Origin of the sequence: Streptomyces sp. MNU76, from assembly GCF_020982545.1 — a bacterium.
GTDB lineage: Bacteria > Actinomycetota > Actinomycetes > Streptomycetales > Streptomycetaceae > Streptomyces.
Genome location: NZ_JAJKLK010000007.1, coordinates 57,450 through 288,135, shown reverse-complemented (window position 1 = coordinate 288,135; position 230,686 = coordinate 57,450). Strand labels below are relative to the sequence as shown.

Below are 230,686 nucleotides of genomic sequence, written 5' to 3'. Positions count from 1 at the left end.
GCCCCACTGGTGCTTGTCGTTCGTGCGGATGTTGCGGGCCGGACCGTGGAAGTGGACTGGTAGCCCATTCCGGCGGCGAAGCCGGCCGTGTCGTCACTGGACCAGGCGCGCGAGGACCTGATCTTTCCGCTCCGCACGCAGAACTCGGCCTGCATGGATATGGTGCCGATCTTCACCCCGGCCTCGTACATCCGGTACGTCCGGGAGACCGTAGTGCACTTGGTCTTCGCCGTACCGGACAGGTCCCGGCTGTTCAGCGGGTCTCCGCAGACGTAGTCGTACGCCCTGCAGCTGCAGCCCTGCACCGGGTCGGTGCTCAGGAATCGGCCCTCGCCCGGGGAGTAGAGCCGGACGCTCATGAGGACCGCCCCGGACGGGGTTTCGGAGGAGCGCTGATAACTAACTGCCCAGATACCCGTAACGGGTGCTGCCGGTCTCACCGTTCTCGGTCGCCAGGACCGCGTCGGCGAGTTCGTTGGCCGTTTTCTCGTGGTGAGTCGGCCGAGGTTGTTGTCGATCCAACGCTGGGCGTGCTCGTAGCCTTGGGCCTAGCCCTCACCTGGGATCACGTCTTCCTGAAAGGACGCCCCGACCTCGACCCGCCGCAGCCTCCGCACATCGCCGTGTGGCGCTCGGTCCGGCGGACCGGGGGCACCAAGACCCGGAAGTCCCGGCGCACGCTCGCCCTGCCGGCGCGCTGCGTCGAAGCCCTCTGGCAGCAATTCGAAGATCAGGGCTGGGACCGGCTCGCCGCTGACGAGAAGAGGAACACGGACTCGTCTTCTCCTCGACTGTCGGCAAGCCGCTCGACGCGGCCAACGTCCGCCGCGCCTTCCGTCAGGCGCTCAAGGACGTCGACGGGGTCAACGCCGACGAGTGGACGCCTCGGGAGCTCCGGCACAGCTTCGTGTCACTGCTCTCCGACCGGGGCGTCCCGCTGGAAGAGATCTCGCGGCTCGTCGGGCACTCCGGGACGGCTGTCACTGAGGAGGTCTACCGTAAGCAGATCCGGCCTGTGATCCAGACTGGCGCCGTCGTCATGGACGGCATCTTTGGAGCCGTGCCGCAGTAGCCGTAGTCCCTCGGCACGCACTCAGAATCGATAGTCACGCAGTTAGACACGCAGCAACGCCAGAGGGCCCTTACCGATTCGGTAAGGGCCCTCTGAACTGCTATCCAGCTGTCGGGGTGGCGGGATTTGAACCCACGACCTCTTCGTCCCGAACGAAGCGCGCTGCCAAGCTGCGCTACACCCCGATTGTCGCTGCTTGTCGCGGCGACGTCGTTTACTTTAGCCCACCGGTGGCCGGAGACGAAATCCGGTTTTCGGGGTGCCGGTCAGGGCGGTCGGGGCGCCCTCGGCGGGGGTGCACCGGGTCGGGGCGGAGGTGGTCGACCACGACGATCAGGAGGGCGGCGGCGCAGAAGGCGAGACCCAGGAGGAGGGCGTTGCCGAGGACGCCCTTGTAGCCGTGGCGGTCGACGTCCAGGAACGGGTAGAGGTACGGGGCCGGCCAGTCGGTGGTCACCAGGGCCGCACGGCCGAGCGTGGACGCCAGATAGGCCAGCGGGTAGAGCAGCCAGGCCGCCGCGTTGATCAGCCGGGGTGGGGACGGGCGCGTCAGCAACAGCCAGTCCGCCACCACCGCGAGGGGGATCACCGTGTGGAAGGCGACGTCCGTCACGGCGAGCCAGCCTGTGGGCGTGACCAGGGTGCCCGTCGGCGACGTGGTCATCGAGAAGGTCGCCGGGCCGTTCGTCAGGAGCAGGTGATACACCGACGCCGTGATCACGGCGTAGAGAACCGTGCCGCCCGTCACCGCGGACGGCAGGGGGCGGCGGGCCGACCACGCGCGGCGGGCCGAGACGGCGAAGACCAGCGCCACCAGGACCGCGCTCTGGACCGCGAAATGGCTGAACGCGCGCAGCGGGCTGCCCAGCACCATCTCGGTCACCACGGCCGCTGCCGCCGCCAGTGCGACCAGGGCGCGGTACGTCCCCGCCAGTGGGCGTCGTGCCGGTGCCACCACCGCCGTCGCGGGCACGACGGATGTCACCGGGGCGGGGATGCCCGAGATCGCGGGCAGATCGGGGATGTCCCTGGGTATCGGTGCGGTCATGCGCTCACGCTAAGCCGACCGGACGGAAGGGGCTATTTAGGGTGATCCGTACGGGTGGGTGTACAGGGGCGGGGGCCCGTCCACGCCGGGCGCGGCCGACATGCCTCGCCGCGAGGCGGTCCCAACTCGAGCGCTGTCGGCCCCAGCCGCCAGGCATTGTCGAAGGTCCTCGCCACGGCCCAGCCCAGCCAGGCCCCGTCGAGCGGGCCCTGCCTCGATCCAGGCCCAGGCCCTGACCCGCCAGTCCTACGCCTCCTCCCGTCCCACCAGCGTCAGCAGGGAAGCCTCCGGCGGGCACGCGAACCGCACCGGGGTGTAGCGGTTCGTGCCGCAGCCGGCGGAGACATGCATGTAGGCGGTGCGGCCGTCGGCCGTGTGCGTGGAGAGCCCCTTGACGCGTTCCGTGTCGAGATCGCAGTTGGTGACGAGGGCGCCGTAGAAGGGGACGCAGAGCTGTCCGCCGTGGGTGTGGCCGGCGAGGATGAGGGGGTATCCGTCGGCGGTGAAGGCGTCGAGGCTGCGGAGGTAGGGGGCGTGGACGACGCCCAGGGAGAGGTCGGCGAAGTCCGACGGACCGCCGGCCACCCGCGCGTACCGGTCCCGCTTGATGTGCGGGTCGTCCAGTCCGGTCAGCTCGACCGCCATGCCCTCGATCTTCAGCGTGCCGCGGTTGTTGGTGAGGTTGAGCCAGCCGGCCCCGTCGAAGCCGTCCCGCAGGTCCTCCCACGGGTTGTGGATGGCGCCCACCACCGGCTTGTTGCCGTTCAGACCGTGCCGGCCCTGGACCTTCTCCAGGAGGTAGCGCGCGGGGTTGCGCAGCTTGGGGCCGTAGTAGTCGTTGGAGCCGAAGACGTACGCGCCGGGGAACTCCATCAGCGGGCCCAGCGCGTCCAGCACTTCGGGGACGCCCTCGGGGTCGGAGAGGTTGTCCCCGGTGTTGATCACGAAGTCGGGACGCAGCCCGGCCAGGGACCGCAGCCAGCGCTGCTTCTTGCGCTGTCCGCTCACCATGTGGATGTCGGACACCTGGAGTATGCGCAGCGGCCGCATGCCCGGTGGCAGCACCGGCACCGTCACCCGCCGCAGCCGGAAGGAGCGGGCCTCGAAACCCGCCGCGTACACCACACCGGCGGCACCGACCGCCGCGATCCCCAGAGGTACTCCGTATCGCGCTCGCATGCGTCCATCGTGTCAGACCTCGCCGAGCCCGAGCGCCCGCCTGTGGACAACCCGCGCTCACCACCGCCGATCGTCACCGGTCATCAACTCGCCCTGTGGACAACCGACTCCGGCCCGCGCAACCGATCCGCACACACCAGCGAAATCAAGGCGCGCTCCGCACGCCACACCTGCGACAATCGACGCCATGACCACGCTCAAGTCGAAGCTGCAGGAAGACCTCAACGCCGCCATCAAGGAGCGCGACGAGCTCCGCTCCTCGACGCTCCGGCTGACGCTCACCGCGATCACCAAGGAAGAGGTCGCGGGCAAGGAGAAGCGTGAGCTCTCCGACGACGAGGTGCTCAAGGTGATCACCAAGGAGGCGAAGAAGCGCCGCGAGGCCGCGGAAGCCTTCGCCCAGGGCGGTCGTACCGAGTCGGCCGAGCGGGAGAAGGCGGAGGGCGAGCTCCTCGCCGAGTACCTGCCCAAGCAGCTCTCCGACGAGGAGCTGCGGCAGATCGTCGTGCAGGCCGTCGAGGAGGTGCGGGCCGCCGGTGCCGAGGGGCCGCGCGCGATGGGCCAGGTCATGAAGATCGTCAACCCGAAGGTGGCCGGGCTCGCCGAGGGCGGCCGAGTCGCCGCCATCGTCAAGCAGCAGCTCGCAGGCGGCTGACGCTCCCGGCTCCGGCAGGCTCCCTGGGCCCCGGTCGGCTGCCGGCCTCCGGCCAGCCACGCTCCTCGGCTCCTGGTCGGCTCCGGCACCCGGTCAGCCAGGCTTTCCGGCTCCCCGGTCGGCTGCCGGCCGGCCAGCCAGGGCTCCCCGGCTCCCGGTCGACTTCCGACTCCGCCCCGCCCTTCCGGCGCCCGCCAAGCTCACCGGCTCCGGCAGCCCGATGCCCGCCCGGCGCCACGCGACCCCCGGCCCCCGGCCCTCCCACTCGGCGGTGGGGCGCCCCCTCCAGGGCGCCCCACCGGCCCGGCTCCACCGGCCGGCCGTCACCGGTCCACGAAGGTCAGCGAACCGCCTCCCGGACCCCGGCCGTGCTCCGGTCCGCCCGGCCGTTCGCCCGGCCGTTCGTCACCCAACCCCGCCGCCGCCGTTGCCGTTCCCGTTGTTCCCGCCGTTCCCGCCGTTCGTCTGGCCCTCGAACCAGTTCTCCGGGATGGTGAAGTCCGGGGTCGGGAAGCTGGTGCCGCCGTCGTTGCCGCCGATGAAGCCGCCGCCGTCGTCACCGTTTCTGTTGTCGTCGCCGTTCCCGTTTCCGTTCCCGTTGTCGTCGTCGTCCCCACGGTCGCGGTCCGGCCGCTCGTCGGGGATGTAGACGCGGTTGAAGTCGGGGCTCGGCTCGCCCGCCAGCGCGCCGGACATCATGTCGCGCCAGATCGGACCGGGAACCCGGCCACCGAAGACCTTGCCGTGCCATTCGCCGCCGATGGTGATGTTCACCATGCGGCGCTTGTGCGCGGGGTCACCGACCCAGACCGCACCGGCCATGTTCGGGGTGTAGCCCACGAACCAGGCCGCGTAACGGAAGTCCGTCGTACCGGTCTTACCGGCGCTGGGGCGGCTGGGGCCGAGGCCGGCCTCCCGGCCCGTACCGTCCTCGACCACGCCCTCCAGCAGGGTGCTGATCGTGTCGGCGGTCTTCTCGGACATGGCGCGCGAACACGTCGACTTCGGGACCTCCAGCGACTTCGACTTCTCGCCGACCCGCTGGGTGATGGACTCGATGGCGACCGGCGTGCAGTACATGCCGCGGGCGGCGAAGGTGGCGTACCCGTTCGCCATGGTCAGCGGGGACATCTCCTGCGTGCCGAGCGCGATCGACGGAGCCTGGTCCATCTTGCGGCCGTCGGCCCGCTCGATGCCCATCTTCTTGGCCATCTTCGTCACCGGGCAGATGCCGATGTCCGCGATCATCTGCACGAAGTAGGTGTTGACCGACAGTGCGGTCGCCTTCTCCATCGAGTACGGGCCGACCTCGCTCGCGCTCTCGTTCTCGAGCTTCGCGGCGCTGGTGCCGGTGCCGTTGCGCCAGGTGCCGCCGCCGCAGGTGGAGATCGGACTCGGGTACGCCATCCGGTACGGCGCGGGGTAGATCTTCCCCGGGGACATGCCGTCCTCTATGGCCGCCGCGGCGACGATCGGCTTGAACGTCGAACCGGGCTGGTAGCCCGCTCCGCCACCCATCGACTCGTCGACCGAGAGGTTGATCGACGTCTCGTTCTTCTTGGTGTCCAGGCCGTACGGCCTGGACTGGCCCATGGCGAGGATCTTGCCCGTGCCCGGCTCCACGATGGTGGCGGCGGTGGCCACCTCGTCCTTCTGCCGGACGTGGGCCTTGACGGAGGCCTGGACCGACTTCTGGGCCTTCGGGTCCATCGTCGTCCGGATCGTCAGACCGCCCTGGTTCCAGATCTTGACCCGCTCTTCCTTCGTCTTGCCGAAGATCGGGTCGTTCAGGAAGATCTTGCGGACGTAGTCGCAGAAGAAGCCCGCGCCCTTGACGGCGGTGATGCAGCCGTTCTTCGGCTTGCTGATGTCGAGGCCGAGCGGCTTCGCCTTGGCCTTGTCCGCGTCCGCCTGGGAGATGTCGCCGACATCGGCCATGCGCTGCAGCACCGTGTTGCGCCGCTTGGTGGCCTCCTGCGGGTCGTTCACCGGGTCGTACCGGCTGGGCGACTGCACGATGCCGGCGAGGAGTGCGGCCTCCTCGACGTCCAGGTCCTTGGCGGACTTGGAGAAGTACCGTTGGGAGGCGGCCTCGACGCCGTAGGCCTGCTGGCCGAAGAACGTGATGTTCAGGTAGTTCTCGAGGATCTTCTTCTTGCTCAGTTCCTCCTCGAGCTGGATCGCCTTCTTCAGCTCGTTGATCTTCCGGCCGAGGGTCTGCTGGGTGGCCTGGGCGACCAGCGTCGGGTCGTCACCGGCCTCCTCCACCGCCACGTTCTTCACCAGCTGCTGCGTCAGCGTGGACGCGCCCTGGGTGACACCGCCGTCCTGCGCGTTCCGGTTGAGCGCGCGCAGGACACCCTTGAGGTCGATCGCGCCGTGCTGGTAGAACCGGGCGTCCTCGATCGCGATGATCGCCTGCTGCATGTACGGCGAGATCTCCTTGAGATCGACCACCGTACGGTCGCGGCTGTACACCGTGGCGATCGAGTCGCCCTTGCTGTCGAGGATCGTGGTGCGCTGGCTCAGCGGCGGCTGCTTGAGGTTGGCGGGGAGTTCGTCGAACCCCTCGACGGAACCCTTGGCCGCGAGCCCCAGGGCGCCGACGGCGGGCAGGGCGATGCCCGCCATGACGGCGCCGGCGAGCACGCTGACACCTAGGAACTTGGCGGCCTGCTGTGTGGGGGACAGACCACCACCCGAGCGCTTGTTTGGCATGAGGGCAGCCTAATCCGTACCGATGACCGTTCCGAAGGAGCAGGTGGGTCCGGAGGGGTACGGGTGCCGGATCGTGACATCCGGGGTCCGGGCCCGCGGCCTGGGGCCCGGGACGCGGTGGGCGTCGGGGCGTGAAGGAAACATGAACGGCTGTCTACGTTCTCATTTTGCCGGACACGCGCGCAGGCCTTGGCCTAAGCTGCTCTCAACTGTCACAGCCGTAGGCCCTTGTATCAAGTACGTCCAGCGAGCCCGAATCGTTCTGACGTTCTTCCGATTTTTTTCCGGTGCCGTGTCCGAATCCACCTCGTGTGTCATTCGGTGTCCGTTGTGACGCATGTCAACTGTCCCGTTCTGACGGGATAGTCATGTATGTCCTCAGGTCACTCCCGCGGGTGATCTGCCGCTTACGCATAGTCCGTTCGGGCCATTCAAGATTGGGCCCGAAGGGGGTGTTGCGCTGTGCCCACCTTCCGTAACGTCCTCAACTGGCGGCGGTGAATATGCCGCTGCCGCCGTGGGGGAGCCTCGATTCGGGAGAGGACGGCGCCGGTATGGGCTGGGTAACCGACTGGAGTGCGCAGGCTGCCTGCCGCACTACCGATCCGGATGAACTGTTCGTTCAAGGAGCAGCGCAGAACAGGGCCAAGGCGGTGTGCACCGGATGCCCGGTGCGGACGGAGTGCCTGGCGGACGCGTTGGACAACCGCGTCGAGTTCGGCGTGTGGGGAGGAATGACGGAGCGAGAGCGCCGCGCACTGCTGCGCAGGCGACCGACCGTCACGTCGTGGCGCAGGCTGCTGGAGACCGCGCGCACGGAGTACGAGCGTGGCGCGGGCATTCTGCCGCTCGACGATGACGAGATGTACGAGAACTACGCGGCGGTGAGCTGAGGACGAGGCCCCTTCCGGGCCACGTCGGTCGAGGGCGCCCTTGAGGTGTCGGCGCGTCGGGCAGGTGTGCCGGCTCTCGGGTGCCCCGAGACGTGGATCGGCCTTGGGGCCGCGGACGGCTCCTCGGCCTTCCGTCACGTCAGTTCAGCAGTTCGGCCGGTCGGTTGCTGGTGGGCCAGTGGACCAGCCGGTCGGTTGTCGATGGGTCGGCCGGTCAGTTGTCGGTGGTGGGCAGCTCCGGCCGTATGGCCGCGAGTCGGTCCCCGATGTCCCGCAGCCCCGCCAGGTCGTGGACATCACCGGGCAGCGCGGCCACCTCGGCCACGGCCACCTCGGGATGCAGCGCGGTGAAGCGGTCACGCGTGCGCTGCTCGCGCGTGAGCAGACGCATCCGCTCGGCGTGCAGCCTGAGCAGGCCCGCCGTGAGTTGTTCCACCGTCAGGTCCGGGGCGGGGGAGCCGTCCTGCGGACCGGTCGTTGCGGAAGATTCTGAACTGGCTGAACTGTCGTACGTGTCGGGAGAGTTACGAACTGCTTTCCCGTCCATCTGATCCACAATGCGGGGCTCGTCAAGATTTTCCGCGGCGGCGAGCGCGCGCTCGGCGGACAGCTGAGCCGCGCCGCTGCCATGGACGCGGTTGAGCACCAGACCGGCCAACGGCATGTCCTCGGCCGCCAGTCGCTCCACGAAGTACGCCGCCTCACGCAGCGCGTCCCGCTCCGGCGCCGCCACCACCAGGAAGGCCGTGCCCGGTGCCTGGAGCAGCTTGTACGTGGCGTCCGCGCGGGTACGGAAGCCGCCGAACATGGAGTCCATCGCGGCCACGAACGTCTGGACGTCCTTGAGCAGTTGACCGCCGAGCAGCTTGCCCAGGACGCCTGTCATCATCGACATGCCGACGTTCAGGAACTTCATCCCCGCCCGCCCGCCGACCTTCGCGGGCGCCAGCAGCACCCGGATCAGCTTGCCGTCGAGGAACGAACCCAGCCGCTTCGGCGCGTCCAGGAAGTCCAGCGCCGAGCGGGACGGCGGGGTGTCGACGACGATCAGGTCCCACTCGTCCCGGGCCCGCAACTGGCCCAGCTTCTCCATCGCCATGTACTCCTGCGTGCCCGCGAAGCCCGCCGAGAGCGACTGGTAGAAGGGGTTGTTCAGGATCGCGGAGGCCCGCTCGGGGTCCGCGTGCGCCTCGACGATCTCGTCGAACGTGCGCTTCATGTCGAGCATCATGGCGTGCAGTTCGCCGTCCCCGTCGATGCCCTTCACCCGGCGCGGGGTGTTGTCCAGCGAGTCGATGCCCATGGACTGGGCGAGCCGCCGGGCGGGGTCGATGGTCAGCACGACCACCTTGCGGCCGCGCTCGGCGGCCCGCAGCCCGAGAGCCGCCGCCGTGGTCGTCTTGCCCACACCGCCGGCGCCGCAGCAGACCACGATGCGGGTCCCTGGGTCGTCCAGCAGGTGATCGACGGCCAGGGGCCGGGTCGGGCTGATCACGCGATGCCCGTCCGGCGCCTGGGACGGGGCGTGGGCGGGGGCATTGTCGCTGTCCTGGTCGTGCGCCGCGTCGCGCTCGGCGGCCGGGTCCGGAGTCATGAGATCCCTTGCTGACGCAGTTCCGTGGCGAGTTCGTACAGGCCCGCGAGGTCCATTCCCTCGGCGAGCAGCGGCAGTTCGTGCAGCGGCAGGTCCAGTTCGCCGAGGGCACCCCGCTGCTCGTGCTCCAGGGTGTACCGCTCGGCGTACTCCTCGGCCTGCGCGAGCAGCGGCTCCACCAGCCGTTCGGCGTTGCCGCCGCGCCGTGCGCCGCCCAGGCCCGCCGTGGACAGGGACTTGGCGACGGCCGTACGCGGCACCGCGCGCGCGAACTCCAGCTCGCCCGCGTCCAGCACCTCGGGCCGCACCATGTTGACGATGATCCGCCCCACCGGCAGCCTCGCGGCCCGCAGCTCGGCGATGCCGTCCGCCGTCTCCTGGACGGGCATCTCCTCCAACAGCGTCACCAGGTGCACGGCCGTCTCGGAGGACTTCAGGACCCGCATGACGGCCTGGGCCTGATTGTGTATCGGGCCGATCTTCGCGAGGCCCGCCACCTCGTCGTTGACGTTCAGGAAGCGGGTGATGCGGCCGGTGGGCGGCGCGTCCATCACCACGTAGTCGTACGTGAACCGCCCGCTCTTCTCCTTGCGCCGCACCGCCTCGCAGGCCTTGCCCGTCAGGAGGACATCCCTGAGGCCGGGCGCGATCGTGGTCGCGAAGTCGATGGCGCCGAGCTTCTTCAGGGCCCGGCCCGCCCCGCCGAGCTTGTAGAACATCTGGAGGTAGTCCAACAGGGCCAGTTCGGGGTCGATGGCCAGTGCGTACACCTCCCCGCCCCCGGGAGCCACCGCGATCTTCCGCTCCTCGTACGGCAGTGCCTCCGCCTCGAAGAGCTGTGCGATGCCCTGTCTGCCCTCGACCTCGACCAGAAGGGTGCGCTTCCCCTCGGTCGCGAGGGCGAGCGCGAGTGCGGCGGCGACCGTGGTCTTTCCGGTCCCGCCCTTGCCGCTGACGACCTGGAGCCTGCTCACGTATTCGAGCCTAACCAGTCCGCGCGCGGCATACGCGGGAGGCTGTGGACAACTTGCGCCCCTCCCGTCTGTCGGCCCCCGCGCGCCCCGTGCCCGGACGGCGGCGGAACCCGTGCCGGGCGGCGGCCGGGCAGCGGATAAAGTCGGCCACATGACCAAGTGGGAATACGCAACCGTGCCGCTGCTCGTCCATGCCACGAAGCAGATTCTGGACACCTGGGGCGAGGACGGCTGGGAGCTCGTCCAGGTCGTGCCCGGGCCGAACAACCCCGAGCAGCTGGTGGCCTACCTGAAGCGGCCCAAGCCGTGAGCGCCGTCGAAGCGAAGCTCGCGGAACTCGGGCTGAGGCTGCCCGAGGTCGTCCCGCCGCTCGCGGCGTACCAGCCGGCCGTGCGCAGCGGGGTGTACGTCTACACCGCCGGGCAGCTGCCCATGGTGGAGGGCAAGCTGCCCGTCACCGGCAAGGTCGGCGCCGAGGTCACCCCCGAGGAGGCCAAGGAGCTCGCCCGTACCTGCGCGCTGAACGCCCTGGCCGCCGTCAAGTCCGTGGCGGGCGACCTGGACCGGGTCGCGCGTGTGGTGAAGGTCGTCGGCTTCGTGGCCTCGGCTTCCGACTTCACGGGCCAGCCCGCCGTACTGAACGGCGCGAGCGAACTCCTGGGCGCCGTCTTCGGCGACAAGGGTGTCCACGCGCGCAGCGCGGTCGGTGTGGCGGTCCTGCCGCTGGACGCGCCGGTCGAGGTGGAGCTCCAGGTGGAGCTGGCCGAGGCCTAGAGCCCGCCGGGTTCGCGGAGGCTCACTCGAACATCAGCCCGTGACGAGTTAGCCTCCGCCCATGGCAAACGGGCAGTGGTATCCCGCCGAGTGGCCGGACCGCATCCGCGCACTCGCGGCCGGCACGCTGACACCGGTGACCCCCCGGCGGGCCGCCACCGTCATGCTGCTCAAGGACACGGCCGACACCCCGGTCGTGCACATGCTGCGCAGACGCGCCTCCATGGCCTTCGCCGGAGGCGCGTACGCGTATCCGGGCGGCGGAGTGGACCCACGCGACGACGACCACCACATCCGCTGGGCGGGCCCCACGCACGCGTGGTGGGCGTCCCGCCTCGGCGTCGACGAGACCGACGCCCAGGCGATCGTCTGCGCGGCCGTCCGGGAGACGTACGAGGAGGCCGGCGTCCTGCTCGCCGGGCCGAGCCCCGACACCGTGATCGACGACACCACGGGCGACGACTGGGAGGCGGACCGGGCCGCGGTGGCCGCCCGGGAGCTGTCCTTCGCCGAGTTCCTGGAGCGCCGGGGACTGGTCCTGCGCTCCGATCTCCTCGGCGCCTGGGCGCGCTGGATCACCCCGGAGTTCGAGGCCCGGCGCTACGACACCTGGTTCTTCGTGGCCGCCCTTCCGCAGGGGCAGCGCACCCGCAACGCCTCCACGGAGGCCGACCGCACGGTGTGGATCCGGCCCCGGGACGCGGCGGACGGCTACGACAAGGGCGAGCTGATGATGATGCCTCCGACCATCGCGACCCTGCGCCGGCTCGCGCAGTACGACTCGGCCGCCGCCGCGCTCGCCGCCGCCCCTGCCCGCGACCTGACACCCGTCCTCGCCCGGGCCCGCCTGGAGAACGACGACGCGATCCTCTCCTGGCCGGGCCACGACGAGTTCACCAAGCGCGTTCCGGCCGCCGGAGACCCGACATGACGGCGACGACGGCCGTTCGGGGCAGGACGGCAGCCCTTCCGGGCGGGATGGCGGCGCTGGCGGGGCGGGTGGCGGTCCTTCCGCGTCGGGTGGCGGCGTCGGCGGGCGGGTGGCAGCCCTTCCAGGTCGGGCGACAGCGTCGGCGGGGCGGGCGACAGCGTTGCCTGACCAAGCGATAGCGCTCCCGGGTTGGGCGGCAGCGTTGCCGCGGCGGGTGGCAGTGCGCACCGGGCGAGTCGCAGCACGCCGGGGGCCGTCGAGTGTTCGGTCCGAGTCCGTGGCCGCGTGCCTCGTACCGCCGTGTGGGGGTCGGGGCGCCGTCCGGGCCCGCTCGCGGCACCGTCCTACTTCTCCCCTCCCGCTGGAAGGCACCTCCGTATGACCGACGCAGCAGCCCTTCCCGGACAGCCCAGGGGCGGTGTCCTGTCCGGCCCGGCCACCGCCCGCGCCGTCAACGTGCTCGCGCCGAACGCCTCCGTGATGACGCTGGACGGCACCAACACCTGGGTCGTCTCCGAACCGGACTCCGACCTTGCTGTCGTGATCGACCCCGGGCCCCTGGACGACGCTCATCTGCGCAACGTCGTCGCCGCGGCGGAGAAGGCCGGCCGTCGTGTCGCGCTGACCCTGCTCACGCACGGGCACCCGGACCACGCGGAAGGCGCCGCCCGCTTCGCCGAGCTGACCGGCACGAACGTACGGGCCCTGGACCCGGCGTTGCGGCTCGGCGACGAAGGACTGGGCGCGGGCGACGTCGTCTCGGTCGGCGGCCTGGAGCTCCGGGTCGTCCCCACCCCCGGCCACACCGCCGACTCGCTCTGCTTCCACATCCCGGCGGACCGGGCCGTCCTGACCGGTGACACCGTCCTGGGCCGCGGTACGACGGTCGTGGCCCACCCCGACGGCCGTCTCGGCGAATATCTCGACTCGCTGCGCCGCCTCAGGTCCCTCACGGTCGACGACGGCGTCCACACCGTCCTCCCCGGTCACGGCCCCGTCCTGGAGGACGCCCAGGGTGCCGTCGAGTTCTATCTGGCCCACCGCGCCCACCGGCTGGCCCAGGTGGAGACGGCCGTCGAGAACGGCTACCGCACTCCCGGCGACGTCGTCGCCCACGTCTACGCGGACGTCGACCGCTCCCTGTGGCCCGCCGCGGACCTCTCGGTACGGGCACAGCTGGAGTACCTGACCGAACACGGCCTGATCTGACCGCTTCGAGTCGGTCCGAGGTCGACCCTGACCGTCTTTGCGCCTGGGTGTCCGTCTCCGGGCTTCCCGGACGCCCGGGGTGGCCACCCGACCTCAGGTCCCTCTCGGGCCCCAGAGGCCCCTTCCAGGCCCGTCCAGGGCGCCACGGAACGATGGGGCCCGCCCCGAGAACGAGACGAACCCCATCGAAAGACGAACCCGATCGAACGAAAGACGAACGGCGCCGCCCGGCCCGTGAAAGCCCGATCGAAGTGAAAACCCGATCGAAAGTCGAGCCCCGCGTCAGCGAGAGCGCTTGGCCAGTCGCTCCACGTCCAGCAGGATCACCGCGCGAGCCTCCAGGCGCAGCCATCCGCGCTGCGCGAAGTCCGCCAGCGCCTTGTTCACCGTCTCGCGGGACGCGCCCACGAGCTGCGCCAGCTCCTCCTGCGTGAGGTCGTGCACCACATGGATGCCTTCCTCCGACTGCACGCCGAACCGGCGGGAGAGGTCCAGCAGCGCGCGAGCGACCCGCCCGGGCACGTCCGAGAACACCAGGTCGGACATCTGGTCGTTGGTCTTGCGCAGTCGCCGGGCGACCGCGCGCAGCAGCGCCGCCGCCACCTCGGGCCGCGCGTTCAGCCAGGGCTGGAGGTCGCCGTGGCCGAGGCCCAGCAGCTTGACCTCGGTCAGCGCGGTGGCCGTCGCCGTCCGCGGACCCGGGTCGAACAGCGACAGCTCGCCGATCAGCTCACCGGGGCCGAGCACGGCCAGCATGTTCTCGCGGCCGTCGGGCGAGGCGCGGTGCAGCTTCACCTTGCCCTCGGTGACCACGTAGAGGCGGTCTCCCGGGTCACCCTCGTGGAAGAGAGCGTCACCGCGCGCGAGGGTCACCTCACTCATGGAGGCGCGGAGCTCCGCGGCCTGCTCGTCATCGAGCGCCGCGAAGAGCGGGGCGCGCCGCAGAACGTCGTCCACGAGTTCTCTCCTTGTCGACCTGCTCAGGGGATCTTGCTCCCCGTACTACCAGGGGACCGTGTTCCCCATCTTGCCGGACGGTCCAAACAGTGTGATCTGTCACAAGGATGCCGCACACATGTCCCGGGGTAAGCGTCAGGGGTCCAATTGGGGGCCGATCTTCTGGGCCCGGGGCGGATGTCGGTGCCGGGCTTTAGGCTGGCCGGGTGTCCAAATCGCCGGTGAGAGCGCAGGCCGAGGGGGCTGGACGCGTGGTTGTACGGCGCGATTCCGCTGTGGGCGAACAGGGCCCCACGGGAGCGAACAAAACGGCAAAGGCGACGAAGGTGTCCGATCCATCAGCGGCGGAGAACTCCGCCCGAGAGACCACGGCCCCGGCGAAAGCAGCCCCGGCGGGCCAACCCGCCCCGGTGGGCAAGCCGGCCCCGGTGAAGAGGGCCACCGCCCGGAAGGCGGCGGCGGTGAAGAAGGCGGCGGTGAAGAAGGCCGCCCCGGCGCAGGGAGCGGCCCCGGCGCAGGGAGCCGCCCCGGCTCGGAGAAAGGCCTCGGCGGCCAAGCCCGAGTCTCGGACCGCCCTCGTCCGCCGTGCCCGCCGCATCAACCGCGAACTCGCCGAGGTGTACCCGTACGCGCACCCCGAGTTGGACTTCGAGAACTCCTTCCAGCTGATCGTGGCGACGGTCCTGTCCGCCCAGACGACCGACCTGCGGGTCAACCAGACGACACCGGCACTGTTCGCGAAGTACCCCACCCCCGAGGACCTGGCCGCGGCCGACCCGCAGGAGGTCGAGGAGATCCTGCGGCCCTGCGGGTTCTTCCGGGCCAAGACGAAGTCGGTGATGGGGCTGTCCAAGGCCCTGGTGGAGAACCACGGCGGTGAGGTCCCCGGCCGTCTCGAAGACCTGGTCAAGCTGCCGGGCGTCGGCCGCAAGACCGCCTTCGTCGTGCTGGGCAACGCGTTCGGCCGACCCGGCATCACCGTCGACACCCACTTCCAACGGCTCGTACGGCGCTGGCGCTGGACCGAGGCGACCGACCCGGACAAGATCGAGGCGGCCATCGGCGCGCTCTTCCCGAAGAGCGAGTGGACGATGCTGTCGCACCACGTGATCTTCCACGGCCGTCGCATCTGCCACGCCCGCAAACCGGCCTGCGGCGCCTGCCCCATCGCTCCGCTCTGCCCGGCGTTCGGTGAGGGGGAGACCGACCCCGAGAAGGCCAGGAAGCTCCTGAAGTACGAGAAGGGCGGCTTCCCGGGGCAGCGCCTCAAGCCCCCGCAGTCCTACCTGGAGGCGGGCGGCATCCCGGCCCCGCCGCTCGGAGCCGCCGGATGACGGCCCACACCGAGCGCCCGGCCATGCCCGCCGGTGGCATCATCGGCGCCCACACCACCACACCCGACATCTCAGCCACGCGCGTCACCACACCCGGCCCCTCGGGCACGCGCGCCGGCGCCCACACCCCTGCACCATGCGCGCCGTTCCGCGCCCCCTCCGGACCGCGCTCTCCCCACCCCGCCTTCCGCCACCCACAAGTGGGATGCGCGGCCCAAGTGGAACGATCAGCGGCCCTCCGGGCGTTGGGACCGGAAGAACGACGGGGGTGGCTATGACACGCGCGAGCCGGACGGACGGCGGCACGGACACCGACAACGGGCACCAGACGGGGCGGCACCCCGCGTGGGCCGGGCCCGTCGCCCTGGACAAGGCGGGCCTGCCCCCCTGGCTGGACCCGGTGGTGCGCGCCGCCGAGACGGTCGAACCGCTGCAGCTCAGCCGCTTCCTCCCGCCGGAGAACGGCTCGGGGCGACAGTCGGCGGTCCTGATCCTGTTCGGCGACGGCCCGGACGGACCCGAGCTGCTGCTCATGGAGCGCGCCGGTTCGCTCAGATCGCACGCGGGCCAGCCGTCCTTCCCGGGCGGTGCCCTCGACCCCGAGGACGGCGACCCGGGGACCGACGGCCCGCTGCGGGCCGCCCTGCGGGAGGCCGAGGAAGAGACCGGTCTCGACCCCGCCGGCGTCCAGCTCTTCGGTGTGCTGCCCAAGCTCTACATCCCGGTCAGCGGCTTCGTGGTGACCCCCGTCCTGGGCTGGTGGTGCCGCCCCACCCCGGTCCGGGTCGTCGATCCGAACGAGACGGCCCGCGTCTTCACCGTTCCCGTGGCGGATCTCACGGATCCCGCCAACAGAGCCACCGCCGTGCACCCCCGTGGCTACGCAGGCCCGGCATTTCTGGTCGAATCAGCCCTGGTGTGGGGTTTCACGGCCGGAGTGATCGACCGTCTGCTGCACTACTCGGGCTGGGAGCGCCCCTGGGACCGCGAGAAGCAGGTCCCGCTCGACTGGCGCTCATGACAGGGTGTCTGCCGTGCTGCGTCTTCTGGGGCCTGTCGCGTCCCCCTGTCGCCGCGCGGCGGACCGGTCCCCCTGGTCGGCCTGTAGTGATCGCGTAGTGACGAGGCGAGGCTTGAAGCGGTGAACGTGCTGGACATCCTGTTGCTGGTCGCCGCCGTCTGGTTCGCGATCGTGGGCTATCGACAGGGCTTCGTCGTCGGCATCCTCTCAGTGATCGGCTTCCTCGGCGGCGGTCTCGTCGCGGTGTACGCCCTGCCCTTCATCTGGGACTGGATGACCGACAACTCCGAGGTCAGCACGGCCGCCGCGGTCGTCGCGGTGGTCATCGTGATCGTCTGCGCCTCCGTCGGCCAGGCCCTGACCACCCACCTCGGCAACAAGCTGCGCCGCTACATCACCTGGTCCCCGGCCCGCGCCCTGGACGCCACCGGCGGCGCCCTCGTCAACGTCGTCGCGATGCTCCTGGTCGCCTGGCTGATCGGTTCCGCACTCGCCGGGACGACCCTGCCCACGCTCGGCAAGGAGGTCCGCAACTCCAAGGTGCTCCAGGGCGTGGCCGGTGCCCTGCCCGCCCAGGCGGACACCTGGTTCGCGGACTTCTCCTCCGTCCTCACACAGAACGGCTTCCCACAGGTCTTCAGCCCGTTCTCGAACGAGCCGATCACCGAGGTCCAGCCCCCCGACCCCGCGCTCGCGAACAGCCCGGCCGCCCAGCGCGCCAAGCGATCCATCGTCAAGGTCATGGGCACCGCCCAGAGTTGCGGCAAGGTCCTGGAGGGCACCGGCTTCGTCTTCGGCGAGCGCCGGGTGATGACCAACGCGCACGTGGTCGGCGGAGTCGACGAACCCACCGTCCAGATCGGCGGCGAGGGCCGCAAGTACGACGCCAAGGTCGTCCTCTACGACTGGGAGCGCGACATCGCCGTCCTGGACGTGCCCGGCCTCAAGGCGCCCGCGCTGCAGTTCACCACCAAGGACGCCGTCAGCAGCGACGACGCGATCGTCGCGGGCTTCCCGGAGAACGGCGCGTACGACATCCGCCCCGCGCGCGTGCGCGGTCGCATCACCGCCAACGGCGCCGACATCTACAAGCGCGGCACCGTCCACCGTGACGTCTACTCGCTCTACGCGACCGTCCGCCAGGGCAACTCCGGCGGTCCGCTGCTCACGACCGACGGCAAGGTCTACGGCGTGGTCTTCGCGAAGTCCCTCGACGACTCGCAGACGGGCTACGCCCTCACCGCGGACGAGGTGGAGGAGGACATCGCCAAGGGCCGTACGGCCAACCAGCAGGTGGACAGCGACAGCTGCGCGCTCTGAGGCCGGGCGGGGCCGGTGGTGGTGTGAGGTCCTGTGCGGGTCGCCCCGGTCGGGATCGCCCGTACAGGTCAGGGACGGGGATGGCGCAGGCGGGCCGAGACCCAGCGGGCCCGGCGGCGCAGGATGCGCGGAATGCCCAGTCGGGGATCGGTGCCCTGCAGTTGCGGGCCGCCCCTCTGGTGCGAGCTCAGGCCCGAGGCCGAGCGGCGGTTGCGTGCTGCGTCACTGTAGTCGTGCGTCCAGCCCATACCCCGACGTGTGCCCCCGCCCCAAGGTCGATAACCGCCCCCACGCCCCCCAATTGGCCTATGCGCCGGGCAAGTGGCTGTTCGTGGAACAGGTGTTCACGTTCGGGTGTTCACGTTCGGATAGCGGGCGACCTGGCCGACTCACCGGTCGGGCTCGGGGTCCTTCAGCCAGTTGATGAGCTCGGTGGAGAACGCCACCGGGTCCTCCTCGTGCGGGAAGTGTCCCAGACCGTCGAACAGCCGCCAACGGTACGGCGCTTCGACGTACTCCCCGGATCCGGCCGCACTGCGCGTGCGCATCACCGGGTCCAGCGAACCGTGCAGATGGAGGGTGGGCACCCGGACCGGTCGCTTCATCCGGCGGTTGAACTGGATGCCGTCCGGGCGGGCCATGGACCGCACCATCCACCGGTACGGCTCGATCGAGCAGTGCGCGGTCGACGGGATGCACATCGCCCGCTGATACGCCTCCACGGCCTCGTCGTCGGGCAGCTTCGGCCCCGACCAGTCACGGATGAGCCGGCCGACCAGGGCGCCGTCGTCGGCGGTGAGCTGCCGCTCGGGGATCCAGGGCCGCTGGAAGCCCCAGATGTAGGAGCCCGCGGAGGTCTGCTTGACGTCGGAGAGCATGGCCGAGCGCCAGCGCCGCGGGTGCGGCATCGAGGAGACCGCGAGCCGCCGTACGAGCTTGGGGCGCATCACGGCCGCCGTCCACGCCAGATAGCCGCCCAGGTCGTGGCCGACCAGCGCGGCGTCGGGCTCGCCGAGGGACCGGACGACGCCGGTGATGTCGAGGGCGAGGTTCGCCGGGTCGTAACCCCGGGGGGTGCGGTCGCTGCCGCCGACTCCGCGCAGGTCCATGGCCACGGCCCGGAACCCGGCCTCGGCGAGGGAGACCATCTGGTGCCGCCAGGTCCACCAGAACTGCGGGAAGCCGTGCAGCAGCAGCACCAGCGGTCCGTCGCCCACCTCGGCGATGTGGAAGCGCGCGCCGTTGGCGGCCACGTCCCGGTGGATCAGCTCCTTGGCGCCGGGCACGTCGAGTCGTACGGGAGACGCGGGCTGATTCCAGGGGGCGGCCGGGGTGGTCGCGGGGTCGGTCATGACGTCGAGCGTGCCACAGCCTCGACGGCTCCGTCCGCCGGGGCGGTCCGACGGGGGTGCGGCTTGGCGTTCTGCAGCACGCCCGCCGTCTCCTTCATGGACGCGGCGACCTTCTGCGGGCCCTGGCTCTTCTTGGCCTTCTTGGAGAAGACGGCACCGACGAGCCCCAGCACGATCGCGACCACCACGTTCGCCAGGAACGACAGCAGGAAGCAGAGCGCGAGGTTCCAGTCGGTCCAGGTGTGGATGCCGTACGCCAGGGCGAAACTCAGCATCGGCAGGGAGAAGACCAGCACCGCGCCGGCCAGGGTGAACAACCCACCTCCGATCGCGCCTCGCTTGACGTCCTGCCTGAGCTGGGCCTTGGCCAGCGCGATCTCGTCGTGCACCAGCGCGGACATCTCGGCCGTCGCCGAGGCGACCAACTGGCCGACGCTGCGTTCGGCTCCGACCGGGCTGCCGTCGGGTGCGCTCATCGGGGTCTCCCTCATATGCGTTTGTACGGTCCTGTCTACGGTCCTGTCAGATCATGCCGGACCGTCGTCGCCGACGCCTGCCCCGCCCGCCACTTCGGCAAGCCTGCGATGTTCCGCGGCCTTGCGTTCGTAGATCTCCGCCATGCGCAGGTGGTACGCAGGGTCGTCCTGTTCGTAGATGTCGGGGATGCCGTCGAGGTCGTCATCGCGCTCCTCGGCGGCCCACAGTGCCTGGTACTTGGCGTTCCGCAGCTTCAGCAGGACGGTCGCCAGGACCGCCGCGACGAGCGAACCGATGAGGACGGCGGCCTTGACGCCGTCGGTGAGCACCTGGTCGCCCTCGAAGGCCAGTTCACCGATGAGCAGCGACACGGTGAAGCCGATCCCGGCGAGGGAGGAGACCGCGAAGACGTCCGGCCAGGACAGGTCGTCGGAGAGCGAGGCCCGGGTGAAGCGGGCGGTCAGCCAGGTCCCGCCGAAGATCCCGACCGCCTTGCCTACCACCAGCCCGAGCACCACCCCGAGCGTCTCCGGCTGCGTGAACACCTTCGCCAGCGCGTCGCCCGACACCGCGACACCCGCGCTGAACAGGGCGAACAGCGGCACCGCCAGACCGGCCGACAGGGGGCGCACCAGATGCTCGATGTGCTCGCCGGGGGAGTGTTCCTCCCCTTCGCGTCGGCTGCAGCGCAGCATCAGACCCATCGCGACCCCGGCGATCGTGGCGTGCACGCCGCTGTTGTACATCAGCGCCCAGACGACGAGCGCGAGCGGGACGTACACGTACCACCCGCGTACGCCCTTGTTCAGCAGCAGCCAGAAGACGGCGAGCGCGGCGACGGCGCCGCCGAGCGCGGCGAAGTTCAGGCCGTCCGTGAAGAACACCGCGATGATCAGGATCGCGAACAGGTCGTCGACGACGGCGAGGGTGAGCAGGAAGGCCCGCAGTGCGTTCGGCAGGGACGTGCCGATGACGGCGAGCACGGCCAGCGCGAAGGCGATGTCGGTGGCCGTGGGCACCGCCCAACCGGCCAGCGAGCCGCCGCCGGAGAGGTTGGTGAGTGTGTAGACGAGCGCCGGTGCGGCCATGCCGCACAGCGCGGCCACCACGGGCAGTGCGGCCGTCCTGGGGTCCTTGAGGTCACCGGCGACCAGTTCGCGCTTGAGTTCGATGCCGGCGACGAAGAAGAAGATCGCGAGGAGCCCGTCAGCCGCCCAGTGCGCCACGGACAGGTCGAGGCCGAGGGCCTCGGGGCCGAAGTGGAACTGGCTCACGCTCTCGTAGCTGTCGCGCAGCGCGGGGACGTTGACCCAGACCAGCGCGGTGACTGCGGCCAGGAGCAGCAGCACACCGCCGACGGTCTCCGTGCGCAGCGCGTCCGCCACGAAGGTCCGTTCCGGCAGGGAGAGCCGGCCGAGGACCTTGCGGGTGGGGGTGGTACGGGACGCGGCCACAGTGGGACCTCCGGTCGGTGGACAGCACGGAACACTCGCCGACCAGACTTCCCGGCACACCTGTTCTTTAGCTTAGCTAAGGGGCACCAGGCGCGCTTGCGGCCGGGTGCCCCTTGAGGCCGTATGTGACGTGTCAGTCCTCGCTGGGCGCCGCCGGCAGCTTGGCCTGGATGAGGTCCATGACCGTGGAGTCGGTCAGCGTCGTGACGTCGCCGAGCTGACGGTTCTCCGCCACGTCACGCAGCAGTCGCCGCATGATCTTCCCGGAGCGGGTCTTCGGCAGCTCCTGCACCGGCAGGATCCGCTTCGGCTTGGCGATCGGGCCGAGGGTGGCGCCGACGTGGTTGCGGAGGTCGGCGACGAGGCTCTCGTCCTCTGCGTTCGCCGTCCCGCGCAGGATCACGAACGCCACGATCGCCTGACCGGTGGTCTCGTCGGCCGCGCCGACCACGGCGGCCTCGGCCACGGACGGGTGCGAGACGAGCGCGGACTCCACCTCGGTCGTCGAGATGTTGTGGCCGGACACGAGCATCACGTCGTCGACGCGGCCGAGGAGCCAGATGTCCCCGTCGTCGTCCTTCTTCGCCCCGTCACCGGCGAAGTACTTGCCCTCGAACCGCGACCAGTACGTGTCGAGGAACCGCTGGTCGTCACCCCAGATGGTGCGCAGCATGGACGGCCACGGCTCGGTGAGGACGAGATAGCCACCGCCGCCGTCGGGCACCTCGTTCGCCTCGTCGTCGACGACCGTCGCGGAGATGCCCGGCAGCGGTGTCTGCGCGGATCCCGGCTTGGTCGACGTCACGCCCGGCAGCGGCGAGATCATCATCGCGCCGGTCTCGGTCTGCCACCAGGTGTCCACGATCGGCGTCGCGTCGGCCCCGATGTGCTTGCGGTACCAGATCCACGCCTCGGGGTTGATGGGCTCGCCGACGGAGCCGAGGACGCGCAGCGAGGACAGGTCGAACTTCGCGGGGATGTCGTCGCCCCACTTCATGAACGTACGGATGGCCGTGGGCGCCGTGTAGAGGATCGTCACCCCGTACTTCTGCACGATCTCCCAGAACCGCCCCTGGTGCGGGGTGTCCGGCGTGCCCTCGTACATGACCTGCGTCGCGCCGTTCGCCAGGGGCCCGTAGACGATGTACGAGTGGCCGGTGACCCAGCCGACGTCGGCCGTGCACCAGTACACGTCCGTCTCCGGCTTGAGGTCGAAGACGGCGTGGTGGGTGTACGACGTCTGCGTGAGGTAGCCGCCGGAGGTGTGCAGGATGCCCTTGGGCTTACCCGTCGTGCCGGACGTGTACAGAATGAACAGCGGGTGCTCGGCGCCGAACGGCTGCGGCGTGTGCTCGCTGCTCTGCCGGTCGACGATCTCGTGCCACCACACGTCACGGGAGTCGTTCCACGCGACGTCCTGGCCGGTGCGGCGGACGACGAGGACGTGCTCGACATTGCCGGCGCGGTCGGCCGCGTCGTCCACGGCGGGCTTCAGCGCGGACGGCTTGCCGCGCCGGTAGCCGCCGTCGGCGGTGATGACCACCTTCGCGTCGGCGTCCTGGATGCGGGTCGCGAGCGCGTCCGCCGAGAAGCCGCCGAACACGACGGAGTGCGCGGCGCCGATCCGGGCGCAGGCGAGCATCGCCACGGCAGTCTCCGGGATCATCGGCATGTAGACCGCGACCCGGTCGCCCGCCTGGACGCCCAGCTCCAGCAGGGCGTTGGCCGCCTTGCTCACCTCGTCCTTGAGCTCGGCGTAGGTGAGGGCCCGGCTGTCACCCGGTTCGCCCTCGAAGTGGATGGCGACCCGGTCGCCGTTGCCGGCCTCGACATGCCGGTCGACGCAGTTGTACGCGACGTTGAGCTCGCCGTCCTCGAACCACTTGGCGAACGGCGGGTTCGACCAGTTCAGCGTCTGGGTCGGCTCCTTGGCCCAGGTCAGCCGCCGGGCCTGAGCCGCCCAGAAGCCGAGCCTGTCAGCCTTGGCCCGTTCGTACGCCTCGGCCGTGACGTTGGCGTTCTCGGCCAGGTCAGCGGGCGGCGCGAAGCGTCGCTCCTCCTTCAAGAGGTTGGCCAGGCTTTCGTTGCTCACGACATCTCCCTTGCGGTGCTTTGCCGGGGGGCGACCGTTGTGTCCCAGGCCACAGCTCATCAGACCCGGACCCTCGATGACAAGGGCCTTCGTCAGATTGGTTTAGACCTGTGGGCGGGTGGCCGTGCGGCCAGGACGCCACCCGTTCCCACGGACCCCGACGGACATCGGTTCACGCGCGAGTGTCGTACAGGACCGTCCCGTTGGGCTCGGCCGGGTCTGCCGCGCCGGTGACCTGATCGAAGACTCCGCTCTCCGGTGCCGCTTCCGTGAGCAGGTAGGCCTGTGCCTCACCCACGTGGAAGTACATCCCGTGCAGTTCGAGCGCCCCCTCACGCAGGGCGCGGGTGACGGAGTCGTGGGCTCTCAGGTGCTCCAGCTGCTGGATGATGTTGGTCAGGCACAGCTGCTCGATGGCGTCGGCGGGTTCGCGGCCCGCGAGCCGGGCCCAGGGGCGGTTCTTGTCGGTCGCGCGCTCCAGGCTGGGCCGGCCGTGCCGCAGCCAGCGCTTGAGCGGGGTCTGGGCGCCGTGCGGATCGGTCTTGAGCAGGGCCTGCATCGCGCCGCAGCCGGAGTGCCCGCAGACCGTGATGGACCGTACCTTCAGCACGTCCACCGCGTACTCGATGGCCGCCGCCACCGAGTCGTCGCCGCTCTCCTCGCCGGGCGGCGGCACGAGGTTGCCGACATTGCGGACGACGAAGAGGTCGCCGGGACCGCTGGAGGTGATCATCGACGTGACGAGCCGGGAATCCGCACAGGTCAGGAAGAGCTGCGAGGGCTGCTGACCCTCGCGCGCCAGCCGGGCCAGCTCCCCGCGGACCAGGGGGGCGGTGTTGCGCTGGAACGCGCTGATGCCGCGCGCCAGTTGATGGCCGTTCGGGCCTTCGGCCGCCTCCTCGAGCGGTGTTCCCGCTGTCGGGGTGACCGGCGCCTCGCACTGGTGGTTGCGCCAGGGCGTCCAGGGCCGGCAGCGGCAACCCGCCGTGCTGCTCGCGGGCTCGGCGATCCGGGTGCCGGCCCGGCCGGTGATCTCCACGGAGCCGCCCCGCGCGTGGTGCGCGTGCTGCCAGTCCTGCAGCGACTCGTACGCCGCGTGGTCCATGAACGAGCCGTCCAGCTCCACCACGGTGGCGGCGCCCGCGGGGACCTGGTGCAGGGCGCGGCTGAGTCGGGGCACCGCGAGGAACGTCAACTGGCCGCGCACATGGACGTGATGGACGCCGTCCCGCTGGTCGTGGGTGATGCGGGTGCGCGTGAGGCGGTGCAGGGCGACGCCGACGGCCACGGCGATACCGAGCGCGACGCCCTCCAGGACACCGAAGACGACGACGCCGAGGGTGGTGACGGCGTAGACCAGCACCTCGCGGTGGCGGGTGACCGTGCGGATGTGGTGCAGGGACACCATCTGGATTCCGACGGCCATCACCAGCGCGGCGAGTGAGGCGAGGGGGATCAGCTCCAGGACGGGCACCAGGAGCAGGGTGGCCGCCATCACCCAGACGCCGTGCAGCATCGTGGAGTTCCGGCTGGTGGCGCCGGCCCGGACATTGGCCGTGCTGCGGACGGCGACGCCGGCGATCGGCAGGCCGCCGAGGACGCCGGAGACGACGTTGGCCGCGCCCTGGCCGCGCAGTTCGCGGTCGAGGTCGGAGCGCCGTACGTCGGTCCGGCCGGCCGCCAGTTTGTCCATGGCGACGGCGCCGAGCAGGGACTGCACGCTGCACACGAGTGTGGTGGTGAGGATGGCCGCGACGAGGCCGAGCACCGGTCCGTCGGGCACGCCGGCCAGGGCGTGGCTGCGCCAGGACGGCAGGTCGACCTTGGGCAGGCTCAACGCGGCGAGCGCGGAGGCGGCCGTGGCGCCGGCGACGGCGACGAGGGCCGCCGGGATCGTGCGCAGTTGCCGCCCGACGGAGCCGGGGAGGCGGGGCCAGGCGAGCAGCAGGGCGAGGGTGAGGACGCTCACGGAGACCGCGGCGGGGTGCAGGTCCGCCAACTGGGCGGGCAGGGCCCCGAGGTTGGCGCTGACGGAGCTCTGCGGGGTGCCGCCGAGCACGATGTGGAGCTGCGCGACCGCGATGGTGACGCCGATGCCGGCGAGCATGCCGTGCACGATCGCGGGGCTGACGGCGAGCGCCGAGCGGGCCACGCGCAGGTGGGCCAGGCCCAGTTGGGCGATGCCCGCGAGGACGGTGAGGGCGCAGGTGGTGCGCCAGCCGTACTGGTGGATGAGGTCGGCGGTGACCACCGTGAGACCGGCCGCGGGGCCGCTGACCTGGAGGGGGGATCCGCCGAGGCGTCCGGCCACGAGGCCGCCGACTGCGGCCGCCACGAGGCCGGCCTGGAGCGGTGCGCCCGTGGCGAGGGCGATGCCCAGGGACAGGGGGAGGGCGATCAGGAAGACCGCGATGGAGGCGGACAGATCGGCGGCCGAGACGTGGAACCGGCGACGCGGGCCCTCCGGCGGGCTGTGCGGTCGGTGGTCACGCTCCGTCCGGTTCGAGTCCGGGTCGGTGGTGGGGGTGGGAACGCAGGCGGACATGTTCTCCCGTCTCCTCCGGGGCTGCGCGGTCGCGTCGGTTCGCGGCCGTGGACACGGCGTACAGTGGCGGGATTTCTCAACGCTCAGTAAACGAATCGTAATGCAGGGTAAAGGCTGCGCAAGAACATAAGCCGCAAATAGGTCATTTGATCACCCATAGGGGTGAATGGAGCATTTCATCGGCTTGTCGTATTAATCATGATCGGAACTCTGTGTGACTTTGGCCGCTCTGCCCCAGAGCGAAGGAAGGTGGGCGGGACATGGCCGTCACCCAGAGGATCGCCGCCGGAGTCACGCTCGCCGCGACCGTCGCCGCGGCGCTCGCCGGATGCGGGATCGGTGAGCCGACGTCGACCGCCGGTTCCCCCGGCGCGAAGAGAACGGAGCAGGAGGGCCGGCCGGGCGGGCCCACGAAGGGGGGTGCCCCGGCGCCGCCCAAGACCGCGGTCCGGCTGATCGGCGACGGCTCCACCGCGTACACCGGTGCGCAGCCGCACCTGCCCAGGCCACAGCGGTTGAAGCCCGGTCAGCGGCCCCCGCAGTTCGTCGTCTTCTCCTGGGACGGCGCGGGGGAGGACAGCCAACGGCTCTTCTCGCACTTCCGCAAGGTCGCCCGGGCCAACGACGCGACCATGACGTACTTCCTGAGCGGCGTGTACATGCTGCCGGAGGAGAAGCGGGACCTGTACCGGCCGCCCCAGCACTCACCGGGCCGTTCCGACATCGGGTTCAACGACGTCCGCGGGATCAAGGACACCGTGGACCAGCTGCGCGGCGCGTGGCTGGAGGGCAACGAGATCGGCACCCATTTCAACGGCCACTTCTGCGGTCCCGACGGCGGGGTCGGCGAGTGGTCGGTCGAGGAGTGGAAGAGGGAGGTGGCCCAGGCCAAGTCGTTCGTGAAGGCATGGAAGACCAACACCGGCACGGAGCGGGCCGAACCCCTGCCCTTCGACTACGACAAGGAACTGATCGGCGCCCGCACGCCCTGCCTCGAAGGGCAGACCAACTTCATGCGGGCCGCCCGGGAACTGGGCTTCCGCTACGACACCAGCGGCGTCCGGAACCAGGTCTGGCCCGAGAAGAAGGACGGGCTGTGGGACCTGTCGCTGCAACTCGTCCCCGTCCCGGGGCGGAACTTCGAGACCCTGACCATGGACTACAACTTCTACGTCAACCAGTCCGGCGCCCGGGCGGGTGCACCCGCCCGGCGGGAGGAGTGGGGCGACCAGTTCCGTGACGGGCTGCTCGCGGGCTTCGAGCGCGCCTATCGGAGCAACCGCGCGCCCCTGATCATCGGCAACCACTTCGAGTCCTGGAACGGCGGCGTCTACATGCGCGCGGTCGAGGAGACCGTCGAGGCGGTCTGCGGCAAGCCCGAGGTGCGCTGTGTCTCCTTCCGGCAACTCGCCGACTGGCTCGACGCCCAGGACCCGAAGGTCCTGGACAGACTGCGCGGCCTGGGCGTCGGTCAGTCCCCGAAGGACGGCTGGACGTCCTTCCTCTCCGCAGGAGCGGCACCGGCCCCGAAGGGGGTTCCGGGAGCACCCGCGGCCAAGCAGTAGCGGGCGTTCACACGGCGGCGGCGACCTGTTCGCCGAGCACGAACCCGGGGTCGATCTGCGCGGCCAGATCGGCCCCGGTCCTCTCGTTGCCCCAACTGGTGGCGTTCTTCAGGTGGAAGTGCTCCATCTGACGGGTGTAGCGCTCCCAGTCGCGCAGCTCGTACGTGACGTCGGCCGCCTCGTGCAGGGTGCGCAGGGAGCGGCGGTTGGCCTCCTCCAGATGCTCGAAGCGAGGCGGGCGGCCCTTCTCCAGGGCGCGCACCCAGTCCGAGTGGCCGAAGGCGACCAGCAGGTCGTCCCCGACCTCGGCGCGGAGGAAGTCGAGGTCGTCCTCGCCGTGCACCTTGTTCCCGACGACCTTCAGGGCGACGCCGTAGTCGGCGGCGTACTCCTTGTACTGGCGATAGACGGAGACCCCCCTCCGCGTCGGTTCGGCGACGAGGAACGTCATGTCGAAACGGGTGAACATGCCGGATGCGAAGGAGTCCGAACCGGCTGTCATGTCGACCACCACGTACTCGTCGCGGCCGTCCACCAGGTGGTTCAGGAACAGCTCCACCGCTCCCGTCTTGGAGTGGTAGCAGGCGACCCCCAGGTCGGCGTCGGTGAAGGGGCCGGTGACCATCAAACGGACGGCCCCGCCGTCGAGTTCCACCGGACGGGCGCAGGCGTCGTAGATCGCGTTGGGGTCGCAGATCCGCACCAGACGCGAGCCGTCGCCCGGCGGGGTCGTCTTGATCATCGTCTCGGCGGAGGTGATCCGCGGGTTGGAGCCCCGCAGATGGTTCTTGATCAGTGCCAGCCGCTCGCCCATCGCGGGCAGTTCGGCGGCCTCCGACTCGTCGAGGCCGAGGGCGGCGCCGAGGTGCTGGTTGATGTCCGCGTCGACGGCTACGACGGGGACCCCTGAGACGGCGAGGTGGCGGATGAACAGGGAGGACAGCGTGGTCTTGCCACTCCCGCCCTTCCCGACGAAAGCAATTTTCATGTTCACTAACGGTAGTGCGGTGGCCGCCCAGGGTGTTCGCGCGGTCGGGAAGACCACTCCTTCGAGGGGTCGGTCGCAGGTGCGCGTAGGGTCGTACTCATGAGTACGACAGGTGCGGCCGCCGATCCGCTCGCGGCCCTGGGAGAGCTTCCCGGTGTGGCCGAATCCGTGGAGTCCGTGCGCAAGTCCGTGGACCGGGTCTACGGCCACCGCGTCATGCGCCGTCGCAGCAACGCGGTTACTTCCGAGGCCGCCCTGCGGGGCGCGCGTGGCTCGGCGGCGCTGTCCGGCGCCGACTGGGCCCTCGAAGAGGTGCGCCGCCGTACGGACTTCAGCGGCCAGGACGGTGACGACGAGGCCCGCGCCGTGGGTGCCGCGCTACGGCTCACCGCCGAGGCGGGGCAGCTGCTGTCGATCTGGCGGCAGTCGCCCCTGCGGGTGCTGGCCCGGCTGCACCTGGTCGCGGCCGGGAGCGACGACGCGCGCGTGGGGCGCCCACGACAGGACGGCGAGCCCGTCGAGGAGCCCCTGGTCGAGCTGCCCCTGCCGGGACCGGCGGAGGTCGCGGGCCGGCTCGACGGGCTCTCCGAGCTGATCATCCAGGGCAGTTCGGCCCCGGCGCTGGTGACGGCCGCCGTCGTCCACGGAGAACTGCTCGCCCTGCGGCCCTTCGGATTCCACAACGGCCTCGTCGCGCGCGCGGCCGAGCGGATCGTGCTGATCGGCAGCGGCCTCGACCCCAAGTCGGTCTGCCCGGCGGAGGTCGGCCACGCGGAGCTGGGCCGCGCCGCCTATCTGGCCGCCCTCGACGGCTACGCCTCCGGCACCCCGGAGGGCATGGCCGCCTGGATCGCCCACTGCGGCAGGGCGATCGAGCTGGGCGCCAGGGAGTCGACAGCCGTGTGCGAGGCGCTGCAACGCGGGGCGGCGTAGAAAGCCGCGAACAGGCGACGGAGAACCCCCGGAAAAGGGTTGCGGCGGTACGAGAATTCGTACCGCCGCTGGCATGTCCACCTGGTTACCAAGCGTCCTCGATATGTGCCCATCAGGCCGGGAACTCAGCCCGTGACCTGGTGCGGCTGGCCCGTAATCGACGGGTCGACGTCGCGTGGGTGCCTGGTGTTCATGCTCGGTCCGTGGGGCCAAAATGAGTTGTTAAAGGTGATCCTCTCGGACGTCCTTTGGTCTCGCGGGCCTTGAATCCTTTCTACTCCAGAACCCGGGCAAGCGGAACCCCTCGCTGCGCTTCTTTACTTTTGGGTTCAAAGAGGGTGAATCCGCTGCCGGGGCGCGGAGAGCGGATCAGGCGGTCGCCACGCGGCGCCGGCTCGCGTACCAGACCAGCCCGGCGGTGGCCGCCGCGGCGCCTATGGCGGCCGCCGCGAGAAGGGCGGGCCGCGGCCGTACGGCCAGGCGCTGCTTGAGCCGCACCGGGCGGTGGAAGTCGAGGATGGGCCACCCGCGCGCGAGGGCCTCCTTGCGCAGCGTCCGGTCCGGGTTCACCGCGTGCGGGTGGCCCACGGCCTCCAGCATCGGCAGGTCCGTCGCCGAGTCGCTGTAGGCGTAGCAGTGCGCGAGGTCGTACTCCTCGGACACGGCCAGCTCCCGGATCGCCTCCGCCTTCGTCGGGCCGTAGGCGTAGTACTCCACCTCGCCGGTGAAGCAGCCGTCGTCGCCGACGACCATACGGGTCGCCACCACCCGGTCCGCGCCGAGGAGCTCGCCGATGGGCTCGACGACCTCGGCGCCCGAGGTGGAGACGATGACGACGTCCCGCCCCGCGACGTGGTGCTCCTCGATGAGGGAGGCGGCCTCGTCGTAGATGATCGGGTCGATCAGGTCGTGCAGGGTCTCGGCGACGATGTCCTTCACCTGTTGGACGTTCCAGCCCCGGCACAGCGCGGACAGATACTTCCGCATCCGTTCCATCTGGTCGTGGTCGGCGCCGCCCGCGAGGAACACGAACTGGGTGTACGCCGTTCGCAGGGCGGCCCTGCGGTTGATCAGGCCGCCTTGGTAGAACGACTTGCTGAACGTGAGCGTGCTCGACTTCGCAATGACCGTCTTGTCCAGGTCAAAGAAGGCCGCTGTGCGGGGCAAGGAGTGGTTTTCCACGGGGCCGAGCATAGGCGCCCGCCATTCGGGCTAGTGTGGGGCGCGTGGGTTTGCCTGAGAGGCCTCTCGGGTACACCATGGAAGTCACGGATCGTTCGCGACCGTGCTAACGCGGTCCGGCTCCTCCCCCCCCGAGTCGGCCGTGGAGACGACCCCCACTCTCCCCCCCGGTGGGGGTCGTCGCATGTCCGGATGCGTTTCCTCTCTTCTTCCCGGCCCGCGAGGCACTCTCAAGCCCTCGTGGACTTTCCTCTGCCCCGACACAGGATCCGTCACCTTCTGTAGTCGTCAGGCTGCGCTGTGGAAGTCGCACGGGAGTCGCCTGTTCGGGTGACGGCGATATTCACAAGGGCCGAGTTGTCCACAGTTTTCGACCAAGATCCACATGATTTCCGAGGCCGTCGCACCGTGATTCCAGCGCGTCCCGACGGCGGCGAGTTCGAGGCCGGTTCCGTTTCGCGGATGCGTAGGGCCGGATTCCGTCGACCGCCTCCGCGGCGGCCGATCTCCGGTGCTTCACACAGGAGTTGAACACGTCGTCCGGAACACCGGGCGAACGCGTTCACGCAGCGAAGGGGGCTGGAGATCGTGGCGGGAGCCATCACCGACGACCGACCGTCCGCCGCCGAGGGGCGGCAGGGCATGCCGTTGATCGTCACCGAGGACGTGGAACTGCTGGACGACCTGCTGCGCCTGTGCGCGGCCGCGGGCGCCCGGCCGGAGGTCCACCACGGAGTGCCGGAAGGCCGGGGCCGATGGGAGACGGCGCCGCTGGTGCTCGTCGGGAACGACGCGGCACGGCGGCTGCGCGGGGCCGCACGCAGACGAGGAGTGGTGCTCGTCGGCAAGGACCAGGACGACTCCGGGGTCTGGCAGCGGGCCGTGGAGATCGGCGCCGACCACGTGCTCATGCTGCCCGACGGCGAGCAGTGGCTCGTCGACCGCATCGCCGACGTGGCGGAAGGCGTCGGCAGGCCGGCGCTCACCGTCGGCGTCGTCGGCGGCCGGGGCGGCGCCGGGGCGTCCACGCTGGCCTGCGCCCTCGCCGTCACCTCCGCGCGCCGGGGCACCCGCACCCTCCTCGTGGACGCCGATCCGCTCGGCGGGGGTCTGGACGTGCTCCTCGGCGGCGAGAGCGCCGACGGACTGCGCTGGCCGGCCTTCGCCGCCTCACGCGGACGGGTCGGCGGCGGCGCGCTGGAGGAGTCGCTGCCCGAAGTGCACGCCCTGCGCGTCCTCAGCTGGGACCGGGGCGACGCCGTGGCCATTCCGCCCCAGGCCGTGCGCGCGGTGCTCGCCGCGGGCCGACGGCGCGGCGGTGCGGTCGTCGTCGACCTGCCGCGCCGCATCGACGAAGGTGTCGCCGAAACGCTCGCCCAACTGGACATGGGGCTCCTGGTCGTCCCCGCCGAACTGCGCGCCGTCGCCGCCGCCTCCCGGGTCGCCTCCGCCTTCGGCATGGTCCTGCGCGACCTGCGCGTCGCGGTCCGCGGCCCGTACGCCCCCGGCCTCGACGACCACGAGGTTGCCCGCCTCCTCCGGCTGCCCCTCGCGGGCGAAGTACCCACCGAGGCCGGGCTGTCCGACGGCGGCGGACCCCCGGGTGCGCCACGCGGACCGCTCGCGCGCTTCTGCGAGGGCTTCTGGGAGCGCGCGGCGGTCCGGGGTGAGGCGGCGTGAACAGGACGCCCGACGACGGTCTGCTGGACGGCGTACGGCAGTGGCTCGTCGAGAGCGGGGCCGAGCCGACGCCCGCGCGCGTGGCGCAGGCGCTGCGCGAGCGGGGGCGGGTGCTCGGGGACGCCGAGGTGCTCGGGGCGGCCGAGCGGCTGCGGTCGGAGCTGGTGGGGAGCGGGCCGCTGGAGCCGCTGCTCGCCGATCCCTCGGTCACCGACGTGCTGGTGTCGGCCCCGGACCGGGTCTGGGTGGACCGGGGCGGCGGTCTGGAGCTCACCGGGATCTCCTTCCCGGACGCGGCGGCCGTACGACGCCTCGCGCAGCGCCTGGCGGCCGTCGCCGGACGCCGGCTGGACGACGCCCGACCGTGGGTGGACGCCCGGCTCCCGGACGGCACCCGGCTGCACGCGGTGCTCCCGCCGGTGGCCGTCGGTTCCACCTGTCTGTCCCTGCGGGTCGTCCGGCCGCGCGCCTTCACCCTCGCCGAACTGGTGGCGGCGGGCACGGTGCCGCCCGGCGGCGACCGGGTCCTGCGGGCGCTGATCCGCTCCCGGTTGTCGTACGTCATCAGCGGCGGGACGGGGACCGGGAAGACCACCCTGCTGAGCGCGCTGCTCGGGCTGGTCGACCCCGGCGAGCGGATCGTGCTGGCCGAGGACTCGGCGGAGCTGCGGCCCGACCATCCTCATGTGGTGCGGCTGGAGGGGAGACCGGCGAACCAGGAGGGCGTGGGCCTCGTCGAGCTCCGGGACCTGGTGCGACAGGCGCTGCGCATGCGCCCGGACCGGCTGGTGGTCGGCGAGGTGCGGGGGCCGGAGGTGGTGGCCCTGCTGGCCGCCCTGAACACGGGCCACGAGGGCGGCAGCGGAACGCTCCACGCCAATGCCGCGGGGCAGGTGCCGGCCCGTCTGGAGGCCCTCGGCACGGCCGCGGGGTTGGACCGCGCCGCACTGCACAGCCAGCTGGCGGCCGCGTTGTCGGTGGTCCTGCATCTCGTACGGGACCGGGACGGCCGACGGCGGATCGACGAGGTGCATGTGCTGGAGCGGGACGGTTCGGGGCTGGTGGTGACCGTGCCGGCCCTCCGCTGGGGCGAGGCGGCGTTCGTGCACGAGCGGGGCTGGGAGCGGCTGCGGGGGCTGCTTCGGGGCGGGGCGCACGGCCGGGGGACGAGATCTCCGGCGGGATGGGAGGCCCGGACGGCGGGCGGATGGATGAGACCTACGGCCGGGCTGGCGGCCTTCTGGAAGGAGTGGGCGGCGGTGACGGGGCTCGGGGAGATCTCGGGGTGGTGGCCGTGATGTGTGCCGGGGCCGCGGCCTGGATGTCGGACGAGGGCAGGGCGCGCGGGTGCGGCGGGCGCGGTCGTTGTTGCCGGGTGGCGCGGCGGTGGGGCCGCCGCGATGGAAACGGGTCGTCGGCCGGGTGCGGACGCTGGGGGCCGAGTGGTGGGCGCCGGTGGCCGGGCTGGTGATCGCGGTGCTCGGGGCGTCGGTGCTGCCGGTCGTCGCGGGAGCGGCCGGGGTGCCGTTGCTGAGGCGGGTGCGGCGGGCGGCGGAGGAACGCCGGGTCCGGGAGCGGCGGTGCGACGCCGTGGTCGCGCTGTGCGCGTCGCTCGCGGGGGAGGTGCGGGCCGGGCGGCAGCCGGGCGAGGCGTTGACGCTGGCCGCGCGGGACTCCGCCGGACTGGGCGAGTCCCATGCCGTGGTGCTGGCGGCGGCCCGCTTCGGCGGGGACGTGCCGGGTGCCCTGGTGGACGCGGCGCGGCAGCCCGGTGCCGAGGGGCTGTCGGGGCTCGCCGCGTGCTGGCGGGTGGCCGTCGACCGAGGCGCGGGCCTGGCCGCCGGGCTCGACCGGCTGGAGGGCGCTCTGCGCGCCGAGCGTGACCAGCGGGCGGACCTGCGTGCCCAGTTGGCCGGCGCGCGCTCGACGGCTGTGATGCTGGCCGGGCTCCCGGTGCTGGGCCTGCTGCTGGGGACCGCGCTCGGCGCCGATCCCCTGCACGTGGTGCTGCACAGCACGGCGGGGATGGGCTGTCTGCTCGTCGGTGCCGTGCTGGAGGGCGCGGGCCTGTGGTGGGCGCTGCGGATCGTGCGGGGAGCTGAGACGGCGTGAGCGGGGAGCTTGTCCACAGGCTGGGGGTGACCGTCGCCGTGATCGTGGGGCTGTGGTGGCTGGTCCGGGCGTTCGACGCCGCGCGACACCGGCGAAGGCTGCGCGCCCGGCTGACCACGGTGCTCGCCCTGGCGGCCGAGCCGCCCCGGCGGAACCTCTGGACGCAGGGGGCTGTACGGCGATGGCTGCCGGTCGTCGGCGCGGTCTGCGCCGGTTGGGTGCTCGTCGGCGGACTCGTCGGCCTGCTGCTGGGGCTGGCCGCCGGGGCCGGGGCCTGGCAGTGGCTGAGGAGGGCGCGGCGCGCGGGCGGCGAACCGGGCGAGGAGCACGACCTCGCCGCGGCGGCACGCCAACTGCCCCTCGCGGCCGACCTGCTGGCCGCCTGCATCACGGCCGGGGCGAGCCCGGTGGCGGCCGCGCAGGCCGTGGGCGAGGCCCTCGGCGGACCGGTGGGCGAACGGCTGGCCAGAGGGGCCGCGGAAGCGCGGCTCGGCGGAGAACCGGCCGAAGCGTGGCGCTCGTTGGCGGCGCTGCCCGGCGCCGGAGCCCTGGCGCGGCTGCTGGAGCGCGCCGACGAGTCAGGGGTACCGGCGGCCTCACCGGTCGCCCGCCTGGCCGCCGAGGCCCGCGCCGAACGGGGCCGCTCGGCGACGGAGCGGGCCCGCCGGGCCGCCGTGATGGTCACCGCACCGGTGGGGCTGTGCTTCCTGCCCGCCTTCATCGCGGTGGGCGTCCTGCCGGTGGTCATCGGGTTGGCGGACGGGCTGTTGGGAGGGGTGGGCCGTGACGGGGTGGACGCCGGCGGGTGTTGCGCGGGGGCCGCCCGGGCGGACCGGAAGCGGGCGACGACGAACCGCGGTGATCAGCGGACGGACGAGACAGACGAGTGGTCAACGGAACAGAGCCTCAAGGGGGTTGAGATGCGCAAGGCAGTACAGGCAGTACAGGCAGTGCAGGTGATGCGGGCTGTGGAAGCGGTGCGGGAAACGGTGCGGGTACGGGTGGTGCCGGCCGTGCTGTGCCGGGTGCGCGCGACGCGGAGGGACGCGGGGATGGTGACCTCCGAGTACGCGGTGGGGATCATCGCGGCCGTGGCCTTCGCCGCGGTGCTGTACAAGGTGGTGACCAGCGGACAGGTCCAGGCGGAGCTGCAGCAGATCGTCGGGCGGGCCCTCAATGACGGGGCGTGAGCCGCGTCGGCTTCGCGCGGCGCTGGGCGCCGACGGCGGGTTCGTGACGGCGGAGGCGGCCATGGCCCTGCCCGTGATGCTGCTGTTCGCGACAGCGCTCGTGTGGGCCCTGCTCGCCGCCTGCGCACAGATCCAGGTCGTGGACGCCGCCCGGGCCGGGGCCCGGGCAGCGGCCCGGCAGGACCCGCCGGGGGCGGTCGAGGCGACGGCGCGGAAGACGGCGCCGGACGGGGCGGAGGTGCGCGTGGGCCGCGAGGGTGATCTCGTACGCGTCGTGGTCTCGGCCCGCGCGCCGGGGCCGGACGGACTGGGCCTCGACCTCAGCCACGCGGCCGTGGCGCTCGCGGAGGAGACGGTGGGGGAGACGGGCGGGTGAGCGCGTTGTCGTGGTTCGGCCGACGGTTCGGGGGCGTCCGTCCGGTCCCGGAGCGGCGGGCTCGCTCGGACAGAGGGTCCGCGACCGTCTGGGCGGTGGGGGCGATCGCGGTGCTGTGCGCGGTGTTCGGTGCCGTACTCGCCTTCGGCCAGGCCGTGGTGATCCGGCATCAGGTGGAGGGGGCGGCCGACCTCGCGGCCCTCGCGGCGGCAGACCACTGGACCAAGGGCGCCGAGGGGGCCTGCACGACCGCGGAACGGGTGGCGGAGGCCCAGGGCAGCCGACTGGTGCGCTGTGAGCTCCAGGGAGAGATCTCGGACGTCACGGCCGCCTCGGCGATGGGCCCACTCACCGCCGAGTCCAGGGCACGTGCGGGGCCACCGAACGCGCTGGACGGTCCCGCGGGTGCGCCCCTCGATGGGCGCGTGGAACCGCGCGACCAGCCACACACGACCGGTAGCCGCCCGATCCCCGACGCCCCCGAGCTCTGAGGCGCTCAGCACCCCGGCTTCCTGGGTGGGCACCCCCGAGCACTAAGGCACCCGGCCCTCCGGCGGAGCCCCCGGCGCGGTGCGCAGCAGCTCGGTCAGGAGGCGTACGGCGCCCCGTTTGTGCAGCGGTTCGTTGCCGTTGCCGCACTTGGGGGACTGGATGCAGGAAGGGCAGCCGGCGTCGCACTCGCAGGAGGCGATGGCCTGGCGGGTGGCGGTGAGCCAGGCACGGGCCGTGTGGAAGGCGCGCTCGGCGAACCCGGCGCCGCCGGGATGGCCGTCGTAGACGAAGACCGTCGGGAGCAGGGTGTCCGGGTGGAGCGGGACCGAGACACCGCCGATGTCCCAGCGGTCGCAGGTCGCGAAGAGGGGAAGCATGCCGATCGAGGCGTGCTCGGCGGCGTGCAGGGCGCCGCCGAGGATCTCGGGGTTGATCCGGGCCGCGTCGAGCTGGTCCTCGGTGACGGTCCACCAGACGGCGCGGGTGCGCAGCGTACGAGGAGGGAGGTCGAGTCTGGATTCGCCGAGCACCTCGCCGGTGATGAGGCGGCGACGGAGGAACGAGACGACCTGGTTGGTGACTTCGACGGAGCCGTAGCACAAGCGGCCGTCGCCCCAAGGGACTTCGGTGTCGGTCTCCAGGACGGAGATGGCGGTGGTGTCGCGGGCGACCGTCGAATAGGGCGGGTCGGCTTGTTGGACGAGGGCGACGGAGTCCTCCAGGTCCAGTTCGCGGACCAGGTAGGTGCGGCCCTGGTGCAGATGGACCGCGCCCTCGTGGACGGTGGTGTGGGCGGCGCCCGCGTCGACCGTGCCGAGGAGCCGGCCGGTGCCGGTCTCGACGACCTGGACGGGGCGACCGCCCTGGCCCCGGATGTCGGCCAGGTCGGCGGCCCGTTCGCGGCGGGTCCAGTGCCAGGCCTTGGCCCGGCGGCGGAGCAGTTTCGCCGCCTCCAGCTGCGGCAGGAGGTCCTCGCAGGCGGGGCCGAACAGGACGAGGTCCTCGTCGGTGAGGGGCAGTTCCGCGGCTGCGGCGCAGAGGTGGGGGGCGAGGACGTACGGGTTGTCGGGGTCGAGGACGGTCGATTCCACCGGTCGGTCGAACAGGGCCTCGGGGTGGTGGACCAGGAAGGTGTCCAGCGGGTCGTCGCGGGCGATCAGGACGGCGAGGGCGCCCTGGCCGGAGCGTCCGGCGCGCCCGGCCTGCTGCCACAGGGAGGCGCGGGTGCCGGGGTAGCCGGCGATGAGGACGGCGTCGAGGCCGGAGATGTCGACGCCGAGTTCGAGGGCGGTGGTGGCGGCGAGGCCGAGGAGCTCGCCGGAGTGGAGGGCGCGTTCGAGGGCGCGGCGTTCCTCGGGGAGGTAGCCGCCGCGGTATGCGGCGACGCGGCGGGAGAGGGAGCGGTCCACCTCGGCGAGGCGTTCCTGGGCGATCACGGAGATCAGCTCCGCGCCGCGCCGGGAGCGGACGAAGGCGACCGAGCGGACGCCCTGGACGGTGAGGTCGGTGAGCAGGTCGGCGGTCTCGGCGGTTGCCGTGCGGCGTACCGGCGCGCCCTTCTCGCCGTGCAGCTCGGTGAGCGGGGGTTCCCAGAGGGCGAACACCAGTTCACCTCGGGGTGAGGCGTCGTCCGCGACCTCGGTGACCGGGACGCCGGTGAGGCGGTGGGCGGCGACCGAGGGCTCTGCGGCGGTGGCGGAGGCGAGGAGGAAGACGGGCTCGGCGCCGTAGCGGGCGCACAGGCGGCGCAGGCGCCGGAGCACCTGGGCGACATGGGAGCCGAAGACGCCCCGGTAGGTGTGGCACTCGTCGATGACGACGTACTTCAGGGCGCGCAGGAAGGAGGACCAGCGGGGGTGGGAGGGGAGGATGCCCCGGTGCAGCATGTCGGGGTTGGTGAGGACGTAGTTGGCGTACTGGCGGACCCACTCGCGTTCCTCGACGGGGGTGTCGCCGTCGTACACGGCGGGGCGTACGGCGTTTCCGAGAGGTTGTGAAAGTTCCTTCACGGCTCGGCACTGATCCGCCGCGAGGGCCTTGGTGGGGGCCAGGTAGAGCGTGGTCGCGCCACGGCCGTTGGGGGCCTCGGAGCCGTCCAGGAGGCGGGAGAGGACCGGGACGAGGTAGGCCAGCGACTTGCCGGAGGCGGTGCCGGTGGCGACCACGACCGATTCGCCGTCCAGCGCGTGCTCGGCGACGCGTGCCTGGTGGGCCCAGGGATGTTCGATTCCGGCGGTCTGTACGGCGGCGACCACTTCCGGCCGGATCCGGTCGGGCCAGACGGCATGGCGACCCGCACGTGGGGGCACATGCTCCGTATGAGTGATGCGCGAAGCCCGGCTCGGCCCCGAGGCGAGCCGGTCCAGGACCGTGCTCGGCGAGGGGCTGGAGGCGGTGTCCGTCGGGGTTCGATCGGATCGGTGATTCTTGGCCATCGGCATCGAGTGTGTCACCGGCGTGACGGACAATGGGGCCAAGGCGTCGTGCACGCCTGCCGGTAAGTGATTGAATGCCATCGCGGCTGGCGAACCGTCCCGGGGGCTTTCAAGCCGAGGTGTCCCGAGGGGCGAACGCTCGATAGCAAGGTGCTGGAGGATCCGTGGACCTGTCCCTGTCGACCCGTACCGTCGGCGATCGTACGGTCGTCGAGGTCGGTGGCGAAATCGACGTTTATACCGCGCCCAAGCTGCGTGAGCAGCTGGTCGAGCTGGTCAACGACGGGAGTTTTCACCTCGTCGTCGACATGGAGGGCGTCGACTTCCTCGACTCCACCGGGCTCGGCGTACTGGTGGGCGGCCTGAAGCGAGTACGGGCCCATGAGGGCTCGCTGCGCCTGGTGTGCAACCAGGAGCGGATTTTGAAGATCTTCCGCATCACCGGTCTGACCAAGGTGTTCCCCATCCACACCTCGGTCGACGAAGCGGTGGCGGCCACTGACTGATCACGTCCGTCCGGGCCCCGTGCCCGGACGGCCACAGACAAGTGAGGAGGACCGGGCCCGTGCGGCCCGGCCTTCCGACAGCACGCCCGTAGTTCCGAGGGGGATGCATGGCCACCGTTGAACTCCGCTTCAGCGCGCTGCCCGAGCACGTCAGGACCGCCCGACTGGTGGCGGCAGCGGTGGCGCGCAGGGCCGGAGTGGACGAGGCCGTCCTCGACGAGGTCAGGCTGGCCGTCGGCGAGGCGTGCACCCGTGCCGTCGGACTGCATCAGAGCAGCGGTATCTCGGCGCCGGTGCGGGTGTCGCTGATCGAGGAGGAGAAGCAGTTCTCCATCGAGGTGGGCGACGAGGCGCCGCACGCCGTCCCCGGTGACCGGTCATCGGGTGCCGGGGAGGCGGACGCCGAAGTCGAGGAGGACGACATGGGCCTCGCGGTCATCAGCGGCCTCGTCGACGACGTGGAGGTGTCCGCCGGCGAGAACGGCGGCCTGATCCGCATGACCTGGCCGACGACACCGTCGGTCGCGGTCGTGCTCTGACCGTGCATCCTCCCAGTTTCAAGTAGTACCGCGAGGGCCCTGCTGAGCAGGGCCCTTCGTGTTTTTCCGGCAATTTATTCCGATCATTGTTCATCGGAACACCGGAATTCGTGAAGGGATTCACGATCATTCGCGTGATAATTGATCAAGTGTCAATGCCTTTGAGGCGTTACTTCTTTCGAGTAGCGTGGTTGGGTCCGGATCATTTGCTGAAGAGCATGTGAAGGCCAATTCCGTTTCCCGCGCACTGTTTTGATCAGGTTCACCTCCCTAGAATCCGTCCACATCTTGAGCTCAGCCCAAGCGTCAAGGAGGACGAATGGCGGGGCTTTCTACCCCTCAAAGGTTTGACCACACCGCGAACTTCGCAGCCGCGGTGCTCACCGACGACAACCGGATCATCGTCATGGTGATCGGCGTCGTGGCCCTGGCAGCACTCGTCGTCGCCGGGATCCTGGTGCGCCAGGTGCTCGCGGCGGGCGAGGGCACCGACAGCATGAAGAAGATCGCGACGGCCATCCAGGAAGGCGCGAACGCCTATCTGGCACGGCAGTTGCGCACGCTCGGCGTATTCGCCGTCGTCGTGTTCTTCCTGCTCATGCTGCTGCCCGCGGACGACTGGAATCAGCGTGCCGGGCGATCGGTGTTCTTCTTGATCGGCGCGGCGTTCTCGGCGGCCACCGGCTATATCGGTATGTGGCTAGCCGTGCGCAGCAATGTGCGCGTCGCCGCGGCGGCCCGGGAAGCGACACCTGCGGCAGGTGAGCCGGAAAAGGATCTCACCGCCGTCTCGCACAAGGCGATGAAGATCGCATTTCGCACCGGCGGCGTCGTCGGCATGTTCACGGTGGGGCTCGGCCTCCTCGGCGCGTCCTGCGTGGTCCTCGTCTACGCGGCCGACGCACCGAAGGTGCTGGAGGGCTTCGGCCTCGGGGCCGCGCTCATCGCCATGTTCATGAGGGTCGGAGGCGGCATCTTCACCAAGGCCGCCGACGTCGGCGCCGACCTGGTCGGCAAGGTCGAGCAGGGCATTCCGGAGGACGATCCGCGCAATGCCGCGACCATCGCCGACAACGTGGGCGACAACGTCGGCGACTGCGCGGGCATGGCGGCCGACCTCTTCGAGTCGTACGCCGTGACGCTCGTCGCCGCGCTGATCCTCGGCAAGGCGGCGTTCGGCGACTCCGGTCTCGCGTTCCCGCTGATCGTGCCCGCGATCGGCGTGATCACCGCGATGATCGGCATCTTCGCGGTGGCACCCCGCCGCACCGACCGCAGCGGCATGTCCGCCATCAACCGCGGGTTCTTCATCTCCGCGGTGATCTCGCTGGTGCTCGTCGCCATCGCCGTCTACGCCTATCTGCCCTCGTCGTACGCCGACCTCGACGGGGTCACGGACACGGCGATCCAGGGCCATGCCGGCGATCCGCGGGTCCTCGCGGTCGTCGCGGTGGCCATCGGCATCGTGCTGGCCGCGCTGATCCAGCAACTGACCGGCTACTTCACCGAGACCACCCGGCGTCCCGTACGGGACATCGGCAAGAGCTCGCTGACCGGCGCGGCCACCGTCGTCCTCGCCGGTATCTCCATCGGTCTCGAATCGGCCGTCTACACCGCCCTGTTGATCGGCCTCGGTGTGTACGGGGCGTTCCTGCTGGGCGGCACGTCGATCATGCTCGCGCTGTTCGCGGTGGCGCTGGCCGGCACCGGCCTGCTCACCACGGTCGGCGTCATCGTCGCCATGGACACGTTCGGGCCGGTCTCCGACAACGCGCAGGGCATCGCCGAGATGTCCGGCGACGTCGAGGGCGCGGGCGCGCAGGTGCTCACCGACCTCGACGCCGTCGGCAACACCACCAAGGCCATCACCAAGGGCATCGCCATCGCCACGGCCGTCCTCGCGGCCGCCGCGCTCTTCGGCTCGTACCGCGACGCGATCCTCACGGCCGCGAACGACGTCGGCGAGAAGGTCTCCGGCGAAGGCGCGCCCATGAACCTGATGATGGACATCTCGCAGCCCAACAACCTGGTCGGGCTCGTCGCGGGCGCCGCGGTCGTCTTCCTCTTCTCGGGGCTGGCGATCAACGCGGTCGCGCGGTCGGCCGGTTCGGTGGTCTACGAGGTGCGGCGGCAGTTCCGCGAGCACCCCGGCATCATGGACTACAGCGAGAAGCCCGAGTACGGCCGGGTCGTCGACATCTGCACCAAGGACGCCCTGCGAGAGCTGGCCACGCCCGGTCTGCTCGCGGTCATGGCGCCCATCGCGATCGGGTTCACGCTCGGGGTCGGCGCGCTCGGCGCGTATCTCGCCGGCGCGATCGGGACCGGGACGCTGATGGCGGTGTTCCTCGCCAACTCCGGTGGCGCGTGGGACAACGCCAAGAAGCTCGTCGAGGACGGCCATCACGGCGGCAAGGGCAGCGAGGCCCATGCCGCGACCGTCATCGGCGACACGGTCGGCGACCCGTTCAAGGACACGGCGGGGCCGGCCATCAACCCGCTGCTGAAGGTGATGAACCTCGTCGCGCTGCTCATCGCGCCCGCGGTCGTCCAGTTCAGCTACGGCGAGGACAAGAGCGTCGCGCTGCGGGTCGCCATCGCGGTGGCCTCCATCGCCGTCATCGTCGGCGCGGTGTACGTGTCCAAGCGGCGCGGGATCGCGGTGGGTGACGAAGGCAGCCCCGAGCGGGTGGCCAAGTCGGCTGATCCAGCGGTGGTTTCGTAGACGGTCCTACGACCGGCTCTGCCAGGGGCCAGCTCAAGGGGCGGGCGGACGGCGCGTGTTGACGCGTCGGCCGTCCGCCCCTTGGCCGTGCCGGGGGTGCCCGTGAGCCTTCTCTCTCTTGGTGCAAATGGTTACAAAAGGGTGCAGCAGGGGTGCTCGGCACACAGGTGGCTCCCCTTCGGCGTGTATGTTCCGGGGCCGAGAGCCATGGAAGGGACCAATCCGGTGAACAAGAAGCTCGCGGCCGCACTGTCCGGCGGTGCGGTACTGGTACTGGCGCTGTCCGGCTGCAGCGGCGACGAGACGAACGACAAGCTGAACTCCTGGGCCAAGGAGGTCTGCGACTCGGTGCAGCCGCAGATCAAGAAGATCGCGGCGGCCAACGCCTCGATCCAGAAGGAGACCTCGGACGACAGCGCGCCGGCGGACGTGCAGAAGGCCGACTCCCAGGGCTTCCAGGACATCTCCGACGCCTACAAGGCGATGGCGACGGCCATTCAGCAGGCTGGGGCGCCGAACGTCGAGGACGGCGAGAAGAAGCAGAAGGCCGCGGTGGCCGAGCTGAACCAGCTGTCCACGGCGTACGGGGAGCTGAAGAAGAAGTCGGACGCCCTGAACATCAAGGACCAGGCGAAGTTCGCGGACGGGCTCGAAGGGGTCGCGACGGAGCTGGAGAAGCTGAGCAAGACCGGGAGCGACGCGTTGAAGGAGCTGGAGAAGGGGGAGGTCGGGCAGGCGATGGCCGAACAGCAGAGCTGCAAGTCCGCGAACACCTCCGGTGAGGCTTCGGTGCCGGCTGTTCCTTCGGAGGGCTGACGGGCGCTCTCGGCCGGTAGGGACGAGCTGGGGCGGGCTTGAACGGGCGTCCGGGGTCGCGGGACTGTGGGTGGGGTGGGCCGGGGCGGATCTGGCGCTCGGCGGTGGCGAGGTGCCGCTGCGCCACCGTGCCGCCCCAGCGGCACGACTGCCCGCAGCGAGGACGGCGGCGGCACGGGTGGGCGCAGCTAGGACGGCGTCGAGGGCCGCAGCTGAGGCCACGCCGAGGGCCGCAGGCGAGGCTGCGTCGAGGGACGTGGGTGAACCGCGCCGAGAGCGGTAGCTGCGACGGGCGGGCGGCTGCGGAAGGGAAAGAACGCGGGGTGCGTGCGGCCGGGGCGGGTCGTGGGGCGCGGTTACGCTGGGCGGTGTGAGTGACTCCAGGCTGTCTTCGCTGCCCTCTGTTGATCGGTCCGATGTCGCCGCTCGGTTGCGGGAGGCCTTGCTCGGGGCCGAGTTCACCGCCGACGGGCTGCTCGAACTGCTCGGTGCGCCCGCGTACGCGGCCCTCGCGCGGAGCGAGGTCGTGCCCGCGCTGAGGGCGACACGGGGGGAGACGGCGCTGGAGGCGCTGGTCCGGCTGTTCCTGTTGCAGGAGCCGGTCGTACGCGCGCGCGTGGAGGGCGTGCTGCCTGTCGACGCGTGCGTCGAGAGCGGCTGGCTCGTCCGCGTCGGTGACGACGGGGACGAGATCGCCGCCACCGTCGACGTCCGGCCGTACGGCGGCCCCGGCGGCGAGGACTGGTTCATCGTCTCCGACCTGGGGTGCGCGGTCGGTGGGGCCGGCGGGATCGGGAGCCGGGACGAGGGCGTCGTGCTGGGGGTCGGCGGAGCGTCCACGACGCTGGCCGGGATCACCGTACGGACGCCCGTCGCCGCCGCCCTCGACCTCGGGACCGGCTCCGGCATCCAGGCCCTGCACGCCGCGCAGCACGCCACGCGCGTGACGGCGACCGATCTCAACCCGCGTGCGCTGCACATCACGGCGCTCACGCTGGCGCTGTCCGGAGCCCGCGCCGCCGAACTGCGGGAGGGTTCGCTCTTCGAGCCGGTCGGGGCGGACGAGACGTACGACCTCATCGTGTCGAATCCGCCGTTCGTGATCTCGCCCGGTGCCCGGCTGACGTACCGCGACGGCGGGATGGGCGGGGACGACCTGTGCCGCACGCTCGTCTCGCAGGCGGGTGAGCGGTTGAACGAGGGCGGGTACGCGCAGTTCCTCGCCAACTGGCAGCACGTGGAGGGGGAGGACTGGCAGGAGCGGCTCAGGTCGTGGGTGCCGCGCGGCTGCGACGCGTGGATCGTGCAGCGCGAGGTCCAGGACGTCACGCAGTACGCGGAGTTGTGGCTGCGGGACGCGGGCGACCACCGCGGTGACGTGGCCGAGTACCAGGCGCGGTACGACGCGTGGCTCGACGAGTTCGAGGCGCGGAAGGTGAAGGGCGTCGGGTTCGGGTGGATCACGCTGCGGAAGTCGGCCGCGGCGGAGTCGGAGCCCTCGATCACCCTGGAGGAGTGGCCGCATCCGGTCGAACAGCCGCTCGGTGAGGCGGTGCGGCAGCACTTCGCGCGCGTCGACTACCTGCGGGCGAACGACGACGCGGCGCTCCTGGAGGCGCACTTCCGGCTCACCGCCGAGGTCGTCCAGGAGCAGGTCGGGCTGCCCGGCGCCGAGGACCCCGAGCATGTGGTGCTGCGTCAGAACCGTGGAATGCGCCGGGCCACGAAGGTGGACACGGTGGGCGCGGGATTCGCTGGTGTGTGCGACGGCACGCTCAGCGCGGGGCGGATTCTGGACGCCATCGCCCAACTCGTCGGCGAAGACCCGGTGGCCCTGCGTGACCGGACGCCGGTCCAGATCCGCCTCCTCGTCGAACAGGGGTTCCTCGAACCGGCTCGGTGATCCGCCCCGCACCGGTCCCGCACCGGCGAGGGAGCCCGTCCGGGCTCCCTCGCACCCGGTGACGGTTTCCGGACCGTCCGATGACGGGACCGGTACCCCGCGCGGCGCCCGTTCCCGTGATGGGCGGGGCTGGTTCGCACCTCTGAGACGCATGTGCCTCCTCTGTCTGGATTGGTCCGTAAAAGGGCTCCTGTCAGTGGTGCGTGCGAAGCTATTTTCAAGAGACGGATTCGACGTGTCCTCGGGGGAGGCACGCGCTGTCTCTGGGGGATCGGGGGATCGCGATGGCGGGGGATACGCCGGAGCAGGGTCGGGGCAGGATCATCAACGACCGGTACCGACTGCTGCGCACCCTGGGCGCGGGCGGTATGGGCCGGGTCTGGCTCGCGCACGACGAGGAGTTGGCCTGCGAGGTCTCCATGAAGGAGATCTCCCTGCCCGACGTCCCGCTGGACGCGACCGAGCCCGCCCAGCGGATCGCCCGGGCCCGCAGCGAGGCCCGGCACGCCGCGCGGCTGCGTGGCCATCCCCATGTGGCCACGGTCCACGACGTGGTGCTCCACGAGGGCCTGCCGTGGATCGTCATGGAGTACGTGCCGGACGCGATCGACCTCCAGGCGGTCGTACGGCAGCGAGGGCCGCTCTCGCCCGAGCAGGTCGCCCGGGTCGGGCTCGCCGTCCTCGACGCGCTCACGGCGGGGCACCGCATCGGCATACTCCACCGGGACGTGAAGCCGGCCAACATCCTGCTCGCGGCCGACGCCTCGGGCGACCCCTACGCGCGCGTGCTGCTCACCGACTACGGCATCGCGCTCCAGCCGGAGTCCCGCGAACCCCGGCTCACCGCCACCGCCGGAATCCTCGGCACGCCCGGGTATCTGGCGCCCGAGCGGGCCCGGGGCGAGCCGCCGACCCCGGCCGCCGACCTGTTCTCGCTCGGCGCCACGCTGTACGCGGCGGTCGAGGGCCGCGGCCCCTTCGACCGGCACGGCGAGTACGCGACGCTGACAGCCCTGCTCGGGGAGGAGCCGGCGCCGCCCGCCCGCGCCGGTGAACTCGCCCCCGTCCTGCACGGGTTGCTCATCAAGGACCCCGTGCGCCGACTCTCGCCGGAGGCCGCGGCACGCGGCCTGGAGCGAGTGGCCGCCTCGGGCGCCGAGCCGACCCCGCCGGGCTGGGGCGCCACCCCGCCTCGGCACCCGGCGCCTTCGGACCCGCTCCCCGCACCCCGGCGCCCCCGGGACGCCGGGGACCCCGCGACCCCGGCACTCCCGGCGCGCCTCCGGGGTACGTCGCGAGCGCGCCCCCGGGTACGTCGCCGCCGGGCAGCACGGCCTCGGGGCACGCCCGACACGCCTGGCCCACCCCACACGCCGTACACCCCGGGGTCCCGCACACCCCCGGCACGCCCTCGTCGCCGAACGCCCCGAACACTCCCGCCGGTGGCCCGTCCACGCCGGGTGCGACACCGGGCGGCCCTTCGCCGTACGACCCGTGGCAGCGGGGACAGCAGCCGCGCAGCCCCTACGACAGCTACAACCCGTACGGGGGCCGCCCGTCCACGCCCTACGCGGGCGCCCCCGGTGGCCCGCCGTCGGCGTACGGAGGCGGAGGCGGAGGCGCTCAGCCACCCGGGTACGGCGGCAGCGTCGGCAACCAGTCGCTGCCGTACGCGGCCAACGCCTCGGCGCCGTACGGCGGTGGCGGCGCCACGCCTCCGGGGAACGCGGGATTCCCGACCCTCACGGCAGGGAGCCCACCGCCGCCCGGCGGACCGCGGCGCAGGACGCCCGCGGGGGCGGTCGTCGCGATCGTGGTCGCCGTGCTGCTCGCGGCGGGCGGCGGCACCTGGGCCGCGGTGAACCTGTCGGGCGGCCCGGACCCCAAGCCCTCCGACAGTCCGGGCCCGTTGTCGTCGCCGACGTCGGAGTACCCGTACGGCAAGCGGGCGGCCCTCAAGAAGGCGCTGGAAGTGGGGGACTGCGTCAAGGCCGTCTGGACGGGGACGGCGTTCGACTCGGTGCCCGACCTCGGCGTGGTGGACTGCGACGAGGACTGGCCGGACGGTCAGGTCGTGGCGATAGCGACGGCGTCGGACCCCGCCGAGGCCAAGGCCAGCGGAGAGCAGCGCTGCGCCGGCCAGGCCGACGCGCTGGCCGAGGCCCTGCCCGACGCGGGCGTCTACGCGCTGATCCCGACGAAGGAGGGCTTCACCGCGGCCAAGGGCGGTACGGCGTGTCTCGTCCTCGGCAAGCACGTCCCGATCGGCGGCGAGGTGGGCCGACTCCGTGACGTGGGCATGAACCTGTGGCCCACGCAGATGGCCGTCGGTGACTGCTGGGACTACGCCATCAGGGAGGACGAGGGGTACGACGCCCCGCTGACCGACTGTGCCGAAGCGCACACCGACCAGGTCGTCGGATCGGTGCAGGCGCCCGACAACATGACCTTCGCCGGTGCCCTCGCCGAAGGCGGAAAGCTGTGCACCAACAGGTTCGAGTCGAGTTGGGCGCCCGGAGCTGACCTGATCGTGTCGGGATGGGTCTCCGCAGAAGAGGAGTGGAAGAAGGGCTTCAACATAGTGGTGTGCACGGTGCGCAACGCCGACATGTCGCAGACGACCGGCAAGATACCCACGCCCGGCTCGGTCTGAGAGTCCGGACGCCTCACGTTCACCTCGGGTTCGTGCGCCCGCTTCCCGTCCGTGCCAGCCTCCCGTCCCTGGGCAGTCGAGGGGTGGGAGGACGGGACATGGAGAGCGGTCCGGCGATCTTCGTAGGAGTGGTGTTCGCCCTGTTCGGGGGCGGACTGATGCTGTGGACCGTGCACCGGTTGCGCCTCGGCGAGCCGGTCGCGCAGGGGGTGCGTCCCGCGATGTCGGCGACCCTCGCGAGCGTCACCGCGGTCACCGCCCTGGTGCTCGCCACGTGGTGCCTCACCCGCGTCTGAGCGGGCGCGGGGAGCCGGGGCCGACGGGCGAGCGGGGTAACCGTGATGTGACCCTCCGCATAGGCCCCGAACGGATCGCTGAGGACGCCGGGCGGCAGGAATGGCGGTAGTCGGGTTACCGTTCGAGTGGCCGTTGCGGGCTTTTCCCGTTTGACACGGGGGCGGGATGTACCGTCACACTCCGCAGCGTCAGCATGACCCGACCCCCGGGCCGACCGCCGAGCCCCGTGCGAGGCGGGCGGCCTCAAGGGGTCGCCCGCCCCGGGACGCAAGCCTGGGGAGACCCAGCGTCGACCGGAGAGAAGAGCGAAGTTGTCCCCGACCAGCGAGACCGCGAAGGGCGGCCGCCGACTCGTCATCGTCGAGTCGCCTGCCAAGGCGAAGACGATCAAGGGCTATCTCGGCCCCGGCTACATCGTCGAGGCGAGCGTGGGGCACATCCGCGACCTTCCCAACGGCGCCGCGGAGGTGCCCGAGCAGTACACCGGCGAGGTGCGCCGCCTCGGCGTCGATGTCGAGCACGACTTCGCGCCCATCTACGTGGTCAACGCGGACAAGAAGGCCCAGGTCAGGAAGCTCAAGGACCTGCTGAAGGAGTCCGACGAACTCTTCCTCGCCACCGATGAGGACCGCGAGGGCGAGGCCATCGCGTGGCACCTCCAGGAGGTGCTCAAGCCCAAGGTCCCGGTCAAGCGGATGGTCTTCCACGAGATCACCAAGGCCGCGATCCAGGCCGCCGTCGCCAACCCGCGCGAGCTGAACCAGCGCCTCGTCGACGCCCAGGAGACCCGCCGCATCCTCGACCGTCTCTACGGCTACGAGGTCTCGCCGGTCCTGTGGAAGAAGGTCATGCCGCGGCTGTCGGCGGGCCGCGTCCAGTCCGTCGCGACCCGGCTCGTCGTGGAGCGGGAGCGGGAGCGGATCGCCTTCCGCTCGGCCGAGTACTGGGACCTGACCGGCACCTTCGCGACCGGCCGCGCCGGTGACGCCTCCGACCCGTCGTCGCTGGTCGCCCGCCTGCAGTCCGTGGACGGCCGCCGCGTCGCCCAGGGTCGCGACTTCGACTCGCTCGGCCAGATCAAGGGCGCCAACGTTCTTCACCTGGACGAGGCAAACGCTCGCGCGCTCGCCGCCGCCCTGGAGAACACCCGCTTCTCGGTCCGCTCCGTCGAGTCCAAGCCGTACCGCCGCTCGCCGTACGCCCCCTTCCGTACGACGACGCTCCAGCAGGAGGCCTCGCGCAAGCTCGGCTTCGGGGCGAAGGCGACCATGCAGGTGGCGCAGAAGCTGTACGAGAACGGCTTCATCACCTATATGCGTACGGACTCCACGACGCTCAGCGAAACCGCCGTGGCCGCCGCCCGTGCCCAGGTCACCCAGCTGTACGGCGCCGACTACCTGCCGGCGCAGCCGCGTACGTACGCCGGGAAGGTCAAGAACGCGCAGGAGGCCCACGAGGCGATCAGGCCCTCGGGTGACCGTTTCCGTACGCCCGCGGAGACCGGGCTGACCGGTGACCAGTTCAAGCTGTACGAGCTGATCTGGAAGCGGACCGTCGCCTCCCAGATGAAGGACGCCACGGGCAACAGCGTCACCGTCAAGATCGGCGGCACCGCCTCCGACGGCCGGGACGCCGAGTTCAGCGCCTCCGGCAAGACGATCACCTTCCACGGCTTCCTCAAGGCCTACGTCGAGGGCGCCGACGACCCGAACGCCGAGCTCGACGACCGTGAGCGCCGGCTGCCGCAGGTGAACCAGGGCGACCCGCTCTCCGCCCAGGAGATCACGGTCGACGGGCACGCCACCAAGCCCCCGGCCCGCTACACCGAGGCGTCGCTGGTCAAGGAGCTCGAAGAGCGCGAGATCGGCCGCCCGTCGACGTACGCGTCGATCATCGGCACCATCCTCGACCGGGGTTATGTGTTCAAGAAGGGCACGGCCCTCGTGCCGTCCTTCCTGAGCTTCGCCGTGGTCAACCTGCTGGAGAAGCACTTCGGGCGGCTCGTCGACTACGACTTCACCGCCAAGATGGAGGACGACCTCGACCGCATCGCGCGCGGCGAGGCCCAGGCGGTGCCGTGGCTGAAGCGGTTCTACTTCGGCGAGGGCACCGACGTCAGCGGCACGACGGCGGCCGAGGCCGGCAACGGCGACGGGGACCACCTCGGCGGCCTGAAGGAACTGGTCACCGACCTCGGCGCGATCGACGCCCGTGAGGTCTCCTCCTTCCCCGTCGGCAACGGCATCGTGCTGCGCGTCGGGCGCTACGGCCCGTACATCGAGCGGGGCGAGAAGGACTCCGAGGGGCACCAGCGCGCCGACATCCCCGAGGACCTGGCGCCGGACGAGCTGAGCGTCGAGCTGGCGGAGGAACTGCTCGCCAAGCCGAGCGGCGACTTCGAGCTGGGCACCGACCCGGCGACCGGTCACCAGATCGTCGCCAAGGACGGGCGCTACGGGCCGTACGTCACGGAGATCCTCCCCGAGGGCACCCCGAAGACGGGCAAGAACGCGGTCAAGCCGCGCACGGCCTCCCTGTTCAAGTCCATGTCCCTGGACACGGTGACCCTCGACGACGCCCTGAAGCTGATGTCGCTGCCGCGGATCGTCGGCGCCGACGCGGAGGGCCAGGAGATCACCGCGCAGAACGGGCGCTACGGGCCGTATCTGAAGAAGGGCACGGACTCGCGTTCGCTCCAGACCGAGGAGCAGCTCTTCACGATCACCCTCGAAGAGGCGCTGGCCATCTACGCGCAGCCCAAGCAGCGCGGGCGGGCCGCCGCCAAGCCGCCGCTGAAGGAGCTGGGCGAGGACCCCGTCAGCGGGAAGCCGGTCGTGGTGAAGGACGGCCGCTTCGGCCCGTACGTCACCGACGGCGAGACCAACGCGACGCTGCGGTCCGGGGACAGCGTGGAGGCGATCACGCCCGAGCGCGGGTTCGAACTGCTGGCGGAGAAGCGGGCGAAGGGGCCCGCCAAGAAGACGGCCAAGAAGGCGCCGGCGAAGAAGACGGCGACCAAGGCTGCCGCCAAGAAGGCCGCGCCGGCGAAGAAGACCGCTGCCGCGAAGAAGGCCGCTTCTTCGAAGACGGCCGCGGCGAAGAAGGCGGCTCCTGCGAAGAAGGCGGCTGCGAAGAAGGCGACGTCGGCCGGGGAGAGCGCCTAGTTGCTCGCGGCTGCGTTCGCGGCTGCGGGTGGAGTGTGGCTTGTCGCGCAGTTCCCCGCGCTCCTCAGGGGCGGTTCCGCGTGCGCGGTGGCTGAATCTTCACTTCTCGAGTGCTGAACCCGCACCCTTTGCGCACCTTGGTGTCGAGGTGTGTGTGCGCTCGGGCGCTGCTTCTGGGTGTCGGTGCGGGCCGATAGGCTGAAAGCATGATGCGAGCCGAGCAGCCGACGGCCCACAACCCGGCCCCCGACGACGCCCTGGCAGCCGACTCCAGGGAGCGCGCCGTCCGGGCGCTGCTGCGCCGGCCCCAGCTGAAACGGTTGTGGAGCGCACAGCTCGTGGGTGGCGTGGGCGATGTGCTCGCGCTGTTCGTGCTGGTGCTCCTGGCCTTCCAGGCGGCGATCGCCGAGGGAGCCTTCGGCGGCGGATACCGGGGCGTGGCTCTGACGGTCGCGGTCGTCTTCGGGACGCGCGCCCTCGCGACCCTGCTCTTCGGTGCCGTACTCCTCGGGCCGCTCACCTCCCTGACCTCGCAGGACGGCCCGCTCGACCGCCGCTGGACCATGGTCGGCGCGGACGGGCTGCGGGTTCTGCTGCTGATCGTCGCGCCCCTGTGGATCGACTGGACGCCGGGCAACGCGCTCGCGGTGCTGTTGGTCACCGTGTTCGTCGCCGGTGTCGCCGAGCGGTTCTGGGCGGTCTGCCGCGAGAGCGCGGCCCCCGCGCTGCTGCCCGCGCCGCCGCTGGAGGGCGCGACCGTACGGCCGCTGCCGGACCACATGGACGCGCTGCGGAGCCTGTCCCTGCGTACCGGATTCGTGGCCGTGCCCCTCGCGGCCGCCGTGCTCGTCGTCGCCTCGCTGCTCAACAACCTGCTGGGCGCGGGCCTCGACTGGTTCGGGCAGCACCAGGCCGCGCTCGCCTCGTACGTCGCCGCCGGGCTCTTCGCCGCCTCGCTGTCGGTCGTGACCTTCCTCGACCTGCCCAAGACGCGCACCCCCCGCGCGCGGTCGCCGCTGGAGGGGCTGCGTCGGCCCAAGACCGGCGCCGGTGTCGACAAGGGCCGCACGGGCGCGATCCCGCTGCTGGTGCCGGCCTGCGGGGCCGTCGCGGGCGCGGTCGCCGCCGCGGTCGCCGTCGCCGTGCTGCACGCCAAGGACCTGGGCGGCGGGCCGGTGATGTACGGGCTGTTCGTCACCGCGCTGACGGGTGGCGTGGTCGTAGGGATCCGTCGGGGCCCGTCCGTGCTGCCCTCGCTGTCCCGGCGCCGGCTGCTCGCTCTCACGATCGCCTTCACCGGGATCGCGCTGCTCGCCGCCGGTCTGACGCCGGACGTCACGAGCGTGGTGCTCATCCTGGGTCTCGCCGGTGCCGGTGCGGGAATCGCCGCCAACACCGGGCACACGCTGCTCGATCAGGAGGCCGAGGACTCCCGCCGGGCCCGGACGACCGAGCATCTGCATGCTGTCGTACGGGTGTTCGTGGCGCTGGCGGTGCTCGTCGCTCCGCTGGTCGCGGCCGTCATCGGACCGCACCGGCTGGAGAGCGGCAAGTTCGTCTTCGCGCACGGCGGTGCGGCGTTCACGCTGATGCTGGTGGGGGCGTTGCTGCTGCCGGTCGCCGCGCTGGTGCTCGCCAAGGTCGACGACCGGTCCGGGGTGCCGCTGCGGCAGGACCTGCGGGACGCGTTGCTCAAGGGCGACGACCCGGTGCAGGCGCCCGCGGCCTCCGGGTTCTTCATCGCCCTGGAGGGCGGGGACGGCGCCGGGAAGTCCACCCAGGTCGAGGCGCTCGCCGAGTGGATCCGGGCCAAGGGGCACGAGGTCGTGGTGACACGCGAGCCGGGGGCGACTCCGGTGGGGAAGCGGCTGCGGTCGATCCTGCTCGATGTGTCGTCGGCCGGTCTGTCCCATCGCGCCGAGGCGCTGCTGTACGCGGCGGACCGTGCCGAGCACGTGGACACCGTGGTGCGGCCCGCGCTGGAGCGGGGCGCGGTGGTCATCTCCGACCGGTACATCGACTCGTCCGTCGCCTATCAGGGGGCCGGGCGGGACCTCTCGCCGACCGAGATCGCCCGGATCTCGCGGTGGGCGACCGACGGACTCGTGCCGCACCTGACGGTGCTGCTGGACGTGTCGCCGGAGGCCGCGCGTGAGCGGTTCACCGAGGCGCCGGACCGGCTGGAGTCCGAGCCGGCCGAGTTCCACGAGCGGGTGCGGGCGGGATTCCTGACGCTGGCCGCCGCCGATGCCGGGCGCTACCTGGTGGTGGACGCCGCGCAGGACCCCGAGGCGGTGACGACCGTGGTCCGGCACCGGCTCGACATGATGCTGCCGCTGTCCGAGGCCGAGGTGAAGGCGCAGGAGGAGGCCCGTCGCAAGGCCGAGGAGGAAGCCCGGCGCAAGGCCGAGGAAGAGGCCGCACGCAAGGCCGAGGAGGAACGGCTGGAGCGCGAGCGCCAGGAGGAGCTCGCGCGGCTGCGGGCCGAGGAGGAGGAGCGCAAGCGGCGCGAGCTGGAAGAGGCTCAGCGGCGCGAGGCGGAGCGGCAGGCGGAGGAGGCCCGGCAGCGGGCCGAGGAAGCGCGTCGCCGAGCCGAGGAGGAGCAGGCGCGGCTCCTCGCGGAGGAGAAGGCCCGGGCCGAGGCGGAGGAACGGCGTCGGGTCGAGGAGGAACGGCGTCGTCAGCAGGCCGCGGAGGAGCAGCGGCTGCGGGCCGAGGCGGAGGCGCGGCGCCTGGAGAAGCAGCGGAAGGCCGAGGAGGCGTTGCTGCGGGCCGAGGAGGCCCGTCGGGTCGCCGCCGCGGCGGAGGCCGAGCGGGCGGCGGCGGTCGCGGCGGAGGCGGAGCGCGCCGCGGCGGAGCGGGCCGAGGCCGACCGGAAGGCTGAGGCGGAGCGGGTCGCGGCCGCGGCGGAGGCTGCGCGGGTTGCGGCTGAGCGGGGGAGTGGGGACGAGGCTGGGTCCGGGTCCGTCGGGTCCGCCGGGTCGGGGTCCGGTGCGGGTACGGGTACTGGCTCCGGGGCCGGCGATGACGCGGTGACTGTGGCTACGCCGTTGGTGACGCCGACGAACGCGTCCGGTGGGCCGGTGGATGAGACGGCTGTGCTGCCGCCCGTGCGGGACGCGTCCGGGGCCGACTCCGAGACGACGGCGAAGTTGCCGAAGCCGTCGGTGCCGCCGGCGCCGCCGGTGCCGACTTCGGGGGCTGCCGCGGAGGATGAGACCGCGGTGTTGCCGTCGGTGCCTTCGGGGGCGGCCGACGAGACGGCTGTGCTGCCGCCGGTCCGGGACGACTTGGCGCCGCCGGGATACTTCCGGGACGAGCGGCCCGCGGCCGGCGGGGCGGACGGGTCGGACGCCGTGGATCGGACGCGGGAGCTGCCGCAGGTCGATGAGCAGGGGGTGCCTCGGCGGCGGCCTCGGTCGGACTGGGCCGAGGAGACGCCGCTGGACGATCTGCCCACGTTGGCGGACGAGTTGCTGGGGTCGCACGACGAGGACGACGCCGATGAGGGGCGGGGCTGGCGGCGGCGCCGCCGCTGAGTCGAGCCGACCCGAGCTGAGCTGAGCGGCTGAGCTTTGGTGGGGCGTGTGCGGCCGGTACGCGTTCCGCTGGTGGTCGGGTGGGGTCGGGGCCGTGCCGGTGCCTCAGCCCGTCGCTCGGTGCCCTACTGCCCGGGGTGGTTCCCCCGGGCTCTCTGGGCCGCCGCATGCGACGGGCTGAGGCACCGGCCCGGCCCCTTCCGTGTGCGCGGCGGACCGGGGGTTGGGTGCGGGTGGCGGTCCGCGTGCGGGGCTGGGTGTCAGTGGGGTCGCGCACAATGGGGCGCGGTGAGGGTTTTGTGTGACGGAGGTGGTGGGGCATGGCTGTGTGGGACGACCTGGTGGGGCAGGAGCGGCTGAGTGCGCAGCTGGACGCTGCCGCTCGGGACGCGGACGGGATCGTCACGGCGGCCGAGAAGGGATCGCGCCTCCGGAGGCGTCGAAGATGACGCACGCGTGGCTCTTCACGGGGCCGCCGGGGTCGGGGCGGGTGACGGCGGCGCGGGCGTTCGCGGCGGCGTTGCAGTGTGTCAGTCCGGACCGGGCGCTCGGCGGGAGCCCGGGCTGCGGGTTCTGCGACGGATGTCATACGGCGCTGGTGGGAACGCACGCGGATGTGAGCACCGTGGCGGCGGTGGGCACACAGATCCTGGCCGACGACATGCGGGACACGGTGCGGAAGTCGTTCACGTCGCCGGCGAACGGCCGCTGGCAGGTGATCCTCGTCGAGGACGCCGAGCGGCTGAACGAGAAGTCGGCGAACGCCGTGCTGAAGGCCGTGGAGGAGCCCGCCCCTCGGACGGTGTGGCTGCTGTGCGCGCCGTCGTTGGAGGACGTGCTGCCGACGATCCGGTCGCGATGCCGCCACGTCGGGCTGCTCACCCCGTCGGTCGACGCGGTGGCGGACATGCTCGTACGGCGGGAGGGCATCGAGCCGGAGGCCGCGGCGACGGCCGCGCGCGCGACCCAGGGGCACATCGAGCGGGCCCGGCGGCTGGCCACCGATCCGCGGGCGCGGGAGCGGCGGGCCGCGGTGCTGAAACTGCCGTTGCGGGTCGAGGACATCGGAGGGTGCCTGAAGGCGGCGCAGGAGCTGGTGGACGCCGCCTCGGAGGAGTCGAAGCAGCTGGCCGAGGAGGTCGACACCAAGGAGACCGAGGAGCTGAAGGCGGCGCTGGGCGCGGTGCAGGGCGGGCGGATGCCGCGCGGTACGGCGGGGGTGATGAAGGACCTGGAGGACAAGCAGAAGCGGCGGCGTACGCGGGCGCAGCGGGACAGCCTGGACCTCGCGCTGACCGAGCTCACCGGGTTCTACCGGGATGTGCTGGCTCTGCAGCTGGGATCCCGGGTGCCGCTCGCCAATGTCGAGGTGCGGGACAGCCTGGAGCGGTTGGCACGGGGAGGCACGCCCGAGGCGACGCTGCGGCGCATCGACGCGATCGCGGCGTGCAGAGAGGCGTTGGACCGCAATGTGGCGCCCCTGCTGGCCGTGGAGGCGATGACGATGGGCCTGCGTGCCGGGTGAGGGGCGGCGGCCTATGGGGTGGGGCGCGGTCTGTTGACTGTGTCACTCGTACGAGGAGCCTTCGTTGCTGTTCGTGATGAATTGAGCGGTTCTGGTTAGGCTCGCGAGATGCACACCAGGCGTACTTCCCGGCCGAACCGGTCCCTGTGGGCCGGCGGCGCGTTGCTCGCGGCCGCCGCGCTGCTCGTCGCGGGCTGCTCCTCCGGTCACTCCAGTGCGGCGGCCACGACCGTCGACGGGGGGCCCGCCCTCGGCCCGCTGCCCCGTACGACTCCGTCGGCGCTGGCCCCGTACTACGAGCAGAAGCTGAGCTGGCGGGGCTGCGAGACCCCCGGTTTCCAGTGCGCCACGATGAAGGCGCCCCTCGACTACGCGAACCCGGCTGAGGGCGACGTCAGGCTGGCCGTGTCGCGGCGGAAGGCGACCGGACCGGGGGAGCGGCTCGGCTCGCTGCTGGTCAATCCGGGTGGTCCCGGCGGCTCGGCGGTCGGCTATGTGCAGAGGTACGCGGGCATCGGCTACCCGGCCGAGGTGCGGGCGCGGTACGACATGGTGGCCGTCGATCCGAGGGGCGTGGCCGGCAGCGAGCCGGTCGAATGTCTCACCGGGCGCCAGATGGACACGTACACGCAGACCGATCTCACCCCGGACGACACGGCGGAGAAGGGTCGGCTGGTCGCCGCGTACAAGCGGTTCGCGGAGGGGTGCGGGGAGCGGTCGCCGAAGCTGCTGAGGCACGTCTCCACGGTCGAGGCCGCGCGGGACATGGACATCCTGCGGGCTCTGCTGGGCGACGAGAAGCTGACGTACGTCGGCGCCTCGTACGGCACGTTCCTCGGTGCGACGTACGCGGGGCTCTTCCCGGAGCGGGTCGGCCGGCTGGTGCTGGACGGCGCGTTGGACCCGTCGCTGCCGGCCCGTCGGCTCAACCAGGAGCAGACGGCGGGGTTCGAGACGGCGTTCCAGGCGTTCGCGAAGGACTGTGTGGGGCGCAAGGACTGTGTGCTGGGGCGTACGCCCGCGCGGGTCGCCAAGAATCTGAGCGGTCTCTTCGCGCGGCTGGACGAGCGCCCGCTGGCGACCGGTGACGCCGACGGGCGCCGGCTCGGCGAGTCCCTGGCCACGACCGGCGTGATCGCCGCGATGTACGACGAGGGCGCGTGGCCGCAGCTGCGCCAGGCGCTCACCGAGGCTGTCAAGAACGACGACGGCGCCGGCCTGCTCGCGCTCTCGGACAGCTACTTCGAACGCGCGCCCGACGGCACCTACTCCAACCTGATGTACGCCAACGCCGCCGTGAACTGCCTGGACCTCCCTGCCGCCTACGACACCCCCGAGGCGGTCGAACGGGCCCTCCCCGAGTTCGAGAAGGCATCCCCGGTGTTCGGCCGGGCTCTGGCGTGGGCCTCCCTGAACTGCGCGTACTGGCCGGTGGGGCCGACGGGCGGGCCGCACCGCATCGAGGCGAAGGGCGCCGCCCCGATCGTCGTCGTCGGCACCACGCGTGACCCCGCCACCCCGTACCGCTGGTCCCAGGCCCTCGCCTCCCAGCTCTCCTCCGCCCGCCTCCTCACCTACGACGGCGACGGCCACACCGCCTACGGCCGCGGCAGCGCGTGCATCGACTCCGCGATCAACACGTACCTGCTCCGCGGCACACCCCCGACCGACGGAAAGCGCTGCTCAGCGTCCTGATCATCGACACCCGGGCCGGTCGGGCCGGGGCGATCCCGGGGTGCTCCGACCTGTGGTTCGGAGCACCCCCGAAACTGTGTAGACTTACCGACGTTGCTGATCGCACCATAGTGCGGACAGCGCGCCGCCTTAGCTCAGATGGCCAGAGCAACGCACTCGTAATGCGTAGGTCTCGGGTTCGAATCCCGAAGGCGGCTCTCTGAAGGCCCAGGACAGATACCCGCTGACCTGGGTCTTTTGCTTGTTCTTGACCCTGCTTCGGTCGCCGGTGAGCCACGGGGTAGTGCCTCGGGATGCAAGGGGTGCGCGAGGGGAGCGCATCAGCGCAGCGACGGTGCAAGGGGTGCGCAACCCCTCTTGAGTCCTTTGCTGTTGCTTGTGTGCGGGGTTTGTCGTCACCCGACAAACGTGCCTCTAGGCTTGGCTTCGTGGCAGATGTGATGGGCACCGTGAAGGGCAAGACGCTGGTTGCGCAGACCAGTGCCGTCCTGCTGACCCGAGGGCTTGAGGTCGAACCTGTGGCGGTGCGGAACGTCATCGCGCACATGGTCGACACGGTCGCCGAACGGGTGGGGATGGATGCCGAGGAGGCGATCCATCTGGTCACGTCGGAGGCTGTGGCCGACGCGATCGTCGCAGCCGCCGACCAGTCCATCGAGGGCTCGGACTCCGTGCACTCGGTGCGCCCGGTCCGAGTGGACGCACGCAAGATCCAGGCGCCGACCCGGATCCTGGGACGTTTGGTGATGGCCGCCTCGCAGGCCGGCAAGTACGCGAGCCTGAACGAAGACGGCCGTTCGGCAGCTCACGCCATGGACCTGGCTACCGAGATCGGGGTGGCCATCGCGGCTGACGGCCCGAGCGCTGAGGAAGCCGAGATTCCCGTCGGGCTCCTCGATGAGCTGGTTGGGCTCGTTGAACTGGTGGCCGGGCGCGTCGAAACAGACGGTTGGAGTATCTGCCCCTGTGGCGAGCAACACGAGCAGGGGGACATTGACCGCAAGGTCGCGGTCGTCATGCGCGGCGACGCCGACCTCGCTCGGGTCCTGCGGTCCCGAGTAGACCTGTAACCGTCGCTCGTAGGCCGAGCCCATTCTCTCGGTGAGGCCGATGCTCACTTCCTAAATGCTTTGATCCGGACCTGCTGGGTGGCCAACTACGGGTGCCGCGGCATCACACGAGCGCAGAGTGTCCAAGGGGTGCACAGTGATGCTCGTCAGCGCACAGGTGCATTCCGGCGCGCTCGATACGTGCGGGTGCTCCGAAATCCGGGGCGCTTAATGTTTGGCGGTCGGAGGGGTAGGGCATCGAATAAAAGTTGAGTTCGCGTGCCAGGGGGAAATGTGGTTGCACCGGTCGCGTGGCTGCTTATTCCAGTCGCGTTGGAGACGCTCGACTACTACCGCGAGTACCTTCTCAGGAAAGAGATCGTAGATCTTCTCAAGGGAAAAGCGCTTGATGAACGGCGGCAGCTCCGCCCTGGCCAGAACCGTTTTGAGTCCTGGCCGTGGAAGGTCGCAGTGACGGAACTGGTGGAGGAGGGTGACAGCCCGGCCAAGCGTTACGCGGTTGAGGTCATCGACCTGCGACGGGCAGGGAGCCGGGCGAACAGGACGCGCAAGTACTGCTACGACTCGCGCTCGGACTCCCTGAAGCAATGGAAGCTGCGCCATGAGTTCGGCTGGAAGTACTGATGCCTGAAAGCGTGCCCGGTGGAGATCCCGGGGGAGAACTTCTCCTTGTGCTCGTGCAGGCCTTCCTTTCCGATCGCTGGGAGCGCCATAAGGCCAGTAAGGCCCTGGACGAGACACTGCGACGATACTTCCTCGATGAGGACTCGCGACCTCGCGCCGACCGAACTCAGCACAAGATCGATTCATTCCTCGTCTCGGTGACGCCCCTCATCACCGGTCACTCAGATGGGCCGGAGGAGTGCTACGTAGAGATCGTTGACACCACTCGCGCCCTTACTGACCCCGATAGGAGTTCGGTGTACTTCTATCGGCTCGGCAGCGGCCGGGCACGCAAGATCACTCGCCGAATCTGACCAGCACGCCTTGGCCGGGCGCCGTGTCTACACCGTCGCGGCCAGGAACTCGGGATCCGTCCCATGTCCGTTCGGATGCCCGTGCGCCAAGTACCTCTTGTCGTAGCGGGCGACGAGTACCCCAACACGGTGGGGCGTCGGCGTGGTGGGGCGCGAGCGACTCAAAAATCAGGCAAGTATTCGAATAGTTCAGTGGCAAATTCGAACGGAAGGGCGAATTATTCCCAAGGTGCTTCTCGCCAGGTGCTTTCGTCCGGAGTGGATTGTCAGAGGCGTCGGTTACCTTTCGAACCATGCGTCCAAACGGGTTACCTGCGGAGGAAGTTGGGGAAGGTCAGAGCCTGTCGGAGGGGGTCGCATCCCGGTCGGCCGGTATCCCGAGGCAGGCTCTGGCATTCCGTTCGGTTCGATCAAGGAACGCGGCCAGCATCTTCGGCCCGGTGATCGGCAGCGCGGCCAGCCTCAACGTCGGTGACGAAGAGATCGAGTGTGCCAAGGCCATCTGCGACATGCTCGCAGCCAGCGAAGATGACCAGGGCTTCCCCATCCGTGAGCTGTACGCCGTGCTGGCCCCGAGGTTCGGTCACAGCACGGTCAGATCGCGGCTCGGCCAGCTCATCGCCGCCGACTCGGTGCGCTTGGCCCGGGGCAAGCTGAACGACACACACGTGGAGCTCACCGAGGCCGGTCACGTGGGCTTGCTGCTCTTCCCCATGGTGACCGACACCCTCAACCACCAAGTGCTGATGGAAGTCCTCACCTACTTCATGAACGGTCTGGATAATCCCGAGGCCGAAGCAGGGGAACTCCGGCAGAAACTGCACGCATTCAGGGGCCTGGTCCAAGGACGATCCCGGGCGATCCGCGAGATCATCACCCAGAACGACATCGCCGCCGCCATCGAGATCGGCAAGCTGGACACGCGTGACCTGGCCGAGCGGATCCGGCTGGTGTGCGACAAGGCCTTCTTCAGTCTTCGTCAGATCCAGGAGCTGGCGACGGACCTGGATCGCATGATCACAGCCGTTAACAAGTACGTGAGCGTCCGCACTGATCTGGTGCAACTCCTGCGCCGAGAAGCACGTCTGGACCGCAAGGCCGAGCTGCACACCGCGAGCCTGGTGCGCGCCGCGCAGACCTCCACCGTCAAAGAACTCGCCGGCCTGTGGGACGGAATCCACTTCGACGGCGCCCGCGCCTGGCTGGATCCCGCCGCAATCGAAGCCGCAGCCGAAGAACTTCTCCTCGAACCCGTCCAGGACATTCTTCCGGACCGGCCCAATCGCCAGGCCGCGCCCCTCCCGGAACCAAAGGACGACGCTCTGCGCGCCATCGCCGATGAACTGCTCGGCGAACTGGACGAGATGGACCTGACCCCCATACTCCTGTCCCGCTCGTGGCGCAGCGGTTCCGAACTGTTCTGCAACCTGCTCGAACTCTCAGCCCTGGACACCCGCTACCGCCTCCATAGCCGGAAGGGGCCACCGCAGCACGGCGACCCCGATCCACGGAAGAGACGCCCGTCATGGGTGACACCGATGAGCCTGCGCCGCGAACCCGACCGGAAGGACGCCCCGTGACCGAGGACGAGACCGCGCGAGCCCTGGCACTGCTGCGCCACTCCGGCGGGGCACTGCCCACCCTCGGACTGCCTCTCACCGGCATGGAACAGGCCGCCACGGCCGCTGGGTTGCGTGTCCACCTCGTCGACGACCCAGCCAGCGGATCGCTTGCGGTACTCGGCTGGTCCGGAGGGGAACCGGCGGCCTCCACCGAGAGCCCCCGCCTTCCCAGGAACCGGCTCAACCCCAAGGAAGTGGTCACCTTCGTCGCCGCCTACGCCCTTCTCACCCAGCGGCAACAACTATCGGTGATCCCTCTCGCCGATGTCGTCGCCCTGCTGCGCGCCTGTACGGACAAGAACGCCCATACCTGGGCCGTACCCGCGCTGGAACGTGCCCTCCCCCAAGCAGGCTTGCTGCGTCTCCAGCCCGATCGCACGGTGCGTCTCGGCCCTGCCGCCAGCACCCTCGACCCGTCCACCCACGCCGCGCTGAACAGCGCCGCAGTGCGGTTGCGGCGCCACCGCGCCTACCCCCACCAAGGAGACGAGAGCCACAGCGCACCGCCAGTGCCTACACCGGAAGTCACCACAGCCAAGGCGTCCTGGTACGAGAACGACGCGGTGGACTGTGTCCGAGCCCTGGAAGCGGCAGATGCACCACTGCCCGCCCGCGACTGGCAACAGTTCGAGGAGCCCGCCACGAGGCGAGAAGCCGAACGTCTCCTGGCCGGCATCGGCCGCACACTCATCGAGGCAACCGCGGTCAGCGACAGCGGGCGCAGGGAAGTGACCGGATACATCAGCGGCTGGCACCCCGCCGTTACGCCAGTCCTCAAGGCGCCTTTGGGCGGGCTGACGGCCACCAACCTCGCGGCGCTCGCCCTGGTCTACCTCTACGACCGACTGATTCCCGAGTCCGGCGGAGCCCCTGAACGCCGAACGATCGAGAGCCGCCTGCGGGACCACAAGGGGCCCGACGGGCGAGACTGCCTCAAGGGGAGGGACATCGCCGAAGCGCTGTCCCGGCTCAAAGCCCTCGGCCTGATCGATTCCCGCAACCGCATCCAGGAATCACTCCTGCAACGCCTCACCCCCGAGCAAGATCAGAGGCTGAGGGAGAACGTCCTCATGCTCGCCGACCCGGGCAGCCTCGTTGCCGACGAGCTACGCCGTCGGCGTGCCAATGAAGCAGGAGCTGCCGCGTGACCGAGGAACCGCAACTCGCCATGCCTCTGGAGGCGTTGGGAGCCGTAGGGGCCAAGCCCTTACGCATGTTCCAGCTCGTCCGCATCGGGCGCCACACCAGCAGCATCATCCCCGTCAGCCACGCTGATGTAACTCTCCTCACCGGCACCGGTCCCGAGGGCGGTTCCAACGGCGCCGGGAAGTCCATGATGGCCAGTGCCATCGCCCTGGCGAACGCGGACGCGGATTGGCTGCGCGGCGGCATCGGACACCACGCCAGGAACCTTCTGTTCAATCAGAACGCCGCCGAGACCAAGCAACTCGTCGATGCGCCCAGCGGCTATATCGCCAGCGTGTACTGGAAGGAGGGCGACCCCCGCACCAGCGCAGTCACCGTATGGATGCGCATCCAGCGAACCGAGCCCTTCGTCCAGGTCAAGTTCGCCCCCGGTATCCGCTTGGCGCTCGGAGCCACGGAGTTGGAGTGCGCCACCCACGCAACGGAAGTGTGGAACGACCTCCCTGGTCCCGCCCTGACCTCCGGCAAATACGCCGAGAAGCTCTTCGGCAACGGCACCCGCTGCCTCGCCTACCTGCGCAAGCGGGGCGAGAAGAACATCGACGACGGCATTCTGTCCTCCGCCGGCAAGCCGCACAGGCCGGATGCCCTAGCGGACATGCTCATCAACCTGGCTGGCAAGAATCGGCTCCTCGCTGACGAGCAGAAGGCACGGAAGGGCATCTACGAACACAAGCTCGGCCTGGAGGCAGACCGGCAGGCCGCGCAGGAACAGTACGAGCGGGACGAGATCACCTTGAAGGCGATCTCCAGGATGCTCCAGGCGCGCGCCGCTCTTATCGATGCCGAGACCGACTGGAACCTGTACCTGGCCGCCCGGATCGTCGAGCAGCAGCGGGTCAGCGCGTCCGCCGCCGGAGCTGCGGAGGAGGCCAAGACACAGCTGGAAGAGATCAGGCAGAACATCGATGTCCTCCAGGAACGGCTCCGGGCTTGCCAGGACACCGAAAGTCTCCGGCTCCTCGCGGTCGAGGCGGCGCAGCGCCTCCGGGAGGCAGAGACCACCAAGCGGGACGTGACACTCAGCCTCGGTCGGCTCCAGTCCGAACACCAGGTGCTCGAAGGGAAGATCGCGGCGCTCGCGGACAAGGCAGCCCGAGGCGATGCCAACGCCCTGGAACAGGCCCAAGCGGATCTCGCAGAGGCACACACCGCGGTCGAGCTGGCCCGTGATGCCGTTCGCGATGCCAGCGCTGAAGAGAAGCGGTGCCGGATTGCCTACGAGCGGGAAGCCAAGGGGCAGGGCGGCAAGGCCGGGGAGATCATCGCAGCTCTCGACAGCGCTGGCCTTCGGGCTGTCCCGCTGGTGGATGCCGTCAGGATCGGAGACCTCGCGGAACGGGATCGTCGCCGCTGGGAGGCCCGGCTCGCCGTCCATGCCCAGACGGTCATCGTCCGTCAGGAGGATCTTCCGGAAGCAGAGCAGGCGCTCAGGGCCGCGCGACTACTCCCGGGCTGCGTGTTGTTCCCGGTGAAGGAACTCTCCACCGAGGGAGCGGGCTTCCCGCCGGTGGAAGCCTTCCTGAGCGCGCTGGAGACGCGGACCCAGGACACGGACGATGCGGACATCGTGCATGATGAAGCGCTCGGCCTGCGGATGTACGGCGGTTTCGAGGTGCCCATCACTGATCGCTTGGCGAGGATCGCGGCGGCCCGGGAACGCATGGAGGGGGCGACGGAACAGCGTGAGGACGCAGAAGGGCGGGCTCGGCAGGCCAACCGGGACCGGGACGACGCCGATGCGTGGCTGGCATGCTGCCAGGCGGCGCTCGATGTCGGTGAGCTGCGCCTTCAGCTGACGGAACTGAACGGTCGGATCGACCGGGCGGAGGGGGAAGCCAAGGCCGCGGAAGGGGCTGAGGCGAAGGCCAGGACCCGCAGCGCCGAAGCCGAGACCGCATACGGGTCGGCGGAGCAGAACGCACAGCGTGTCAAGAGTGAGCTCGCCGCTGCTGGCAGAGAGGCCGCTGGCAAGGACGAAGAACGGAAAACACAACTCGCTGTCGTGCAGGCGTGCACAGAGTCTCTGGCCCTTCTCGCACGAGCCTTCCCCGCAGGTATCGCCGCTGCCGAAGCCCTGGTGATCTCCCAGCCGCAACAGCCGACGCCGCAGACCACGCTGTGGCAGGCGCGGAAACAGATCAGCCGTGGGCTGGAACTGGCCGGGTGCTCATCGACCCAGTGGCGGCACATCGGCTTCCGCGACCACCAGGACGAGGTCACCTCCGACACGGTTGCGCAGATCCGTGTCGCGGTCGCATCCACCCTCGCCTGGCTGGACGAAGAACCCGATCCGAACGAGCAGCCCCGCTCCTTCCAAGAGGTCTCCGAACCCGCCACCCGCTGGATCGACTTCTACAGCGGAGGCGGTGCGGAGGAGCAGCAGGCGATCCTCGCCCGCCGTGAACGAAGCCAGAAGGCCCTGGAAGCCTCCGAGGCCAACGTGGCCGACTCGATCAAGTGGAGTGAAGGCAACAGGGAGACGCTGATCAAGAACATCGAGGCGGTGTTCACCGAAGCCGAAGAGCGGATGAACGCGCTGCTGGAATCGGCCGGCCAGAGCCGGGTACGGCTGAACGTACGGCACCGGGCGGCCACCGACCCGGAAGACCCGCTGCGGTGGGAAGTCCGCCCTCACTGGGTCAAGCCCGGCGCAGACCCCATCCCGTACCACGGAGGGGAACGGAACACCGCCGAGTACGTCATCTTCCACGCTTTCCTCGCCGCCTCCACTCTGGCCTCCGGCGGTACCTCATCAGGGCGCATGCTGATCATCGATGAGGCCGGCAACAACCTCGACTCCCGAAACGTCGGCGAGGTGGCAAAGGCCCTCCGGCGCATCGCCCGCGAGTACGGCATCACCGTGGTCCTCGCAGTGCAGAGCCAGGACATCAACTCGCTACGCCCCCACTGCGCGACGCTGATCAACCTGTCCCGCTACAAGGACGACGTCCTCAACGCCGAGCCACAGGTCATGAACGATTCGGATTCCGATCTCCTCGACGTATGGGACAGCATCCCGATGGAGGACGCCCGGTGAGCAACGCAGCAGCGCCCGGCGACGGCACCCACACCGTCACCAGCAGCAAACCCGCGCCGGTCGAAGGGCTGCCGGTGGGGCTGTGCGCCTATCCGGTCTACCGCGAGCGGTACGAGGAGGGCGTCCAGAAGGGCAGCTCCCGCCTCGTGGCGCTCCGCATCGAACCCGCCCAGCCGCCGGCCCCCGGTTCCGCAGAGCAGACGCTCCAAGCCTTGGACGACAGCAACCAGCGCTTCATCCTCGCATCGTCCACCAGGAGGGGCGGCACGGTCACCCGGAGATACCCCGTGCTGGAGCAGCTCGCCCCACTCATCCTGGCCGGGGTGGTGACGGTTACCACCCAACCACCGGGCGTCGACGGCCAGCCTGGAGCCGTCCTCGGATGGGAGTTGACCGCGGCCACTCTCGCCTATGCCGCCCGGGTGAAGGGCGACGCCCTCGACCGCGGCAGCAAGCTCCAGGCCGAAGCGCTGTCGCTCGCGCAGCGGATCCACTTGAACGTGCCAGAAGCCAAGGCGCTGGCGGCAGCCCTGGAACTTCCACGGGACACGGGAAGGCTCGATGTCTACGTGGCGGTAGCGCAGGCACTGCTGGCCGGGGAGACCTACCTCGGGGTGCGTGACTTCTCCAGCCGCCTGCGCGACGACACCAAGGCCGTAGACGCTGACAAGGCACTGGCCGACATCGGGATGAGCAAGCAGCTTCGGCAACGGCTGGGCGTACTGAAGTATCCGGAGCTGTCGATCTCCGGTCCCGTGGCCATCGGCCAGGGCAGCGGACGGCTGACCATGCAGGGGCTGGGCTCGCTGGTCACCGTGCCTTTCACCGCGATACCCATGACCGTGAGCACCACCGCCAACGAACTGGTGGTCGTGGAGAACAAGGAGGCCGCCGGATACCTGGCCCGGAGCCTGCCAGGACACGCCGTCGTCTGGACCAGCGGCTTCAACGGAGCCGAGTTCCAGCAGGTTCTGAGCGAACTCGGCCCCGTGTGCCCGAGAGCCTGGGTGGTGTGCGACGCAGACACCGACGGCGTACACATCGCCAACCTGGTGGTGCGCTGCGTCCCCCACGCGATCGTCGTGGACGTGGGCTCGATGAGTGGCGCGAAGCCCCGCCGGGAGCGTAACTACGCAGGAACCCGAACGCTTCGGACGATCATCGACAACCCCGCCACGGCGCCACAGGTGAGGCGCTTCGCCGAGCAGGTCGATGCTCGTGGGTACGAGGTGGAGCAGGAGGAGTTCATGCCGCAGGTACTGGGCTTGATCACTCATGGATGAAGCCGAAGGGCCCTCCCGCCAGTGCGGGAGGGCCCGGAGTACCTGGTCAGATACCCGCTGACCGGGACTCGTTCGGTGACAACGGTTGTTAGGCGGTGTGCTCGTCGGCCGGGCCCGCATCCGGCCGCTTGGAGGACGACGGCTCGGCGGCGGAGGGACGGGTAGCCCGCTCACCGGGAACGGCCCGAAGCCGGCGGCCGGAGCGGGGCACGAGCTGGACGACCGCTTCGGCGGCGGCGCGGGCGAGATCGTCGAGGACGGCCTGGTAGATGTCCCGGGTAATACGGGTGTCGGAGTGGCCGAGGGTCTCGGACACGACCTTGATGTCGACCCCGGCGGCAAGCATCAACGTCGCCGCCCCGTGGCGGAGGTCATGCAACCGGACCGGCGGCAGACCGGCCGCCGCCACCAGCCGCTCGAACATGTCGGAGACCTTGCCCGGGTGGAGCCAGGAGCCGTCCTCGTCCGTGAAGATGCGACCGGTCTCCCGCCAGGCCGAGCCCCACTTCTTCCGCGCCTTGTCCTGCTGGCGGCGGTGAGCTTCCAGGTCCCGGTTGGACTCGGCGTCCAGGGCGATGATCCGGATGCCGCTGTCGGTCTTCGGGGCACCTTCGACGATCTCCCAGCCATCCTGGACGAGCTGGGTGGCGACGGAGAGTGCCTGGGTCTTGCCGTTGTGGTCGATCCAGCGGACGCCGCATGCCTCTCCTCGGCGCAGACCCCGGAACGCGATCAGGCGCCACATGGCGTACAGGGGGTGGTCCGCGATGAAGTCGAGGAACGTTCCGGTTTGCTCCGGCGTCCAGACCATCACCGGGGAGGGGCGCTCACCGGTCGCCTCCCAGTGGGCCACCCGCTCCTCGGTCCACACAAGCGCCTTGGGCTTGGTCCCGGGCAGCAGCTCGACGTGCTCGGCCGGGTTGTAGTTCGGGATGATCCGCTGGGCGATGGCGGTGTTCAGTGCCGCGCGCAGGGTGGCCTTGATGTGGTGCTGGGTGTTGATACCGGTGATCCGGCGGAACGGCGGCATCTGGTCGATGGCGGCCTTCAACCACTGGCGGCGGGCGCGGTTCTCCGCGCCCTTCCACGGGATGGTCTTCAGCTCCTCCAGCGCGGCGCGACGCTGGGCGCGCTGCTCCTCGATCTCGATGTTCGACTCGTTGATTGCGTCGAACATCCTGTCCAGGTGCGGCACCTGGAGCTTGTCGAGGCGTATCTGGCCCAGGTGCGGCTTGAGATGAACCCGTATGTCGGTGTCGTACCGCTTGATGCCGTTCACGCGCAGCCGCTTCTTCCCGGCCAGCCACAGGTCGAGCCACTCCCCGACTGTCATCCGGGGATTCAGAGCCTGCCCGGCGGCCAGACGCCTGCGGGTCTCGTCGTAGTCGGGGAGGGGCTCCTTGCTCTTGGCGCAGGTCTCCAGCATGTCGCTCATCGCCAGCTGGGCCGCCGGGTCATCGGCGTCCGGGATGGCGAGGAGCGCGCGGACCTTGCTCAGCTCCTCCGTCGCTTCGGCGGACGTGTCGAAGCCGCTGCGGCGGAATTCGCGGCGGGTGCCGTCCTGCCGGTTCACCAGCTCGTGGCGGACCGCCCACGTGCCGTGACGTTTGTTGGAGAGCTTCGGGCACGCCTTGCCGTAGTTCTTCCCCGTCTCGGGGTTGCGGCAGGAACAGCGCCGGGTGGTGGTTCCGTTCACGCATCGTCCTCGGAGTCGGACTCGGGCTGGTCGACGAAGGCAAGCTGCACGGGAAGGTCGGGAGGGAACAGCCCGCGCTCGCGCATCGCATTGCGGAAGTCGCGCAGCTCTCTGCAGTCATCAAAGGAGAGTTGCTCGTACCCCTGCGCGGCTTCCAGGAGGGTCTGGCGGCGAGCAGGGTCGAGCGTGATGCTCGCCTTCTGCCTGCGTTCCTTGGCGAGCTTGGTGGAGGTCAGGGCCGTGGCGACGGCGTCACTGTGCGCCCGGAAGGTGTCCAGGAACTCGCGAGGCGTTCCCTCCGGGGCGGGCTTGTCCGTCGGAGCCTCGCCGGTGAACCAGGCCACGCCGTCCCAGACGGACATCTGCCGGCCCGGCAACACTGCCACCGTGGGAGCGACGCCGAGTGGGAACAGCAGGCTGATGGGCGGAATCGCGAGCACCTCGGCCAGTACGAGGAACTCGGCGAGGTCGACCGAGTTGCGCCGCCCGTTCTCAAGATTGGTGATCGTCGTCTTCGGCACGGCCAGGCCGAGCGCGGCGCAGGCATCGGCCGTCTCCGCCACGGTGAGGCCGGCTTCCTTGCGGGCCCGGCGCAGCTGCTCGGCCACGCGGGCGGTGAGCTGCGTGGACCAGTCGTCGGTTGTCATAGCTACAACTTACGACGAAAAAAATGGTTGCTGCAACATCCGTGGTACAAGTTCTCCCACTGCAGACCGCTTCACCAGATCGGAGTACGTCATGGCTACACCTGGCGCAGCCCGTGGACCGCAGGCCCTGACCCGCGCGGAGATTCTCGCCCTCCCCGCCGCAATCGACCTCGACACTGCCAACCGTGCGCTGGCCATCGGCCGCAGCACCGGGTACGCACTGGCCAAGCGCGACCAGTACCCGTGCCGGGTCCTGCGCCTCGGCAACGCCTACCGCGTGATCACCACGGACCTGCTGCGCATTCTGGGCATCGAATTCCCTGACGAGCAGGCCGTCCCGACACCAGCTCTTGCCGCGGTCCCCGCCAAGAGCCAAGCCGCATAGGCGATCAGAGAGCCTGTCCCGGAGGGTGTCACCGTCCCGGTGCATCCGCGTTGTGAGCATCGATCGCGGCCAAGAGGTTCAGCAGCGGCTGGTTGGTGGAGCCGAAATCATGTGCCCGGTGAGTGAGCAGCAGAAGCTCGTCCAAGGCGTCGATGTATTCGCGGATGGCCGCAGTGATCCCTTCACGCGTGTACGGAGAGGGCGCCGATGCGAGCCGTACTGCCCACGCGTCCCAGCGGGTGCCCCCGAGGCGGTGGTGGTTGGTCCCCGCTTCTCGATCACGGATCAGCATCGCGACCACGAGGGCATGGCGGGCGAGCTGGAGCGCAAGGTGCGCGCCAATCAGCATGTCCCCGCGAGCAGCCTTGACCGCCGCTAGCACCGCGTCGAACCGGAAAGAGTTGACCAGCTCGGTCACGGTGTCCTCAACGTCCTCGGCCGCAGCGTCGAACTGCGGAACCACCTCACATCCGATGGAAGGCATCACGGTGATGTCGAGGCGACGCAGATCGGGCAGCACGAGGCGGACGACGTACTTGTTGGCAGCGCAGCTGCGCTGGGACGCGAACGAGGGGGCGAAGAAGTCCTCAATGTGCCGCGCGAAGTCTTCCGCCACAAGAATCGGTGCTTCGGAAACCAAAAGCAGATCAAGGTCGGACCACACATCCGTGCCGGACACAAGGTCGTTCGCAGATCCATGAACGCGAAGCTCGCGGATGCGTTCGTCGCCAGCGGCGATCTGGCTCAACTTCGGCAGAATCTGCGCCTGCCAGCCGCGCGGTGGCAGGCCAGGCATGTTGGAGTTCATCTCGCTGCCCAATCCTCGATGTCCAAGAGAACCTTCATGGCGGCGGAACTCCATGATCGCCGCGCTGTCGGCGGCCAGAACCCGCGATACGACCCCCACCGTCGGTCACAGAAACAACCCGACCAGGCAATCCTTCACGCCCAAAGGATGAGCGCAAAGGAATCAATCTGCCGCGCTGACCGCATGCCATGCCTGCATCAACGCATCGACAGAGGCGTACCGATGGGCAGGATCACGTGTCGTCGCCCTGCCGACGACCGCCAGCTGCGAAGGCGAGCCCCGCCATCCCTGCTCCTCATCGCCGGCATCCAGTAGCAGACGGAGAGCTCGGCCGAGCACGAACACGGTCGTTCGGACGTCGATGGTCGAGCCCTTGACGAACTCCTCCGGAGCCATGAAGCGCCTCGAACCCGGCAACCGCTCTGCGTCCAGAAGGAACGGCCCCGGCCGGTACTCGTCCAAGTCACACAAGACCATGCTGTGGGCATCGAAGTCGTACAGCATGCAGCCGTCATAGAAATCGACAGCGAGGAGCCCTGCTCGCTCGACGGCCAGGTGCGCGTCGAGGATCTTATCCAGCGCCTGGAGGACGACAGGGAGAGGGAGTCTGCGGAATCGGGCCATCGGGCTGTCGGGAGCAGCACGGCCGCCGTGGCGGGAGAGGGTGGGGTGGTACAAGACAACGCCATCCACCCACGGGTAGACGAGAGCCAGTCCGCCAGCGATGTCGAAGGCGTGCTGGAGTGGCACAATCACCGAGTGCTGGACCGCGGCATGGATCTTCACCGCACGGCGTAGCGAGACTGCCGCCTCCGACTCGGTCGCGCCCTTCACGAACCACCGCTCGCTCCCGACGGCGACCCCGAACGACACGCAGCCGGAGTCCTGCTCTCGGAAGGCGTGGAAGACGGTGCCTACCTCTTCCAGGTACGGCTCCAGCGCATCGATGAATCCAGCATCCAGCAGCGGGTGCGGTGGCATAGCGCGCCATCCTGGCAGCTCGGACGCACGTTCGCATCCACATCAAGACTGGCGATTACTTGTCCATGCGCCCAGCACCCCAAGGGTCCCCGGGACCTGACTCGACCGTTGGGCCGACCTCGATCTGGTGATCAGCGCGTCGTGAACCCTGGGTGGCTGGTCCTGGAGGCGGATGTGGCTACTAGAGAGGTGGCAAACCATGCCCGCGAGCTCGCGGATCGTAGCAGTATTGATCTAGCGGACGTCGGGAATCGAGTTTGGCCGCAATCGGCCGACTGACTAGAGTCGCTACCCCAGGTGCTTTGAGAGGTACAGGATGATCGACCCGAATTTGTTGCTCCAGGATGTGGACGCTGTAGCGGTGGCGCTGGAGACGAAAGGCACGTCTCCCGAGGCGGTGCGTGCCACATACGACTCTCTCCTGCACCGCAGGTCGGTGATGTCTGAGCTGGAGCAGCTGCGGGCCGAGATGAACCGCCGTTCCAAGCAGGTCGGCCAGCTTATGGCCAAGGGTGACCCGTCGGCGGAAGACGAGCGCAAGCGCCTAGGCGAGCTCAAAGCGCAGATCGCCAAGCAGGAGGCCGAGTACCGGGAGGCCGAGGAGCATTTCCGCTACCAGATGCTGCGTCTCCCCAACCTGCCCGCTCCTGAGGCGCCGGTGGGGCAGACCGAGGATGACAACGTGGTGCTGCGCCATGAAGGCACGCCCGTCCAGGAGTTCGAAGGTAAAGAGTACCGGCCGCACTGGGACATCGCGTCTGACTTGCGCATCTTCGATGCTGAGCGGGCTGCCAAGCTCAGTGGGTCGGGTTTCGCTCTGCTCTACGGCGATGGCGCCCGATTGCTGCGGGCTCTGGTGCAGTTCGGTTTGGACATCAATCGGGACACCTACATCGAGACGGTCGTACCCCACCTCGTGCGCGGGCCGCTCATGGAGGGCACTGGGCACCTGCCCAAGTTTGCGGACGACGCCTACAACACCACGCTCGACGACCTGTGGCTGGTCCCCACTGGCGAGGTACCGCTGACCGGTTTGCATCAGAACGAGATCTTTGACCCCGATGAGCTGCCTAAGCGGTATATGACACACACGTCCTGCTTCCGTCGCGAGGCGGGTGCGGCGGGGAAGGACACCCGGGGCTTCCAGCGGGTTCATGAGTTCCACAAGGTGGAACTGGTCCGGATCTGCACACCTGAGAATGCACAGGAGGAATTCGACGGCCTGCTGGCAGACGCCGAGCGTTCACTCCAACTGCTGGAGCTGCCCTACAGGGTCCTTGATCTGTGCACCGGTGACCTCACGTTTTCCTCGGCGCGGATTTTCGATCTTGAGGTGTACGCGCCTGGAGTCGACCGCTGGCTCGAGTGCTCCTCGGTCGGTCACTTCAGTGACTTCCAGGCCAGGCGCGGTAACATCCGCTACCGCCTCGCGGGCGGCAAGACGGCCCCTGTACACACGCTGAATGGGTCGGCCATCGCGACGCCGCGTTTGTGGGCGGCACTGCTGGAGCACGGGCAGCGGTCGGACGGGACGGTCGAGTTGCCCGAGGTGCTGGTGCCCTACATGGGTAAGCGGATCATCGAACCGCTGGGATGACCTAGCTCGTTCGTGTACGGAATCTGCGCGGGCGAACCTCCCCGCGGGTCCGCCGCTTGCGGATGTCCGCGCTTGGGAAGTTGTCGCCCCGCGGATATCCGCCCGTTCCTGGTTCCGTCTCTTGCGAGCCTGCTCGGAGCGAGCAGGCTCGCAGACATTAGAACAGGGGCATTGCGGTCCTCGCCCAGACTGGGTCGACAAGCCTGGTCCGCACCAGCGTCCGATCCCCTACATCCCCGGGGGGTAGCGGGCCACGGCGGTGCAGGCATCGCCGATTGTCAAACAGCAGAATTTCCCCCTCGGAGAGCCGCCACGCGAGGTGCCCGCGAACCGACCGCAGGGACTGGTGTAGGCGCTCGTCCAGGTCGTGCAGCTCTTGTGCCTGCTCCGGGAAGGATTGCGCGGCGGAGTCGATTTGCTCGCGCAGGTAGCGAAGGCCATCCGGGGCGACGATCGGAGCGAAAACCGTACCCGCCTGGCTGTCGTCGTCCAGTACCCATGGAATGGCCGTCGTCTGCAGTTGCCGCAGCAGCCCATGGTCGCTGGCCAGCGCCTCGCGGAGCACAGTCCATGGCAGGAGTTCGGTGGCACCGCCCCTCTCAGCCGGAGTCGCGCAGAGCAGGCAGGTGAAGACATTCTGTCGGGCCCAGCCGGCGCCGTCGGTGTGCCACCGGGTATCGGCGCCGTCCGCGGAGTGTCTACGTAGGACGTGCAGCGCCTGCCCTGCCGTGTGCGGGACAGTGAGCATGCCAAGCGCGACCGACAGAGCGGCCAGCAGAGGGATCGATGCTGGCTTTCCCGGTCGTGGGGCGACAACTACCGCGTGCGGCGTTGCGTCGAGGCCGGCGCGTACTCTGCGCACGAGCTGACCCCATTGCTCGCCCAGCTCGCTGTGAAGCCGGTGCCGCCATGCTGTCTGCGTGGCTGGTGTCCCGAGTGTGGCGTCGTCGATGGCCAGCTGCCTCCACTGCGTCTCGACGAGGCCAATCAAGTCCGGGCATGCCTCGACTACCGCGCTGTGCGGAAGGCTCACCGGTTGTGTCACTGCCCGTCTCCTTTACGGATCTGGTCACCACTGGCGGTGCTAGTGACCGAAGGGGTGACGCGCCAGCTCTGTAAAGACGTCGACGATTGGTACGAGGGCTTCCTCGTCAAAGTCGAAGAGCGGCGTGTGCAGATCGGCAGGGGATGATCCGTTGCCGCAGCCAACCAGGAGCATGGCTCCTGCACCGTCCTTCAGGTACCAGCCGAAGTCGTCGCTGACTCCCAAGGGCTGGGCGGGATAGGTACGCAGCGCAACGCCTGTTGCGCGACAGGCTGCGGCGGCCAGATCTACGGCGCTGGCGCTGTTGCATAGCGAGGGCCGGATGTCTCGCTCGACCTCGACGTCGATCGCTGCCCCGGTGCGTCTCGCGATCACTGAGGTCAGCTGTCGCAACTGAGCTAAGGCTGCGTTTTCGTCGGCGTCGGACAGCGCCCGCAACGTTCCGTGCAGCTCGCACTGGAGGGGCACGCGATGCGGTTGTTCGCCAGCTGTCAGCCGTCCCACGTGGAGGGCGTGCCGGCGGTTCTCGGTCAGCGTGCGTCCCGCCGCGACAGTGGGTAGTGCGCGGTATAGGTCTACTCCGGCGGAAAGGGCGTCCACGCCTCCGCTTTCGGCTTGGGTCCCGTGGGCCCGGCCTTCTGCGCCGGTGACCCGGACGGTAATACCCGCCACCGAGGCCAGCAGCGGTCCGTCTCGCAGCCCGATCACGCCAGAGGGCAATTCGGGCCACAGGTGGAGGCCGTAGAACATGGGGGGCCTCATCGCCGCGGGTAGACCTTGCAGCACCAGGGGCGCCCCGGATGGATGGGCCTCCTCTCCCTGCTGGAAGACCAGGAGGACAGCGTGGTCGCGCGGCGGGTCGGCGGCAAGCCGGCGAGCCAGCGCCAGCACGGCGGCGGTATGTCCGTCGTGGCCGCAGGCGTGCATAACGCCGAGGACGCGTGATCGGTATGGCGCTGATGTCTCCTCGGCGACAGCGAGAGCGTCGAGGTCTGCGCGGAAGCCCACTGCGGGGCGGATGCCGGGTGGGCCGATGTGGACTGCGACGCTGGTGGGGGCCGGGCGGAAGGGGTGCAAGCCGAAGCGGGTGAGAAGGCGTTCGACGTACGCTGCCGTGCGATGTTCTCGGTGGGCCGTTTCGGGTCGGCGGTGGACTGCGCGGCGCAGTCGGCGCAGCAGTTCGAGGTCGTTACCACCTGCTGTCTGCCGTTCGCTCACTAGGGCGGATGTCACCGGACACCGCCGATCGGCCGACCCGAAGCCGGTTCGGTGCTGTTGCGCAGGGGAAGCGTCCATGGCCGCGGTGCGGGGAAAACGGTATCGATGGCGTTGTCCACTGTCTCGGTCAGGGCTCTGTCGGCGCTGAGGTCGAGTGCCGCAACCGCCGACAGCAACTGTGCTTCCGTGCGGGGGCCGATCACCGCACCGGTCGCTCGCCGGATCACCCATGACAGAGCGACCTGCTCGGGATGGGCACCGGCCTCCGCGCAGATCGCCCAGAAGCGTTCCAGCGCCCTTCGATGGCGGGAGTGCGTGGTGGCGGTGCGTGGGTCGCGTCGGCGAGGCCCCGCATCTGTGAATCCGGCCAGCAGACCCCGATTGAGGGGGCTCCAGGCCAGTGTGCCCAGGCGGTACGCCGCGCAGGCCGGGAGCACGTCGCGTTCGGCTTCGCGCACCATGGCGTTGTACAAGCACTGCTCGACTACTCCGCCTTGGATACCCAGGGTGCGTGCGGTCTCCTGTGCGCGGGCCAAGTGCCAGCCGGCGAAATTGGAGTAGCCGAAGTGCCGGACGAGTCCACGGGAGCGCAGGCTGTGCAGTGCGGAAAGGGTCTCCTCGATTGGCGTGGTGCGGTCGATGTGGTGAAGGTAGAGCACATCGATCGTCTCGACACCGAGGTTGCGCAGGGAGCGTTCGCAGGACTTGCGCAGGCTGAGGGCGGACAGGCCACCGGAGTTGGGCCAGTCGTCGAGGGGCCTGTACACCTTGGTGGCGATCAACACTCGGTCGTGAGTCCTACGGTTGTTTCGCAGCCAGCGGCCGATGATCTGCTCAGTCCAGCCGCCGCCGGGCCGCCACCCGTAGACGTTGGCCGTGTCGACGAGAGTGAGGCCGAGGTCCACGGCGGTGCTAAGGATGCGGTGGGCCTGGGGCTCGGGTGTGTGCGGGCCGAAGTTCATCGTGCCGAGCACCAACGGGTGAATTTCGGGTCCGGTCGGCCCCAGGCGGCGTTGCGGTGGTGTGACGGGCTTCGGAGTTCCCGTGGTGATCGCCATTCCGGTCACAGGAAGAAGCTGTGGGTCGGTCGGGGCAGGACCGCGCGAAGATCTTCGATCCAGGTGGCGACCTCGTCCAGGCGGCCCTGTGTGCGCAGCTGCTCCACCTGGCGGAACAGCTGGTTCAGGAAATAGCCCCGGCCGTTGCGGGGGCAGTAGGTGGTGTAGCAGGAGGTGTCACGGGCGAGCTTCAAGGCTGTGCGCCGACCATCGCCGCTCCATAGCTCCCCTATCGAGGAGGAGGCGACGTTTCCGATGAAGTAGTCCGGATTGCCGTACTGGTCTGAGCACAGCACCATGTCACCGTTCGGGGTGACTTCCCCGAACCAGCCGGCGGCGAGGCACCCCAGGTCGTCTCGGACAGGCAGGTCAGCGGGGGCGACGGTGTTCTCGGGGACGGACTGCTCGGGTATCACCACATCGATGCCTGCCTCGCGCATCCGTCGGTGCCAGGGCGCGTCCGGCCCGATCGCACCCAGGAAGCGCTCGACGGTGTCGGAACGAACATCGAGCTGCGCGGTGTGGAAGGGGAACGCCGGACGGAAGATGGCGTAGCTGACAGCCCCGGGGCCGTATCGTTCTGCGAGGTGACACAGGTGCTCGGCAGTTAGTTCCAGGTCTCCGAGGTTGCGTTCGTCGACCACGATCGATACGCCGACGAGGGTGGACGAGCGCCGCCGCGCTCCTGTCTCGGCCAGAGCGCGCAGATTCTCCAGGACCCGGTCCGCGTACCCACGGCGCGGGTCGTAGTCGTGATGGACTTGGTGGACATCAGGGCTTACCGCATTGAGGCTGACGCGGATGAACACCAGATTGGCGTCGAAGAGCGCGTCGACGCGCCGCGGGCTGAGCAGGCTGCCGTTGGTGAACAGACACTGGGACAGACCGAGCGCGTCGGCACGTAGAGCGGTCGAGTACAGCAACGGGTTCATTGTTGGCTCGCCGCCCACCCACATAATGCCGACACGATGCTCGGCCAGGTGGGAAAGTACGTCGTCGATCTTTTCCTTCCGCATTACCGTCATCGGAGTGGCGCGCGGATGGTTAAAGACGTCGTTGTCCGACCAGTCCTCACGAGCGCTGCGGCAACTGCACCAAGGGCACGCGAAGTTGCACAGATACGTCGGAGACAGCTCGATGTGCAGGGGTATCACTTCGTCATAGCGGCCCTGGAGTACCAGCTCGGCACGGTCCTCCCAGAAGACCCACTGCCCGCTCTCCTTACGAGCGCGTTGGAATGTGCCCAGGTCACCGTAGGTCGCGACCTGATCGGGTAGCGGCCAGCGGGTCCGTATGCCAGGCGGTGCGGTCATGACGTAGTACCTCCGGTCCCTGTGGCGGATCCGCCCGGAGCGCTGCCGCATACAGGCTGGTCGGACGGGTGGTGGGCGGCGGACTGTTGGGTGAAGGCGTCAGACGAAGAACGAGTGCCCCAGCGGGTAGGTGACTTCCCGAAGGTCCTCCATCCAACGCCGGACCTTGTCGATCTCCCCAGCCCGACGTAGCCGCTCGACCTGGTGGAACACCCGATTGTGGTGGTGCCCCCGCGAGTTGTGCGGACACGTGGTCTGGAAGCACTTCTTGGCGTTGATCCGGTCCAGGACCTCGCGCCGCCGATCCGACTGCCATATGTCCTCGAGTGTGTCCTCGAAGAGGTTCCCGATGGTGTACTCGGGATTTCCGTACGAGTCCGAACACAACTGCACGTCACCGTTGTGCCTGAGCTCGCCGTACATTCCATAGGCCAGGCAATCCGTACCCTCGTAGTCGTCCTTGGCCGGCGGCTCCTCGTAGGAGTCCTTGATGAGGATGAGGGGAATGCCGAGGTCGTTGATGATGTTCCATGCCTCCCCGCCCTCGCTGACGAGCTCCCGGGCACGTTCCTTGGTGTCGTCCTGCAGGCGGGCCCACGTGGTGTCGAAGTGCTCGTAGTTCATAACTGGCCGAGCGATGACGTAGTCGATGCCAGGGCCGGCCTCCTCGACGACGGCACGGATCTCCTTTGCAGCGGCGACCGTGTCCTCCATGTTCCGTTCGTCGGTGATCAGGGAGATCCCCACCAGTGTGCGGGCTCCACGCTCCAGCTTGCGGCGGGCTAGTACACGCATGTTCTCTTTGACCCGGTCGAAGTAGTCCCAGCCGCGCGGATAGCCGTGGAACTTGCGGTAGCTCTCCTCTGTACCGCAGTTGAGGCTGATTCGGATCAGGGTCGGATCGGCGTCGAGGCAGTTGTCTACCTCCAGGAACGTGCCGTTGGTGAGAAAGCTTGAGGTGATCCCCTTTTCGCGTGCGTACAGCATCCCGTCATAGGTATACGGATTGGCGGTCGGGTCGCCGCCACCCCAGACGATGCCCATCTGCTCGTCGGTGCGCTGGAGCGCGAGCTGGTCGATGACCCGGCGCAGCCCTGCTGGGTGCATGGTGTTCTTCTTCTCGACTTCGGTGTTGTGCTCCCAGGCGCCCCCTTCGACCCATTTGGTGCGGGTCACCCGGCGGGTGCAGTGCGGGCACATGAAGTTGCAGACGAGAGTGAAGATGCCTTCGAAGTGAGCGGCAGTCAGCTCGTGGTAGCGCCCCTCAAGCACCATCTCGGCGCGCTTCTTCCAGTGAACCCATTGGGCCATGTATTTGGGGGCCTTGCGGAACTCGGTGTAGCTGCCGTACTCGCCGACCCGGTCTGGCAAGGGGTAGGCGGTGCGACCGGGTAGGCGGGGCAACCAAGCACCCGGGTAGGGCTGGAGCGGGCTGACCAACTCCTCGTTGGAGAAGAGCGTCTCGCGGTCGCCGACCCGGAATGCTTGGTGTCCGTCGACGACCCCGACGGGGCGCAGCGGTTCCAGATCGTGATCAGTGATCAGGGGCAGCCTGCGGCGGGAAACCCGCTTTTCCTGGCTGTTGGTCATGTCCAGACTCCGTTCGCCTCGTACCGCCGGTTACGAATGGATCCAGCCGTGCCTGTCGAGCAGTGCGCACACGTCGCACACGCCGGACCACACGGCGTCGGTAACGCTCTGCTGGGCCATCGAGCCGCCGCAGTTCTCGCAGGCAGCGAAGGTCATCGTGTGCTTGGAGGCTTGCAGTGCGTGTGCGGTGAACATCCACGTCTCGATACCGGGCCAAGACCACTGGAGTTGATCGGCCAGGAAGTAGTGGAAGTTCCGGTCGCCAGGATTGAACTCCCACTGGTTGGGAGTCGTTTGCTTCGGCGCGTACCCTGTGAGGTGCGTGTAGTACAGGTGCAACTCGCGCTTGGGTACGAAGGCCAGCGGCAGTATGTACTCATAGGGTCCGACGGTGCGTTGCGGAATCGGTCCCACATCGAAGCCGGTCGTGTACGAGTTCAGGAGCCCGGCCAGCAGGTCGGTGGTGTGCAGCCCAAGCGCGATCTTCCTGGCGCCCAACCGGTCGGCGTACACCTCCAGTACGCGACGGGTGGAGTGATGATCCGCGTACATGGCGAGATGCGCATCCTCCGTCTCCATCAGAAGCATGAGGATCTGTGCCATGGGCCGGTTGAGGTGGAAGACTTCCTCGGCCAAGCTGGCTTCCAGCACGTGGTGGCGAACCTTGTGCTTCTCCGCCAGCCGAGCGGCGGAGTCGAAAGTCTCCGACCACTTGCTGTCGAAGTCCTGGAAGGTGGCCGCCTCGATCTCTACGTTGGGCAGCTCTGCGGCGTCTCTGTAAGCGGCGAGCAGCATGAGCAGAGAGCCGCTGTCCACGCCGCCGGACAGCCCGAGGACGAGGCGATCGCCGCCTTGGACGAGCCCGAACTCGCCGATGGTCTCCCGTACAGTCGCCTCGACGTGAACGGCGGCGGACGGAAGGTCCAGGGGTGTCCGCTCCATGCTCAGCATGCCGGTATCGGCAACCGACAGTCGGCGTCGTACGTAACCGGCGCTACTGTCTCGACTCTCGAATAGCCGGCGGATGCCGACAAGGTCATAGCCCTCGATCAGTCGGGCTTCGTAGCTACGTGCCGGGTCCAGGACGTGGTCATCCGCGACCAGCTGGTCCTGCTCACAGTAGGTGACAACCGACGTGGGCGGGATGAAGTTGCGAAGCATCGCCGACGCTACGGTGTCCCCTGGTTGGGTGATGAGGGTATGTAGGCCCCCTCGCCGGTCGAGCAGTGACAATGCGGGCATGCGGCCTCCCGACGTAGCGGCTGGCAGACAGAGGAGCGGCGACGATGAGACCGGGGTGTAGTTCCCCGGTGTGATAGGGAGCGCGGCGAAACCGCGCTCCCTATCGGCTTACTTGCTGGCTCGGCTTACTTGCTGGCTCGGGGATCAGCGCAGCAGGTCCGGAAGCGGATCAGGTCCGCCTCACGCTTCGCGGTGACCTCCCGTAGCGCAGCCGTGAGGCCCGTGGGCTGGACGACGACACTGCGTGTCGCCTGAAGATCCTTAGTGAGGATGGTCAACGAACTCTCCCTCCGTGGTTTCCAACAGGTTTGACCCCGCGCCATCAAAGTGGCCCTTGTGATCAAAGGAGCCTATTTCTACGGGAGTTGACTCCACAAGATGGCGTTGAATCAAGCGACCAATGACGACGGATCCTATGATCTGTCGCCGATCGGACTCTTGATGCCGGAGCCTGCGGCGACATCCGAGCGAGCTGCGGGGGTCGGTCGTTTCGGATCACAGCCTCAGGCAGCTTGATGCTCCTTCCCAGCAGTTACTGGGAGGAACGACCACCGCGCGTTGGCCGGCGACGCCATGCGGGCCTGACACTCAGTTCGTTGCACGGCAGGTTCACCACCCGCATGGGGTGAGGGCGGTCCCTCCACGGAGTCATTGCCCAAGCCGTCGGTCGACGGCCCCGGGGTGATCTCGAACCATGTCGTCTTGCCCAAGAGCTCCGGCTGCGTCCCCCAGGCATCCGCCAAGGCGTTCACGAGCAGGAGGCCTCGACCGCTCTCGTCGTTCGGCCCGGCCTCAACAACGGTCGGCAACGATGCGTCCATGTCCGTGACTTCGATACGAAGCCGTTCAGCGGCCCGTGTCACAGAGACATCGCATGGAGCATCTGTGTACAGGACAGCGTTGGCGATCACCTCGCCAGCCAACAACTCGACCGTCTCCAGCGTCTGGTCTGACAACCGAAGGCCCAAGTCCTGTGCTAGCGATACAACTTGGCGGCGTGCCGCCGGGACAGCGTCGACAGCAGCCGCAACCGTGAATCCGTGCGTCGGACGTTCGGGATTGCGACGCGCCATGACGACAACCTCACCTTGGTAGTGGCCTTAGTGAAAAGAAGCCTTCCACCCGACAAGAGCTGTGTGAGGACAGTCTGTCCGTAGGCGCGCCCGGCAAGATGCCTTGACACATCGGCGAGTTGTGGTACTGGGGTCGGCTTCTGTCAAGGTCGGAAGCACCGGGTGACGCATGTCGCGTAAACCGTACCCCTCCGCATCTCACATCAGACCTCACCGCTGCCGGTCACGACTTCGCTCGCGGAAAACGCTGCTCGTCGTAGTCCAAGCCTCTGCTCGGCCTGGCCGCGGGCGAGATCCTCCGCAGGGAAGGCGTACGCCGAGCAAATGGGCACCCTGCCCCGTGCGGAGCTGCCCGCGCGGTGATGCCTGGCGACAACTGTCGCCGGGCCCGCGTCATCGCGCTGGCCCCGTCCCAGGCGGCGTCGCGCCCAGGCAGCCTGGCGAGCGGCTGTCCATGCACTCCGCTGTCACGGTCGCCGTATCCGTCGAGCACGCGGGTGGCCTGCCGGAGGAGAGCGGCTCACCATCGCCAGCGCCGACATCGATCACGCCGGCCCCACCGAGAGCAAGACCACCACCACTGTCGCCCTGGACTTCGGCCGGAGCTTCTTCGAGCGTCGTCGGACCCCGTTCGTCGTGGCGGTGAACTGCGTCCATAGCACCCAGCCCTTCGCCGCAGACCATCAGTCCGAACAGCCCGCGACCTGCAAGCCCCGCAGACTGCCGTGCTGATGGTCGACGCTCACAGTAAGGAGTCCGTCCGGACTGTCTTAACACTCACTGCTCGACCAGCTCATACCCCGAGCGGAGACCATCGTCACGCACTGGTATCAAGGCCGCTTTCGGCGCTGGCGGCGCGCGCGGTCCCACGCTTGCCCCCATGCCTCCAGTTCGTGATCGTCGACGCCACAAGCTCGGACAAAAGCCAGGACGAAATCGCGGCTAGGGACAGTCGCACGGGTAAGGAACCTGCCAATGGTCGTGCGAGGCAGTCGCTCGCCAACCGCAACGGCGCGGCTTTCCAGTTCGCGATACGAGCACGATCCATCCAGCTGGTACAGCTCGACCATGCCCGCGTGCAGCTCGGCAAAGTCACGAATCAAGGTGACGTGCACCCGACGCGAGCGCCGACGCTTACCAGCCACCTCGAACCTGTCAACTCGTGCCCATCTCCATAGGTATTCCGCGTGGCGTGGTTCCCCGCCGCACGCTCCCGCGAAGGCGACCACCACTTCCCGCGCGGGGACAGTGCGACCAGATGCAGCACGTGACAGGGTTGCAGCGCTATATGGAGTCCGCTCGGCCAGTTGCGCATAGGTCAACCCAGCCTCCTGGCGCCAAGAGCGAAGCCTCGACGCCAGGAGGGCCAGGGACTGATTTCGCGCGCCGATCGGGTTCTCTCGGCGCCCCATCGCTAGCTCTGCACTGCGGCCGGGACCGGCTGCAGGCTGCGGCGCAGTCGGCGCACCAGTCGAGCACCAAGGCTGCATGCCTCTCCCATGAGGACAAACACCGCCAGCGACGGCATGCCAGCCATGACGAGAGTGACCGACAACACCAAAACGATCACGATGACGACCGCTTCCGGGGCGGTCAGGGGCCGAGGCCCATGCACCAGGCACGGAGTGCGCTGATTCTTGTCGCGCATGACGAATACCTTCCAGATCGACTGCGGGCTCCAACTTCCTGCGTCACAAGGGCGGTTGCCGTCGCCCCTTGCGCGCTGCTTCTGATGTTGACAGCCACGTCGACGGAAGGGCCAATTCTCAGGCCGCGTTGGTGCAGGGATGTCCCGCCAGAGCGCAAAAAACCTGGGCGCTCTCTCAACTGACGCTGCCGCAGGTCAGCGCGGTGCCCAAGGAGCGGTTGATTCAATTTCGTCCCACCGTTGGTTGACCGACGGCCCCACGCCAGCGAACGATGGGCACGACAGTCCAGGGGTGGCTAAGGTCACTTCTGGCCCCCGATCGCTGCGGGCTCCACTCACAGATGCGGGGACATCGAGATACGGCCGCGTTGCCGCGAGGGCCGCTCGGGCTGCGGTGTCGCTCCAGGTTGCTGAAGCGACACCTAGCAGTTCGCCTACGGATTCCGCATGGGAGACGACCGGGCACATCTGTGCACGGTGGACGACAAGCGCTGCGCATCGATCCGCTGGTGGGCCTCGGCGAGGTGCCCGGCCGCCCGGTACCACACTGGGCGGGGCAAGCCTTCTGGACCAGTACGGCCGCCGTTGGGATGGTCATGACGGCAAGTCGCACATAGCCAAGCGGCTGCCCGAGCTCAGCGACGTGGCTGATCTTGTCTTGGTGGGGCGATCGACGGCGAGGCTGAATTTCGTGCTGGTGTAGATGATGTTGCCGCCGCGAGCGTGGAGACGCCATCACCTACACATGAAACTCGACAAGGTCTCGATGAAGCCGGGGTCGGACGTGGCGAAGAGGCGAAACCGTGCGGGCGTCCAGTCTCGGCCACTCTTGCCTCCTTTTTCGCACGAGGCGGCACCGGAGCCGTACTTCACGAGAGTATGGAGCAACATGCTGGTGGTCTCCCCGCTCAGTGCGCGTGGGCACTGTCCGTGATGGAGCGTGGCTTGTTGATCGCGCGGACGGACGAGAGGCGCGGACAATTTGTCCGTAGGCACTTCTCTGTCAGCTCTTGACGACCGAGTCGCAATGACCCTCAAATTCTGGCCTGTTTACAGCTCTATGCCCCTATTTGCTCTAGTTTGAAAGATGGTGCTGAAGGTCCCGGGTGCGGCACCAAAGAGCTTCACATCCTGGTCGCGACGCTGCCAGCTCTGTTAACACTTGGCGACCAGGGGCGCGGGTCAGGGCATTTTCCGTACTCTGATCCGAGTGCTCCAACGCGAAGGGACAGATCCACCGATGAGTGAAAACCTGACGCTGGGAGACCGTCTCCGTACAGCACGTAGGACACGGAAGCTGTCTGCAGCTCAACTGGCACAGAAGGTCGCAGTCTCCCCGAGCTACGTGCAGAAGCTGGAGTCTGGTGCGCGGAAGGCTTCACCGTCGCTGACGCTGGCACTCGCGAAGGCGCTGCGCTTCGGCCCCGAGGTCCTGACCGGCCAGCCCTACTACGGCGAGCCGGAAGCCGAAGACGGCGTCCACGCCGTCATCCCTGAGCTGCGCCGTCTCCTGCTTTGCTACGACAGCCCCGACGACCTGGAAATCGCCCCCCGCGCGCTTCCCGTGCTCGCCTCGGAAGTCGACCAAGTGGCGGCCCTGCGCCGCGACGCGCGCTACGCCCCGATGGGCCCCCTGCTGCCTCCGATCATCACCGAGTTGACGCACGTAGCCCTCGGGGGCGGCAACGGCGACCAGGGCAAGGCGTTCTGGCACCTGGCGCGCGCCTATCGTGCCGTGAACTCCCTGGCTCACAAGATGGGCCACCACGACCTGTCGAACACGGCTCTGGAGCGCGTCCGTTGGGCGGCTGACCGCTCCGGCGATCCCCTAATGCAGTTCACGGCCGGTTACCTCGTCGCGGGAGCGATGCTCCGCCAGGGCGCGTACTCGCCGGCACGTCGCAAGCTCCTCGCGCTGCGGACCGAGCTGGAGCGGTTCCAGCCGGAACGCTCCTTCACGCAGGATGCGCTTGCCGTCGACGGTGCGCTGCTGTTGAAGCTGGCCGTTCTCGAAGCCCGCGAGAACAACTCCGATCGCGCCGACGCGTACCTGCGGGAGGCGGAGCAGGTCGCGGGCATGGCAGGCAACCGTGACTCCCTGGCGTACGAGATGTCGTTCGGCCCGACGAACATCCGCATCCATGAGGTGCACGCGATGATCGACATGGGTGACACCGAGCAGGCTCTCGCCCGCCTCACCGAATGGTCTCCGGTTTCCGGCGGCGAGTGGGCGCCGCCCAGTACGACCGTCGGCGAGCGGTCGAGCCACCACTTCATCGACGTGGCCTCCGCGAAGCTCGCTGGGGGTGACCGGGCCGGCGCCTTCGTGGATCTCAAGCGAGCACGGAAGGTCGCGCCGAACCATACGCGGTTCCACCCGTCCGTTCGCGAGACGGCTGCGGCGCTGCTCAGGATGGACGCCCACCCTTCCAACGAGCTGTCTGCATTTGGCAGTTGGACGGGACTTAGCACAACCTGAGGTTGTGTCAAGGGCTTTGGTGAGCGAACCCCACGGACAGTCTGTCCGCGCACAATAGCTTGCTGAATGGAATGGTCTCCTCACACGCAGTGGTGAGGAGGCCTTTTCCATGTCCGACGACAATCCCGCAGCTCGCGCGGTCCCGCCGCGCTGGATGCCCATCGGCGAAGAGCCGGAGCTGTGCTCGGCAGGCGAGTGGTGGGATGCCGTACGCGCCGTGGAGGCCGTGGGCCGGCGCGCGATCGAGATCCTCCACGAGGGCGACGAGCCGGTCGGCCCGGTGATCCTGGACCACGAAGGTCCGGAGCCCCGGCTGTACTTCCTGGTTCCCGTGGGTACCGCGGCTCGCTGGGAAGAGCCGGGGACCGTTGCCCTGGGACAGAAGTGCCACGTAGTCGTGCCGTCCGCTGAGAACACGACCCCTCCGGGGATGCACTGGCATGTCCTCCCCAGAGGCCCACGATCGCTGACCCAGCCCGAGGTTCTTCGCCGTGCGCTGAGCCAGGCTCGCCGGGAGCGGCGCGGGCCTGCGGAGGAAACGGCCTCCTGATGGCTCTGAGCATCTCGTTCGTGCTGTTGCTCGGCATCGTCGTGGTCGTTCTGATCCGCAGCAAGTCCGTGAAACCCGGGCCCGCGATCGTCTGCGTGCTCTTCGGGTTCTTCCTGTCGAGCACATCGATGGCCCCGAGCATCAGCCGGTTCATGACCAGCATCGCGGACATGATCGGCCAGATTCGCTTCTAGGGTCTGTATGGAGTTGTGATCAAGGCTGTGATCCGAGGTGTCGGATCCAGAGGAGGCCGGCGCATAATTCGAGTCCGGCCTGGTAGCTTTCAGGCTTTTTGTCGTAGCGGACGGCGAGGCCACGCCAGTCCTTGATCTTGTTGATGGTGCGTTCGACGCTGTTGCGGAGCTTGTACAACTGCTTGTCCCAGGTGACGGGCCGTCCGCCGCGTGAGCCACGGTTCTTGCGGTGGGCGGCCTGATCCTTCTTCTCGGGGATGACCGCTTTGATCCCGCGTTTGCGCAGGTGGGAACGGTTCTGGCGGGACGAGTACGCCTTATCGCCCGCGACTGCGTCCGGCCGGGTGCGGGGCCGGCCGACCGGGCCGGGGACGTGGATCTTGTTCAGGACGGGGATGAACTGCGGACTGTCCCCGGCTTGCCCCGCAGTGATCTTCAGTGAGAGGGGCAGGCACTGCGGCACACAGGACAGGTGCGTCTTCGTGGTCAGTCCGCCGCGGGAACGCCCCAGGTCAGCAGCGGCGAGCCGGGCCCTGCGGCGACGCCTCACACGTCGTCGTTCTTCCCGCTCCGGGTCCAGCTGCCCGTCTTGTTCCTGGCGCGGCTAAGGCCCCCGCGGCGGCCTTCTCCAGCACGTCCAGGATCTCGGGCTCCACGATCATCCCGGCAGCATCATGATGGGCCCGGACCGTGGTCGAGTCCACGCTGACCAGCGACAAGTCCACCAGGCCCCGCTTCGCCGCCTCGGCGATCGCACCCTGGAACACCGCGGTGAACACCCCGGCATCCCGCCACTGCCGAAACCGGCCGTAAACGGTGGACCAGCGCCCGAACCGTTCGGGCAACTCCCGCCATTTCGCCCCGTTCCTGAACCGCCACACGATGCCCTCGAAGTGCGCCCGCAGATTCTCCGGGTACGGCCCATACTCACCGACCGGCAGGAACGGGGAGACGAACTCCCACTCGGCATCCGAAAGTTGAGGTCGAGACACCCCACCGTTTTACCCCAGGGCCCCCGGCTTTCCCAGGCCGGGGGCTCACGAGATCACAACTCCATACAGGCCCTAGGGTCTGTATGGAGTTGTGATCAAGGCTGTGATCCGAGGTGTCGGATCCAGAGGAGGCCGGCGCATAATTCGAGTCCGGCCTGGTAGCTTTCAGGCTTTTTGTCGTAGCGGACGGCGAGGCCACGCCAGTCCTTGATCTTGTTGATGGTGCGTTCGACGCTGTTGCGGAGCTTGTACAACTGCTTGTCCCAGGTGACGGGCCGTCCGCCGCGTGAGCCACGGTTCTTGCGGTGGGCGGCCTGATCCTTCTTCTCGGGGATGACCGCTTTGATCCCGCGTTTGCGCAGGTGGGAACGGTTCTGGCGGGACGAGTACGCCTTATCGCCCGCGACTGCGTCCGGCCGGGTGCGGGGCCGGCCGACCGGGCCGGGGACGTGGATCTTGTTCAGGACGGGGATGAACTGCGGACTGTCCCCGGCTTGCCCCGCAGTGATCTTCAGTGAGAGGGGCAGGCACTGCGGCACACAGGACAGGTGCGTCTTCGTGGTCAGTCCGCCGCGGGAACGCCCCAGGTCAGCAGCGGCGAGCCGGGCCCTGCGGCGACGCCTCACACGTCGTCGTTCTTCCCGCCCGGGTCCAGCTGCCCGTCTTGTTCCTGGTACGCCCTTTTTCCGCGGCGGCCTTCTCCAGCACGTCCAGGATCTCGGGCTCCACGATCATCCCGGCAGCATCATGATGGGCCCGGACCGTGGTCGAGTCCACGCTGACCAGCGACAAGTCCACCAGGCCCCGCTTCGCCGCCTCGGCGATCGCACCCTGGAACACCGCGGTGAACACCCCGGCATCCCGCCACTGCCGAAACCGGCCGTAAACGGTGGACCAGCGCCCGAACCGTTCGGGCAACTCCCGCCATTTCGCCCCGTTCCTGAACCGCCACACGATGCCCTCGAAGTGCGCCCGCAGATTCTCCGGGTACGGCCCATACTCACCGACCGGCAGGAACGGGGAGACGAACTCCCACTCGGCATCCGAAAGTTGAGGTCGAGACACCCCACCGTTTTACCCCAGGGCCCCCGGCTTTCCCAGGCCGGGGGCTCACGAGATCACAACTCCATACAGGCCCTAGTACTGCAACGGTCTTTGCCGTGACTGCTGGCCAGCTCTGTCGTTGGTGTGGTCATGGGTGGGGACCTTGCTGATGTCAGGTTGTGGGCGGGTGAACTGGGTGCTCTGCATGAGCGGTTCGTGCACCGGTTCAACCGGGAGGAGCCGCGTCAGTCGGCGCTGGCTTACATGCGTGGGCTGGTTGCGCCGCTGCAGCGCAAGAACGGCTGGACGCTGGCGGAGGAGGCAGGACACGCGGGTCCCGATCGCATCCACCGGCTGCTGAACCGGATTGAGTGGGACGCCGACGAGGTCCTGAACGACGTACGCGACTACGTGGTGGAACACCTCGGAGACAGCGATGCCGTCCTGATCGTCGACGACACCGGCTTTCTGAAGAAGGGCGTCCGTTCGGCCGGGGTGCAAAGGCAGTACTCCGGCACCGCCCGCACGGAGAACTGCCAGATCGGCGTGTTCCTCGCCTACGCCACCGGCCGCGGACGCACGTTGATCGACCGCCGTCTGTATCTGCCCACGTCCTGGACGGACGACCGGGAACGCTGCCGCCGGGCGGGCATCGACGACCACGTCGCCTTCGCCACGAAGGTGGCCATGGCCAAGGCGATGGTCCGCCGGGCCATCGCCGACAAGATCCCGTTCGCCTGGGTCACGGCGGACGCCGCCTACGGCTACAGCAAGGGCTGGCGGTTCGAGCTCGAGCAAGCGGACGTCTTCCACGTCATGGCCACCACCCGGCACGACACCGTCGTCACCCGCTGGTCCATCGACCACCCCGTCCACGACCTGTTCCCCGGCCTGCCCCGGCAGAAATGGAAACGCCGTTCCTGCGGCGAGGGAGCACATGGCCGACGGATCTACGACTGGGCCCGCGTCGAAGTGAGGCCCTGGCACCGCGAGGACCGCCGGCACTGGGTCCTCGCCCGCCGCAGCGTGAGCAGGCCCGAGGAGATCTCCTACTACATCGCCTACTGTCCCGCCGACACGACGCTGGACGAGCTGATCCGCATCGCGGGCAGCCGCTGGGCGGTCGAGGAATGCTTCCAGACCGCCAAGCAGGAATGCGGCCTGGACGACTACCAGGTCCGCCGCTACCCCGGCTGGCACCGCCACATGACTCTGGCCATGGCCGCCCACGCCTGCCTGACCGTCCTGCGGGCCCGACAGCTGGACACGGACAAAGCAGAAACGGATCCTCCCAGCTCATCCACCTCAGCCTCGCCGAAATCCGACGCCTGATAACCCGCCTCACCAACCGCCGACCAGCACCGGTCGACCACATCCTGCACTGGTCCCACTGGCGCCGCCGACGCCAGCACCAAGCCCGCATCAGCCACTACAAACGACGCGGACACAGCCCCTGAACTGCCCAGTACTCAGAACAAGCACCGTTGCAGTACTAGGCCGCCCCACTCGGCGCCTGAGCCGCCCCCGCCTCGCGGCGGCGGTACGGCCCCACCCGCCTCGGCCCCACCCCCAACTCGCCTGAGGCCCCCGATGACATTGACGTTTAACCCAGAGAGCACGACGCCACCTCGCACAGTTCGAACACATCGGACGAGCAGCCTCGATCTAGCATTCCGCCACCGTCCCGTTCATAGCGAGGGACTCTGATGCGCCTGGTGTATCACCCTGCTGGCCGCGACGACGACTTGGGCGTGGCCCTGATTGAGTTGCAGGCGGGCCGCTGGAGAACGGCACGGCAACTGTTGCTGGCTACGGCCACGCATTGGGCACTGCGAACGTCACGTACCCAGCTGCTCGCGGTGGCAGCCGCCCGGTCGGATGTGGTGGGCGTGTGGCTCGGCGAAGAGCCTGGCAGCTATGACGCGCAATTGATGGGTGCCCGTGTGGCTGTCGAGCGGGCGTTGCGCGCGCACAAACAACGGCATCCGCAGACGCTGGAGTTCGAGTTCAGGGCTCGCCGTGATGCGCTGCTGGCGGCTCGTCGCGCACCGCATGATCCCGTGCCGTGGGTATGCCTCCTGGCTCTGGCGCAGATCGACACGCGGCAGCTGCGCCAGGAACACCGCGTGAACCCCGGCGAGCCGATGCTGCCCAGCGGTCCGTGGGGGCTGTTGTACGAGGTCAACCGGCGTGATCCGTACAACCGGGAGGCCTACCACCGGGTGCTGCAGTTCATGCTCTCCCTGGATGGCCCGCCGGGCGCTTCCCTGGCCGCGGTCTTCGACTTCGGTCGGTCCGTAGCCTCGCAGCGGCCTGTCGGATCGTCCCTGCTGCTTCTGCCCGCGTACGCGCAGGTCGAGCAGCGACGGCGATCGCGCGCCGATCCGCTGTGGCGGCGGCAGTGGGCGCAGGAGTCGACGCTCGACTACACGCTGACCGCCTTCCACGACTGGTTCCACAAGACGCACGGCGAGCAGCGCTCAGTGGCTGACCTGAGCCTTCTTGCCTACGCGTTGTGGGCTGGCCACCAGTATCTCGAAGCCGCTGAGGTGTTCGAGGCGATGGGCCCGTACGCGGCCCGCGAGCCGTGGGCGTCTGTGCATGAAGGGGCCGCAGGGCCAGGCCCGGGTGAGGCGCTGCTCCTTCGAGCGCGCGCCGAATCCCTTTCTTACGCCCGTACCCGTAGATCGCGCGCCGGCCCGCACACATGACCGGCATCCGCTGCTCATCCAGTCCGATTTGGCATGAACCTGCCTAGTTCTTTCTCTGAGTTTGGAGGCTGACCCGTGTCTCGCTTGAGTCCGAACCATCGTGCGACGTCCCGGAAGTCCGATGACGCGTACCTGCGGGAGCTGGGCTACGAGCCCGTGCTGACCCGACGCATGGGACCGTTCGGGAACTTCGCAATCTCCTTCAGCGTCATCAGCGTCCTGTCCGGCTGTATGACCTTGTATGGCTTCGGCCTGAACACCGGCGGCCCGGCGGTGATGCTGTGGGGCTGGCTCGTCGTCGGTGCCATGGTGATGTTCATCGGCGCCGCCCTCGCCGAGGTGACCTCCGCCTACCCGACCTCCGGGGCCCTGTACTACCAGGCAGAGCAGCTCGGCGGGCGGAAGTGGGGCTGGTACACAGGCTGGCTGAACCTGCTGGGCCTGCTCGGGGCGATCGCCGGCATCGACTACGGGGCCGCGCTGTTCACGGGCGCCCTGTTCAACCTGCAGTGGGGATTCGTGCCAACGCCGGGGAAGATCATGGTGATCTTCCTGTGCATCCTCGCCCTGCACCTCGCCCTGAACCTGTTCGGGGTCCGGCTGGTCAGCATCCTCAACAGCATCAGCGTCTGGTGGCACCTCGGCGGCGTCACGGTGATCGTCGGCGCTCTGGCGATTGTCCCCTCCCACCACCAGTCCTCGGACTTCGTGTTCGGCGAGTTCGTCAACAACACCGGCTGGAGCCCCCTCTACGCGGCGGCGCTCGGTCTGCTGCTGGCCCAGTACACGTTCTGCGGTTACGACGCCTCCGCGCACCTGTCGGAGGAGACGACCGACGCCCAGGTGTCCGCATCCCGCGGGATCATCCACGCGATCGGCTGGTCGTGGCTGGCCGGGTTCGTCCTGCTGGCCGGGCTCACGTTCGCGATCCAGGACTACGCGGGCACCGTGGGCACGGCGACGGGGGTGCCGCCGGCGCAGATCTTCCTGGATGCCCTGGGTGTGGCGGGGGCGAAGGCACTGCTCCTGGTGGTGATCATCGCGCAGTTGTGCTGTGGCAATGCCGAGACCGCCGCGGCCAGCCGGATGGTGTTCGCGTTCTCGCGTGACGGGGCGCTGCCGGGCTCACACCTGTGGCGGCAGGTCGACCGCCGTACCGGCACTCCGCGCATGGCCGTGCTGCTGGCAGTCGTGTGCGCCGCACTCCTGGCCCTGCCGAGCCTGTACAGCCCGGTCGCGTACGCGGCGATCACCAGTATCAACGTGGTCGGCATCACCCCCGCGTACGCGATCCCGATCTACCTGCGCATCAAGAACCGGGACCGCTTCCAGCCCGGCCCTTGGAACCTCGGCAACTGGGGCGTGGCCGTCGGCACGATCGCCGTTGTCTGGGTGGTGTTCGTGACGGTGCTGTTCTGCCTGCCGCAGACGCGCCCCGCCGGCGGCGGCGTGGTGTCAGTGGAGACCTTCAACTACGCGCCGATAGCTCTGCTCGTCGTCCTCGCGCTGGCATGGGCGTGGTGGCGGAAGCAGGGCAGCTCGTACGAAGTGCCGGCCCAGAACTTCGACCGCTCGGCGGCCACGTACGAAAAAGAGGTCGTCTGATGACGAGAACCACGAGCAGCAACGGCACCGTGCCACGCCTGGCTGCCGCGTCCGCCCTCGAGCAGGGCGGACGCTCCGAGAAGGCCTTCTCCGTGTCCGACCTGCGGAACCTGGTCCAGGCGGGGGCGATCGACACGGTGCTGCTCGCCGTCCCCGATCTGCAGGGGAGGCTGAAGGGGAAGCGTTACGACGCGAACCACTTCCTCAAGCGCGTTGCACATCATGGCGCCGAGGTGTGCGCCTACGTCCTGGCCACCGACGTCGACATGAGCCCGGCGGACGGCTTCGCGCTGACCTCGTGGGAGACCGGCTATCAGGACCTGTCCGTGCAGCCGGCCCTGTCGACCTTGCGGGTGGTGCCGTGGCTGCCACGTACCGCCGTCGTGCTCGGCGACGCCGTGACCCACGACGGAACGTCCATCGAGATCGCACCCCGCCAGATCCTCCACCAGCAGCTGACCCGGCTGTCCAGGCACGGTCTGCACGCCAAGGCGGGGATCGAGACCGAGTTCGTCCTCTACAGGGGCACATACGCGGAAGCGGAACAGGCCGGACATCAGGGCCTGCAGCCGCTGGCCACGGAGAACCTGGACTACGCCCTCGACCATGATCCGGATTCCGACCGGTTCTTCCGCCGCCTTCAGCGCGCGCTCGCGGGTGCCGGAATGCCAGTGGAAGCGATCAAGACCGAGGCGGGTCCCGGCCAGGTCGAGGTGACGTTCCCGTACGGGCCCGCGCTCGCCGCCTGCGACCGGCACCTGCTCTTCAAGCACGCGGTGCGCACTCTCGGCTCGCGTACCGGACTGGCGCCCACCTTCATGGCGGCCCCGGAAACCGGCTGGGCCAACGGTCTGCACCTCCACGTGTCGCTGTGGTCGAAGGCCATCAGCCAGCTGAATGAGCCTGGCGGCGGGCTGTCCCAGATCGGGCAGCACGCCATCGCGGGTCTGCTCGCCGGCCTGCCGGAACTGGTCCCCTTCTACGCACCGAACGTCAACTCCTACAAGCGGTTCACACCTGGATCGTTCGCCCCGACCACGTTCACCTGGGGCTACGACAACCGCACGTGCGCCGTCCGTGTCATCGGTCACGGTGAGGGCCTCCATCTGGAGTTCCGCGTGCCCGGGGCGGATGCCAACCCTTACCTGGCTTTGTCCGCAGCCCTGGCGGCCATCGACCACGGCATCGAACAGAAGCTCGCCCTCGGTCCTGCGGAAACCGGCAACTCCTACAGGGCGGACGGCACCCCCGTGCCGCCCACCCTCGCCGACGCTCTCGCCGCCTTCGAGAACAGCGCGCTCGCGCAAGAGGCCTTCGGTACCGAGGTGGTCGAGCACTACACCCGTCTCGGCCAGCTGGAACTCGACCACGAGCGGAGCCTGGTCACCGATGCCGAGCGGCGCCGGTGGCTGGCTCGCGCCTGACAGCCATTCCTCACCGAAAGGATCCAGAGCTCCCGTGAGTGCCCGACCGGCGCGCCCGTCCCCGACATCGCTCGACCTGACACCCGCACAGATCCGGATCGTCCAGAAGGTCACGGAGGGCAAGAGCACCGACGCGATCGCCTCCGACCTCACGATCACCGCCGGCACGATCAACGTGCAGTTGAAGCACTGCGGACAGAAGCTCGGCGTACGTGGCCGGGCCGCCGTCGTCCATGCCTGCTTCGTCACCGAGCAGCTCCGACACCCCGAGAAAGCCGCTCTCCCCGGAGTCTTCTCGGACGCAGAGATCGAGACGTGGCGGATGGTCGCCATCGGTGCGACGTCAAAGGAGTACGCGGCGAGCGCTCGCATCAGCCGCGACGAAGCTCTGAGACGAATGCGAGCGTTACGGGAGCGGGTCGAGGCGGACAACGACCCGCATCTGGTGACGCTCGGCTGGAGGTACGGAGTTCTCGGCGAGTTCCTCCTCGAGATGGCCTCCGGCACCGTCCTTCGTCTCCTGACGAGCAAATGACCAGCTCAGGCCGCATTGTCAGTGGCTCTTGGCAAGCTACCCACCCACACGTGAATACCCTGCGCGCTCATCCAGTCACATGCTGTGGCTCGGCTGGGCGGCTCAGCCAGCGGAAGGGCGCACCGACGTGACCGACATGCCCAGCGCACTCCACCAGTTGGTGGGATCGGTGACCGACACGTACACCGTCGTAGCCGAACATCCCCGGCCAGGTGACATCCGGCCGTCGGTCTGGGAGGTCAACGGATCTGGCGGTGAGCGGTGGTTCGCCAAGCAGCACGCGGGTTCCCCCAAGCTGCACCGGCGCGAAGTCGACGCCTATCAGAAGTGGACGGTCTCCCTAGGTGAAGACCGTGCGCCCGAGCTGGTCGCTGCTGATGCGGAGACGCGCACCGTCCTGGTTACCGCGGTGCCCGGGCGGAGCCTGGTCACGCTGCGCCTTCCGGCCGAGCAGGAGCGCAAGGCATACGAGCAGGCCGGCGAACTCCTTGCCCGGCACCACGCTGCGGCGGCGGACGGGCCGACCGAGGACGTGACCGAGGAGGCATGGGACGAGACGGTTGAGAAGCTGCTCGACGGTGCTGCGCGGCATGTGCCGGAGCATGAGATCACGTTGGTGCGTGCGCTCCTCAAGGAGGCTCCGCCGCGTCTGCCTCAGGTGGCGGCGCATGGCGACTACATGCCCAAGAACTGGTTGTGGGACGAGACCGAGCAGTGGCTACGGATCATCGACTTTGAGAGGGCCGAACTCCAGCCCGCCGCCCGCCGGGACTTCAGCCGCCTGCGCTACCGGATCTTGATCCACCGTCCTGACCTCAATTCCGCCGTCCACCATGGGTACGGCCGTCAGCTCACCGAGGAGGAACTGGCGGCGTGCCGGACGTACGGGGCTCTGGACGCGCTCGACTCGCTGTCCTGGGGAATCAAGCACCACGACATCGGTCTCGTCGACGAGGCCCACACCATGCTGGAGAACCTGAGCCTGGAGAACCGCACGCGCATGTGGGGCGGGTGGAGTTCGTGAACGCCTTTGCCGGCACCGCCTCCTATTACCGGCGCTTTCGCCCCGGCATCCCGACCGATGTCGCCGCCCTCCTCGACCAAGCGGCTCCCAAGAGTTCTCCGCGGCGCCTTATGGACATCGGTACCGGCCCAGGGCTCGTTGTCTACGCGCTCCTGCCGTACTTCGACGATCTGTTCGCGGTCGATGCCGAGCCGACGATGCTCGCTGAGGCCGAAGCCGTGCTCCGCCCCGTGCTCTCCACCGACCACCGGTTGCAGACCCGGCACGCGCTGGCGGAGGACTTCGTGCCCCCAGAGGGATGGCGGCCGCATCTCGTGACCTGCGGTCGTGTCTTTCACTGGCTTGACCAGCCCCGCTTCCTTGACCGGCTCAGTGAGTACGTCGCACCGGATGGTGTGGTCGCGGTGTTCAGCGATCGCAGCCTGTGGACAGGAAACTGTTCCTGGCAGCAGGCCGCACGAGAAGTCGTCCAGGAGTTCCTCGGCGAACAGCGGCGCGCGGGCGACGGCTTCTTCAGCCCGGTGGGACCGCCCTATGAGGAGGTGCTGCGCGCGTCCGACTTCTGCGATGTCACCTCCACGATCGTTCCCGTGCACCGCAAGTGGAGCGTCGACCAGGTCATCGGCTACCTGTACTCGACGTCGTTCGCAGCCCAGCACCTGTTCGGCGACCGCCTGGATGCCTTCGAGGCGGCACTCGCAGGTGCCCTTGCCCCTTTCGCGGAGGGTGGGCAGCTCCCGGAGGGAAACGCCTTCACCGTGCTCACCGCCAGCCGCCCCTCCGCGCGCAAAGAACGGTGACGGGGATGAGCGAGGCGGACTGGGGCGCGGAGTTGACAGCTGACGTGCTGGAAGACCGGTACGGGTTCGTTGTCGACGTGATCGAGCCGGTACCCATGGGCACGGACACGATCACCCGGCGGGTTCTGACCGCGGACGGATTGCGGCTGTTCGTCAAGGAGTATCGGTCGGTCGCGGATGTGGATGCGGCACGGGCAGCGTTGGACATGTCGGAGTACTGCCGCGCCGCGCGGCTTCCTGTCCCGCGCGTGTGGTCCGACGCGGACGGCAACCTCGTCACGATCTCGGAGGGCAGAGTATGGGCGGTCGTCAACGAGGCGCCCGGTCGCGTGGCCACCTCGGCGATGACGGTTTCCCTTGCCGAACACATCGGTGTCGTGATGGGGCGCATGCACCGCGTCCTGGCCGCGTATCCGCTGCCGAAGCGTGTGCAGCAGTCCCGTTGGCGGGCCGGTGCCGTTGAGGACGCGGTCGCGAAGTGCGACAGCGTGATGGCCACGGGCCTGCGGCAGGGACACGACGATCTCGGGCAACTGCGGGTCGACCTCGATCACCGGCGTGAGGACCTGCACGGTCATGTCCACCGGCTGCGGGAGCAGTTGCCCGACGCGTTGGTGGAACAGGCTCTGCACGCGGACCTCACCCGTACCAACCTGATCGTCCTCGCCGATGCCGTCACCGGGGTCATCGACTTCCGCTGCGCGACCGGAATGCCGGCCTGGGAGTTGGGCCGGGCCGCGCTCGACCCGCGCACCGTCGCCAACAGCCCGGACTGGGCCGCCTGCGCGCTGGCGATGGTGGGGGCCTACTACGCGGAGAACCCCGGCGTCCCCTTGGCGGAAGTGCAGTCCTGCGCCCGGGTCGCGCTCCTGTACATGCTGTTCAGCTTCTACGGCGCCACGACCGCCGAATACGACCTTCCGCAGGAAGCCGAGGCGGACCTGAGGCAGTACTGGAGCGAGAGACAGACCACCATTCGCCGCCTGTTGAACCACATAGGTGACCTCGACGATGCGTTCGCCCGCCTTGGGGCGGACGGAGGTGGCACGTGACATGCCCACTCATTCGGACCATGCCAGCGCGCACAGCAGCCCAGCGGTGGCCCCATCCGCACCTCACCCACAGGGGGACGTCTTGTATCGCACACTGATCGACCGGCAACGGGCGGCCGAGGCAGCCGCGCCGTACGTCGCGACCGCGGTCGACGCTATCCGGGCCAGGCAGCGGATGGCGGCGGAGGGGTGGAGCCGATGACGACCGCCCCGAAAACCGCCCAGAAGGCCACGCCGCCCGAAGACGCGGAGGTGTCAGACGAGGAACTGAGGTTCGCCATCCCCGGCGACCGCCGTATCGAGGCCGCCAACGCCATCACCAGCCGCTCCATGGCTCGCCGCCTACCCCAGTTGATCCGTCGCGCCCTCGCCCTGGGCTGGCAGGTGGACCGCAACGCGGTCATCGCCCTGCTGGTTGTTCAGGTCCTCTCCGGGGTGCTGGAAGCGTTCGGGCTGATGGCCACCACCGGAGCGATCAAGCCGTTGATCGCCTCCCAGCACATCAGCAGCGACCAACTCAGGGATGCCGCACCGTCCTTGGCCGTGCTGACCGGGGCCATCGGTCTGCGCGCTCTCCTGGGCATCGCCTCGTCGTCGTTGTCGGCCCGGCTGGCGCCTCGTATCTCCCGCGAAGCCGAACTCAAGCTCCTCGATGCCGCGACCAAGGCGGAACTGTCCGCGTATGACAACCCCGGATACAACGACCGGTGGGATGCGGCCGACCGCGGCGTGGAGGTCTCCCGGGACCTCCTGACGGAGACCCAGTACATCCTCGCGGCGTCGGCGTCGCTGATCGCCTCTGCGTGTGTCTTGACTGCCGTGCACCCGATCCTTCTGCCGCTGCTCCTCCTTGCCGCGCTGCCGAAGGGTGTGGCCAGCGTGCGAGCGGCCCGCATCAGCTACATCGCCTCACTCGCCACCTCGAAGGATCGCCGACTGCTGGGGATGCTGCGCTGGTACCTGGTCGACAAACAGACCGCCGACCAGGTCCGCTCCGGCACCATGGCCCCGTTCCTGCTCGGCAAGTACCGCACGGCCGGAGCGCGGATCGACAGGACGACCGACCAGGCCACCTGGCGCGCCGCCCGGATCTCCCTGGTCGGCGGAGCCACGGGAGGCCTCGCCCACGCCGTGGTCTGGGCGGCCCTGGCGCTGCTGGTGTCCGCCGGTCAGATCTCGGTCGCCGCCCTCGGTACCGCGTTCCTTGCTCTGGGGCGTGTCAGCGCCGGGCTGGACGGAATCGTCGGCTATGGCGCCCAACTCTTCCGTACCGGCATGTACTTGGACGACTGGGCCGACTTCATCGACGAAGCCGGCGGCCACCGCATCGACCGCGGCACCCAGAAGCCGACCGGACCCACGGTCGTATGCGCCGAGAACGTCACCTTCAGGTATCCGAGCGCCGATCGCCCAGCCGTCAGCGACGTATCCCTGGAAGTCCGGCGGGGCGAGGTCGTCGCCCTCGTGGGCGAGAACGGCTCGGGCAAGACCACCCTCAGCAAGCTCCTGTCCTCGCTGTACCTGCCCGACGACGGAGCGATCACGTGGGACGGCGCCGACGCACGTGAGTTGGACGCGCACGCAGCCTGGGAGCGAGTCGCCGTCGTACCGCAGTCCTACGCGAACTGGCCCTTGTCAGCACGGGAGAACATCACCCTCGGCCAGCCCACCAAGGACGGGGACGCCGCCGTACTCGCCGCAGCCCACGCGGCGGGCGCCGACGAGGTCGTCGACGGTCTGCGCAACGGCCTGAACACCCTGCTCGCCAAGGAATGGTGGGGCGGACAGGAACTCTCGGGCGGGCAGTGGCAGCGCATCGCACTCGCCCGAGCATTCCACCGCCCGGCCGGGCTCTTGGTGCTGGACGAGCCGACGGCCGCCCTCGACCCGCGGGCCGAGCACCGCATCTTTACCGGCCTCCGCCGCCTCGCCGCAGACCGCGCCGTCGTCCTGGTCACCCATCGGCTCACCAATGTGGCGATCGCGGACCGCATCGTTGTCCTGAGTAAAGGAACTGTCATTCAGGACGGTACCTTCGACGAACTCCTCGCCCACCGCGACGGATTGTTCCGTGAACTGTGGGATCTGCAAAACGAGCGCACGGGGCGCGTCCCAGCCCCCACCGCGTCGGCTGAGGTCGTCTCGCCGGACCAGCACGTCCTGTTCTGAAATGGAGCGGATCGTCAAGAGACGTGACGGAGTTCGCCTACAACGATCAGCTGCTGGTCAATCCTTACACCTGAGTCCAGCCGGCAAGCGCCAACCCCCTCTTCCAGTTCCGGCGTACGAGCGGCACCGACTTGTGCGACCGCTACACCGAGAACTTCGAAGCCGTATGGAACACCGCGCGCCCCTGGGCGCCCGACCGTCAGGAGCACCACCAGCGTGGGCAGGACTGAGTACTACAACGCCCCGAAGGCGCCCAAGGCCAACACACTGATCCCGGCCTGCAACCTCCTCGTCGTCAATGACGAGCGCGCGATCCTTCTCCAGCGACGCCGCGACACCGGACAGTGGGCCCTGCCGGGTGGCGCCCAGGACATCGGGGAGAGCCCCGCGCAGTGCGCCGTCCGCGAATGCGAGGAGGAGACCGGCATCGTCGCCGAGGTCACCGGGTTCCTGGGCGTCTACTCGAACCCGGCGCACATCATCGAGTACACCGACGGTGAGATCCGGCAGCAGTACGAAGCCGCCTACATCGGCCGCCCGGTCGGCGGCGCTCCGACGGTGAACGACGAGGCCGACGGCGTGCGCTGGGTTCTTCCCGAGGAACTTGGTGGCCTCGACATCCACGCGAGCATGCGGGAGCAGATCGGCCACTACCTCTCTGGCAATTACCCCTATCTGGGCTGATCAGGGCCTACAGCGTCGGCCCAGCCTTGTCGGCCTGCACCCGCGCCACGCTCTCGTGGTTGGCGGGTGCGGTCCTGCGGTGAATCGCCCGACCACGCTGTCCGTGCCGTAGCGGCCGAGGATCTCCGCCCGCGCTCCTCGGCTTCCAGCAGAGCGAAGGACCGCACGCCCGCTCCTCCACCATAGGCAGTGTCCGCAGGTGGCGAGCCCCCAGCCGGATGGCGGAAGCCCGTCAGCGCCACGGTCGATGAGCTTCGGCGTTGATCTTGTACGAGATGTCGGCACTGACTGCGACCGGCGTGCGGGCACGGCGCGCAGCGGGTAATTCGATTGCTGGAGAAGGCGCTGCCTGCTGCACTTAACGTCATGGTGACGATCACCGCCGAGACGAGGACCGCGTTCCGCCGACAGGGGTTCGTGGTGATCCCCGACGTGCTCAGCGGCGAGCAGATCGCCGAAGGGCGCGAGCTGGTCGCTGCGTTGCTGGAGCAGCAACCTCACGCCGACGATCACGTCGGACCGTATTTCCTGTGGCCGCGCTTCGCCCCGGAGGGGCATCCACTGCTCGACTTCTACCGGGAGACGGGTGTCGGGGAGCTTGCCGGCCAGCTGCTGCGTTCGGATCTCGATGTGCAGGACCCTGATTTCGCGCAGGTGGCGACAACGGTCCCGCCGTGGCCGCAGCGGCCTGGCGGCCCGCACGTTGACGGCCTGACGCCGGGTGAACCGGACGGACGCCCAGGCTCCTTCTCGCTGCTGGCCGGCGTATGGCTCACCGACCATTGCCAGCGGCACCGGGGGAACCTGTGGGTCTGGCCGGGCACCCATCTGCGCTTCGGGCAGTACCTGGCTCAACGTGGCGCAGACGCCCTCGCGCGCGTCGAGGACATGAATCCGGGCCCATACCCCAAGGTCGAACTGGGCGAGTCGACGCAGGCGGTCGGTCCCGCAGGCAGCGTGCTGTTCGCCCACTACTTGCTTGCTCACAACATCGGCAACCACGACGGTGCGGCCGACGAAGGGCGACGCGAGACGGTGTACTACCGGCTCCACGCCAGCGGTCACCGGGAGCGGTGGCGGGAGGCCGTCACCAATCCGCTGTCCGAATTCCGCCGTGGATCGAACACCTAGTCAGCGGCGTTCGCGGCTTTCGGCTTGGGCACGTCCACGTTACCCATGGCTCGCTCGATGGTGATCTCGATGACCACTCGCTCGGGATCCGGCGCGGGCGTCCGACGGTATCGGTTGCCGTAGCGCGCTACGGCATCGTCGACAGCGTCCGGGTGCGTACGGACTTCGGCTGTGCCCTCCAGCGTGGCCCAGCGCCCTCCATCGACTTGGCAGACGGCTGCGCGAGCCTGACCGGGGTGCGCGGCAAGGATGTTGGTGACTTTCTTACTGGATTTGCGGGTGATAACCCGTGCGACGCCAGCGTCAGCGTCAAGAGTGACCCCGACGGGCACAACGTGCGGACTGCCGTCAGGACGCACTGTCGTCAGTGTGCACAGGTGGTACTCACTCCAGAACCCCAAGTAGTCATCGGCTTGGTTGCGTATCTCGATTGACATGGCCGGAAGCGTAATAGCGAGCGATGCCTGAACTGCCCCGAAGTGACCACGCCCACACTCCTCCTGCCCGTAACGGCAGAATTGGATTTGCCCAAATTGCTAACCATATGTCCCGGTCGCTCGACGCCGAATGGTCTCAGATCGATAACAGCCGCATATGCCAAAGGTGTGGATTTGATGCGCGCACGTCAGATTTTGAAGCACCAGTTCAGGGGCGTGATCCATAACCGAGGCGGGCAATTTGGCATGGTTTAGTGCGTCGCTGGCGACGGCGCATGCTGCGGCTTTGGGGGCGATTTCTCGCCACTCCTCACTTCCGGTCTCGCGTAATGTCCAAGCAGGTTCCCGAAGGCTCCGGGGAGACGCTGAGTCACGGTTCGTTGCTCATTTGCGTACGTGATCTTGGCGTGTTGGGGAGGTGTGGATGCATATGCGCGCAACCCTTGCAGCGCTGTTCGGCAGCACATACCGAGGCGTTGTCCTTCGATGCTGATGATCCCTTCCGTTCTCTTTGTGCCGTACGGGAACTGAACGCTGTTGGCTCAGTACGACCGTCGCCCGGCTCCACGCCGGAGCCATCAACGGTCAGTGCGAAGGGGATTACTGATGTGGTCGGAAAGGCGTGACCGCCGCGCGGCAGAATCCGAGGTCCCTGCGCAGGGCAAGGTGAGCCGGCGGTGGTTGGGACGGTGGCGTACGGCTGAGAAGCGGACGGCGGAGAGCGACCTGCACCGTCGACTGCGGCGAGAGCTTCAGGACCTCGGGATACAGCCTCCGCTGGATGTGGAAGAGCTGTGCCGGGCGCTTGGCGAGAGGCGCGGGCGCCCGATCGTTCTTCGACCGTTCCCCTTGGAGAAGCCGGGACCGTCCGGGCTGTGGGTTGATATGCCCCAGATGGACGTGATCCTCTATCAGCAGGAGACGACGCGCCTGCACCAATGGCACATCATCCTGCATGAGGTGTTTCACGTCATCGTGGCCGAAGGCGAACAGGCTGCGGAGGAGCTTGCGGAGGAGCAGGAGGCTCCGGACGACTTCGTCGAGGGCTGGGCGACCCTGATTCCGGTACTGGATCCCGCATTGGTCCGGCGTGTGGCCCGGCGCTGTTCGTACGACGACGGGGAAGAGTGCGAGGTCGAGCTCGCGGCCACGATCGTCCTGGAGTGGTCGTCGGTGCTCGACGAAGTTCCCCCGCTCTCAGAGGATCCCTCGCTCCGCCGCGTTCAGCAGGCCCTCGGTGACCGGCGAGGGTGGCTGTAACCCGTGACTGAGCTGCTCCTTTTGGGCATCGCGGCTGCCGTCATCTGGAAGCTGTACCAGTGGTCGCGAGCCCCCCACGACGCCCCTCTCCGATCCGTCACGTTGTGCCTGCTCAGCGCCGCGCTCTCGTACCCCGTGGCCATGCCCGGCGGCGCCTCGGGCGTCGACACCGTGGCCGGCCACGGCACGGCGAAGCTGATCCAGAACCTGCTGCTCCTGGTGACGGTCTACTTCCTGATGTGCTTCTACCTCTACTCGGCAGACGAGAAGGCCGGGCGGCTCCGGGCGCGGCGGGAAGCCGTCGTCGTCACGCTCGTAGCGGTGTCGATCACCGTGGCCGCCGAGTCCGTTCCGAACGAGGTCTTCGCCGGCTCGTTCAGCACGGCGGACATGACGACCCCGCAGATCGCCTTCTTCTACGGCGGTGCCGGCCTGTACCTCATGTACGCCCTGGGCGCCGCCGGGTGGTGGACTCGCCGGTATGCCCGCATGTCCAGGCGCCCGCACGCCACGGGCCTGTGGATGGCCGCGATCGGCCTCACCGCGATGGCGGTGGCCTGCGCTGTCCGTGCGGTCATCGTCGCGATCCGGTGGAGCGGCGGGGCTGTACCGCAGCCCCTCATGACCGGAGTGGCATTCCTGCTGGTGGTGTCCATCCTGCTCTTCGTCGCAGGCGTCACCTACTCCGGGGCCCGCGCCAGGGTCACGTCCCTGAAGCTCTGGCTCCGCCACCGGCGTGACCACCGTCGGCTCACCCCCTTGTGGCAACTGCTCGCCGAGACATACCCCGAGAACGTGCTGAGGCCCCCTTCCTCGACGCTTCGGGACCGGTGGCGGGCGCGCGGAGTGCACCGGCGCTATCACCGGCGGATAGTGGAGTGTCGTGACGGGCTGGTCGACATCAGTCCCTACCTGGGCTACACGGCCGAGGACACCGAAGTCCTCGGCCTCGCCCCTGCTGAGCTGGCCCAACGCCTCCGCCATGCCGTGACCACGATCGGCAAGGGTGCCCTTGCGCCACGTCAGGCGGTACCGCTGGCCATGCCCCAGGACGACAACCGGGAAGCGGATGTCCGGCAGCTGATCGCGGTGTCGGACGCACTGCGTCTTCCCGTGTAACCACCGAACACCAAGGAGACGAGATGCTGATCACTGCTGACCGAGTCCTGGTCGGCTCCGGCACCTACCTGGACGACGGCGCGATCCTCATCGAAGGCGACTCGATCACCGCGGTGGGGCCGCGTGCGCAGATCGCGGAACGGGCCGGCACGGACGCGGTTCACCTTGCGTTCCCCGGGGGAACGGTCCTGCCTGGCCTCATCGACGCCCACGTACACCTCGCGTTCGACGGTGGCGCGGACCCCGTGGCCACGCTCCACGAGTCGAGCGACGAGACCTTGCTCCAGGACATGCGCAGCCGTGCGGAGCAGCTCCTCCACAGCGGCGTGACGACGGCGCGAGACCTGGGAGACCGCAACGGCCTGGCGCTTCGCCTGGATACGGAGATCACCAGCGGCAGTACGCCGGGACCGCGGATCGTGTCCGCAGGCACGCCCGCGACCTCGCCCGGCGGCCACTGCCACTTCTTGGGGGGCGAGATCTCTGGGGCGGCCGAGGCCCGGGACTTGGTCCGGCGCAACATCGCAGCCGGTGCCGGCGTGATCAAGGCAATGGTGACCGGTGGCGGTCTGACCAAGGACGGGCCGAAGAGCTGGCAGAGCCAGTTCTCCCCGGAGGAACTGCACGCCCTGGTGGACGAGGCCCACAAGGCCGGTGTGCCGGTGGCAGCCCACGCGCATGGAACGGACGGCATCATCGCGGCCGTGGAAGCGGGCGTGGACACGATCGAGCACTGCACGTGGATGACGAGCGACGGCTTCGACCTCCCGCAGAACGTTTTGAAGCAGATCATCGACGAGCGCATCGCCGTCTGCCCGGCCGTCAGCCCGCACTGGCAGATGCTCCCCCGGTTCTTCGGCGAGGAGCGAGCCGCGGTCATGTTCGACCTGGTCCGGCAGATGGCCGAGGCGGGCGCCAAGCTCATCGCCGGTACCGACGCGGGAGTCCAGCGGGCGGGCTTCGACGGACTGGTGCCCACGCTGTCCTTCTATGCCCACCTCGGCCTGCCGAACAGCAAGATCCTCGGCATGGCGACCGCCGACGCGGCCGACGCGCTGGGATTGGGCGAGACGACCGGCCGGGTAGCTCCGGGTTTCCGCGCGGACCTGCTGGCGGTCGACGGCGATCCTCTCGAAGACCTCGGTGCGCTGAAGGCGATCCGGGCGGTGGTCGCCGCTGGCCGACGTTATGAGCCGCTCGAGAAGGCCGCACGGTAGTAGCGGACCAGCCGTCAGCATCCTGTCCGGGCTCTCCAGAGCTGCGGGCAGGGTGCTACTCGTTCGCCTCGGGTTCTCTCTCCTCCAGCTCTGTGACCAAGTCGTTGACGAACTCCATGACGTTCGCCGGAAGACCTCGCGCCGCCATACCGCGCCCCTTGACCTGGCCCACGCTTCCCCGCCTGGACGCCGACAGGAGCCGCAGGCCCTCGTAGACCTGACGGGCCACGGCATCGTCCGGCTGGAAATACAGCGGGGACACGCCGAGGAAGGCAGCCAGCCCCTCAAGCACGACAGGCGGGGCCGTTTCCGCTGCGCCGGTTCGCAGGTCCCGGACACCCTCCTCGGAGATGACCTGTGCCCCGGCATGGGCGTTGACCGCGTCGGCGATCTCCGCATCGGTCGGCGGCCCCTGTGGTCCGGGGTACGAGCGCTCCAGAATCAGAGTGATCTTCTCGGCCAGCGTGCCGGGCGGCCCCACGGAGGTCGGCACGGTCCCCGTGTCCCTCGATTCGCGTTCGCCGCTGTGCGCCTCCTGCGCTTTGGCGATCGACCGATCCTCTGCCCGCCGCAGCTCCTCCTCGGTCACCCCATACGCCGCTGCCAAGTCCGGGACGTATCTGTCCTTAAGTCGCCGCTCCCCGCGTTCGGCCCCCGCCACCGGTCCGGCGCTCTTGGTTCCGATCAGCGCAGCCGTCTCGTACTGGTAGTAGCCGGCATCGCACCGCAGGTCAGTCAGGTCGGGCAGCCCGGTACGCGGAAACAGGTCGTCCAACTCCCGCTTGAGGACACGGGCCAAAGCGGGCAGCTTCTCCGCATCGGGGATCGCTAGCCCGGTCTCCCAGCCGGCAACCGTCGAGTCGGCCACGCCGAGGGCCGCAGCCACCTCGGCCTGCGAGATCTCGGCGGCTCGCCGTACCCCGCGCACACGGCCCCGGTCGAAGTGACGAGCAGACATCCAACCTCGTTTTTCGCTAAACCGAAGGAACCTCGGTCCGTTGACTTTTTCTTTGAATCGGAATAGCTTCAGCTTAGCGAAAGGCGGGGAGCTTTGCACGATTACTCGATCTTCGCTTCCGGCCTCTCCCCGACGCATCGGGCATCGGAGGGAGACGTAGAGGGACGATTCGCTGGTTCCAGCGGCGAAGCGATCCCGAAGCAATTGGCGCCCGCGAGCCCATGCCTCCCGGATGCCGGTAAGTACGTCGCCCCGTTCCGACTGCGGGCGCGGAGATCATCTCTAGACCGCCACTCGGTGCCCTGACGCGGCACTGGTTCAGTGGCAACCGAAAGGTACGTGCATGTCTCCTGCTGCGGACAGCGATCCGACCACCGTCGCACCCGCGTCCGCCGGCGAACTGCAGCACTCGCCCTCCAGCACAGGGGCGGCCCTCCAGGCCGGGCAGCGGTACTTACCGCGCCTTGTAGAGAGTTCTTCAGCCAGGTCTGGATTGTGACGCGACCTCTGCATATGTTCGTCGTCGCTCGCCGGGCAGCCCGCCCGGAGAGGACGGCCACAAGGCGGTCATCTGGCGCTGGTCGCTCGCGGGCCGCACCGCAGTGACCTGCGAGAACGTGAGGAGAGACTGCCATGAAGACGGTGCGCGTCCGCAGCCCGTAAGTGCACCTGGACCCAAAGGCGACGGCGCCCGGGAGCGGGAACTCCCAGGCGCCGAATGGCCGCCCCCAAGGGGTGCGGATCCACAACCAAGCAGGCTCGGCTGGACCTTTTCCACGAGAGACAGCCGGGCCGCTCACTACCAGCGAAGGATACTCGCATGCCCGAGCACCGGAGCGGAAGCCGAAGCGTCACGGAGCCTGACGACCGGCAGCGTCGCCTGGCTGACCTCCTGGCCGACATGGTCCCTGGCGCGGCCACCTTCCGCGTGACCCTCCACGACCCCGCCACCGCGTGGCCGCAGCCCCACGCCCGCGCCTACGGCACGGCGGGCGGTCCGATCAACCTCAACCGTACGCAAGCGGTCACTGCCGCCCGCTGGATCATCCGTATGCACCCCGAGGCGGTCTGGGGCGAGGCATACGTCTTCGACCTCGCCACTGCTCGCCTCCATCCCGCCGTCGCGGTCGCCGCAGGCCGGGGGCGCTGAGCATGGCGAGGATCCGCACCATCAAGCCGGAGGCGTTCTTCTCCGAGTCGCTCGCCGAGGTGAGCGTGAACGCTGAGCGGACCTTCTTCGGCCTGCTCACCCAGGCCGACGACCAGGGTCGCTTCCGCGACAACGCGGCGATCATCAACGGTCTGCTCTGGCCGCTGCGCGCCGAGCACACCGCTGTCCACGCCGAGGACGACCTCCAGCAGCTCACCGACGCCGGACTGATCTGCCGGTACACCGGCTGCGACGGCCGCCGGTACCTGCACGTGGCCACCTGGGGTGAGCACCAGAAGATCGACAAGCCCTCCCAGTCCCGACTGCCGTCCTGCCCGATCCATCACGCCGCCGATCGGTGCGGGGCCTGCAAGGCCGTCTGCGCCGGTGGCTCGGCCAAGTCCGGCGAGGTCTCGCCGAGCCCTGCCCGAACCCTCCCCGACGCCTCGCTGAACACTCCCCGAACCCTCGATCGGCCCGCCCCCGCTTCGGTACTGCCTGCTCCAGTGCGGCCTGACCACGGTGCCAAGGACTCCGACGGCCAGCGGGACACCTCGGACGGGGCCGTCGGCAACTCTGCCTCCGTTAATGTTGAAACGGCAGGTCAGACGGCGCTCGCCGAGGCTTCCCCGAACCTTCCCCGAAGCCTCCGGGAGCCCTCGGCGCCTGGATCTAGGATCTTGGATCCTGGATCTTCTAATCCTTCGGGGCGCACAGCGCCCGCACCATCGCCATCGACGCGAGCGCTGATCGGCGAGTACGCCGCCGCCTGTGCCGAGCGCCCACCGAACGACGTGCTCGGACACCTCGGGCGGAAGGTCCGACAGCTGCTCGACGAGGGCATCGACCCGCAGCACATCCGGGCCGGGCTGGAGCGCTTCCGCGCCAAGCCGATGCACCCCTCGGTGCTGCCGAGCCTGGTGAACGAGGCGATGAACGCCGGAGGCGGTCGCTTGGTGCGGCCGGAAATCCGGCCTACCGTGCCCGGTCACACGGCGTGGACCAACCCGGTCGACGCTGCCGCCGCCTACGCCGAGGAGCTGTGATGCGCGACCGCAACCGCGAACCCCAGCGGCTCGGTGGCGAGGGCGCCATAGCCCGCATCGCCCGGATCCTGGCCGCCCGGGGCGTCGACCCAGCCACCGCCCAGGTCCACGACGCCCCAGAACCAATCGCCGCGCTGGAGGCGGCCGAGGCCCGGATCCCGCTGCGCTACCGCAGCGCGGTCGGCGATCACCCGCAGGTCGAAGCCTGGGTCCGCAGCGTCGCCCTGGCGGCCGTCGCCCAGAACAAGGGCGCCCGGAGGCAGGTCCGCACCGGACCCTCGCTCCTGCTCGTCGGTACCACCGGCACGGGCAAGACCCACCTGGCGTACGGCGCCGTCCGCAGCCTCGTCGGCGCCGGGATCGGCGTGAACTGGCACGCCACCACCGTCGCCGACATGTACGCGAACCTGCGCCCCCGGCCCGGCATCGACACCGAGAGGCAGCTGCTGACGCTGTTCCGCTGTCCACTGCTGCTCCTGGACGACCTCGGCGCGGCCAAGAACTCGGAGTGGACCGAGGAGATCACGTACCGGCTGGTCAATCACCGCTACAACCAGATGCTGCCGACGCTGATCACCACCAACCTCGCCATCCGAGACCTGCGCGTCGCCGTCGGCGACCGGGTCGCCTCCCGGCTGGCCGAGATGACCGAGCGCGTCGTGCTGACCGGCTCCGACCGCAGACGCGGCAACACCGCCTGACCGCCACCCGGCCAGCCCACCGAGCGGCACCACCCGCTCGCCCCATCACCTCGCCGACCACGCACCATCCTCCGCCGACGTCCACCGGGCGCGCGGAGGGCGATCGGAGACACCCCGCGCATGCCCAAGACCTCGATGCCCCCTGCCCGCCACCGGACGCTGGGCGACCACACCTGGCAGGACCGCGCCGCCTGCCGATCCACCGAGCACCACCAGGTCGACCTCGAGCTGTTCTTCCCCGAGCCGGACGAGACCGACAAGATCGCCGCAGCCAAGGCGCTGTGCGCCCAGTGCCCGGTACGCCGCACCTGCCTGGACGCCGCCCTGGAAAACCGCGACCGCGACGGCATCCGGGGCGGTCTGACCGAGGAGGAGCGCGAGTCGCTGCACAAGAAGCTCCCGCGCCGCCTGGACTACGCCCGCGTCAATGCCGTACTCGCCGGACGCGACATCCACCTCACCGAACGGGAACGCGAAGCCGTCGCACTGATCGCCCACCGGGACGGCATGCCGGCAGCACGCCTCGCCTGGCTGCTGAAGGTCACCGAGGAGCACGCCGAGAAGCTCTACCGGCGGACCCGGCGCAAGCTTCGGAACCGGAACCTCGCCACGGCGAAGCCGAAGAAGCGCGGACGACCGAGGAAGAACACCACGGTGTCCCGCGACGACCTCCGGGCGGCGGCGTGACCACCGCCGCACCGATACCGGCGCGCATGACGGGCTGGGACCGCGCCGCCATCGTGGCCCTGGGGACGGCGGGCTGCGCCCTGTCGTACGACGCGCTCCAGCAAATGGCCGTCGCCATCCACGTCCGCGGCTTCCTCACCTACCTCTTCCCGCTGGTGATCGACGGGTTCATCGCCTACGGAGTTCGCGCCCTGGTGGTCCTTCGTGCCGCGCCGCTCGGTGCCCGCGCGTATGTGTGGACGCTCTTCGGCACCGCCACCGCCGCCAGCATCTGGGCCAACGCCCTGCATGCCGTCCGCCTCAACGAGCAGCAGACCACCACCGGCAGGCTTCGCCTCGGGGACACCACGGTCGGTGTCCTGTCCACCCTCGCCCCACTCGCCCTGGCCGGAGCCGTCCACCTGTACATCCTCATCGCCCGCCGGGTCACCGAGGAGACTGTCCCCGCTCACCCCGGACACCTGACCTCCGCCGGCCACCCCGCTGACCGAATCGAGGTCGAGCGAGCGGCGGCCACCGGACACCCCAAGGCCACCAGCGCCGGTCAGGTCACTCCCGGTCACCAGCCCGCCGCCTTGACCAGGACACCCGGACAGGACACCGACCGCGAGCCGGTCACCTCGGACAAGCTCGGTCAGGACGCCCGGACAGCAGTTGGCCAGGGCACCTCCGGTCAGCTGATCGGAGGTGAGATTGGCCCGGTGACCGAGCCGGTGGCCGGGCCAACTCCCCCGGGGGCCCGGACACCTCTCCGGAGTGGTGATCAGGGCGGACACCCCGGTGCCAGAGCGGCCGGGGATGCCCGCCCGCACGGTGACCGGCCGGTGTCCGCGACTACGGACACTAACCCGGTCAGTCGTCCGCAGCCTCCGGCCGGAGGTGACCGGGTGTCCGATCCGGTCACCGACCAACTGCTCCCCATCGCCCGGAAGGCGGTCACCGAGACCGGCCGGACCACCCGCGCGGTGGTCGCCGAGGCCATCCGGGGACAAGGTCTCCCGCTGTCCAACGACCGGCTGACCGAGCTGATGCGCACTCTCCGGGACGACCCCGGACAGCCCACCGAGGACCGCGGTGCCTGACCGGTCCCCAGCGTGGGACGGGTGGTCTCACCGACTCCGCGGTCACACCACCCGCCCCGCGCCCACACCCAGACTTCCGTCCGTTCCCGGAGATGCCGCTCATGCGCACCACGCCCGCCACCGCCGCCGAAGCCGACGCTTGGCTGACCGTTCTGCACCGTCGAGGGCACCTGCACCGCGTCGAAGCCGGGCCCGACGGGGACTGGATCGTGCGCCGTACGCCGGATTCGCAGCCGTGGACCCTGCACCATCCGGTCCTGGCGTTGGACTACGTCGCGGACATCCTGCGCGATGTCCGCCGCCGCAGCCCTGAGTCGAGCCGATGACGACCGCCGACTCGGCGGGCACCACTTCCTCAGCGGAGCCGGAGGCTCCGACGGCCACCGGCCGAGCAAGCTGTTGCCGTGGATATCCCAATGGGATATCCACGGCGCATGCCCTCGCCCAGGAGGGCGAGGGAGGTCTGGTTGGTTCCCGAGCGGGGGCGCACGGGAACCAACCGGATCTGCGGCACCAGGGGGTGCCGCAGGGAGAAGGGGAAGCTGAAGAACGCGCCGCCGACGCTGTCCCGAGCGCAAGCGATGCCGCGCTTCCCGAGCGCCGTCCACGCCGCCGCGCCTACCAGCCCACGCACCGCGAAGACGTGATCGCCGTCCGCTTTACCGCCGAAGAGAAAGCCGAGATCATTGCCGCCGCTGCCCACAGGCGCGTCTACCCCTCCGGCTTCCTCGCCACCGCCGGGCTGACCGCTGCCCGCGGTTCCGCCACCCCGCTCGACTCCAACGACCAGCTCGACGCCGCCATCGACGAGCTGGCCACCCTCCGCGCCCAAATCTCCCGCGTCGGCAACAACATCAACCAGATCGCTTACATCTTCAACGCCGGCGGCCAACCCCACCCCGGCCAACTCGACCACGCCCTCAAGACATTGGTCCGCACCCTCGCCCTGGTCGACGCTGCCGCGCACGCCCTCGTACGGAAGCGCGTGTAGATGGTCCCGGACATCAGCCGGGGCTCACGCACGCACGGGCTACTCGCCTACCTCTACGGACCCGGCAAACGCGACGAACACATCGACCCGCACCAGGTCGCCTCCTTCGACGGCTTCGCCCCCGACCCTGGCCGCGACCACGACGCCACCCTTACCGACCTGACCCGCGTCCTGGACCTGCGCGTCAACCAACTTGGCGACCGTGCCCCCAAGCAACACGTATGGCACTGCTCAGTACGCACCGACCCAGGCGACCGCTACCTCACCGACGCCGAATGGGGCGAGGTCGCCCGCCGCGTCGTCCACGCCACCGGTATCGCGGAGGAGGGAGATCCGGACGGATGCCGGTGGGTGGCCGTACGCCACGCCGACGACCACATCCACATCCTCGCCACCATCGTGCGGGGCGACCTGCGCCAGCCCCGCAACGCGTACGACCAGAAGCGCTCCCAGGCCGAATGCCGCCGCATCGAGAAGGAATTCGGCCTGCGCGAACTCAAGGCCGGCGACGGCACCGCCGCCCCGAACCCCACCAGCGCAGAACGCTTCAAGGCCGAGCGCACCGGCCACGACCGCACCCCGCGCGAGATCCTGCGCGAGACGGTCCGTCAGGCGGTCGCCGGAGCCGCCGACGAGGCGGAGTTCTTCACCCGCTTGACCGAAGCCGGACTACGCGTCAACAAGCGCCTCGCCCCGTCCGGCGACACCCTCGGCTACACCGTCGCCCTGCCCGGCGACCGCAACCGCGACGGCCAACCCGTCTGGTTCCCCGGCTCCAAGCTCGCCCCGGACCTCTCCCTCCCCAAGATCCGCAAGCGTCTTGCCGCCGGACCCGTCGACCAGGACCACCAGCCCGGCGACGAACCGCGCTCCGCCCACCTGAACACACCGTCCTTCAGCCGGTCGCAGCCCTCGCAGGCCCGTCGCCGAGCCGCACTTGTTGCCGAACGCGCCACCACCGCCCTCGGCCAGGACGACGACGAAGAAGCTGCCGCCCAGCTCGTCGGCGCCGGCGAAATCCTCGACGCCCTCGCCCAGACCTCACCCGCCGCCACCCGCGGTGAACTCCGCGAGGCGGCCCGCGCCTTCGAACGCGCCACCCGCTCCCACATCCGAGCCGAACGCGCCGACAACCGCGCCGTACGCGCCGCTGCCCGGGGCATTGTCCGCGCCGGAGACGCCCTCGGCCGAGGAGAAGACGGCGGCGCCACCGCCATGGTCCTGTCCACCCTCGTCCTGCTCGCCATCGCTGCCGCCCGCTGGCACTCCGCCCGAGGCCACGCCCAACAGGCCGCCGCATCCGCCCAGGCCGCCCAACACCTGCGCGCCGCCTACCGCGCCGCCGCCCGCACCCCGATACGCGCGATGCGCGAGCAGGGCCGCCGTCTCCCGCAGCCGGTCCGCCAGCGCCACGCCGACACCATCAACGCCGCCCTGCCCAACCACCAACTCGCCGGCGAGCCCGGCTGGGACGCCCTGGCCGCAACACTTGACCAGGCCGAGCGTGCCGGACACGACCCGGCCGCGTTGTTGAAGGAGGCCATCGAGTGGCGAGAGCTGGACACCGCCGACAGCGTCACCGACGTACTCGTCTGGCGAATGCGACGCCTGGGCAAACTCCCCGCCATCGCCGACGCCCCGCGCCGGCGCAGCGCGAGCACCGCCAAAGACAACAAGAGCAGCACGGCCAGCCGCACCGGGGTGCGTACCACTCCTGCGCCGACCGGCACGAGCCCTGATCACGTTGCGTCGGCGGACCCTCTCTCACGCGGGCCGAGGCGCTGAGCCGCAGCTCAACACGCTGGACACGGGCAGGCTGCCCTGTTATGGCTGGAGAGGACGATGAGGGAGCTGATGCTGGTGTTGCACGACGACGCCGTACGTACGAGAACCAACGCGCTGACGCCGACGCCGGCACCCGCCGACGACCCGATCCTGCGGCTCCAGCAGGAGACGCAACCGCACGACGGCGAATTCCGGGTGCAGTGCACCACCCACCCCGGAGAGCTGGCGATCACCGGCATCATCCAGATGTGCTCGGCCTGCGGAGCTCGCCGAGACTGGCTGCTCATCTGTGACCGCAACCAGGTCAGCATCCGGTGCCGCTGCGCCCACCAATGGGTCGAGCGTGAACTGGGCCGCGCCGACTTCGAGTCGATGGCCGGCCCCGGCGGCGAGGTGTACGACAGCCCGCAGACAGCCATTCAGGCTGCGGGATTTGGAGGGGAGCTGCGCGGAGCCTATTGGGTCTGAACCGTGCCATGAACGCCTTGAGCGATTGCGCCGTGGATAGTCGGCGCAGGTCCTTCGGGATGCTCATTCGCTGGAGTGGTGTGCGGATGATCGGGCAACCTCTGCTGTCGGCTGATCGGAAGCCGATAGTGTGGAGCGAGCCGGAGTCGGGCCGTTCAAGGGGGCTGAGTGGAAGCGGAGTTGATGCGGCTGGTCGCATCCTTTGCGACGACCGTGGCAGGGATGGTCGGTACCGACGTATACACCGCGTTCAAGACCCGGCTGGGGTCACTCTTCAGACGGGGCGGGCCGGAACAGGAGGACACCTTCCTCAGCGCACTGGAGGAGCGGCGTAACGATCTGACCCTGGCTCGTGACAGGGGCGATGAGGCCCGCGTGGCGGAACTCGTGCCGGAGATCGAGGAGCTGCTGCGCAGCGAACTGCGCCAGTTACTGGAGGAGCAGCCGTCTCTGGCAGGTGAGTTGAGGGATCTGCACAACGAGGTGAGGAACGTTGTCACCAACGGCACCTTGGTGATGGGCAGTCACACGCACGTGTCGAATGTCTACAACCACTACTACGGCGGGGGTCCGGCGATCCCACGACAGGCCGTTCCGGGCACTGCGGCCCCGTTGCCGCGGATCGTTCTGTGGCCGATGGACCACTACGAGAACAATGTCGACCTGCTGCGCGGAATGGACGCCGTGTGGGCGAAAAGACAGGCCGCCGGGGTTGCGACCACGATGTATGTGCAGGGTGTGCCGGGTAGCGGGACGTCCGCCGTGGCGCGCGAGTGGCTGCGCAGACACCAGGAGGAACTGACTGGGCCTCAACTCGAAGCGTCGCTGGGCAGAGATACCTGGGGAAACCTGCCGGAGCCCACGGCGATCCTTGAGCGTTGGTTCCGTGAGCTGGGAGTCCCGGCAGAAGACGTGCCTGCTGACCCCGGGGAACGGTCGAAATACTTCCGCAGTGTCGCTGCTGACCGTGGTCCGATCGTCGTGCTGCTTGAGGATGTCGTACTCGCCTCCCAGGTCGAGCCGCTGTTGCCGGGCACTCCGGGCAGCGTGGCTCTCATCACCAGCCACTCCCGCCTGCCCCGACTCATCCGCACCGTCGGCGCGGAGCCCTTCGAGATGAAGCCGCTGGAGCGGGCGCACAGCCGGAAGCTGCTCGTCAACGTCGGCGGGATCAGAGGCAACGCGACGACGTACGAGAAGGAACTGGACCTGATCGCCGACGGCTGCGGCGATCTTCCTCTCGCGTTGTGCATCGCCGGGGCGCAGCTGGCACTCGGGCACGTCGGCAGGGTGCGTGAGCTGGCGACGGAACTGTCAGACCGCACGACCAGATTGGAAGCGCTCGACATGGACGACGAGATCTCCGCAGCTCTGGGCCCCGGCTATCGCGGTCTCGCCCCGGATGCAGCGCGTCTCTACCGTTGCATCGGTCTCCACCCCGCCGGAAGGTTCGAGGCGGATGTCGTACGGGCTATGCTTCCGGACCTGGACACTGCCGCCCGGAACAAGGCCCTTCGACAGCTCACCGCCGCGAACCTGATAGAGCCGGACGGGGACGGCTACCGGGTGCGTCACCACCTCATCCACGACCACGCGCTCGCGTGTGCTCTCGCCGACGAACCGGCCGAGATCCGGGAAGCGGTGCTGGACCGGATCATCGCGCACTACCTGGAGTTCGCCGAACGCGCGGAGGCGGCTCTGTCCTCCCGCCACCGGCATGATCCGTCGGGTGCGTACGCGGCGTACGCACCCACGGGGAGCGTTGACGCGCCAGGGGTGATCGCGAGTCTGGAGCGACGCCGGGAGAGCCTGGAGAACGTGGTGCGCCTGGCTCACGAGCAGGGCCGGCACGACCAGACCTGGCGGCTGGCCCAGGGGCAGCACACGTTCCACCTCAAATGCGGCCTGCACAATCCCTGGATCACGATGCACGAACTGGCCCTCGAATCGGCGCACGAGTGCCGTGATCAGATGGCCATCGCCCGTATGCACTTCGAACTCGGCTTCGCTCATCTCGACCGGTGGAGCGCACGCCAGGGTGACCCGCAGACGGCCCGCGAGCACTTTGAGAGTGCCCTTGAACTCGTACGCCCGGCCGACGGCAACGCCACCGAAGGACAGCGGCGGACGGAGTCCAGCGCGCTGGAGGGCCTCGGCCTGCTGGAACGCAAGCTGGGCCGTCCCGCCGCCGCTCTGGAGTACTACGACTTGGGGCTGCGCGCACTGGACGGCATCGGCCACAAGCGTGGCCGAGCCCTGTTCGCCCTCCACCGGGGGGTGGCTTTCACTGATCTGCGACGTCATGACGAGGCGGCCCGGGAACTGCGCTCCGCCCGCGAACAGTTCGCGGCTCTGTCGGTGCCCGACCCCTACAACGAGGCTCGTGCCCTGACCCGGTACGCCGAGGACCGGCGCGCTGCCGAGCAGCCGGGTGAGGCCGTGCGGGCGCTCGACGAGGCGATCGAGATCATGACCGTGAATGGCCCGCCTTACCAGCGGGCCGGGATCCTCCTGCTCAGGGGGGACATGCTGAGCGCACAGGGCGACCATGCACGGGCGACGCTGGACTGGGTCACGGCGGGCGATCTGTTCCGCGAGGCGAACAGCCTTCGGGCGCAGGAGGCGGACCGGCGCCTCACGGATGCCTCGGGGGCGGGTGACGAGGACGGCTCACAGGACGGTGACGTCGAGTAGGCCGGTCTCGCCCTCTGCCCCGATCGCAACTTGAAGGCACACCGGGCCGGGGCTGCTCATTGTGGACATCGTGTGGTCGTGGACCACCGAGGCCGCGATGGCGGCCGACGTCCACGAGGGGCGCCTGCCATGCCAGCGGGCGCGCAGGCGCATGCCGTCCCGCAGCAGCGCCAGGCAGCCGTCCTCGGATTCCTCGACGGCGAGCAGGGCGCAGCCGGGGTAGCGTGCGGCGATGTCTTCCCAGCTCACCATCCCGGCCGCGTGGTGCGGTCGGCCGAGCGGCAGAAGCAGTACGTCCGCGGAGCGGGGCCAGCGGGCGTCCGGATCGTCGATGTCGGCCACCAGGTGCGTTGCCGCCAGATGCAGTTCCATGGTGCGGCGCTGCACGGGCGCCGGATAGCGGCGTACCGTGGCCCGGCGCTCTTCGGAGGCAGCCGACACGTACACCGGCCGCTGGACGGGGGAGGAATATCCGACTGGCACGGTGGAGGGAACCGGCACCAATCGTGGCCTGGCGGGTGTCACGGGCTCTGGAAGTTCGAGCCATTGATAGAACAGGCGCCGCAGCAGGACGGCCGATTCCCCGGGCCGTGAGGTCACAGTGGCACGCAGCTGCCGCAGTTCGGCGCTGCCTCGTTGGGCTGCGGCTGCTTCCTCGATCTGCGGCAGGAAAGGCCGGTGAGCAGAAAACCGGGGAAGTACCTTACCGAGACGAGCCATGGGGGACTCGGGGGCCACCTTCGATTCCGCGAAAGAACCCAAAACTGTGGGGATTCCCAATGAGATTCCGTACATCGTCAAAGAGCCATGGTCGCCAAGAATTCCATCCGCTGCCAGAAGCGCGGCTTTCCAGGTCTCCGTGTCCGGCACCGGAAGCAGGAGCCCGTGCTCCGTAAGCGGTGCCAACCAGCTCTGCAACTGCCAGGCGCCATGGCCGTACCAGGCGTTGCAATGGACGGCCGCCAGAACACGGTATTCATCGACCGGTAGCTCCGCCAGGACACGGCGAAGCAAATCCGTATCACTCTCGTCCGACGCCAGAATGGACCCGCGCCCCCACGTCGACGAGAGCACAATGAGCTTCTGGTCCGGACGGATACCCAGAGCCCGCCGGTAGTTCTCTCGGAATGGAGCGCTCACCTGTAGCTGATCGAAGCAGGGGTCCCCCGCCACCACGCTCACGGGGACAGCTTCGGGGCAACTAAGTGCGAGCCGTTCGCGTTGCTCATCATGAGAGAGAATGATCGCTGACGGAACAACCCGTCCTTCATGCGTCAACCATTCTGGCGACAAGCCAAAGGCTTCCCGCTTCCCGCTTCCCGCTTCCCGCTTCCCGCTTCCCGCTTCCCGCTTCCCGCTTCCCGCTTCCCGCTTCCCGCTTCCCGCTTCCCGCTTCCCGCTTCCCGCTTCCCGCTTCCCGCTTCCCGCTTCCCGCTTCCCGCTTCAATAGCTTATTGTACCCGGCGCCATGCGGTGCGCCGATCAATGGAGTTCGCAAATTGTGAAGGTCGCCGCCACGGCTTGTAGCAATCGCCATGTCGAATTTGTGAACAGTTGCTTCTTCCCACGGTATGTGCAGCATTCCCCGGGAAGTGAAGAATTCAAGGGTTCCCTCGTCCAGAGCCGACGATTCAGTACAGGTGAACACCGTCTGGACACGCCGGTCGCCCTCGAACACGGTGAGTAGGTCGAGTAGGCGTGTCGCGGATGTGATGTTGTGGACCACGCCGAGAACTGTCCGCTCCGCCGCCACACTCACCCAGCGCCCGCTGTCCGCCGCTATAGGCAACGGCAGCCGCCCTGCACCGCGCACGTTTCGCTCCCCACTATCCCCTGCGTGACCTTGCCAGACGATAACGTGCCGCCGGACTGCGGGACCTCGCTTGTGGGTCACGGCTACTCATACTTGATCACTGCGTACCGTCCCAGCGCCCCCAAAACGATCACCTGAGCCTGATGCTTTCGCGCACTCGCGGAAGCAGCGCCAGGGAACACGGAGCGCTGCTCGAAGAGATGGATTGGGAGCCTGAGTCGCCAGGCTGACGAGCCGCGGTCGACTCAAACCCGCTGGAGCGGCAGGCAGCCGAAGATCCCCGCACCGGCTTCAGTCGGTGAGGAGTTCCAGGACGGTGGTGGCGAGGGTGAGAGCGGAGTGCAGGCCCATGACCTCGACGACGGTGGGATGGACGGTGCGGCTCCAGTCGCCGGCCAGCTGGGGCCAGGTGGCCAGCAGGACCTCGGCGCCAGGCAGGCCGAGGCGGGCCGTGACGTCCATGCCGCTGTCGGGTGCGGGGTTCCAGCTCAGCAGGATTCTGCCGGGCGGTACGCGGTTGGGGTGATCAGCGGCCATCCAGCAGGTCAGGAAAGGGCCGTCGGGGGTGGCGGATACGTGGTGGACGAGGGCGCCGCGTACGCCGTCGGGCATCGGGCGAGTGGTCAGGGACGACAGAGCGGCGAGGGGCGGTCGGGCGGAGACGTACGTGGAAATGGGTTCCTCCAGCAGCAGATCGGTCCGGAAAGCGACGACCTCGTTTCGGGCGGACTTAGGAGTCCGCCCGAAACGAGGCATGAGATGACATCAGACAGTGGGCTCCGGGCCGAGGAGCACGGTGGCGAACGCCTTGATGGCAGTGGGTGGGACGGCGGCGTCGAAGTCGGCGTGCCAGACCTCCTCGCCGCCGGGGGTACGGCGGGCTTCGAAGGACCAGCCGTTGTCGGCACAACGGGCCGTCAGATGGCCGCCGGGACCGGTGTACACCCCCTCAACATCGTTGTCGTACGCGGTCCAGCGGGGGCGGTGAAAGAGTTCGGTGACGACGTACGCGGCGTCCTGCCCGTCGAGGTACCAGGGCGCCGGGTCGTCGCCCTCGGCAGCGGGGTGGAGGCCGGGGGCCCAGCTTTCCTCGTGCCATCCCAGGGTGTCGCAGACGGGGCGCGGGAGATAGCCGTGCTGTCCGTCCTCGGCAATGTACACAGTCGGGCCGTTGTCGCCCTCACCCTCGACGATGCGGCCGATGAAGTGGGCGAACGGCCAGTCAGGGTTGATCGCGAGGAGTGCCGGTCGGTCGGGGGCGAGAGTTTGGAGCTGGTGGATGAGCTGGCCAACGGTCGGCAGCCGGGACATGGATGACCTCCTACAGGGTGGGGTGAGCAGGGGTAAGAGAGAACGGCGTGGGTATCAACTGGCGTCGAGGCGCAGGAGCCTGCGCAGCGCGGCTGGCCCCTGGGGGAGCTCGTCGGCGGTGCGGTGGGTGGCGAGATGCCGTTTGCGCTCGTCGTTGATGTAGCTCTTGATGCCTCCGGAGAGTTTCCAGGTGCCGCACGTGCAGACCGACTCGAAGAGGTAGCGGCCGGGGCAGTCGGGGTGGAGCGGCTTGCCGGAGGTCGTGTGCTTGTGGGACGGCGGGCACTGCGAGCCGTCCTTGTGATGGGCAATCAGGGGTGCGCGGTGCCGGGCCACGACTGGTCCTCCGTGAGTGGAGAGGGCATGGGTGAGGGGCGGTCGGCCCGAAGACGTCCGGGCCGACCGGATGGAGGGGGATCAGGCGGAGAGCCGGAACGATTGCAGGGAGCGGGTCTCGTTCTCGGTTTCCCGGACGATCAGGCCCGCCTTCGTCAGGCGCGTGAGGCTTCTCGCGGCAGTGGCGTCGCGGATGCCGAGGGCGTTGCCGACGTGGCGGGTGCGGGCGCCGGGGTGTCTGGCGAGGTGGGCGACGATCGCGGCGTCGCGCCGCAGGGACGTCTCGTAGATGTCGGCGGCGCCGAGCAGGATGCCGCAGAGGGCCAGGGCCAGGCTGAGCCCGAGAGCGGCGGGGTTGTCGTTGGAATGGGCGGCCACGGCGTTGGCGAGGCCGAGGGCCGTAATGCCGACGGGGAGGAGCTGGTGGACGGGTTGGATCACGGTGCCTCTCGTGCAGCGGGTGGGAGGGCTCGGTGGGTGCGGGGGTTTGGCGATCAGGCGGGGGTGAGGGTGAGGTACGCCTCGGCGCCTCGGGGCAGTTCGTAGCGCTCGACGGGGGTCGGGTCGGCGAGCGCGGTGGTGAAGGCGGCGAGGATGTGGGTCGGCGTGGTGTCGTCGAAGGAGGCGGCCCACTGCGCGGGCGCTTCGCAGTCGAGGCGGGCGGTGGCCAGCCAGCGGGCGGGTACATGGTCCGGGCGACCGTCGCGGCCGGGTGCTTGATGGGTGAAGCGGGCCTGGAGCCGGGGCGCGTGGTACGTGCGCGGCTGCTCGGTTGGATCGGGGGACCATCTGGCGGCGGTGAGCGGGGCCAGGGCCGGTGCGTTGTCGGTCAGGGTCCGTGTGGGGTACGGCAGAGGTTGGTCCAGGGCCTTGTCCGGGTTGGCGGCCAGCGCGCCGACCACGGGCAGCAGGACCTCCTCGGGCGTTTCGTCGGTGAACAGCGCCGTCCAGGACAGCGGGCTGAGGGCGTCGCGGCGGGCCCACAGCCGCCACAGCACGCGCTGGCCCTCGAGGCGGGGCACGGGCTGGGCCTCGGGGAGGAATTCGAGGGCCAGGCGCTGGCTGGGATCGAACACGCGCGTGTTGTCCATCCAGGTGGCGTCGCTCCAACCGGCATCGGCCAGGGTCTGGATGACGGTGCCGGCGCTGTCGTCGCCGGGGCCGGCGAGGTAGCGAGGGGCGACGCGGTACAGCGGCCAGTCGAGCGGGTGGGGCGGGTCGAGGTGGGTGGGGACGGGCGTGTTCAGAGGGTGGAGCACGGCGTGGATCCCTTCGTTGAGCTGGGGTTTTTCCGAGCCGTCGTACGTTCCCTTGGGCCGCGCCGTGTCTCAAGCGGGTTGTGCGTGGTTCGTGTCTGCCGTGGGCGAACCGATTGACGACGAGCACGGTGAAATGGCCATTTCGAGGATGTGCTCCGGAGAGGAGTTATGCCGTCAATGGCATGAAGGGTCGGCCGCACGGTAGGCGGTGGCCAGCAGCGCTCTGCGGTCCGGGGGGTGGGCAGGACCCTGGTCATGTCCTGCGGCGATCAGGTTATGGCTCCGTCCGTGATCCGCCGGATGTGCCTAAAAGTCGTACACCGCGAAGTCCGTGACCGGGCGGTAGCCGATCCGCTGGTACAGGCCGTTGCTGGTGGGGTTGGCCAGGTCCGCGAACAGCAGTACCTCCGCCGCGCCCGCCGCCAGTGCTACCCGGCTGACCTCGGTCGTCGCGGCGCCCGCGTAGCCGTGGCCGCGTAGGTGGGCCGGGGTGTAGACGGGGGCCACCCTGATCTGGCCGGCGACCATCAGGGTCACGCCTGCCATGGAGACGGGGGTGCCGTCCGGGGTCTCCCAGAACGTGACGCGTCCGTGGGCGATGCGCGTGTCGGCCCAGGAGCCGGAGTCCACGGAGGGGGCTGCTCCGAGGGCCGCGGCGAACTCCCCGTGCCAGCAGATGAGTTGATCGCGGTCCTGCTCGCCCGCGACCCGGGCCCGGCCCGCCGGACGCGGCACCGGCGGGGTGAGGGTGCCGAGGCGGTACAGCCGCTGACGCTCGTGGAGCGTCGGCGTCGCGCCGGTGTGCCGTTGCCAGGCCTCGGCGAAAGCGGCGGCGGTGTCGCGGTCCGCGCTGACGCCGGGGACGGGAGGCCGAGGGCGGCCAGATGGGCGGCGGGGTGTCGGACTCGTCGGGGGTGAGGGGTGAGGTTCAGGCGCTGGGGCGGGGTGCGGAAGTAGGTCGCGCGGACCTCGCCCGCCCTCTCCAGGATGCCGAAGACGGGGGCTTCGGCGCCGTATGCGTGCGGTCCGCGCGTACGCAGCGCCTCGGTCACCGTCAGGGGGATGGTGTGCAGGGCAGGGCGCGAGCGCAGGAAGTCGCCTGCGCGGGCTAGGAAGCCGTCGACGTCATCGGTGAGGTGCCAGTCCGGGCTCATGCGTCATGATCCCGCGCGTTCGCGGACTGCGCCCGTGGTTTTTCGGGTCCGTCGCCAGGCGGCTGTGCAGGTGCATGTCCCGGAACGCGTCGCGCCGGCCCGGTTCGCTTAGGAGGCCAGGTCCCAGACAGTTACTTCAATCTTGATCACATGGCCTGCAGCAGGCGCTGACACCACCCGGACATAGGCCGTTCGGCCCTCATCTGTGAACATGCAGAACTGACGCCCCCGAGTCAATTGATCCACCTCATAGGTGCCGTTCCGCTGTACGGACTTGGCGCACTCTGCCTCTGTGGGACTTGGCGACGACGGAGGTAGCGGCGCCAGCCTGTGCTCAGCGGGGGGTGCGAAGAACCTCGTGCTGGCGATCGTGCCATCTGCGGCGGACGTTGCAGAAAGGTCCGACCCTTTGCCTGAAGTCAGCGGCATGGGCTTCGCCGAGTCCAGTTCTATGTTCGAGCCGTAGGCGCTCACCTCAACCTCGATCTCCTCCGGCCCAAACATGATCTGCGGAGCTGTCTCCGTGCTCGGCGTGGAGTCTTCCTTCGAGTTGGAACTTCCCGGAGGCGTGGACACGCCATCCTGCTGCGCTTCAGTGCTCGGCTCGTCGGCTCCGCTTACCAGCAGCGAGACCAGGATCCCGATGACCGGGATAACGATGCCAACGACCCACCATGCCCACCGTGGTTGTCCTGATCCGTTGTGGTTCCCACCTGTAGGAGGGGACACACTAACTTGATCACGATCGCTGCCTATTGTCACTCGGGTTCCTCATCAGGGAATCTCATGCATTGTCGAGAGATCACCCTACGAGCGGCTCGGAGGCCGTCGCTACCCAACTTCCGGAGTGGAAAGGACGGTTGGGTGAGGGCCTGGACGGGCGGGACGTGAGGGGGCGGTTCAGGCCGCATTGTGGAGCGGCGCCTCCGTGGCCCGAGCATGGCTCGGAGGGGTGGCGTCGGTGTAGGCGGAGCGGTGGTGCCACAGTCCGCGGAATCCGACGGCGGTCACCGCGATCTGCAACAGTGCGCACGTCAGCACCAACGCCGGTATCCGGTTTGGGGGTAGGGCTGCGACGAGGGCTCCGGCGAGCGGAAACGGGGCGAGGATCGCCAGCAGGGTGACGGCCAGGGTGGAGGCGAACACCGCTGGCGGAATGAGGCGGGCGCGGGCGGTGCGCAGCACGACGCTCAGCACGCCCTCGCCGGACAGCAGTACCGCGAGCGCGATGCCATAGACCAGCGCGGAGGTGGCGAGGGCGGCGGTCAGTGCCGCGACCGACAGCGCAGCGGCTCCGGCAAGGCCGGTGGCCCACAGACCGAGCCGGTCGATGACCCGGTGGGCTGCGGCGATCGCGAGCAGCGACGGGACTGTGGCGATGCTCCACACGGTGCCCGCGGTCGCGGTGGAGAACTCGAAGCCGGCGGTGAGTGTGATCGGTGCGCTGACATGGAGGACGCCGGAGATCAGACCGCAGGTGGTCATGGACGCCACGAGCCAACCCAGAGCGGGCCGGGCAGCGATCACCCGGCAGCCAATAAGCACGCCGGCCCATGGTGTGGACGACCGCTGCGGCAGGCTGTCCGCTGTCCGAAGAGTGGGGGGCAGGCCGCGGGCGCCGACAGCGGCGAACAGGGACAGTGCGGCGAGCGCGGTCAGCAGCATTGTGGGTCCGGCGAGCAACAGCACCCCGCCGAGCAGCGGTCCGGCCAGCAGAGCGGACTGGTCGATGCCGACCAGCACCGTCTGGACCCGGTGTGCACGCTTGGAGGCGTGCCGACTGGCCTGCGCGCCGAGCGACTCCACGGCTAGGAAGGAGACCTCGGTGAGCATCCCGGACAGCACGCCGAAGCCCATCACCACCGCGCTCGTCGCGCCGCCGTCCCCCAAGAGCAGAGTGGTGCCGGTGGCCACGGCCGCCAGGGTGCGCAGCGCGCAGACGTACGCGAACACCCGTTCCGGGCGGTGCCGGTCGACGAGCGGTCCGGCACCGACCATGGTCAGCAGCCGGGGCAGCCACTCCAGCAGGAACGCCAGACCCGTCAGGGCTACCGAGCCGGTGGTGGTGAGGATGATCAAGGGCACGGCGTACATCACGGTGGTGCCGGCCACGCCATCGGCGGCTCGCAGAAGGTAACAGCGGGCCAGCCAGCCCGAGGGCAGGCCGGACGTGGTGGTGGGGCGGGGCATGGAAGGACTCCAGGGCGAGGCGAGGGTGATGGGGAAGGGCAAGGACGAACGGCGTCAGCGCCTCGCGCGTGGAGCGGCTCGGCTGGTCTCGGCCGACGGGATGTGGGCGGGCGTCAATCGGGGCGCCACGGCGGCCGTACGGGAAGCCGTGTCCAGTCCCGGAGCGTGGTGGGGCGATTTGGCGAGGGCGGCGGCAGCACGCCTTCCGCCGGGGCGGGGCCGAGACGTGGTGGCGGGCGGCGGCTTCTTCGACCAGGGCTTGCTGGGTTTCCAGGGGCTGTTGGTCGATGGCGGCCAGGACGGCGGGCAGGGCGAGGGCGTGCAGCTTGGAAGGTTGGAGTCCGGCGACGAGGCGGGCAGTCTCGGCTTCGATGAATGGCGCGAAGGACGGGTCAAGGCCGAGATGTTTGCAGACGAATTCGCCGCCGCCGGCGAGGGCTTCGGAGAAGGTCTCGGCGTCGTTCAACACGTCGTGCACAGCGTCGAGAAGTAGCGACACGGCGTGGTGGGCGCGTGCGGTGAAGGTCGGGTCGGTGATCCCCAGGGCCGCGAGGCCGAGGGAGCTGGTAGCGGGGTCCGGTGGGCGGGGCGGATCGGCCGGGTTCATTGCGGGTGTCCTTCAGGACGGGCACGGCGCCGACACGGCGTCAGTGGGGAGACGTGGGGCGAGGCGGTGTCGGAGGGCGCGGGAGTTCCCGGTGCGGTGTTGGTGTCGTACGGTCCGGTTCGGTGGCGGGCTGGGGGCGGGTGGTGCGGGCGCGGGCGTCCTCCACCGACCAACGGACGTACCTGTGATCGCTCATGTGCGGCGGGGCGTAGCGCGGAGGGCGTACGGGAACCTGCGCGATGGCCGCGATGAACCGGGCGTTGGGGATGGCGGTGCCCTGGATGACGTGACGGGCTGAGGCGCGCTGGATCAGGGCCCGTTGGACATCGAGGGGTTGGCGGTCGATCGCGGCGATCATGTATGGCACGGCCGGAGAGAACACCGACGCGGCGGGTAGCCCGGCGGCTTCGGTCACGAGCCGTACGGCGTCGGCCTCGATCGCAGGCGCCCACGACGGGTCCAGGTCTGACAGCTCGCAGACGTGTTCGCCCCCGCCGGCGAGGGCTTCGGAGAAGACCGGACGGTCGTCGAGCTGGAGGTCCAGGAGGTCGAGCAGCGTCATCGTCGCGGTGTGCAGTCGCTCGACGAGCGCCCGGTCGGCGGCCCAGTGCGAGCAGGCGCTGAGCAGACCGGTGGCGGGGACGGGGTCGGGCTGTTCCACTGTGGATCCTTTGGGGACGGGATGATGATCAAAGGCGTCGGCCGGGGCCGCGAGGGGTTGCCGGCGTCGGTACGTGCCGGGCGGCCAGCGCTGTGGGGCGTGCGTCGCTCGCAGCGAGGGGACTGGTGGTGCGGGCGCGGGCGGCCACGGCCCGGGGGTTGGTTGACGAGCCGTGGAAGGCGCGTTCGACGGCGAGGGAGACGGCGGTGCGGCGTACGTCGAGCGGCGTTGGCTTTGCGGGAGGCGGTGGTTCGACCGGGGTGAGCTGGACGAGGTCTCGGAGCCCTCGGGGGATGCTGCGCTCGTAGCGGACGAGGGGTGCGGGATCGGCCATGGCGGCGGCGGTGGCGGCGATCAGGTGCCCGGGGGTGCGGGTGGTGAAGGTGGCCTCCGCGCGGGTTCCCCAGCCCGGAGGGCCGGACCACAGCAGGCACTGCTCGTCCTCGGGATCCTGGCAGCGGACGTCGACGAGAATGCCCGCCTGCTTGTCCGGGGCGATGATCTCCACGGTGCCGATCTCGGTGCCCCAGTCGCGGGTCCAGCCCGCCTCGGTCAGGGGCTGGGTCTGCTCGCTCCAGCGCAGCGGGGGCCGTGCCAGGAAGCGGTTGTTGCTCTCTTCGTAGTCGCGGGCCAGGGTCGTGGTGAAAGCAGCGACGATCTCCGGCGGTGTGTTCTGGTTGAAGGTCGCGGCCCAGCGGCGGGGGCCGAAGGGATCTTCGTAGGCGGCGATGTTCCACAGGATGTAGTCGTCGCCGAAGAAGCCGATCCGCAGGCGCCCGTCAGGGGAGACAAAGACGTCCTTGCCCAGGTCGTCGTCGATGTGGTGACGCGGCCAGTCCAGGTCGACGAACGGCCTCAGGCTGGTGTCGTCGACGCCGAGCGACCCGGCGAGGTACCGGGGCGTGACGTGGTACTCCCGCCAGTAGGCGTCGTCTTCGGGGGTCAGCATGGGCGGCTCCGTGAGATGCGAGGGCTGGCGAGGTCAGCGGCGAGATCGCCGGGGATTGGCGACACCCGGATGCGTCACTGGCACTGCGGCTGGTGCCGCCGATGAGCCTGTGACCAGGGGTTGAGCAGTCGTGCGAGCACGTGCGGCAGTGACACGCGAGGGGGTGGCGGGCCGGGTGGTGAGGTACGGGACGTTGCGCTCGGGCAGGTCGCACCGATTGCGGCGGACCGGGGCCGGGCTGGAGAGGGCGTCGGCGGCGGCGGTGATCAAGTGCAGCGGGGTGGCGGAGGTGAAGTCCGCATGCCAGCGGGGCCCGTTGGCGGCCTCGACGCAGGCGTACATGGTTCGTTCGGCAGCGACGCCGCCTTCCAACTCGTCGTGGAAGTCGGTGTCGTACTGGCGCAGGCTGAGGTAGGCGTGTCGGTCGGGTGAGTGCTGGTACTGGAAGAGGGCGTTGGCCTCGTCCTTCCAGCCGCGGGCGATGAGGACATCGCCGGGGGCGATGGGGTGGAGTGGGGGCCGCCGGGGAGGAAGTCCTTGTGGTCGTTGTCCAGTCCGCGCATGAAGGTTGTGGTGAATGCGGAGACGATCTCGGCAGGGGTGTTGCGGGTGAAGGTCGCGGTCCAGGCCGGGATGGCGAGGGGCTCGCGGGACCAGGAGATCTTCCAGCCGCCGTAGCGGGACGAGGGCAGCTCGGCGATCTGGGCGCGCAGGCAGGGGCTGGAGAACACCCGGCCGTAGGGGGTCCGGCTGTCGGCCCACCCGGACGCGGCGCGTAGGGGTTCGGTGATCAGGGCCGGGTTGCCGGGGCGGCGAGGTAGACAGGTCCGACGAGGAGGTCGCCGTCCTGGGCGGGCGGATGGTGGGGCGCGGAGGGCATGGGCGAGCGTCTTTCGGAGATGGGCGAGGTGGCACCCCTGCCGGGGCAGGGCGCGATGACCGTGGATGGGCGCCGACAGGACTCTGTGCGGCGGCATGGAGCGGTTCACCGGGTGTGCAGAGGGCGGGAGGCGGTGGTCCATGCAGCGGGCACGGCCGATTCGGATGCCGGAGCGTGGGAGAACAGCCCTTGGACGGCCGTTGTCGTACGACGAAGCGCTGCTGTGGCGCGGGCGCTGACGGTCTCCTGTACGACCGGGGCGGCGGTGTGTATTGGCGCCGGAGCGGTGTCGGGGCCGGGAAACCAGGTGTTCAGTGCCTCGTAGACAGGCCCGAGGGCAGCACCGGTCTCGGTCAGCTCGTACCGGCCGTGGCCTGTGCGGGTCAGGAGCGCGTCGGTCTGCATTCGCTGGAGCCGGGCGTAGGCCGATCCGGGGCGCCCGATGCGCTGCTGCAGCTCGGTGAACGACGTCCTCGGGTGCTGGGCCAGGAAGTGGAGCACGGTGGTGGTGTCCCGCGGGCGGAGCCGGGCGAGGGCGGTCTCGATCCGCTCGGCCTCGGCGGTCGGCTGGTCCGTGGGGAAGTGGGTGTGCTCCCAAGAGGTGAGGGCTTCGTAAACCGGTCCCAACTGCCGGGCGGCGTCGGTGAGCTGGTACTGGCCGCGCCCGGCCCGGTCGACGAGGCCGTGATGCTGCAGGCGGGGCATCTGCTGACTGAGGCTCGTACCCGAGATCCATGGGAGAGCGTGTCCCAGTTCGGATATACGCAGGTGATCGTGGCGCTGGAGAGTGAGCAGCGTCCAGGTGGTCCAGCGCGGGGAGAGACGGGCGAGGGTCTGCTCCAGATGGCCGGGGTCGGCGTCGGTCGGCCAGAACGTCATGTGGTGACTCCGTGATCAGGGCAGGGCGGGACTAGGCAGCGGCGCCGAGGAAGGTCTCGGTGCGCAGGCGGTTCAGGAGCGCGCCGAGGCGCTGGTTGCTGACGCGGATGCCGTGGGCGCGTAGAGCGGGGCCGAGCTTGGCGCGCGTCAGGTGTGGCGAGCCGGCGGCGATCCGCCTGGCGAGCGGCAGCAGTTCGTCGAGGTCGACAGCCGCACAGATGCCGGAGGACGCTGCGCAGGGCAGCGGCGGCGGAGGCTGGTTGGCGCCCAGAAGATCACCGAGGGCCCTGACCTCGGTGACGTGCCGAGTGGTGAGGGCGTGGATGTCCTGGGCGAGGTTGAGCAGGCGGGCGGTGCCGTCGACGGTGCTGTCGTGGCCTTCGTCGAGGAGATGACGCACCCTCTGCCGGGCTTCGGTGAGCCGGGTCGACGTCTCCCGCAATCCGCTGTAGAGGTTCAGGGCGGCGGAGAGCACGGGGTCGTGGTCCCGGCTGGGCCGGGGGATGGTGTCGTACGTCAGCTGCTGGATCGGCCGTCCATACTGCCGCTCGATGAGGCGGCGCGAAGAGTCCAGGGTGGTGGGGTCCGTCATTGAACGGGGCCTTTCGGTCGGGACAGGGATCGGGTGATCAGCGGCAGCGGCGGTGTGCGGGCGCGGCGGCGGGCTGGGCTTCCGGGTTCGTAGCGGCGAAAGCGGTGGGGATGGCTGGCGCGGTTGTGCGGGCGCGGGCGGCCTCGGCACGCGGGGAGGCTCGGCGGTGCCATTCGGCCAGGACTGTTTCGCCCTGAGCGGTCAAGCTCAGCCGCTGCCCCTGGTACAGGGATGTGCTGGTGTCCTGGTCCGCGAGCTTCTTGGAGAGCAGCGCGTCCACGGTGGTGCGGGAGATCCGGGCACCGTTCGGAGAAGTGACGAACGTGCCGCGAGCCAGGCTGCTTTCACGGAGCATGACGCCGCCTCGGGCGACCGCCTCCAACGCCTTGACCTGGGCGGGTGACACGCGGATCGGGCCGGCGGCGGAGCGGGCGGTCTGCTGGGATGTCAGCGCGGCGGCATGCTTGGGCGCGTGGCTATGTCCGTCGGAACCGTTCAGGTGGCGTTGGTAGACGTTGAGAAGCCGTTCCAGGTGCCCGATTTCCTGTCGGCGCCTCGCGGCGAGGACATCGATCGTTGGGCCGGTGGCGTTGAGGGTCCCGTTGCCGACGACGGCGTGAGGGTCCTGCCCGTCCGCGACGTGGCGCAGGTATTCGATGGCGGTCGCGGCGGCTTCTACGAGCCGTTGGTCCAGCTGGTCGACCAACAGGGCGGCATGGGCCACCAAGGGCGCGAGGACACCCGGGATGGTGTCTTCAGGGTGGCGGTCGATCAGAGCAATGGGATTGTCGATGCCGAGTGCATCGACAAGGATGCGGGTACCCAGGGTGATCTCGGCGCTGGTGGGGTGGCTGGTCATGCGGCAGCGCCGGGGGCATCGAGCAGATGCTGGACGATCGTGGGCAAGTTCTCGACATCGGTACCGAGCGCGGCGTCGGTGTCCGGGCCGGTGCGGACGTACTCGGCATCGGCCAGCAGCCCCTCGAAGATTTCGCGACACAGGTCCGTGAACAGCAGCGAGGCGGCGACCGCCGACGCGGACACTGCGACGAACTCGCCCGCGTCCAGGCCGCCGATGCGTGCGGCTTTCTGGATGGCCTCCCACTCGGGGTTGGTGAACGCGATCCCGGTGCCGACGGCACTGTCCGTGTCCGTGGTCGCGGGGGGCTGTGCGCTGGGACCGGGGCTGATTCCGGCGCGGTCGCACACCGCCTCGACGGCGCTGATGAACTCCGCCGTCGCTTCGTTGAGCTGGCCGTTGGCGGCGGCCAGGCAGGCGAGGGTGAACAGCCCGGCCGGAGTCTTGGGCAGCGGGTCGCTGAAGTAGGCGTCAAGCTGCTCGGACAGGGAGTGCAGGACGGGAGTGGCTGCGGCCAGCGGGCCGAGGAACGGAGCCAGGTAGGGGCGGGCGGACGTGCCGACGGCGGGGCCCTGTGCGGTGAGCACGGAGCCCACCTGCTGCGCGGCCTCGGTGAGCAGATCGGCCAGGGCATCGCGGGTGGGGGTCATGCGTGGGCCTTTCGTACGACGGGGGATTCCGCGGTGGTGCGCGGGCGGGGTGCGTCGCTCGGGGGTGCCGAGGTGGCGGGCACGCTGCGGAGATGCGGGGAGCGAGCGCGGGCGGCCTCGGCCTGGAGGCGGAGCGGAGCGGCTTCGGGCGTGGTCTCGGCGTCTCGGTTCAGGCGCTGGGTGGCGGCCCGGTAGACCGCTCCGGCCTCGCGCTCCCCGGCCGCGATGAGGTAGATCTCCCGGTCGTGGCGGCTGCCTGCAGGGGCGTTGCGGAACTGGATCACCAGGCGCCATTCGGCCTTCGGGTCGACGTAGACTTTGTGGCAACCGGCGAGGCGGCCGACCAGAGGTGCGCCGCGTTCGTTGCCGTGGACGAGGTGCTGAAGTTCCAGCAGCGCCAGATCCCGGATGTGGTCGGGTACTTCGCGCAGATCGGCGAGGGCTTCGGGGTGCGCGGCGAATCCGTACCTGGCCCGGCTCACGAGCGGCCCCCTCGGCGGTGCGACTGAGCATGGGGCGACGGTGCGGGACCAAGGGGAGGCGCGGGCACTGAGGCAACGGTTGCCGGTCGGCCGGTGGCGGAGCGGGCAAGCGCGGCCCGGGTGCGCCGGTCGGCCGAGATGAGGTGCTCGGACGGCTCAGGCAGCGGGGTGTCGCGGTCGAACAGCCACTGGCTAGCGCTGGTGCCGTCACGGAAGGCGCCTTCGCGCAGGGTGTAGGTGAACGCGTCCAGGTCCGCCTCTTCCAGGAAGATCCTCACTGGCAGGTCGGCGGCGCTGGGGTCGCTGTCGCGGACCATGACCCATGTCTCGTACGGGACGGAGTCGTGGGTGTAGTGGTCTTTGATCTCGTACCGGGCGCCCGAGTGGCGGATCTGGCCCTCGATGCGGACGGTGAGGGCATCGGCGGGCTCGACGTGCTGGTCTTCCGGGAGCTGGAGGGCGTCCGGAGGGCAGCCGCGGCCCGCCAGCCACAACTGGGCGAACGGCACGGTGGGGTGGTCGGCTTGCTCGATCCGGAAGGTGCGGGCGGTGAGGTCGCGGGTGACGTGCAGGGCTATGAGCTGGGGCGCCCCGGGGATGCCCCAGGTGGCTGAGCCGTCATGGATGACGAAGAAGCTCTGCTTCCCGTCGGGCGTGTGGTGCTCGGCCAATGCGCTGAACAGGTCGTCCCACAGCTCGATATCGCCTTCGGCTTCGGCGGAGGACTCGTCGGCCGGAGTGAGGCCGTCGAGGCGGAAGTTGGGGGTATTGGACACGCTCAGGCCGCCAGTTCCAGTTCGGTCGCTTCGGGCGCGGGGGTGGGGAGGAGCCGGTGGTGGGGCCGGTTGGGGTTGGTGGTGCAGGCGGCGAACGGCCCGTCCGGAGCGCGCAGCTGCAGCCAGGCGGGGTCGAGGTGGTCGCGGTGCCAGATGGAGGGGCCGGCGAGTCCGGCCTCGGCGTCGGTGAACTGCTGCCAGGCGAGCCACAGGGCGTGGAGTCGGGCGACGGCTTCGGGGTGGTCGTGCCACTGGTGACACCACGGGCGGCTGGTGGTGATCTCCCGTCCGTAGACGGGCAGCAGGAGGTGGTTGACCCACGCGGCCAGGGCGTCGAGTTCGATGCCGTACGCGTCGTTGCCCAGCGCCAGGATGAATACCGAAGCAGGTTGCCCCGCGTCGCCCGACGCCTCCTGCGGCGAGTCCGACTCGCTCTGGAGCTCGCCGTCCCCCTGCTCGGGACTGCCGTCTTCCGCATCAGCGGGAGAGGGGTGGGTGTCGGAGCCCTCGCTCTTGAGCCGCTCCAGCACCCAGCCCTGGGCTTCCGTTTTCTTGATCAGCCGTTCGAGGGTTGCGGCGAGGTCGTCGAGATCGTGGTCGGGCACGCGTATGGGCTCGTCGGCGCTGTCGGCTGCGAGGTCGCTCATGGAGGGCGTCCCTTCGGTGGTGGATTGGACGTGGAGGGGAGGGAAGAGGGGCAGGCCGGCGGTGGGCCGGACCCGCGGCGAGGGAAGGAGGGAGATCTGTGGGGTGGCATGCGGCCCCTTTCAGGCGTGGTGTGGCTGCCGCACCTGAGAATCCGCAGAAATGTGGATTTGGCGCGGCCGGGAAAGTGCGATAGATCGCGTCACCGCATGCAGCAGCGCGCGCAGCGACGAAGCGGGGGTGCGAGCAACTCCAAAGCGCGGGTTGCTTGTTGCGGGACGACACCGTTCCCGAGTGCGGTGAGCTGGGCGGGACGTCCCAGGCCGGGAGTGGCGGTGACCCAGCCGGCTGGGAGTCCTTGCATCCACTCCACGAACGCCGGATTCAAGCGGCCCAGGTCATCGGTGGGACGGGGCACTGGGCGGGTGAGCGTCTCCCAGCGGGCGATGGCGGCGGCGTAGGGTCCCCACCAGACGTCAGCCGCTGCGTCTCCTGTTCGCTCCACAGCGGCAGCACTTCCGCCGACGAGGAACTCAGTACGTCCCGGTCGGACGTACTGGTGCGGTTGGGCCTCCGAGCCAGCAGCAGGGAGGCCGCCGCCGAGGGGAGAGTGAGGTCGCCGTTGCCGTGCCGCTGGTTCGGCGAGCCCTTGATCCCGTCCGACGCCTTCGGAGTCGGCAGGAGCAGATGCTCCACCTCGTCGGCCAGGTTCGGGCCGTGCCCGCCCTGTTTGCGCTTGTCCGGGTGCTGGGAGCCGCCGTTGGAGCCGAGATTGCTCGTCGGGGTCTTCAGCAGTGGGCGTTCGCCGGGCGGGCCAGGCGGTGAGAAAGACCCGTTCGCGGCGGTGAGGTGCGCCGACGTCGGAGGCACGCAGCACGCGCCAGCGCGCATCGAACCCGAGGTCGGCCAGGGATCCGAGTACGGCACCGAGTGCCCGCACAACAGGCTGACCTGGGGTGTTTCCCAGACACCACGTGCAGGGTTCCAGGTCGCCAGGGGGACCGGCGGAGGAGGAGAGGAGTCCGCGGACGTTTTCGATCACCACCAGGCAGGGGTTGAGGACGGAGATGGCGTGGGCTACGTGGTGCCACAGCCCGGAGCGGGTGCCTTCGGCGAGTCCGGCGCGGCGGCCGGCGACCGAGACGTCTTTGACAGGGGAAGCCCGCCGTCAGCACGCACACCCGGGGCACGGTGGCCCAGTCGACGGCGGTGATGTCGCCGAGGTTCGGCACACCGGGCCAGTGCCGGGCGAGGACGCGGGCGGCATCGGGGTTGATCTCGGCGTGCCAGGCCAGGGTGCCGCCGAGGGCAGCCTGGACACCGAGATCCAGACCGCCGTAGCCGGAACACAGGCTGCCGATCAGCGGAGCTGTGGGAACGGGCACCTCAGCGCCCGTTCACGTGCACAGGCCCGGTCCCCGGAGGGGGTGGCGCAGCTTCCGGGGGTATGGAGCTGGCGGTGGGAGCGTTGCGCACGGTGGTCCGGCCACGGGCGGCAGCTGCCCGGGACACCAGAGCGCCGGATCGGTCGGCCTCCAAGTTCAGTGCGTCAGAAGCATCTTGAAGTGAGGCCCTGGCCTCATCGAGGCGATCGTGGATCACCTCGACGGCCGAGTTCCGCATGTCGGTCAGGATGGGCGTGGCTGGGCCGTCCGCGTACTGATGGAGGAACCCCAACTGGCCGTGTGCCTCGGCGAGATACTCCACGGCCCGCGCGGCCGGGGTCGTGACGGTCGCCAGAATGCTGACAGCCCGTCGCTGCTGAGGGGTGCGATGGCCCGGTTCGGCGACGCGGAACAGCACCTCGTCGGTGAGGTAGTTGATGAGGAGGCCGAGAGACTGAAGCTGGTTGGCGGTGGCCGTGAGACTGGGCAGGCCGTCACCGGTCTGACGTGACTGGTCGAGGCGTCGACGGGCGGCGGTGAACTCCTTGGCCAGGGCGGACATCGTGCGGGCGTCGGCGGCAGTCGGGATGGGCGGGGTGGGGACGATCGGGTCACGAGGGGCTCCGGCGGGACGAACGGACGGGGAAGCAGGAGAGGGAGCACTGGTACGCGTGTTGGGTGACGGGGTGGGTGTGGCCGACTGCGGGCGCGGGCGGCGTCGGTACGGGATGAGGGAACGCGCTCCGTCGGCTGCGGCGCAGGGGGCGGTGTGGAGGCTGCTTCGGGTGCGCCGGCGGCGGCCCGCCAGCGGCGGCGGATGTCCTCCAGCGGGCTGAGAGCGTGGAGGGCGTAGCCGATGAGACGGCCGGGAGCGAGGGACTCGTCGTCGGCGAGCGCCCGCACCTGCCGGGCCGCGTCGGCGGCGGTACGGACGAGGGCGGCTCGTACGACCTGCTCACCGAGGTAGTCGGCGATACCGGCCGGCGACTTGGAGTCGCACAGGCGCAGGACGTCCTCGGCGGTGAGCGTGCCGTCGGCCAGAACGCCGCGCCGCTGGGCCTCCCACAAGACGGTGACCTCGTCGACCGGCTCGCCCCGGTGGTGCAGGGCGCCCAGACAGCGGTAGATCCGGCCGTGCCCCGGGTTGGCGAAGTCCTCCGGCCGCAGCCAGCCCACCAGCTCGCCGAGCGCGTCCGGGTGCGCGGTGAGTACGGCCAGCAGGTACTCCTCGTCGGCGAGCAGTTCCTCGGAGACCGGCGCCTGGTTCGCGGCGGCAGGCTGGGGCAGCGGCGTGGGCGGAGCCATGGGGCGGGGGTCGGTGCCCCAGCGCCGGGCGAGATCGCTCAGGACGTCGGTGAGGACCTGGGCGTAGTGCAGGGTGTCCTCGGCGCTGCCACGTACGGCGTCGGCGCGGGCCATCTGGTGCAGACGGGTGGCGTGCGCGGCGACCGTACGGTGGATGGCGCCCTCCAGCACCATGCGCCCGTAGACCGGTGCGTGCGCCGGGCGCGGGCAGGCGGCGATGAGCGTGTGCAAGTAGACCGCGGTCAGACCCCGGACCCCGGTGGAGTTCACTTCGGCGATGGCGGCATCCATCCACGCGAGCCGCTCGTCCGCACCCGGGGCGGGAGCAGTCGGCCAAGCCCCTTGCCTCCGGTCCCCTACGGTGGGTGCGGCCGGTTGTGGGGTCGCACCGGGATGTCCGTCGGCGTGGAGTTTGAGCAGTGCGGCGTACAGGGCGGCATGGTGCGGCCGGTAGAAGTGAGCGGGCCGCAGCCACCCCGACAGGCGGGGCAGCTGACCCGGGTTGAGCAGCACGGCGCCGAGGACCGCCTGCTCAGCCTGGAGCAGCGGCCTCATCGCCGAGCCTCGTGCTGCGCATTGCGTGCGGCAACGACCTCGGCGACGGCTTGGTCGGCTGCGGCCAAATCAGCGGCGAACTGATCCAGTTCGCCCGTGAAGGCCGGGTCGCCGGCGAGCAGCGAGCCGGTGGGGGCGACCAGCCACCAGTGACCGCCGCGCCGAACGGCCGGCGTGCCGGCCAGGCGCTCGGTGGTGCGGAGGGAGGAAGACACCGGGGTATGCGGGGACATGACGCTCCTGACGGAGAAGAACGAAAGAGCAGAAGGAAAGGGCGGGCGCTACGCGGCGACGTCGAAGTCGTCGGCGACCGGTGAGCCGGAGCGGCAGGGGGACCAGGGCGAGCAGCCCTCCGCCGAGCCCTGTTCGAGCGCAAGCTCCACATCGGCCGTCGCTTCGTCGAGGTCGGCCTGGCACTCGGCCACTCGCGGGCCGTGACGTGATCCATCGGGGCCTGGTCCAGCGGCACCAGCGAGTGCCGAGGGGCCTTGGGATCGTGGACAGCCAGGGTTCGGGCTGAGGAAACAGCGTTGCGTCCCGTGTGATTGGCATGGATGCTGGCTGGCCGGAGGCTGAAGATGATCAACGTTGTGTTGAAGCTGTCCGCGCGGGATTTGGTGCATGCGGACCTGGCGTCGTGCGGGTGGTCAGGGTCTGACCTCCACTTGGCCAGCGTTGCGAAGCAGTTGGAGCGGGCCAAGGTCGGTGAGGTCGACTACCTCGCGGTCTGCCCTCCAACGGACATTCCTGTTGCGAAGGGGGGCGTCGACTACCAGGTCAAGGAGGGCGTCGGCACTCTGTGGCAACTGGCGGTCCACCCCGCATTGCAGTCGTGCGGGATCGGCACGTTCCTTGTCGAAGCGGCAGAACGGCGGATCAGGGACCGCGGTCTGCGCGAGGCCGAGCTAAGTGTGGAGGAGAACAACCCCCGGGCGCGGGCGCTATACGAACGCCTGGGCTATGTCGCATACGGCCGTCAGATGGACTCGTGGGACGAACGGGCCCCAGATGGATCACTGCGCCGCTACGAAACGATGTGTACGTTGATGCGCAAGGAACTCGCTTAGGGAGCTTGGGCAGGTGGCCTTCGGCGGCCAGGACCGACAGGCTGCTCGATTGAACCCCGGCGCCGAGCGGGCGCACCCGCAGCGCCAGCGAACCGGAGGGGCCGGAACGGCCTACCCAGGCCGCCCCGTTGGGCTCGGAGACGGTACCCGTTGAGTGCTGGACGGGATTGTGGCGTCGAGCGGTGTCCGGGTTGGAACGAGACATGCGGAAGTCCTTCTGAGCGCAGGGAGGATGGGTGAGACAGCGCGGCGCCGGGTTACCGGCTACGGCGGGGCGCGGCAGGCGGCGTCGGGTGTGCACCGGCCAACGCGGGGGCGGGGCTGGTCGCGATGACGCTGGGCGGACGGGCGGGAGAGGTCGCGGTGGCCGCACGGACTTGGGGGTCGCTGGGCTGCGGTGCTCGCTCTGGCGCCGGGGCTGGCAGCTCGGAGCGGTCGGGCCGACGGCTGGTGGTGCGGGTGGCTTGGGCGGTGTCGGCGAAGCGGCGCCAGGCGTACTCGGACCGGTCGCGGGCCCAGTCGTCGGCGCGGGCGACGAGGGCCGGGGCGAGGGCGGCGACCTCGGTTTCGGTGACGGTGCCGAAGGCGAGCATCTGGCCGCGGTCCGACCACAGGTCCAGGTACCAGTCCTCGCCGACCGGGAACACCTTCACATGGGCGCCGGAGACGCCGGGCTGGAAGGCCCAGAAGCCGCCGAGGTCGGCCCAGTCCGGTCCGACGAAGGGCGGGGCCGACGGCGGTGGGGTCGGTTTGGCGGTGCCCCGGTCGGCGACCGCGAACAGGTCGGTCGGGGCTTCGTCGCTGAGCGCGTTCTTGACCAGCCGCAGCACGTCGTCGCCGTTCAGCCCCTCCCGCTCGTCGAGGACGCCGACGACGTGGCGCAGGGTGCGCAGCGTGTGGCGGGCGCCTTCGGGATCCAGGAGTTCTTCCGGACGTTCCGGGGCGTAGCTCAGCTCGTGCCGCACCATCTCGGCGGCCCGGCGAAGGCTCTCCATCTGCCGTGCGCCGGGACGATCGGGAAGGCTTTCGATGCGGTTCAGCAGACCGTGGTACGGGCTCATGTGCCGGGAGACAGCGGCGCGGGCGTAGCGCTCGGCCTGGCCCGTGAGGTCGCGGGCTACGGTGTCCCGTACGGCGTCGTCGTGCTTGCGCCGCCCGGTGAGCAGGCCCATGTAGCGGTCGCGGGTGTCGATCTGCTCGCGCAGTACCGACTCGTAGGCCGCGTTGAGCACCTCCAGGTCCGACAGGCCGGCGTCCGGTTCCCCGGCGGCGGCATACTGCTCGCGCAGAGCGGCCACCCGTTCGGCGGCGGGCGTGTTCCACACGCTCCTGCCACTCATGCCGCAGTCCCGAGGTCGTCACGGCCCAAGGACTTCGCGAGGGCGCGCTTGGTGATCGCCTTGGTCGCACGGGAGGACGCGGCGCCGAGGGGACCGGCGTTCGGCTCCTTGTACCAGGGCTTGAGGTTCAGCAGCGCCGGGCGGATGCCGGTGGCCAGCAGCAGTGCGGTGCCCTTGGGCAGGGCCCGGATCGCGTCGGCCGGAAGGATCCGCTCCTGCCGCATCGACACCGACCTGGACTTGCCCGACTCGCTGTGGGAGACGGAGACGGTCTGCACGTCGTGGTCGCCCACCAGGCGCGAGAGCTTGTCCGCGAAGTCGGCGTCGTCGATGCCGGAGCCGATCAACTTGACGGTGGCCGCCGACCACAGGGCATCCATCCCGGCCTCGCCCCATACGCGTACGCCTTGGCGGTAGGACTGCAGAATGGTGATGGGGATGACGCCCCGGGAGCCGAGGTGGGAGTACAGGTCGGGCAGGTCCTGGATCTTGCAGACGTTGGCGGCCTCATCGAGGATCGCGAGAAGCGGCGGGTCGAGACGTCCGCCATCACGTTCGGCCTGGATGACAGCCGCGCGCATCACGGCGTCGGCGGCTGCGGCGATGATCGCCGAGGCTGATCCTCCGCCGTCCTTGGAGAGCAGGAACAGCGTGTCGCGGCTGGTGGCGAACGCCTCCGGCCTGAATTCGGGCAGGTCCGGGGCGGGGGTGACCCAGGCGGCGATGCCGGGGTCGAGGAGGCAGGCGGCGTACTGGCGGGCCGTTTCGAAGATGCCGTCGCGGGTCTCGACGGCGCCGGCGACGGTGCCCTGCAGCTGGGCGGCGACCGCGTCGAGACCTGCGTCGACCAGGACATCGACGGGCGTGCGGTCGGCCGGTGAGGCGAGCCAGGCGAGTACGTCGGTGATGGGCCGCCGGTCGCGGGCCGCGGCCAGGAACAGCGCTGTGAGGGTGTTGGCGGCGGCCGTCGACCAGAAGTCGCCCTGGGAGGACTCGTCCACGCTCGCGGTGACGAAGTGTCCGGCCAGACGCCGGGCGCCGGCGAGGTCATGGGCGTCGGCGAGGATGTCCCACCACACTTCCCGCGGGGCGTGCGCGATCTGCTGCGGGTCCAGCGTCCACACGGTGCCGACTTCGGCGCGGGCGTCGAGAGTGGCGGTGTAGGCGTCGCGGGCAGCCTTGTTCGAGGTCAGCAGTACCGGGCCGGGGGCGCGGAGGATGACCGGGATGGCGAGTCCGGACGTTTTGCCCGATCGCGGAGCCATGATCGCCAGGAGGACATCCTCCCAGGAGGAACGTATCTCCTTGTTGCCGGGATTCAGGGTGCCGAGCAGGACGCCCCGGTCGTCGGGCGCGATCTGCTTGACGTTCGTGCCTTTCAGACTGGGCCGGAGATCCCTGGCTTTCGCGCTGATCTCCTTGGGCAGCAGCCCGGAGAGATCACGCTGGTCCGCCAGGCCCTGGGGGTTGCCGCGCAGCCGCAGCCAGAGTTTCGCGCCGACGGCGGCGGTGAGCAGGAGCACCAGGCCGGGCAGCACGTAGCAAGCGGTGACGACCGTCAGGCGGGGAAGGTGAGGCCAGAGCTGCTCGGGATGGAACAGCGCAGTCGCGGGCTCGTAGACGGACCATCGGCCCGAACTCGTAACGACGACGGCGAGATTGCCGCACAGCCAGGCCAGCGAACCGCCGACGAAGCCGAGTCCGGCGAGGGCGAGCAGGAGATAGAGGAGGGCGTCGGTTCCGGTGGTGGTCGAGGGCGTGCGTGAACGCGCGGATGGCACAAGGGACTCCGGGAACGGTGACAACGAGGGAGGAGGGCTGCAGGCGGGGGTTCTTCTGGCGTTCATCGAGGGCTCCTCAGCGGATCGGGGCGGGGGCGGCGGCTGGAGTGGAAGCGGCGTGCGGTGTGATTGCGGCTGTCGTGGAGAGGGCGCGGGCGGCAGCGGCTCGGGATGAGACCGGGGCAGCAGCGGGGCCGTTCACGAAAGGGGCCGGGGAGGTCAGCGGGCGCGACGGGTGGGCTCAGGACCCGGCTGCGCAACGGTGCTGCTTGGGGCGGCTCCTTGCCTACCGCTGGCGGGGGCGTCGCGGGTGGCCGGTGACGTGGCGCGGGCAGCGGTGGTGACGGCCGTCCCGCCGTAGGTGGCGACCTGGGCCTGCCGACTCCGCTCCTCAGATTGCTGGGTCGGTGCGGCCGGTTCCAAGGCGCGGAAGTTGAAGGCGGCGCTGTCGAGATCGTGGCCGATTTGAGTCAGCTGCTCGGATGCGGCGGTGAAACGGTCGCTCAATTCGAAGCTGTTGCCGTCTTCGTCGACGTCGTTGCACTTCTCGGCCGCAGCTTCCAGAGTTTCCTGAAGGCGGATCAGGACGCCGTCGGCAGGATCGAGGATCTGGTCCAGAGCGTCGGCCGCCTGTCCGGCGGTGGCGGCGGCGTTGAGCTGGTCGGTCAGGTCGAGCACCGCACGGCCGACGGCGTAGCGCCCGAGGGGATCGGTGGGAGTGGGTGCCTGGGGCGGATCGGGGTCCAGCTGTGGGTCTATGTCGACCCGGTAGCGGGCTGCCCGAAGCATCTGCGCCGCGTACCCGGCGACGGCCGCGCGCTCGTCGCTCGAGCTGGCCAACGGCATCCGGTGGCGCAGACCGTGCCAGTCGTTGATCTCGGTGAATCCGGCCCGCCGCAGCAGGGTGGCGGCCAGGGCGTCGGCGCCGCGGGCGCTGACCCGGCCGCTGGGCTTGATGGCGATAGTGATCAGAGGTTCAGGCACAGCGGTTCTTTCGGTCGAAGGACATGCACGTGGGTGGGAAACGCAGGATCCGGGGAATGGGGCGCTTGGCCCGGCCGGACTGGCGTGATAGGAGATCCGGCGCCGAGCGCTACGCGTACGGGTTCTCGGTGGACCGGTCGTCGTTGGCGGCGGCCTGAAGAAGCTCGGGCAGGTCAGCGGGCTCGGCCTCCCTCTGATCGAGCCACCACCCGGCCCGTGTCACAGTGCGGGCAGCGTCTTCGACTGCCTCCCACTCGGACTCCGTGGTGTCGCCTTCCAGCACGAGGGCGCTGTAGGCAGCGGACATCAACTGGTGACGGCATCGGCTGCCCCAGGCCACCGCTCGGTCGGTCCCGTCGAGCGCCAGCATCCGGTACTGCTCGGCCCAGGCGTCGGCCTCGGCCTGCTCCTCGGCACGCTTGTTCTTCAGCCACGTCGCCTTCTCCTCGGCGTCGTTGTCGCGACTGGCCATCCAGCAGTCAGAGCACGCGCGTCCGGCCAGCCAACGGGCGTAGCCGGCGCGGCGGTCGGCTGGACGGTCAGACAGATCGACGATCTTGGTGTGACCGCACGCGTGTTCGAGGGTCCACTTCGTCTTGACGGCCATGGGGGTGTACTCCTTCGCGAGGTGGTAAACGGGCAGGGGTCGGTCAGCGCGTACGAGCGGGACCGGACGGCGGAGGGGCGGCTGCCGAGGACGGAGTGGCAGCGGTAGGTGAGTGGCCCGGTCGGTGCGGGGAGGCGGCCACGGCCGCCTGGGCGCGAGCCCCGTACCTGGGCAGGAGGTCTTCGTGTGGGCGGGCGGGAGTGGCAGCCAGCGGTGGGGCGCTGGCGGGGATCACCTCCGGCATGACCGCCAGGTCGCCTTCGACGTCGGCGATCCGGTCGCCGAGGAAGGCCACATGGTTGGCGATGGTGCGCAGCCGGGAGCCGAGCTCGTGCCCGGCGTCGGTGTCCAGGCGCTCGCACCACGTGGCCGTGGTGCTGATGAGCTGTTCCAGTTCGCTCATGGCGCCGAAGTCTTCGTCCAGCAGCTCCTGCAGGATCTCGGCGGCATCCATCGCACGGTCGACCGTGTGCAGCTCGGCGGTCAGCGCGGTCAGCGACTGCGCCGGGACGGCCTTCCGCGCGGGCGCGCCGGAAGACCGCGGGACGGGCGGGGGCACCATGAGGCGCGGGTCGGTTGCCACCGACAGACCCGCGTCTTGCAGAACGCGAGCGGCACCGGTCACCGCACGCAGGACCCGGTTGTACGGGGCGTCGCTCGGCAGGAAGTACAGCCCCGATTCCGGGTGTTGGCGGAAGTGGTGCTTGCGCAGGACCTGCTCGGTATGGGGGTTGCCGGCGGCGACTTCGGCGACGACACCGAGGTCGGGATGAGGGCCGATGGAAATGTGGGGTTCGAGGCGCACGGAACGCGCTCCTTATATAGGGGGCTGTTATCGGCTGGGGGTGGGCGAGGCAGAGGGAGCCTGGGGCGAGTGGTACGGCGCGGGACTGTTGGCTGTCGCAGGCCGGGAAGTGGCGGAGTGCGCGGGAGAGGCGGTGGCGGCGGCGCGAGCCCGGCTGTTCTGCTGGGAAGGCGCCGTGGTCGTCGGCCGCGGTGGCAGCGGGCTGTCGAGGTCGAGGAAGTCGGCGCCGGTGAAACCGAGGTCTACGCTCAGCTCGGCGATTTTGTGGCCAAGGCGCCGGCAGATACGGGCGAGGTCGGTGCCCTCATCGCCGAGGCGCCGCTCGCACCACTCGGCGGTGGTCTCCAGCAGCTGGTGCAACTCCGGGATGGCGCCGCCCCGATCGTCCAGGAGGTCGTCGAAGACGTCGGCGACATCGGTCGGACGCTGCGCCTGAATGATCCGGGATGTCAGCGCGCGGATGCTGTAAACCTGCGGCGGCTCCTGCAGATGGGGGTCGGCGGCGACGGTGTACCCGATGGCTTGCAGGTCACGGATGAGCTGAACCATCGCGCGGCGATCGGCACCGTCGGCGAGGACGAAGATGTCCAGCTCCTTGTGGTGGTCGAACCCTGCGGCGTGCAGTGCGGCTTCGGCTTGCGGCAGTCCGTCGGAGACGGCTGCCACGGTTCCGAGTTGGGGGTGAAGACCGAAGGCGATGTCGGGTTCGTTTGCCATCGCAGTGTGCTCCTGGGGTTCGGGGAACGGGGGTGCTGATCAGCGGGAGCGGTGCCCTGGCGCCCGCAGTCCGGTAGCCGGTGGTGCGGCCAAGGGGCGGCTGGCCGGGGTGTCGGTGGCCGCACGGACCCGGTGGCGCAGGGTCGAGCGGGCGGGAGAGACCGCGGTGGCTGCCCGTGCTCGCGGCTCCGGTGGCGGCACGGGGCGGCCGTTGCCGCGGACGTAGGCGAAGGCCGCGAGTGCACGGTCGGTATCCGCGAGCCGGGTCTCGACGTACCGCAGGTCGCCCTCGCCGTAGAGCAGGACGCCTTCGCCCGTCGCGGGGTAGGTACCGACGCAGCGCAAGGTGCCTTCTGCATCCCGCAGTTGGTCGAGGACGACCAGGCGGCCGGAGGTGATGTCGGAGGCGAGGGCGCGAGCGTGTGCGTACGGCTCAGACAGAGCCTCGGCGGGATCGCGGTGGCGGTTCTGGGAGGGCCGGGGTGGCAGCGGGTCGGGCTCGAGATCAGCGTCGACAGCGACTTGGTAGCGCACGATGCGCAGGCTCTGCACGGCCTGGCGGGTGCGGCGGATCCCGTCCCGTTCGGGCTCGGCCAGCGCGTACAACTGGCGGCGGCCGGGAACGGGCTCAAAGCCCACGCGCCGCAGAACGTGGTCGATGACAGGGGTGTTGTGCCGGTTGGCGGCCACAATCCCCAGGTCCGGGTGGTGGCCGATGACTATGTGCGGGTCGTCCATGAGGGTGTCTCTTCTGGCGTCGGGAAGGTCAGCGGCCGCGCGGCTGGGTCGGTGCGGAGGTCGGCGGGGCGGAGACCGCCAGGACGTTGGCGGATGGCTCGGCCACGCGTTGCCGTCCAGGTGACGGCGCGCTGGCGGCACGAGCCCTCTCGGATCCGGTGGTGGCGCGGGCGCCACGGTGCGGGTGGGCGAGGTGCCGGTCGGCCAGGTGGCCGCGCAGCTTGTTCAGCTCCCGGGCGTAGGCACCCAGGTCGGTGGCGAGATCACCCAGCTGGTCGCTGTACCCGTGGTCGGGCAGTGTCCCGAGTCCTTGCCACCAGCTCGCTGCGGTCTGAAGGTTGGCGACGGCGGAGTCCAGCACGCCGAGCTGGGGCACAGTGATGTCCGCCAGCAGCCAGGCGACATCGCGGGTGTGCGGGGCCTGCTCGATCTGGTTGTTGACATCAGCCAGGGCCGAGACCACTGGCGTGCGCAGCGTGGGCGGGACGCTGGTGGTGCGCAGCTCCGGGAGTGAGGAGTGCGGGCCGGGTACGGGGCTGCGGTAGGGATGGTGGGCGTTGCGTGCTTCGAGCCGATTGGCCAGGTCGTGGGCCGTGCGCGTGTGAGAGGCGAGGGTCTTCGCGATGCGTTCGAGGCGGTCAGCGCGCCGGTGATCCGCGTCGCCGCCGAGGCCCTGCCACCAGCGCGAGGCTGAGTGCAGGACCTGCACCGTGTGGGGGAGGATGCCGTCGGCGGGCTCGGTGAACTCGCGGAGCAGCCGCGCGACGTCGCTGGTGTGCTCGCACCGGTCGATCCGTGTACCGAGATCGGAGAACGTCCAGCTCAACGGTTCCCGGAACGGATCGTCGGTCACGGGGGCGTCCAGGTCCGGGGCGAGGCCGGGCCGGTAGGCGATGCGGGCCAGCACAGCGGCGGCGAGCGAGGCTTGGTGCTGCTGTTCGCGCCAGTCGGTGAGGCCGGCGGGGAGCCGGTGGTACGCGGGCAGCGGGGCGTACGGCGAAGAGTCTCGTCGTTGCCCGACGGGCAGGAACCCGGCGGAGTGCTGCAACAGCGCGGAAGCGAAGTGGTCACCTCCGCGGGCGGTGACATGCCCGGTCTTCCGGTCGCGGGCGATGGTGACGTGCAAAGCGGAGTCGGAGTCCGGCACAGGTGGGTCTCCGTTCGATCAGGGAGGGGCAGGAGTTCAGCGCGTACGGCGCGGTGGCTGCGGGGTGGCCGGAGGCGGCGGCTCGGTCTCGTCGGAGCCGGGACTGGCTGGGGCATGGCCCGTGGCCGTCCGCGCCTGGGCGGCCTGGATGCGCAGGAGCCACTGGGGATCAGGACGGTGCTGGCGGTCTTCGGGGAGGGCTAGCAGCTCGTCGGCGGTGTGATGGATACCGACGGTGGCGTCGAGCAGTGCGCGATTGGCCTCGTGCAGCCGCTCCGCCAGCGGCGGGGTGCCGAGGCCGTCGACCCAGAAGCCGGCCTTCTCCACCACTTCGCGGAGTGCGGGCAGCATGCCGATCTTTTCGTCGGTGAGGACGTAGAGGAGGGCGGCGACCTCGACGGCTTCGTCGGTGTGGACGATCTCGTCGATCAGCGTGCTCAAGGTCTGGTTGTAGGCGTCGTCAGTGACGACGAGGGGCGGCGTGCCGGTGCCGTCATTGCGTAGGCGCAGTGCCGGGTCGATGACCACCGGGTAGCGGGCGGCGGTGAGCATCTCGTAGGCGAAGGTGGCCTTTTCGTTCTCGTAGTCCTCGCCCATGTCGTAGTGGAGCCGGTACCAGGACTGGCGGATCGAGGACTGGGGGATGAATCCGGCCCGTTCCAGAAGCGTGGCGGCGAATGCGTCACCGCCTTCTGCGGTGACGCCGCTGGTGGGACCGCGGGCGATATGGATGGCGGGGATGGGCTCGGGCATGCGTTGGCCTTCTGTGGCGTGGCGGGCGGTTCGGCGCGGATGCGTGGCGTGAGGGGGTGTGGCCGAGGATCCGGGCCTGGAAGTGTTTGGTGAGGCCGGGAATGTGCGGTAGGGAGCCGACGGGGCGCCGCTCAGCGGGCGCGGGGCGCGGACATAGCTGACAAACCTTCAGTTGCAGTGAACCCAGGGGGGTCTGCATGCATCCGGGCGTCCGTGTCGAAGAGTTCGCGCTCGCGCGGATGAAGAAGGTGCTGGGTGATGAAAGACCGGCCCGCCACCTTCCACAGGCCGCGTCCCTTGGTGAGGGCGGAGACGGCTTGGGTCTCGACGCCGGTCAGGCCCAGGAGGGTGGCGGCGGTGGCGAGTTGGTCTGCTTCCTGGCGGTAGATGATCCGTGTGGAGCAGTCGGTCAGCAGGCCCTCGGCGAGTGCTCGGCCCCGCGATCCGGCGTCGCCCGCGGTCAGCAGGTCGGACAGCCGGTGGATCACCATCAGGTTGGCGATGCCGAGTCCTCGGGAGAGCTTCCACTGCGACTGCATGCGCTCCAGCAGGGCGACGTGCCGCATGACGCGCCAGGCTTCGTCGTAGATCACCCAGCGCCTGCCGCCGGTGGGGTCGGCGAGGGCGGCCTCCATCCACGCTGAGGCACAGGTCATGGCGAGGACGAGGGCGGTGTCGTCGCCGGCGCCGCCGAGCCGGGAGAGGTCGATGGACAGCATCGGTGCGGCCGGGTCGAAGGTGACGGTGGAGGGGGCGTCGAACATGCCGGCCAAGTCACCGTGGACGAGGCGGCGCAGGGCGTGCGCGAGGTCTTCGGCGGCCTGGCCCAGCCGCCCGGACAGCTCGCCGGTGGCCGTGTCGAGCCGTGCCGGTTTGCCCAGGACGTGGGCGACGTCGCCGAGCAGTGGCGTGGCGCCGGTGGCCTCGGCGGCAGCGACGACCTGGTCGAGGGCGACGTCGAGCGCGGTGTGCTCCATCGGGTGCAGATCGCGGCGCAGGACGGTACGGGCGAGGGAACCGAGCAGCAGCAAGCGTCGCTTGCGGACCTCGCCCTTCCAGTCCTGCTCGCTGATGCCGTACGGCTTCGCAGGGGCGTCGAGCGGGTTCAACCGTCCCGGGAGGCCAGGGCCGAGGGCGATGGTGCTGCCGCCGAGGGCCTGGGCGACGGCTGTCCACTCGCCCTTGGGATCGCAGGGGACGTAGATGCGGTAGCCGAAGGCGACGGCGCGTACTGCGAGGGACTTGGCGAGGGCGGACTTGCCCATGCCGATGATTCCGGCCAGCAGGATGTTCGGGTTGGTGAAGCCCTCCAGCCGCCCGTACAAGGCGAACGGGTCGTAGGTGAACGCGGCTTCGGCGTGGACATCGCGGCCGATGTAGATGCCCTGGGCGCCGAGTCCGCCCTCGGCGAGGAAGGGGTACGCGCCACTGGCGGTGGCCGTCGTCATCCGGTGTGCGGGCAGTTTGAGGAGGCCGCCTCGGGCGGAGGCGGCGCCCGGCCTTCCCGAGACGGGGTAGGTGGCCCGCAGGTCCGGGTCGGCACCGGGAGCAGTGGGGCGGGTCTCGGGCCGGGCCGCGTAGCGGGCGGTGTGGCGGGCGGCGGCGAACTCCTCCCGCGCGGCACGGGCGGTGGCGCGGCTGACCTTGCGCGGGGTGAACAGAGGGCTGGCGCTGGCGCGCGTACGAATCGCCATGGGGGCAGGAACTCCTCGGGCGGTGTCAGTGGCGGATGAGGCCGGTGAACGGGTCGTGCAGCTCGGCCGGGGTGGTCTGGCGACGGACCCGGGCAGCGGTGGCGAGATGCCGCTGGCAGATCGACAGCTCCGGGGCACCCTCGGGAAGACCGGCGCGACACGCCTCAGGGCTGCGCGGTTGGCCGGCGGCGGGGTGGGGTGCTGCGTGGTACGCGGCGTGCAGGTGCTCGGCGGCCTGCCACAGCCGGGTCCGTACGGCTCGCAGGTGGTCGCCCTCGGCCTCGGCGACCACGGTGGTGCGGGTGGTGTGGGCGTCGAACAGGCCGTGTAGGGAGATCAGATGGGCGTGCAGGGAGTCCAGCTCGGCGCGGCTGGCCGCGACCGTTCCGGCGGGGATGTTGATGCTGCGGTGGAAGTCGAGCGCGGCGGTGGCGAACGGCACGAAATCCGGGGCGAGGTCGGGCAGCGGCGGCTGCGGGGTCAGCATGGCGATGCCCTTCGGCAAGGTGCGGGTGAGAGGACGGAGCGCTACGGGCGGGCGAGGGGCAGGGCCGCGTTGGTGAAGGCTTCGGCCTGCTGCCAGGTCAAGCGGCGCAGATCGACCAGCGCGGAGACAGCAGCGGTCTCGACGGCGGCGCAGGCTGCGTTGAGCTGTTCATCGCTCTCGGCGGAGACCGTGAGCAGTCCGGTCAGAGCGACATCGGCGTGGCCGGCGATCAGCTGCCGCTCACGAGCCTTGATGTCCGCGTACTCGACCGAGTCCTCCTCGGAGTCGACCTGGCCCTTGCGCTGCCGCTCGGCTGCATCCGCGATCACGGTGGCCTTCTTGCGCTGGACGTCCTTCAACGCGGCATCGAGACCCTTGGGCGCGTAGGTGAGTGAAAGGGCGCGGCGCACGCCGGACGCGAACAGCAGCTGGTGCAGGAACCCCGGGCTGGTCTCGATCCGGGGCCAGTTCTCGATCCAGAACACCGCGTGGTGGGCGGTGTCGGTCTGGATCCGGTCGGCCTTCTCCACCAGGACCACGGGGCCGGCGGCGGCCGGGTCGGCCTGCGGGCGCCCGGAGGCCGACCAGCGGTCCAGCGCCGCGGACGCCTCGGGGTCGTACGCGGTGCGCACCACGGCGGCGATCTCGTTGCCGGCGAGCCAGCCGGCGGGGGTGAGCCCGGCGTTGCGGGCCGCCTGATCGAAGGTTGCCGTCAGTTGAGACAGGACCGCGAAGGCACCGGTGAGCCCTCCGCCGGCCTGGTTGATCAGCCGGCGCGCGGCCTTGAGGTCCAGGGCCAGGGCGACGTACGCCTCGTGCGGCGCGGCGGCGGGCCCGGCGGCGGCCAGCAGATCGGCGTAGACGGGGCCGGCCAGGTGGGCGTCGGGGCGACCTTGGTCCTCCCAGTAGCGGTTGAGCGCGTCGCCGGAGTCCGGGACGGTGCGCTCCAGGACCTGGACTCGGGCGATGTGCCCGGTGCGGGCCAGCGCGGCGAGGGCTCGGCCCCACCCGGCGACGTTGGCGTTCTGTGTGGCCGGATCGAGGAGGGCGAAGGCCCGGCTGGAGATCTTCACGACCGCGGTCAATGTCTGCTGATGCGGGTCGTGGACGGCGCCGAAGCGGCGGTCGGGGGAGGCGACCACGCGCAGTGAGGCAGTGGTGCCGGGCAGGTGCAGCAGGCCCTCACGGCGTGGCCGGGTGGATGGCCGGGCGAGCCAGAGCAGCTGGCCACGGGCACGGCGCAGGGCGTACCGGAGCACGATGGGGGACCAGTCGGCGAGCGAGCGGCCGTGGTGTCGGGCGAAGACCCCGACTGCGATCACCGCCCACACCGGTAGCAGCTTGAGGGCTCCGGTGACGCCGGCGGTGAGCAGCACCGCGAGCAGCAGCAGGCCGGTGGCGGCCACGACGACGAGCTGGGCGGCGGTCAGGCCGAGCAGCACGCCGCGCCGGGAGCGGTGCGGGAATTTGACCGTGGCCAGGGCCTCGGCCGGTGAGGTGTCGGAGAGCATGCGAAGCCGTCCTTGAAACGAGATGCAGAGAGAGGAGGAAGGGGGGCGGGCCGCCGCCATCGGGGCGGCCCGCCCCGTGTGAGCCCAGGGGCTAGGAGCGCGATCCGCCTGGCGGGTTGGGGTAGACCCATTGCTGCGGTGTCGCCGAGCCCTGCGGAGAGGGACCGGTGCCGGACGAGGCCGCCCCTCCGGATGCGGCCGGAGGCCGTAGCGGAGTCGGAGAACCCTGGGGTTGCGGGCCCGTGGGGGCTTCGGCTGCTGCGGAGCCCGACGCCGCCGGGGTGTTCGCCGCGGTCTGCTGGCCGGGGCGCCGGATCAGCGGCTGGCCCCGGTCGCCGTCGGTCGGCGGGCGCTTGATGAGCGGAGTGCCCTTGTCGCCGGACGCGTTGGGGTCCTCGCCGTATCGGAACCGGACCTGCTTCGGCGTACTGCTGCTGCCGCCGGTGGGATCGATTCCGGAGGCGACCCCGCCCGAGCCCATGCCCGGTACGCTCGCCGGGCCCTGCGGAGCGGGAGTGCCGGTGCCGGCCTGGACCGCGAGTTGCCCGGCGGTCTTTGCCCCGCGGGCGGCGGTGACGACGCCGGAGGACCCGGAGCGGTGCAGGTCCTCGCCGCCTGCGCCATCGGCGGCCCAGTGCACGAACTTGTACGTGGCGTACGGGGTGAGCATCACCAGGGCGAGCACGACGATGCCGGCCATCGCATCCGATAGGGCGGACAGCCCGTCCTTCGCATCCGCCTTGCCCATGGCCGAGACGCCGGTCAGGAACACGATCGTCATCAGCAGCTTCGAGACGACGAGCGTGGCGGTGGCCTCGATCCAGCCGCGCCGCCAGCGCTTGGCCACTTCCCAGCCGCCTCCGGCCCCGGCGAAGACCGCCAGGGTGACCAGGATCAGGATGCCGACCTTGCGGAAGACCATCACGCCCCAGTACATAAACGCCCCGATGGCGGCGCCGAGGGCGACCATTGCCTGGACCAGCCAGCCCAGTCCGCCCAGTTGCCCGAACTGGCTGACCAGGACGACGCGGCGGATCGCGTCGGAGATGCTGCTCTTGGCGAGGGTGAACAACCCCTCGGACAGGGCATCGACGACGGTCAGGGCAACGGTGGTGAAGGCGATCGCAGTGAAGGCGAAGAAGATGCCCACGATCGTGCCCTTCAGCGCGTCGAACAGCGACTCGCTGTCGCGGCGCCAGGCGGCCCGGATCAGGGCCAGGCAGAAGGTGCCGATGGTAAGGATCAGCCCGATCGGCAGCAGCAGCTCGTAGTTGTCGCGGAACCAGGACGCGTTCAGGTTCACCGTGGTGGTGGCGTTGATGCCCTCGGCGGCGAGGTCGGCCGCCGAAGCAGCGAGCTCGCCGGTCGACTTGGCGATCCAGGCGCCGATACCGTCGGTGATGGCGTCGCCGACCCCGCTGGTGACGCTGTCGCAGACGCTGGACATCAGCGGCAGTTCACAGACGTTCACGGCCATGGCAGATGCCTCCTTTCTTTCTCGTGCGGGGTCAGGGGCTGACGCTCGGGGCGATGCCGGACAGCGCGCAGCGCTCGTGGGGGCGGCACTGGACGGCGAGCGTGATCGAGCGGGACTCGGCACCAGCTCCGCCGCCGTCCCAGGCGATGGACTGGGTGCCGGTGACGGTGACCGCGTAGACGTACGCGGTGGTGATCGCGCCCGGGTTCTCGTTGAGTGCGGCCGTGAACGCGGTCGGGATGTGGCCCTCGCTGATGCGGGCGGTGGCGTACTGGCCGTTCGTCCGCAGCCGCTTCCACAGATCCTTCGTGGGCAGCTGGGCACTGACCGACGACCAGTCGGCGTACTTCTTCTCGCTGGTCATCCACGCCTTCAACCCGGCCAACTGCTGCTGCTGTGACAGCGTGCGGGTGTCGTAGGACCACAGGGCCTTGGCGAATGCCCTGCCGAAGACCACCGGGTCGGTTGTCTTCGGCGGCTCGGCCACCGAGCCCTTGCCGACGGGCTCAGAGGCTGACGGGGATGGGGCAGCGCTGGCCGTTGCGGTCGCCGAGCTGGTCGCGCTCGGAGCGGAGGGCTGGGCCACGCTGTGGCCATCGCGGGTGAGATATGCGATGAGCCCGGCGACCGCCGTGAGGACGGCCAGGACCGCGAGCCCGGCCAGGACCCGGCCGCGCACTCCTGGTGCGCTGCTCGGGCGTGCGTGCGCGGCGGATCGATTCGCTGGCATCAGTGGACCTGCGAGCCGAGCGCGGAGAAGAAGGTGACGATCCCGTTCGCGGCGCCGAGCAGCAGCGCGCAGCCGGCGGCCACTGTGGCGCCCTTCTTGCCGTTGGCCTCGGCCTGGTGCGAGCCGGAGTGGTGGCCCCAGGCCCACACCACGGCGGAGACAGCCAGGGCGCCGACGACGGCGATGATGCCGAACAGGTTGATCGAGGAGATGACCTCCTTCAGGACCGACAGGCCCGGCAGGCCGCCCTCCTTCGGCGTCACACCCGGGTCGTAAGCCAGATAACGGACGTGGTCGGCAAGGTTCACGTGAACTCCAGTTTGAAAATGGACATGCGGAGATGCCCTGGCAGGGCGGAGATGGGGGAGGGGAGGCTGAGGCGACGGCCTCGGAACCGGGGAGCTACGGCCCCGGAGTCACGACGGAGAGCCGGGGGATCAGTCGAGGACCATGCGGGCCGTAGCGGTGAGGTGTTCGCTTCATCGAGGGGTCCATCGAATGGGGGAATGACGGCCGGCAGAGCGCCAGAGAGAATGGGCCGGCAGGGGGTCCGCGCGCTCAGGCGACGATGCGACGCACGGCCAGTACCTGAGACTTCCAGGCCGCGAGCGTCGTGATCCGGACCACGTCACCGGTATGGGGCGCGTGCACGATCAGCCCGGAGCCGATGTACATCCCCACGTGATCGGGGTCTGCGGCAGTGCCCTCGGTGAACAGCAGATCTCCTGGCTTCACCGCGCCCAGGGAGACGGCCTTGCCCTCCTTGACCTGGGTGTAGGTCGTACGGGAGAGCGTCACGCCGGCGGCGGCGTACGAGCGCTGCATCAGCGACGAGCAGTCACAGCGCCCCATCGGGTCCGGCCCGTGCGAGTCCGTACATGAGCCACCCCACTGGTACGGGGTGCCGAGCTGGCCGAGCGCCCAACGGATCGCGGTCCGTACCTTGGTGGGCGCGTGGGCGGGAATCTCGTACCCGTCCGGCAGCGCCCCGGCGGGAATCGTGCCGAAGCCGGCGCTGTCCTCCCCACCGTCGACCGCGCAGCCGGAGGAACCGGGGGCGGCGGTCGCAGTGTCTGTCGATTCACCAGCGTCATCCGCGGAGCCCAAGGCCTTCGCGATCGCCGACTGTAGGGCGGTGGCGAGGTCTTCCCACTTGGCGTACGCGTCCGGGTAGCCCGAGCGCTGGACCTCCTGCGCGGCCTGCGTGACGGTCAGTTGCTGCCACCCGTCGACCTTCAGCAGGTGGGTGTAGAACTGCGTCGCTGCGTACACGGGGTCCTGGATCTGCTCGGCCGTGCCCCAGCCCTGCGACGGACGCTGCTGGAACAACCCGAGCGAATCCCGGTCCCCGTACGACAGGTTCCGCAGGCCGGACTCCTGCAGTGCGGTCGCCAGGGCGACCACCTGCCCGCGCGTTGGCACCTTGAGCGCGACGCCCGTGGCGACGATGGTCTTCGCGTTCGGTATCTGCTCCGCAGGATTGCTCAGACCCGCGATCGAGACCGAATCGCCCTTACCGCCGGTCAGAATCGACTCCACCTGCCGCGCGACGGCCGCGCTGTCCACAGCCTGTGTACTGCTGGCCGTGCAGGCCGCCGCATCCTTGGCGGCTACGACGACGAGCGGGGCGGCCAGTAGCAGTGGACCGGTGGCGACCAGGCCCACCACGGCGCCGGTCGTCTTCACGGCCACCGCCGGAATAGGAGTTTCTGGGCATGCTGCATTCGCAGCTCCTTACTGTGGTGGCGCGGCGCCGGTCTCTCGTGGAAAAGGTCACCGGCGCCGCGCCGGTGTGAATCCGAACTCCCGCAGGAGCGAGAGGAATCCGGTATCCAGGGCTGCTAACTCCCGGAAGCCGGTGATGTCATCGGGGCGCGGCAGCCAGCCGCGCTCGTAATCTCAGGCAGCACATCAAAAATGCGTCCCCTCGCTCGTCGATAACACGTCTCAATTGTGATGCCGGGACTGCCCCGTTGGACGGGACAGCACAGAACAACACAGGTCAGCAGGAGTGGAGGTGGGCTCCGTCCTGCGAACACGGCGAGACAGTAGACGCGATTTCCGGCCGTACCAAACGACCCCTCGATCCGGCCCGTTCTCGGTGCGATTGACGGGCTCTGGGTTCATTGGGTGCGGCCGGAAATAGCCGCTAACCTCCCGCCCATCAACCGCCCCGAGTGGCTGCTCTCTATGCCACCCGGAGTCACTTTTGCGCGACTCCCGAAGGAAAGCGCGTCTCATGACTGAATCCCCGGAAAGCGAGAACTCCCGGATGCCGTACACCCTCCACCGAGGCGACGCACTGACCGTGCTCGCCGGCCTCGGCGACGACAGCGTCGATGCCGTGATCACCGACCCGCCGTACAACAGTGGCGGGCGCACCAGCTCTGAGCGCACCGGCCGCACCGCGCGCTCGAAGTACACCTCCGCCGACGCCGAGCATCAGCTGGCGAACTTCCCAGGCGAAAACCGCGACCAGCGCTCGTACGGCTTCTGGCTGAGCCTGCTGCTCACCGAGGCATACCGGGCCACCGTCGAATCTGGTGCCGCGCTTGTCTTCACCGACTGGCGGCAGTTGCCGACGACGACGGACGCCCTTCAGGCGGCTGGATGGACCTGGCGCGGCATCGCCTCCTGGCACAAGCCGGTCTCCCGCCCACAGCGGGGCCGCCTGAAGCAGTCATGCGAGTACATCGTCTGGGGCACCAAGGGCCCGGTTGACGCCGACCGCAACCCCGTCTACCTCCCCGGCCTCTACACCGCGAGCCAGCCGAGGAAGGACCGCGTGCACATCACCCAGAAGCCCGTCGAAGTCATGCAGGAGCTGGTCAAGATCTGCCCGCCAGGCGGCATCGTCCTGGACCCCTTCACCGGATCCGGTTCCACGGGGGTCGCCGCGCTGAGGGAGGGACGGCAGTTCGTCGGGATCGAACTCTCTGACCACTATGCGGACATCGCTGAACAGCGCCTTCGCAACGCCCTGACCCAGGACGACTTCGAACTGGCAGGACCCGAAGAATGAGACCAGACCACGCCAGACCTCCACCCCTGACGACACGCAGAACGGGGGCGGGTGTGACGTCGGAATACCGATACACACCCGCCCCCGAACGATCGTCAGCAGCCGTCGACGCTTCGCCGGACGAGGTCGCTGGCTCTCGCCAGGTCCTCCTGCGACCGGATCCGCAGCTCCAGAGGGCCAGTCCCCAGACAGCCGATCTTGCGAACGTCACGGGCGAAGCCCTCGACCAGCTCGACCGTGTCCGGGTCGACCGCAAGCCGGACCACGAGGGTGTGGCTGCGCGGCTGGAATCGGACGGTCGCGACGTTCTTGATCCGCCGGTAGGCGACGTAATGCAGCTGGAACTCCTTCTGCACATCAGCATCGGAGATCAGCATGGCGTCGAGGTCGGAGTACAGATCCCGCAGCGACTCAGGCGACTCGTCGTAGAACTGCCGGACCGACTTGACCGTCGAACCACCATCCCCAGGACCCGCCGAGGGTGCGTTCGCCCCCGCCGGCGTGCTCGGGGTCCGAAGTGATGTCGCCGAGCCGGTCACGGAGGCGACAAGCTGCAGAGCCAGCAGGCCCCCACCGAAGTCCCGGTAGCTCACGAGATCGATCCGACGACCGATCTCCTCCAACGCGTGCGTGTCGTGCGACGTGAAGTCTCCGGCGATGCACACCAGGCGGGGGTTGCTCCAGTCGACGGAGCCAGCCGCCTCGTCGCCCAGCCGCTCCTTCACCAGGCTCTCGAACTCATGGCGATGGTCCCGCAGCCACGACAGGTACGAAAGAGCCTGAGTGATCACCGCCTTACCATTCGAACGCTTGTACTCAATGATCGCCGGGTTGCCGTACTCGTCCAGCCCTAGCGAGTCGATCCGCCCCCTGTGCCGCGAACCGGTGCCGTACTCCGAGGCCAAGAACCGGATCCCGAGCATCGCTTCCATGTTGCGCTCGATCAACGTCTGCAGGTGACGCTCCAGCGCCACCGCCGCTCCCGGGATCTCGGCCGCCATGCCGTCCGCGACGCGGAACAGCTTCAGATCGTTCACCGGCTCCAGCCCTCCCCATCGCAGTCGGTGTCCTGAACAGGGCCAATCGTTCAGCTCGGGCATGTATTCCGGTCTCTCCACGGCAGCTGCGTCTGGCGCTCGTTCTCCGGCTGCGGAGTCGTCGAGGTAACGGTCGCGAAACGGCGCAAAACCTGGACGGCCTGGTAAACAAAACGGTTTCCTGCAAAGCGCTGGCCAGCCAAAACCTCGATGGATCGCCGTAGGAGCGTGTTCCACCCGCACCTGGACAGAAATGCAAGAACGGGCCGACGTCGGCTACTGGGCAGACGACGGAGTGGCAGTCTGAGTCAGACCCGAGCGCCGCACCCTGGCGGTGCGTTGAGGGCGCTCTCGACCCATCACTGCACGAGGAGAAACTCCATGCTCAGGAGAGAACACGCAAGCCATGTGTCTGTGCCATGCGTTGGAGCAACTCCAAGCTCCTACAGCACGGCGTGGGAGCAAACGGTCATCATCGTCATCGTCATGATCCTGGCGGCAGGTCTGGGTTCTCAGGGGATACCCGAACCCAGGATCTTGGCCCTCTTGGGCGGCGCGGGTCTGATTGCTACTCACCTGCTCGACCGCTCAGCAAACGCGGCGCCGGCCTGCTCAGGCTGCTGATTGGTCACATGATGGGACGCCCCGAGAAACCCGTCGTTGCATGCAGCACGCCAGTGAGAACGCTCGCGCTGTGGTTGCGTACGCAGCGCGGGCGAGCTGGCCTGTCGTATGCGCAGCTGGCAGCGAAGTGCGGCTGCTCAGCCTCGAAACTCTCGCGCGCCGCGAGCGGAGCTGTCGTGCCGGCGTTGAGTACTACAGAAGCCTGGGCCAAGGCGTGCGGCGCCGACCCTGGAAGGGCCAAGTCGCTTTGGCGGAAGGCTCGGGCTGCTGCTTGGAAGGGATCGGCGAGCCGGCTACAGCTCGATCTGGTGAGGGACTTCAACGACCTGCGCACCGCCATGCAGGCGCTACGCACACAGGCGGGAGTCCTCTCCTTGCGGGACTTGGAGCGCCTCGCAGGCCCTGGCAAGCTGCCGCGCAGCACGCTGCACACCATTCTGTCCGGTGAGTCGAGGCCGAGCCTTGGGCACCTGTGCGCGTTCGTAGCCGCTTGCGGCATTGCTCCGGCCCACCGGCATGAGTGGGTGCACGCGTGGAATCGCGCGAACGCGCACCGATGGTCGCGTCGAGGGGGCGGGTACATGATCGCCCCCACCCTCGCCGCATCCCCTGGCAGCCCGCCTCCAGGTCATGTCTGATCACCTAGCCCGACGTGCCGGTCTTTACGGAGGTGACTCTCGTGTCGCGGCGCAGTGGGGAGAGGCGGTTCGTTCGGCCGCACGCGACCAGCAGGTCGTGCTCGCAAACTTGTGCGGAGCAGGCTGGTACCCATACCGTGAGGGGCCACGAAGTTTCCGGACAGGCACCCAATAGGGTTGTCCTGAACAAGGAAACGAGGAAGAAGTGGCGCCACCCAGTAAGTACTCGCCGGAGTTCCGCGAGGAAGCCGTCCAGATCGCGTTGAGATCAAGCAAGACGATCTCCGAAGTTGCCCGGGAGCTTGAGCTGAACTCGGAGACACTACGCGGCTGGGTGAAAAAGTACCAGAAGCAGCAGGAACCGGCCCCCGATGCGGAACTGACGGTGAACGAGCGGGCGCGCCTGAAAGAACTCGAACGACGCAACCGCGAGCTGGAGATGGAAGTTACCTTCCTGAAAAAAGCCGCAGCGTACTTCGCGAAGGATCCCCGGTAGCAAGCAAGTACGAGTTCATCGACGAGATGCGGCTCGACACCGAGAAGTACGCATACAGCGTCGAGTTCATGTGCGGCCGACTCGGCGTCTCCAGATCCGGCTACTACGACTGGAGATCCCGCCCGGAATCCGCGACAGCTCAGCGGCGCGAAGAACTGAAATTGCTCATCGAGAAAGCCTTCGACATGTCCGACAGCACCTACGGGCACCGGCGCATTCAGGCCCAGCTGCACCGCTGGGGTGTCGCCGCAGGCGTGGAGCTGGTCCGCCGCCTCATGCGCGAACTGGGCCTGGTGCCATGCCTGCCACGGCCGAAGAGGTTCAACCTCACTCAGGCTGCGGCCGGCCAAGTGCCGGACCTCGTCGGCCGCGACTTCACCGCGGATGCGCCCGGCAAAAAGCTTGTCGGCGACATTACCTATATCGCGACCGGGGAAGGCTGGCTGTACCTCGCAACGGTCATCGACTGCTGCACGAAGGAAGTCATCGGTTACGCGATGGACGACCACTACCAAACCCCACTGATATCCAGGGCGATCCGTAACGCGGCACGGAACAGGAACCTCTCGGCCGGCGCGATATTTCACTCGGATCGCGGAAGTAACTACATGTCAGCCGAGTTCGGGAGGACGCTGGACCGCTTCGGGCTCCGCAGATCTGCCGGCCGCACCGGGATCTGTTTCGACAACGCCATGGCCGAATCATTCTTCGGCTCCCTGAAGAACGAGCGCGTATCAAGGGTGACTTACCTTACCCGCGAGGCGGCCCGGCAGGACATCACTCGCTACATCGAATTCTGGTACAATCGCAAACGCCTCCACTCGGCGGTGGGTTACCGCCCTCCGTGCGAAGTCCACGCCGAGTACGAGAAGTTGCGAATTACCGCGTGAAATAAACGGTCAGAAGCCTGTCCGGAAAACGCGAGGCCCCTCACCGGGAACTCTCCTCGCCGGAGTGCGGCTATGAAGTCCACCCATGCCTCGGCTTTGAAAACGATCACTGAGTCGTCAGCGTCTTTGGAGTCCCGGACAGGGGCCTGGCCCGGTGGGGGGGGGTAAGTATTTCCAGGCAGGCGTTCTCGTTGCCGCTGTAGCTGCTCTTGCGCCAGACGCGGATGATCGTTTCGTTCAAGGCTGCGTGTCCTCGCCGGGGGTCGGATTCGTTCATGTGTGCTCTTCGGTGGTGGCCAATTCATACACCTCGCGGCAGTTGAGGGTGCCGGGATGTTCGGGGCCCAGTACGCGTGTGCTGGCCGCGAGGGTGTGGGCCACCAGATCCCGCGCCTGCTGGCGGTGCCCGGCGCCGATGAGGATGCGGGCGAGCCGTGCCTGGATGGCCAGGGTGTGGGGGTGTTCCGGCCCGAGGACGCGCTCGCGGGCTTCCGCCACGATCCTGGCGATGTGCTCCGCCTCGGGCCAGTTGCCCTGGCGGAGCAGGATGCCGGCCAGGAGATCCTGGGCGTTCAGGGTCCGCGGGTGCTCTGGGCCCAGGACGCGTTCACCGCCGCTGAGCGTTGCCCGGGCGAGAGTTTCGGCCTCATCCAGCTGGTCGTTTCTGGAGAGCACCCAGGCCAGGGCGATCCTGCTCTGCAGGGTGTGCGGATGCTCGACGCCCAGGGCGCGTTCGCTGAGTGCGAGGTTGGGCCGGGCGAGGGCTTCGGCCTCCGCCCAGCGCCCCTGTTCGCCGATGGCGTCCGAGAGGCAGGCCCGGCTCTCCAGGGTGTCGGGATGCTCCGGTCCCAGGGCACGGTGGCGTCCGTCTGCCGCACGCCGCATGTGCTGCTCGTCCTCGGTGAATCTGCCGAGCCCGTACAGCGCGAGGCCGAGCGCGTGGGCGCTGGCCAGGGTATCGGGATGGTCGGCGCCGAGGAGGGTTTCTCGGGCGTCCAGGGTTGCCTGGTGGAGATCGACAGCTTCGGCGAACCGGCCGGTTCCGGTGAACGTGCGGGCGAGTTCATGGCGGTCGGCCAGCGCGTCGGGCGTCGCGTCGTCCCGTGTGGCGGCGGCAGCCGCTTCGCCCAGAGCATGGGCGGTGGCGTAGTCGCCGCGCGCGTAGCTCTGGACGCGCAGCCCGCGGACGACGGCCAGCGCGGGCGTCAATGCCCGGCTGCTCGTGCCGGCGGAGCGCCGCAGCAGTGCCGTCGCGTGCGGAGCGAACAGGCGCAGGCTCTGGCTGTCGATGTACTGGTCGTCGCTCGTGGCCAGGAGCTGCGAGAGGAGTTCGGCTGCAGCGGTGAGCACGATGTCGCGTTGGTCGAGCGGGATCCGGGCGGCGACGGTGTCCAGGAGCAGGGCATGGGCCTGCACGGTACGCACGGTGGGCCGGCCTGAGTCTCCGGGGACGTCCTGGAGGGAGACGAGTGACTGGGACTTCAGCCCCATGACGGCGGCGTTGGCCCGGCCGCCGACCAGAGGAGGATCCGCCTGCGCGAGGGCCGTGGCGTCCAGGCGGGACGGCGTGAGCAGGCCGACCGGCAGGGGATCGGGTGCGTAGCACGACAGCACCCGCAGCACCGTGGTCGCCTCGGGGAGACCCTGCCGGTGCAGGGCGTCCAGCGACAGCTGCCAGGTGCTGCTGATCAAGCGGCGCAGATCGCGTTCGCCGGGCTCGGCGCCCAGGTCCAGGACAGTGCTCGGATCGTGCCGCAGGCGCTGGAGGTAGTCGTGCACGGTCACCGGTTCCACGACCTGTTGGCCCAGGTAGGTGCCGGCCAGCATCAGGGCGAGCGGGTGGCATCCCAGGCTGTGCGCCAGTTGCTCCAGCGCGGCCAGGTCTGTGTCGCCGACCTGGAAGTCCAGCAGCACATCGACAGCGTCCGACACGTCCAGTACGCCGAGGGGGTGCGATACGGCACCGTGCCACAGCAGGGCGGCGCCGCGCCGGGTGGTGACGAGTACGGTCCCGCGTGGGCTGGAGCGCAGCCACCCGGGCTCCTGGAAGATGGTGGGTTCGTCGGCGTTGTCGAGCACGAGGAGCCAGCGTTCGGCAGAGCGGTCGAGGTAGTGCCAGACCAGGTCCGCCGCCGGGCGTCTGCCGGCTCGGGCGGCGTCGACCTCGTCCTGGGAGGCGCCCCGGTCGGAGGCTACGGCGAGCATTCCGGCGCGGAACGAGGTGGTGCTGGAGGCGTTGACCCACAGCCCGGTGATCCCGTGGCCGCCGACCGCCTCGTCGAACACGGTCAGTGCCACTGCGGTCTTCCCGCAGCCGGGCATGCCGTGCACGATGTGGATGCCTTGCGGCTCCGGCTCGCTGCCCAGGATTGTGGCCAGGAGCGCGCGTCGGAGGTCTCGCCGGTCCCGGATCGGTGAGTGCATCCGGGCGGCCAGAGGTACGCGTACTGAGTCCGGCCCCGCCCATTGCTGATCCCCCAGGGCGCCGAGGGTCGCGGCAATGTGGGTGTGGTACTCGGTGATGTGCTGGTCACGCTCGGCGCGGAACAGCCGGCCGTGATCGCTCACGGCGGTGCGTGGCACCGGCGCGTCGGGCGAGTTCGGCTCCACGCCCTCGGTCACCGTTCGGTGATGTGCTGGTCACGACCGGCCTGGTAGACCCGGCCGCTGCCGGAGACCTCGGCACGCATGTGGACCACCGGGGCCTGGACCTCCTGCCCCGCGGGAAGCAGAGCGCGGGACTCCTCCAGGACACGGAGCAGCTCCTGCGCGATGTCCGGATCGGCGATCAGCAGGCGGCGTAGCCGCCCCTGCCACTCTCCGGCCAGGGCCTGCTCGCCGAGTGTGTCGCCATCCTGCCGAGCAGCCAGGATCTCCGCCCGGGTCACCTCCAGCTCATTGCCGACCTCGTCGGCCTGGCCAGGACGCACGCGGCGCCACAGCGCGACGACGCCGTCGCGGGTGTGCTGCCAGACATCGGTCGCCATCAGCGCCACGACGGTGGCGCTCGCAGTCTGCGCCATCACCGTCAACTGCGGATCCATGCTCCCCCCGAACCAGCTGTACCTCACATCTGCCCCATGATAGGCGGCTGTTGGCATGAACGGGCCGTGATCCGCTCCCAGTGGGGGTGACCACCTCATAGGCGCCACACTCTGATCGATGTCTGCCCCAGGCACGCGGGCGCGTACGCGGAAGGGTCCGCACACGTGCGTGAGCTCGCCGGACCCGCTCAAGCTACTGACCCGCTCCTGCCTGGCCCCGGGGCTCCTTTTCCAACGTCATTTTCTCTGGAACCTTCCTTCCCCAGGTGAACGGTTATGGAAGGGCAGCAGTCGCCCTCATCGGCCACGACTCCCGCGCCCTATGGGACGAATTAGTTTGGAACGGAGTCTGTATCGGTCGGCAACAGGCTGTTGAACTCTTCCACGGCGATGGGGTACTTGGATTTCATGAGGTCAGAGTACGAGCGAAGCGCCCTGCTGATTTGTGCCTTTGACCGTGGCGCGAGATGGATGAGGAGGAGATCGTAAAGCAGCTGCGTGTGGTCCTTGCCGCTGGCCATCTTGCCCTGCTGGCGACCTTCGGGAGTCTCGATCCACATCGAAGAGAAAGGTGCTGCAGACATCTTCCAGCTCAGATCGGAGAGACGCTTCATCAGCTCGTCCCAAGTGAGTGCTTCCTGCTCCAGGATATGGCGTACGGCTTTCGCCACCCCTACCTGGACTGCTGGCCGCATGAAGGGGTGCCCAGCCCCATCCCGGCCCTTTGGCGCACGTACATCCCCGGGAGCCTGAGCAGCGAGGTAGCGCTGGCGTAGATTCCCGCATGAGTCCAGGAGATCTTGAATGCGCGTGGCGAGGAGTTCGTAGCTCTGGTCGAGAAGTTCGTCCGTGGCTCGCTGCTTCGACTCGTTCAGGGTGCACGGGAGATCGAAACCGATCTCCTTAACGATGTCATAGAGAACACTAATTGCGCTCCAGGCCGGGCTCCTGGACCCGATTGAGCGCGACGCGAGAACCAGCTCGCCGTCCTGGCCGACTTTGCTGAACACCGAGACGACCTTGTCTCGGCTCAGGAACGGGTGCTCATCCAGAAGCTGGCGAGTCAGGATCGCGAAACTGTCGTCCTCGTCGAGCGCAATGTTCTCCTGAGCGTTAGTGCTCTTGGCATTGCGGTTGATGTTGGTGAACAAGCGCCTGGTACGGCGACGTCCGTCGGGTGTGTCGAAGTGCGGTACGACAATGACGTTGATGTCTTCGCCGCCCAGGTCGGGGTTACGCTTAATGGCATCCTTAATCGCCTTGAGTCGATGCTGACCGTCCAGGGCGAAGAACTGCTGGGTTCCATCGAAGGTGAGTACCCCGAAGTTGCGATCGAGGCCGGCGAGTACTGCCTGGTTCTCAGCGTCCGCATCCATGGTCAGCTCAAGATAATTGGGGTCCCCACCCCAGACCGCGATGATGATAGCTCCGAGGAAGCGGTTCTCGTTGGTGAGCAGATAGTCGGTGATCTGTGAAGTACGGGTGCCGACACCGCGCTGGATCATCGTGCCGAGGTCCTGGTTCCCTCCGAGTTCGTGTGCGAAATTGACCTCGCGGGCCACCTGCGCGTAACTCATGAGGCAGGAGTAGTAAGTCCAGTTTCCCACCTGTGCTTTGAAGGCGGGAACAAACGTCTTGGATGCCATTTTCTTACCTCGATGTCAGTGGCGCTGGGATCAACGATCACGCAGTGCGGGCTGGGGGATGGTGCTCAGGCGGGCACGGAGCTTGGGTCGGTTCTGGTTGTTGAGCGGGGGGTTGTACAAGTTGATTAGCCGGGACTCCAGATTTTTGATCTTGGATCGGTCTTCAACCGTGGCGAACCAGAACTCCAGAGGCCGGAGGGCGAGGTAATAGGTGAGCCGGCCTGCCCGCGTGGTCGGCGGCTCCTCGGTCCAGAGGTGCTCAGGGTTGCCTCGGAGGTGCTTCTTGTAGTCCCTGTATCTGTTTCTGAGCGTGTTGCCCCGCTGGCCGGATCCGCCCGCCTGGCCGATGTAGAGGACCTGATGGAAACTGCTCTGCGAGTTGTCGGCCATGACGAGGTTGATCGATGGGCGCCAGACGAACATGTAGAGCCCGGCCTCGTGAGGCAAGGAGTCGCCAAGGCTCTCGACCGCGAGGGCTTGCTCCCAAGGGGATGCGTGTTCGGCCAGGTCGTCCTGCAAGACCTTGTGCGCCGGGACATCGAGCATCGTCGCGATGCCGAGCTGGAGTTCTAGGGCAGGGCTGGCCTCAGCGCGGTGGCGGATGACGGAGCGCTCGTGGGAGTTGGGTGACGCCATTCCTCAAGGCACTCCGGCTGCAGTGACGGTAGGTGGAACGAACATCCTTACACGGGGCACTGACAGTCGGTGCGATGAGACGACAAGTAGGCCCCGCTGGTGATGATTCATCACCAGCGGGGCCAACGGGGGCACTTCAGGTCGATCAGAGGTGACAGACCGAGCAGCCTGCTTCGTCGCCGTCCGCGTCGAGTGCGTCCGAGAGGACCTCCAGCAGCGGGCGGTTCGGCTTGACGCGCTTGGCGGCGCGTTCCATGGCTGCCTCGTGCTTGGCCTGGATCTCTTCTCGGCGCTCTATCAGCTGGTGCAGGGACTCGCCTTGTGACCAGGTGTAGTCGCGGTCCTGCATGGCGGTGTCCTGGTAGCGGACCTTCTCCTCGTAGGCCACTGCCTTGTCGAACAACTCAGGGTGGCGCTCCTTGAGCCCGACCCACTCGTGCTTGCGCTGGAAGAAGCAGAAGTAACAGCCGGAACGGGTGCGCCACTCGTAGTAGCCGGGGAGACCGATGCCGGCCTCGTTGAGGATGCGCATGACGCCGTCCTTGTCGATGCCGTCCTCCCGGAAGGGGAAGACCGCCTCGATGTTGGGCTTCGTGCTGACGTAGCCAAGGCGGTTCTCGTCGGCCCGGATGGCGACGTAGGAGATGACTTCGTCGTCGCCGACCCACTCCTCCAGCGGCTTGATCTTCAGGTTCTTGGTGCACCAGCGCATCTGGGGCGACGGGAGGGTGCCCTGGTACACCTCCATCCAGTGGTCAAAGTCCCGGTCGGCGTTAAGCCGCACGATGGGCTTGCCCAGGGCTGCTTCGAGCCGGTTGAGGTACTCGTAGGTCTCCGGTAGTTCTGCGCCGGTGTCGCAGAAGAAGTACTCCATCTCCGGGACCCGGTCGCGCATGTAGATGGCGAGGGCGGAGGAGTCCTTCCCGCCCGAGATGCCCAGGACATGCCGGACCTTCTTGGTGTCGGTGCCGTCGGTCATGGTCACTCAGTCCTTTCTGCTGCCGTCGTGTCCGCGGGCTCGGCTACGCGCTGGGCGAGGGCGGCGAGCAGGATGCGGGCGCCGTCGGGACCGAGCATCTCCTTAGCTTGCTCTAGGACACTGACAGCGAGGGTTTCGGCCTCGTGCCGGGACTGCTCCGGGACGTAGATGAGGGTGCGCTGTTCGGCGCCGTCCTGGCCGGTCAGGGTGAGAAGCCGCGTTTCGAGGGCTTCGTCCTGGCCGGCGGATTGCTGCCGGTTTTGGTACAGGTGGCTCACGCGGTCGAGAGCGGCAGCCATCTCCCGTACCCGTTGGGGGAACAGGGCGGCGTCGTTGTCGGACCAGTCCCCGAGCGCGGAGTTCGACAGCCGCACAGTCAGCGGGTCGAGCCAATCCTCATCCGCCAGGACTTCGTTGAGCGCTATGGCCACGAAGCCGCGAAGCTCCAGGCTCAGGGAGACGCCTGTGAAGCCCCGGAGGCGTGCCGCAAGTGCGCGACGCAGTTCTGGAAGCGTGGCAGGGAGACGAAACTCGCGGCTGATGGTCTCAACGGCCTCGGCCCGCAGCGCCTGGTCGGCGCCGGAGATCTCATTGGCCGCATGAGCGAGCCGCTCGGCGTACCCCTTGTTGCGGCTTGTGCTCTTCTTCGCTTCGGCGGTGATCGGCTCCAGGCCGAGAGCCTCAGGGAGTGCATGGAAGAGGAGATCGTCTGGGTCCTGTGCCTGCATCAGCACAGAGCGCACCGCGATGGCGTCCTTGCTGAGGCGCCGTGTGCGGCGTGCATAGGGCGTGAGCACCATGACTCGCTCCAGCAGAGCCCGGGTGACTGCGAGCAGGGCCGGGTTGCGCAGCGCCTGTGATCGTGGCGATTCAACCTTGAGGGCTGCGGACAGGTTCTTGACGACGCTCTTCCGCAGGCCGTCGCCGACGGGCGTGTACTTCACCGCGAAGCGGCGAGGCGCCTTGAGCATGCGCTCGACGACGTCTGGTGTCAGTCGGGGGAGGTAGGAGCCTTCCTCGAAGAGCGCTACGTCCTCGCTACGCACGATGAGAGCGGTGACGACCAGGAGGGGTACGGTGCCTGCCTTGACGCCGTAAGGCGGGACCATGACGGTGCGGAAGATCTCGTCGAGCCCGGTGCGCTGGTGCGCTTCAGTCAGCGCCGTTTCCAGGGCGTTCCAGACCGGCAGAGCGTGCTGGTGCTGCTCGCTGGGCCGGGAGAAGCCGTACGGGAGGAAGGACGTCGACGAGTCGTCCGTCGGGGCGCCGCTGTTTTCCCTGTGCAGGCCCATGTACTCCAGGGCTCCGCTGTACATAGCACGCTCGGCTGGGTACTTGTCGATGCCGAGGTATTGCTCGCCGGACTTGAGTAGCATGGCGGTGAGCAGTTCCCGCCGGGCCTTGGCCGCCTGGCTGGTCAGCTCGTGACGGCCCAGCATTTCGTTACGGATGTGCGGAGTCGCGGGGAAGACCCGGTCACAGGCGATCGAAGCGAGACCGCTGAGGCTGCGGCTCTCGATCTCCTCACCCTCTCCTTCCGCAGCGGAGATACCCGAGCGCCACAAGCGCCAGGTGGCGCGTTGCGTCTGTGGATAGAACGCCGTGTCCAGGAGCTCCATCAATTCGGCGTGAGCTGCTGTGGCGCGTTCCTTGATCTCCCGCCGTGCTACTGGGTCCAAGGACTTGTTCGTCAGCAGGTCCTGAAGGGCCACGAAGTACGTTGCGGCGCGTAGAACGAGGTCCGGCTCCTGGGTGACGCCGAGAACCACGGGCAAGGAAGTTTCTACCGCGGGACGGTCCTCAAGTGTTCCGAGGTGGAAGACCAGCAGTCCGTCGGCGTGGTCGTTGAGCTCGTCCGGGCCTGTGATCTTCTTGGTGTCGGGGCCGGTAACGTGGACGAAAAGGGCACGGAGCATGCCGGTGACCTGGCTGTGCCGGCCGGCGGCGACAGCCAGAGGCAGGTGGTCGCCTAGCTTGCGGATGACTTCCGGATTGTCCAGGTGGTTGGTGATCTCTTTGAGCAGGCCGTCGATGTCGACATCAGTGCCTTGCCATACCCGGTATTCGCCGTTGAAGTGCCGATGCACGAGCAGACCTTGGTCGACCAGGCTCTGCAGCTGGACCTCCAGCGCCGCGAACGCCGTGGGGTCTGCCCCGTCGCACGGCTCGTGCAGCGCAAAGTAGATCATCGCGGCGGTGGCCCGCAGAGCACCGTCGGAGTCGATCAGGTTCAGCATGCCAATGGTGCGCAGGAGAACCTGGTCAGACGTGGAGAGGCCGTTGGCCTCGTTGATCCGGGCGTCGATCTCGATCCATTTACTGGCATTGGTTGAAGCCAGCAATGACGTGCGGCCGGAAGCGAGGAAGAAGTCGTAGAGCTGCGCCAGTTGGATGGTGGCGGCGTGCTGCGGTTTGTCGAGCGAGAACAGGTCCAGCGAACGGCGGACCGTATTGGGTTCGTCGCTGTTGAGGAAGCCGGCCAGGCTGCGGTCGTGCTGGCCGATCTGGGCTGCGAGGTACGGAGCCGCGACTGCGGTCAGCGGATGCAGCGGATACAGGTCCTCGAAGTGCTCCGCCTTGAGGTTGACGACGTCATTGAGGGCGTGCTCGCGCCAGGCTGCTTCGGCTGCTTCGGCCTGGGCCCGGATCAGTTCGCGGTTGGGCGCGGAGACGTCGGATTGACTGAGCCGGCGGCGCATGAGCTGGATGGCGTCGCCGAGGTGGGGGACGAAGGTGATGTCCTCGAACCGGCCCTGGATCTTGGCCCACTCACGGGTCTGCAGTTCGCTGGAGCGCGATGCGTAGTCCATGAACGACATGTGCTGCAGAGTCATCATGAAGAGCGGCAGCCCGCGCGGGCCAGCGCTCTTCTCTGCCAGTTCCTGCAGCAGGAACAAGTCATCTTTGGCGCTGGCGAACTCGCTGTGACCGGCAAGGTGTTCCAGTGTCTTGCCGAACTCATCGATGACCAGCAGAACCGGTTGCTGCGCGCACAGAGCGGCTACCGCGTCGAGGATGTCCTTAGGCGTCGTATTTGCGGGATCGGCGCACGCGGCGAGGGCGGAGACGATCGCTTTCGGCGGGCGGCTCTTCCACCGGCGCTGGGCAGCAGTGCGCAACGCTCGTGACAGCGTGGCGACGAGGGGCTCGCGCCGAGCAGTGGCAACGGCGCCTAGGAAGCCTTTGGGCGCAAGGGCATCGCGGTTGCCGGCGAGGCGTTGAGCCAGGCTGCCGCTGGTTGCGCCCAGGACGGTCTCCGCTTCGACGCGCCGCTTCTGGTCGTGACCGAGGAGTGCATCGATGACGTTGGTCAGAGTCGACTTGCCGGAGCCGTAGGGCCCGGTGAAGGACCAAGATCGGGTGCGGGAGAGGTCGCCGAGGGCGTTGGTGACGCGATCGAGGACGTCGACGGCACGGGCGCCGATGTAGGGGGATTGCAGCTCGTCCTGGACGTCGCGCTCCAGGTTGGTGGACCGCATCTGGGAGCCGACGAGGCTGATTCCCGTGGGGAACTGCGGATCTCCGGGCGCCGTGCGGGTGGCATCGGGCCGTGCGGGGGTCGCGGTGGTCACGAGTTCTCCTCGTCGTTCAGTGGGAGCTGCGGGTCCTGCTGCTTGAGCTCGCGCTTCTCAGCCTCGGCGAGCTGCGGATACATCCGATCCCACTCCTTACGGGTGGGGAAGTTCGGACGTTCACGGACCTTGTCGTACTGTTTGTCCAAGATGTTCCAGGCCAACTCGAACGGATCATCGGAGAATGCCAGGCTGCGCTGGCCGACTGCCTCCACGATCTGGAGTTCGGGATGGTCGCCGGCCACCCGCTCCAGTGCGGCGGCGATGACTGGCTCTCGCACCCGGAAGGCCCGTCCAGGGGAGCCTGCCTCGTTCGCGAGCCGGGCCAGGGAGACGGAGCTGCCATGACGTGTAGTGCGTGCCGCGTAGTCGAGGCAGGCGTAAGCGATGATCCTGGCCTGCAAAGAGGTACGGGTACCACTGGTGAACTGCCACTCAGCACTACCCCGTTGTCCCACCTGCTCCAGCAGACCAAGGTCACGGAAGGGACAGGCAAGGAGGTCCTCAAGCGCGCCAGGGGCTCCGTCCTTACGCCGGGCGGGAACGTACATCTTGGTGATGCAGTCGACGTCCTTGGCGATCGAGGCCTCCACAGGACCTTCGCCGTAGGACAGGTTCACGTGCCGCACGATGAGCTGGGTCAGATCTGCCGCCGTGAACCGGGAAAACGGGGCAAGATGGAAGGCGACATACCAAGAAGGCGTCCAGCTCTTCCAGCCCGGCCGGGAGCTTAGCAGCCACCAGTGCAGCAGCCACAGACTTCCAGGCTCTTCCAGGTAGGGGTCGGCCCCATCCTCATCAAGCAGCCACCGCGCCTCCCAAGTTGGGTAGGAATACATCGCCCGGGAGCCCGAGTCTTCGCTTCCGCGGAGTTCACGCGTGAGTTTGAACGCCCGGGACCAGTACCGCATGGCATACACCATGTTCTTACCGACACCGAGCAGCACCGGGGCGTCGTCCGCGAGGAACGCCTCCGGGTTGTCCTTCACCTGCATGTACGCCTTGTGGAGCCACCCAAAGCGCGGTGCGAAGGTCTCGTGGCGCGCAAACTGGGAGTGGGCGGCTTCCGCTAGCCGACTGTCTGACATGCGGGATTTCTCCGTGTCCATTGGTTTTCGGTGTAGTTCAAAGCTCGGGCGTGGATCAAACAGGGGTCGACATGGCTGCCCGCACCCGCCGGACGGCTCGGACCGTAGAGGAAACGGCCTGAATGACGTCACGGTGGGTGCTGGCATAGCCGAGGGAGAAACGCACCGTGGAGTCAGCTTCATCCCGGCTGCGCCCCATCCCGAGAAGCACGTGGCTAGGGCTCGGCGCACCGGAAGCGCACGCACTTCCCTCCGAGGCCGCGACATCGGGCATCGCAGCGAGCACGGCGTCGGCAGGCGCCTCACGGAAGGTGACACTCGTTACCCCCGGAAGCCGCAGCCCCAGCGCACCATTGATCCGGCAATCGCTGATCTGCTCAACGAGGGCGCTCTCCAGCGAGTCACGCAGGCGCGCAACTCGAACGCCCTCGTCGGCCATACCGTGGAGCGCGGCCTCTGCCGCTGCCCCGGCGCCCGCGATGCCAGCAACGTTCAAGGTCCCGGCCCGCCAGCCACGCTCCTGCCCTCCGCCGAAGATCAGTGGGCGGTACGGAAGCGGGACTCCGCGCCGTACGAACAGTGCCCCCACCCCCTGCGGACCGCCGAACTTGTGAGCCGAGAGGGACAGCAGATCGACATCGGTCTCCGCAAGATCGATCGGCAACCGACCAGCCATCTGCGTCGCGTCGGTATGAACGAGGGCTCCGGCCGCGTGCGCTGCCTCCGTGATTGGGGCGAGGGCAGTCAGGACGCCGGTCTCGTTGTTGGCGGCCATCAGGGAGACGACCGCCACACCACCTCCGGTCAGAGCGTCATGGAGCGCGTCCAGATCCACCAGGCCGTCCTCGTTCACCGGTACCAGCCGGAGCGTGTCGTGTGTCTCGCCCGTGAGGTTCTTAGCTGTCTCCAGCACCGCAGGATGCTCGACGGTGCTTGTGACAAGGGCCCCGCCGGCGCTGAACGCCGCACGTAGGGCAAGGTTGTTCGCCTCTGTCGCGCCGGACGTGAAGACGATTTCCCCCGGCGTGCAGTTCAGCAGCTCAGCGACTTGACGGCGGGCCGTGTCGACCCGCTGCGCAGCATCGCGGCCTGAACGGTGAGTACTTGAGGCGTTGCCCACCGTACGTATGGCTGCGAGCACAGCCTGCTCAGCCTCGGGGCGGATGGGGGCTGTGGCATTGTAATCGAGATAGGCCAGATCTGAGCCGAGTGACTGATCCGTCACGCTCCACCCCGCTTACATCGGTTCTGCTCGCTGAACTGGTGGTGATCCGCGCCCGGTACGGCATCTTCCACCAGTAGTACACCGTGATCCTAACCGTGCCGTGGTTGGGATGTGGCGCAGGCGCGGTTTTGTGCACCCCGGAATCCGTATCGTGACCTCACCATTTGGAACACATGTTCCCAGTGCGGCTGAGTGCTGCCTGGCAGCCAAAATGCCCGGCGTGCCATGGGAGTTCAGCTGTGTACGGAAGACTCCGGTCGCAGGCCGGTGCGGCGGATCACGCCTCTCGACTCCCGGTTGTCAGCGGCTGGGTCTAGGGTTTGATCGCGTGCTGCGGCGCGGATGTGCCATGTGGTGTGCATGGACGAGCAAAGGGGGCTGGGGTTGCGAGTCGATAGGGCGGACGGCGTTCGTGCCCTGCGGGTGGGGTGGAGACCACGGTGATCGAGTCTCCGGGCATCCCTTTTCAAAGCATCCTCAGTACCGCACCCCTCGCCTATGTGCGGCGTCTCCTCGGCGACCACGCCTGCGAGCTGCTTGAGCTGCTGCACGTGGGAGAAGAGACCGAGGTAGTCCTCCGCAGAGTTGCGGCCTCCGCCGTCTCCGCGGAGCGGCTGATCGGTGACGCCGACGAGCGGGCGCTGCTCCTGGGTCTGCTGCCCGAGAGGAAACAGGCCGAGCTCGCCGATCGGCTCGGGCGCGAGGATTCCGACCAACCTGACGCCTTTCTTTTCGCGCTGCCCTGGACCGCTGATCAGCGTCGGACCTTTCTCGGATTCCTCGGCCTTGTTGTCGACCGGGCCCCCGAGCCCCCCGCGTCGTTCCGCAGTCTCAGCGTGCCGGACTACGCACTGTTCCCACATCAGCGGCGCGCGGCCGGTAAGGTGCGCCGTCTGCTGTACTCCGGGGAACGGAGGGCGGTACTCCACCTTCCGACCGGTGTCGGGAAGACCCGCACCGGCATGAATCTGATCTGCGATCACCTGCGGCAGAGCGAGCCGAGCGTTGTGGTCTGGCTGGCTCGGGGCCGGGAACTCCTGGAGCAGGCCGCGTTGGAATTCGAGCGCGCTTGGAGCGCTCTCGGCAACCGCGAGGTCACTGTCCTGCGCATGTGGGGCGATGCCCCTGCCGATATCGACAGCATCACGGACGGCATCGTCGTGCTCGGCCTCGACAAGGCAACGGCCGCGGCGAAGGGCGACCCGACATTCCTCGACCGTCTCGCCCTGCGCACCACACTCACGGTCTTCGACGAGGCGCATCAGGCCATCGCGCCTACATATCGCAGAGCGGTCGATGCGCTCACTCTCCGTAGTGATTCCAGTCTGTTGGGTTTGACGGCTACGCCGGGCCGGACGTGGTCGGACATCTCCGAAGATGAGAGGCTCTCGGACTTCTTCGCGCGTCAGAAGGTGATGCTGGAGATCGACGGCTACGACAACCCCGTCACCGCCCTCATCGAACAGGGATACCTCGCCCGGCCGGAGTTCCGCACTGTAGCCGCCGACTCTGGCATGCAGCTCAGTTCCCGGGACAAGCAGGCCCTCGCGGCGTCCTTCGATATCCCGGATGTGTTGATCGCGCGGCTCGCCGAGAACGTGCAGTGGAATCTGCAGGTTGTTCGCACCGTGCTCGACCTCAGCCAGCAGCATCGGCGGATTCTGCTGTTTGCCGCCTCGGTCGAGCACAGCCGCCTGATCGTCGCGATTCTGTCGATGTTCGGGATCGATGCCGACCAGGTCACCGCCGAATCGTCAACGCGCCACCGTGACCGCGCCATCAAGAAGTTCAAGGGGCCGAGCGCCCGGCCCATGGTCCTGTCCAACTACGGTGTCCTTACCACCGGCTTCGATGCCCCCGCTGCGAGCGCTGCGGTCATCGCCCGGCCTACCCGTTCTCTGGTCCTCTACAGCCAGATGGTCGGCCGTGTCATCCGCGGCCCCAAAGCCGGCGGCACCCCTAACTGCGACGTCGTAACCGTCGTCGACCCTGCGCTCCCGGGCTTCGGAGACGTAGCAGAGGCATTCACCAACTGGGAAGACGTATGGAAGGCTCGATGACATCCAAGTATTCGATCGTCACGTCCGATCTGACGGTCAAAGCCCTGCAGGACAGCGGGTACAAGTCGACGGCACACGCCATCGCGGAACTGATCGACAACGGCATCGAGGCCACTGCCGAGCTCGTGGAACTCTTCGTGGTCGAGTCGATAGACCGTCCGTCCCAGCGTGCCCGCCACCGGGTGGAGAAGATCGCTGTGCTGGACAACGGCAGCGGCATGGACCCGGAGACGCTGCGGCAGTCCCTGCGCTTCGGCGCCGGAACCCGACAGCACCGCAAGGGCATAGGGCGGTTCGGCGTCGGCCTGCCCAACTCCAGCATCTCCCAGTGCGACCGTGTTGATGTCTGGTCCTGGACCAACGGCCCCGACAACGCGCTGCACACTTACCTCGATCTCGCCGAGCTCCGGCGGGGGTTGGAAGAGGTCCCTGAGCCCAAACTCGACGGGCTCCCCGACGAATGGCAGGCGCTCACCGAGGGGCTCGGCCCGACCGGAACCCTCGTTCAGTGGACACAGTTGGAACGCGTCCAGTGGCGCGGCGCCGAGGCCACTTTGGCCAACACCGAGAACCTCATCGGACGCATCTACCGACGCAAGATCACTCAAGGGACCCGGATCAAGCTGGTTCCCGTGCGCGGCTGGGCAGAACTGCCCGGCGTGCGCGACACCCGGCCGAACGACCCGCTCTACCTGACTGCCCCAAGCTCGACGCCCGCACCGTTCGACACCAAACCGATGTTCCGACCCGTCGGCGGTGGCAACACCGGCGAGATCGGTGTCCAGCGTTTCATGGTCGAGGGTGTCGACGGCAAGGAGTACCCCGTACTCGTGCGCTCCTCAATTTCCGTGGACGCTGCCCGACGCCACGACATCGAGGGCGAGGAATGGCCCGACGACGTGTCGCCCAGCCTCAAGCCCGGCGACACTCCTTGGGGCAAGCACGCAGCCAAGAACCTCGGCATTTCCTTGATCCGCGCTGACCGTGAACTTGACCTCGACACAGGATGGACGAATTCGTACAACCCGGTGGAGCGATGGTGGGGAGTGGAGATCGACTTCCCACCCGCTCTCGACGAGGTCTTCGGCGTCACCAACAACAAGCAGTCCGCGACGATCTTCTCGGCGCTTGCCCACTTCAACTGGCGTGAAGAGGCAGCAGGGTTGTCGTGGGAGGAGTTCCGCGAGGCGCTCCGTGAAGAGGGTGACGCTCGTCTTCCCCTCATCGAGATCGTTTATCACATCCGCGAGAAGCTGCTCGGTAGGCTACGTGCCGACTTGGAAGACCAGACGCGCGGTACGGGGACCAGCCGGAAGCGGCACGAGCAGGTGGAAAACAAGGCGGAGGAAGCGGTCAAGCGGCGCCGCGCGGAGACCAAACCGAGCCTCACAGACACCCTGGCGGAGCAGGTCAGCCCCGAGGTGAGCCAGCAGCAGCAACTCGAGAGCCTGGTCGAAACCCACAAGTACAGCCCCGCCGACGCGCAGCGGATTATCGAAGAGACCATCTCTCAGGGCAAGCACACTCGCCTCCTGACCAGCCGCAATCCTGACTCGCCGGCCTTCTTCAACGTCGAGTTCATCCCCGGCCTGCTCCAGGTTGCCCTCAACATGGACCACCCCGTGTACAGCGACCTGATCGCCGTCCTGGACAAGGACTTCGACGGCGTGAGCCGGGAAGAACTCATCGATCGGCTCGTGGGCGCCGCCTCTGCCTTCAAGCTCCTGCTGCTCTCCTGGGCGAGGTTCGAGGATGAACAGCCCGAGAGGCCTCGCGCACGGGCAAAGCAGATGAGGCAGGACTGGGGCCGGATCGCCAGCGAGTTCCTCGGAGCCGACGATGAGGACGACGAGGACGAGTAGTGGCGAACGATCACATCTGGCAGCAGATCGAGCAGCTGCTTACAGGCGCGTCCGAGCGTGTCGTCCTGGTCGCTCCCTTCATCAAGAAGGAGGTGTTCCGGGCGGCATTGGCTGCCATTCCGCGCCGCGTTGAAGAGATCCAGTGCGTCACGCGGTGGTCCGTGGCCGAGGTCGCGGCCGGCGTCTCGGACCCAGAGATCGCCGAGATCGCCCAGGCCGACGGACGCCCTCGCATCCTGTTGTGCCACAACCTCCACGCCAAGGTGTACCTGGCGGACGACCGCTGCCTCGTTGGATCGGCCAACCTCACGGGCAGGGCTACGGGCCGAGTGCCAGACGCCAACATCGAGTTACTTCTGGAAGCCGATGCGGCGCACCCGGAGGTGCGGCGGGTACTTGATGCCATTGGGGCCACCTCCGTGCCAGCGTCCGCAGATCTCGCGCGGCAGATCCGTGAGCAAGCAGACCTGCTGAGGGCTGACGAAGACGCGCCCCAGGTCTTGGTCGCTGGACAGGGCCCCACCCGTGGTCGCTGGCTGCCGGAAACACGCAACCCGGAACGGCTCTACCGCGTGTACAGCGGGCGGTACCGCAACATTGGCACCGACGTTCTCGCCGGAGTCCTCCGCGACCTCGTACATCTCGACGTTCCTCCCGGCCTCTCCGAGCAAGCGTTCGGCGAAGCCGTCCTCGCCGGCCTCCGATCCGTGCCGGAGATCCGACGGCTGTTCGAGGTGGGCACCTTGAACTTGGACGACGCGAAAAGAGAACTGGCCGCCAGCGGCGCCTGTACGGAGGAGCAGGCCCAACGCGCCGTGGAGACCATCGCGCAGTGGCTGAACTACTTCGACGAGGTGCATCTGGTGCCAGTTGGCCCATGGGAGATCCGACAGGGCAGAGAAATCACCTGAGGCGTGCCCTCGCCTTGCGGAGCAACATCTCGTCACGACCGGCTGAGGCGCGGACCCCGGCGCATCGCGGTGTTGCTCCGGTAAGGGAAGGCGGAGCGATATCGTTGGCCAGTCCCGCGCTATGCCGAGGGTCCCTTCAGTTGCACGATGATCGAAGAGGTAGTGGCATGGCGGCGGTACGGATCCCGTATCTGCTCGGCCACGCGGAGATCGCAGCTCTGTACGGCGTGCAGCGTCAGACCTCCCAGGCGTGGAAGACCGACGGGACGCTGGCTCCACCCGACTTGGTAGCGTCCGGGAACCCCTACTGGCTGTTGACGACGGTGCTTCAGCTCAGCGGCGCTGCTGGACGCGAAGCAACACCGCAGCGGTTGGCGGCGTACAAGGCTGGTGTCCCAAACGGATTCGATCTTGAAAGCGCAGACCACCTGCCGCCGATCGTCGGGATCAAGGAAGTAGCCCGACTCCTTGGTGTGGATGAACAAGCGATCTCCCGCTGGCGCAACCGACGTCAGATCGCGGACGCTGATCTCGTCCTGTCGAGATCCCCACTGTGGCTCCTAGAGACCGTCCTGGCCGATGCGGAAGCGCGCGGCCGTGCCGTACTGCCGCACGAGGTCGAACTGCTCCGCGCAGGCGACCACGCCCCGCAAAAGCCACGCGGGCGCAGGACTGCACCGTCACCCCCGAGAGAGCAGAAGGCCAGCCTTCCTTCAGCCCGGACTTTCGCGAATGCCGAAAGCCAGGCCGCCGCGGAGTTCCTGGCGGCGGTGCTGGCTGCAGGCCATGCGGTGGTGATCCGGCCCAAGCGCGAGGCGCACTGACTCCGACGGCGCCTGCAGGACAAGGCTGCAGTTGCGGCACGGGTGAGTGGCAACGGTGATCCCTGGACAGAGCGGAGGTTTTTGCACCCACGCTTGAGAGGAACAGTTGATTACCCTCTATGTCATCCATAGACTCTCTCTTGTTCGATCTTGTCTCGTACCCTCGGAGTTCTCGAATGCCAGACGCCAGTGCCGACGGAATGCAGCACTCAGGCATCCGCCCGTTCCTAATCCGCACGGTGACCGCATGAAGGTCATCTCTTACGGCGGAGGAGTGCAATCGACCGCCCTCCTGGTCCTCGCCGCCCACCGTGAGATCGACTATCCGACCTTCCTCTTCGCGAATGTCGGCGACGACAGCGAGCATCCGGCGACCTTGGCCTACATCCGTGAGGTTGCCGTCCCGTACGCCGTCCGCGCCGGGATTGACCTCCAGCAGCTGAAGCGTGTGCGCCGCGATGGAACCTCTGAGACCCTCATGCAGAGGCTGAACAGGCCGGACACCCGATCCATCCCGATCCCGGTCCGGATGGCCAACGGGGCTCCGGGGCGCCGCTCCTGTACTGCTGACTTCAAAATCAGGGTCGTAGGCCGATGGCTTCGTGAGCACGGAGCCACGGCCGCTGAGCCTGCCACCGTGGGGATCGGTATATCCCTCGACGAGATCCACCGGGCCAACCGTCGGCGGTGCGAACCCCACGAACGGATCGAGTACCCCCTCCTCGATCTCCGGCTTCGCCGAACCGACTGTGAGCGCATCATCGAGGAGGCGGGACTGCCCGTCCCGCCCAAGAGTTCCTGCTTTTTCTGCCCCTTTCGTACCGTCGGAGCATGGCGGCAGCAGCGGCGGGACGAACCAGAGCTGTTCATCAGGTCGGTGCAACTGGAGAAAACGATCAACGAGCGCCGCACGGCGCTCGGACGGGATCCCGTCTACCTCACCCGGTACGGCCGTCCACTCGCCGAGGCCATCACGGACCCCGGCATGGTGCGCGGCCCCGATGACACCGGCGACGGAAGCTGCGACTCCGGCTGGTGCATGACCTGACTCGCAAGAGGGAGAGCCCGGCGCTGTGGAAGGGCGGGGACTGGCAGGCCCCGCCCTTCCACAGCGCCATTTGGGGAGCGGCGCCCACCGCGTGTCAGCTACAGATCCGGCGGATCTCCGTGATCCAGTTGCAGCACCGCGAGGTAGTCACCGTAGGCAATTTCCTGATCCACCCACCGGCGTCCTCCTGCGGCGTCGGGAACCCACATCCCCTCGTACAGGAACTTGTCCTCGTTCGGCGCCACGATGTACTGCTCCTCCACGGCCCAGGCGAGCAGCGCCTGAATAGCCAGGAGAAGAATGGAAGTTGCTTCCTTGCTTGTGCAGATCTCGTCGTGGCCAGCGGGGAACGACTGCATATCGTCGTCGTGTGTCGGCTGAGGAATACGAGTGAACCCGTGAGCTGCCAGCTCGTGTACGCCGATGGCCTGGGCGACGGCAACGGAGAGTGAGGCAGCGGATTCGGTGCTCCCCATGGCGTGGCCGAGGAAGTGCCGGGCCGCCTCGCGCGCATGCAACGGGAGCTCCTGACCAGCCTGCGCGAGGCGCAGCTCCGCAGCTTCAATAGCCGGGCCGGGCGTGGGAAGATCCGGACGGAGAACTCGTACGAGAGCTTCCAGCGCCGCCCGCGTGTAGCCGAGGCGTACCTGATGCAACTGCCACTCGCCCATCATGTTCGACCAGACGTAGTCGAAGTCATCGCCCGCCGAGCACATGCCGCCGTCTTCGTACGCCATGTCGAACGTGACTGTACGGAGGCCGCTCGCCAGGCGAAGCCAGGCGTAGACGTTGTCCCACGCCTCACGTTCCACCGGCTCGGACGCAGTAGGGATCCGTTCCACCCAGTCTGCGAGCTCGGAGGAGTGTTCTTGAGGATCAAGGAGCGCCATGTCTGGCTGAGCGCGGTAGGGGGGCAGGCAAGGGCCCGGGATCTGTGTGGATGCCATGCACGGGAGCGTCTCATGCAGGTCTGACAACCCGGCCTGGGACGAGGGTAGTTCGCAACTTGAACTCTCAGCGAGACCAGGACCTCAGCTGTCAGGACGTCGCACCAGCCGGTGTCCCCGCAGGGTCCGGCCGCAACGGACAAGTGCTCGCTCCCACCCCTCTTCGTTGCCGATGAGGTGTGGTTCCTCGTAGAGGCCGGCTCGAACCTCGGCGTTAGTGAGACGCTGGTACTTCGGCACGTCGGGGTCGTCCGGCGCGAGGAACTCATGCTTGCGGTGCAGCAGAGGACGGTTGGCCGAATCCGCGTAGGACAGAAAGGACGACTTCAGGGTCTGCAGGTCAACGCTGTACGACGAGGCCAGACGAGGATGGGGATCGGTATCGAACGAGGGGTAGTCCAGCCAGCTGGCTCCGCGCCCCTGGTGGCGAAGCTTCACGACGGACCATTCTGCGGGGCGGCCGGCGGCAATGCTGGCGCACTGCTCGTACAGGCGGAGCACGGTGGGGATCCGGTGGACGGCCCGGCGGTGCACATACAGCGCCGTGGCCGTGTACTTGCCCGCAGCCGACCCGGTCATGGCACGCCGCACGTACGCGTCGTCGCGGAGCTTGAACAGAAGCCGGTCCGCGCGTTTGCATGCTTCTGCGTAGGAGGAGAAGAAAGCCCGGATATCCAGCTGGACGGGAAGCGGAAGGCTGCTGGCAGGGCCGCGGCCATGGAAGAGTTCAACAGCGAGGAAGAGTAGGGTGTCGAGGATGGTGCGCTTTGCACTCTCCTCGACCTTCAGCGGGTCGGCGGACTGCTCGGTGAGTCGCTTGAGCTCGCCTGTCCGTAGGTGGCCGAGGAGGCCGATGACCGGATGCGGCATTTCTTCGATGCTCGGTAGCCGACCCCGCTGTTCGAGGTGGTCGACGACGGCGGCGATGGCCGAAGCGGTGTCCTGGGAAGCAAGCCACCCGGCTTCCGGGGTGATCTGGCGGGCAAGATAGCCGAGCCGCGCTTCGTCACTCTTGAACGCGTAGACGATCCCCGGAGCAGCCGAGAGACAGCGGACCCCGGTCGTCTCCTGGACGTAGTCCCGAAGCTCACTCGCCGCGAACAAGTGTTGGAACGTATTGCGACTGGTCAGGATGCCATCGCCGTACTCAGTGCCCTTGATTTGGTTCCGCTCCCAGCGGAGCCTCGCCGACACGACGAGTGTCGACTTCGTGTTGTTCCAGGCATCCAGGAGGGTTTGTCGTCGCTCGGCCGGATCTTCGATGACGTTAAGAACGTAGGTGAGGAGCACGATTTCTGCGGGCTTGAGCTCACCGTCGGGATGGTGGACCGGGTCCCATCCGGAGATGTCGAGGCCGATCGTCTGAAGTGCGCGTAGGTCGCCACCTCGGCCGCAACCGTAGTCCAGGACCTGCATACCAGGCTCCAGTTGAAGATCGACCACGGCTTGACGCGCGGGGACGGACAACCCGACACGGCCGATGGCCGTCCGGTGGCGTTGGCTACTCCAGAGCTGCTCTGTCATGAACGCTTCCTGGGATTCGACCGGCGCATCTACATACGGCAGCACCGAACCTTACGCTGCAGCCGCATTAGAAGGCTTGCCGTGACGCCTGAGGCGGGCGGTTGTCTAGGTGGACGTTCATTGCAGGCGTTGGGCCGGACATGAAGTCGGCCGCATGCGGTGGACCCGTGCCCGCAGCGCTGGGCCCGGGTCCTCGCGGAGCCGACACGCTGTCTACGACGCTGGGACCGCGGTCGACCCGCTGGGCGGAAAGGAAGCGGAGAACGCAACCAAGCGCAACCGGGCCAAAGTCGGTTCAGGGCGTCCGTTGTCCTTGCTCTACACATACGGTCCCGGGCGATGGTCATGTCCCTTGTAGTGGTGCAATGGCGGGTAGATGATCTCCGCTGTGGCCGGGGAGTGCGCTCTAGCACGTGGGGGACGTCTCCCCGCCGGCTATCCCGCGTGTTCGAGTACCGCCCGCACGCGAGAGGATGTCGTCATGAGCGACTGGGGGGTAGCACTGATCGCGGCAGGATCAGCGATTGCTGGCAGCGTTGTAACCGGCTGGCTCACGCGTAGTGCCGGACTTCGTCAAGCGGCTGCAGCACAACTGGCCGGTGAGGAGCAAGCTGCTGCAGCACGGCACGCTGGAGAGCAGCAGGCCGAGGCCGTCTTGAAGACGGTGCAGCAGACCCTGGAAGCGCAGACCAGGGCGCAGCAGCTCGAGGCCAAGCGCGAGGTATACGTGGCCTTCCTGCAAGCCGCCCAGGCGCTCGTCGAAGATCGCAAGCGTGATCGAGGTGCTCTGGACGAGGCGCTCCTCGCTGAGGCGCAGCGGACGTACCAGGTCCTGCGGCTGGAGGGCCCCGCCAATGTTACGGCGCAGGCGCACTTCCTGATGCAGGCGATCGACGACTCCCTGGACGACCCCTCGGTGGGCGCGGCTGAGATCGACCGCTGCCTGCATCATTACGTGACCGTGGCACAGCACCACCTGCAGGAACCGTGGAGCTGGATGGGGCGAAGCCGTAACTCCTGGATCGCAGGCGGGACGACCGAGCCCCCTGCCACAGCGCCTTGAGACGAACCGGGGCCGCATCACCATGAGGTGGCCGTCCGTCCACCAGGGAGGCTGCGCGATGGCCGCTCCATGAGCAGCCGCTATCCCAAGATCCCCGCTACACCACTCGGTGGACACTCGGTGGGACACCATCGGGTCGATCATGGACCTGCCCCAGTTCACGATCATGCCCATTGGCCTGGACGACTGCTCCTGCGGGCGGAGTCTACGAACATGTTCTCGCGTCCACTTCACAGCGGCCAACCTGAGCGGGCGTACGCAGTGCGGAGGGCGCCTTCACGACCTCGCAGCTCGGGGGACCGAGGCAAGATCGAGGCCAATCGCTCGCGGTCCTTCTCCTGGGCCAAACAGCTGTGTCCCACGCGTCAAGCCGTACCGAGCGACGTCGACCCCGGCGAATCCCGTGTGATGGTGAGCGGGGGTCGTGTTCGGGGTCTGCTCGTCGGAGATGTGCTGTTCAGGGCGATTGTCAGTGGTGGCTGGTTGGATCTGGGCGTCTTGACGTGCGAGGGCTGGAGGCCAGCGTGAAGGATCTGTACGAGCGGCTGTTAGCGGCGGCGAGCCTGCGCTCAGCGGATGGCGCGGTGCGGGTGGCGGCGGAATATGAACCGGTGGGCGGTGGGGGGACGCCGGTGTTTCCGCCGACGGTGAAGCTCGCTGCCACCAACGCGGCCGGGTACCTCACCGAGCCGCGGTACGTGGACGGCGAGCAGGTGGAGGTGGTGCTGCTGGACCAGCGGCAGTCGCAGGCCAACCGGTGCGAGACGGCCCTGCTGGGGGCGATCGGCCGGGGCGAGGTCTTCATCCCGCACCTGGCGCTGGTGACCGAGGCCGAGGGGGTGCCGGTGCGGGTGACGAGCTTGGAGGCGCCACACCGCTCGCGGGACGCGTACTTCCGCGACGCCGTCCACTCGGACGGTCAGCCGTTCGACGCCACCGGGCCGGGGGCGGAGCTGCGGGCGGCGAGCGCGCTGGACTTCGGTGCGTACCTGCGGTCGGTGCCGAGTGATCTGGCGTACGGGGTGTGGGACTCGCACCGCAAGCGGCGGATCCAGGTCAAGATCCCCCGCGCCTACACCTCGGAGATGATCGGAGTGTCGCCGCTGGTCGGGGTGCGGGCGGCGGGCCGCTTCGACCAGCTCAACCTGCCGGGCGAGACCGTCGAGGTGACCGAGGCGGGCTGGGCGCCGATGGAGGGCGGCAAGCCGGCCAAGGGCGCGGGCAAGGCCAAGCTGTCCGAACTCGGGCACGGCATGATCCCGCCGTCCGAGGGCCTGGGCGGGGTGTCGGTGAAGGCCGTGCAGCGGAACGCGACGCTGAGCATGGCCCAGCTGGCTGCTTTGCGGTTCGGTGACGTTAGTGAGGAGTTCGCGGCGGCGGGGCGGGCGTTGGTAGCGGCGATCGCGTTGCTGGGGGACCGGCTGGCGTTCGCGGCTCCGGCGATCCGGCTGCGGTCGGGCTGCGACCTGGTGCTGGTCTCGGAGCGGCGGGAGTGGGTGCTGCGCGGGAAGGACGGGTGTCCGGCGGTCGAGCCCCTGGAGGTGGCCACACCGCAGGATGCCGTCGCGCTGTTCGAGATCGCGGTGGACCGGGCGCGCAAGGCCGGGCTGGAGTGGCCGGACGAGCCGTTCGTGGTGCACCCCAACGCGAGCCTGCAGCAGGCGATCGCCAAGTCGTACGTCGTGGCCGGGATCGGCGAGGCGGAAGGCGAGTAGCACGATGCCGTTCAGCGTGACAGTGCACTTACTGGAGCCGTCGTATCAGGCATCGACACTGGACCGGGGGCGGGCGGAGTGGCCGCCGCATCCGGCCCGGATCTTCTGCGGACTGGTGTCCGTGGCCGACCCGGAAGACCCGGTACAGGACGCGGCGCTGCGGTGGCTGGAGCAGCAACCCCCGCCGAAGGTCCGGGTGCCGGCGCGGACCGCCGAGGCCGACACAGCGCGCACTGCATGGGTGCCGACCAACGCCCCCACCCCCAAGCCGGGGCATGCGGTGCTGCCCGGGCGCACCAACGGGGGGAAGCCGAAGTCCTGGCCGCAGCGCACCCTGGCACAGCCGGAAGTGGAGTTCATCTGGGAGGCCGAACCGCCGATCGGGGTACGAGCCGTTCTGGAGGTGCTGGCGAAGGCCGTGCCCTATATCGGCCGGGCCAGCGGCCACGCAATCGTCCACGCCGCCGTCACCCCCGCCACCGGCGACACAGACGGGGACGAGGAATGGCTGGTGTGGGCGCCGCTGGCCGATGATGTCCTGGCAGCGGGCATGGAGGCGCTGCGGGTGCCGTATCCGGGGTATCTGGAGCGGCTGCGTGCGGCGTTTGGGCAGGGCCAGCCAGCCTGGCAGCAGGCCCGCTCCCACCGGTACGCGGTCACCGGCTGGCCGGATCCGATGGACGAAGAGGCGGTGCCGGGACCGTTCGCCGACCTGATGGCCTTCGCTTTCCCCACCGGGCTGGCCCTCGATCCCGGCCTGACCATGGCGGTCACCGGGTCCCTGCGCGTCAAGCTGCTGGAGTTGTTGGAGCAGGCGGGGCACGATGTGGATCCCATGGTGGCCGTCCACGGCCACAAGACGCCGGATTTCACCGGCCGTACGTGCGCGTACCTGGGGCTTCCGTTCGTTGGCCACGAACATGCCGACGGGCAACTCCGTGGCGTCGGCGTTGCCCTCCCGCACGACCTAGACCCCGCCCACCGCCGCGCCGTGCTCGCAGTGCTGCTCCGCGCCGGAGGTGGCTTGCGGAAACTCTCCGTCCCCACCCGGGGAAGGCCCGTCCCGCTGACCTATGTCGGTGCCGCCGCGCCCGCCGTGAAGCCGTTGCAGTCGGTGCGGCCGGAGACCTGGACCCGGAGGTCGCGGGGGTGGGCGACGGCGCTGCCGATGGTGCTGGACCACTTCCCCAAGCGCAACGGCCGCGAGATCGAGGTGTCGGTGGCCAAGAGCTGCCGCATGGCCGGCCTCCCAGAGCCAGCCCACATCCAGGTGATGCGCCGAGGCGCGTTGTTGCCCGGCGCCCGGGACTTGCCACCGTCCGCGCTGCGCCGTAAGGACGGTGAACGGCCGCTGCCGGGCCGCCATGTCCGGCTGTACTTCGACCAGCCGCTGGCCGGACCGGTGGTGCTGGGCAGCAAGAAGAACTTCGGTCTGGGCCTGTGCTTGCCCACCGACCCGACGGCGGGGGAGACGCGGTGAAGAAACTCGACCTCGACGACTTCCCCGACTTCGTCCACGACGTGTTCGGATACGGTCCGTTCCCCTGGCAGACCGACTACCTTCACGCCGTCGCCGGTGGCGCGCCGTGGCCGGACCTGGACGTCCCCACCGGGCTGGGGAAGACGAGCCTGGTGGACATCTGGGCGTTCCTGCTGGCCTGGCAGGCCGATCACAAAGTGGCGCGGACGGTGCCGTTGCGGCTGTTCTTCGTCGTCGACCGACGCCTGGTCGTTGACCAGGCCCACCAACACGCCCAGCACCTCCGGAAAAAACTCCAGGACGCGACAGCGGGAACACTCCTCGGCCGGGTGGCCGCCGCCCTGCGGCGCCTGGGCGGGGAGGAGGAGCCGCTGGAAGTGGTGCGGATGCGCGGCGGCGTGGACTGGGCTTCGCGCTGGCTGCGCTCCCCGGCCCAGCCGGCGGTGGTGACCGCGACGGTGGACCAGTACGGCAGTCGCCTGCTGTTCCGCGGCTATCACACCAGCCCCCGGATGCGGCCGATCGACGCCGCGCTGTGCGGCATCGACGCCCTCCTCGCCCTGGACGAAGCCCACATCGCCCTACCGCTGCTGACCACGGCTGCGGACTGCGCCGCCTACCAGGCCACCGCAACCGACCCAGCCCTGGCCGGACGGGCGGTGAAGGTCGTTAGCCTGTCGGCCACCGCCACCACCGGCCCCGACCGCCCTCGGCTGGGGATCAGCGACCGAGACCGGGGGCACCCGGTTGCCGGGCCCCGCCTGAACGCCCGGCGGTACGTGACCCTGCTGGATGCCAGCACTTCAGCGAAGAACGGTACGGCGGGCTTCGCCCGGGCTGCCGACCTTGCAGTCGACGCCCTGCTACCGGTGGTGAGGCGGCCGGTGATCGGCGTGATCGCCAACACCATCGTCGCAGCCCGTACTGCCCACAAGCTCCTCGCCGCGCGGGGCGATGTGGACACCCTGCTGCTGATCGGCCGCTCCCGCAGCGCCGACCGGGAACTCCTGTTGCGCAGCGCGCACTTCACCGAACTCCTCAACGGCGTGAGGCAGGACCGGGCGCGGCCGTTGGTCGTCGTGGCGACCCAGACGGTCGAGGTCGGCCTCGACGTCTCGGTGGCCGGAATGATCACGGAAGCGTCCTCAGCCGCGTCGATGATCCAGCGCCTCGGGCGGCTCGATCGCAAGGGCGAGTACGAACTCGCTCCCGCGATCGTGGTCCGCGCGCACGCGCCCGAGAACCCGGCGGAGATCCCCGTCTACGGTGCGGCAGCCGCCCACACCTGGAACTGGCTCACCACCCACACGTTCGTGCTCGACAAAGCTGACATCACGTCGGCCGAGCTGCAGGAGGCACTGGCAGCGGGACTGCTGGTGAACCCCACGACGCTGCCCACTCTCCTGAACGGCACCGACACCGAGTCGCTGAACGTCGCGGCGCCGCGCATCCCGGTCGTGCACCGCACGCTGCTGGACTCCTGGGCCCGCACCGAACCCACCCCGATCCCCGACCAGCCCACCGCACCCTTTCTGCACGGCCTGGACACCTCACCGGAGGACGTCCAGCTCCTGTGGCGGGCTGACCTACCCACCGATGCCGCCAGCCGCCCGGACTGGGAACGGTGGACGGCCCGGCTCGTGCAAACCCCGCCCCACCCGGTCGAGACCGTCGCCATCCCTGCCCGGCAGTTACGCCGCTTCCTCACCCAGCCCACCGCCGCCGACGTGCTCAGCGATCTGGAAGGCGAAGCAGAACCCGCCGAACCCGAACCCAAGCCGTCACGGCGGCCAGCAGACATGGCACCGGCCCTGCGCTGGGACGGCCCGGAAGCAGCGTGGGTGCCGGTCACCGGCCCGAACGACATCCGGCCCGGCAGCACCATCGTCATGCCCAGCACCTACGCCGGTCACGACGCCTACGGCTGGACCGGCACCACCGGCCCTGCGGTCCCCGACCTCGGCGACTTTCCCCCACACCCGGCCCTGACTGCGACCCGTATCGACGCCGGTCTTCTGGCCAACCTCGCCGACCTGGACGAACCGCTCCGCGAAGCATTGACGCGGGCAATCAACACGGCGATCACGAAACTGGAAGCAGACGAAGAAGAACAACCGCCCACCGAGGTCATCCACCATCTGCTGGACCACCTGATCGGCTACCTCCCCGAAACACCGAAGCAGACAGCATCCCCGGGACGGTTCACCGGCCTGGTCCGCGAACGCCTCCTCCAACTACGTCTGATCCCGAAATGGGATCTCGCGGCAACCGCCCGGTCCGCACAGACCGGGCACGTGGTCATCGAACCCGACGACCCCGCCCGCCTCCTGCTCACCCCACACCACCTGGACGACAGGCGCATGGAGCGCACGGCAGGGATCGGCGACGAGGACGCCGACGCCAGCTCCCTGACCCGCCAGGTCTCCCTCGCCCAGCACAGCAAAGCCGTCGCCGCCCGCGCCGCCACCTACGCCGCCCGCCTCGACCTGCCCGCCACTCTCACCAACGCAGTCGACACTGGAGCACACGCCCATGACTGCGCGAAAAGTCACCCCCGCTTCCAGATCATGCTGTGTGCCGGCGACCGACTGCTAGCCGAATCTCTCTCCGAACCCCAGGCCAAGTCCGGTATGGACCCCGCCGACTTGCAGGCCAGACGCCGCGCATCCCGCCTGGCCCGCTGGGATCCCGGGCTGCGGCACGAAGCCCTCAGCGCCGCCGCGGTCAAACAGTGGCTCGGCACGCACCCCGAGCAGACCGCCGGCCTCGACCCGGACCTCATCACCCACCTGGTCGCCGCTCACCACGGATACTCCCGCCCCTTGCTCCCCTCGGTCATCGATACCGACCCGGTCGAGGTGACCTGCGTCATGCCCGACGGCCAACCGGTCACCCTCAACAGCACGGCAATGGGCGTGGACTGGGACGGCCCAGAGCGCTTCGCCCATCTCAACCGTCGCTACGGTCCCTGGGGACTGGCCCTGCTCGAAGCCCTGGTCCGCCTCGCCGACATGACCTGCTCCGAAGAAGGCAGTTGACACCCGTGCACGAACTCGAACTCCCCGCCCTGCTCAGCAACAGCCCTCTCGGCTTCCTCGCCGCGCTGGGCGTCCTCGAACTCACCACCCCCGCCCTCCAACAGCCACCAAGACTGTCCTGGCGCGGCCCGGCCGCACCCGCCGTCCTCCACACCCATCCGCCCCTCACCCACCACGACCTCGCCGGCATCCTCCACGACCAGCTCCGCAGGACCCGCCAAAGAGCCCCTCAAGCTCGTCCCCGGGATCCTCAGCCTCCCCGCCACACGGCCCCCGGCGCCCCAACGAAGCCCTGCGCATGCCGATCGACCTCGCCCTCCAACGGCTGCGCACCCACACCCACGCCGAACGCGAGACCGGTGACCCCACAGCCCGCTGGTTCACCGCCCTGGTCAACCAGCTCTGTATCTCCCCAGCCAAGGACAAACGGAACAAGGCGACGCCTACCCCGCCGAAGCCGGAGGAGGCGACGTGGTACACCACCACTACCCCCCTGTTCGCCCCCTCGGGGCAGATGACCCTGGCCAACAACTGGGCCAAAGCCGCCGACCACTGCCGCCGCGACCCCACCCACCTCCAGGCCGCACTCACCGCCTGGACACGCATCGACGGATACACCGGCGCCAACCTCGACTACCACTCCACCGGCGACGCCCACATCGTCAGCAACGGCAAACCCTCCCAACAAGGCGTCCCCGGAGCCACCTGGCTCGCCCTCCATGGTTTCGCCGCTTTCCGCCTGACCGGCGACACCAAACGCCCTCAGGCCACCGGCTGGGAACGAGGCCCTGACGGCCCCGCCCTCACCTGGCCCATCTGGCACCACCCCCTGACCCCAACCGCGATCACCACCCTCCTCGAACACCCCCTCATCCGGAATCGAACCCGCGACGCCGCCAAACTGACCAACCTCGGCGTCGCCGGCATCTACGCTGCCCCCCGAAGCCGCTTGGCCAACTCCTACGGGCCCCTCCAACCAGGACAACTCACGTACCCCTAACCGCATCCCAGCGAGATCGGAACCCCGAGTACATACGGAATCCCCACGCCGCGCCGAAGCAAGAAGCCCGCTAATCCCCCATTGTTCTCCCGGGATCGGACTCACCATGGTTGTGCTACGCAGTACCAGCAGGAAGACGGTCTGCCTCTGCGGCGACCTGCCGCAGCACTACTACGGGTCGTTGAGCATCCACGCGCCGACGATGGTGTCCCCCTGCTCTGTGGCGACCCGCCGCAGCACCACTACGGGATGTATCCGGCGCCCACCAGGCCCACGGTCATCGCGACTGCCTCTGCGGCGACCCGCCGCAGCACCACTACGGCTTGCTCGTCATCAGCAGGGCACAGGGGCCTCCTCCGCTGCCTCTGCGGTCTCCGGCCGCAGCACCACCACGGGCCGGCGGTACCAGCCATCGCGGAGTCGGACTCCTTCTGTCACTGCGGCCAGCAGTCGCAACATCACTACGGGTTGTTGTTCAGGACCATCAGCAGGGGCGGGAACCCGCTGCCTCTGTGGCGATCCGCTGCGGCACCACTACGGGATCAGGACCGCGTCATGAGTGGGAGGTGACGGTCTCGCCTGCCTCTGTGGCGACCTGCCGCGGCACCACCACGGCATTCTTTCCAGGGCCTCGAACAGTGGCCCAAGCGGATCTGTCTCTGCGGCCAGCGCCGCAGCACCACCACGGCCCCTCCAGCAGCAGCTGACCCGTGGGCATGTACGCGTACTGTCTCTGCGGCCGTCGGCCGCAGCACGACTACGGCATCAAGCCCGGGGAGGAGCTGCCCAGCGCGGTGTTCTGCCTCTGCGGTCGGTGGCCGCAGCACCACTACGGCCACAGACAGACTGGCGTACCGACCAGCCCAGTCTTTCGCCTCTGCGGTCTCCAACCGCAGCACTACTACGGCGACTACTCTGTCTCTCGCCGACGGCTCACCGGTACAAGCTGCTTCTGCCGTTTCGGGCCGCAGCACCACTACGGCTGCACGAAGAGCACGGGAGCATGCCGAGAAAGCCGCTGCCTCTGCGGTCGTTCGCCGCAGTATCGTTACGGCCCCGAAGAGTTCTGTACGCCGGGGGAACAGGAATGGCTGCCTCTGTGGTCTCTGGCCACAGCACCACTACGGGATTGCGGAACGGGGGGACTGGCCCTGGCTCGGCCGGGCTGCTTCTGCGGCGACCTGCCGCAGCACCACTACGGGTGGGCATGGATCGACGAGCTGACCGCGCTGGACGCCTCTGCTTCTGCGGCGACCCGCCGCAGCACCACTACGGCGTCGTCAGCACGATGTAGGGGTTGAGGAAGCTCACGCTGCCTCTGCGGCGACCCGCCGCAGCACCACTACGGCCGCGTCATGCCGAAGCGGCAGGCCCTCAAGAAGGTGCTGCCTCTGCGGCGACCCGCTGCAGCATCACTACGGCACCCCGCTCATCCTCTACACCGTGATCGGCGCCGTCTGTCTCTGCGGCGACCCGCCGCAGCACCACCACGGCATTGATTCCAGGGCCTCGAACAGCGGCCCAAGCGGATCTGTCTCTGCGGCCAGCGCCGCAGCACCACTACGGCCCCGAAGAGCTCTGTACCCCGGGCGAGCAGGAATGGCTGCCTCTGTGGTCTCGTGACGATGTGGGGTACCCCTGCGGTCTCTGGCCGCAGCATCACGACGGGCATCGAACGGCTTCGGATCTGACAGGCGCGGCTCGTCGCAAGGAGTACGCTCCGTACAACCAGCCGCTTCGGCTACCGGGAAGGCTGTCTCTCGGCAACGGGTGAGCGACCCCAGATGCGTTAGCGTTGCGGGCAGAGTGGACCGCTACCCTTATCGAGTATCGACAAGGGTAGCCAGGCTCTGCTCGTGCTGGGACGGGACCAGGCGAACGGCAGGGGAGCGCAAGGGGAGCGCGGACGCCTTTGGACGACATAGACAGGGCATCACACATCAGCACACTGCATGTGCTCTGATCAGGCAAAACAAGACTTGGCGGCACGCAGCAACACCGCGCGTCATGAGCGCTAGTGTGCTCGTAATGCGTAGGTCTCGGGTTCGAATCCCGAAGGCGGCTCCATGGTGAACCCCAGGTCAGGCCTTTGACCTGGGGTTTCTTCTTTTTGCTGACCTTGGAATTCAGGCTAAACGGACACTCGTGGTCTACGCATCGCAATGCGTAGGTCTGAGGTTGACGGCCAGTGGTGATTCCGTTCTGTAAGGCTGTGAGCTGGCCTTTTTCCCCTCGCTGTCCATCCGCCTCGGTCTGTTGGGGCCGGCGTGGTGGCCATTTGGTGGCCAAGCGTGCAGACCGGCTCCCGATCAGCCCCGCAACTGAAGGTACACGGGGGAACGACTGTTGTGGCATCTCGACAATCGCGCGTTCAACCTGCTCCTCGTTTGACACGAACGCGCGGGGCCCTGTCCCACCGGCGACAGAGTCGGCGTGGTCCTGAAACCGAGAGCTTCCACGGCGGGCTTCAACTTGCCCTTCCCTACCTCCCTGCGGAACCGGCTGTAGGCGTGGAGATTCCCGTCGGGCTCCTCGACGAGTTGGTTGGGCTCGTTGAACTGGTGGCCGGGTGCGTCGAAACGGACGGGTGGAGTATCTGCCCCTGTGGCGAGCAACACGAGCAGGGGGACATTGACCGCAAGGTCGCGGTCGTCATGCGCGGCGACGCCGACCTCGCGCGGGTCCTGCGGTCCCGAGCAGACCCGTAGCCGTCGCTCGTAGGCCGAGCCCATTCTCTCGGCGAGGCCGATGCTCACCTACTTCTCCGTCGGATACGCCGTCACCGTGCCGGTTAGCCAGGCGATCCGAGCCCTGCCCGAGCAGGTCTGGCATCCCGTACGGGTGCGGCTCGCCACGATGATGACGAGAATCGCGAAGACGATCGGCAGCAGGATGTCGGGGGGAAGATAGCCGCTGATTCCCGGCGGCTGGACGATGGTCGGCTGAGTGACCTCGGGCCGGGCGAAGGCGGACTCCGGGGTCGGCAGGCCGCTCGTGTCGGTGAGCGGTGTGGGGCCGGCCGGAAGCGGCGACGGGTTCCCGAACGCGGTGGTCATGGCGGTGAACTCCTCGTGGCGGTACGGGGGTCGAGCGAAGTGGACACCAAGAGATAGGTCGGCGCCTGCCGGAAAAACCACGCGCGTGAAGGAGACGGACGCGCCGGCCTCGGCGGCGCTCAACGGGACGCTGGAGACGAGCTGTTGGGTGCCCCAATGTCCGCCGGGGCCTTGGAAGCGCCGCTCGTGCACGAAGCCCTCGTCCTTGAGTTGCCGTTTGGCGCGGGTGAAGGCGCAGGCGCCGGTGCTGGCGCGTTCGGCGGTACGGGAGAGGGGTTCGCGCGCTCCCTGGGGGGAGGGAGAGTTGCCAGGTGAGGAGGCGGACGGCGTCCGAGGAGAGGAGGGGGTGCTGGATGATGTCGTGGGAGAGCTGGGTGTAGGCGCGTGGGGGCGCGATATGGTGCCGGTAAATTACAGTGAGCAGTGTGCATCGTGAAGTTGCTGGTCATGGGTCTGGTGTGCGTGAGGCTTGGGAGGCTCGTGCTGGTCGCGGGCGGATGACTTCGGTGTAGATCACCGGTCAGCGGGCGATTTCACGGTTCGTCAGGACCAGCAGGGCCCTGACCAGCGTGGTCGCCCACTTCGGGTCGGTGCGGACCTTGCCCAGGACCCTCCAGTTCTTCAGGTGGGCGAAGCCGTGCTCGACCGGGGCGCGGACCGCGGCCAGCGCCTTGGTGGACAGCTTCTGACCTCGGGTCAGGGGTCGGTTCCGAGCGGCCTTGTAGCCAGTGATCACCGCCGGGTCGGTGTCCGGGCCGCTGTCGTCGAGGCCGATGAAGCCCAGGTCGGCGATCGCAGCAAGGCCGGCCGCCCTCAGGTGGGCGGTGAGCTTGTCGTGACGGGAGGCGGTGATCTCCGAGGTACGTCCGGGACGTGCGGCGGAGACCCAGAGCAGCCGGCCCTTGTCGTCGGTGAGTGCGATCACGAGCAGGCCGTGGCATTTGTGCTTGCCGGAGTAACTCTTCCGGTTCGCCGTGCCGGAGCGGTGTCGGGTGCGGATCAGGGAGCCGTCCAGCAGTACGACTCCGCCACCCGTTCGGACGATCTTCTTCAGCGCCCGGTCCAGGCGCGGGGCGCGGGTGGCCAGCAGGCCCACGACTTCCCGCACTCACCGGGTGACGGTGGTGCGGTGGATGCCGTTGCCGCCGGCCAGATCGCCGGGCCGCTGGTCACAGCGCAGGACCGCCAGCACGATGCCGGCGATCTTCCCGGCGGGCAGCGCCCGCCACCGCGAGCCGATCTTCTTCAGATGGCCGCGTATCAGGTCAGCGAGCCAGTTCAAGGTCGCGCTCGACAACGGCAGGCGGGCGGCGCAGACAAGGCCGTCGGGGCCCTCGGCGTGAGGGTTGTTTTTCTTCACACCAAACTCAACTGCCGCCGGGGGCTCTCCAGTTACGCCGGTACGGCGTGCTCCACCGACACGGCTACGGGCGTGCAGGGGCGCCGGCCTTCGTGGCCGTGCCGGTGGCGGCGCGTATCGGCCGGTTGCCGGCCGAGAAGGTCAGCCGCCGCGCTTCAGGCGTACGACGACGGGGGCGCCGAAGGGATCGCCGGACTGGTTGACCTGGACGTGTCCGGCCCCCAGCCAGTCGTCGGTGCCGGGCACTCGGTGGATCTCCTCCAGCCACAGCGACTGGTTCGACCCCTTGCGGGCACCGGTCGACAGCGGCAGGCGGTGGCGCTTGATCTTCACACACCGGCCGTCGTCGGTCAGGTACCAGTTGCCGCTGAGGAACAGGCCCTCGTCGTCCTGACCCACCGGGATCCGCAGAGTGCACCCGCCGGGCGCGGGCGGCTGCTCGACCCACTTCGAGCCGTCCCAGCGCAGCCGGATGTACTCGTCCGCGGGTTCGTCCTCGACCTCGCCGTGGTTGAAGGTGTTCATGCCGTACGCGCGCACCTCACCGCTGTCGAGCGCGAAGACCTGGCCGAGGCTGGCGCCGGGCTCCGGCGGGATCGGCTCCTCGAAGCGGGCCTGTGGAGTCTCCACCGACGTCCAGGACGTGCCGTCCCAGTGCATCGAGGCGGGCTGGCTGTACCGCTCGCCGTGGCCCAGCTCGGTGCCCGGCCCGGTCGAGCGGCTGCCGACCGCCCAGACGTCGTCCGGTCCCGCCACGGCGAGGTCGGAGGCGTCGTACGGCAGCCGGGTCGTGGTCCAGGACGTGCCGTCCCAGTGCTGGGCGGTCCGCTCGCCGTCGAGGGCCCAGATGTCGTCCGGGCCCGCGGCCTCGAAGTCCCTGACTTTGCCTGGCGGGGGGTTCGGCACCGCGGACCAGCGGGTGCCGTCCCACTGTGCCCAGGGGTTCACGCCGGTGCGCTGTGCGGAGGTCTGCGGCCGCAGCCACAGTGCTTTCTCGCCGACTTCTTCGAACAGTGGCGGGTAGTCGGTGGTGCCGAGAGCTTCGGGAAGGGGCTCGCGCTTCCACTGCGTACCGTCGTAGTGGAGCAGGTGGGCGTTGGCCGTGCCGTTGTTCTCGGTCCCGACCGCCCAGATGTCGTCCTCGGCCAGGACGGCAACATCGGCGAGCTTTCCGCTGAAGTCCGCGATGTACTCGAACTCCCAAGTGAGGGAGCCCGCAGCGGCCTTCGGCGGGGCGCCCTGGCCGCCGGATTCCACCGTGGCGGCGGAGCCAGTGGTGCCGGTGCCGGAGCCGGCCGGATCGGAGTCCGTGCCGCACCCCGCAGCCGTGAGCAGCAGGGCAACCACGCAGAGACGCGCTGAGATGGCGGCAAGGCGGCGGGGTGGATACATGTGGCAAAAGCCTGCACGGTGCGACTTACGAGCCGGTAACGGCCGGGTCCGGATCGCGCCTCAATCGATCGGAGCACTTCAGTTGGCGCGTCCCGTCAGGTGTGGCGTCCGCCGCGGCGGTGAGTACGGCGTGCCGCAGGCGCAGTGCGTCCCGGCGGGCCAGTGCGTCGGTCAGGGTGCCGTCGGGGCCCATGTCCACCGTGGCGTTCGTGCGGTTGATCCGGCGGATCAGTGCCTCAAGCTCCGTGAGCACATGATCTGTCTCGGCCAGCAGCTCCGTCGCGTCCTCGGCGGGCGTCTCGCCAGGACAGACGCGGAAGGCGGCACCACCACGCGGATCGGCCAGCCGCAGCAGGACCGCTCAGCGATCACCAACTCTTCCCGCTCCGCCTGGACTTCCTGAAGCTGTTTGCCCAGCTCCTCGGCCAGCGCGTCCAGCTCACTCCGGCGCGCCGTGATCCGCTCCAGCTCGGACATCCCCGTACCCTCCCCTCGATCTGGTCGCGTATCCGCACGGTGACGGATCGTAGGCGGGCCCTCCCGGCAGGCGCAGCAGAACCCGAGAACCGCCCCGGCCGACCAGTCAGACGATCTTCACCATGGACACCAGCCGCCGACCAGCGCGAGTAGCTCTCCCGTTCCTCACACCAGACCCGTGACCAGCAACTTCACGATGCACACCACTCAGTGGGAGCCCCTACCCCCACTGGTGGTTCAGGCCTTCGCGAACGATTGCAGCCGTTGCGGGGGCCGTCTTCATATACATGTGCTGTTGGGGTGACCGTACCGTACGGAAAGTACGCATGTGGATGCGTTGAGTGAAGAACCCTTTTCGCGAAGCGTTCACTCACGAGGGCGCCGCGAGGTGGCCTGCAGGACCAGCGCGCTCCACGAGATCTCCGCGCGTCCCTGCAGGTCGGGCTGTTCACGCACCGCCAGTGGGTCGAGGCCGACCCGGCGCCCCAGCCGAATCGTTTCGGAAAGCGGGACGTCGAACATCCGCCGCCCGGAGGGGGCGGGACCGTGGCGAAGGGTGATGAGCACACGCCCCATCGGGGACAGCAACGACCGGACGCGCGTCATGGCCGCCTCCCGGTCTCCGTACTCCAGGTGCATCCACACAGCGACGATCAGAACGAGATCGAAGGGACCGTGCACTCCGGGAAGTCCGGGCAGCGCGCTGTCGATCCATTCGATGGGCACGTCCGCGTGCAGTCGCTTACCGATCTCGCGGAGTTCGGGCGTCGGTTCGACCGCCACCACCTGGTGGCCGAGCCTGGCGAGTGCCGCTGCATCCCTACCCGAGCCCGCGCCGAGATCGGCGACCCTGCCGGGAGGGGGCGGAAACAGCGGGAGCACCTCACCGTGAACCTCCTGGAAGGAGATGCTCTCGTACTGATACGGCAGCTGTAGATAGGTCTGCCGGTGCTCGTCGCTGCTGTTCAGCGGCTTGAGGGGGCGGGCGTGAGCATGAGGACGGCCGCCTTGATCATGACGTGGTGTGACGCAACATCAGAACGAGACGGCCGCTTCGGCCACGGTAGGCCACGAAGGCCACGAGATCGCGTTCGAGGGCCTGTTGGCTTCGTTGTCCGGCTGCTTCGCCCGCTGTGAGACCCGGGAGACGTTCGCGCGGATGGCGCGGGGCATGCTGATGGAGCTCGAGGACGTCAACTGCTGGAGCCTGGCCGAAGCGATCGGTGAGCGGGGCCCGCACCGCCTGCACCATCTGCTGTCCCGTGCGGTGTGGGACGAGGAGGCGGTACTGGAGAGGACCGCGACCTGGGCCGTGGGCCTGCTCGACGACGGCGACGGGATCCTGATCGCGGACGAGACGGGGGACGCCAAGTCCTCGACCGACGCGGTGGCCGCGGCCCGCCAGTACTCCGGCTCGGTCGGCGGTGTGGATCTGTGCCAGGTCGCCGTGCACCTGACCTTCGCCTCGTCCGCCGGGCACTGCCTGATCGGCCGGCGCCTGTACTTCACCCAGGAGTGGGCCGCCGATGAGGAACGCCGTGAGCTGACCGGTGTCCCCGACGAACTGTGCTTCGCCACCAAGCCACAGCTCGCGGCGGACATGCTCCGCACCGCCCAACGGCAGGGCATATCCGCCTCGTTCTTCCTGGGGGACGAGATCTACGGAGGGCGGGAGCTGCGTACCGCCTGCCGTGAGCTGGGCCTGGGCTACGTCGTGGGAGTGCGCTCCAATCACCAGGTCACCACCGGCCCCGTGAAGCTGAGCGTGGCCAAGGCCGCCGCCCGGCTGCCGAAGCGGGCCTGGCAGCGGATGCAGACCGGTTCGGGGCAGAAGGGCGTACGCGACTACGACTGGGCGATGATCGAGGTCACCGCCGACGACACTCCCGAGGGACACGACCTCGACGCGGGGACCTCGGTGCTGCTGGTCCGCCGACACCGCTACACCCGCACCGTGTCCTACTACCGCTGCTTCGCTCCGGGGCCGGTGACCCTGGCGAGACTGGTGTCACTGGTGTGTCTCAGGTGGCGGGTGGAGGACGACTTCCAGGACGCGAAAGAGATCTGCCACCTCGACAAAGGCCAGGTCACCTGCTGGAACTCCTGGCACCGCTGGAGCGTGATCACCCTGGTCCCCTACGCGTTCCTGGCCACCGCAGCCGCCCTCGAACGCACCGCACAAGCCACCCGCGACGATCCCTGCGAGGCCGACCTCGTCCCCCTCAGCAGCCACGAACTCCTCCGCCTGCTGCGGGCCTTGATCCTTCCGTCGCCCAGACGCGACCGCGACCACCTGCTGTGGTGGTCCACCTGGCGCCGACGGCACCAACACCGCGCCCGCCTCTGCCACCGCCGCTGGCACGCCTACGCCGACACCACACCATGATCAGAAAGGTTCAGCAACGGCTATCTACAGCTGCCGTATCCACGCCAGTTGATCACCAGCAACCGCAACGAGCCGTCACCGCATCAAGCAACGGATCTTGAAGACACGTCACTCAAGCGGAAACGCACCCTGGGTGGAATCACCTGATCGAGGTCAACTGAGCCGCTGACGGACCAGTTCAGGAACTCGGTCTCACCTGGGACGCCCGCCAGAACGTCGCGCTGACGGAGTGGCGTTTCGCAGGCAGTTCCCTCAGCTCGGTGGACGGGTCTCCGCCGGGCTGAGTCGAGTGACCGGCGCGACGGCTCCGCCCGGCCCCACTCTCGTTCTGGCTCCGACGGCGCTTGGCCTGGGAGCACCTACACCGGCGTGCGTAGTACGCCGAGCCCGTAGCCGCTGTCGCCGTGGAAGGCCGACCGGACCGGGTTGGGAGGCCGAGTACTTCTCGCAGGCGTGCATCAGCAGCGAGACCACCGGCGTCACCAGCAGGCCCACGGCGACGGTGGACGCCTCCGCCCACGCGCAGATCTTCTACCGAGGTTCGGACGGCGCCGCCTGGCGGGTCGGCCAGCGCGCCGACTACGACAGCTTCGAGACATCGGTGTCGCTCGGCGGCCAGATCCTCGACCACCCCACCGCCCTCCTAGCCCAGGACGGCCGCCTCTACGTCTTCGTCCGCGGCGCGGGCGGCCCGAAGTCCCTGTGGGTAGCACCTCAGCAGCAGGAGAACCAGCCCGCCTACGGCACGTTCCAGGACCTGGGCGGCAGCATCGGCACCGCCCAGGCAGTCATCGCCAACAGCGAGAACCTCCTCTACGTCTTCGCACAGGGCGCGGGCACCGCGAAGAGCCTCTGGCTGATGCGCCAGGTCTGGGCATAACCCCCGGCCGGACGGCGCATCCGTCCGGCCGGGCAAGTGAGTAGCCGTTGTCTCACCGGTCATGACCGGTGAGACAACGGCTACCTGTTTCGATCAACGCTGCCGGTGCGCGTCAGGCATGTGTGTCGGGAGAGGTCTCAGTTGAACGGGGGTTGCCTGCCTGGAGGTTGACGGTCACGTGGGTCAGGTCGTGTTCGGCGGTGACGTGCAGGGTGGCGCCCGCTGTCACTGGGAGCGGCGTGCCGAACGTCTGCGCGGCCTGGTGCCAGTGTGAGGGTCGGCCGGGCTGGTTGCTCAGTTTGATGTCGTTGCCGAGATCGAGTTCGAACCACATGACGGCGGCGTTCGCGGTGCCGTTCGCGGTGGCAGGCAGATCCAGGTGCTTGGACTGCGAAGTGGGCGGATTGGCGAAGCCGAAATCGAAGAGCGGGAACGCGGGGGTGAGTCGGGTGTGGACGAGGCGGTCGACCCGGCACGGGAAGTAGTTCTGGGTGGTGGCCAGATTGAAGGCTGTGAGGTCGAAGCCGTCCACCATGCCGACGTTGTTGAGCCCGAACAGGTCCTCGCTCTCGATGATCTGTGCCCAGAGCCGTCCGCCCGCGGGGACGAGGCGGGCACCTGGGGTGAGGAGCTCGCGCTGGGCGTGCTCCAGGGCCGGCAGGGCGAACTCGCCGGGCAGGCCGCAGTCGAAGACCTCGGCGCTCAGGACGTCTGCCCTGCGCGGCAGGTCGCGGCCGACGACGAGTTCCGTGGACGGTTTGGGGACCACGGTGATCCGGTCGCCGTAGCCGTTGGCGCGGACCACCCGGTCGGCCAGTAGCGCGGTGACCGGGTTGGCCTCGCAGGTGATGACCTGCGCGCCGGCGCGGGTCGCGATCAGCGCGGTGAGCCCGCCGCCGGTACCGATGTCCAGGACCAGGTCGTCGTAGCGCACGGTCTTCTCGATGGCCTCGCGAAAGGCCTGGTTGCGGACCTGGTCGTTCATCATGGCGAAGTGCCAGCAGGGGACGGCCTCGCGCACGATCCGGTTTCCGCCGCCGAGCAGTTCGGCCGGCATGGTGTCGCTCATCCGCGGGTGTCCTGCCCGGACAGGGAGCGGTCCAAGACGCAGGCCCCGCCGATCCAGGTCTGCCGCACCGCGATGCCGGGGAGTTCGATCGGTGGAACGGTGGTCGGGTCGGTGGCCAGGACGGCGAAGTCGGCGCACTTCCCGGGTTCCAGGGAGCCGGTCTCGTGGTCACGGTGCAGGGCGGCGGCCCCGGCCAGGGTATGAGCGCGGAGCCACTGCATGACGGTGAGGGCTGTGTCGGTGCCGCCGAGGACGGTGCCAAGGACAGTGCGCCGGTGAACGGCGGCTGCCACCGCCTCCAACGGGGAGGGCCAGGCCACGGGCGCGTCCGAGCTCAGCACGTAGGGAGCGCCCGCGGCCTGGAACAGGCCGGCGGGGCTGTAACGGTGTGCGCTCTCGCCGATGGTGTCCAGCACCCAGTCACCGGTGTACCAGTTGTGCTGGGGCTGGAAGACCGCCCACATGCCCAGGTCGGCCATCCGCTTGATCTGCGCGTCCTCAGGCAGCGCGCAGTGTTCGACCCGGTGTCGGACGCCGGGGCGGGGCAGTTCGTCCTGGGCGCGTTCGACCGCGTCGATGGCCATACCGATGGCGCAACCCGAAGCCGTTGACCACCGCCTGTCCCGCCGCGCCCAGCGATCTGCCCGGTATCCGGGGCTGCGTCAACCTGGGGCTGCCGTAGACGGTGATGTCCGGCGCCGACCAGCCGGCGGCGGTCATCCGGGCAGGGTCTGGGTGATGCGCCACAGCCGACGGGGGAGGTCGCCTTCTTCGAACGCGTGGATCTCGTCCAGGCTCCAGCCGTCGGCGAGGGCGTCGACCAGATCGCGGGGGAAGAAGTGCACGGCGAACCCGCCGTGTTCGTGGATGTCGTCGCCATGGGCGGTGCCGGCGCCGTAGTGGGCGTCGCCGGTGTGGCGGACGGTGTAGACGAAGACCCGCCCGGCCGCACGACACGGCGGATCTCGCCGACCGCCGTGTGGATCTCCTTGGTGGACAAGGCCATGCACAGCAGCATGTGCGCGAAGCCCGCGTCGACCGAGTCGTCCGGCAGCGGCAGGGGCTCACGCACGTCGTGGACCATGGTGGTGACCTGCCCGGCGATGCCCTGGTCCCGGGCGGAGCCGCGCAGCTGCTCCAGGGCGACCGGGCTGAAGTCGGTGGCCTGCACGGTGAAGCCCTCGCGTGCGAAATACAGGGCGTCGCGCCCGTGTCCGGCGCCCAGCTCCAGCACAGTCGCCCCGGCCGCGCGGAAGGCGGTGGCGGCGTGGACCGCGGGAGCGGAGGGCTGCTCGCCGTACATGCCAGGGTGGGCGGCGTACGTCTGCTGCCAGTGCGCCCGCTGGGCCTCGCCCAACTCCTGCCCGTCGTCTGCCACGGCTGTCCGCCTCCCGATTCTCTGCGCAGTCAGCCTAGGCGCCGCCGCCAAGCGGGACAGTCCACGATCTCCTGAATTCAGGATGTCATGTACTTTCGCCATGTGCTGACTGTTGCCTCTGACATCGAGGTGCTGGCCCGCTTCGGCCGCGCGCTCGCCGACCCGATCCGCTGCCGGCTGCTGCTCGCGCTGCGCGAGGCCCCGGCCCACCCTTCCGATCTCGCCGACGCCCTCGGTGTCTCCCGCACGAGGCTGTCGAACCACCTGGCGTGCCTGCGGGACTGCGGTCTGGTCGTCGCCGTGCCTGTCGGTCGCCGCACCCGCTACGAGCTGGCCGATGAACGCCTCGGGCACGCGTTGGACGACCTGCGCAACGCCGTGGTGGCGGTCGAGGCGGACCGGACCTGCCCGGACGCGGAGACGGAGGGCTGCTGCTGATGGCCGCGACATCCCTCGGGCCGTCCCCGGCCCGGCGTGATGCGCTGGCACGCCGGATAAGCCTGCTGGTCGCCGCGACCATCTTCTACAACGTCATCGAGGCGATCGTCGCGATCACCGCGGGAACGATCGCCTCTTCCACCGCGCTGATCGGCTTCGGCATCGACTCGGTCATCGAGGTCTCCGCCGCCGCCGCGGTCGCCTGGCAGTTCTCCGCCCGCGAGCACGCGGCGCGGGAGGCGCGGGAGAAGACGACGCTGCGCGTCATCTCGGTGTCGTTCTTCGCGCTCGCCGCGTACGTCACCGTCGACGCGGTGCGCGCCCTGACCGGCGCCGGCGAGGCCGACCGCTCCATCCCCGGCATCGTGATCGCCGCCCTGTCCCTGGCCGTCATGCCGTTCCTGTCCGCTGCCCAGCGCAAGGCCGGACGCGAACTGGGTTCCGCCAGCGCGGTCGCGGACTCCAAGCAGACCCTGCTGTGCACCTACCTCTCCGGCGTCCTGCTCGTCGGCCTGGTCGCCAATGCGGTGCTCGGCTGGTCGTGGGCCGACCCGATCGCGGCTCTCGTCATCGCCGCCATCGCGGTCAAGGAAGGCCGCGACGCGTGGCAGGGCAAGGGGTGCTGCGTGACCTCGGCCGTCTCGATCCCGGTTCCGCGCCAGGAAGCGGATGCGTGCGGTTGCGGCTCGGGATGCGACTGCTGCTGAACCGCAGGTGGCCGGTCGCTGAGGTTGATCAACCCGTCAGTCGCCTAAGTCATCGGTCGCATCGACGGCCCCGAATGCTCCAGTGCTGGCAGAAGCCAGGACTGGAACGGGGCCAGCGCGGCCAGGACCAGGAACACGACACCGACCGCCGTACTGAACACCGGTCCCAGCCGCCACAGCTTCTCGACGAAGATGACGACCGTGAGTCCGGCCATCGCCGCGATGTTCATGGTGCCGAGCGGTACAAGGACGATCATGAGGCCCCAGCAGCAGCCCACGCAGTAGAGCCCGTGGTGGGCCCCGACGCGCAGATCGCGGGCGTGCGACCGGTAGCCGGCGTAGCGCACGAGTTGGCCCATGGGGCTTCGGCAGTGGCGCAGGCATACGTTCTTCAGCGGACTGAGCTGATGAAGTCCGGCGAGCAGAAAGGCTCCGGCGCCGATCCAGCGCCCGGCGTCGGGGTGGCTGTCGACCAGGTTGCCGGTCACCGTGAGGATCCCGTACACCACGAGTCCGAACACCGTCCAAGCGATCAGGTATCCGCCCACGAACTGGGCGGTCCGCGCTGCCCGGACGGCGCCGGACGACTGACGGCCGATGGCCCGGACCCAGGTGATGGCCACCGGCGACACGGACGGGAACATCATGGCGGCCATCATGATCACCCAGAGCAGCAGGAACAGCGGCAGGCCGAGGCCCATCGTCCCCGGCCCCATCTCCGTGCCATCGGCCTGCCCGACCACGAGGAGCCAGGCGAGCAGGGCGAGCAGCAGCATGAGGGGCCAGGCGATGGTCATCTCCCGCACGGGGAGGAGATTGCCCGGCCGCATGGGCGCGGAGAGGGATGCCCGGTTACGGAACACGCTTCCAGGTCACCACAGAAGGCGGCCGCCTGCGAGGCGTCTGCTCCGTCCCGGACGCCTTGGCTCTCCTGCGGCACAGGGAGGAGAATGGAGGTGATGGCCCGTGTCACCGAGCGGATGCGGTGTCCCACGGCGGCGTGTTCCCCGCGAGATTGCCGACCACCTGATTCACCCGGTGTGGGTCGCGAGGAGGCGAGGACATGACGGAGACCGCGAAGTCTGTTCCGAAGTGGCATGCGTCCGGGGACTGGTTCGACACCTGTAAGTGCGATGTGCCGTGCCCCTGCTCGTTCGCACAGCCGCCCACCTACGGTGACTGCGAGGGAGTCCTGGCCTGGCATGTGCGCGAGGGGCGTTACGGCGATGTGCCGCTGGGCGGCCTCAACGTGCTGATGGTCGCCTCGTTCGTCGGCAACGTGTGGGCCGAGCACTCCGATGCGTACGGGGCCGTCTTCCTTGACGAGAGGGCCGACGACGCGCAGCGCGAGGCACTGCAGATGATCTTCGGTGGTCAGGCCGGCAGTTGGCCTGCCGAAATGATCAGCATGTTCGGAGCCGAGATGCGTGGCATGGACTTCGCCCCCATCGAGGTGCGGGTCGACGAGGACCTCGGCGGTTGGAAGGCCACCGTTCCGGGCCGGGTCGAGGCGAGTGCGATGGCCCTCACCGGACCGACGACCCCCGAGGGGGCGCGTGTGCAGTCCACCAACCTGCCGGGATCGGAGACCGGTCCGGGGCAGGTCGCGACCTGGGGCCGGTCGACTGTGGACCGCGCCGACGACTTCGGCTTCCACTGGAGCAGGGAGGGTCAGTCCAGCAAGCACATCACCTTCGACTGGTCGGGTCCGACCTGAAGCCCGCGTCTTCGATCATGCCGCGGTGGGACTGAGCAGTCTGTGGGAGTCTGACAACCGTGTGGTGCGGGCAGGGGAGCGGGGCCGGGGATGCCGGAAGTGGCCAAGGGGTGGCCGGACGCCTGTGGATGGTGCGGCACGAGATACCGGCGCTCAGCATGGCGCGGGTGGTCTGATCAGGCACAACAGCATCCGGCAGCATCAGTCGTCGCCAGGCAACACGATCACTCATGGCCTCGTAATGCGTAGGTCTCGGGTTCGAATCCCGAAGGCGGCTCCATGGTGAACCCCAGGTCAAGCCTTTGACCTGGGGTTTCTTGTTTTGGGTGACCTTGGAATCCGGGCTAATCGGGCACCTGCGGGCTACGCATCGCAATGCGTAGGTCTGGGATTGACTGCCAGTGGCTGTTTCGATTCACAGGGCTTTGACCTGGCATTTTGCTCTGTGTTACCGGTCAGGTCGGGTCTGTCGGGTTCGCCGTGGTGGCCATATGGTGGCCAAGTGTGCAGCGATCGTGCAAACGGGTCCTGATCTGCCGCGCGGTCACCGGCTTGCTCTGGGCTGCAGAGTTGTGCCATCCGGACAACTCCACGATCAACGTGCTCCGCCTGGTGCGCGGTCTGCAACCCGTTCGTTGCGTGGCTCCTGCGCCTGTAGCAGTTGGCGCTTTACGGTCTCAGTCGGGTTCGGGTTGTCGATGAGCACGTCGAACTCGACGAGGTTGCTGGCCATCCTCGTGCTGCGCGATGGTCTTTCCCTGCGACGTGTCGCCCGCTACGTCCGCCTGGGGCAGGTCACTCGCTGGAAGAGGTTCTTCGCCCACCAGCGGCTGGCGCGGGCGGGCTGTCGCGCAGGCGGGCATGGGCGTAGCGCAGCCAGCGGGCTTCGGAGAAGCCCAGCAAGGCCTGGATCGCCGCCAGGGTGACCAGCTCCGCGTCGCTGAACTCGGGCCGAGCGGCTCAGGCCCGGCCTGGACTTCGGCCGGCCACCCTGCCATGACCTGCGAAGCCTGCTCGACGTTGTCCTCCATGTCGTCAGCGAGGCGGACTTTCCGATGCAGCCGCCCTGCAGCGTGTCTGCCGCCGGCCCTCGGGCGCCTGCGTGACGTACCGGTCCGTACGAGTGAGCCGGCTGCGGATCGCTCCCGGGCCAGCGGTGGAGTCCCTGAGCCCGGGGCCGTCTACGGGTGCCGCTCAGGCGGACTTGGCAGTCTTGCCGGGTTCTCGGGCGAGGAGCTCGACGATCTCGTGGAGACGGAACTTCGGGTCGGGAGCCTCAGCGATCATTTCGGTGAGCAGGTTGCTGAAGTCGTCCAGTGCGGGGCTGCCGAGCCCGGCCGCGTTCATCGCGGCGTGCCCTTCCTGGAGTTGCCCGATGATGCGGGTGGCGTCGGCGTTGAGGGCGGTCGTCATGCCGGTACCTCCGCCCGCTCGGACCCGGTCTCGCAGAGGACACGGGTGAGCGTGTCCCACACCTGGTCGGGGTCCCCGGTCTCCAGGATCATCCCGGCTGCCACGTCGAGGGCCTTGTCGATACGCCCGCCGTTGTTCTCCTTCTCTAGGTCGATGGCGCGCAGTACGCGGACAACGTGGGGGCGAGCCGCCGCATGCGCGGCGGGCAGCCGGTCGGTGGCGTCCGCCAGGTCCCAGCCAGCCGGGACCTGGTAGGCGGCCGGGCTGTCGTCGTAGGTGACGACCCTGGGAGTGCCTCTGCCGCTGCCCAGGTGGACGTCCAGGCGGAGCCGGGACGCTTCCCGGAACAGGCCGGTGATGTCCGAGCCCATGCCGTCGAGGATCACCTCGCGGACGGCGTACCCGTGCTGGCGCAGCGAGATGCGGGCGAGCCAGACGGCGGTGCCGGGGTTGGCGAGGTGCCTGTCGTAGATGAGGGTGGCGGTGCCGTCGGCGGGGCTGAGGTCGCGGAGGTTGGCGGCTTTGCCGGGGGAGGTGGTTCCGCGTCGGACCGTGAGGGTGAGGTCGAGGGGGATCGTGGCGGTCACAGCGTCACCTCGGTCTGCTTGGCGGGGATACGGGTCGTGACGAACGGCGCCGGCATGTCAGGCACCGGTACCCCGAGCGCCTGGGCGAGTAGGTACCGGGCGACGGTGTCGTGCTCCAGTTCGCTGCGCCCGGTCGGCATGGTGAGCCGCAGCTCACCTGTCTTGCGCTGGACGATGACGGCGCCGAAGAACGCCCGGTCGGTGATCGGGGAGTCGGTGAGGGTGACGCCCAACTCGCTGATGAGCACGGGCAGGGGGTGTCCATCAGGTGGTCGGCGGACGGCTTCGTGGTGGAGACGGTCACAGCGTCACCTCCGTGGCCTTGTCGGTGTACAGCTGGCGGAGGCGGAGGAAGATGTCGTCCGCGAGTTCCTTGGCTTTCTGCGTGGTGTACACGTCCGGGAGGGCCTTCCGCATCGCCTCGTCGACCGCCCCGGGGAGGACGGCGGCGAGCCGGTCGAGGAACGCGGTGGGGGTTGGCGGCGGTGGCCTTGTCGAAGTCGGAGAAGGTCATACCGGCATCACGCCTTGGTGGGCGAGGAGGGCGCGTGCGGCCCACAGGCGGGTGGAGGGAGCCTGTCCGGCGGGGACAACGAGGAGACGGGTGCCGTCCTTGTGCTGCAGGTAGTGCCCGTACAGGCCGTCGAATGGACCTTCCAACTCCACGACCTGGATGCCGTGCGCAGCGGTAAGCGCCTCGAACACGGTGGTGGGGTTGTTGATGGCAGCCATGATGCGGGCGGAGTCCTGCTCGGCGCGGGCCTGCATTTCTGCGTCGAGATTGAGGGCTTCGGGCTGTGGAGGCAGAGAAGCTAGGTGCTTGGTGACGCCGACGGGAGTAACGCTTGTTGCTGTTTTCGCCATGGTCTTGCTCCTTCAATGCAGGAGTTGGGTCCAGACTTCGGGACCGTTGACGTAACCACCGGCCGAGGGCGTTCTGCTTTCGGTGGTAGTCGCCCTGGCGAGGGCGGAACAGGCGTCCTTCTCCGTTCGGGGGACGCTGCCCCCGAGACCGATTACCGCCCTGCTACGAAGCGCGTAGAATGCGCCTTTTTTCGACCGGTGCGGCCTCGGCGAGTTCGACCTTGAGGCTCGGGGTGCAGGCCTTCATCGAGACGGGGCGAGGTCGTGGGCCTTGAAGATGCGAGTGATCTCAGCGAGGTCCGGGCCTGCCGCGAGGACGGAGTGCGGAAGACGCGCCATGTGCCGTGGGTGCCGGCGGGCAGCCTCGCGAGGACCTTCTTCGCGGTGCGCTCGCCACGGTCAGTGCGGCGGGCCTGGTCGGCGGCGTGCTCGTACTCGCGGGCGGCGGCCTCGATCTGCTCGACTGGGGTGATCTCGTCGACCTCGTCCAGGCCGGCCGGGTTCGGGGCCTCGACGATCGCGGTATTGGCTTGGTCGGCAATGAGGGCGGCGGGGGTGACGACGGAGCGGACCACGTCGGTGATGGCCGAGCTTGCCCCGCACCGGATGAACGGTGCGGGGATGTGAGAAGAGCGTCTTCGCGTCGCAAGGTCGGTGCGCTGGACGCCCTTTTGTCGCCGGGCCCAGTACTGGAGTCCCGCCCGACGGGGCCCAGCCCGCCGCCGGGCCTTCCTGGGGCCAGAATGGGGCGGGAAGGACAGCGAAACCCCGGGAGTGATCACCAAACCCCGGGCGCCCCAATGCGTGGAGTTCTTCAGTCGCGGTTTCGATGATCGTGCCCTCGCCGACCGGCTGCCGGGCCTCTTCCTGCTTCGGGGCGCGTTTTCTCAGACTCAGTGAGTGTCGGGCTCCGGGTCCGGCAGGGGGAGTTCGTCGAGGTCGAGGGTGAAGGTGCGGCCGTCGGCGAGGGGGATGGGGAGCTTGCCTGTGCCGTACGCGCGCTTGAGCGCGGTGCTGTAGCCGCTCGCCGTGGGCTCGGTGTGCAGGACGACCTCCCGGGCGTAGGGGTCCACGACCAGGTAGACGGGGATGCCGTAGCGGCAGTACTTCGCGGTGCAGTCGTCGTAGTCCTTGCGCGCTGAGGAGGTCGAGACGACCTCGGAGATCAGCAGGACGTCCGCGAAGCTGTACCGCTTGCCCTCCTTGCGCGCGTCCTCGCGCAGGATGGCCAGGTCGGGGGCCGAGTTCTCGTCGGCCGGGAAGTCGATGTAGACGTCAGAGGTGACCTTCGCATGACGGCCGAGGGCGAGAGAGTCGATCTGCATCGACTTGATCGTGCTGGAGTGCTCTTCGCTCTGCGGGGTCATGATGATCTTTCCGTCGGCGCCGAAGAACACCACGTATCCTGCGGGGAACTCGGTGTGCGTGATCGCGTCGACACTCATGGACGGTGCTCCTTCCCGTGTGCCGTCATGATACGGCGGGCAGAGCCGCTCCCCATGGGGGACATCCGTGGCATGTGCGCACACCGCAGCCGCCCACCAGGCACGGTCAGATCATGCACCGGTCACTACCTGAGGTAGACCGCATCCCCGGCATCAAGATCACGATCTACGGCTGGACTGGACTGGACTGGACTGGTCGGTGGCGGTGGCCTAGGTGTCCAGTGGATGGGGCCTTGTCCGAGTCCGACAACTCACCGATTCGAGACCCGTCGCTTCGGGAGCGCCCGATCCGGTGGCCGCTTGGTGGCCGGACGCCTTTGGACGGGACAGTACGGGGTAGCAGGGGGCAACTTGCCGTAAGCGCTCTGATCAGGCACGACATCACTCGGCGGCAGCGCGCGGTATTCGGCAACACGAACGCTCACGGTCTCGTCATGCGTAGGTCTCGGGTTCGAATCCCGAAGGCGGCTCCATGGTGAACCCCAGGTCAGGCCTTTGACCTGGGGTTTTCTTTTTTCGTTGACCTTGGATATCTGGCGAATCGGGCACTGCTGGTCTGTGCATCGAAATGCGTAGGTCCCCGGTTTACAGCTTTTGTCCGGTTTTCGGTTCGCCACTGTGACCTGCGAGTTCATGGTTCTGAGGGCTTTTGCATCGAGTTTCGGAGTGATCGCCGGTGGCCATCCGGTGGCCATTTGTGCGGCGTGTGTGCAGGGTGCATCCGATCTCGGCCCCGCAGGTGCTGTCTCAGATGCCCCGTCTCTTGTGCAGTCTGAACAGTGGAGACACTTGCCTTGGAGTCCTCAGCGCCGGTGTAAAGCGGCCCGGTCGCAGGTCGCCTAGTTCGACGAGGCCTATCCCGGCGGTCCAGGCCAGGACCCGCAGGGGTCCGCGCAGATCCAGGCTGTACAGGGTGACCAGTGCGCTGACGCAGGCCAGCTGCCGAACTCCCTGGCGACCATTCCATGAGGGGCACCAGACCTCTCATGGGAGGTGGGGAAGGCCGGCATTCTCATCGGTCGGCGCTGCCGGGCGGGACGACCCATTCGGTGGGTTGGCCGGTGAGGGAGGCGATCATGTCGAAGTCTCCGTCGTAGTGGAGGACCGTCCGCCGGTGCAGTTCCGCTGTGGCGGCGATCAGCAGATCGGGGAGGGACAGAGCGCGGTGGAAGCCTGAGTTGAGGGCATGGCGCTGGATCTCGAGAGCGCGGGTGAAGGTGTCGTCGTCGGTGCGGAGGTAGTCGAAGGCGTGGAGCCAGGTGCTGATCCGGGTTGCTTCGGAGCTGTCCCGTGCAGAGTGGATCATCTCGAACTCGGTGGGCCGGCACACGGCGAGGAGGTAGCGCTCGTGCAGTGGCCTGAGCACCTCCTTGACGCTCGGTTTCGTCCAGCGGGCGAGGGCTGACTTGTCGATCAGGTAGCGGTCCTGCATCAGGCGGCCCGGCCTCCGTCGCGGTCGCCGTTGTGCTTGAGGGAGCCGTCTGCGTTGCGGGGGCCGGTGTTCTCGACGATCTCACTGAAGTCGAGCTCGCCGGCCTCCATGGCGTCGAAGCCCTCCTGCCGCAGGTGCCGCTTGACGGCGTCTTCCATGGCGAGGCGCACGGCTTTGGCTTTCGTTTTGGTCCCGAAGATGCGCATGGCCTCGGTGACCATGTCTTCATCGAGGTCGATGACAGTTCTGGCCATGTGGTGATCCTCTCGGAGGTGCTTCTGCCAGTGAAATGATACCGGTAATCGATGATGGTAGATATCGTTTCGGTCGTAGATTCCGTCGTGGATGGAAGCTGCGGCGTTCACGGTGACGTGCCGAGCGGTCGCCCCTTGTGGGAAATGGACAGTCGTCCTCATGTCGGGCTCCGCTCCTGTCGGGGTTTCGTCAGGAGCGATGAGGTCGCGGGAGGCGGCCGATCAAGCGGCCCCATCGGTGGACGGCCGGTGGACAGACGCCTTTGGACACTGCATCACGGGGTGGTACGGGTCAACTTGCTGCGCATGCTCTGATCAGGAAAAACGTCACCACGTAGCACGGCAAGGCACTGGGCAACACGAACGCTCACGGTCTCGTCATGCGTAGGTCTCGGGTTCGAATCCCGAAGGCGGCTCCGGTAAAGGCCAGGTCAGATAGCTCGTGACCTGGCCTTTTGTGTTGCTCGGGGTGTGACGCGTCATACGGCCGGGAATGCCGCGAGGTGGCTTGCGTGAGCGACCTCCGGCGCGGCAGCGCCGGAGGCTCGGGGAACCCGGCCGCCCGCATCCAGCGAAAGGGAAACCGCAGGTCAGGTAATTGGGCTGCGGTTTTTTGCTGCGCTGTGGGGGTGGGAGGACGGGCTTGTGGGGCGTGGTGTGGGTGTCGTAGGGGTCGGTAGGCGGCGATCAGGCCCCCCGGGGGGTGGGTCAGCGGCCTACCTCGTGGTGGTGGCCTGTTGGGCCTGGGAGGGGTTTCAGGTCGACCTGGATGCGGTGGGTGGTGTCGTGGCTGACCGTGCCGCCCAGGCGGGCCTCGACGACGCCGAGGCGGAGGCCCGCGCCGCCCTCGCCGGAGCGGTGGAACTGGACCGCGAACTCCAGGCTGACCTGCTCCACGCTGAACCGCCAGTCGCTCGCCGCGCCCTCCGCCTGGGCCCGGGCCAGTTCCGCGCGGACCGTGCCGATGGCCTCCGCCAGGCCGACCGGTTCGGTATCGCTCATGTCAACACCCCGTCGGATTCCGTTGATTGACCGAATCGATTGACCGATCCAAGTTGGTTCACAAGTCTAGGGACGCACCATGCCCCGCGCGTACTGTGAGGTGGCATGGGGGAATTGCGTGCGGACTGGAGGCTCCGGCTGCGGCGCGGGAGTGCGCGGGGCCCCATCTGCGGCGCCGGGGTGCTCGTCGATCAGAACACCGTGTTGACCTGTGCGCATGTGGTGCGCGATCCGGATGCCGTGATGTGGGTGGAGTTCGCGGAGAACAGTGAGATCGAGGCGGTGTCCGCGCGTGTGCCGCCCGGCGGTTGGCTAGCCGAGGGGGAGAGCGGTGAGGACGTCGCCGTACTGCGGTTGGACGCCCCCGGCCCCAGGCGCGGCCCGCCCGGCTGGAGACCGCGTTGTGGGGCGGGATGGAGGTCTCCGCCACCGGGTACGCGGAGGGCTTCGACGACGGGATGAGTCTGTGGGGGCGGATCGGCGGGGTCAGCGGTGAGCGCGTGCAGCTCGACGCCGTGACCAAGGCCGAGGTCGTGCGGCGGGGGTTCAGCGGGGCGGCCGTGTGCACCCGGCCCGGGGAGGGGCGGCCCGCGCGGGTCGTCGGGCTCGTCGTCAGTTGGCGGGGAGACATGGGCGGGTTGTTGCCGGAGAACAACCGGCTCGCGTTCTCGTATCTGATTCCCGTCGCGCGTATCGCCGAACTGTCGCCGCTGGTCGCCGAGTTGAGTACGCCGTATGCCTGGGACCATGGTTTCGAGGAGAGGCTGGCGCGGTGGTTCGGTGACGAGTACGCCGACGAGGAGCCGGTGAAGATCACCGTGGTCCCTCCGGGGAGCGGGAAGGAACGGTCCCTGCGGCATCTCGTGCATCGGGCCGACCTCGTCCACCGGGGTGGGGTGTCCAGTCGGCCCGACCTCGCCGATCACGCACTGGGGCACATCGCCTTTCCGCCCGGGCAGTATCTGGCCTACTGGGACTGGCTCCTCGGGACCCGGCCGCGCCCGTCCGGGCCGGCGCCCGGCCCCGTGGGCGGGCAGCGGGTCACCGTCCTGGTCGACGGGCTCGACGAGGAGGCCGAGCCGGGGCCGTTGATCGCCCTCCTCGCCCGATTACGGCCCCTTGGCTTCCGGCTGCTTCTGGTCTTCCGGCACGAGGGAGGCACCGGCTGGAACGCCGCCTGCGACGAACTTCTCGCGCCCGCGCTGCACACCCACGCGGACACGTTACTCGCCCGGCTGGAGCGGGCCGAGTTCAGCCGCGCGGTTCGGCACGGTGTGGTCGACAGTGCGTCGCTGGGCTCCCTCACCGAGACCGCCGAACGGCGCCGGGGCGAGTTTCGGTTGATCGACGGCGGTGGTGGGGCCGGATCGGGTGGTTGGGGTGGTGCGGGTGGCGGCACCGGTGGGGGCGCGGGTCCGCAGCAGCGGCTTGCCCGGCTGCGGGAGTTGGTTCGCACCCTCCGCGCCGATCTGCGGCGCACCGGAGAGCGGGCACCCGGAGGTATGGCATGAGGCCCGGAGGTCTGACATGAGGCCCGGCGGTCGGGTCGGGCCGGGGAGTGGGGACCGGGCGAAGGGTGCCTCGGGGGCAGGTGGCCATGAAGCAAGGGGTCGGGGAGGAACGCTCCCGGGAAGGTGGCCGAGGGGTCGGTGGCCGTGGGGCGCCCACGTGTCCGCATCGGCGCTTCGGCGGGGCTCCTTGTGGTGGGCTCCTGTTGCCCACCCGGCACTGTGCCGTGTGTGGTCGTGCGGAGGACGGGCCCCGGCTGCCCGCCCTGCCCGACGAGGCCCGGGAGTTCGGGCCCGCCGAGCTGCTCGCGCTGCCCGAGCGTGCCTCGCAGCCCGCCCGGGAGCGCCTCATCCACCCCGAGGCGCCGCTGCGCGTCCGTATGGTCTGTTCGTCCGGCGAGTGCGGCATCACCTTCGCGCCGCCCTACACCGTGGGCCCGGTGCCGGTCGAGGGGTACTGTCCGGCCTGCGGCGAGCCCTACTCGTACCGGCCCGAACTCGCCGAGGGCGACGTGCTGCGCGACCAGTACCGGATCATGGGGCCCATCGCGCACGGCGGCCAGGGCTGGGTCTACCTCGCCGAGGACACGCACCTCGGTGACGTCGTCGCCGTGAAAGGGCTGCTCAACCGGTACGAGCAGGACGGGGCCCGGCTCGCCGACGTCGAACGCCGCAACCTCGTCGCCATCCGCCACCCCCGTATCGTCCAGATCCGTGACTTCGTCGCCCGGCGCGACGACTCCGGGCGGGTCACCGGCGGGTACATCGTCATGGACGACGTCGGCGACGGCACCCTCGACAAGGTGGTCAAGGAGACCCGACGCGGGGAGTCCGTCCTCGACATCGAGCACGTGGCCGCGTACGGCTGCCAGATCCTCGAAGCGCTCGCGCATCTGCACACGGGTGGCGAAAGAGGCTTCGTGTACGGGGACATGAAGCCCTCGAACGTCGTGCACCACGGGGACGGTGTCAAGGTCATCGATCTCGGCGGGATGCGTGAGCGGGGACAGAGTCAGCCGCCCGCCCATGTCACCCCCGACTACATGGCGCCCGAGACCGCGTCCTCGCCCATGCCCACCACCGCCCACGACCTGCACACCGTCGGGGTCACCCTGCGGGAACTCGCCGGCTGGGCCGTCGACGAGGTGCCCGGCCTCGGCACCGCCTCCTTCCACGAGGTCGTCGACCGCGCCACCCGCACCGATCCGGGGCTCCGCTTCGCCGACGCCCGCGAGATGGCCGGCCAACTGCGGGGCGCGCTGCGGGAGATCCGCGCCCTGCGCGGCAAGAGCGACCCGCCCGAACCCTCCGACTACTTCTGGCCGTCCCCCCAACTGCTCGGCGCCCGGCTCGGCACCGTGCCCGGCATCGAACACTGGCTCGACCGCCCCCGCCGCGACCGGTACGACCCGCCCCTCGCCCCCGCCCTCGACCTCGGCGCGCCCACCCTCACCGAGATCGCCCGTCGGCTGCCGGTGCCCAGGCGCTACCCGGCGACCCGCAGACCACGCGGTTCGAGGTGAGCAGCGGCTACGACCCCGGCCGGCTCCTCGACCAGGAGGAGGGCAAGCCGCCCTCGGTCGAGATCCGCCTGCACAACGTACGGGTCCTGCTGGGCCGGAACACCCGGGACGACCTGGAGCGCGCACAGGAGGAGCTGGACACCGCCGACTCCATCCCCGGGCCGTCCGCCGTGCGCCGGTGGCGCCTGGAGTGGCACCGCGCGCTGGTCGCGCTGCGCCGCGCCGACCTCGACGGCGACCCGCGCCGGGTCGCCGAGGCCAAGGGCCACTTCGCCGCCGTCCGCCTCGAACTGCCCGGCGAGTACGCGCCCAAGCTGGCCCTCGCCTACTGCGGCGAACGGCTCGGCGACGACACGGCCGGGCCCACGGCCAAGGAGCTGTACGAGGCCGTGTTCGCCCGCAACCCCGCGCACGGGGGCGCGGCCCTGGGGCTCGCCCGGCTCGCGCTCCGCGCGGGCGACCGCCGGGCCGCCCTCGACGTCCTCGGCCGGGTCCGTCCCGGCACTCTGGACCACACCGTCACCCGGATCGCCTCCCTGCGCATCCGCGCGGCCCGGCTGCCCCGCGACGACGATCCGCTGCCCGCGCCCAGCGAGGTCGACGCGGCGCTGGCCGAACTGAGCGACCTCGTCCTCCGGGAACCGGGCGCCGGCGGGCCGAGCCTGTCCGAGGACGAGGCGTTGCGCCTCAGCACCGAACTGCACGAATGGAAGCTGGACGCGCTCCACAGCCGTGGCGACCGGCCCGGCACCGGGGGAGCGGGCGGCGGGCGGCTCGATCCCGGCAGTCTGCGGCGGCTGAGCCCGCAGGAGCGGGAGCTGCGCGCACGGATCGAGTCCCACTACCGCCAACTCGCCGCCCGGCACGGGGAGACGGCTGCCGCGCATGAACACCTCGTGGACCTCCTCCAGGCGGTACGGCCACAGACCGTGGTCTGACTGGGGGGAGGAGGGAGAGGGCCTGGTTGCCTGAGGGGCTGGAGGGGCTGGAGGGACTGGAGGGGCTAAAGGGGACTGAGGGGCTAAAGGGGTGGCGGGCAGGGGCCATGTGGTGCGTACGGCGACGAACGGGGAAGGAACGGTGACGCACAACATGAGCGGGCGCGTGGGCGGGCACATGGGCCGGTGCGTGAGCGGGCACATGGGGCGGTACGTGAGCGGGCATGGGCCAGGGCGTGAGCGGGCGGACGGGCTGCGGGCGTGGGGGCGGACGTATGGAGCGTCGTACGGGCGGGCAGGGGACGGGCTCGTGGGCGGGCGTACACGCGGTGGTGCGGAAGCGCGTGCGGACGGGCGTACGGGCGGCCGCGCGCTGGGCGGGCGTACGGGTGGCCACGGGCGGTCGGCGCGGCCGGAGATCCGCGTGCGGGTCGACCTCGACGGCGATGTGCGGCCGCATCGCAGCGCGAAGATCGAGGCGCATCTGCGGGTGGACGTGACCGCAGGGGACGCCCCCGCCGAGCTGTCCGCGATCGAGCTCGCCGTGATCATCGCGGTCGATGTCGCCGAACCTCTCCGGGCGGTCGTCCGGCACGCCTTGCCGGCCGCGCTCAGGGGACTGCCCGACGGCATCTCGTTCACCGTGCTCGGCGCCGGCCCCGAGCCGGTCCCCTGCTACCCACGGGGAGACGCCGAGTGGGCCGTCGCCGATCAGCACGAGAAGCGCCGGGCCGCCTTCGCGGCAGGCGCGATACCACTGCACCGGGACGGCCCGCGCCCCGCAGGGTACGCCGTCTGGGCGGCCAGGGCGCGCGGCCTGCTCGCGGCCCGCCCGCTGTCCGTACGGCATCTGCTGCTGATCACCGACGGCAGCAGCGGCCCTGGCGAGACCCGGCTGGAGGAGGAACTGGACGCCTGCGCGGGGCACTTCACCTGCGATGTGCTCGCCGTGGGCGCGGACTGGGCGCCCGAGCCGTTGCTGACGCTCGCCGAACGGCTGCACGGCACCGCCGAGTTCGTGGACGACGGTCTCGGCGGGGCGATCACCGCCGCCGTACGGCGACTGCGCCGGGTGCACGCCCCGCAGTTGCCGATCGAGGTGACCGTACGGCCCACGGTGCGGCAGGTCGCGCTGAACGAGAAGGCGCCCCGGCCGCATCGTCTCGGTGGACTTCCGCAGCCCGGGCGGCCGCATCGCTGGAGCTTTCCGACGTACCAGTGGGAGCGGGGCGGGCGAGACTATCTGCTCACGCTCGTCGCCGACGCCGACGGTGACCCGTTGGAGACGTGGTTGCAGTTCGCCATGGTGTCCGTCGGGGATGTCCACGCGGCGGTCACCGCACGCTGGCACCGGCCCGAGCTGCCGCCGCCCGAGGTCGCGGCCGGGGGTGACAGTGTGCGCGAGCAGAAGTCGCGCACCGTGATGCGGGAGGCGTTGCGGCGGGGGCTCGTCGCGCTCGGGGAGCGGCGGTGGGACGTCGCCGAGGGGCATTTGGGGCGGGCGGCGCGGCTGGCGGCCCGGTTCGGCACGGACTGGGTGCTGCACGAGATCGGTGCGGTCGCCGACATCGAGGACGCGTCGGCGGGGCGGGTCCGGCTGCGCCCGGGCGACGCCGTCGACGCGTCCACGCTCGGACCGATGATCCTGCGCGCGGGGTCCCGGCCCGTGCCGCTGACCGGCACCGCGGCTCCGCAACCGGGCGCACGCTGCGCCCGGTGCGCCGCCCCGGCCGGGAGCGAGGCCCGCTACTGCATAGCGTGCGGGGAGAAACTGCTGTGACGGCCGACCAGGGGCATCCGGGGGCGGACGGCCTGAGCGGGCTCTCCGGGGCGGGCGGCCGGAGTGGCCTTTCCGGGGCGGGTGGTCTGTGAAGGCTCTTCGCTTGGGCCCTTGGGAGTGGGGTCTTCGCGGCGGCTTCTCGAAGTGGGCACTGGGCGGCGCGTGGTCTGCGTGGGCTTTTCGTGCCTGGCGGTCGGAATGGGTTCCTCGTGACGGCCGGCCCGCGTGGGTTCTCCGTGGCGGACGATCGGGAAGGGTCTCGTGGGGCGGTCGGGTTCTCGGTGCCGTCCGGCGAGGGCGCCTCTCAGCCGACGACGACAGGAGCGGCACTTCCCCGCCGCTCCTCCGAGCGGACGCCCGGCGGCGGCTTCCCGGGAGGGCGCCGCGCTCTCGACGCGCCGGAGCGGCTCGCGTACGCTTCACCGCCACCGCCACCGCCACCGCCACCGCCACCGCCACCGCCGCGTCCGCGTCAATGCCGACGCGCCGGGGCGGGGCCGTGTTCTTCGCCGCGCGGCGTTCCTCCTCACGGCGTCGGCGGTGGTCGTACTCCCTCGGTTACTCCCTCGGTGGTTTCTGGCGGGCCCGGCTGGGGCGGTGGCGGACGCGGCGGTTGCTGGAGGTGCATCTGGTGCTGCTGGCGGTGTGTGCGCTCGTGGCGGCCGGGGCCCTGTTCGTGTCCTGCCGGCAGATCCAGGGCGGCGCGGGGACGGTCGCCGAGAAGGAGGCACCGGCCGTGCAGGGGCTCGCCGCCACCCGCCTCGCGGTGCTGCGCGCCGACCGCGAGGCCCGCGCCCTCGGCGAGAGGGAGTTCGTCGACGTGGCGGGCCGCGGCGAGACCTACCGGGCCCAGCTCTCCGCCGCCGACCAGGGGCTGTCCAGGATCGCGGACCGCACGGACCAGGACCTCGGGACCGTCAACGGGCTGCTCGCCACCTACAGCAACTCCCTCACCCTCGGCACCGTGATGTACCGGGACCAGCCGCTCATGCGGCATCAGAAGCTCACCGAGGCACGCTCGCTGCTCACGCGCGAGGGCGTGGGACTCGTACCCCGTCTGGACGACATGCAGCGGACGCAGCTGAAGCACGCCACCGCCACCGCCACCGAGGGGTGGCTGCAGCGCGGCGGCTGGTGGATCGCCGAACTCGCCCTGGTGGCCCTGGCGTTCACCCTTCTCTCCGCGCTGTTCGTGCTGCGCGACCGGTGCGGTCGGGACTGGAACCCGTGTCTGCTCGCGGCCTTCGCGCTCACCGTGCTGCTCGCCGTCGTTCCGCTGCTCACGATGGGGTACGCCCAGGACGACCTCGACCGTGTCATCGGGGATCTGCGGGAGATCACCCAGGTCTCCACGGACGCCTGCTGCGGCCAGGAACTGGAGCACGCGCAGCGGACCGTCACGGCGAAGTCCGAGGAGGTGCGGAGCGTCCTGGCCGACGACACCTGGACCGACCGGGTGTACCAGGGCACCCTGACCGGCGGTCTGCTGATCGTCGTCCTGCCCGTGATCGGCGTCGGTCTCCGGCTCGACAGCGACTACTGGAGGCGGCGGTGACCCGGCGGTTCAAGGTGCTCGTGCTGCTCGCGGCGCTGCTGCTGGTCTGCGCCGGAGGCATGGTCGCGGTCTGGTCGGAGGGGGATGACGAACCGGTGACCATCCTCGGACCGTGGACCGACAAGCAGGGAGAGCAGTTCGAGGACGTGCTGCGGAGCTTCGGCATCCCCTTCGAGTACCAGGGCACCGCCGCCCAGCGCGAGGTGCTGCTGTCCAAGGTGCAGTCGGGGGAGCCCCCGGACATCGCGATCATGCCGGGTGTCGGTGAACTCGCCGAGTACGCCGACCAGAACCTCCTCAAGTCGCTGAACGGCCTCTACGCCGAGGAGGAGTACGGCGCCCCCTGGAAGCCGGCGAGTTCGCCCCGGGAGGACGCGTACTGGGTGCCGGTCAAGGCGGACCTGAAGAGCATCGTCTGGTATCGAGAGGGCCAACGCCCCGCGAACTCGCCTGCCCCGCTCACCAGTTGGTGCATCGGGATGGGCGACGACGGAGCGTCCGGCTGGCCCGGCAGCGACTGGATCGAGGACCTCGTGCTGCAACGGGAGGGCCCGGAGATCTACGGCAAGTGGGCACTGGGCGACGCCTCGGTGCCGTGGACGGGGAGCGCGGTGCGCGAGGCGTGGGAGGCGTGGGCCGGACTGCTCCGGCAGGACGAGGCGGCGGCGGGGCGCGCCCTGCTCACCGACCATCGCGGTGCCCCCGGCGAGTACGGGCTGCTGTTCGAGGGCAGGGGCGGGTGCGCGCTGGAGCACCAGGGCTCCTTCGCCCGCTCCTTCTACGGGGACAAGTGGCAGGGGGCGGGCCTGATGGACTCCGCTCCCTTGCTGCCCGGCGGCGGCTACCGGGTCCGGGGCCACGAGGTGACCGGTGACTTCGCCGCGCTGTTCAGCGACCGCCCGCGAGCCGGTGAACTGATCGAGCGGCTGGCCTCGCGGGAGGGCCAGCGGAAGTGGTCTCAGGCCGCGGACGTCTTCTCCGCGAACCGGCGGGTGCGCCAGGAGGGCGGTCCCGTCGAACGGGAGATCGCCAAGCGCCTCACCGGGACCGGGCCCCGCTGTCTCGACGCCTCCGACGTGATGCCCCCCGCCGTCCGCGACGCCTTCTACGAGGCCGTCCTGCTGACGATCGCCCGGGCCGCCGCCGGGGAGGAACTCGACGTGCCGGGGCTGCTGGCCGACGTACAGAACGTGGCGGAGGCGCGGCCCGACCGGCGGGCGCCGCTGAGCACGGTGTGCAGTACGTAGTCAGCGGGCGGTGTGGAAGGTGCGACGGTAGGTGTCCGGGGGGACGCCGAGGGTGCGGTTGAAGTGGCGGCGGAGGGTCGCGGCCGTCCCCATGCCCGTGGTGGTGGCGATGGCGTCGACGCTGTCGGAGGTGGTCTCCAGGAGCTCCTGGGCGCGGCGGATGCGTTGGGTGAGGAGCCACTGGAGCGGGGTGGTGCCGGTGGCCGCGCGGAAGTGCCGGGTCAAGGTGCGCGAACTCATGCTCGCGCGGCGGGCCAGATCCTCGACGGTCAGGGGCTGATCGAGGCGTTCCAGGGTCCACGGGAGCAGGTCGGTCAGCGGGTGGTCGCTCCGGGTGGGCACCGGGGCGGGGACGAACTGGGCCTGGCCGCCCGAACGGTGCGGGGGTACGACCAGTCGGCGGGCCACCGTGTTGGCGACCGCCGAGCCGTGGTCGCGGCGGACCAGGTGCAGGCAGAGGTCCATCGCGGCGGCCTTGCCCGCCGAGGTGAGCACGCTGCCGTTGTCGACGTAGAGGACGTCCGGGTCGACCTCCACCGCGGGGAAGCGGGCGGCCAGGACGTCCGTGTGCGCCCAGTGCGTGGTGGCCCGGCGGCCGTCCAGGAGTCCCGCGGCGGCCAGGACGAACGCGCCGGTGCACAGCGAGGCGATCCGCGCGCCCGCCTCGTGCGCCGCGCGGACCGCGTCGACCAGTTCGGCGGGCGGTGCCACGTCCACATCGGTCCAGCCGGGGACGATCACCGTGTCGGCGTGGCGGAGCCGGTCCAGGCCGTGGTCCGGCTCCAGGCGGAAGCGGCCCACGGAGACGGGGCCGGAGCCGCAGAGGGCGAACTCGTACCAGGGGTCCACCAGGTGCGAGAGATCGGAGCCGAACACCTCGTAGGCGAGGGCCAGTTCGAAGTGCAGCATGCCGTCGGTGACGGCGAGCGCGATGGTGGTCGGGTTCGGGCTCGGCATGTCGGAAATTGTACGGGGCTCGTCGTTTCGGACACTCGTGGTGGGCGGCCGCGCTCGGAAGGATGGTCCTCAGGCGAGGCGGTCGACGCTTCGCCGATGGTGACAGTGGATGTGGGGGAGTGCGGATGAGCGCGGGGCGTACGGTCGCGGTGTTCGGGGCGTCGGGGCACACCGGGCGGTTCGTGGTGGCGGAGTTGCGGGCGCGGGGGTTCGTGCCGCTGCTGGTCGGGCGGGACGCGGCGAAGCTGCGGGCGGTGGCGGCGGCGCTGCCGGGGGCGCAGGAGCGACAGGTGCCGGGGCCGGAGTCGCGGTCGGTGGCGGGTACGGAGGAGTGGGTGCGGGTCGCCTCGGTCGGTGAACCGGGCTCCCTGGACCGGGCGTTCGCCGGGGCGGACGCCGTGGTCAACTGTGCCGGGCCCTTCGCGGAGACGGCCGCGCCGGTGATCGAGGCGGCCTTGCGCGCCGGGATTCCGTATGTGGACGTGGCGGCCGAGATCGAGGCCAATCTCGACACGTTCACGCGGTTCGGGGAACCGGCGCGGGCGGCGGGGGTCGCCGTGGTGCCCGCCATGGCCTTCTTCGGCGGACTGGGGGACCTGTTGGTCACCGCCGCGACCGAGTCGGCCGGCTGGACGGCGGTGGACGAGGCGCACATCGCGTACGGGCTGAGCGGATGGCACCCCACGGCGGGGACGCGGGACGCGGGCGCGGTCTCGCGGCAGCGTCGGGGCGGACGGCGGGTCCGGTACGCCGACGGGCGGCTGGAGTACCGGGACGACGCGGCCCCGGCCACGAAGTGGGACTTCCCCGAGCCGATGGGGACCAGGGCCGTGATCGGGGAGTTCAGCATGGCCGACATCGTCACCGTGCCGACCCATCTGACCGTCCCCGAGGTGCGGACGTACATGACGGTCGAGGCCGCGCGCGATCTGGCCGCGCCGGACACCCCCGCGCCGGTCGCCGTCGACGAGCACGGGCGGTCCGCGCAGACCTTCGTGGTCGACGTCGTCGTGCGTTCCGGGGGCGTGGAACGGCGGGCCACGGCGCGCGGACAGGACATCTACGCCGTCAGCGCGCCGCTCGCGGTGGAGGCGGTGCGGCGCGTGATCGAGGGGCGGGTGAAGGGGGCCGGTGTGCTCTCCGCCGGGGCGGCGTTCGACGCGGCCGACTTCCTCGGTGCGCTGTCCGCGCACGTCTCGGTGGAGCTGGGGAGGTAGGGAGGTAGGGAGGAGAGGGCGCAGGGGGCTGGGGCCCTATGGGCACGGGACTGGCGCTATCCCTCGGAGGGCGGCGTCCCGGCTGCCGATCTCGGAACGATCAGGCCCGCGCTGTACCGAATGCGGTGCCGAATGTTGTACGCGCTCTTACCCTGGCTGGCTCCCTCCTGGCCCTCGCCTGTCCCCGCCCTGTCCGACCGCATCGAACAGTGGTGTCCGGTACCGCTGATCGACCGCGAGGCCCGTGTCGTAGAGGACTGGCCTCGCGGTTCCGGGGTCCGAGGCCGGGGTGCGCGTGGCGGAGTCCGCGCACTGGGCCCCGGATCCCGCGGGCGCCCCGCGCACCCACCAGGTGCCGGGGCGCCCACTCCGCTCACCCGGTCGCCCACCTCCCATGCCGCGCACGGGCGTTGACCCGCGCGGGGTACGCCAGCAGAATGAGCCCCCATCCGCTTGAGAGCGCTCTCAGAACGGACTCCGGGCGCGCACGCACGCGCATCCGCAGCTCCCACTTGCCCTTCGCACCCGCCCTCGCACTCGCACCCGCCCCTCGCACATCCAAGGGAGACCCATGACCGGCAGCACGGGCACCAGCGGCACCACAGGCAGCACGGGTAGTACCGGCAGTACCGGCGCACGAGCCCGCGCGTTCAGCCGCCGCAGGCTCCTCGGCACCGGCACCGGCCTCGGCGCGGCGGCGGCCCTCACCGCCGTCGGCGCGGGCGCCGGCACGGCCCACGCCGCATCCCCGGCATCGCAGGCATCCGCGGCGTCCGCTGCGTCCGGCGGCTCCGCCCCCCGGCGCGGGCACGCCTTCCTCGCCGCCGCCATGGACGCCTACCCCGACCACGGCGACCTCCGGCTGACCCAGAGCTACACCGACCAGGCAGGCCTGTTCAGCACGGCCTTCACCTACGACAACGCCCTGGCGATCCTCGCCCACCTCGCCGTACGCACCGAGGACGGCCGGGCCCGGGCGGTGGCGCTCGGGGACGCGCTGATCTACGCCCAGGAGCACGACCCGGCGTACGACGACGGCCGGCTGCGCCAGGCGTACAACGTCGGGCCGTACGTCCACTACGACGGCGTACCGCAGCCGGACGGGTTCGTCCGGGCGGACGGGACGGCCAATGTCGGCACGCAGTTCGGCTTCACGGGGACGGCCGTGGGGGACATGGCCTGGGCGGGCATCGCGCTGAGTGCGCTGGCCCGGCGGACCGGGGCCCGGCGGTTCCTGGCCGCCGCCGTGCGGATCGGGGTGTGGATCGAGCGGACCGGCCGTACCGACGAGCCCCTCGGCGGCTACAAGTTCGGCGTGAACGGGGCGAACGAGAAGCTGCCGTTCACCTCGACCGAGCACAACACCGACCTGATCTGCCTGTTCGGGCGGCTCGCCCGGCTCACCGGCGACCGGGTGTGGTGGCAGAGGCGGGCGCGGGCCGAGGCGTTCGTGAAGGGCATGTGGGCGCCGGGCCGGGGCGCGTCCGGCGGCTTCTTCTACACCGGCACGAACGACGGCGTCACCGTCAACAAGTCCCCGATCCCCGAGGACACCCAGACCTGGACCCACCTCGCCCTCGACTCCGACCGCTACGCGCGCTCCCTCGACTGGGCGGCCCGGGAACTCGCCGTCTCGGACCACGCCGAGCGCCGCAACAGTACGGTCCCCGCCGGGCAGTCGTACGAGGGCGTGACCTTCAGCTCGGCCGGTCTCCTCGCGAACGAGGACGCGCCCATCGCCGAGTTCCAGCCCAAGCCCAACCGCAACGGCGTCTGGTTCGAGGGCACCGCCCATCTCGCGCTCGCCCTGCGCGACCGGGGAGCGCGCGGCGACGAGAAGCGCGCCCGGCGCCTCCTCGCCTCTCTCGAACGCGCCCAGGACCTCCTCGGCACCGCCCAGACCGTCGGCGGCCGCGCCCTCCCCGACCGCTCGGGCGTCGTCTCGGCCAGCAGCCCCCTCGACACGGGCTTCGGGTTCGGCTACTACCCGTACCGGCACACGGGCGCCACGGCCTGGTACCTGATGGCAGCGGTCCGCTCGAACCCGCTGCGGGCATGAGGCCTGCGCCCGCACCGGGGCCCGGAGCGCCGACTCGCGCTCCGGGCACGGGGGTTGTACGTCCCGTCACGGGGGGGAGAGAGGGATGCGCGGCCGCGGTCAGGAGCCCGGTTCCGCGTACACCGTCTCGTCGGCCGGCAGCAGTTCACCGAGGCGGGTCCGGTAGGAGGTCCGTCGGGATACGCCGATCAGCCACGCGGCGGTGAGGCGGGGCCGCCGGCCCTCGAAGAGCGGGGCGTCCAGGTCGGCGTCCGTGGTCGACGCGGCGTCGGCGAGCAGAGGGTGCAGGGACCGCCTTCGGGCGGCCCTCTCGAACCGCAGGAACCGGCCGCTCACCCGCGACCCGCGCGCAGCTCTCTCCGCCATCCCCGCTCCACCATGTCGGAAGCGTAGATGCGGTCCGTCCGCCCCGGAGCAATGCGTCAGCGCCATCAGCGCGGCAGATCCATGAGCGCCGTCAACGAGCCGGGCAGAAACGGCCGAGAACGACCGGCGCGGGAGCCGGGTCTGATCCGTACTCAAGTGCGCCCGGGAAGACGGAAGTCGGCGTCTCGGCGGGGGAGAACCCGCGTGACGAACGAGGGCCGGGGACGGCGAAGTAGAGGAGTCGATGCGAAGTCTCCGGCGTGAACGACTAGCATCCCGGCCGTAAACAGTCGGTGGGGGACGGGAAGCGGGTCGGCGTTCGTCGGCCGCACCGGTCGTCGTCGGCGGTCCGTGGACGGAATGGGGTTGGTGTCGTGGTGGAGGCCGGGCCTCGGGTCGCTGTCGCCGTGGTGACGATGGGCAATCGGCCCGCGGAGGTGGACGCGCTGCTCGCCTCCGTGGCCAAGCAGGACGTCGCGCCCGCACGCATCGTGATCGTGGGGAACGGCTGCCCGCTCCCCGAGTTCGCCGAACGGCTGGACCTGCCCGGCGAGGTCACCCTCATCGAGGTGGACGAGAACCTCGGCTGCCCCGGCGGCCGGAACGTCGCCCTGGAGCGGCTGCGCGCCTTCGGCGACATCGACGTCGTCGTCGAACTGGACGACGACGGTCTGCTCGTGGACGCCGATGTGCTGCGCCGCGTACGGGACTTGTACGTCGACGACCCCCGCCTCGGCATCGTCGGGTTCCGGATCGCCGACGAGCACGGCGAGACCCAGCGGCGGCACGTACCGAGGGTCGGGGCGAAGGACCCGATGCGCGGCGGCCCCGTCACCGGGTTCCTCGGCGGCGGGCACGCCCTCTCCATGGCCATGCTCGGCGAGACGGGCGACTGGGCCGCCGAGTTCTTCTTCGCGCACGAGGAGACCGACCTGGCGTGGCGGGCGCTCGACGCCGGCTGGACCGTGCTGTACGCCCCCGAACTGCTCCTCCAGCACCCGAAGACCTCACCGGCCCGGCACGCCATCTACTACCGCGTCAACGCCCGCAACCGCGTCTGGCTCGCCCGCCGCCGCCTCCCGCTCCCGCTCATCCCCGTCCACCTGGGCGTGTGGGTCCTCATCACTCTGCTGCGGATGCGCTCGGTGTGCGGTCTGAAGGCCTGGTTCGGCGGCTTCGCGGAGGGCTGGCGCGAGTCGGGCGGCGAGCGCCGGCCGATGAGCTGGCGGACGGTCTGGCGCCTGACACGGCTGGGCCGCCCGCCGATCCTGTAGACCCGCCGGTCCTGCAGGCCCGTCGCCACCAGGTCCCGCACACACGAGTGCCCCGGTCGTTCACCCCCACCGACCGGGGCACAGCGCTTTGTGCGGTTCCCGGATCCGGCAGCGGCGGCGGCACTCCCCCGAGCTACGCGTCTCACGCGTGCGCCGTCGTCGCCGGATCCGATGAAGTGATCACATCAGGTCCCGCCAACGGATCGCTAACATGAGCCCAACGGTTCCACGGGGAGCCGTACGGGAGGCGGCGGCAGGTCGCCGCGGGGCGGGCCCGGAACGACGGTGCGGAAAGGCAGCGGACGGGTTCTATGCGGGACGGGCTGCGGTTCGGACTGCTCGGTCCGCCGGTTCTGTACGGAACCGGCATCGGTGCCGGGGACGCCGACGCGGATGCCACCCAAGTGCCCGGGAAAGCCATGGGTTCCGGCGGCGGCCCTGCGAACGGCCGCGCTCCCGGCGGCGGCCTCGACCCCGGTGGCGGCGTGCGCTCCGTCGGCAGCGGCAAGATGCGCGCCCTGTTCGTCGCGCTGCTTCTCGAACCCGGTCGGGTCGTCTCCGTCGACACCCTGAAGGACGTGCTGTGGGACGCGGCGCCCCCGCCTTCCGCGCAGGCCTCCCTGCAGAACCACGTGACCCGGCTGCGCAGGCTGCTGGACGATCCCGAGCGGCTGCGCGCGATCCCGCCGGGCTATCTGCTGCGGGTCGACGAGGGCGAGTTGGACGTCCGCGTCTTCGAGACCCACGTCCGCGCCGCCCGTGCCGCACACGCCGAGCGCGACTGGGCCCGCACCGTGCGCGAGTCCACCGCCGCGCTCGCCCTGTGGCGGGGCTCACCGCTCGGCGGACTGCCGGTCGAGGAGTTCCGCGCCCAGGCGTTCGTCCAACGCCTGGAGGAGGCGCGGCTGTTGCTGCTGGAGCGCCGGTACGACGCCGAACTCCACCTCGCGGCCGACAGGGCGGAGGCGGAACCCGTCGGGGCGCACGCGCTCGGCGCCCTCGCCCCCGAACTCGCCGCCCTCGTCGCCGAACACCCTCTGCGCGAGGCCTTCCACCGGCTCCTCATGCTCGTCCTGCACCGCACGGGCCGCCAGGCCGAGGCCCTCGCCGTCCACCGCGACCTCCGCGCGCGCCTCCTCGACGAACTCGGCGTGGAGCCGGGGCATGCCGTACGCGAGGCCCATGTGGAGATCCTGCGCGAGCAGCCCCCGAGCCCCGCCCGACGACCCCGTCCGACCCCCTGCCGAGGATCTCCCGCTCCGGCTTACCCAACTCCCGCCCCTCCGGCCTATTTCACGGGCAGGACGGAGGTACTCGCGGAGCTTCGCCAGGAACTGGCCGGGGCCGCAGGTGACGAGACCCACGCCGCCACTCCGCCGGGGGCGCGGGGCGGCCCCCGAGCCCACAGGCGCCCCGCTTCGCCGACGGCGGTCATCAGCGGCATGGCCGGCGTGGGCAGAGCGCCCTCGCCCTCCACCTCGCCCATGAACTCGCCGAGCACTTCCCCGACGGCCAGCTGTACATCAACCTCCACGGCGCCACCCCGGGCATGACCCCCACCCCCGCCCAGGCCCTCGCCGCCCTGCTCCGCGACCTCGGCACCGCCCTCGCCGCATTCCCGAACACCCGGACGCCGCCGCCGCGTTGCTCCGCTCGACCCTCGCCCCCACCCGCACCCTGATGGTCCTGGACGACGCCGCGAACGCCGCCCAGGTGCGCCCCCTCCTCCCGGCGGGCTCCGGCTGCGCGGTCATCGTGACGAGCCGCTCGCCCCTCACCGCGCTGGACGGCGCCCACCGCTTCCCGCTCGCCCCGCTGTCGGACGACGAGAGCGCGGCCCTGCTGCGGGCCGCCTCGGGCCGCGCGGCGGGCCTGGACGCCGCGCACCCCCTCGTGGAACTCACCGGCCGCCTCCCGCTCGCCCTCCGCGTGGTCGCGGCCCGCCTCGCCGCCCGGCGCGCCCTCACCCCGGACGCGCTGGCCGGTCAACTGGCGGCCACGGAAGGGCGGTTGCAGCACCTTGAATACGACGACCTGAGCGTCCGCCGCTCCCTCGCCGTCGCCCACGAGGCCCTGCGCGCCTCCCACCGCGAGGCCGACCGCGACGCCGCCCACGTCCTGATCCGCATCGGCGCCCTCGACCTGCCCGCCTACGGCGCGCCCCTCCTCGCCCGCCTCACCGGCACCGACGAGTTCCGCGCGGAGGCCGCCCTCGACCGCCTCGTCGACGTGGCCCTCCTGGAGGAGACGACGTACGGCCGCTACGTCCCCCACGACCTCGTGCGCCACTTCGCCCGCGAACTCGCCGACCCGGCCGACACCTCCGAGGCCGTCCAGCAGGCCCTGGGCTGGTACGCCGGACACGCCCGGCAGAGCCTGTTGGTGATGCTCCCGCCGGGTTACGAGCGCGACGAACGCCTGCGGACCACCGCGCCCGTGCCGGATCCGGGCCCCCCGGAACTCACCTCCGCCGAGGAGGCCTTCGCCTGGGGCGACCGCGAACTCCCCAACATCGTCGCCCTGGTGGAACGCTGCGCCCGGGAGGACGGCGGCCCGGCGGCGGCGCTCGTCCCCACCCTCGTCCGCCACCTCTTCCCCCATCTGCACCGGGGCGGCCGGCTGGCCGAGTTGGACGTGCTCGGACGGCACGCGCTGAACGTCGCGAGGTCCCTCGGGGACGACGAGGCCGAGGCGTTCGCCCTCACCGATCGTGCGGGGCTGCACTTCATGTCCGGCCGGGCCTCGGAGGCGCTCGCCCTCAACGACGAGGGCCTGAAGCTGTGGCGCCGCCTCGGAGTGGTGTCGTGCGTACGGCGCTGCCTGAACAACCGGGGGCTCGTACTGGCGAGCCTCGGCCGGTACGAGGAGAGCGAGGAGACGCTCCGGCAGAGCCTGGAACTGTCCCGGCAGCTCGGCGACCCCTACGGCGAGGCGGTGACCTTCAGCCACCTCGGCAACCTCTACAAACACACCGACGCGCGCGCCGCCATCGCCCACCACGAACGGAGCCTGGCGCTGGGCGAGATCGCGGACAGTCTCGTCGTACGGCACACCGCGCACTGCAACATCGGCTACGCCCACCTCCGCCTCGGCGAACCGTCCGCCGCCGTACGCAACTTCGAGCAGAGCCTGCGCATCCTCGGCGACGAAGAGGACTGGCAGGGCGAGTCCAAGTCCCGGCTCGGCCTGGTCCGGGCCCTGCGCGAACTCGGGCGCCCGGACCGCGCGTCGGAGGAGTGCGCCGTCCTCCTCGACCTCGCCGAACGCCGCGCCGACCAGTACGCCGTGGGCCTGGCCCGGCACCAGCGGGGGCTGCTGCTCCGGGCCGGCGGCCACGAGGAGGAGGCCTACCACGAATGGGAACGCGCCCAGGAAATCCTGGACGACACGGACTCGACGGTGGCGACGGACCTGAGAGAACTACTGAAGCACCGCGCGCCGAATGGCGGCGCAGCCGCCTCCTAGGGGCGCGGGGAGGCATGGAATCTGCGGCTGCCGCCGCGTGGGCGCGACCAGCTACCCACCACCCGCACACGCCCCCAACCGCACCCCCACCCCAGAAGGCGCCCCGCCCCACAACCTCGCCCCCGTCACTTCGCATCCGCGTAGCACTCCACCACCGCCGTAGTGAAAGGAAACCGCACCGGCGTCTCCCCGAACGCCAGCCGCCCCGAAAGCTCCGACGCCTCACGGATCGCCGCCACCACGGCCGGCGCCTCCCGCTCCGGGCAGTGCACGATCACCTCGTCGTGCTGGAAGAAGACCAGCTCGGCCGCCATGCCGTCGAGGGCGCGGCGGAGGGCCGCGAGCAGCAGCAGGGTCCAGTCGGCGGCGCTGCCCTGGACGACGAAGTTACGGGCGAAGCGGCCCCGGGCGCGGGAGTTGGTGGAGGCGTACCCGGGCACCCACTCGTCGCCCTGCGCACGCTCCCGCGTGTCGGGGTCACCGTCGTCCTGGGGGAGGCCCGCCTCGTCGCCGACCGAGTCCGAGGCGCCGACCGCCGGTGGGCACGTACGCCCGAGCCAGGTCCGTACGAGCCGGCCCTCCTCGCCCGCGCGGGCCGCGTCGTCGACGTACCGCACGGCGAGCGGGAACCGTCGGCGCAGTGCGGCGAGGTTCTTGAGCCCGTCCCCGGACGTCTGCCCGTACACGGCTCCGAGCACGGCGAGTTTGGCGTGTTCGCGGTTGCCGGAGAAAGCGCGGTCGGAGACGGACTGGTAGAGGTCGGTGGGGCGGCCCGCGACCTCCATCAGCCCGGGGTCGCGGGAGATGGCGGCCAGTACCCGGGGTTCCATCTGGTCGGCGTCGGCGACGACGAGCCGCCAGCCCGGGTCGGCGACACAGGCGCGGCGGATCACCTTGGGGATCTGCAGGGCGCCTCCGCCGTTGGTGACCCACCGTCCGGTGGCCGTGCCGTGTGCGAGGAACTCGGGGCGGAAGCGGCCTTCGCGGACCCAGTCGTGGAGCCAGGCCCACCCGTGGGCGACCCAGATCCGGTACAGCCGCTTGTATGCGAGGAGGGGCTTCACCGCCGGATGGTCGAGGCTCTCGAGCTCCCAGCGCCGGGTGGACCGGATCCGGATGCCGGCCTGGGCGAAGGCCTTGACGACGTCGGCGGGCAGATCGGGCCGCACCCGCCGCCCGAACGCCTGCGACACCTCCTCGGCGAGTTCGGCGAGCCGACGTGGCTCGCCCCCGCCCGCGTACCGCTCGCCGAGCATCTCGTGCAGCACGTCACGGTGGACGTCGGCCCGCCACGGCAGCCCCGCCCGGTTCATCTCGGCGGCGACCAGCATTCCGGCCGACTCGGCGGCGGTCAGCAGGCGCATCCGGTCGGGATGGGCGGTGGCGTCGTGCCGCCGCTGCTGGTCCGCGTACACCTCGACCAGGTCGGTGAGGGGACATGGACGGGGCGGGGCTCGAACAGGGAGGGCTGGGCGCCGGGGTCGGCCGAGCGCGCGGGCGGGTCCGGGGACGGGGCGCGACGGAGCCGGGCGAGCGCGGCGGCGGCGGAGCGGGGTTCGCCGAGTCGGCCCTCGTGTCCGAGCAGCAGGGTCTCGGCGTCCTCGATGTCGTAACACCGCTCCACTCGCACCCCCGTGTCGAGCAGCCGTGGATACACCTCACCGGTGGACCGCCACACCCACCGCCCCACCTGCGGCCCGCGCCGCCGGACCGCCTCCGCGAGGTCGGGCTCCCACGTCACCGCCCCTGCGAGCAGCCCGTCGGCGCCGAGCGGGGCGATCTCCACGCCCCCGTCCTCGGCTGTCGCGAGCACCCACCGGTCGGTCATGGGTGCGAGTGTGACAGGGGTCTGACAACCACCGGGCGACGCGACCCGACCCCCGGCACGCCCACCGCCCCCGGCCCCTATGCCTGCTTGCCGTCCTGCCCCTGGCCCTGCTCCTGCATGAGGGCCTGGAGTGTCTGGAGCGCCTCGGTCACGTTCGCCTCGGTGGCCTCCTTGGTGACGCCGAGGCCGCTGAGCACTCCCTGCCCGTTCTCGAA

Annotated in this window: 190 protein-coding genes, 2 tRNA genes and 19 pseudogenes (1 of these 211 running past the window's edge); 98 read left to right on the top strand and 113 right to left on the bottom strand. The window is 69.3% G+C overall.

What is annotated here, in order from left to right; genetic code table 11:
• Nucleotides 1–87: 87 nt before the first annotated feature.
• Nucleotides 88–276 carry a hypothetical protein gene (locus tag E4N62_RS19250; protein WP_230215966.1) on the top strand — a complete coding sequence of 63 codons (189 nt, stop codon included), beginning with the start codon at nt 88–90 and terminating at the stop codon, nt 274–276.
• 17 nt (nt 277–293) lie between these two features.
• Here the strand turns inward: E4N62_RS19250 and E4N62_RS49505 are convergent.
• A pseudogene (locus tag E4N62_RS49505) lies at nt 294–359 on the bottom strand (hypothetical protein); the annotation flags it as partial.
• 192 nt (nt 360–551) lie between these two features.
• On the opposite strand from E4N62_RS49505, the pseudogene E4N62_RS19245 reads away from it, so the two are divergent.
• A pseudogene (locus E4N62_RS19245) lies at nt 552–1,072 on the top strand (tyrosine-type recombinase/integrase); the annotation flags it as partial.
• A gap of 111 nt (nt 1,073–1,183) precedes the next feature.
• Here E4N62_RS19245 and E4N62_RS19240 read toward each other — a convergent pair.
• The 3 genes from E4N62_RS19240 to E4N62_RS19230 all read right to left on the bottom strand — a co-directional run bounded on the left by E4N62_RS19240 (nt 1,184) and on the right by E4N62_RS19230 (nt 3,299).
• Nucleotides 1,184–1,257: transfer RNA gene (locus tag E4N62_RS19240), tRNA-Pro, on the bottom strand.
• 29 nt (nt 1,258–1,286) lie between these two features.
• Complete coding sequence (locus E4N62_RS19235; protein WP_230215964.1) at nt 1,287–2,120, bottom strand: Pr6Pr family membrane protein; 834 nt, start codon at nt 2,118–2,120, stop codon at nt 1,287–1,289.
• 246 nt (nt 2,121–2,366) lie between these two features.
• Nucleotides 2,367–3,299 (bottom strand): metallophosphoesterase, encoded by a 933-nt coding sequence (locus E4N62_RS19230; protein WP_230215962.1) that lies wholly within the window; start codon nt 3,297–3,299, stop codon nt 2,367–2,369.
• A gap of 187 nt (nt 3,300–3,486) precedes the next feature.
• On the opposite strand from E4N62_RS19230, the gene E4N62_RS19225 reads away from it, so the two are divergent.
• Nucleotides 3,487–3,954 carry a GatB/YqeY domain-containing protein gene (locus E4N62_RS19225; protein ID WP_033524585.1) on the top strand — a complete coding sequence of 156 codons (468 nt, stop codon included), beginning with the start codon at nt 3,487–3,489 and terminating at the stop codon, nt 3,952–3,954.
• A 405-nt stretch (nt 3,955–4,359) separates the two neighbouring features.
• Here E4N62_RS19225 and E4N62_RS19220 read toward each other — a convergent pair whose 3' ends face one another.
• Nucleotides 4,360–6,672, bottom strand: coding sequence for a transglycosylase domain-containing protein (locus E4N62_RS19220; protein WP_230215960.1), 2,313 nt, complete (start codon nt 6,670–6,672; stop codon nt 4,360–4,362).
• A gap of 554 nt (nt 6,673–7,226) precedes the next feature.
• On the opposite strand from E4N62_RS19220, the gene wblA reads away from it, so the two are divergent.
• The gene (gene wblA / locus E4N62_RS19215; protein ID WP_033524587.1) at nt 7,227–7,565 is read left to right on the top strand and encodes a transcriptional regulator WblA; all 339 of its coding nucleotides are present in this window, start codon (nt 7,227–7,229) and stop codon (nt 7,563–7,565) included.
• Nucleotides 7,566–7,779: 214 nt separating this feature from the next.
• On the opposite strand, the gene E4N62_RS19210 is transcribed toward wblA, so the two are convergent.
• Together E4N62_RS19210 and E4N62_RS19205 are read right to left on the bottom strand one after the other, a co-directional pair.
• Entirely contained in the window at nt 7,780–9,159 is a 1,380-nt protein-coding gene (locus E4N62_RS19210; RefSeq protein WP_230215958.1) for an ArsA family ATPase, read from the bottom strand.
• On the bottom strand, nt 9,156–10,133 hold the full coding sequence (locus E4N62_RS19205) for an ArsA-related P-loop ATPase (protein ID WP_230215956.1): 978 nt from the start codon (nt 10,131–10,133) through the stop codon (nt 9,156–9,158). The genes E4N62_RS19210 and E4N62_RS19205 overlap by 4 nt, the downstream gene beginning before the upstream one ends.
• 151 nt (nt 10,134–10,284) lie before the next feature.
• On the opposite strand from E4N62_RS19205, the gene E4N62_RS19200 reads away from it, so the two are divergent.
• The 4 genes from E4N62_RS19200 to E4N62_RS19185 all read left to right on the top strand — a co-directional run bounded on the left by E4N62_RS19200 (nt 10,285) and on the right by E4N62_RS19185 (nt 13,047).
• Nucleotides 10,285–10,443 carry a DUF4177 domain-containing protein gene (locus tag E4N62_RS19200; RefSeq protein ID WP_086785308.1) on the top strand — a complete coding sequence of 53 codons (159 nt, stop codon included), beginning with the start codon at nt 10,285–10,287 and terminating at the stop codon, nt 10,441–10,443.
• On the top strand, nt 10,440–10,907 hold the full coding sequence (locus tag E4N62_RS19195) for a RidA family protein (RefSeq protein ID WP_184905352.1): 468 nt from the start codon (nt 10,440–10,442) through the stop codon (nt 10,905–10,907). The genes E4N62_RS19200 and E4N62_RS19195 overlap by 4 nt, the downstream gene beginning before the upstream one ends.
• A 61-nt stretch (nt 10,908–10,968) precedes the next feature.
• The gene (locus tag E4N62_RS19190; RefSeq protein ID WP_230215954.1) at nt 10,969–11,838 is read left to right on the top strand and encodes an NUDIX hydrolase; all 870 of its coding nucleotides are present in this window, start codon (nt 10,969–10,971) and stop codon (nt 11,836–11,838) included.
• 378 nt (nt 11,839–12,216) lie between these two features.
• Entirely contained in the window at nt 12,217–13,047 is an 831-nt protein-coding gene (locus E4N62_RS19185; protein ID WP_230215952.1) for an MBL fold metallo-hydrolase, read from the top strand.
• A 282-nt stretch (nt 13,048–13,329) separates the two neighbouring features.
• Here the strand turns inward: E4N62_RS19185 and E4N62_RS19180 are convergent, their stop codons facing one another.
• Nucleotides 13,330–14,004 (bottom strand): Crp/Fnr family transcriptional regulator, encoded by a 675-nt coding sequence (locus tag E4N62_RS19180; RefSeq protein WP_005476003.1) that lies wholly within the window; start codon nt 14,002–14,004, stop codon nt 13,330–13,332.
• A gap of 275 nt (nt 14,005–14,279) precedes the next feature.
• Here E4N62_RS19180 and nth point away from each other — a divergent pair, with 275 nt between their 5' ends.
• From nth to E4N62_RS19165, 3 genes are all read left to right on the top strand, one after another.
• Nucleotides 14,280–15,338, top strand: a complete 1,059-nt coding sequence (gene nth / locus E4N62_RS19175; protein WP_374117017.1) for an endonuclease III — start codon at nt 14,280–14,282, stop codon at nt 15,336–15,338.
• A 274-nt stretch (nt 15,339–15,612) separates the two neighbouring features.
• Nucleotides 15,613–16,359, top strand: a complete 747-nt coding sequence (locus E4N62_RS19170) for a CoA pyrophosphatase (RefSeq protein WP_230215950.1) — start codon at nt 15,613–15,615, stop codon at nt 16,357–16,359.
• A gap of 120 nt (nt 16,360–16,479) precedes the next feature.
• Nucleotides 16,480–17,679, top strand: coding sequence for a MarP family serine protease (locus E4N62_RS19165; RefSeq protein WP_230215948.1), 1,200 nt, complete (start codon nt 16,480–16,482; stop codon nt 17,677–17,679).
• Between the two features lie 68 nt (nt 17,680–17,747).
• Here E4N62_RS19165 and E4N62_RS19160 read toward each other — a convergent pair whose 3' ends face one another.
• From E4N62_RS19160 to E4N62_RS19135, 6 genes are all read right to left on the bottom strand, one after another.
• On the bottom strand, nt 17,748–17,927 hold the full coding sequence (locus E4N62_RS19160; protein ID WP_078853953.1) for a hypothetical protein: 180 nt from the start codon (nt 17,925–17,927) through the stop codon (nt 17,748–17,750).
• Between the two features lie 141 nt (nt 17,928–18,068).
• A complete protein-coding gene (locus E4N62_RS19155) occupies nt 18,069–19,031 on the bottom strand; it encodes an alpha/beta fold hydrolase (RefSeq protein ID WP_230215946.1) in 963 nt (320 codons plus the stop codon).
• On the bottom strand, nt 19,028–19,507 hold the full coding sequence (locus E4N62_RS19150) for a phage holin family protein (protein ID WP_230215944.1): 480 nt from the start codon (nt 19,505–19,507) through the stop codon (nt 19,028–19,030). Before E4N62_RS19150 ends, E4N62_RS19155 begins: the two co-directional genes overlap by 4 nt.
• Nucleotides 19,508–19,558: 51 nt before the next feature.
• Complete coding sequence (nhaA, locus tag E4N62_RS19145; protein WP_230215942.1) at nt 19,559–20,962, bottom strand: Na+/H+ antiporter NhaA; 1,404 nt, start codon at nt 20,960–20,962, stop codon at nt 19,559–19,561.
• A gap of 133 nt (nt 20,963–21,095) precedes the next feature.
• Nucleotides 21,096–23,054, bottom strand: a complete 1,959-nt coding sequence (acs, locus tag E4N62_RS19140) for an acetate--CoA ligase (RefSeq protein WP_230215940.1) — start codon at nt 23,052–23,054, stop codon at nt 21,096–21,098.
• A gap of 172 nt (nt 23,055–23,226) precedes the next feature.
• A complete protein-coding gene (locus E4N62_RS19135) occupies nt 23,227–25,599 on the bottom strand; it encodes a bifunctional SulP family inorganic anion transporter/carbonic anhydrase (RefSeq protein ID WP_230215938.1) in 2,373 nt (790 codons plus the stop codon).
• 260 nt (nt 25,600–25,859) lie between these two features.
• On the opposite strand from E4N62_RS19135, the gene E4N62_RS19130 reads away from it, so the two are divergent.
• Nucleotides 25,860–27,164 carry a hypothetical protein gene (locus E4N62_RS19130; protein ID WP_230215936.1) on the top strand — a complete coding sequence of 435 codons (1,305 nt, stop codon included), beginning with the start codon at nt 25,860–25,862 and terminating at the stop codon, nt 27,162–27,164.
• A 7-nt stretch (nt 27,165–27,171) separates the two neighbouring features.
• Here E4N62_RS19130 and E4N62_RS19125 read toward each other — a convergent pair whose 3' ends face one another.
• The gene (locus E4N62_RS19125) at nt 27,172–28,152 is read right to left on the bottom strand and encodes an ATP-binding protein (RefSeq protein ID WP_230215935.1); all 981 of its coding nucleotides are present in this window, start codon (nt 28,150–28,152) and stop codon (nt 27,172–27,174) included.
• Nucleotides 28,153–28,251: 99 nt separating this feature from the next.
• Between E4N62_RS19125 and E4N62_RS19120 the strand changes: the two genes are divergently transcribed.
• The gene (locus E4N62_RS19120; protein WP_184905327.1) at nt 28,252–29,085 is read left to right on the top strand and encodes an oxidoreductase; all 834 of its coding nucleotides are present in this window, start codon (nt 28,252–28,254) and stop codon (nt 29,083–29,085) included.
• A 369-nt stretch (nt 29,086–29,454) separates the two neighbouring features.
• On the opposite strand, the gene E4N62_RS19115 is transcribed toward E4N62_RS19120, so the two are convergent.
• Entirely contained in the window at nt 29,455–30,279 is an 825-nt protein-coding gene (locus E4N62_RS19115; protein ID WP_184905325.1) for an HAD family phosphatase, read from the bottom strand.
• A 576-nt stretch (nt 30,280–30,855) separates the two neighbouring features.
• On the opposite strand from E4N62_RS19115, the gene ssd reads away from it, so the two are divergent.
• The 7 genes and pseudogenes from ssd to E4N62_RS19080 all read left to right on the top strand — a co-directional run bounded on the left by ssd (nt 30,856) and on the right by E4N62_RS19080 (nt 36,116).
• The gene (ssd, locus tag E4N62_RS19110) at nt 30,856–31,947 is read left to right on the top strand and encodes a septum site-determining protein Ssd (protein ID WP_230215934.1); all 1,092 of its coding nucleotides are present in this window, start codon (nt 30,856–30,858) and stop codon (nt 31,945–31,947) included.
• Nucleotides 31,944–33,245 (top strand): TadA family conjugal transfer-associated ATPase, encoded by a 1,302-nt coding sequence (locus E4N62_RS19105; protein WP_230215933.1) that lies wholly within the window; start codon nt 31,944–31,946, stop codon nt 33,243–33,245. The genes ssd and E4N62_RS19105 overlap by 4 nt, the downstream gene beginning before the upstream one ends.
• Nucleotides 33,245–34,059: pseudogene (locus tag E4N62_RS19100) on the top strand (type II secretion system F family protein). Before E4N62_RS19105 ends, E4N62_RS19100 begins: the two are co-directional and overlap by 1 nt.
• Nucleotides 34,056–34,841 (top strand): annotated as a pseudogene (locus tag E4N62_RS19095) (type II secretion system F family protein); the annotation flags it as partial. The pseudogenes E4N62_RS19100 and E4N62_RS19095, both read left to right, overlap by 4 nt.
• A gap of 138 nt (nt 34,842–34,979) precedes the next feature.
• Entirely contained in the window at nt 34,980–35,249 is a 270-nt protein-coding gene (locus tag E4N62_RS48765) for a DUF4244 domain-containing protein (protein WP_308185304.1), read from the top strand.
• A complete protein-coding gene (locus tag E4N62_RS19085) occupies nt 35,236–35,625 on the top strand; it encodes a TadE family type IV pilus minor pilin (RefSeq protein WP_230215931.1) in 390 nt (129 codons plus the stop codon). The genes E4N62_RS48765 and E4N62_RS19085 overlap by 14 nt, the downstream gene beginning before the upstream one ends.
• A 95-nt stretch (nt 35,626–35,720) precedes the next feature.
• A complete protein-coding gene (locus tag E4N62_RS19080; protein WP_230215929.1) occupies nt 35,721–36,116 on the top strand; it encodes an Rv3654c family TadE-like protein in 396 nt (131 codons plus the stop codon).
• Nucleotides 36,117–36,158: 42 nt separating this feature from the next.
• Here E4N62_RS19080 and E4N62_RS19075 read toward each other — a convergent pair whose 3' ends face one another.
• Entirely contained in the window at nt 36,159–38,633 is a 2,475-nt protein-coding gene (locus E4N62_RS19075; RefSeq protein ID WP_230215927.1) for a DEAD/DEAH box helicase, read from the bottom strand.
• An 83-nt stretch (nt 38,634–38,716) separates the two neighbouring features.
• Between E4N62_RS19075 and bldG the strand changes: the two genes are divergently transcribed.
• The 20 genes and pseudogenes from bldG to E4N62_RS18980 all read left to right on the top strand — a co-directional run bounded on the left by bldG (nt 38,717) and on the right by E4N62_RS18980 (nt 67,112).
• Nucleotides 38,717–39,058, top strand: a complete 342-nt coding sequence (gene bldG / locus E4N62_RS19070; protein ID WP_005475923.1) for an anti-sigma factor antagonist BldG — start codon at nt 38,717–38,719, stop codon at nt 39,056–39,058.
• A 107-nt stretch (nt 39,059–39,165) separates the two neighbouring features.
• Nucleotides 39,166–39,597: an ATP-binding protein gene (locus E4N62_RS19065; protein ID WP_230215925.1), complete on the top strand. Its 432-nt coding sequence runs from the start codon at nt 39,166–39,168 to the stop codon at nt 39,595–39,597.
• 319 nt (nt 39,598–39,916) lie between these two features.
• On the top strand, nt 39,917–42,322 hold the full coding sequence (locus tag E4N62_RS19060) for a sodium-translocating pyrophosphatase (RefSeq protein ID WP_230215923.1): 2,406 nt from the start codon (nt 39,917–39,919) through the stop codon (nt 42,320–42,322).
• 207 nt (nt 42,323–42,529) lie between these two features.
• The gene (locus tag E4N62_RS19055) at nt 42,530–43,138 is read left to right on the top strand and encodes a small secreted protein (RefSeq protein WP_230215921.1); all 609 of its coding nucleotides are present in this window, start codon (nt 42,530–42,532) and stop codon (nt 43,136–43,138) included.
• Between the two features lie 370 nt (nt 43,139–43,508).
• Nucleotides 43,509–45,041, top strand: a complete 1,533-nt coding sequence (locus E4N62_RS19050) for a methyltransferase (RefSeq protein ID WP_230215919.1) — start codon at nt 43,509–43,511, stop codon at nt 45,039–45,041.
• A 284-nt stretch (nt 45,042–45,325) separates the two neighbouring features.
• Nucleotides 45,326–46,903 (top strand): protein kinase, encoded by a 1,578-nt coding sequence (locus E4N62_RS19045; RefSeq protein ID WP_308185239.1) that lies wholly within the window; start codon nt 45,326–45,328, stop codon nt 46,901–46,903.
• Entirely contained in the window at nt 46,855–47,694 is an 840-nt protein-coding gene (locus E4N62_RS48760; RefSeq protein ID WP_308185237.1) for a septum formation family protein, read from the top strand. The genes E4N62_RS19045 and E4N62_RS48760 overlap by 49 nt, the downstream gene beginning before the upstream one ends.
• 98 nt (nt 47,695–47,792) lie before the next feature.
• Nucleotides 47,793–47,990, top strand: a complete 198-nt coding sequence (locus E4N62_RS19040) for a hypothetical protein (RefSeq protein ID WP_230215917.1) — start codon at nt 47,793–47,795, stop codon at nt 47,988–47,990.
• A 312-nt stretch (nt 47,991–48,302) separates the two neighbouring features.
• Complete coding sequence (topA, locus tag E4N62_RS19035; RefSeq protein ID WP_230215915.1) at nt 48,303–51,155, top strand: type I DNA topoisomerase; 2,853 nt, start codon at nt 48,303–48,305, stop codon at nt 51,153–51,155.
• 206 nt (nt 51,156–51,361) lie between these two features.
• Nucleotides 51,362–54,694, top strand: coding sequence for a dTMP kinase (gene tmk, locus E4N62_RS19030; RefSeq protein WP_230215912.1), 3,333 nt, complete (start codon nt 51,362–51,364; stop codon nt 54,692–54,694).
• Between the two features lie 320 nt (nt 54,695–55,014).
• Nucleotides 55,015–56,219, top strand: a pseudogene (locus tag E4N62_RS19025) (DNA polymerase III subunit delta').
• A 108-nt stretch (nt 56,220–56,327) separates the two neighbouring features.
• On the top strand, nt 56,328–57,914 hold the full coding sequence (locus tag E4N62_RS19020; protein WP_230215910.1) for an alpha/beta hydrolase: 1,587 nt from the start codon (nt 56,328–56,330) through the stop codon (nt 57,912–57,914).
• A 123-nt stretch (nt 57,915–58,037) separates the two neighbouring features.
• A tRNA-Thr gene (locus E4N62_RS19015) sits at nt 58,038–58,111 on the top strand.
• Between the two features lie 231 nt (nt 58,112–58,342).
• A complete protein-coding gene (locus tag E4N62_RS19010; RefSeq protein WP_230215908.1) occupies nt 58,343–58,984 on the top strand; it encodes a hypothetical protein in 642 nt (213 codons plus the stop codon).
• 312 nt (nt 58,985–59,296) lie between these two features.
• The gene (locus E4N62_RS19005; RefSeq protein WP_230215906.1) at nt 59,297–59,608 is read left to right on the top strand and encodes a hypothetical protein; all 312 of its coding nucleotides are present in this window, start codon (nt 59,297–59,299) and stop codon (nt 59,606–59,608) included.
• The gene (locus E4N62_RS19000; protein WP_230215904.1) at nt 59,608–59,961 is read left to right on the top strand and encodes a hypothetical protein; all 354 of its coding nucleotides are present in this window, start codon (nt 59,608–59,610) and stop codon (nt 59,959–59,961) included. Before E4N62_RS19005 ends, E4N62_RS19000 begins: the two co-directional genes overlap by 1 nt.
• A 440-nt stretch (nt 59,962–60,401) precedes the next feature.
• A complete protein-coding gene (locus tag E4N62_RS18995) occupies nt 60,402–61,541 on the top strand; it encodes a hypothetical protein (protein ID WP_230215902.1) in 1,140 nt (379 codons plus the stop codon).
• Nucleotides 61,538–62,731: a hypothetical protein gene (locus E4N62_RS18990; protein ID WP_230215900.1), complete on the top strand. Its 1,194-nt coding sequence runs from the start codon at nt 61,538–61,540 to the stop codon at nt 62,729–62,731. Before E4N62_RS18995 ends, E4N62_RS18990 begins: the two co-directional genes overlap by 4 nt.
• Nucleotides 62,728–65,829 (top strand): hypothetical protein, encoded by a 3,102-nt coding sequence (locus E4N62_RS18985; RefSeq protein WP_230215898.1) that lies wholly within the window; start codon nt 62,728–62,730, stop codon nt 65,827–65,829. The genes E4N62_RS18990 and E4N62_RS18985 overlap by 4 nt, the downstream gene beginning before the upstream one ends.
• Nucleotides 65,826–67,112: a hypothetical protein gene (locus tag E4N62_RS18980; protein WP_230215896.1), complete on the top strand. Its 1,287-nt coding sequence runs from the start codon at nt 65,826–65,828 to the stop codon at nt 67,110–67,112. Before E4N62_RS18985 ends, E4N62_RS18980 begins: the two co-directional genes overlap by 4 nt.
• Before the next feature lie 88 nt (nt 67,113–67,200).
• Here the strand turns inward: E4N62_RS18980 and E4N62_RS18975 are convergent, their stop codons facing one another.
• Nucleotides 67,201–68,808, bottom strand: a complete 1,608-nt coding sequence (locus E4N62_RS18975; protein WP_230215894.1) for a site-specific integrase — start codon at nt 68,806–68,808, stop codon at nt 67,201–67,203.
• Entirely contained in the window at nt 68,805–69,455 is a 651-nt protein-coding gene (locus E4N62_RS18970) for a helix-turn-helix domain-containing protein (RefSeq protein WP_230215892.1), read from the bottom strand. Before E4N62_RS18970 ends, E4N62_RS18975 begins: the two co-directional genes overlap by 4 nt.
• Nucleotides 69,456–69,546: 91 nt before the next feature.
• Here E4N62_RS18970 and E4N62_RS18965 point away from each other — a divergent pair, with 91 nt between their 5' ends.
• Nucleotides 69,547–69,840 carry an integrase gene (locus E4N62_RS18965; RefSeq protein WP_230215890.1) on the top strand — a complete coding sequence of 98 codons (294 nt, stop codon included), beginning with the start codon at nt 69,547–69,549 and terminating at the stop codon, nt 69,838–69,840.
• 28 nt (nt 69,841–69,868) lie between these two features.
• Here the strand turns inward: E4N62_RS18965 and E4N62_RS18960 are convergent, their stop codons facing one another.
• Both E4N62_RS18960 and E4N62_RS18955 read right to left on the bottom strand, forming a co-directional pair.
• Nucleotides 69,869–70,648 (bottom strand): hypothetical protein, encoded by a 780-nt coding sequence (locus tag E4N62_RS18960; protein ID WP_230215888.1) that lies wholly within the window; start codon nt 70,646–70,648, stop codon nt 69,869–69,871.
• Between the two features lie 162 nt (nt 70,649–70,810).
• Nucleotides 70,811–71,629: a serine/threonine protein kinase gene (locus E4N62_RS18955; RefSeq protein ID WP_230215886.1), complete on the bottom strand. Its 819-nt coding sequence runs from the start codon at nt 71,627–71,629 to the stop codon at nt 70,811–70,813.
• Between the two features lie 316 nt (nt 71,630–71,945).
• Between E4N62_RS18955 and serS the strand changes: the two genes are divergently transcribed.
• Nucleotides 71,946–73,226 carry a serine--tRNA ligase gene (gene serS, locus E4N62_RS18950; RefSeq protein WP_230215884.1) on the top strand — a complete coding sequence of 427 codons (1,281 nt, stop codon included), beginning with the start codon at nt 71,946–71,948 and terminating at the stop codon, nt 73,224–73,226.
• A 157-nt stretch (nt 73,227–73,383) separates the two neighbouring features.
• Here the strand turns inward: serS and E4N62_RS18945 are convergent, their stop codons facing one another.
• From E4N62_RS18945 to E4N62_RS18905, 10 genes are all read right to left on the bottom strand, one after another.
• Nucleotides 73,384–74,271, bottom strand: a complete 888-nt coding sequence (locus tag E4N62_RS18945) for a TauD/TfdA family dioxygenase (protein WP_230215882.1) — start codon at nt 74,269–74,271, stop codon at nt 73,384–73,386.
• 39 nt (nt 74,272–74,310) lie between these two features.
• The gene (locus E4N62_RS18940) at nt 74,311–75,567 is read right to left on the bottom strand and encodes a M20 family metallopeptidase (RefSeq protein ID WP_230215880.1); all 1,257 of its coding nucleotides are present in this window, start codon (nt 75,565–75,567) and stop codon (nt 74,311–74,313) included.
• Nucleotides 75,501–76,463: an aldo/keto reductase gene (locus tag E4N62_RS18935; RefSeq protein WP_230216311.1), complete on the bottom strand. Its 963-nt coding sequence runs from the start codon at nt 76,461–76,463 to the stop codon at nt 75,501–75,503. Before E4N62_RS18935 ends, E4N62_RS18940 begins: the two co-directional genes overlap by 67 nt.
• 89 nt (nt 76,464–76,552) lie before the next feature.
• Nucleotides 76,553–77,860, bottom strand: coding sequence for a radical SAM protein (locus E4N62_RS18930; RefSeq protein WP_230215878.1), 1,308 nt, complete (start codon nt 77,858–77,860; stop codon nt 76,553–76,555).
• A 99-nt stretch (nt 77,861–77,959) separates the two neighbouring features.
• Nucleotides 77,960–79,450, bottom strand: a complete 1,491-nt coding sequence (locus E4N62_RS18925) for a radical SAM protein (protein ID WP_230215877.1) — start codon at nt 79,448–79,450, stop codon at nt 77,960–77,962.
• A 30-nt stretch (nt 79,451–79,480) separates the two neighbouring features.
• The gene (locus tag E4N62_RS18920; protein WP_230215875.1) at nt 79,481–80,611 is read right to left on the bottom strand and encodes a 7-cyano-7-deazaguanine synthase; all 1,131 of its coding nucleotides are present in this window, start codon (nt 80,609–80,611) and stop codon (nt 79,481–79,483) included.
• A gap of 206 nt (nt 80,612–80,817) precedes the next feature.
• A complete protein-coding gene (locus tag E4N62_RS18915; protein ID WP_230215873.1) occupies nt 80,818–80,970 on the bottom strand; it encodes a hypothetical protein in 153 nt (50 codons plus the stop codon).
• A gap of 225 nt (nt 80,971–81,195) precedes the next feature.
• Entirely contained in the window at nt 81,196–81,765 is a 570-nt protein-coding gene (locus E4N62_RS18910) for an ATP-binding protein (RefSeq protein ID WP_230215871.1), read from the bottom strand.
• Nucleotides 81,766–82,595: 830 nt separating this feature from the next.
• Nucleotides 82,596–83,177 (bottom strand): helix-turn-helix domain-containing protein, encoded by a 582-nt coding sequence (locus E4N62_RS49500; protein ID WP_374117016.1) that lies wholly within the window; start codon nt 83,175–83,177, stop codon nt 82,596–82,598.
• 2 nt (nt 83,178–83,179) lie between these two features.
• On the bottom strand, nt 83,180–83,413 hold the full coding sequence (locus E4N62_RS18905) for a hypothetical protein (protein ID WP_230215870.1): 234 nt from the start codon (nt 83,411–83,413) through the stop codon (nt 83,180–83,182).
• Between the two features lie 1,240 nt (nt 83,414–84,653).
• Here E4N62_RS18905 and E4N62_RS18900 point away from each other — a divergent pair.
• From E4N62_RS18900 to E4N62_RS18890, 3 genes are all read left to right on the top strand, one after another.
• The gene (locus tag E4N62_RS18900) at nt 84,654–85,892 is read left to right on the top strand and encodes a helix-turn-helix domain-containing protein (protein WP_230215868.1); all 1,239 of its coding nucleotides are present in this window, start codon (nt 84,654–84,656) and stop codon (nt 85,890–85,892) included.
• A 109-nt stretch (nt 85,893–86,001) separates the two neighbouring features.
• Nucleotides 86,002–86,442, top strand: a complete 441-nt coding sequence (locus E4N62_RS18895; RefSeq protein ID WP_230215866.1) for a hypothetical protein — start codon at nt 86,002–86,004, stop codon at nt 86,440–86,442.
• Nucleotides 86,442–86,636, top strand: a complete 195-nt coding sequence (locus tag E4N62_RS18890; protein ID WP_230215864.1) for a hypothetical protein — start codon at nt 86,442–86,444, stop codon at nt 86,634–86,636. Before E4N62_RS18895 ends, E4N62_RS18890 begins: the two co-directional genes overlap by 1 nt.
• A 19-nt stretch (nt 86,637–86,655) precedes the next feature.
• Here E4N62_RS18890 and E4N62_RS18885 read toward each other — a convergent pair.
• Together E4N62_RS18885 and E4N62_RS18880 are read right to left on the bottom strand one after the other, a co-directional pair.
• Nucleotides 86,656–87,628: pseudogene (locus E4N62_RS18885) on the bottom strand (IS5 family transposase).
• Nucleotides 87,629–87,723: 95 nt separating this feature from the next.
• Nucleotides 87,724–88,693, bottom strand: a pseudogene (locus E4N62_RS18880) (IS5 family transposase).
• 129 nt (nt 88,694–88,822) lie between these two features.
• Here E4N62_RS18880 and E4N62_RS18875 point away from each other — a divergent pair.
• From E4N62_RS18875 to E4N62_RS18825, 11 genes are all read left to right on the top strand, one after another.
• On the top strand, nt 88,823–90,004 hold the full coding sequence (locus tag E4N62_RS18875) for an IS701 family transposase (RefSeq protein ID WP_230215862.1): 1,182 nt from the start codon (nt 88,823–88,825) through the stop codon (nt 90,002–90,004).
• 374 nt (nt 90,005–90,378) lie between these two features.
• Nucleotides 90,379–91,383: a hypothetical protein gene (locus E4N62_RS18870; RefSeq protein ID WP_230215860.1), complete on the top strand. Its 1,005-nt coding sequence runs from the start codon at nt 90,379–90,381 to the stop codon at nt 91,381–91,383.
• A 75-nt stretch (nt 91,384–91,458) separates the two neighbouring features.
• Entirely contained in the window at nt 91,459–92,988 is a 1,530-nt protein-coding gene (locus tag E4N62_RS18865) for an amino acid permease (protein WP_230215858.1), read from the top strand.
• On the top strand, nt 92,988–94,412 hold the full coding sequence (locus E4N62_RS18860; protein ID WP_230215856.1) for a glutamine synthetase family protein: 1,425 nt from the start codon (nt 92,988–92,990) through the stop codon (nt 94,410–94,412). The genes E4N62_RS18865 and E4N62_RS18860 overlap by 1 nt, the downstream gene beginning before the upstream one ends.
• 34 nt (nt 94,413–94,446) lie before the next feature.
• Nucleotides 94,447–94,947, top strand: coding sequence for a LuxR C-terminal-related transcriptional regulator (locus E4N62_RS18855; RefSeq protein ID WP_230215854.1), 501 nt, complete (start codon nt 94,447–94,449; stop codon nt 94,945–94,947).
• Between the two features lie 136 nt (nt 94,948–95,083).
• A complete protein-coding gene (locus tag E4N62_RS18850; RefSeq protein ID WP_230216309.1) occupies nt 95,084–95,971 on the top strand; it encodes an aminoglycoside phosphotransferase family protein in 888 nt (295 codons plus the stop codon).
• Nucleotides 95,959–96,771 carry a trans-aconitate 2-methyltransferase gene (locus E4N62_RS18845; protein WP_230215852.1) on the top strand — a complete coding sequence of 271 codons (813 nt, stop codon included), beginning with the start codon at nt 95,959–95,961 and terminating at the stop codon, nt 96,769–96,771. Before E4N62_RS18850 ends, E4N62_RS18845 begins: the two co-directional genes overlap by 13 nt.
• A 5-nt stretch (nt 96,772–96,776) precedes the next feature.
• The gene (locus E4N62_RS18840) at nt 96,777–97,823 is read left to right on the top strand and encodes a phosphotransferase enzyme family protein (protein ID WP_230215850.1); all 1,047 of its coding nucleotides are present in this window, start codon (nt 96,777–96,779) and stop codon (nt 97,821–97,823) included.
• A gap of 198 nt (nt 97,824–98,021) precedes the next feature.
• Nucleotides 98,022–99,992, top strand: coding sequence for an ABC transporter ATP-binding protein (locus E4N62_RS18835; protein WP_230215848.1), 1,971 nt, complete (start codon nt 98,022–98,024; stop codon nt 99,990–99,992).
• Between the two features lie 216 nt (nt 99,993–100,208).
• On the top strand, nt 100,209–100,676 hold the full coding sequence (locus E4N62_RS18830; protein ID WP_230215846.1) for an NUDIX hydrolase: 468 nt from the start codon (nt 100,209–100,211) through the stop codon (nt 100,674–100,676).
• Nucleotides 100,677–101,042: 366 nt separating this feature from the next.
• Nucleotides 101,043–101,807 (top strand): phytanoyl-CoA dioxygenase family protein, encoded by a 765-nt coding sequence (locus tag E4N62_RS18825; protein WP_230215844.1) that lies wholly within the window; start codon nt 101,043–101,045, stop codon nt 101,805–101,807.
• On the opposite strand, the gene E4N62_RS18820 is transcribed toward E4N62_RS18825, so the two are convergent.
• On the bottom strand, nt 101,804–102,244 hold the full coding sequence (locus E4N62_RS18820; protein WP_230215842.1) for a pyridoxamine 5'-phosphate oxidase family protein: 441 nt from the start codon (nt 102,242–102,244) through the stop codon (nt 101,804–101,806). The genes E4N62_RS18825 and E4N62_RS18820 overlap by 4 nt on opposite strands.
• A gap of 894 nt (nt 102,245–103,138) precedes the next feature.
• On the opposite strand from E4N62_RS18820, the gene E4N62_RS18815 reads away from it, so the two are divergent.
• The 3 genes from E4N62_RS18815 to E4N62_RS18805 are packed head-to-tail and all read left to right on the top strand — an operon-like array spanning nt 103,139 to nt 105,840.
• Nucleotides 103,139–103,504 carry a hypothetical protein gene (locus E4N62_RS18815; protein WP_230215840.1) on the top strand — a complete coding sequence of 122 codons (366 nt, stop codon included), beginning with the start codon at nt 103,139–103,141 and terminating at the stop codon, nt 103,502–103,504.
• A gap of 3 nt (nt 103,505–103,507) precedes the next feature.
• Entirely contained in the window at nt 103,508–104,623 is a 1,116-nt protein-coding gene (locus E4N62_RS18810; protein WP_230215838.1) for an MAB_1171c family putative transporter, read from the top strand.
• A 23-nt stretch (nt 104,624–104,646) separates the two neighbouring features.
• Nucleotides 104,647–105,840, top strand: coding sequence for an amidohydrolase family protein (locus E4N62_RS18805; RefSeq protein ID WP_230215836.1), 1,194 nt, complete (start codon nt 104,647–104,649; stop codon nt 105,838–105,840).
• Nucleotides 105,841–105,895: 55 nt separating this feature from the next.
• Here E4N62_RS18805 and E4N62_RS18800 read toward each other — a convergent pair whose 3' ends face one another.
• Nucleotides 105,896–106,798, bottom strand: a complete 903-nt coding sequence (locus tag E4N62_RS18800; protein WP_230215834.1) for a helix-turn-helix transcriptional regulator — start codon at nt 106,796–106,798, stop codon at nt 105,896–105,898.
• Nucleotides 106,799–107,618: 820 nt separating this feature from the next.
• Between E4N62_RS18800 and E4N62_RS18795 the strand changes: the two genes are divergently transcribed.
• From E4N62_RS18795 to E4N62_RS18750, 10 genes are all read left to right on the top strand, one after another.
• Entirely contained in the window at nt 107,619–107,948 is a 330-nt protein-coding gene (locus E4N62_RS18795) for a transcriptional regulator (RefSeq protein ID WP_230215832.1), read from the top strand.
• A gap of 2 nt (nt 107,949–107,950) precedes the next feature.
• Nucleotides 107,951–108,994: a hypothetical protein gene (locus tag E4N62_RS18790; RefSeq protein ID WP_230215830.1), complete on the top strand. Its 1,044-nt coding sequence runs from the start codon at nt 107,951–107,953 to the stop codon at nt 108,992–108,994.
• Nucleotides 108,994–109,695, top strand: a complete 702-nt coding sequence (locus tag E4N62_RS18785; protein ID WP_230215828.1) for an ATP-binding protein — start codon at nt 108,994–108,996, stop codon at nt 109,693–109,695. Before E4N62_RS18790 ends, E4N62_RS18785 begins: the two co-directional genes overlap by 1 nt.
• Before the next feature lie 120 nt (nt 109,696–109,815).
• Nucleotides 109,816–110,382 carry a WhiB family transcriptional regulator gene (locus E4N62_RS18780; RefSeq protein WP_230215826.1) on the top strand — a complete coding sequence of 189 codons (567 nt, stop codon included), beginning with the start codon at nt 109,816–109,818 and terminating at the stop codon, nt 110,380–110,382.
• A gap of 26 nt (nt 110,383–110,408) precedes the next feature.
• The gene (locus tag E4N62_RS18775) at nt 110,409–111,464 is read left to right on the top strand and encodes a DUF2637 domain-containing protein (protein WP_230215824.1); all 1,056 of its coding nucleotides are present in this window, start codon (nt 110,409–110,411) and stop codon (nt 111,462–111,464) included.
• Between the two features lie 101 nt (nt 111,465–111,565).
• Nucleotides 111,566–111,790, top strand: a complete 225-nt coding sequence (locus E4N62_RS18770; protein WP_230215822.1) for a hypothetical protein — start codon at nt 111,566–111,568, stop codon at nt 111,788–111,790.
• A 317-nt stretch (nt 111,791–112,107) separates the two neighbouring features.
• Complete coding sequence (gene mobC, locus E4N62_RS48755; protein ID WP_230215820.1) at nt 112,108–112,455, top strand: plasmid mobilization relaxosome protein MobC; 348 nt, start codon at nt 112,108–112,110, stop codon at nt 112,453–112,455.
• On the top strand, nt 112,456–114,240 hold the full coding sequence (locus E4N62_RS18760) for a relaxase/mobilization nuclease domain-containing protein (RefSeq protein WP_230215817.1): 1,785 nt from the start codon (nt 112,456–112,458) through the stop codon (nt 114,238–114,240).
• 57 nt (nt 114,241–114,297) lie between these two features.
• Nucleotides 114,298–114,708, top strand: a complete 411-nt coding sequence (locus E4N62_RS18755) for a hypothetical protein (RefSeq protein WP_230215815.1) — start codon at nt 114,298–114,300, stop codon at nt 114,706–114,708.
• A 222-nt stretch (nt 114,709–114,930) separates the two neighbouring features.
• On the top strand, nt 114,931–117,402 hold the full coding sequence (locus E4N62_RS18750) for a tetratricopeptide repeat protein (RefSeq protein WP_230215813.1): 2,472 nt from the start codon (nt 114,931–114,933) through the stop codon (nt 117,400–117,402).
• On the opposite strand, the gene E4N62_RS18745 is transcribed toward E4N62_RS18750, so the two are convergent.
• The 8 genes and pseudogenes from E4N62_RS18745 to E4N62_RS18705 form a co-directional block, all read right to left on the bottom strand.
• Entirely contained in the window at nt 117,379–118,584 is a 1,206-nt protein-coding gene (locus E4N62_RS18745) for a hypothetical protein (RefSeq protein WP_230215811.1), read from the bottom strand. The two genes, E4N62_RS18750 and E4N62_RS18745, sit on opposite strands and share 24 nt — an antisense overlap.
• Before the next feature lie 922 nt (nt 118,585–119,506).
• Nucleotides 119,507–119,971, bottom strand: a complete 465-nt coding sequence (locus E4N62_RS18740) for a hypothetical protein (protein WP_230215809.1) — start codon at nt 119,969–119,971, stop codon at nt 119,507–119,509.
• 9 nt (nt 119,972–119,980) lie between these two features.
• A complete protein-coding gene (locus E4N62_RS48750; RefSeq protein ID WP_308185223.1) occupies nt 119,981–120,526 on the bottom strand; it encodes a DUF317 domain-containing protein in 546 nt (181 codons plus the stop codon).
• A gap of 54 nt (nt 120,527–120,580) precedes the next feature.
• Nucleotides 120,581–120,862, bottom strand: coding sequence for a hypothetical protein (locus E4N62_RS18725; protein WP_230215807.1), 282 nt, complete (start codon nt 120,860–120,862; stop codon nt 120,581–120,583).
• A gap of 81 nt (nt 120,863–120,943) precedes the next feature.
• A complete protein-coding gene (locus E4N62_RS18720; RefSeq protein WP_230215805.1) occupies nt 120,944–121,303 on the bottom strand; it encodes a helix-turn-helix domain-containing protein in 360 nt (119 codons plus the stop codon).
• Nucleotides 121,304–121,356: 53 nt separating this feature from the next.
• Nucleotides 121,357–122,121 (bottom strand): DUF317 domain-containing protein, encoded by a 765-nt coding sequence (locus E4N62_RS18715; protein WP_230215803.1) that lies wholly within the window; start codon nt 122,119–122,121, stop codon nt 121,357–121,359.
• Nucleotides 122,122–122,427: 306 nt separating this feature from the next.
• Nucleotides 122,428–123,275, bottom strand: a pseudogene (locus E4N62_RS18710) (GNAT family N-acetyltransferase).
• 900 nt (nt 123,276–124,175) lie between these two features.
• Nucleotides 124,176–125,465 carry an MFS transporter gene (locus E4N62_RS18705; RefSeq protein ID WP_230215801.1) on the bottom strand — a complete coding sequence of 430 codons (1,290 nt, stop codon included), beginning with the start codon at nt 125,463–125,465 and terminating at the stop codon, nt 124,176–124,178.
• Between E4N62_RS18705 and E4N62_RS18700 the strand changes: the two genes are divergently transcribed.
• The gene (locus tag E4N62_RS18700) at nt 125,464–125,958 is read left to right on the top strand and encodes a hypothetical protein (protein WP_230215799.1); all 495 of its coding nucleotides are present in this window, start codon (nt 125,464–125,466) and stop codon (nt 125,956–125,958) included. The two genes, E4N62_RS18705 and E4N62_RS18700, sit on opposite strands and share 2 nt — an antisense overlap.
• A 154-nt stretch (nt 125,959–126,112) precedes the next feature.
• Here the strand turns inward: E4N62_RS18700 and E4N62_RS18695 are convergent, their stop codons facing one another.
• From E4N62_RS18695 to E4N62_RS18630, 16 genes and pseudogenes are all read right to left on the bottom strand, one after another.
• Complete coding sequence (locus E4N62_RS18695; protein WP_230215797.1) at nt 126,113–126,733, bottom strand: hypothetical protein; 621 nt, start codon at nt 126,731–126,733, stop codon at nt 126,113–126,115.
• A 28-nt stretch (nt 126,734–126,761) separates the two neighbouring features.
• Nucleotides 126,762–127,682, bottom strand: a complete 921-nt coding sequence (locus tag E4N62_RS18690; RefSeq protein ID WP_230215794.1) for a DUF317 domain-containing protein — start codon at nt 127,680–127,682, stop codon at nt 126,762–126,764.
• A gap of 33 nt (nt 127,683–127,715) precedes the next feature.
• Nucleotides 127,716–128,165 (bottom strand): DUF317 domain-containing protein, encoded by a 450-nt coding sequence (locus E4N62_RS49495; RefSeq protein ID WP_374117022.1) that lies wholly within the window; start codon nt 128,163–128,165, stop codon nt 127,716–127,718.
• A 146-nt stretch (nt 128,166–128,311) separates the two neighbouring features.
• Nucleotides 128,312–128,413, bottom strand: a pseudogene (locus E4N62_RS49490) (hypothetical protein); the annotation flags it as partial.
• Nucleotides 128,414–128,667: 254 nt separating this feature from the next.
• Nucleotides 128,668–129,441: a helix-turn-helix domain-containing protein gene (locus E4N62_RS18685; protein WP_230215792.1), complete on the bottom strand. Its 774-nt coding sequence runs from the start codon at nt 129,439–129,441 to the stop codon at nt 128,668–128,670.
• 31 nt (nt 129,442–129,472) lie between these two features.
• Entirely contained in the window at nt 129,473–130,033 is a 561-nt protein-coding gene (locus E4N62_RS18680; protein ID WP_230215790.1) for a hypothetical protein, read from the bottom strand.
• 37 nt (nt 130,034–130,070) lie between these two features.
• Nucleotides 130,071–130,892: a hypothetical protein gene (locus tag E4N62_RS18675; protein WP_230215788.1), complete on the bottom strand. Its 822-nt coding sequence runs from the start codon at nt 130,890–130,892 to the stop codon at nt 130,071–130,073.
• Complete coding sequence (locus E4N62_RS18670; RefSeq protein WP_230215786.1) at nt 130,889–131,542, bottom strand: hypothetical protein; 654 nt, start codon at nt 131,540–131,542, stop codon at nt 130,889–130,891. Before E4N62_RS18670 ends, E4N62_RS18675 begins: the two co-directional genes overlap by 4 nt.
• Nucleotides 131,539–132,024, bottom strand: coding sequence for a hypothetical protein (locus tag E4N62_RS18665; protein ID WP_230215784.1), 486 nt, complete (start codon nt 132,022–132,024; stop codon nt 131,539–131,541). The genes E4N62_RS18670 and E4N62_RS18665 overlap by 4 nt, the downstream gene beginning before the upstream one ends.
• Nucleotides 132,021–132,800, bottom strand: a complete 780-nt coding sequence (locus E4N62_RS18660; RefSeq protein WP_230215782.1) for a glycosyl hydrolase — start codon at nt 132,798–132,800, stop codon at nt 132,021–132,023. Before E4N62_RS18660 ends, E4N62_RS18665 begins: the two co-directional genes overlap by 4 nt.
• A gap of 2 nt (nt 132,801–132,802) precedes the next feature.
• The gene (locus E4N62_RS18655; protein ID WP_230215780.1) at nt 132,803–133,447 is read right to left on the bottom strand and encodes a DUF4913 domain-containing protein; all 645 of its coding nucleotides are present in this window, start codon (nt 133,445–133,447) and stop codon (nt 132,803–132,805) included.
• A gap of 200 nt (nt 133,448–133,647) precedes the next feature.
• A pseudogene (locus E4N62_RS49485) lies at nt 133,648–134,541 on the bottom strand (DNA cytosine methyltransferase); the annotation flags it as partial.
• Nucleotides 134,542–134,662: 121 nt separating this feature from the next.
• Nucleotides 134,663–134,830: pseudogene (locus E4N62_RS48040) on the bottom strand (DNA methyltransferase); the annotation flags it as partial.
• A 243-nt stretch (nt 134,831–135,073) separates the two neighbouring features.
• A complete protein-coding gene (locus tag E4N62_RS18640; protein WP_230215776.1) occupies nt 135,074–136,690 on the bottom strand; it encodes a DnaB-like helicase N-terminal domain-containing protein in 1,617 nt (538 codons plus the stop codon).
• Nucleotides 136,687–136,923 (bottom strand): hypothetical protein, encoded by a 237-nt coding sequence (locus E4N62_RS18635; RefSeq protein ID WP_230215774.1) that lies wholly within the window; start codon nt 136,921–136,923, stop codon nt 136,687–136,689. The genes E4N62_RS18640 and E4N62_RS18635 overlap by 4 nt, the downstream gene beginning before the upstream one ends.
• Nucleotides 136,924–136,971: 48 nt before the next feature.
• A complete protein-coding gene (locus E4N62_RS18630) occupies nt 136,972–137,115 on the bottom strand; it encodes a hypothetical protein (RefSeq protein WP_230215772.1) in 144 nt (47 codons plus the stop codon).
• 153 nt (nt 137,116–137,268) lie between these two features.
• Here E4N62_RS18630 and E4N62_RS18625 point away from each other — a divergent pair, with 153 nt between their 5' ends.
• On the top strand, nt 137,269–137,757 hold the full coding sequence (locus E4N62_RS18625; RefSeq protein ID WP_230215770.1) for an N-acetyltransferase: 489 nt from the start codon (nt 137,269–137,271) through the stop codon (nt 137,755–137,757).
• Between the two features lie 257 nt (nt 137,758–138,014).
• Here the strand turns inward: E4N62_RS18625 and E4N62_RS18620 are convergent, their stop codons facing one another.
• The 16 genes from E4N62_RS18620 to E4N62_RS18545 form a co-directional block, all read right to left on the bottom strand.
• Entirely contained in the window at nt 138,015–139,097 is a 1,083-nt protein-coding gene (locus tag E4N62_RS18620) for a hypothetical protein (RefSeq protein WP_230215768.1), read from the bottom strand.
• Entirely contained in the window at nt 139,094–140,878 is a 1,785-nt protein-coding gene (locus E4N62_RS18615; protein WP_230215766.1) for a type IV secretory system conjugative DNA transfer family protein, read from the bottom strand. Before E4N62_RS18615 ends, E4N62_RS18620 begins: the two co-directional genes overlap by 4 nt.
• A gap of 219 nt (nt 140,879–141,097) precedes the next feature.
• Nucleotides 141,098–141,862 (bottom strand): hypothetical protein, encoded by a 765-nt coding sequence (locus E4N62_RS18610; RefSeq protein WP_230216342.1) that lies wholly within the window; start codon nt 141,860–141,862, stop codon nt 141,098–141,100.
• Between the two features lie 109 nt (nt 141,863–141,971).
• Entirely contained in the window at nt 141,972–142,469 is a 498-nt protein-coding gene (locus E4N62_RS18605) for a hypothetical protein (RefSeq protein WP_230215764.1), read from the bottom strand.
• Nucleotides 142,470–142,512: 43 nt separating this feature from the next.
• On the bottom strand, nt 142,513–143,274 hold the full coding sequence (locus E4N62_RS18600; RefSeq protein ID WP_230215762.1) for a hypothetical protein: 762 nt from the start codon (nt 143,272–143,274) through the stop codon (nt 142,513–142,515).
• A 27-nt stretch (nt 143,275–143,301) separates the two neighbouring features.
• On the bottom strand, nt 143,302–143,991 hold the full coding sequence (locus E4N62_RS18595; RefSeq protein WP_230215760.1) for a hypothetical protein: 690 nt from the start codon (nt 143,989–143,991) through the stop codon (nt 143,302–143,304).
• A gap of 39 nt (nt 143,992–144,030) precedes the next feature.
• On the bottom strand, nt 144,031–144,729 hold the full coding sequence (locus E4N62_RS18590) for a hypothetical protein (protein ID WP_230215757.1): 699 nt from the start codon (nt 144,727–144,729) through the stop codon (nt 144,031–144,033).
• 28 nt (nt 144,730–144,757) lie between these two features.
• Nucleotides 144,758–145,876: a hypothetical protein gene (locus E4N62_RS18585; protein WP_230215755.1), complete on the bottom strand. Its 1,119-nt coding sequence runs from the start codon at nt 145,874–145,876 to the stop codon at nt 144,758–144,760.
• Between the two features lie 36 nt (nt 145,877–145,912).
• Complete coding sequence (locus E4N62_RS18580) at nt 145,913–146,629, bottom strand: hypothetical protein (protein ID WP_230215753.1); 717 nt, start codon at nt 146,627–146,629, stop codon at nt 145,913–145,915.
• A 131-nt stretch (nt 146,630–146,760) separates the two neighbouring features.
• Nucleotides 146,761–148,323 (bottom strand): ATP-binding protein, encoded by a 1,563-nt coding sequence (locus tag E4N62_RS18575; RefSeq protein WP_230215751.1) that lies wholly within the window; start codon nt 148,321–148,323, stop codon nt 146,761–146,763.
• Between the two features lie 25 nt (nt 148,324–148,348).
• Nucleotides 148,349–148,810, bottom strand: a complete 462-nt coding sequence (locus tag E4N62_RS18570; protein ID WP_230216305.1) for a DUF6238 family protein — start codon at nt 148,808–148,810, stop codon at nt 148,349–148,351.
• A 41-nt stretch (nt 148,811–148,851) separates the two neighbouring features.
• Nucleotides 148,852–150,321 carry an SCO6880 family protein gene (locus E4N62_RS18565; RefSeq protein ID WP_230215749.1) on the bottom strand — a complete coding sequence of 490 codons (1,470 nt, stop codon included), beginning with the start codon at nt 150,319–150,321 and terminating at the stop codon, nt 148,852–148,854.
• A 91-nt stretch (nt 150,322–150,412) separates the two neighbouring features.
• Nucleotides 150,413–151,792, bottom strand: a complete 1,380-nt coding sequence (locus tag E4N62_RS18560; protein WP_230216303.1) for an ATP-binding protein — start codon at nt 151,790–151,792, stop codon at nt 150,413–150,415.
• Between the two features lie 37 nt (nt 151,793–151,829).
• Nucleotides 151,830–152,528 (bottom strand): hypothetical protein, encoded by a 699-nt coding sequence (locus E4N62_RS18555; protein WP_230215747.1) that lies wholly within the window; start codon nt 152,526–152,528, stop codon nt 151,830–151,832.
• On the bottom strand, nt 152,528–152,836 hold the full coding sequence (locus E4N62_RS18550; protein ID WP_230215745.1) for a DUF6112 family protein: 309 nt from the start codon (nt 152,834–152,836) through the stop codon (nt 152,528–152,530). Before E4N62_RS18550 ends, E4N62_RS18555 begins: the two co-directional genes overlap by 1 nt.
• A gap of 250 nt (nt 152,837–153,086) precedes the next feature.
• Complete coding sequence (locus tag E4N62_RS18545) at nt 153,087–154,214, bottom strand: C40 family peptidase (RefSeq protein ID WP_230216301.1); 1,128 nt, start codon at nt 154,212–154,214, stop codon at nt 153,087–153,089.
• Between the two features lie 586 nt (nt 154,215–154,800).
• Here E4N62_RS18545 and E4N62_RS18540 point away from each other — a divergent pair.
• Nucleotides 154,801–155,550, top strand: coding sequence for a site-specific DNA-methyltransferase (locus E4N62_RS18540; RefSeq protein WP_230216299.1), 750 nt, complete (start codon nt 154,801–154,803; stop codon nt 155,548–155,550).
• A gap of 95 nt (nt 155,551–155,645) precedes the next feature.
• Here the strand turns inward: E4N62_RS18540 and E4N62_RS18535 are convergent, their stop codons facing one another.
• Complete coding sequence (locus tag E4N62_RS18535) at nt 155,646–156,587, bottom strand: DUF5655 domain-containing protein (RefSeq protein WP_230215742.1); 942 nt, start codon at nt 156,585–156,587, stop codon at nt 155,646–155,648.
• A gap of 419 nt (nt 156,588–157,006) precedes the next feature.
• Between E4N62_RS18535 and E4N62_RS49480 the strand changes: the two genes are divergently transcribed.
• Complete coding sequence (locus E4N62_RS49480; protein WP_374117015.1) at nt 157,007–157,849, top strand: helix-turn-helix transcriptional regulator; 843 nt, start codon at nt 157,007–157,009, stop codon at nt 157,847–157,849.
• A gap of 205 nt (nt 157,850–158,054) precedes the next feature.
• A protein-coding gene (locus E4N62_RS18530; protein WP_230215740.1) for an IS3 family transposase occupies nt 158,055–159,235 on the top strand; the annotation gives its coding sequence in 2 pieces (ribosomal slippage) (nt 158,055–158,319 and nt 158,319–159,235; 1,182 coding nt in all).
• On the opposite strand, the gene E4N62_RS18525 is transcribed toward E4N62_RS18530, so the two are convergent.
• The 10 genes from E4N62_RS18525 to E4N62_RS18485 form a co-directional block, all read right to left on the bottom strand.
• Nucleotides 159,178–159,345, bottom strand: coding sequence for a hypothetical protein (locus E4N62_RS18525; RefSeq protein ID WP_308185215.1), 168 nt, complete (start codon nt 159,343–159,345; stop codon nt 159,178–159,180). The two genes, E4N62_RS18530 and E4N62_RS18525, sit on opposite strands and share 58 nt — an antisense overlap.
• On the bottom strand, nt 159,342–159,512 hold the full coding sequence (locus E4N62_RS48035) for a DUF397 domain-containing protein (protein WP_268269546.1): 171 nt from the start codon (nt 159,510–159,512) through the stop codon (nt 159,342–159,344). Before E4N62_RS48035 ends, E4N62_RS18525 begins: the two co-directional genes overlap by 4 nt.
• Nucleotides 159,509–161,857, bottom strand: a complete 2,349-nt coding sequence (locus E4N62_RS18520; protein ID WP_230215736.1) for a tetratricopeptide repeat protein — start codon at nt 161,855–161,857, stop codon at nt 159,509–159,511. The genes E4N62_RS48035 and E4N62_RS18520 overlap by 4 nt, the downstream gene beginning before the upstream one ends.
• The gene (locus E4N62_RS18515; RefSeq protein WP_230215734.1) at nt 161,854–162,279 is read right to left on the bottom strand and encodes a hypothetical protein; all 426 of its coding nucleotides are present in this window, start codon (nt 162,277–162,279) and stop codon (nt 161,854–161,856) included. Before E4N62_RS18515 ends, E4N62_RS18520 begins: the two co-directional genes overlap by 4 nt.
• 332 nt (nt 162,280–162,611) lie before the next feature.
• Complete coding sequence (locus E4N62_RS18510; RefSeq protein WP_230215733.1) at nt 162,612–163,925, bottom strand: DNA sulfur modification protein DndB; 1,314 nt, start codon at nt 163,923–163,925, stop codon at nt 162,612–162,614.
• A gap of 30 nt (nt 163,926–163,955) precedes the next feature.
• Entirely contained in the window at nt 163,956–164,561 is a 606-nt protein-coding gene (locus E4N62_RS18505; RefSeq protein WP_230215731.1) for a hypothetical protein, read from the bottom strand.
• A 145-nt stretch (nt 164,562–164,706) separates the two neighbouring features.
• Nucleotides 164,707–165,540 carry a phosphoadenosine phosphosulfate reductase family protein gene (locus E4N62_RS18500; RefSeq protein ID WP_230215729.1) on the bottom strand — a complete coding sequence of 278 codons (834 nt, stop codon included), beginning with the start codon at nt 165,538–165,540 and terminating at the stop codon, nt 164,707–164,709.
• 2 nt (nt 165,541–165,542) lie between these two features.
• On the bottom strand, nt 165,543–169,112 hold the full coding sequence (locus E4N62_RS18495; RefSeq protein WP_230215727.1) for an ATP-binding protein: 3,570 nt from the start codon (nt 169,110–169,112) through the stop codon (nt 165,543–165,545).
• Nucleotides 169,109–170,200: a DUF4007 family protein gene (locus tag E4N62_RS18490; RefSeq protein WP_268269577.1), complete on the bottom strand. Its 1,092-nt coding sequence runs from the start codon at nt 170,198–170,200 to the stop codon at nt 169,109–169,111. The genes E4N62_RS18495 and E4N62_RS18490 overlap by 4 nt, the downstream gene beginning before the upstream one ends.
• 55 nt (nt 170,201–170,255) lie before the next feature.
• Entirely contained in the window at nt 170,256–171,425 is a 1,170-nt protein-coding gene (locus E4N62_RS18485) for a cysteine desulfurase family protein (protein WP_230215723.1), read from the bottom strand.
• A gap of 428 nt (nt 171,426–171,853) precedes the next feature.
• On the opposite strand from E4N62_RS18485, the gene E4N62_RS18480 reads away from it, so the two are divergent.
• From E4N62_RS18480 to E4N62_RS18460, 5 genes are all read left to right on the top strand, one after another.
• Entirely contained in the window at nt 171,854–173,485 is a 1,632-nt protein-coding gene (locus E4N62_RS18480; protein ID WP_230215721.1) for a DEAD/DEAH box helicase, read from the top strand.
• The gene (locus E4N62_RS18475; protein WP_230215719.1) at nt 173,482–175,347 is read left to right on the top strand and encodes an ATP-binding protein; all 1,866 of its coding nucleotides are present in this window, start codon (nt 173,482–173,484) and stop codon (nt 175,345–175,347) included. The genes E4N62_RS18480 and E4N62_RS18475 overlap by 4 nt, the downstream gene beginning before the upstream one ends.
• Nucleotides 175,347–176,258 carry a phospholipase D family protein gene (locus tag E4N62_RS18470; RefSeq protein WP_230215717.1) on the top strand — a complete coding sequence of 304 codons (912 nt, stop codon included), beginning with the start codon at nt 175,347–175,349 and terminating at the stop codon, nt 176,256–176,258. Before E4N62_RS18475 ends, E4N62_RS18470 begins: the two co-directional genes overlap by 1 nt.
• Nucleotides 176,259–176,425: 167 nt before the next feature.
• Entirely contained in the window at nt 176,426–177,082 is a 657-nt protein-coding gene (locus tag E4N62_RS18465; RefSeq protein ID WP_230215715.1) for a helix-turn-helix domain-containing protein, read from the top strand.
• Nucleotides 177,083–177,188: 106 nt separating this feature from the next.
• On the top strand, nt 177,189–178,130 hold the full coding sequence (locus tag E4N62_RS18460) for a phosphoadenosine phosphosulfate reductase (RefSeq protein WP_374117014.1): 942 nt from the start codon (nt 177,189–177,191) through the stop codon (nt 178,128–178,130).
• A 98-nt stretch (nt 178,131–178,228) separates the two neighbouring features.
• Here E4N62_RS18460 and E4N62_RS18455 read toward each other — a convergent pair whose 3' ends face one another.
• Complete coding sequence (locus tag E4N62_RS18455; protein WP_230215712.1) at nt 178,229–179,077, bottom strand: hypothetical protein; 849 nt, start codon at nt 179,075–179,077, stop codon at nt 178,229–178,231.
• Between the two features lie 84 nt (nt 179,078–179,161).
• Entirely contained in the window at nt 179,162–180,601 is a 1,440-nt protein-coding gene (locus E4N62_RS18450; protein ID WP_230215710.1) for a DNA phosphorothioation-associated putative methyltransferase, read from the bottom strand.
• Nucleotides 180,602–181,082: 481 nt separating this feature from the next.
• Here E4N62_RS18450 and E4N62_RS18445 point away from each other — a divergent pair, with 481 nt between their 5' ends.
• From E4N62_RS18445 to E4N62_RS18425, 5 genes are all read left to right on the top strand, one after another.
• Nucleotides 181,083–181,664, top strand: a complete 582-nt coding sequence (locus tag E4N62_RS18445) for a hypothetical protein (RefSeq protein ID WP_230215708.1) — start codon at nt 181,083–181,085, stop codon at nt 181,662–181,664.
• Nucleotides 181,665–182,188: 524 nt separating this feature from the next.
• Nucleotides 182,189–183,379 (top strand): type I-U CRISPR-associated RAMP protein Csb1/Cas7u, encoded by a 1,191-nt coding sequence (gene cas7u / locus E4N62_RS18440; RefSeq protein WP_230215706.1) that lies wholly within the window; start codon nt 182,189–182,191, stop codon nt 183,377–183,379.
• Between the two features lie 16 nt (nt 183,380–183,395).
• Nucleotides 183,396–184,859, top strand: coding sequence for a type I-U CRISPR-associated protein Csb2 (gene csb2, locus E4N62_RS18435; RefSeq protein ID WP_230215704.1), 1,464 nt, complete (start codon nt 183,396–183,398; stop codon nt 184,857–184,859).
• Entirely contained in the window at nt 184,856–187,897 is a 3,042-nt protein-coding gene (gene cas3u / locus E4N62_RS18430; RefSeq protein ID WP_230215702.1) for a type I-U CRISPR-associated helicase/endonuclease Cas3, read from the top strand. Before csb2 ends, cas3u begins: the two co-directional genes overlap by 4 nt.
• Nucleotides 187,898–188,195: 298 nt before the next feature.
• Nucleotides 188,196–188,897, top strand: coding sequence for a hypothetical protein (locus tag E4N62_RS18425; RefSeq protein ID WP_230215700.1), 702 nt, complete (start codon nt 188,196–188,198; stop codon nt 188,895–188,897).
• Between the two features lie 2,309 nt (nt 188,898–191,206).
• Here the strand turns inward: E4N62_RS18425 and E4N62_RS18420 are convergent.
• The 6 genes and pseudogenes from E4N62_RS18420 to E4N62_RS18390 form a co-directional block, all read right to left on the bottom strand.
• Nucleotides 191,207–191,653 carry a hypothetical protein gene (locus E4N62_RS18420; RefSeq protein WP_230215698.1) on the bottom strand — a complete coding sequence of 149 codons (447 nt, stop codon included), beginning with the start codon at nt 191,651–191,653 and terminating at the stop codon, nt 191,207–191,209.
• On the bottom strand, nt 191,654–192,145 hold the full coding sequence (locus E4N62_RS18415; RefSeq protein ID WP_230215696.1) for a hypothetical protein: 492 nt from the start codon (nt 192,143–192,145) through the stop codon (nt 191,654–191,656).
• A gap of 328 nt (nt 192,146–192,473) precedes the next feature.
• Nucleotides 192,474–193,313 (bottom strand): annotated as a pseudogene (locus tag E4N62_RS48745) (transposase family protein).
• A gap of 141 nt (nt 193,314–193,454) precedes the next feature.
• Nucleotides 193,455–194,660 (bottom strand): hypothetical protein, encoded by a 1,206-nt coding sequence (locus E4N62_RS18400; protein ID WP_230215690.1) that lies wholly within the window; start codon nt 194,658–194,660, stop codon nt 193,455–193,457.
• Between the two features lie 148 nt (nt 194,661–194,808).
• Nucleotides 194,809–195,015 (bottom strand): annotated as a pseudogene (locus tag E4N62_RS48740) (DIP1984 family protein); the annotation flags it as partial.
• 533 nt (nt 195,016–195,548) lie between these two features.
• Complete coding sequence (locus E4N62_RS18390) at nt 195,549–196,064, bottom strand: class I SAM-dependent methyltransferase (RefSeq protein ID WP_230215688.1); 516 nt, start codon at nt 196,062–196,064, stop codon at nt 195,549–195,551.
• Between the two features lie 142 nt (nt 196,065–196,206).
• Here E4N62_RS18390 and E4N62_RS18385 point away from each other — a divergent pair, with 142 nt between their 5' ends.
• Both E4N62_RS18385 and E4N62_RS18380 read left to right on the top strand, forming a co-directional pair.
• A complete protein-coding gene (locus tag E4N62_RS18385) occupies nt 196,207–197,568 on the top strand; it encodes an IS701 family transposase (RefSeq protein ID WP_230215686.1) in 1,362 nt (453 codons plus the stop codon).
• A 502-nt stretch (nt 197,569–198,070) separates the two neighbouring features.
• Nucleotides 198,071–198,448: a hypothetical protein gene (locus E4N62_RS18380; RefSeq protein ID WP_230215684.1), complete on the top strand. Its 378-nt coding sequence runs from the start codon at nt 198,071–198,073 to the stop codon at nt 198,446–198,448.
• A 112-nt stretch (nt 198,449–198,560) separates the two neighbouring features.
• Here E4N62_RS18380 and E4N62_RS18375 read toward each other — a convergent pair whose 3' ends face one another.
• The 4 genes and pseudogenes from E4N62_RS18375 to E4N62_RS18360 form a co-directional block, all read right to left on the bottom strand.
• Entirely contained in the window at nt 198,561–199,517 is a 957-nt protein-coding gene (locus E4N62_RS18375; RefSeq protein ID WP_230215682.1) for a 50S ribosomal protein L11 methyltransferase, read from the bottom strand.
• Nucleotides 199,514–200,101, bottom strand: a complete 588-nt coding sequence (locus E4N62_RS18370; RefSeq protein WP_230215680.1) for an amidohydrolase family protein — start codon at nt 200,099–200,101, stop codon at nt 199,514–199,516. Before E4N62_RS18370 ends, E4N62_RS18375 begins: the two co-directional genes overlap by 4 nt.
• 132 nt (nt 200,102–200,233) lie before the next feature.
• Entirely contained in the window at nt 200,234–200,527 is a 294-nt protein-coding gene (locus E4N62_RS18365; protein ID WP_230215678.1) for a hypothetical protein, read from the bottom strand.
• Nucleotides 200,509–200,820, bottom strand: a pseudogene (locus E4N62_RS18360) (class I SAM-dependent methyltransferase); the annotation flags it as partial. The gene E4N62_RS18365 and the pseudogene E4N62_RS18360, both read right to left, overlap by 19 nt.
• Before the next feature lie 177 nt (nt 200,821–200,997).
• Between E4N62_RS18360 and E4N62_RS18355 the strand changes: the two are divergent.
• Nucleotides 200,998–201,333 (top strand): helix-turn-helix transcriptional regulator, encoded by a 336-nt coding sequence (locus E4N62_RS18355; RefSeq protein WP_230216293.1) that lies wholly within the window; start codon nt 200,998–201,000, stop codon nt 201,331–201,333.
• Nucleotides 201,333–202,040, top strand: a complete 708-nt coding sequence (locus E4N62_RS18350; protein ID WP_230215675.1) for a cation transporter — start codon at nt 201,333–201,335, stop codon at nt 202,038–202,040. The genes E4N62_RS18355 and E4N62_RS18350 overlap by 1 nt, the downstream gene beginning before the upstream one ends.
• Before the next feature lie 44 nt (nt 202,041–202,084).
• Here E4N62_RS18350 and E4N62_RS18345 read toward each other — a convergent pair whose 3' ends face one another.
• A complete protein-coding gene (locus tag E4N62_RS18345; RefSeq protein ID WP_268269568.1) occupies nt 202,085–202,870 on the bottom strand; it encodes a DUF2182 domain-containing protein in 786 nt (261 codons plus the stop codon).
• Between the two features lie 233 nt (nt 202,871–203,103).
• Between E4N62_RS18345 and E4N62_RS18340 the strand changes: the two genes are divergently transcribed.
• On the top strand, nt 203,104–203,757 hold the full coding sequence (locus tag E4N62_RS18340; RefSeq protein ID WP_230215671.1) for a DUF1326 domain-containing protein: 654 nt from the start codon (nt 203,104–203,106) through the stop codon (nt 203,755–203,757).
• Between the two features lie 849 nt (nt 203,758–204,606).
• Here E4N62_RS18340 and E4N62_RS18335 read toward each other — a convergent pair.
• The 10 genes and pseudogenes from E4N62_RS18335 to E4N62_RS18290 form a co-directional block, all read right to left on the bottom strand.
• Nucleotides 204,607–204,708 (bottom strand): annotated as a pseudogene (locus E4N62_RS18335) (IS982 family transposase); the annotation flags it as partial.
• Between the two features lie 243 nt (nt 204,709–204,951).
• Entirely contained in the window at nt 204,952–205,170 is a 219-nt protein-coding gene (locus tag E4N62_RS18330) for a hypothetical protein (RefSeq protein WP_230215669.1), read from the bottom strand.
• Nucleotides 205,167–205,757 carry a hypothetical protein gene (locus E4N62_RS18325; protein WP_230215667.1) on the bottom strand — a complete coding sequence of 197 codons (591 nt, stop codon included), beginning with the start codon at nt 205,755–205,757 and terminating at the stop codon, nt 205,167–205,169. The genes E4N62_RS18330 and E4N62_RS18325 overlap by 4 nt, the downstream gene beginning before the upstream one ends.
• Entirely contained in the window at nt 205,754–206,005 is a 252-nt protein-coding gene (locus tag E4N62_RS18320) for a hypothetical protein (RefSeq protein ID WP_230215665.1), read from the bottom strand. Before E4N62_RS18320 ends, E4N62_RS18325 begins: the two co-directional genes overlap by 4 nt.
• A gap of 262 nt (nt 206,006–206,267) precedes the next feature.
• Entirely contained in the window at nt 206,268–206,621 is a 354-nt protein-coding gene (locus E4N62_RS18315; RefSeq protein WP_230215663.1) for a hypothetical protein, read from the bottom strand.
• A gap of 152 nt (nt 206,622–206,773) precedes the next feature.
• Nucleotides 206,774–207,196: a hypothetical protein gene (locus E4N62_RS18310; RefSeq protein WP_230215661.1), complete on the bottom strand. Its 423-nt coding sequence runs from the start codon at nt 207,194–207,196 to the stop codon at nt 206,774–206,776.
• A gap of 318 nt (nt 207,197–207,514) precedes the next feature.
• Nucleotides 207,515–208,066 (bottom strand): Uma2 family endonuclease, encoded by a 552-nt coding sequence (locus E4N62_RS18305; RefSeq protein WP_230215659.1) that lies wholly within the window; start codon nt 208,064–208,066, stop codon nt 207,515–207,517.
• Between the two features lie 1,012 nt (nt 208,067–209,078).
• Nucleotides 209,079–209,498 carry a PIN domain nuclease gene (locus E4N62_RS18300; RefSeq protein WP_230215658.1) on the bottom strand — a complete coding sequence of 140 codons (420 nt, stop codon included), beginning with the start codon at nt 209,496–209,498 and terminating at the stop codon, nt 209,079–209,081.
• Entirely contained in the window at nt 209,498–209,752 is a 255-nt protein-coding gene (locus E4N62_RS18295; RefSeq protein WP_013001761.1) for a type II toxin-antitoxin system VapB family antitoxin, read from the bottom strand. The genes E4N62_RS18300 and E4N62_RS18295 overlap by 1 nt, the downstream gene beginning before the upstream one ends.
• A gap of 708 nt (nt 209,753–210,460) precedes the next feature.
• The gene (locus tag E4N62_RS18290; RefSeq protein WP_230215657.1) at nt 210,461–210,754 is read right to left on the bottom strand and encodes a trypco2 family protein; all 294 of its coding nucleotides are present in this window, start codon (nt 210,752–210,754) and stop codon (nt 210,461–210,463) included.
• 105 nt (nt 210,755–210,859) lie between these two features.
• Between E4N62_RS18290 and E4N62_RS18285 the strand changes: the two are divergent.
• From E4N62_RS18285 to E4N62_RS18265, 5 genes and pseudogenes are all read left to right on the top strand, one after another.
• Nucleotides 210,860–212,265: pseudogene (locus tag E4N62_RS18285) on the top strand (serine protease).
• A 377-nt stretch (nt 212,266–212,642) separates the two neighbouring features.
• Nucleotides 212,643–214,723: pseudogene (locus E4N62_RS18280) on the top strand (tetratricopeptide repeat protein).
• A 373-nt stretch (nt 214,724–215,096) separates the two neighbouring features.
• Complete coding sequence (locus tag E4N62_RS18275; protein ID WP_230216291.1) at nt 215,097–216,503, top strand: hypothetical protein; 1,407 nt, start codon at nt 215,097–215,099, stop codon at nt 216,501–216,503.
• A gap of 475 nt (nt 216,504–216,978) precedes the next feature.
• Nucleotides 216,979–218,058, top strand: a complete 1,080-nt coding sequence (locus tag E4N62_RS18270) for a hypothetical protein (RefSeq protein ID WP_230215656.1) — start codon at nt 216,979–216,981, stop codon at nt 218,056–218,058.
• Nucleotides 218,055–219,305, top strand: a complete 1,251-nt coding sequence (locus tag E4N62_RS18265) for an extracellular solute-binding protein (RefSeq protein ID WP_230215655.1) — start codon at nt 218,055–218,057, stop codon at nt 219,303–219,305. Before E4N62_RS18270 ends, E4N62_RS18265 begins: the two co-directional genes overlap by 4 nt.
• On the opposite strand, the gene E4N62_RS18260 is transcribed toward E4N62_RS18265, so the two are convergent.
• Nucleotides 219,306–220,262: a helix-turn-helix domain-containing protein gene (locus tag E4N62_RS18260; protein ID WP_230215654.1), complete on the bottom strand. Its 957-nt coding sequence runs from the start codon at nt 220,260–220,262 to the stop codon at nt 219,306–219,308. It abuts the gene before it with no gap.
• Nucleotides 220,263–220,387: 125 nt separating this feature from the next.
• On the opposite strand from E4N62_RS18260, the gene E4N62_RS18255 reads away from it, so the two are divergent.
• Nucleotides 220,388–221,479, top strand: a complete 1,092-nt coding sequence (locus E4N62_RS18255) for a saccharopine dehydrogenase NADP-binding domain-containing protein (protein ID WP_230215653.1) — start codon at nt 220,388–220,390, stop codon at nt 221,477–221,479.
• Nucleotides 221,480–222,050: 571 nt separating this feature from the next.
• Nucleotides 222,051–223,538 (top strand): Tat pathway signal sequence domain protein, encoded by a 1,488-nt coding sequence (locus E4N62_RS18250; RefSeq protein ID WP_230215652.1) that lies wholly within the window; start codon nt 222,051–222,053, stop codon nt 223,536–223,538.
• A 99-nt stretch (nt 223,539–223,637) separates the two neighbouring features.
• On the opposite strand, the gene E4N62_RS18245 is transcribed toward E4N62_RS18250, so the two are convergent.
• Nucleotides 223,638–223,904 (bottom strand): DUF6000 family protein, encoded by a 267-nt coding sequence (locus tag E4N62_RS18245; protein WP_230215650.1) that lies wholly within the window; start codon nt 223,902–223,904, stop codon nt 223,638–223,640.
• A 374-nt stretch (nt 223,905–224,278) separates the two neighbouring features.
• Here E4N62_RS18245 and E4N62_RS18240 point away from each other — a divergent pair, with 374 nt between their 5' ends.
• Both E4N62_RS18240 and E4N62_RS18235 read left to right on the top strand, forming a co-directional pair.
• Entirely contained in the window at nt 224,279–225,178 is a 900-nt protein-coding gene (locus tag E4N62_RS18240; RefSeq protein WP_308185203.1) for a glycosyltransferase, read from the top strand.
• A 311-nt stretch (nt 225,179–225,489) separates the two neighbouring features.
• Nucleotides 225,490–228,643: pseudogene (locus E4N62_RS18235) on the top strand (BTAD domain-containing putative transcriptional regulator).
• A gap of 125 nt (nt 228,644–228,768) precedes the next feature.
• Here the strand turns inward: E4N62_RS18235 and E4N62_RS18230 are convergent.
• Both E4N62_RS18230 and E4N62_RS18225 read right to left on the bottom strand, forming a co-directional pair.
• Nucleotides 228,769–230,471 (bottom strand): annotated as a pseudogene (locus E4N62_RS18230) (bifunctional 3'-5' exonuclease/DNA polymerase).
• A gap of 77 nt (nt 230,472–230,548) precedes the next feature.
• On the bottom strand, nt 230,549–230,686 hold the final stretch of the coding sequence (locus tag E4N62_RS18225) for a Clp protease N-terminal domain-containing protein (protein WP_230215646.1). The gene runs 621 nt beyond the window's last position; the window shows 138 of its 759 coding nt (coding positions 622–759); its start codon lies off the right edge, out of view — the gene reads right to left on this strand; the stop codon is at nt 230,549–230,551.

What these genes read in the sequence shown, in the direction of transcription:
- E4N62_RS18565 (WP_230215749.1), bottom strand. Translation starts at nt 150,321, where the DNA reads ATGCTCTCCGACACCTCACCGGCCGAGGCCCTGGCCACGGTCAAATTC.
- E4N62_RS18705 (WP_230215801.1), bottom strand. Translation starts at nt 125,465, where the DNA reads ATGCCCCGCCCCACCACCACGTCCGGCCTGCCCTCGGGCTGGCTGGCC.
- E4N62_RS19060 (WP_230215923.1), top strand. Translation starts at nt 39,917, where the DNA reads ATGGCGGGGCTTTCTACCCCTCAAAGGTTTGACCACACCGCGAACTTC.
- E4N62_RS18510 (WP_230215733.1), bottom strand. Translation starts at nt 163,925, where the DNA reads ATGGCATCCAAGACGTTTGTTCCCGCCTTCAAAGCACAGGTGGGAAAC.
- E4N62_RS18595 (WP_230215760.1), bottom strand. Translation starts at nt 143,991, where the DNA reads ATGGCAAACGAACCCGACATCGCCTTCGGTCTTCACCCCCAACTCGGA.
- E4N62_RS19120 (WP_184905327.1), top strand. Translation starts at nt 28,252, where the DNA reads ATGAGTACGACAGGTGCGGCCGCCGATCCGCTCGCGGCCCTGGGAGAG.
- E4N62_RS18590 (WP_230215757.1), bottom strand. Translation starts at nt 144,729, where the DNA reads ATGGACGACCCGCACATAGTCATCGGCCACCACCCGGACCTGGGGATT.
- E4N62_RS48765 (WP_308185304.1), top strand. Translation starts at nt 34,980, where the DNA reads ATGCGCAAGGCAGTACAGGCAGTACAGGCAGTGCAGGTGATGCGGGCT.
- E4N62_RS19235 (WP_230215964.1), bottom strand. Translation starts at nt 2,120, where the DNA reads ATGACCGCACCGATACCCAGGGACATCCCCGATCTGCCCGCGATCTCG.
- E4N62_RS18775 (WP_230215824.1), top strand. Translation starts at nt 110,409, where the DNA reads ATGACGGGCTGGGACCGCGCCGCCATCGTGGCCCTGGGGACGGCGGGC.
- E4N62_RS18655 (WP_230215780.1), bottom strand. Translation starts at nt 133,447, where the DNA reads ATGAGCGACCTCGCAGCCGACAGCGCCGACGAGCCCATACGCGTGCCC.
- wblA (WP_033524587.1), top strand. Translation starts at nt 7,227, where the DNA reads ATGGGCTGGGTAACCGACTGGAGTGCGCAGGCTGCCTGCCGCACTACC.
- E4N62_RS18330 (WP_230215669.1), bottom strand. Translation starts at nt 205,170, where the DNA reads ATGACGACCGCCCTCAACGCCGACGCCACCCGCATCATCGGGCAACTC.
- E4N62_RS18850 (WP_230216309.1), top strand. Translation starts at nt 95,084, where the DNA reads ATGCCCAGCGCACTCCACCAGTTGGTGGGATCGGTGACCGACACGTAC.
- E4N62_RS18685 (WP_230215792.1), bottom strand. Translation starts at nt 129,441, where the DNA reads ATGACGTTCTGGCCGACCGACGCCGACCCCGGCCATCTGGAGCAGACC.
- E4N62_RS18300 (WP_230215658.1), bottom strand. Translation starts at nt 209,498, where the DNA reads ATGCAGGACCGCTACCTGATCGACAAGTCAGCCCTCGCCCGCTGGACG.
- E4N62_RS18465 (WP_230215715.1), top strand. Translation starts at nt 176,426, where the DNA reads ATGGCGGCGGTACGGATCCCGTATCTGCTCGGCCACGCGGAGATCGCA.
- E4N62_RS18835 (WP_230215848.1), top strand. Translation starts at nt 98,022, where the DNA reads ATGACGACCGCCCCGAAAACCGCCCAGAAGGCCACGCCGCCCGAAGAC.
- E4N62_RS18800 (WP_230215834.1), bottom strand. Translation starts at nt 106,798, where the DNA reads ATGTCTGCTCGTCACTTCGACCGGGGCCGTGTGCGCGGGGTACGGCGA.
- E4N62_RS18515 (WP_230215734.1), bottom strand. Translation starts at nt 162,279, where the DNA reads ATGGATCCGCAGTTGACGGTGATGGCGCAGACTGCGAGCGCCACCGTC.
- E4N62_RS18970 (WP_230215892.1), bottom strand. Translation starts at nt 69,455, where the DNA reads ATGACAACCGACGACTGGTCCACGCAGCTCACCGCCCGCGTGGCCGAG.
- E4N62_RS18625 (WP_230215770.1), top strand. Translation starts at nt 137,269, where the DNA reads ATGATCAACGTTGTGTTGAAGCTGTCCGCGCGGGATTTGGTGCATGCG.
- E4N62_RS19185 (WP_230215952.1), top strand. Translation starts at nt 12,217, where the DNA reads ATGACCGACGCAGCAGCCCTTCCCGGACAGCCCAGGGGCGGTGTCCTG.
- E4N62_RS18875 (WP_230215862.1), top strand. Translation starts at nt 88,823, where the DNA reads ATGGGTGGGGACCTTGCTGATGTCAGGTTGTGGGCGGGTGAACTGGGT.
- E4N62_RS18490 (WP_268269577.1), bottom strand. Translation starts at nt 170,200, where the DNA reads ATGTCAGACAGTCGGCTAGCGGAAGCCGCCCACTCCCAGTTTGCGCGC.
- E4N62_RS18575 (WP_230215751.1), bottom strand. Translation starts at nt 148,323, where the DNA reads ATGGCGATTCGTACGCGCGCCAGCGCCAGCCCTCTGTTCACCCCGCGC.
- E4N62_RS18580 (WP_230215753.1), bottom strand. Translation starts at nt 146,629, where the DNA reads ATGCCCGAGCCCATCCCCGCCATCCATATCGCCCGCGGTCCCACCAGC.
- E4N62_RS48750 (WP_308185223.1), bottom strand. Translation starts at nt 120,526, where the DNA reads ATGTCCCGGCTGCCGACCGTTGGCCAGCTCATCCACCAGCTCCAAACT.
- tmk (WP_230215912.1), top strand. Translation starts at nt 51,362, where the DNA reads ATGATGCGAGCCGAGCAGCCGACGGCCCACAACCCGGCCCCCGACGAC.
- E4N62_RS18910 (WP_230215871.1), bottom strand. Translation starts at nt 81,765, where the DNA reads ATGGCGCGTCGCAATCCCGAACGTCCGACGCACGGATTCACGGTTGCG.
- E4N62_RS49500 (WP_374117016.1), bottom strand. Translation starts at nt 83,177, where the DNA reads ATGGGGCGCCGAGAGAACCCGATCGGCGCGCGAAATCAGTCCCTGGCC.
- E4N62_RS19020 (WP_230215910.1), top strand. Translation starts at nt 56,328, where the DNA reads ATGCACACCAGGCGTACTTCCCGGCCGAACCGGTCCCTGTGGGCCGGC.
- E4N62_RS19160 (WP_078853953.1), bottom strand. Translation starts at nt 17,927, where the DNA reads ATGGGCTGGACGCACGACTACAGTGACGCAGCACGCAACCGCCGCTCG.
- E4N62_RS18870 (WP_230215860.1), top strand. Translation starts at nt 90,379, where the DNA reads ATGCGCCTGGTGTATCACCCTGCTGGCCGCGACGACGACTTGGGCGTG.
- E4N62_RS18540 (WP_230216299.1), top strand. Translation starts at nt 154,801, where the DNA reads ATGCCGTACACCCTCCACCGAGGCGACGCACTGACCGTGCTCGCCGGC.
- E4N62_RS19065 (WP_230215925.1), top strand. Translation starts at nt 39,166, where the DNA reads ATGGCCACCGTTGAACTCCGCTTCAGCGCGCTGCCCGAGCACGTCAGG.
- E4N62_RS19135 (WP_230215938.1), bottom strand. Translation starts at nt 25,599, where the DNA reads ATGTCCGCCTGCGTTCCCACCCCCACCACCGACCCGGACTCGAACCGG.
- E4N62_RS18795 (WP_230215832.1), top strand. Translation starts at nt 107,619, where the DNA reads ATGCCCGAGCACCGGAGCGGAAGCCGAAGCGTCACGGAGCCTGACGAC.
- E4N62_RS18860 (WP_230215856.1), top strand. Translation starts at nt 92,988, where the DNA reads ATGACGAGAACCACGAGCAGCAACGGCACCGTGCCACGCCTGGCTGCC.
- E4N62_RS18445 (WP_230215708.1), top strand. Translation starts at nt 181,083, where the DNA reads ATGAGCGACTGGGGGGTAGCACTGATCGCGGCAGGATCAGCGATTGCT.
- E4N62_RS18740 (WP_230215809.1), bottom strand. Translation starts at nt 119,971, where the DNA reads ATGCCTCGTTTCGGGCGGACTCCTAAGTCCGCCCGAAACGAGGTCGTC.
- E4N62_RS18925 (WP_230215877.1), bottom strand. Translation starts at nt 79,450, where the DNA reads ATGACCAACAGCCAGGAAAAGCGGGTTTCCCGCCGCAGGCTGCCCCTG.
- E4N62_RS18250 (WP_230215652.1), top strand. Translation starts at nt 222,051, where the DNA reads ATGACCGGCAGCACGGGCACCAGCGGCACCACAGGCAGCACGGGTAGT.
- E4N62_RS18255 (WP_230215653.1), top strand. Translation starts at nt 220,388, where the DNA reads ATGAGCGCGGGGCGTACGGTCGCGGTGTTCGGGGCGTCGGGGCACACC.
- E4N62_RS18960 (WP_230215888.1), bottom strand. Translation starts at nt 70,648, where the DNA reads ATGAACTCCAACATGCCTGGCCTGCCACCGCGCGGCTGGCAGGCGCAG.
- E4N62_RS19150 (WP_230215944.1), bottom strand. Translation starts at nt 19,507, where the DNA reads ATGAGCGCACCCGACGGCAGCCCGGTCGGAGCCGAACGCAGCGTCGGC.
- E4N62_RS18700 (WP_230215799.1), top strand. Translation starts at nt 125,464, where the DNA reads ATGGAAGGACTCCAGGGCGAGGCGAGGGTGATGGGGAAGGGCAAGGAC.
- E4N62_RS18670 (WP_230215786.1), bottom strand. Translation starts at nt 131,542, where the DNA reads ATGACCCCCACCCGCGATGCCCTGGCCGATCTGCTCACCGAGGCCGCG.
- E4N62_RS19210 (WP_230215958.1), bottom strand. Translation starts at nt 9,159, where the DNA reads ATGACTCCGGACCCGGCCGCCGAGCGCGACGCGGCGCACGACCAGGAC.
- E4N62_RS18760 (WP_230215817.1), top strand. Translation starts at nt 112,456, where the DNA reads ATGGTCCCGGACATCAGCCGGGGCTCACGCACGCACGGGCTACTCGCC.
- E4N62_RS19045 (WP_308185239.1), top strand. Translation starts at nt 45,326, where the DNA reads ATGGCGGGGGATACGCCGGAGCAGGGTCGGGGCAGGATCATCAACGAC.
- E4N62_RS48035 (WP_268269546.1), bottom strand. Translation starts at nt 159,512, where the DNA reads ATGAACGAATCCGACCCCCGGCGAGGACACGCAGCCTTGAACGAAACG.
- E4N62_RS18605 (WP_230215764.1), bottom strand. Translation starts at nt 142,469, where the DNA reads ATGGCCGTCAAGACGAAGTGGACCCTCGAACACGCGTGCGGTCACACC.
- E4N62_RS18965 (WP_230215890.1), top strand. Translation starts at nt 69,547, where the DNA reads ATGGCTACACCTGGCGCAGCCCGTGGACCGCAGGCCCTGACCCGCGCG.
- E4N62_RS18475 (WP_230215719.1), top strand. Translation starts at nt 173,482, where the DNA reads ATGACATCCAAGTATTCGATCGTCACGTCCGATCTGACGGTCAAAGCC.
- E4N62_RS18455 (WP_230215712.1), bottom strand. Translation starts at nt 179,077, where the DNA reads ATGGCATCCACACAGATCCCGGGCCCTTGCCTGCCCCCCTACCGCGCT.
- E4N62_RS19220 (WP_230215960.1), bottom strand. Translation starts at nt 6,672, where the DNA reads ATGCCAAACAAGCGCTCGGGTGGTGGTCTGTCCCCCACACAGCAGGCC.
- E4N62_RS18790 (WP_230215830.1), top strand. Translation starts at nt 107,951, where the DNA reads ATGGCGAGGATCCGCACCATCAAGCCGGAGGCGTTCTTCTCCGAGTCG.
- E4N62_RS18955 (WP_230215886.1), bottom strand. Translation starts at nt 71,629, where the DNA reads ATGCCACCGCACCCGCTGCTGGATGCTGGATTCATCGATGCGCTGGAG.
- E4N62_RS18690 (WP_230215794.1), bottom strand. Translation starts at nt 127,682, where the DNA reads ATGCTGACCCCCGAAGACGACGCCTACTGGCGGGAGTACCACGTCACG.
- E4N62_RS18750 (WP_230215813.1), top strand. Translation starts at nt 114,931, where the DNA reads ATGGTCGGTACCGACGTATACACCGCGTTCAAGACCCGGCTGGGGTCA.
- E4N62_RS18900 (WP_230215868.1), top strand. Translation starts at nt 84,654, where the DNA reads ATGAGTGAAAACCTGACGCTGGGAGACCGTCTCCGTACAGCACGTAGG.
- E4N62_RS19200 (WP_086785308.1), top strand. Translation starts at nt 10,285, where the DNA reads ATGACCAAGTGGGAATACGCAACCGTGCCGCTGCTCGTCCATGCCACG.
- E4N62_RS19230 (WP_230215962.1), bottom strand. Translation starts at nt 3,299, where the DNA reads ATGCGAGCGCGATACGGAGTACCTCTGGGGATCGCGGCGGTCGGTGCC.
- E4N62_RS18635 (WP_230215774.1), bottom strand. Translation starts at nt 136,923, where the DNA reads ATGTCCCCGCATACCCCGGTGTCTTCCTCCCTCCGCACCACCGAGCGC.
- E4N62_RS18450 (WP_230215710.1), bottom strand. Translation starts at nt 180,601, where the DNA reads ATGACAGAGCAGCTCTGGAGTAGCCAACGCCACCGGACGGCCATCGGC.
- E4N62_RS18890 (WP_230215864.1), top strand. Translation starts at nt 86,442, where the DNA reads ATGGCTCTGAGCATCTCGTTCGTGCTGTTGCTCGGCATCGTCGTGGTC.
- E4N62_RS19115 (WP_184905325.1), bottom strand. Translation starts at nt 30,279, where the DNA reads ATGCTCGGCCCCGTGGAAAACCACTCCTTGCCCCGCACAGCGGCCTTC.
- E4N62_RS18350 (WP_230215675.1), top strand. Translation starts at nt 201,333, where the DNA reads ATGGCCGCGACATCCCTCGGGCCGTCCCCGGCCCGGCGTGATGCGCTG.
- E4N62_RS18825 (WP_230215844.1), top strand. Translation starts at nt 101,043, where the DNA reads ATGGTGACGATCACCGCCGAGACGAGGACCGCGTTCCGCCGACAGGGG.
- E4N62_RS18305 (WP_230215659.1), bottom strand. Translation starts at nt 208,066, where the DNA reads ATGAGTGTCGACGCGATCACGCACACCGAGTTCCCCGCAGGATACGTG.
- E4N62_RS18315 (WP_230215663.1), bottom strand. Translation starts at nt 206,621, where the DNA reads ATGGCGAAAACAGCAACAAGCGTTACTCCCGTCGGCGTCACCAAGCAC.
- E4N62_RS18640 (WP_230215776.1), bottom strand. Translation starts at nt 136,690, where the DNA reads ATGAGGCCGCTGCTCCAGGCTGAGCAGGCGGTCCTCGGCGCCGTGCTG.
- E4N62_RS19125 (WP_230215935.1), bottom strand. Translation starts at nt 28,152, where the DNA reads ATGAAAATTGCTTTCGTCGGGAAGGGCGGGAGTGGCAAGACCACGCTG.
- E4N62_RS18680 (WP_230215790.1), bottom strand. Translation starts at nt 130,033, where the DNA reads ATGACGGACCCCACCACCCTGGACTCTTCGCGCCGCCTCATCGAGCGG.
- E4N62_RS19075 (WP_230215927.1), bottom strand. Translation starts at nt 38,633, where the DNA reads ATGGCATTCAATCACTTACCGGCAGGCGTGCACGACGCCTTGGCCCCA.
- E4N62_RS19000 (WP_230215904.1), top strand. Translation starts at nt 59,608, where the DNA reads ATGCCTGAAAGCGTGCCCGGTGGAGATCCCGGGGGAGAACTTCTCCTT.
- E4N62_RS19130 (WP_230215936.1), top strand. Translation starts at nt 25,860, where the DNA reads ATGGCCGTCACCCAGAGGATCGCCGCCGGAGTCACGCTCGCCGCGACC.
- E4N62_RS18345 (WP_268269568.1), bottom strand. Translation starts at nt 202,870, where the DNA reads ATGCGGCCGGGCAATCTCCTCCCCGTGCGGGAGATGACCATCGCCTGG.
- E4N62_RS18755 (WP_230215815.1), top strand. Translation starts at nt 114,298, where the DNA reads ATGAGGGAGCTGATGCTGGTGTTGCACGACGACGCCGTACGTACGAGA.
- E4N62_RS18840 (WP_230215850.1), top strand. Translation starts at nt 96,777, where the DNA reads ATGAGCGAGGCGGACTGGGGCGCGGAGTTGACAGCTGACGTGCTGGAA.
- E4N62_RS19085 (WP_230215931.1), top strand. Translation starts at nt 35,236, where the DNA reads ATGACGGGGCGTGAGCCGCGTCGGCTTCGCGCGGCGCTGGGCGCCGAC.
- E4N62_RS18245 (WP_230215650.1), bottom strand. Translation starts at nt 223,904, where the DNA reads ATGGCGGAGAGAGCTGCGCGCGGGTCGCGGGTGAGCGGCCGGTTCCTG.
- E4N62_RS18675 (WP_230215788.1), bottom strand. Translation starts at nt 130,892, where the DNA reads ATGACCAGCCACCCCACCAGCGCCGAGATCACCCTGGGTACCCGCATC.
- E4N62_RS18260 (WP_230215654.1), bottom strand. Translation starts at nt 220,262, where the DNA reads ATGCCGAGCCCGAACCCGACCACCATCGCGCTCGCCGTCACCGACGGC.
- E4N62_RS18570 (WP_230216305.1), bottom strand. Translation starts at nt 148,810, where the DNA reads ATGCTGACCCCGCAGCCGCCGCTGCCCGACCTCGCCCCGGATTTCGTG.
- E4N62_RS18940 (WP_230215880.1), bottom strand. Translation starts at nt 75,567, where the DNA reads ATGGACGCTTCCCCTGCGCAACAGCACCGAACCGGCTTCGGGTCGGCC.
- E4N62_RS19190 (WP_230215954.1), top strand. Translation starts at nt 10,969, where the DNA reads ATGGCAAACGGGCAGTGGTATCCCGCCGAGTGGCCGGACCGCATCCGC.
- E4N62_RS18820 (WP_230215842.1), bottom strand. Translation starts at nt 102,244, where the DNA reads ATGTCAATCGAGATACGCAACCAAGCCGATGACTACTTGGGGTTCTGG.
- serS (WP_230215884.1), top strand. Translation starts at nt 71,946, where the DNA reads ATGATCGACCCGAATTTGTTGCTCCAGGATGTGGACGCTGTAGCGGTG.
- E4N62_RS19055 (WP_230215921.1), top strand. Translation starts at nt 42,530, where the DNA reads ATGGAAGGGACCAATCCGGTGAACAAGAAGCTCGCGGCCGCACTGTCC.
- E4N62_RS18425 (WP_230215700.1), top strand. Translation starts at nt 188,196, where the DNA reads ATGCCGATCGACCTCGCCCTCCAACGGCTGCGCACCCACACCCACGCC.
- E4N62_RS18555 (WP_230215747.1), bottom strand. Translation starts at nt 152,528, where the DNA reads ATGCCAGCGAATCGATCCGCCGCGCACGCACGCCCGAGCAGCGCACCA.
- E4N62_RS18340 (WP_230215671.1), top strand. Translation starts at nt 203,104, where the DNA reads ATGACGGAGACCGCGAAGTCTGTTCCGAAGTGGCATGCGTCCGGGGAC.
- E4N62_RS18805 (WP_230215836.1), top strand. Translation starts at nt 104,647, where the DNA reads ATGCTGATCACTGCTGACCGAGTCCTGGTCGGCTCCGGCACCTACCTG.
- E4N62_RS18505 (WP_230215731.1), bottom strand. Translation starts at nt 164,561, where the DNA reads ATGGCGTCACCCAACTCCCACGAGCGCTCCGTCATCCGCCACCGCGCT.
- E4N62_RS18295 (WP_013001761.1), bottom strand. Translation starts at nt 209,752, where the DNA reads ATGGCCAGAACTGTCATCGACCTCGATGAAGACATGGTCACCGAGGCC.
- E4N62_RS18815 (WP_230215840.1), top strand. Translation starts at nt 103,139, where the DNA reads ATGGACGTGATCCTCTATCAGCAGGAGACGACGCGCCTGCACCAATGG.
- E4N62_RS18270 (WP_230215656.1), top strand. Translation starts at nt 216,979, where the DNA reads ATGCCGACGCGCCGGGGCGGGGCCGTGTTCTTCGCCGCGCGGCGTTCC.
- E4N62_RS18785 (WP_230215828.1), top strand. Translation starts at nt 108,994, where the DNA reads ATGCGCGACCGCAACCGCGAACCCCAGCGGCTCGGTGGCGAGGGCGCC.
- E4N62_RS18780 (WP_230215826.1), top strand. Translation starts at nt 109,816, where the DNA reads ATGCCCAAGACCTCGATGCCCCCTGCCCGCCACCGGACGCTGGGCGAC.
- E4N62_RS19040 (WP_230215917.1), top strand. Translation starts at nt 47,793, where the DNA reads ATGGAGAGCGGTCCGGCGATCTTCGTAGGAGTGGTGTTCGCCCTGTTC.
- E4N62_RS18375 (WP_230215682.1), bottom strand. Translation starts at nt 199,517, where the DNA reads ATGAGCGACACCATGCCGGCCGAACTGCTCGGCGGCGGAAACCGGATC.
- E4N62_RS49480 (WP_374117015.1), top strand. Translation starts at nt 157,007, where the DNA reads ATGCGTTGGAGCAACTCCAAGCTCCTACAGCACGGCGTGGGAGCAAAC.
- E4N62_RS18895 (WP_230215866.1), top strand. Translation starts at nt 86,002, where the DNA reads ATGTCCGACGACAATCCCGCAGCTCGCGCGGTCCCGCCGCGCTGGATG.
- E4N62_RS18920 (WP_230215875.1), bottom strand. Translation starts at nt 80,611, where the DNA reads ATGCTTCGCAACTTCATCCCGCCCACGTCGGTTGTCACCTACTGTGAG.
- E4N62_RS18370 (WP_230215680.1), bottom strand. Translation starts at nt 200,101, where the DNA reads ATGGCCATCGACGCGGTCGAACGCGCCCAGGACGAACTGCCCCGCCCC.
- E4N62_RS19170 (WP_230215950.1), top strand. Translation starts at nt 15,613, where the DNA reads ATGACACGCGCGAGCCGGACGGACGGCGGCACGGACACCGACAACGGG.
- E4N62_RS18770 (WP_230215822.1), top strand. Translation starts at nt 111,566, where the DNA reads ATGCGCACCACGCCCGCCACCGCCGCCGAAGCCGACGCTTGGCTGACC.
- E4N62_RS19155 (WP_230215946.1), bottom strand. Translation starts at nt 19,031, where the DNA reads ATGACCGACCCCGCGACCACCCCGGCCGCCCCCTGGAATCAGCCCGCG.
- E4N62_RS19225 (WP_033524585.1), top strand. Translation starts at nt 3,487, where the DNA reads ATGACCACGCTCAAGTCGAAGCTGCAGGAAGACCTCAACGCCGCCATC.
- E4N62_RS18620 (WP_230215768.1), bottom strand. Translation starts at nt 139,097, where the DNA reads ATGAGTGGCAGGAGCGTGTGGAACACGCCCGCCGCCGAACGGGTGGCC.
- E4N62_RS18290 (WP_230215657.1), bottom strand. Translation starts at nt 210,754, where the DNA reads ATGAGCGATACCGAACCGGTCGGCCTGGCGGAGGCCATCGGCACGGTC.
- E4N62_RS18905 (WP_230215870.1), bottom strand. Translation starts at nt 83,413, where the DNA reads ATGCGCGACAAGAATCAGCGCACTCCGTGCCTGGTGCATGGGCCTCGG.
- E4N62_RS18500 (WP_230215729.1), bottom strand. Translation starts at nt 165,540, where the DNA reads ATGACCGACGGCACCGACACCAAGAAGGTCCGGCATGTCCTGGGCATC.
- E4N62_RS18930 (WP_230215878.1), bottom strand. Translation starts at nt 77,860, where the DNA reads ATGACCGCACCGCCTGGCATACGGACCCGCTGGCCGCTACCCGATCAG.